The following is a 224,530-nucleotide window of genomic DNA, read 5'->3' as shown; positions in this document are numbered from 1 at the left end:
TGAACGGTGAGAATATGCCGGATGTTCAGCTCGGAGCACAATCCGAGCAGCGCGGCGGTGACGCCGGAGGAATCGGCGTCGGTGAGTTCGGTCAGATTGCCCGTGCCCATCATGATCTCGGCGTCCGGCTCCCGGCGCCGGATCTCGACATAACGCGCGATCGAATCGGCGAAACCGAAATGGATCGGATCGAGGATGGGGTCGAGAATGAAGCCGATGCCTCGCGCACGGGCCCTGGCCGCAGCGCGCTGAAGCGAGTCGAGATCGCCATGCGACGCCGGCACCAGCACGGGCGTAATGGGGGAGTTGTCCGGCAACAGCGCCAGGCTGTTCTCATCGAGGCTCAGCAAATGATCGGCGCCCGCGGCAATGGCGCGCCCGAGTTCGGCGAGGCTCGCGGAATCGACGCTGACCTTGAGGCCATCCGCATGGAGCGCGGCGATGGCCTCTTCCATATGGGCGAATGGCGTGTCGGGCAGGCAGCCGAGATCGACGACATCCGCGCCCGCCGCCGCCAGCTTTCTTGCGCGCGCCAGAGTCTGCGCGACGGTCATGGTCGAGGCGTCGACGATCTCGGCGAAGATGCGCATATCGAAGCGCGAGAGATCAGGCTTGCCTCCGCTGCGCCCGAGATAGGCGGGAAGATCGGCGATTTCCTCGGGGCCGCGTTCGAAGGGGACGCCGAATTCCCGGGTCAATGCCGCAAGATCCGCCCGGCAGCGGCCCGGGAGGATAACGCGGTCCGCCTCGACGGGCCGCGGCAACCTGCGCAGGATGATCTCCTGCGTCATCAGCGCGGCGACCTTTACGCCGATATCGTGAATGCGCCAGTTTCTCGCCGCGTCGCCAAAACCCGCCGCCATGCGCTCCAGGCGCGGAAAAGCGAGATGGCCGGTGAGAAACAGCAGCCGCTCAGACATCGCCGGCCAGTTCGCGCCGCCGACGCTCCACCGCCGCGGTAAGATCGGCGAGGCTCTCGGCCACATGGGTCGCTTCGAAGCTTTTCAGGCGATTGGTGTTTTCGAGGTCGATCCTGCGGGGATAGACCTTGACCATGCCCGCGGGGGCGCGCGTCTCGAGCTCGGGCGCCGAGTCGCAGGCGAAAACGATGCTGGGGACGCGGCATTTTCCCGCCTGCGCGAAGACATTGGTCGCGAGATTGTCGGAAATGCCGAACACGCATTTGGCGACGGTGTTCGAAGTCGCCGGCGCGACGACGAGCGTATGATAAACGCCGTAATAGAAGTTCCCCACCGGCGCCGCGCTCGCCGTCGTGTCCTTGAACACCCGGATATTGTCCGGCAGCGCGAGGTCGTGCTTGTACATGCGCACGACTTCCGCGGCAGCCTTGCTGACGAAAAGATCGACGTGGTCGAGAGTGCGGATCATCTCCAGGCATTCGGTGAAAAAATGTCCTGAGCCGGTCAAAGCCCAGCCCCAGCGGGGGGTCGGAACCTCTTTCGTCATGGTTTATTCTTTCGTGGAGTGAGAGCGAAATCCAGGCGGGCGCCGACCGCGCCGCCCTGCGCGAATATCGAGGATGCAGAGACAAGCGCCTTCGGGCCGGCGACATACACTTCAAGCTCGCGGGAATAAACCTCGAAGCAGGCGTCGACAAGGCTTTCGGGGTCGCACGCCTCGGCGTCGACGCTCTTTATCAGCAGCAGGCTTTGCGCTCCGCTCTCGCGGGCGTACCAGGCGGCGAGACTGTCGGATGTGACGTCCCAGCTCGCCGGGACTTGCTCGGCGCCGGCCATGTCCATAGGGCGCCAAACCGCGATTTCGCCCCGCGAATGGATTTCGCTCGCCTCGGCGGGCGTAGAAGCCAGGCGCAGCCCCTCGAATTTATCGATCAGCGCCAGGCCGTACTGTTCCATGCCGAGCATCGCCATGCTGTGGGCGGCGGCGTCGGAATAGCCCATCTCGGGCTGCGCTCGCCTCACGGCGTCGGCGAAAGGCCCCCCGCCGGGAACCAATGTGATGGCTTCGGATGCGCCCTTCAAGGCCGACATCCATCGCGAAAGATCCGGCGAGCGCCACAGGCTGCCCCCCAGTTTCACGACGAGCGGGCGCTTTTTTTCCGGTTTCACAGCGAAGAAACTGAGGACCCTGCGGCGAAAGCCGCGACGGAAGCGGGCCTCGCGCGGCGGATGCGCACCCCGACGGAAGCGGGCGGGACGACATCGAGCTTCTCGACCTCTACGGTCACCGCCCGGGCGCGCTCATGCAGCAATATGCTCTCCGCCAGACGCTCGGCGATGGTTTCGACCAGCTCGATATGGCCGGAGGCGAGGATGATCTTTATGGCGTCCATGACGACGTCGTAGGAGAAGACCATGCGCATGTCGTCCGGCCCGCTGGTCCGGAAGACCTCGACTTCGACGCTGAAACGAACGCGCTGCGTATGGCCGCGCTCGAAACCATAGGCCCCGATCTCCATCGGCATCACGAGATCCCGAACGAAGACATGGTCCACCTCCCCGGCGTGATCGCCGGGCTCCGCGGCCGAAGGCGCGCCGCGCGGTATGAGGTCGCGGATGAGGCTCACGGCGCTTGCGCTGAGCGCGTTGCGGCGCTCGCCTTCGGCGCAGAGAGCGCCCCGGAAGCCGAGAACGTCGGGCGCCATCACCAGGAGCCGGGGAACGTCGGGGGACTCCAGCGAGCCGGCGAGGCCGGCGGTGAGCTTCAAAGCCCGGCAGCGCCCGACAAATTCGGCGAGGACGCCGACGCTCATGGCGTCGAGCAGGCGGCCTTTGCCCTTGTGGGCGGTGTCGAGCATGGCGCCCTCGAAACCGGCCTCGGCCAGACGATCGAGAACGCCGAAATCGGGGCCGAGGTCGGCGAACAGCACCGCGACGAGCCGGCGACGGGCCGCCACGGGCGCGAGTTCCGCGATGATCTCCTCCGCGTCCGGCGTCAGCGGGAGGGCGAATTTGACGAAGGCCGCGCCGGCGTCTGCCGCGGCCTCGATGGCGTCGCGCGCATGGGTCACGTCATGGGGCAGCTCGACGACGGCGCTGACCGGCCGGCGTCCCCGCACCGCCTCGACGATTCGCGAGACTTCCGCCAGCGGCAAGGCGCCGAGGGCTCCCCGGGAGGGATCCTTGCAGTCGATTATGTCCGCTCCCCGCTCGACCGCGGCGTCGGCTTCCGCCGGCGACAAAACGCTGGCCAACATCAAGGTCATCGCATTCGCTCCCGCAAGCTGCGCCTCTGCTTCGTCCGACAATCCCGCCAAGGGGCCGAACGGCGACGCGCCCGCCATTTTCGCTGAACGCATTTGCGCAAAAGTTGCCGGCTTTTGCGATCAAAATACGCTTCGCTCGTTTAAATCTGCGATTTCCTGTCGCTCGAACGGTCGGATTCGAGCGGAAAGCGCGCCGAGCCCCGGCGAAAGCCGGGCGTCCTTTACTCGATCCGAGACCCGTTCAGCGCCAGAACGCTCGCAGCGAGATATAGCGAGCCGGCGACGAGAATGCGCGGCGTCTCCTGGAATGCGGTCGCCCGCACCAGCGCCAGAGCCTCCTCGAGGCTCGAAGCCGCCCGCGCTTCCATGCCCTGGGCCCGGGCTGCGGCCGCAACCTCTTCCGGCGCCCAGCTCTTGTGCTCGCCTTCCACCGGCACGGCGATCACCATGCGCGCCAGACCGACGAAATGCCGCAGCAGCGCGGTGACGTCCTTGGTGGTCTGGGCGCCGCAGATCAGCGCGAGCGGCCGGGGGTTTTTCTCTTCGAATTCGGCCATCGCGTCGGCGAGGACGCGGCCGCCGTCTTCATTATGGCCGCCGTCGATCCAGACCTCGGCCCCCGGGGGGGCGAGATCCAGCACATGGCCGCTGGACAGGCGCTGAAGCCGCGCCGGCCATTCCGCCTTGCGCAGCCCCGCTTCGATAGCCTCGGCGGGGATTTCCGGGGCCACCGCCCTCAGCGCGGCGATGGCGCCGGCCGCGTTCTGGTGCTGGTGGCGGCCGGGCAGGCGCGGGGCCGGCAGATCGAGCAAGCCGAGCTCATCCTCGAACACGAGCCTGCCGTTCTCCTCGAATATGTGGAAATCCTCGCCGGCGACGATCAGCGGAGCCCCGACGCGCCGCGCTTCACGCTCCAGGACCCTCCCTGCGCCTACGGACTGGAATCCGATGATCGCCGGAACGCCGGGCTTGAATATGCCCGCTTTCTCATAGGCGATCTTTTCCACGGTTTCGCCGAGAAACTCGGGATGGTCGAGCGATATGGAGGTGACCACCGTCGCCTTGGGCGATTTGATCACATTGGTCGCGTCGTAGCGGCCCCCGAGGCCGGTCTCCAGCAGCAGCCAGTCTGCGGGCGCGCTCGCGAACAAATGGAACGCCGCAGCGGTCGTGATCTCGAAGAAAGTCACGGGCTGCGCGCCATTGGCGCGTTCGCAAAATGCGAGCGCCCGAGTGAGGGCGTCGTCTTCGACGAGCCTGCCGCCGCCCGGAGCGGCGAGCCGGATGCGCTCGTTGAACCGCAAGAGATGCGGCGAGGTATAGACGTGGACGCGCTTGCCCGCGGCCTCCAGCATGGCCCGCAGGAATGCGAGGGTCGAGCCCTTTCCGTTGGTGCCGGCGACATGAATGGTCGGCGGGAGCCGAAGATCGGGACGCCCGATCGCCTCCAGCAGCCTCTCGATGCGTCCCAGCGAAAGATCGATCTTCTTGGGGTGAAGATCGAGCAGTCGCGACAGGATCGCGTCACGCTGATCCATCAGGGGCGACCTCCGATTCAGGCCGCGGCCGGCTGACGAGGCGCGGGCCTCTTCGTCAGCAACCCGCACAGCCGCGCCAGCGTGTCGCGCATCTCGGCCCGCGGCGTCACCATGTCGACCATGCCGTGATCCTCGAGATATTCCGCGCGCTGGAAGCCCTCCGGCAGTTTCTCGCGGATGGTCTGCTCGATCACCCGCGCGCCGGCGAAACCGATGATGGCTCCGGGCTCGGCGATGTGAACGTCTCCGAGCATGGCGTAGGAGGCGGTGACGCCGCCCGTCGTGGGATTGGTGAGCACGACGATATAGGGCAGCCGCGCCTTGCGCAGCCTTTGCACGGCGATGGTCGTGCGCGGCATCTGCATGAGCGAGAACATGCCCTCCTGCATGCGCGCGCCGCCCGAGGCCGTGAAGATGATGAAGGGCGTGCGCTTCTCGAGGGCGTAGGTGGCTCCGGCGATGATGGCTTCGCCGGCCGCCATGCCCAGCGAACCGCCCATGAACTCGAAATCCTGCACCGCGACGGTCACGGGGATTTCCTTGAGCCGCCCGATCGCGACGGTCACGGCGTCCGGGCGCCCGGTCTTGACCCGGTATTCCTTCAGCTTATCGACATAGCGCTTGATATCCCTGAATTTCAGAGGATCGGTCGGCGGCTCGGGCGTCGTCATCAGTTCGTAGGCGCCGTTGTCGAAAAGGCTGGCGAGGCGAGCCTCCACCGGAAAGCGCATGTGATAGCCGGAACTCGGCACCACATAGAGATTGGCCTCGATATCCTTGTGGAAGACGAGCTGGCCGCTTTCGGGACATTTGACCCATAGATTTTCGGGCGCCTCGCGCTTCAGGATCGCCTTGATCTTGGGCGGAACGACATCGGAATACCAGTTCATGACCATACCTTCGCGAAGGCGTCGAAGAGCTTTTTGAGCGGCGAAACGCTTTGCGGCCGGAGCCGGCGGGCGCTGCGCACCCCTTCCGCGATAGCGGCGACGAGGGAAGCGACCGAAGACGCCGTGCCCGGCCCGGCCCGATCCTCGGCGTCGAGCGAGTCCTTGATGGCGGAGACCAGAGCCGAGCCCACCACGACGCCGTCGGCGTTCGCGGCTATGACCGCGGCGCTCGCCGCGTTCTTCACGCCGAAACCGACCGCGACGGGCAAATTCGTATGGCTCTTGATGCGCTTCACGGCGGCGGCCACCCCCGAGTAATCCGCCAGCGCCGCGCCGGTGATCCCCGTAAGCGAGACATAATAAACGAAGCCGCTGGTGTTTTCGAGAACCTTCGGCAGCCGCTTGTCGTCCGTGGTGGGGGTCGCCAGCCTGATGAAGTTCAGTCCCGCGGCGCGGGCCGGCAGACACAGTTCCGCGTCTTCCTCCGGCGGCAGATCGACGACGATCAGCCCGTCGACGCCGGCGTCGAGGGCCGCCGCGAGAAAGGCTTCGACGCCGAAGACATAGATAGGATTGTAATAACCCATCAGAACGATGGGCGTCGTCTGGTCGAAGGCGCGAAAATCCGCGACCAGCTTCAGGGTCTTCTTCAGCGTCGTCCCCGCCCTGAGCGCGCGCAGCCCGGCAGCCTGGATCGCCGGACCGTCCGCCATCGGATCGGTGAAGGGCATCCCGACCTCGATCAGGTCGGCGCCGGCGCCGGGGAGGGCTTTCAGTATTTCGAGCGAAGTCTCGAGGTCGGGATCGCCGGCCATCACAAAGGTGACCAGAGCCGCGCGCCCTTCGGCGCGAAGAGCGGCAAAACGGGCGTCTATGCGTGTCGGCATGGGTTTTCGCGTATCCTTGAACCTTCGGGCGCCTTCCAGGTAGAGGCCGGGCGTCCGTCGACGCTGATTAGTCTCTGGGCCGCCCGGCGTCTACTGCTTTCACGGAATGGGATAAGCGCGGGTTTAGATCGTGACGCGGGCGCCGAGCTCCACCACCCTGTCGGTCGGAATGGAGAAGAAGTCCGTCGCATTGGCCGCCTGCTTGGTCAGCGCGACATAGAGCTTGTCCTGCCATGCCGGCATTTCGGAGCCCGCGCTTTCGACGATGGAGCGTCTGCCGAGGAAGAAGGAGGTCGTCATGATGTCGTATTTCAACCCGGCCTTGCGCATGGCGGCGAGGGCCGCGGGGACGCGCGGGCTCTCCATGAAGCCGAAGTGAATCGTCGCCCGGCTGAAATCCTCCGAAAGCTTCTCGATTTCGAATCTTTTCTCGGGCGGGACGCGGGGCACGTCTTCGGTGATGACGCAGATCACAAGCACGCGCTCATGCAGGACCTTGTTGTGCTTGAGGTTGTGCATGAGCGCAGTGGGCGCGACATTGGGGTCGCTGGTGAGGAAGATCGCGGCGCCCGGAACGCGGGTCGGCTTCGATTTCTGGAGCATGGCGATCAGATCCATGATCGGAATCGAATCGCGATGGGTTTTCTCCGCGAGCAGATGGGTGCCGCGCACCCAGGTCCACATGACGACGACCGAGCACGACGCCAGCAGCAAGGGGACCCAGCCGCCGTCTACGACCTTCATCAGATTCGCCGCGAGAAAGGCGAGATCGATCGAGAGAAAGGTGGAAATCAGCAGGAGAGACGCCCACAGCGGCCAGCGCCATTTCTTCCAGACCACCACGAAGGCCAGCGCCGTCGTCGTCACCATGGTGCCCGTGACCGCAATGCCATAGGCCGAGGCCAGAGCGGAAGAATTCTTGAAGACGATCACGAGGATCATGACGCCGATCAGCAGCAGCCGGTTGACGCGGCCGATGTAGATCTGGCCCTCCTGCATTTCGGAGGTGTGGGTGATCTCGAGCCTCGGCAGCAGCCCGAGCTGGATGGCCTGGCGCACCAGCGAAAAGGCTCCCGTCACGACCGCCTGGCTGGCGATGACCGTAGCCACGGTCGAAAGCACGACCAGGGGCAGCAGCGCCCAGTCGGGCGCCAGCAGAAAGAAGGGATTGTCGATGGCCTCGGGCTTCGACAGGATCAGGGCCCCCTGCCCCAGATAATTGAGCACGAGCGCGGGCAGGACGAAAAAGGTCCAGGCGACCTGAATGGGAAGGCGGCCGAAATGCCCCATGTCGGCGTAAAGCGCCTCCGCGCCGGTGACGCCGAGGAAGACGGAGCCGAGCACGGCGAAGCCGACCCAGCCGTGCTGGACCAGAAAGGAGAGGCCCGTCAGAGGATCGAAGGCGTGAAGGATCTGGGGCGCATCCGAAATGTGCATGCCGCCGAGCACGCCGATGGTCAGGAAAAAAGCGATCATGATCGGGCCGAAGAAGGCCGCGACTTTCGCCGTGCCGTGGCTTTGCACCCAGAACAGGGTCACCAGGATCGCCAAGGTGATGGGGATGACATAGTCGTTGAGACTATGCGTCACGAGGTCGAGGCCCTCGACCGCCGACAGCACGGAAATGGCGGGCGTGATGATGGCGTCGCCCGAAAAAAGCGCGGCGCCGGCGACCCCGAGCAGAAAGACGGCGTTGGCGCGCCGGCCGAGCGCGGACTGGGCCAGCGCCATCAGCGACAGGATGCCGCCCTCGCCGCGGTTGTCCGCGCGCATGAGGAAAAGGACGTATTTGGCCGTGACGGTGAAAATCAGCGCGTAGAGCAGAAGCGAGGCGGCGCCTATGACCGCTTCCTCGGTCAGCAGGTCGGCCTTGCTGGCATGGGACAGCGACTCGCGCAGCGCATAGAGCGGGCTGGTGCCGATATCGCCGTAGACGACGCCGATCGAGCCGATCAGCAAGGCGGGAAACGCACCGCGGCCATGATGGCGGGCCTGCGTTTCCGATGCGGCGATTTCACCGACGGAACGCGCTATATCCGTGCTCGGCTTCTCGGTCATGAAGGATCCTTATGATGAGCCCTGGCTGGCGGCGAGCTTCGTTTTTCTTCGCTTTTTCCCACGCCAAGCGGTCGTCTGCCGATTTCCATAAAGAAACGCTCGAGCGTTTCGTGAGACCCTCGAGCGGCCTGCATAATCCGACCAGCCTCCGCCGCCCTCGCCATTCTTTTAAAAAACCGGGCTTTAACCATGCGCTCAGTTCACGTTCGGCGGCGGGCATATACGCTTCTTTTGGCGGCTTGAGAAGCCGCGCTGTTCGAGACGCCTCGACCAGAGGCGGATTCGACCCGAAAACTGCAATATTCCGAACGCCAGGGAGATCGAGCCGATGACAGAGCGATCCACTTCCGATTACGCCAGGGCGGCGGGCGCGATCTCCTCGCAACGGATCGCGACCCCCGAAAAAGGACTTGAGGTAAAAGAGGTCCGCATTCCCACCGGGAGGGGCGACATGCCGGCCTATTTCGCAAAGCCGGCGACAGGGACGGGGTTTCCGGTCATATTGATCGCACAAGAGATATTCGGCTTGCACGAACATATCCGCGACATCGCGCGCCGCTTCGCCGCGCTCGGCTATCTCGCTGTGGCGCCGGATTATTTCTTCCGAGTCGGCGATCCCTCCGCTGCGCCCGACATAGCCGCGATCAGGCGGATCATTCTGGCGGCGCCGGACTCCGGAGTCATGACCGATTTCGATTCGGCGCTGGACTTCGCCGCCGCCTCGGCCGGAGACGTCTCACGCTCGGCGATCACCGGCTTTTGCTGGGGCGGCAGAATGGCGTGGCTCTACGCGCGACACAATCCGCGCCTGCGCGCGGCGATTCCCTGGTACGGCCGGCTCGGCGGCGACAAGACGGCGAACCAGCCGCTCTGGCCGCTCGACATCGCGCAGGAAATCGAGATCCCGGTTCTGGGGCTCTACGGCGGCGCCGATCCGTCGATCCCCCTGGATCAAATCGACGAAATGAGAGCGAAGCTGGGCGAGGCCGCGGTCCCGGCCGAAATCGTCGTCTATGCGGACGCCCCGCACGCTTTCTTCGCCGACTATCGCGAGAGCTATAGGCCCGAGGCGGCGCAAGACGCATGGCGGCGCACGCTGGAGTTTCTGCGCGAACGCGTTCTGCAAGAGTAATGTTTTTTGCGTGCTCGGGGTGTTGGGGATCAAGGCTCGCCATGCCAATAAGCTGCCCGGAGGGGGCGCTGCGCAAGCCGCGCCGCCGGCGCCCTCAGAAGTCGCTGGCGATCCCCTTGACTTCCCAGTCGCCGTAGCGCGCCGGGTCTTCCCCGCCCCGGCCGCCGATTTCCTCCGGGGCGGCTTTGGGCGAAGCGGCTTTCCTGCGCTGCGCCGCCTCTTCCAGGGCGCGCTGCGCCGCCGGGGGCAGCGCCCGCGACCGCCCGGGCTCTGCGGGGGCGTCCTCGCCGGGAGCTTTGCACAGAGGCGTGTCCGTCTCACCCATCTTTGACCTTTCATGCGCCCTCGGCGGCGGCCTATGGTATGATTCGCCGTTTTTGGGCCGGGAGCGGGCTGCGCGTGACTGATACTACTAGACCATTCGCCAAGCGAGCCAGACCTGCGGCCCGCGCGGCCAACAGGCAAGGTTTCGTTCCGGCCGATGCGGCCCGCGAAGCCGAGGCCATGAAAGTCCCCGGCCTGCCGGCGCGTATCGCCGCCGCCCATATCATCGCGGATGTCGCCCATGGCGGCCATCGCCTGGACGAATGCTTCTCTCCCCTCGCCGTGCCGGCGCGACTGACCGGCCTCGCCCCCCGCGACGTCGCTCTCGTGCGTTCGATCGCCACGACCGCGCTCCGCCGGCTGGGCGTCATTCGCAAGGCGCTTTCGATCCTGCTGGAAAAAGGCCTGCCGCGACAGGCCGCCCGGCTGGAATGGCCCCTCATCGCCGGCGCCGCCCAGATATTGTTTCTCGACGCCGCCGATCACGCGGCGGTCGACCTCGCCGTCCGCGCAGCCCGGCTCGAGCCCAAGAGCGCCGGCTTCGCGGGTCTGGTCAATGCGGTGCTCCGCAATCTGCAGCGGCGGCGCGAGGAGTTTCTGGAACTGGCGGCGAGCGGGGAATTCGACGCGCCGCCCTGGATGGCGCAGCGCTGGCGCAGGACCTATGGGGAGGCGGCGGCGAGAGCGATTTCCGCCATGCACATGATGGAGCCCCCTCTCGATCTTTCCTGCAAGAGCGACGCGGAAGGCTGGGCCGAGAGATTGGGCGGGGTTCTTCTGCCTACCGGGTCGGTCCGGCTGGTGGAGCGCACGCCGATCGCCGAGCTCGACGGCTATCGGGACGGCGAATGGTGGGTTCAGGACGCGGCCGCCGCCTTGCCGGCGCGCTTCCTTGCGGCGAAAGCCGACGAGCGCGTGCTCGACATGTGCGCGGCGCCGGGCGGCAAGACTGCGCAACTCGCCTTGTCGGGGGCTCGTGTCGTGGCGCTGGATCGCTCGGCCGAGAGGCTGAAACTGCTTGCCGCGAACCTCAATCGCCTGAAGCTGCATGCGGAGATTGCGGTCTCGGACGCCACCGGCTTTTCCGCGTCGCCCTTCGACGCCATCCTGGTCGACGCTCCGTGCTCGGCCACCGGCACCATCAGACGGCATCCCGACGTGCCCTGGACCAAAAAACCGGGAGATATCGAGGGGCTCGCCTCGATTCAGGCGAAAATGCTCGACCGCGCCGCGACTCTGGTCAGACCGGGCGGCAGAATCGTCTACTGCACCTGCTCGCTGGAGCCGGAAGAGGGCGAGTTGCAGATTGCGGCGTTCCTGCGTCGCAACCCGGATTTCAGGCGCGAGCCGCTCGAGCCGCGCAAGGACATGGTTCCCGCCGAATTCGTGAACGAAGACGGCGACATGCGCACCTTGCCGACCATGCTGCCCCATGCGGAGCCTCGCCTCGCCGGAGTCGACGGTTTCTTCGCCTCCCGAATCGTACGCCGGGAGTGAAGGGGCGGGCGCCACAGACCGGCGCTCACCATCAAGAAAAAGCCGCCTGCCCGCCCGGCCTGGAGGGCGCGCGCCCGGCGCCAGACAGTCTAGCAGCCAGTTAGGCTCGTAAAATAAAGACTTACAGCTATCCGTAATACATCGTTCGCTTAGCGCTAACCTGTCCGGGATGAAGATTGACCGAGCGCTATTTTGACAATCTGGAAATAATTTTGACAATTCAGAAAAAACGCCTTAGCTCTCGCCGCGTTCGAGGCAACTGAGGCTAACTGGGGGAACGCCTGTTTGACGCGCATCCTCGGAACGTATTTTCCGCGAAAAGTCCGAGGACATCGCGAAAGGAATTACGCTCCGTCCTTTTGATCAGGCGCGATTTTCCGTTGCTCGTCATACGAGCGGAACTGCGCGGGAAGCGCGTTTTTTTCTGAACATGGTTCTGTCCGTAGTTGGCCGGCAACGCCGTTGCTTAGCGACAAAAACCAAGACTTTCGACTAGAAAGGACAGTTAAATGTTAAAAAGACTTATGATCGCCGCGACTGCGGCGGCTGGAGTGAGCGCGCTCGCCGGCTCGGCCCAGGCCAGCACGCTGCCGGCGACTTGCGCCGGCCTCAGCTCCACTCAGGCCGCCAGCTTCAACAGCGCCCTCAAGGCGGCGCTTTCCCAGGCGGTCCAGTCGGGCATCAACGGCGGCCTCGGCTTCAACATGTGGGCGACCGTCGTGGCCAACGACGGCACGGTCTGCGCCGTCGCCTATTCGGGCGCTTCCTATACGGATCAGTGGCTCGCGAGCCGCGTGATTTCCGCGCAGAAGTCGGCCACCGCCAACAGCCTCAGCCTCGGCGCGGTGGGCGGAGCCAGCTCGAACGGCAAGCTCGCGCTGTCGACGGCCAATCTCTATTCGGCGACGCGCGACGGCGGCAGCCTGTTCGGCCTCCAGTTCAGCAATCCGGTCGATCCGGCCGACGCCTATCACAATGCGGACGGCTCGACCCCGAACGCGGCCAACTTCGGCACGGCCAACGATCCGCTGGTCGGACGGCCGGTCGGCGGCGTGAACGTCTTCGGCGGCGGTCTTGCGCTTTATAACAATTCGGGCGCGAAGGTCGGCGCCGTCGGCGTCAGCGGCGACACCTCCTGCACCGACCACATGATCGCCTGGCAGGTCCGCCATATTCTCGCGTACGACTTCCTCGCGACCGGCGGCATCGGCGGCGTGGCGGGCCTTGGCGGCGACACCGCCCATCCCGACAACATCATCTTCGATATCCCGAACAACTCGACCGGAACGGTCGGCGGCAACGGCATCAGCACCAGCGGCTGGGGCCATCCCACCTGCCTGAACACGCCCAATCCGGCCAAGCTGCCTCCGGTTCGCTGAACCTGCTCGCAAGCGCGATCGCTCGATCTCCGGGAAGCGGCGAAAGCCGCTTCCTTTTATTTTGCCCACTTTTACGACGGCGCTTTTTCGCCTACAGACGGTCTCATATCGTCATGAGGAGCATCGCAATATGATTGGACGCCTCAACCACGTCGCCATTGCCGTCGCCGACGTCGAAAAGGCCTCGAAGGTTTACGCCTCCACGCTCGGCGCGAAAGTCGGACCGGCGGAGATCGTGGCCGAACATGGCGTCAAGGTCGTGTTCGTCGAACTGCCCAACACCAAGATCGAACTGCTGGAGCCCTATGGCGAAAACTCGCCCATCGCCGCTTTCGTGGAAAAGAACCCCGCCGGGGGCATCCACCATGTCTGTTACGAGGTGGACGACATCGTCAAGGCGCGCGATCATCTGAAGAGCGAAGGAGCCCGCGTTCTGGGAGACGGATCGCCGAGGATCGGCGCCCACGGCAAGCCGGTGCTGTTCCTGCACCCGAAGGATTTCTGCGGCACGCTGGTCGAACTCGAGCAAGCGTAAGCCGCGCGCGCAAGACGCCTCCTCGTCGTCCGATTGCGGCGAACCGCCTTCCGCTTCATGGTAGGCTCGACCATCCGCGCGAAACGTCGCGACGCTTCAGGGGCTGAATGCGCCGGAAAGCGTGTTTAAGAGAGGCGCCTCATGCCCATCCAAACTTCAGTCGCCGTGGCGGTCTATTTCACCATGTGGTGGATCGTCCTCTTCGCCATTCTCCCACTCGGCGTGCGCTCGCTACACGAAGACGGCGAGACTCCGGCCGGCTCCGATCCGGGCGCGCCCATGGCTCCGATGCTGCTGAAGAAGGCCGCGCTGACGACGGTGGTCTCGGCCGTGCTGTTCGGCCTCTTCATGGTCGCGCTGAAACTGATGGGCTGAGCCCGAAGGGTTTCCTTCGCGCGCAAACCGGGCTAAACGGCGCGGGAGCATAGTGAAGCCAATCCCCTGCAAAAAACGGACATCTCGATGACTGAACAAGGATCGTCGTCAACTCGCGCGCCTTTCAGCGGCGTTCTTGCGGGCAAGAAGGGACTTATTCTCGGCGTCGCCAACAACCGCTCGATCGCATGGGGCATCGCCAAGGCCGCGCGCGACGCGGGAGCGGAGCTGGCGTTGACCTATCAGGTCGAGGCTTTGGAAAAGCGCGTCCGGCCTCTCGCCGCCGAACTCGGCGCGACGGTGGTGGGACGCTGCGACGTTTCGGAAACGGAAACGATCGACGCCGTTTTTGCAGAGGTCGAAAAACTCTGGGGCAAGCTCGATTTCGTCGTCCATTGTCTCGCTTATTCGGACAAGGACCAGCTCGACGGCCGCTATGTCGACACCACGCTGGAAAACTTCAACCAGTCGCTGGCGATCTCCTGCTACTCCTTCACCGCCATCGCCCAGCGCGCGGAAAAGCTGCTGAAGGACGGCGGCTCCCTACTTACCCTCACCTATTACGGCGCCGAGAAATGGATGCCGCATTACAATGTCATGGGCGTGGCCAAGGCGGCGCTGGAGGCTTCGGTGCGCTACCTCGCGGCCGATCTCGGGGAGAAGAACATCCGCGTCAACGCCATCTCGGCTGGGCCCATAAAGACCCTGGCCGCCTCCGGCATCGGCGACTTCCGCTATATTCTGAGATGGAATGAATATAATTCGCCGCTGCGCCGCGTCGTGACCATCGAGGAAGTGGGCGAGACCGCGGTTTATCTCCTGTCGCCGATGTCGCGCGGCGTTTCCGGCGAGGTTCTCCATGTCGACGCGGGCTATCACGTCGTGGGCATGATGAATCCTTCCGCGGCTTCCAAGATGGCCGATCTACTGGCGCTGCTGCCCGCAGAAAAATAATCTGCGCGAAACTCGCCGGCGGCGTGATAAGCTTGTCCAGCTCGTGTTTTCACGCTAGGCGGTTCAATGCGCCGCAACGTCGATCTGCTCAGGGACCTGATGCTGGCGCTCGAACCGCTCGAGCGCTCGCCGCCCGAGGCGGTTTTTCTCGAGCTGGACGAATTTGCGCTGAGGATGGGACAGTCGGCGGAGACTGTCTGCGCGCATCTGGATCTATTGTTGGCGCAGGGCTTCATCGACGGCCCTGGAATCTATCGAACCGCTTGGCTTTTTCGCAAATTGACTCCGAAGGGCCTGGCGCTCGCCGACAATATCAGGGATGCGCGGAGCTGGGATGCAATCAAGCGAAGCTATTCCTCAATGCTGGATCAATGAAAATCGGGCAGTCCGGCCAGTCCCGGAAACCTGCCCGCAGCACTTCTTAGACAGGCGAACCTCAAGTGACATTTCCGCACGCCAGCCCTCCGCTGGCCCGCGCGCTCAGCGAGCGCAACTACAACGACCTGACCCCGATTCAATCGGCGGTGCTGGCGCCCGAGGCGCGCTCTCGCGACATCCTCGCCTCCGCCCAGACCGGTTCGGGGAAAACGGTCGCCTTCGGCCTCGCCATGGCTCCCGAGCTTCTCGGAGACGCGCAGAGCCTGCCGCAGGCGGGAGCCCCGCTCGCGCTGGTGATCGCCCCGACGCGCGAACTCGCCCTGCAGGTCCGCCGTGAGTTGGAATGGCTCTATTCCTATGCAGGCGCCAGAATCATCGCCTGCGTCGGCGGAATGAATCCCCATCTCGAGCGCCGCCAGCTCGCCGAGGGCGGACATATCGTCGTCGGCACGCCGGGCCGGCTGCGCGATCACATCGAACGCGGCGGGCTGAACGCCGCTTCGCTGAAGGTCGTCGCGCTCGACGAAGCCGACGAGATGCTCGACATGGGCTTCAGGGAGGATCTCGAATTCATCCTCGACGCCGCGCCGGTCGAGCGGCGCACGCTGCTGTTCTCCGCCACCATGCCCAAGGCGATCGCGGCGCTGGCGAAGCGCTACCAGCGCGATCCCTTGCGGGTGGAGGTCGAGCGCAGCGACCGGGGACACGCCGACATCGAATATCGCGCGGTCCGCGTAGGTCCCAAGGAGATCGAGCTCGCGGTCGTCAACCTGCTTCGCTTCTTCGAAACGCCGACGGCCATCGTCTTCTGCAACACGCGCGAATCGGTGCGCCACCTGCACGCGACTCTGATCGAGCGTGGCTTTTCCGCCGCTCTGCTTTCGGGAGAGCTCAGCCAGCACGAACGCAACCAGTCGATGCAGGCTCTGCGCGACGGACGCGCGCGCGTCTGTGTCGCGACCGACGTCGCCGCACGGGGCATCGACCTGCCGCAACTCGGTCTCGTCATCCATGCGGAACTGCCGACCGACGCAGAGACCCTGCAGCATCGCAGCGGCCGAACCGGCCGCGCGGGCCGCAAGGGCGTCAGCGCCCTGCTGACGCCGCCGTCGCGCCGCCGCCGGCTGGAAATGCTGCTCAGAGAGGCGGGGGTGCGCGCGATCTGGAGCGGCCCGCCGACGGCGGACGAAATCCGCAAGCTCGATCAGGAGCGTCTGTTCAAGGATCCGCTGCTGGCGGAAACCCCGACCGAGCAGGAGCTGGAGCTCGGGCGCCTGCTGCTCGCCGACGCGACCCCGGAAAGGCTCGCCGCAGCCCTGATCCGACTCTATTATTCGCGCCTGCCTGCGGTGGAGGAGGTCGCCGATCCCGGCGAGGAGCCGCTCAGAAGCCGCGAGCCGTCGGCAGGCCGGCCGGCCGCCGCCACGAGGTTTCCGCAGGGTTCGGTGTGGTTCAGGCTCGATATCGGCCGCAAGAGGAACGCCGATCCGAAATGGCTGCTCCCCATGCTTTGCCGCAAGGGCTCCATCAGGAAGCAGGACGTCGGCGCGATCCGCATCTTCGATCACGAGACGCAGTTCGAGGTGGCGCAGGACGCGGCGGAACTGTTCAGCGCCAATATCCGCCGTCCGGGCGGCGAGCCTGTGAAGATCGAACGTCTCGCCGAGCACGGCAAGCCCGACCACGCCAAGAGGATTCGGCCGCAGCGGGACAAACACCGCGCGCCGACGGGCTCGAAAGACTGACGCGCGCCAAGCCGCGGCGAAATTATCGCGATGAGGGAACAACGCCCTACGGGAAAGCGGGACAGCCCCGCCCTCGACGCGCGCTCCAGGCGGAGATTTTCCTACGAATACGAAATGCCGCTCCAATCGAGCGGATTTCGTATCAGTCCGCCTGGCGCTGCGGTTTGGCGGTTTCTTCGATTTCCTCGCGCCTCCGGAAGCGCAGAACCGCGCCGGGCGCCCGGTTTCGAGCCGTTATGCGGTTGCGGCCGGTGCCTGTCAGCACATAATGGCCGCGGCTGTCGTCCCAGCGCATGAGATCGGCCTGGATGGCGGTCTGGCGCAGAACCATGGTCATGGGGTCTTGCACATGAGCCGGCGCGATGTCCCCATGGACGTCGACCTTCCTCAGCGCTTCGACCAGTTTGGTTTCGTGAGGGTCTGTCATTGATCCAAACATGGCGCCTAACGAGGCGCGCCGCAAGCCCCTTGTGCGAGCGCCTTAAGTAAAGGCCACACAAGTTAATACGGTTACTTTCAATAGCTTAGATTAAACATTACCCGAAACGGGCTAACCCGGCTGGCCCATTCGGGCCAAGCTCGAGCCGCCAGGGCCCCTCTGTGGGTTCGAGGCGGAAGGACGCGACGAGGGGCGCATGAAGCGATCCGACGATCGGTTCGGGCGCGTAAACTTCATCCTCGAGGCCCCGGTTGAGCAGAAAAGCGCCGGCGCAGGTCCGCGCCAGCGAGCGCGAGGCCAGCACATGGTCGATCAGCGTCGGCCTTCCGGCATGAATGACGCTGTAACGCTTTTCCTGCGGGACGAATTCTTCCATCGGGCGAAACAGATGGGCCTCGTCCTTGCCTTCTCCGGCGAGGATCCGGGTCGGCGCGTCATGTTCGTCGGCGTTGAAATCGCCGCAGACGACGATCCGCGCATCCGCCTCGAGGTCGAACAGAGTCTCGGCGAAAAGACGGGCCTCCAGCGCCTGGCCTTCGCGCTTCTGCGCCGCCAGAAATTGTCCCTCCGCGACCGCTCTCGCCCCGAGCGCTCCCGGCACGGGCGCCGGCCGCGGCGCGCGCAGATGGAGATCGATCACATGCAGCCGCGTCTCGTTTGGCAGAGCGATGCAGGCGTAGAGCAGCGGCCGGTCGAACGCGATCTCGACCGGCTCGGGCTCGGGGCCGCCCTCATGCGGCGGCCGCCAGCTCTGCCTCGGGACGATGTCGTGGTGAATCTGTCGCCGTTCCAGAATCGGAAAACGGCTCAGGATCACGAGATTATGAACATCGGCGGGAAACGGGCCGCCCGGCCGCGTGCTGGCGGCGCGATGGTAATTTTCGTAAGGGCCGCCCGAAAGCAGCCGGTCGAGCGCGGTAAAGCGCCGCGGCGCATGGGCCGACGGCCTGTGCGCCCCTATCTCCTGCAGGCATAGAACGTCGGCGTCGAGTTCGCGCAGCATCGGGTCCAGCACGGCTTTGCGGCGCGCGAAGGCCTCCTCCCCGGTCGGGGTCCATTCGAGATTCTCCAGGTTGAAGGTCGCGACGCGGAACTCGGCCTGCATGGTTCTCGACCTTTGGAGCGTTTATCGGCCGGACGGAATCGTCCGGCGGCATAGAAATCGCTCCCGATCAATAAACTGGAGCGCACCCCTATCGCAAAATCCCGCCGGCTCGAAATCGCGAGGGCGCGGCGGCTTCCAAAATTCTCCGGGAAATGTATTCTGAACTGGGCGAAACGAGGCGGCCGCTATGGAAAAGACTTGGTACGCCAACATAGGCGCACTGTTGTTTTTCGTGCTCGGCGCGCTGTTGTTGCAGCAGTTCTGGAGCAGCGCCCAGCAGACCGAAGTCGTTCCCTACAGCGAATATTACAAGCTTCTGACCGACGACAAGATTTCCGAGGTCGCGGTTTCCAGCCAATATGTGCGCGCCACCTTGAAAGAGCCTCAGAAAGACGGCCACAAGGAAATCGTCGCGGTTCGCGTCGACCCCAATGTCGCGCAGGAGCTGGAGACCGCCAAGGTCAAGTTCTCGGGCGTTCCCGAGCAAGGCTGGTTTACGACCCTGCTTTCCTGGGTGATCCCGACGCTGCTGTTCTTTTTCATCTGGAGCCTGTTCGCCCGGCGCGCCGGCGGGGGCATCGGCTCGCTGATGTCGGTGGGACAGAGCAAGGCCAAGATTTTCGTCGAAAAAGACACCCACACCGGTTTCGCCGACGTCGCCGGAGTCGACGAAGCCAAGGAGGAACTGCAGGAAATCGTCGCCTTTCTCAAAGACCCGGCGACCCATATGCGCCTCGGCGCCCGCATGCCCAAAGGCATATTGCTGGTGGGGCCGCCCGGCACCGGCAAGACCCTGCTCGCCCGCGCCGTGGCGGGCGAAGCGGGGGTTCCGTTCTTTTCCATCAACGGCTCCGAATTCGTCGAAATGTTCGTCGGGGTGGGCGCGGCGCGAGTCAGGGATCTCTTCGCCCAGGCGCGGGCCAGCGCTCCCTGCATCATCTTCATCGACGAGCTCGACGCGCTGGGCCGGGCTCGCGGCCTCGCCGGCCTCTCGGGCGGCGCCGACGAAAAAGAGCAGACCCTGAACCAGCTGCTGAGCGAGCTCGACGGTTTCGACCCGACCATCGGCGTGGTGCTTCTCGCGGCCACCAATCGTCCCGAAGTGCTCGATCCCGCCCTGCTGCGGGCGGGGCGCTTCGATCGGCAGATTTCCGTCGACCGGCCCGACAAGAACGGCCGCGCCGAGATCCTGCAGGTCCATCTGCGCAAAATAAAACTGAGCCCGGACGCAGATCCCGCGCAGATCGCAGCGCTGACGCCGGGCTTCACCGGGGCCGATCTCGCCAATCTCGTCAACGAGGCGGCGATGATCGCGACCCGGCGGCGCGCGCAATCGGTCTCGCTGGAGGATTTCACCGCCGCGGTGGAGCGCGTGCTGGCCGGCCCGGAGAAGCGCAAGAAGCTGATCAACCCCGAAGAAAGGCGGATCGTCGCCTTTCACGAGATGGGCCATGCGATCGTCGCCATGGCCCTGCCGCGGATGGATCCGATCAAGAAGGTTTCGATTATTCCGCGCGGCATGGGCGCCCTCGGCTACACCATGCAGATGCCCACCGAAGACCGCTATCTGATGACGCGCAGCGAGCTGCTCGACCGTATCACGGTGCTGCTCGGCGGCCGCGCCGCGGAAGTAAGAATATTCAAGGAGCCGACCACGGGCGCGGCCGACGACCTCCAGCGCGCGACCGAAATGGCCCGCTCGATGGTTTCGCGTTTCGGCATGGAGCCCGCGATCGGCCAGGCGATCTACGCCGCCGAACGCCCGCGCTATCTGGACGCGGCCGGAATGCTCCCGCAGCAGCCGCTCGCGAGCGAAGAAACCAGCGCTCATATCGACGCCGCCGTAAAAGCCCTCATTCAAAAGGCGTTCGAACGGGCGACGGCCATCCTCGCCAGTTGCGCTTCCATTCATGAAGAGACCTCGGCGCGCCTGCTCGAAAAGGAAACCTTCACCGAAGAAGAACTCGCGCCGATCCGGGACGCGGTGCGCGCGCGGGCGGCGCTCGCGGCCTGATTGCGCTCAACCCAGCAGCGCGCCGGCGCCGAGCAGCGCCAGCGCGGGATGGGTGACGACATAAGTCGGGATATTCTTCAGATAGGCTTCAAAGCGCCCTTTGCTCTCGAAGCGCCGCCGGAATTGCGAGCGCTCGAAATAATCCCCGAGCCTCGGCACGATGCCGCCGGCGATATAGACGCCGCCGCGCGCGCCCAGCGTCAAAGCGAGATTGCCGGCCACGGTCCCGAGCATGGCGCAGAACATCGCCAGCGCCTCGCCGGCGCGGGCGTCCTTCTGCAAAATCGACGGGTCGCTGATCTGCTCCGGGATATAATCGTGCGCGACCGCGCCCGCGGCCTCGCAAAGCGCGGAATAAATATTGACGAGGCCCGGACCGGAAAGAACGCGCTCCGCCGAAACATGCCCGTAGCGGCGGCGCAGGATCTCGATCACGAGGCTTTCCCTCTCGTCGGCGGGAGACATGGTGACATGCCCGCCTTCGCCTTCCACCGGCGTCAGGCCCGCGGGCGACGGGGCCAGCGCGCTGACGCCGAGACCGCTGCCGGGGCCGATCACGCCGATGCTCGCGCCGGGAACCGGGACTCCCTCGCCGATCTGCGCGCGGCTTTCCTCCGTCAGATGCGGTATTGCGAGCGCATTGGCGACGAAATCGTTGACCACTCTGAGACGATCGAAGCCGAGCGACTGCGCGAGCGCTTGAATCGAGAAAGACCAGGGGTGGTTCGTCATCGTCACCTGATCCCCGATCACCGGACCGGCGACGGCGAGGGCCGCCTGGCGCGGGCGAGCCTCGCCGGCATGGGCGAGATAGACCTCGATCGCCTGGGCCATGGAGGCATGGTCGTCGACCAGACAGCGCCACGGACAGGAGATGCGGCCGTCCGGCTCGATCAGCGCAAAGCGCGCATTGGTGCCGCCGATGTCTGCGACCAACCCTGTCCCGAGACTGCCCATGGCTTTACTTTCTGGAGCGTTTCCAGCCGAAGTGGACGCCGGTTCGGCGTGGGAGACGCGTAAAGACAAAAAATTAGAGCGCTTTCCTGTTCGATGAAACATGAAAGTCTCTAGATCCCATTGTTTCATCGTGTTTTCTTCACGCGAACCGGTATCCACTTCGCTCGAAAACACTCTAAAGGCGGCGCGCCGCCGCCCTGGCGGCGCAAGCCGTGATGAAACACGCATAGCTCCAGGCGAGGTTTTTCGCCGAGGTCTGCGTTCCATCCTGCTGGCTGAACTGCTCGGACAATTCCCCGCTCTGCGGAACATATTTCCGCACCGTGGCCATATAGGCGTCGCCGCGATCGAGCATCGCCGTAAAGAGCCGCTCCCGCAGCTCCTCGCCGATAAAGTCCCCGGCGAGCGCTTGCTCGGGCTCGCGCAACAGCGCCGAGAGCGCGGCGCGGTTGTCCGCCGAAACGGGAATGGCCAAGCCCTTCGCGACCGCTTCGGCGAAACGATAATAGAACTCGGCCGCGCCCAGAGTGGAAAAATAATAGGCCCCGCCGCTGTAATAGACGTCGCCCGAATATCTGCCGAGGGCGGGGGCGCAATCGGCGCCGCGGCCGTGATTGATCGGATATTCGGCGTCGAACATTTCTTCGATGCGCGCGAGTGTATTCAACTGAACGGGATCGAGAACGCTGTGCGGCCCCTCGGCGCGGCGGGCGTGCACGGCGGCGAGCGGCGTCGCGATGTCGAGCCGGCGCGGCGGCGCGGCCAAGGGCGTTACGGCGGCGCCCGGAACGCGGCTGAGATAGACGCCTTCGGCGGCGTAATGATCTGCGAGACAGCCGAGCAATTCTTGCGCGGCCTCCTTGCATTTTTGCGCGCGCGTCGCATCGCCGCGTTTGGCGAGCCAGACCGCGCCGTCAGTGAGCGCGGCATATTGCACGGCGCGGGTGTAATAGTGATGCCCCGAGACTTCCTCCCAGAGATCGAAACAGGGCTCGCGCCAATGCGCCAGCGTGTAATCGAGATCGTAATCGATCAGCGCACGAACGCGATCTTCGCGGGCCGGCTCGCAGAAGACGGGAAGAGCCGTAAAGCGCATGATCGTCAGAGCGCGCAGCGCCGGTCCGTCGTTCTGCGGCCTCGACCACTTTATGAGATCGAAGCTTCCGTCCGCATTGTAGCGCACCTCGCCGAGCGCGCGGTCGCCGACGACCTGGGCAAGCTCTTCATCGGAACGAAGCCACTTCAGCGCTTCCGGCGCGGCCCTCGCCCGAAAATCCCCTCGCTGTAGAAACTCCGGGCCGTTCAGCCGGCAAAGCCCGAGCGAGAAATCGACGAAATCGTCGAGATGCCCTGCAGCCTCCGGCCCGAGGGCTTTTTCTTCGATCAGCGTCCGCAGGGCGTCGACGACGATGGCCGAATCGCGCAGCCAATGAAAAAAGTAATCCGGGTTCGGATCATAGGAGGCGGTTTCGGGAGAGGCCAGAACCGAGCCTCGCACCGGCCTTATCGTCTGCCCGAAACTAGGACGCTCTTTCACCAGCGCGGTCGCGGAGACGGCGCGCAGCATGCCCGCGGCCGAGACCGCATATTGCCGGGCCATCCATGTCTCCAGCTGATCCCGATCCTCGCTCATGAGCCTCACGCCGTCTCCCCTGCCCCGCTGCGCAAATGCGGACTTTCGAACCCCAGCCTGCGCAGGCCGCGCCGCACGTCGGGGTCGGCCATGAACAGCGCCCACAACAGCCCGGAGCGGTAGTTTTCCACCATCGCCACGATCGGCCCCTGGTCGATGCCGAGATGCGCATCGGAGATCCAGCCGGTGCTTTCCTGGAAGGCGTCGACGAAGCCGAACCGGCCCCAAAGCCTGCCTCCCAGGCGATGATGAAAACCGCGCAGGGCCGCCATGGCGGCCTCGGGGGCGTAGGGAAAGCTCGAGAGCGCGGCGGTCGGCGCAATCACGCCATCGTCTTCCTGCGGAGAATGCTCGCGGTAGCCCTGAGGATCGTCGCTGGAGGTGAGGCCCCAGCAATCGACTCCATATCCCGCATGGCCGCCCGGGTTGCGCCTGCAATGTTCGATCTGGATTTGCACATGGGCGCAGTTCTGACGCCAGTAGTCTGCGTATCTATCCTTCAAACCGCGGGGGTCGAGCCCGCAGAAGGAATAATGGGCGAAGAAAAGCGGCCCGCCCAACGCGGGCCCGAGCGGAAGCTCGACGCCATAATAGCTATGGCCGTTGAGAAATCCCCGGCTCTGGGCCCATCCCTCGTGATAGCACATCGGATCGACGCCGAAGCGGGGCGCGCCGGCGGCGAGCGCATAGGTCAGCAGACATTCGTTCCAGCCCCTGATTTCATGCCCGAGGCTGAAGCCGTTGTTGGGGCTCCAATGCCAGGTGAGCGCACGGGCGCCCTCGCGCAGATGCCAGCTCCATTCGATATCTTCCCAAAGCGCCGTGATGCGCTCCCGCAGTCTTGTCTCGGGAAGCGCAACCGCGTCGAAATAGCGCCGCGCGCACAACAGGCCCTGGCACAGCAGGGAAGTCTCGACGAGGTCGCCGCCGTCGTCCTTGCGGCTGAAGGGAATGGTTGCTGCGCTGCGCCCGTTTATGAAATGGGCGAAGACGCCGTGATAGCTGGTTGCGCGCTCGAGGCCGTCCAGCATCAAGCTCAGGCGCTCGACCGCTTCCTCGCGCTTCACCCAGTTGCGCGCCGCAGCGACGACGATCGCCATGAAGCCGAAGCCGGTGGCGCCGATGGCTACGATGTCGTTCTCGGGCTGCTTTGCGACGCCGATGCGATCGCGGGAGAGGCCATAAGACGGATGTGCGCCGTCCCAGAAATAACGAAAGCTTTCCCTTTGCGCCAAATCGATCAGCGCTTCGTCGCTATAATGCGTCCTTCGTCTGGCGCTCACGGTTCAACTTTCGAGTCTCTGTGCGTCGCACGCGCTCCTCGCGGTGACTGCGAAGCAGTTGCGGCAGGCGCTACGCCGCCTCTTCCTTCAGACATTCTCCTTCGCGGTCGAGGTTCAAATGGACGACGCGATCGAAACAATCTGGCTCGGCCTGAGGGCCGTCTATGCACAGCAGGGCGGCGCTTTTGAGCTCTTTGGAAAATATCTGGAACAGGGTCTTGCGCAGGTCTGCGGCCAGCGCGCCGACAGCCCCGTCGATCACCACGCAATGGGGCTTATGGAGAAGCAGCCGGGCGAATGCGACGCCCTGCTGCTCGCGCTCGGTCAATTCCCGGTCCCAACGGGCCCGTCGGTCCAGAACCTTCGAAAGATAGGCGAACCCCAACCGCGTCAGCGCGAAGACGTAGTCCTCCTCGGCGAAATCTTCTGCGCGCAGCGGATAGGCGAGCACGTCCCGCAACGGGCCGTCGGGGATGAAGGGACGCTTGGGCATGAACATGACGCCGCCGACCGGCGTAATTACTGCGCCTTCGCCCCAAGGCCAAAGGCCCGCGAGCGCGCGAAACAGACAGGTTTTTCCAGAGGCGGGCGGACCTACCGCCAGGACATGCTCGCCCGGCGCGATCTCGATGCGATCCTGGTCGAGGACGCTGCATCCCGCCGGCGACAAAATGCGCAGGCGATCGAGGACCAGCCGATCTCCTTTTTCACAAATTTCTATTCTGCTCGTCTCTTCGCCGACGCTGTCCATTTGCAGCAAGGCCTGCCGGAAGCCGATGACGCGGTGCAGAGTGGCGCTCCAATCGGCGATCGCGCCCGCATTGTCCACGAACCATCTCAGCGACTGCTGCACCTGAGTGAAAGCGCCGGCGCTCATCAGCAGCCCGCCCAGCGTCAGCCCGCCGCTGAAATAGGCGGGCGCGGCGACGATGATCGGCGCGACGATGGTGAACCACCCGTAGCCGGCCGTCACCCATGTCAGATTGGTGATCGCGCTCACGAGTCGGCGAAGGATCTCGAGCACGCGATCGAGTTCGTGATCGAGCCGGGTTTTCTCTTCTTTCTCGCCGCGATAGGCCGCGATTCCCTCGGCATGTTCGTTGACATGGACCAAAGCGAAGCGAAGATCGGATTCGCGCGCATAATGTTCGGCGTTGAGAGGAATCAGCGGCCGACCGACCTTCCAGCTCGCGAGAGAAGCCGCGCCGGCGTAAAACAGCGCGCACCACACCATATAGCCCGGAACGACATAGCTCTCGCCCGAGATCAAAAATACCACGCCGGACGACAGCGCCCACAGCACGCCTATGAAGCTGAACAGCAACAATGTGGCCTGGAGAAGCCCGACGCCGAGATCGGTGGTCAGATCGGAGAGGTGGCGCACGTCTTCGTGAATGCGCTGGTCGGGATTGACGCCGATCTCGCCGGCGCCGGCGATCATGAAGGCGCGCCGCGGGGCCAGCCACTGGTCGAACAGATCGCGCGTCAAAGCCTCGCGAAGCCGCATGCGCAGCATCTGGTTGAACCATGTCTGCGCGACGTTCAGCGCCAGAAGAACGCCGCCGAGAACGACGAAGACTTGGAGCTGGCCGACGAAGCCCAAAAAGTCCCGGTTCGACAGCGCGTCATAGAAGGGCTTGTTCCAGGCGTTCAGCCGGATCTGGCCATAGGCGGTGGCCGAGATCACGACAAGCAGAGCGATGCACAGCCAGAACAGAATCGAACGCTGGGGAGACATGCGCAAGAGACGCAGCATGACTCGCGTTTCCTGGGCGAGAGAGAGTTTACGCCGCGTCATATTCTCCCTGTCCGCAATTGGGTGCGAAAGCGAGTGCCGCCGCGCGCATGATGCGCTTAATATGCAGGCGCTGGCAACAGCGGATTCGCCCGTGCGCGGCGTTTTCAATGCGCGCGTTCGCCGCGGGCCGTGAGAGGCGCGAAATGACGACGACGATCGAACGTCTTCTTTCCGAAATGACCCTCGACGAGAAAATCGGACAGCTCAATCTGGTCACCGCGGGGCAGGCCGTCACCGGCCCCATCGGCAATGGCGACATATCCGAAAACATCCGCGCCGGTTTCGTCGGCGGCGTCCTCAATATCTGGGGAAGGGATGAAATCCGCGCCGCCCAGCGGCTGGCGACGGAAGAAACGCGCCTCGGAATCCCGCTGTTCTTCGGGCTCGACGTGCTGCACGGCTATAAGACCATTTTCCCGATTCCCCTCGCCGAAGCCGGCCTGTTCGATCCGCTGGCGTGGGAGCGCTCCGCCCGCGTCGCAGCCGCTGAGGCCGCAGCCGACGGCCTCGATCTCACCTTCGCCCCGATGCTCGACGTCGCGCGCGATCCGCGCTGGGGCCGTATCGCCGAAGGGCCCGGGGAAGACCCGCTCGTCGCTTCCGTCTTCGCCAAAGCCAAGGTGCGCGGCTTTCAGGGCGCGAGACTTTCGGGCCGCAGCGCGGTCGCGGCGACGGCAAAGCATTTCTGCGCCGGCGGGGCGGCGCTGGGCGGACGCGAATATGCGCCGGTCGACATATCCGAACGGACCTTGGAGGAAGTCTATCTGCCGCCCTTCCTGGCCGCGGTCGAGGCGGGCTGCGCCGCGATCATGCCGGCGTTCAACAGTCTCAACGGCGTGCCCATGTCCATGCATCGGGACCTGCTGACGGGGCGCCTGCGCGAGGAACACGGATTCTCGGGCCTCTTCATCAGCGACTACACCGCAATCGCCGAACTCGTCGAACATGGCGTCGCGGCCAGCCTGGTCGAGGCGGCGGCGCTGGCGCTGAGGGCGGGCGTGGACGTCGACATGGTGAGCGGGGTCTATGTCGGCGGCCTGAAACAAGCGCTCGAGCGCGGCCTGGTCGATTTGGGCGACATCGACGGGGCGGTCCGGCGCGTGCTGAAGCTCAAAAACGATCTCGGACTTTTCGACGATCCTTACCGCCGCCTCGGAGCGACGGAAATAGCGCAGCATGAGACGAACGCGCTTGCGCTCGACATCGCGCGGCGCGCGGTCACGCTGCTGACCAACAAGGGCGTCCTGCCGCTCTCCCCAAAACTCCGCCGCCTCGCCGTCATCGGCCCGCTGGCCGACGCCCGCGGAGAGATGCTCGGGCCGTGGTCGGCGGCGGGCGCGCCGGAAAATTGCGTCACGATATTGGAAGGCTTGAGGAACGCCCTTCCCGACGCGGAAATATCCTTTCATCCCGGCTGTGGGATAAACGACGACGACCGAAGCGGCTTCGAACAGGCCAAAGCGATATGCGCGGCGTCGGAGGCGGTTGTGCTCTGCCTCGGCGAAGCCGCCGGCATGAGCGGCGAGGCGGCGAGTCGCGCCAGACTGACGCTTCCAGGCGTCCAGCGCCAATTGGCGGAGGAAGCGCTTTCCACCGGGGTTCCGACCGTCGCCGTCTTATGCTCGGGCCGCCCCCTCATCATCGGCGAGCTTGCGGAAAAGGCCGGCGCTACGTTGGCCGCCTGGTTCTTAGGGAGCCAGGCGGGCGCCGCCGTCGCGCAGGTCCTGACGGGGCGCTTCAACCCCACCGGCAGGCTTGCGCTCGCCTGGCCCCGCGAGACCGGCCAGATCCCGGTGTTTCACGCCCAGCGTTCTTCGGGCAGGCCGTTCAACGCGACAAATCCTTTCACGAGCAAATATATCGACCTGTCGCCGGAACCATTGTTCGCCTTCGGCCACGGCCTATCCTATTCCCAGGCGAGGCTCGGCAATTTGCGCGTGAGCCCGAGCGCGTTCAGCTTCGCGGAGGCCGGCGAGATCATGGTGGAAGCCGAGGCCGTCAACGAGGCGGGCGCATTGGTCGAGGAAACTGTCTTTCTCTTCATCCACGACATTGCGGCGAGCGTGGCGCAGCCGCAAATGGCGCTCAAAGCCTGGGCCAAGGTCTCTCTTGCTCCCGGCGAGACGAAAACGGTGAAATTCAACCTCGCCAGGGAAAGCTTCACGCTGCTGGACCGGGACCTGAAGCCGCGCTTCGAGGCCGGTGAATTCGAAATCCTGGTGGGCCTCAGCGCCGACCGAAGCGCTTTGCTTTCGATCCGGACGCGGGCCTTCGAATAATCTCACGATGGCGGAAAACTGCGCCGGCGCCAGCCGTCCGGCGTTTTCTCATAGCTGCGCTTGACCGCGGCCCAGGCGATGCGATGCGCGGCTTCCTCCTGGCGCAACTCGCCGGAATGCGCCGCATAGGCGTGATTGAACGCCTCGCGGAAGATGTCCTGCGCATGATCGGGCAATATGCGCTGCAAATTTTCGGGCAGGTCGCAATTGCTGGCGTATGGCATTTACTGTCGACCCTTTCGCGGAGTTACTTCTGAAGCCATGCCGCAATCCTGGGCCATTCATTGGCGAGCGTGCGCTTTCCCATGATCAGCGCATGATGCCCGCAGGGCGCCAGCGCAGTCTCTATGTCGGATTTGCTCGCGCCCACCAGAGCAGCCGCCGAGAAGGCGGAAGCCGGCGGCGTGACGCAATCCTGCGCCCCCGCCAGCAGATAGATCGGAAGGCGAAGCCCCGCGAGGTCGATGAGCTTTCCGAGCGCAGGAAAACCTCCTTTAGCCAGGCGGTTTTCATGATAGAGCCAGGTGAAGACCTCGCGGTAGAACGGGCCTGGCAGGTCCAGCAATCTGCGATCCCAGCGGGCGAATGACTCCACGCTGCGGCGGTCTTCTTCGCGCTCCAGAGGAAGCGCTATTTCCAAAGCCTTTGCGGCCCGGGAGATATCGTCGCATTCTCCCGGCCATAGATTTCTGGTGTGCCTGCCGAGCACCAGGCCGTCGCCTTGCCTGATGAACTCGTCGATGAAGGCGTCGACGCCCTGCTTGACCGCCCTCGAAAATACGACGGAGTTCGAGTCCCTCGTGTCGACGGGAGCGCCGACCAACACGAGGCGTCGCACTTTCCAGGGAAAACGCGCCGCATAGACCAGCGACAGCCAGCCGCCCTGGCAAAGACCGATCAGATCGATCGGAGGCCCGATCTCGTCCACGGCGACGTTCAGCGAAGCCAGCTGCGTGTCGATCGTGTTCAGCTTCGTGTTCAAATCGGCGGAAAGCCACTCGACCAGAAAGAGTCTATCGCATCCTTGCGCAAGCAACGCCTCGATGAGGCTGTGCCCGGGCGCGATGTCGGCGAGGCCGGCGTCGTGCAAGGCGAAGGGGGCCACGATCAGGACATTGGAGGCGGCGCTTTCACCGCGGGAGAAATCACGCAGGCGAAGCGACGCCAGGTTGAAAACCTCCCGGTTCGGCGTCGTCCATTCCGGCGCCTCCAAGGCGCGGGCCGTCGCGGCGCCGGGTAATCCAGAGCGGTCCCCTCGGACCGGCTGGAGGGCGCGCAAATATAAATCGAAACCCGAAAACCAGGACTGAGTCCAGAAATCCCACGGATTCATGTCGGTTCGCGCCTGGTCCGCGCCTGCCTCGCTTCAGCACGCGCCTGGGGCATTTCCAAGTCGGATGACCGCCTGAGGGGCCGCAAAAAACTTATAGCGCGCCTCCGCGCGGTCGCCAAAGAAGAATATGCGCGACGCTGGAGGCGCAGAGGAAGCGGCTTCATCGCAATGCAATAAAGTGTGCTAATCTATCCGCAGCTTTCGGCAACGCGGCTTGTCCATGAACGACGCAAAAAGCTTAAGCACAGAGCGGCAGCCCGCTCTCCAGCAGACGGATCTGGGCCTCTCTTCCGCGCCGCAATCGGCAGCCCCAAGCCAGATCGCGCCTTCGGCTCCAGGCGGGCCTGTCGCGGGCGACGAGGCGCAAATCCTCCACAGGACAGATCAACCCGCCGACGTTTTGGACCGCGCCCTGCACGCCAGTCTCGCGCGCTTGACCGGCGGCCTCTCGCCCGCGGCCCTCGCGGGCGCCTATTGGGATTGGGCGGCGCATCTCGCCGCCTCTCCGGGAAAACAGCTTCAGCTCGCCGACAAGGCGATGCGCAAAGCCGCCCGCTTCGCCAAATACGCCGTGACCGAGGCCTGGCGCGGCCCGGACGCCGCCCCCTGCATCGAGCCTCTTCCGCAGGACAGGCGCTTTGCGCATGAAAGCTGGCGGCGATGGCCCTATAATCTCATTTACCAGGGCTTCCTCTTAAATCAGCAGCTCTGGCACAGCGCCGCGACGGATGTCGGCGGCGTCACCAAGCAACATGAGGACGTGGTCGATTTCGCCTCGCGGCAGCTGCTCGATGTGTTTTCGCCGACCAATTCCCTGCTCACCAACCCCGAGGCGCAAGAGCGCACGGTTCAGGAGGGCGGCGCCAATCTCCTGCGCGGGTTTTTCAATTTTCTGGAAGACTTCGAACGCTCCTCCAACGGTAGAAGGCCCGCCGGCGCCGAAGCCTATCAGCTTGGAAAAAATCTGGCGACGTCGCGTGGCGAGGTCATATTCCGCAATCGGCTGATCGAGCTCATCCAATATGCGCCGACGACGGACAAGGTTCGGCCCGAGCCCATGCTGATCGTCCCCGCCTGGATCATGAAATATTACATTCTCGATCTCTCCGCCCACAACTCCATGGTCAGATATCTGACCGACCAGGGCTTCACCGTATTCATCATTTCCTGGAAAAACCCCACTGAGAGCGACCGCGATCTCGGGATGGAGGACTATCGCAATCTCGGTTTCATGGCCGCGCTCGACGCGGTGACGAAAGCCGTGCCGCAGGCCAGGGTTCACGCGGTCGGCTATTGCCTCGGCGGCACCTTGCTGGCCATAGCCGCGGCGGCGATGGCGCGGGACGACGATCGCCGGTTGCAATCCCTCACCCTGCTTGCTGCGCAAACCGATTTTACCGAAGCCGGAGAGCTGACGCTCTTCATCAACGAAAGCCAGATCCACTTCCTGGAGGATCTGATGTGGGAGATGGGCTATCTCGACACCAGGCAAATGGCGGGCGCTTTCCAGCTGCTGAGATCCAACGATCTCATCTGGTCACATGTGAGAAAAGCCTATCTCCTCGGCGAACGCGACGAACTCAGCGACTTGATGGCCTGGAACGCCGACGCCACCCGCATGCCCTACAGGATGCACTCGGAATATCTACGGCGCCTGTTCCTCGACAACGATCTCGCCGAGGGTCGCCTGCATGCGGGCGGAAGAGCCGTCGCCCTCCACGACATCCGCGCGCCAATTTTCGCCGTGGGCGCGCTGCGCGACCATGTGGCGCCGTGGAAATCGACCTACAAGATCCATTTGCTCACCGAGGTCGAGGTCACTTATCTTCTCGCGACCGGCGGGCACAATGCTGGCATCGTGTCGGAGCCCGGCCACCGCCGCGCAGGCTTTCAGGTCCTGACCAAGAAAGCGCAGGATCATTATTCCGATCCCGACGAATGGCTCAAGCTCGCGCCGCACAAGGAGGGATCGTGGTGGCCTGAATGGGCGCGATGGCTCGGCGAGCGCTCGGGAGATTTCGTTGCGCCGCCGCCGATGGCGGAGTCGATCTGTCCTGCTCCGGGGACATATGTTTTGGAGCCGTGAAAAGCTCGACGCAGCAATCAGGTGGAAACGCCTGACGACGTCATCGCGAGGAGCGTAAGCTCCGCGGCGATCCAGAGGGACTGGTGCGGCTCTAGATCGCTTCGCTTCGCTCGCGATGACGTGAACCGGCCTGGCTGTATGATCTGCCGGCTTACTTCCCGGCGCCGCGCCCCAGAGACTTTTCCAGCTCCAGCACCTTTGTCGTCGTTCGTATCACCGTGTCCGGGTTGAGGCTGATCGAGTCTATCCCGAGGCGAACCAGGAACTCCGCCATCTCGGGATAGTCCGAAGGCGCCTGCCCGCATATGCCGGTGTGGCGGTTGTTGCGCTTTGCGCCCTCGATCGCGAGCCTGATCATTTTCTTCACGCCTTCGTCACGCTCGTCGAAATCGAAAGCGACGATTTCGGAGTCGCGATCGACGCCGAGCGTGAGCTGGGTGAGATCGTTGGAGCCGATCGAGAAGCCATCGAAATATCGGGAGAATTCGTCGATCAGCATGACGTTGTTCGGAATCTCGCACATCATATAGAGTTCGAGGCCGTTCTTGCCCCGCTCCAGCCCCAGGCTGCGCATGTGCTCGACCACCCTTTCGGCCTCCTCCACTCTTCGACAGAAGGGGATCATCAGGCGGATATTGTTAAAACCCATCTCCTCGCGCGCACGCTTCATGGCCGCGCACTCCAGCGCGAAACCCTCGGCATAGGCCGGATGGGCGTATCGCGAAGCGCCACGAAAACCGATCATCGGATTGGCTTCGCTGGTCTCGAAGGCGCGGCCGCCGAGCAGCGAGGCGTATTCATTGGTCTTGAAATCCGACATCCGGACGATGACCGGCTTGGGAAAGAAAGCTGCGGCGATCGTGGCGACGCCTTCGGACAGGCGCTCGATGAAGAAATCCGAAGGGCTCGCATGGTTGCGGGTCAGTCTGGCGATCTGCGCGCGCTCCTTCGGGTCTGCGATTTTCTCCGGGTGAATCAGGGCCATCGGATGGGCCTTGATGGATTCTGCTATGATGAACTCCATGCGCGCGAGGCCCACGCCGTCGTTGGGCAGCGCCGCGAGCGAAAAAGCGACATCGGGGTTGCCGACATTCATCATGATGTGGGTCTTCGGCCTCGGGAGGCTCGAAAGATTGGTCTTCTCGATGCGGAAGCTGATCTTGCCGTCATAGACCCCGCCGACGTCGCCTTCGGCGCAGCAAACCGAGATCGTCTGCCCCGTCCTTATCGCCCTCGTGGCGGAATCGGCCCCCACGATCGCCGGTATCCCGAGTTCCCGCGCCACAATGGCGGCGTGGCAGGTCCGCCCGCCCCGATTGGTCACGATGGCGGCCGCCGATTTCATGACCGTTCCCCAATCCGGCGAGGTCGAATCCGCGACCAGGATTTCCCCCGGCACAAACTGCGACAATTCGCTCAAATGCGCGATGACGCGGGCTTTGCCGGTTGCTAGGGAGGTTCCGACGGCGCGGCCCTCGACGATTTTGGCGCCGCGCTTCTCGATGATGTAATCCTCGACGACGTTGCGGTCACGGCGCGAGGCGACCGTTTCGGGTCGCGCCTGCACGATATAAAGCCGTCCATCGACGCCGTCTTTGGCCCATTCGATGTCCATGGGTCGGGCGACGCCCGCCTTCGCGCTGTAATGCGCCTCGATCTTTATCGCCTGCCCCGCCAAGGCGACGACTTCGGCGTCCGAGATGCAGAATCTTTCCGCTTCCTTGGCGTCGGTCGGCACATTGCGCGTCGTGGCGCGCCCGCTGTTCGAGAAGATCATTTTGATCTTCTTGGCGCCGAGCGAACGCTTCAGCACAGTGCCTTTTCCGATGCGGCAAGCGGGCTTGAATACGTAAAACTCGTCCGGGTCCACGGCGCCCTGAACGACATTTTCGCCGAGGCCGAGAGCGCCGGTGACGAATACGACGTCCTCGAAACCCGTCTCGGTGTCGATGGTGAAGATGACGCCCGAGGCCGCGAGATCCGATCGCACCATCTTCATGACGCCGACCGAGTTGAACACCTTGAAGTGATCGAAACCATTGTCGATTCGATAGCGGATCGCCCGATCGGTGAAAAGGCTGGCGAAGCAGCGCCGCACCGCCTCCAGAACGCCGACTTCGCCGCGTATGTTGAGATAGCTCTCGTGCTGGCCGGCGAAGCTCGCGCTGGGCAGATCCTCGGCGGTCGCCGAGGAGCGGATCGCGACCGTGAGGTCGGCTCCATATTCGGCGGTGAGGCGCGTCAGACCTTCGCGGATATCTTCCTTCAGATCGGAAGGCAGTTCCGCCGCATAGATGATTTCCCGCGCCCGCGCCGCCCTGCGCGCGAGGTCCACGACGTCGGAGACGTCGAGGTCTTCGAGCGCCTCCCGCAAGTCGGGCCATGCGTTCGCGCGATCGAGCGTATATCGATAGGCTTCCGCCGTAATGGCGAAGCCGTTCGGCACAAGGATGCCGGCGGCGGTCAATTCGCGATACATCTCGCCGAGAGAGGCGTTCTTGCCGCCGACCAAAGGCACGTCGCCGATGCCTATTTGCGAAAAAAACCGAACATAGGAAGAAGCTGGAGCGCGCTCCGCGTCGCCCCGCGCGCTCGATAATGCCGTGCTCATGGCCTCTCCCTGCGTCAAGCCCGACCCGCCCTGTCACGCCTGCCGCTCGTCTTCGAGCCCGTCGGCGCCGAAAGTCCCGACAAGCGGAAAGCGCGATGAGCCGAAGTCTATCGGAACAGCCCTTTGCGGCAAGCAATAAGTTTGTCGCAGCGCCCGCGCCGCCTTGAAGACAGCGCGAGCCGACGCGGACGCCGGAGCGCGGCGGACGCCCCGGCGGCAAGCGTCGACGCAGAGCGGCGGCTATTTCGCTTTGATGTCGATTTTCTTTTCGGCTTTCTGCGCTTCGTCCGTCTTCGGCAGCTTTACGGTCAGAACGCCCTTGTCGAACGCGGCCTCGATCTTGTCGGCGTCGACGCCTTCGGGAATTCTGAAAGCGCGCCGGAACGAGCCGTAGCGCCGCTCCGAGAAGTAATAGCCCTTCTCTTTTTCCTCCCGCTCGTCTTTTTTCTCCCCGCTTATGACGAGGCAGCCGTTGGCGAGTTTCACCTCGACGTTTTTCTCGTCGAGTCCCGGCAGTTCCGCGGTGATTGCGAATTCCTTGTCTTTTTCAACGACATCGACCGCAGGCATGGTCGACCCTTGCGCGAAGAAACGCTCGAAGGGCTCGAGCTCGGTCTTTCCGGCAGGAGTGAATTCGTTGAAAAGATTATTGATCTGCCGCCTCAAGGAGCCAAAGGGATGCCAGTCGAAAAAATCGGAATAGAGCGAGGGCGCTCCAGAACCCGACTTGACGGGCACGTTGCTTTCCTTATCCGCCATATTTCCCTCCAAAATCAAGACAGCCAGCCAGGCCTGCAGAGCCTGCTTCAAACTCTCCTTCCAGACGGCTGGCGCGTCCGCTCGCGCCGCTCTAAATCAATCTGCGGCGCATGGACTTAGATGGCGGGCGTCTTGCGCTTCTCAAGTGAGGCGCGAAGCCCCTTTGGGGGATGCGACCTCTTGTCCGCCGCAGTCCCGAACGGCGCAGCTGCGGCGATCCGACGAACGGTTGATTTCTGTCACATTAAACGTGATGATTCATTGTAGCTTCGCCGTCCTGTCGCGCGCCGGCGGGGCTTTTTGAGCCGGCGCGTTTCACTTTCGCTCCGATAGATTTCGGCTCTTTGGCATTTCCGATCGCGTCCATGATTTCATGCAGGCGGAATAAGCGCCGGAGACGAGCCCGGCGCGCGGGAGGGGCGAGGGATGGATCTTGCGGACCAGGACTACGCAGCGACGATCGAGGAGGCCGCCCGGAAATTCGGTGGCGAGCGCCATCGGCTCCTCGACATGCTGCAGCATATCCACAGCCGCCTCGGCTTTCTCGACCGGCGCGCGGTGGAAACCATCGCCGCCGTTCTGCAGTGTCATCCGGCCGAGGTCGAAGACGTCGCGTCGTTTTATTCCTTTTTCAACCGCGAGCCCAAGGGGCGGTTCCATATTCGCCTCGCCCGGACTCCGGTCTCCATGATGAAGGGCGCGGAGGACGTCGCCCGCGCCTTCGCCCAGGCCACAGGCGCGCAAATCGGCGGGACCTCGGCCGATGGGGATTTTTCCCTCGATTGGGCGAGCGATCTGGGAATGGCGGATCAGGAGCCGTCCGCGCTGATCAACGGCGCTCCCTTTCCCGCTTTGGCGCCTTTCGAGGCGGGACCGATCGTCGCAGAGCTGCGGCGCAACCGCGACAGCACAAACCCGCTGCCCTTGTTCCCGGGATCGGACGCATCGAGCCTCGCGCGCGCGCAGGCGCCGATCAAGCTGATCCGTCCCGGCCCCATCCTGTTCGACAATTCCTCAGGCGGCGCCGACGCCATAAAGAACGCCCTCAGGCTTTCCCCCGACGGCGTCGTCAAGGAGATTACGAAAGCGAGACTGCGCGGGCGGGGAGGCGCCGGTTTTCCGACCGGGCTCAAATGGCGCCTGTGCCGACAGGCGCAGGCCGAAGCGCGCTATGTCGTCTGCAACGCCGACGAAGGCGAGCCCGGCACATTCAAGGACCGCGCGCTTCTCACGCTGGCCCCCGGCCTCGTGCTGGACGGCATGGCGATCGCCGCCCATGCGCTGGGCGCACGGCAGGGCGTCATTTATCTGCGCGGCGAATATGCCTGTCTCGAGGCGAGGCTCACGCAGGAAATCGACCGGCGCCGGCGCTACGGACTTCTCGGAACCGACATCTGCGGCGTCGAGGGCTTCGATTTCGACATTCGCATCCAGCTCGGCGCGGGCGCCTATATCTGCGGAGAAGAATCCGCGCTGATCGAGTCGCTCGAAGGCAAGAGAGGCGCGCCGCGCGACCGCCCGCCCTTCCCGACCGATCGCGGCTATCTCGGATGTCCGACGGCTGTCGACAATGTGGAAACCTTCGCCTGCGCCTCCCGCATCATGGAAAGAGGCGCAGCCTGGTTCTGCAGCTTCGGCACGGCCGAGTCGGCGGGAACCAAGCTCTTGAGCGTCAGCGGCGATTGCGCGCATCCCGGCGTTTATGAACTGCCCTTCGGGACGACGCTCAACGAACTCCTCGATCTCGTGGGCGCGCCCGACGCCCGCTTCGTCCAGGTCGGCGGCCCTTCGGGACAATGCGTCGGGCCCAAGGATTACGGCAGGCGCATCGCTTACGAAGACCTCTCCACCGGCGGCTCCGTCATGGCGTTCGGTCCAGAGCGCGACGTGCTCGCCACGGCCCTGCAATTTACCGAATTCTTCGCAGACGAATCCTGCGGATGGTGCGTCCCGTGCCGGGTCGGCACCACCCTGCTCCGGCAGGATCTGGAGAAGATTTTGAGGAGGCGCGGAACGCTCAGTGACGTGACCGCTCTCGACGGCCTCGCGCGCAGCGTCGCCCGCACCAGCCGGTGCGGGCTCGGCCAGAGCGCGCCCAACCCTATTCTCAGCACGATGCGAAACTTTCCCGAAGCCTATGAGGCGCTCCTGCAAGCCCAAGATTTCCTGCCGCGCTTCCTGCTTTCGGAGACTTTGATCCAAGCACAGGCCCTCCAGGGGCGCGGCCTGGTCGGCGCGGAGGAAGAATGAACGGCCAGGAATTTTTCTTCACCGTGGACGGACGGCAGGTGCGGGCGGAGCCCGGCCAGACCATCATCGCCGCCTGCGACGCCGCCGGCATTTATATCCCTCGGCTTTGTCATCACCCGGATCTGAAGCCCGCCGGGCACTGCAAGCTGTGCTCCTGCTATATCGACGGGCGCCGCGCCAGCGCCTGCACCATGCCGGCGGCGCCGGGAATGGTGGTGATAAGCGACAATGAGGAACTCAACAACGACCGCCGCGTCGTGCTCAACATGCTGTTCGTGGAAGGCAATCACATTTGCGCGACCTGCGAGAAGAGCGGCGACTGCGAATTGCAGGCGCTGGCCTATCGGCTCGATATCCCCTCGCCTTCGCTGCCCTATCAATGGCAGAGATATGAAATCGACGCCTCGCATCCGGACGTGTTCATCGACCGCAACACCTGTGTGCTGTGCTCCCGCTGCATCCGCGCCTCGCGCGATTTGGACGGCAAATCCGTGTTCGGTTTCGCGGGGCGCGGATTGGGCATGAGACTGAACATCGACGCCAAAGCGGAACTCGACGAGACGACTTTTTCCGCGATCGACAAGGCGGCGAAAATATGCCCGGTGGGTTGCATCGTCATCAAGCGGACGGGCTATCGCACGCCGGTCGGCCTAAGACGCTTCGATGTGACCCCTATAGGCTCCGACATCGAAAACAAAAGCGGCGCCAAGCCAAAATAGTCCGGCCCTGGCGGGGCCGCATCGCGGCGAGTTCCAAAGGAACGATCCAATGACGAAACCGAGATTGGCCACCTGCTCCCTGACCGGGTGTTTCGGTTGCCATATGTCGCTGCTCGATATCGACGAACGCCTGGTCGAACTCGTCGACCTAGTTGAATTCGACAAATCCCCGCTGACGGACAAAAAAGAATTCGATCGGGAAGTCGACATCGGTTTCATCGAAGGCGGCTGCTCCAGCGACCATCATATTCGCACGCTGACCGAGTTCCGGAAAAACTGCCGCATCCTCGTCTCGGTGGGAGCCTGCGCCCTGAACGGCAATGTTCCGGCGATGCGGAACACGGTGGGCCTCAAGGAATGTCTGGAAGAAGCCTATCTCAACGGCCCGACCGTCGAAGGTAAAGGCGTCATCCCCGGCGACGAGGACCTGCCCCTCCTGCTCGACAAGGTCTATCCGGCCCATGAGGTGGTTAGAATCGACTATTTCCTGCCCGGCTGTCCGCCTTCCGGGGACGCCATCTGGTCTTTCTTCAAGGCCCTGCTCACCGGCCACGAGCCGAGCCTGCCCTATCGCCAGTTCAAATACGACTGACCCTGAACGCCGCGCTTTTCCAAAGGAACGACGCATGAGCGAACCTTCTACCGTGTCACGAGCGCGCAAGCTGGAGATCGATCCCGTGACCCGCGTCGAGGGCCACGGCAAAGTGACGATACGCCTCGACGAGGCCGGAAAAGTGCAGGAAGCGCGCTTTCACGTGGTCGAATTCCGCGGCTTCGAGCGCTTCATCCAGGGCAAGCTTTATTGGGAGGTTCCGGTCATCGTCCAGCGGCTCTGCGGCATATGTCCGGTGAGCCATCATCTCGCCGCGGCCAAGGCGATGGACGCGATCGCCGGGGTGGATGCGGTCACCCCGACCGCGGACAAGCTTCGCCGGCTGATGCATTACGGTCAGTTGCTGCAATCCAACGCGCTTCATATTTTTCATCTCGCTTCGCCCGACCTGCTGTTCGGGTTCGGCGCGCCCGCCGAGAAGCGAAACATCGTCTCGGTTCTCGAAACTTTTCCGGAAATCGGGAAATGGGCGATTTTCATTCGCAAATACGGACAGGAAGTCATCAAGGCCACCGGCGGCAAGAAGATCCATCCGACCAGCGCGGTTCCCGGCGGCGTGACCCAAAACCTCTGCGTGGAAAGCCGCGACGCGCTGAGGCGCGACATCGAACAGATTCTTTCCTGGTGCCTGCTCGCCCTCGACAAGCTCAAGCAAATCGTCGCCGAGAGAGAAGCTGAACATAAGGATTTCGCTTATTTCGAATCCAATTATCTCAGCCTCGTCGGCGCAAACGGCGTCATGGATCTCTACGACGGGACCCTGCGCGCGATCGATTCCGCCGGCGGCGTCATTTTCGACGGCGTCGAGCCTTGCCTCTACCGCGAGCAGCTCATCGAGGAGGTTCGGCCCTGGAGCTTCATGAAGTTTCCGCACATAAGATCGCTCGGGCGCGATCAGGGCTGGTATCGCGTGGGTCCGCTGGCCCAGCTCAACTGCGCCGCTTCGATCGATACGCCCATCGCCGAAGCGGAACGGCGCCTGTTCATGAATATCGGCGCCGGACGGCCCGTGCACGCCACCCTCGCCTATCACTACGCGAGGCTGATCTGTCTCGTGCACAGCGCCGAGAAGATCCAGCAGCTTCTGTTCGACGACGATCTCCAGGGGGACGATCTGATCCTTTCGGGCCAGCGGCGCGGGAGCGGCGTTTCCTGCATCGAAGCGCCGCGTGGAACGCTCATCCACCATTATGAGGTCGATGAGCGCGATCAGGTCACGAGGGCCAATCTGATCGTCTCCACGACAAGCAACAATGAAGCGCTCAACCGCGCCGTCGCGAGCGTCGCGACGACATATCTTTCCGGCCAGGAAATCACGGAGGGCCTGCTCAACCACATAGAAGTCGCGATCAGGGCCTATGATCCCTGCCTGTCCTGCGCCACCCACGCTCTCGGCCAGATGCCCCTGATCGTGACCCTGGAAGACGCGGCGGGCGAGGTCGTCGATCGGAAGGTCAAGCAATGAACGCGGTCGCGGATCAAAAACCGTTGCGCATCCTGGTGATCGGCTATGGCAATCCCGGACGCATGGACGATGGGCTGGGCCCCGCCGTCGCGGCGCGCATCTCAGGGCTCGAACTGGCCAATGTGTCGGTCGACGATCCCTATCAGCTTTCGATCGAGGACTCGATCGAGATTGCGGCTCACGATCTGGTCTGGTTCGTCGATTCGGCGAAGAACGGCGCCGAACCATTCGATGATCGACGGGTGCAGCCGGCTTCGCAGATCGCCTTCGACAGCCACCATTTGACGCCCGAGACGCTGCTCGCCATCACCGCCGGATGCTGCGGCGCAGCGCCGGAAGCCCGCCTGATCGGCGTGCGCGGCTATGAGTTCGGCCTCGGCGAGGCTCTTTCCCCGGGCGCCGCCGCCAATCTCGAACGGGCGGTCGCGTTCCTGCGCGACGAAATCTGCGCCCAGACCGGAGGCCCGCGATGAACATAGGCATGGGCGAGAAACGCAGGATCGTCCTGCTGGTGGACTCAGATCCCCATGCCCGCTCCATACTCCGCAATGCGCTGGAGGCCTCGGGTTTCAGCGTCGGCGAGGCAGCCAACAGCGCCGAGGGGATACGCACTGTCTCCCGGGTGAAGCCCGACGCCGTGCTTTTCGACCTCATGGTGGATCAGGATGTCGACGGCCTTTCCGAAGCCGCTCGCCTCAACGACGTCGGCAATCATCCGCCTGTCTATATCGTCAGCACGGCGGTGGACGCCCTTGTCGGAGCGGTCGGCCTGTCGGAACTCGGTGTGTCCGGCGTGTTCCTGAAGCCGGTCGATGTCGCCGTCGTCGTGCAGACTCTCAAAACCAGGCTGGCAGGCAAAGACTAGAGCATGTTCCCCAAAAGTGCGAAGCGGTTCTTGGGAACTTGCTCCGTCAATGAGATTTGTTTTTGTTTTGACGCGTTTCCCACGCCGAACCGGCGCCCACTTCGGCTGGAAGCGCTCTAGGCCACAAACTCATAAAGGGGATTCCGTTTTCAAGCGAATAGTGATTCAAGCTCCTTGGAGGAGCGAGAATGAGCCAGCGCCGGTATGAACTTTCGGATTTCGAGTGGTCGATCATTGCGCCGCTATTGCCGAACAAGCCGCGCGGGGTTGCTCGCGCGGACGACCGCAAAGTGCTGAACGGCATCTATTGGCGGCTGCGAACGGGATCGCCCTGGGCCGATATTCCCGAACGCTACGGACCAGCGACGACCTGCTACAACCGCTTCGTGCGCTGGCGCAGGCTTGGCGTCTGGGACCGCATCTTCGAGGCGGTCTCCAAGGCCTATGACGGCGATTTGCAAATGATCGATTCTTCCTCCATCCGGGTGCATCAGCATGGCGCCAACGGTAAAAAGGGGGCGAAGGCGAAACGCCGGCCGCCGTTGGGAACCTCTCTGCAAGCCGATGCATGGGGCGCTCGCGCGGCGGACTGACAACGAAGATTCATGCGCTTGTCGACGCCAATGGCCTACCGATCGCCCTGAAGCTCACGGAAGGCCAGGCTCACGATGGCAAGAGCGCCGCAGACATGCTGGGAGGCCTTGGCGATGGCCAAATTCTGCTCGCCGACCGCGCTTATGACAGCGATGCCCTACGAAGCTCTCTCGAGGAAAGAGGCGCTTGGGCCAACATCAAGCCCATGCCGGGGCGGGTTAATGTCCCAGCCTTCAGCCCCTTCCTTTATCGATACCGCAATCTCGTCGAGCGCTTCTTCAACAAGCTCAAACACTTCAGGGCTGTAGCGACGCGCTTCGAAAAGCACGACGCTAACTACCTCGCTCTCGCCAAACTCGCCGCAGTCAAAATCTGGATAAGATTTATGAGTCGGTGACCTAGCGCGGATCCCGATCGCAAAACTCCGGCCTGGCTCTATCCCGGGGAAGCTCGTTCAGGCGCCTCAAGGCGCCCGGTCGGGTCTCGATCAGCTGGTCATCACACCGCATCGCGATTTCCATGAACGAATCGAACTGAGCCAGGAAGACATCCACGATGTCGGGATCGAAATGGGAGCCGCGTCCCTCGGCGATGATGCGGCGCGCTTGTTCGAGCGGCATCCGCTCCTTGTAAACGCGCTCGGCCGCCAGCGCATCGAAGACGTCGGCTACAGCCATCATTCGCGCCGACAAGGGAATGGCTTCTCCGGCGAGCCCGTCGGGATAACCTTCGCCGTCCCATCTCTCATGGTGCCAGTGGGCGATTTCCTTTGCGAGCGCGAGGAATTCGACCGGCCGGTCGAGATCGCGCTCGGCCGATTCTATCGCATCGCTGCCTAGTTTGGCGTGCGTCTTCATGATCTCCCATTCTTCGTCCGTGAGTTTTCCCGGCTTGCGAAGAATGTGATCCGGCACCCCGACCTTGCCGATGTCGTGCAGCGGGGCGGAGCGAACCAGAAGATCGATGTAGCGTTGCGTGAGGGTTTGCGAAAAGCGGGGGTGGTCGCGCAGGAGGTCCGCGAGAAGCTCGATATAGCGCTGGGTCCGCAACACATGGTCGCCGGTGTCGGAATCTCTCATTTCCGCGAGATGGGCGAGCGCGCGAATGGCCGCTTTCTGGGTGAGGTCGTTCTCCGCCATCCGGCGCGACACTTCCTCCTCCAGCACGGCGTTCTGGCTCTTCAGCCAATCGCGCACTCGTTTCATTTCCAGCTGATTGCGCACGCGCGCGAGAAGAATCGCCGAGCTGATCGGCTTGGAGACATAATCGGCGGCTCCCGCCTCGAGGCCTCGCTCCTCATCTTCGGGCCTGTCCTGCCCGGTGAGGAATATGATGGGGATTTCTCCGCAGCCGCTCTCGCGCAATTTTGCGAGAACCTCGTAGCCATTCTCACCCGGCATGTTCACGTCCAGCAGCACGAGATCGGGTTTTTCGGCGCCCTGCGCCAGTCTGAGGCCCTCCTCGCCGCCAAGTCCGAGAAGCACCCGATACCTCGGAGACAGCACGGCACGGAGCATATTGAGATACTGCGGCGAATCGTCGATCGCCAATATCGTGTCAATATGCGTGACCATCCCGCCTTGTCCCTCCATATCTTGTGGCTGCGCGCCGCGTTGTCTCATTTTTTATTACAAGCCAGAGAATAGCCGCAGTCTGCTTGCTGGATCAATCATTTATTTTGGCGCTTAATGATCGCAAAACTGTATAGAGTTGTCGTAAAAAGCTGTTTAAGAGTCCTTGGCCTCCCGAGCGAAAGACTGACGCGCAAAGCGGCGACGGATTTTTCTCCGACGGAGCTGGCGCGATCGGGAGATTCCTTCCGATCGGAAAGCGCGCTAGACTGCAGCCCCCTCCCGCATTTCCGCTCACATGACCATCCAAAAGCCTCTCCACAAAATTCTCTACGTCCAGGTGCTGGCCGCGATCGCGCTCGGGGTCGTTTTCGGCGCCGTGTTTCCAGGCGCAGCGACGGCCGACTGGGTCAAGGCGCTCGGCGACGGCTTCGTCAAGCTCATCAAAATGGCGATCGCGCCCATCATATTCTGCACTGTGTCGTCGGGCATCGCCCATATAGAAGACGCGAGGAAGGTGGGCCGGGTCGGACTCAAGGCGCTCGTCTATTTCGAGGTCGTTTCCACCGTCGCATTGGCGATAGGCCTGCTGGTCGGAATCGTTCTGAAGCCGGGAGCAGGTTTTCCGGGCAAGGCGGACCCCGCCGCCGCCGCGGGCTATATCGAAAAGGCGGCTCATTCGCGCGGAGCGGTCGAAAGCCTGCTGCACATCATCCCCGACAATGTCGTGCTCGCCTTCGCGGACGGGGAAATCGTGCAGGTTCTGTTTTTCGCGATATTGTTCGGCTTCTCCCTCATGGGATTGAAGGAGAGAGGCGCCGCGCTTCGCAGCTTCGTCGACGATCTCGGCCACGCCATGTTCGGGGTGATCGGTCTCGTCATGCATGTCGCGCCGATCGGCGCTTTTGGAGCCATGGCCTATACGGTCGGGAAATACGGCCTCGGCGCCCTGGTATCGCTCGGCTGGCTGGTGGGCGCCTTCTACGCCACCTCCATCATCTTCATCTGCCTTTGCCTCGGCCTGATCGCGAAGCTCGCGGGATTCAATATCTTTCGCTTCCTGTTCTTTCTCAAGGACGAGCTGCTGATCGTCCTCGGCACGTCCTCCTCCGAGAGCGCGCTGCCGAGGCTGATGCAGAAGCTGGAGCTGATCGGCTGCGCTCCCGAGATCGTGAAGCTGGTGGTGCCGACCGGCTACTCCTTCAACCTCGACGGCACCAACATCTATATGACCCTCGCGACCATTTTCATCGCCCAGGCGCTGGGCGTCGATCTGTCGCCTGAGCAGGAGCTTACGATCATCGGCGTCGCCATGCTGACCTCCAAGGGCGCCTCGGGGGTGACCGGAGCCGGCTTCGTGACCCTCGCCGCGACGCTCGCCTCGATCGACCCGCGGCTCTTGCCCGGAATGGCTCTGCTGCTGGGGGTGGATAAATTCATGAGCGAATGCCGGGCGCTCACCAATTTTTGCGGCAATGGCGTCGCAACCGTGGTCATCGCGAGCTGGGAAGGCGGACTCGACCGCGCGAAGCTGGAGAAAAATCTGGCGCGAACCGATCTGGACTGAAGCCGCAAGGTAGAAACCCTCTTCATTGCGCCCATTTGCACCCCGTTATGAAGCGCAATTCAAAAGCTCCCTCCTCCGGCCCCCGTAGCAAGGACGCCAGATCCGGCGAGGCCTACTGGTCGGGCGAGGTCACCCGCAAAAGCAACGCGCTCGACCTCGACGCCGGCGTCTTTGCGCTGGACGAGCCCGAGAAAATCGCAGCGTCGCTGAAGAAATCCGCGGAAGCCAGCGCGCGGCGCAAGAGCCCGCCCTTTCGTTCGGCCATGTCGATGCTGACCTTTTATTTGAACCGGGCGGGACGAAATCTGCCGCAGGAAAGAAAAGAGATCCTCGAACGCGCCAAGACCGAATTGCGCAAACAATTCGGTCGCCTGCCCGAGGGGTGAAGTTGTGACGAAAAGCCGCGCCGGCGTTGGCTGTGCGCGGCGCCGCGATTAACTTGCCGATCGAAGACAACCAGCGCAGGTGAAGGATGACGTCCATGGCTCTCGCCCTCTTCTGCCTCGATGAGGACAAATCCTTCGCAGCGGAGGTTTCCCGCTTCCTCGGCGTCGGCATCGCCCCCCACGAGGAGCGCGCTTTCGAAGACGGGGAATTCAAGATCCGGCCCCTGTCCAATGTTCGCAACAGGGATGTCTATGTGCTCGCCAGCCTCCACGGCGCGGAGCCTCACACCAGCGTTTCCGAAAAGCTCTGCCGTCTGCTGTTTTTCATCGGCGCGCTGAAGGACGCCGGCGCGGCCGAGGTTTGCTTGGCGGCGCCCTATCTCTGCTACCAGAGGAAAGACCGGCAGACCAAGCCGCGCGATCCCGTGACCAGTCGCTATCTCGCGCAATTGCTGGAGGCGATGGGAACCCACCGCGTCATTACGATGGACGCCCATAATGTCGCGGCCTATCAGAACGCCTTTCGCTGCGACACCGACCATCTCGACGCGCGCGGCCTGTTTGCTTCGCATTTTGCGAGGCTCGCAGGCGACCAGCCCGTCGCCGTCGTATCTCCCGACCTCGGCGGGGAAAAAAGGGCGGAGCTGTTCCGCGAGCGGCTGGAACGAAAACTGGGGAGCCCGGTGGACAAGGCCTTCATGGACAAGCGGCGCAGCCAGGGCGAGGTCACGGGCGATATTTTCGCCGGTGAAGTCGATGGCCGCATCGCCATCGTGCTCGACGATCTCATTTCGGGCGGCGGAACCATGGCGCGCGTGGCCCAGGCCTGCAAGACCCGCGGCGCGACGCAAGTCTGGTGCGCCGCGACTCACGGCGTGTTCTCGTCCGGCGCCGCGAAAACCCTTGGGGGCGCCCCGATCGACCGCATCGTCGTGACCGACACCGTCCCGCTGCCAGCTTTCATGACTGCGCTGAAAGATCGCCTGAGCGTGGTCGGCGCCGCCCGGCTTTTCGCGCAGGCGATCGAGCGATGCCATAATGGCGGGTCTCTCTCGCAGCTTATCGAGGACGAAAGCTGAGCCCCAGCAGGCTGCAGAAGATACATATCAATGAGGAGCGCCTGCAGAGCGCTTCTCGGAGAATGCTCCGAGAAGCTTTGCGACGATGCGCCCCAGGCGATCAGCCCCGTCTCAGACCTCGCGCAATGCCGACTCGGCGAGGGCGAGATAGCGCGCCGCCAGCGGCTCCCATTTCTCGGGCAGGCGCGGATGCGAATCGAGCAGATGGGCGAGCGCCAGCCTGGCCCGCAGCGCCGCGCGCCATGCCGCATAAAGCGAAACCAGTTCGGGACGCACCGAATCTTCAAGCGCCGCGCCGACGCCGGCGATGACCTTGCGCCCGAAAGAACCGTCGCCCAGAAGAGCGCATTCCATGCCAAGGAACGCCAGCTCGTCGAAAGGGTCTACCTGTCTCAGCGCGGCATTGAACTCGAGGCAGTCGAAAATCGCGAGGTCGGCCGCAAAACAGATATGTTCGGGGCGTAGATCGCCATGCCCGTCGACGACCCTTCCCGAAGCCGCGCGCTGCTCGAGGAGGGCTCGGTTTCGGCAGAGGCGGTCGTCGAGCCGATCGAGAACCGCATTTGCCCGGGCGCGATCTATCGCGAAAGGCCGCGACTCGATGATCCGGCGATTTTCTCTCTGCTCGCGAAGGAAGCGGTCGTAATATTCCGCCGGAGAGATCGCGGAACGCGCCGCGCGGCCATAAAAACCGGCGAGCTTTCGGCAAAGCAGCCCGATTTCCTCATTCCCGGCCTCGCGCCGGTCGATCAGCCGATCGAGCATGCGCTCAGCCGGCAGGCGGCGCATTTCCACCAGCCAGTCGACGACCTCGCCTTCGCCGAAGGTCAACCCTCCCGCCGGAGACAGCTTTAAAGAAAGCACGCCGATATAGAGGCCGTCGTTCAAGCGTCGATTGAGGCGCAGCTCCTCCCGGCACATGGCTTCGCGCGCTTCCAGCGTGGAGAAATCCAGAAAAGGAAACCGCACCGGCTTTTTGAGCTTGAAGACCTTGTCCCCGGCGAGAAAAACCAGCGCCATATGGGTTTCGACGACGCTCACCTCCCGCGGCGCGTGGGGGTAGCTCCCGCGATCGCTCAGGAAGCGCCGCTTGTCCGAGAGGCTGACCTGCGCATCCTGGAACGGGCCGGGGCCAGCGTTCATGATCGACAATCCGCCCCGTCACGGTCCGCCGCGGCGGGAGAGCCGAATTCATCCAGGATCGCGATCACTTCCTCATCCGTGATCTGCCGGAAATCGGCGTAGAAGAAGCCTATCGCCCCAAAATCCGCGTGAACCTCGAGGCATATCGCCTCGTCGACTTCCTGTTCCAGCGCAGCCAGCGTGTCGGGCGGCGCCACCGGCACGGCGAGCACGAGCTTCTTGGGCCTGCGCGCCCGCACGGAGCGCAAGGCGGCGCGCGTCGTCGCGCCGGTCGCGACGCCATCGTCGACGACGACGGCGATGCGTCCTTCGACCTCGGGCCGCGCGCGCCCGCCGAGATAAAAGCGCCTGCGCCGCTCGATTTCTTCGAGCTCCCTGCTGCAGACCGCCTCGAACTGGGGTTGCGAAACCCCCGCGGCCGCAATGACGTCCTCATTGCGCACCACGAAAGGAACTCCCCCGTCCGCCACCGCGCCCATGGCGAGTTCGGGCTGGAAGGGAACGCCGATCTTGCGCACGAGGACGAGATCGAGCGGCGCCGCCAATGCGCGGGCGATGGGCGCGGCTACGGGGACGCCTCCCCGCGGCAGGGCGAGCGCCACGACGTCCTGCCCCTTGTATTTCGAAAGCGGCGCGACGAGACGCTTTCCGGCGTCGGTCCGATCATAAAACCCCATGCCCTGCCTCCCCGCATTCACGGCCCTGAAGAGAAACATTGGCCCGCTGCGGCGGCGCGCAAGCGCCTTATCTTCAGTCGCCGTGAAGTTTCTCGCGCCGGGGGACGACATATTCCAGCGCCGTGATCGACAGGAAACCGCCGATCCAGGCTCCGATCGCCGCAAAAAGCACATAGGCCCAATTGGATGTGTAGCTGATGACCGCGAAGGCCGAGAGCAAATACCAGAGGCTGCTCCAGCTCGCTGCGGCGACGCGCCGCCGGGCCGACACCGCCGCATTGAAGAAAACGTAGACGGCGTCGGTGACGGCGGTCGACGACGCCACCCCCAGCGCGACCAGAGGATCGATCGAAGGCAGGTCCATGATGTCTCCTTTGAGATAAAGCTCGGCTATAACGCAGGATAGAACCGCGGTCGGAGGTCAGTGAAGATGGACGAAGGGCTGAGACAGATCATAGCCTTGCTGGCTGTGGCGATGACGGTGGCGATAGCCGCGCGCCGCCTCAAGCTGCCCTATACGGTGGGCCTCGTCTTCGTCGGAGCCGCCCTGGCGTCCATTTCCAAAACCCTGGGACCGCATCTCACCCACGATCTTATTTTCGACCTCATATTGCCGCCGCTGCTGTTCGAGGCCGCGCTGGCGATCCAGTGGCGGGAGCTGAAGCGCGATCTCGCCCCGATCCTCTTGTTTGCGACCCTGGGTTCGGCGCTGTCGATGGCCGCGGTGACGGCGTTGATGATGTTCGCCCTGCATTGGCCCTTGGCGCCCGCGCTGGTGTTCGGCTCGCTGATCGCGGCGACCGATCCTGTGGCCATCATCGCCATGTTCAAGGACAACAGGATGGAAGGGCGGCTTCGCCTTCTCATCGAAAGCGAAAGCCTGCTCAACGACGGCGCGGCCGCCGTGCTCTTCGGCCTCAGCCTCGAATGGGCGATCTCGGGGGGCGAAGGATGGACCGCGCTCGGCGCGTTGTTCAACCTTCTGCAGGTCGTGGCGGGCGGCGTCGCGGTCGGAGCGCTCTTCGGCGGCGTCGCCATATTGGCGGTCGGGCGAACCTCCGATCACCTCGTCGAAGCGTCCCTGACGACCATCGTGGCGTTCGGCTCGTTCCTTACCGCGGAATATCTTCACGCCTCGGGCGTTCTCGCGACCGTGATCGCCGGCCTCATCATCGGAAACCTTGCGGTCTCCTCGCGCGAGGAAAGCGCCTTCCTCACGCCAAAGGGCCGCGAATTCGTGGTCTCCTTCTGGGAGTTCGCCGCTTTCCTCGCCAACTCGGTCGTCTTCCTGCTGATCGGGGAAGACGCCGCGGAACTGCCTTTCGCCGCCTATGGGATCGGGACCCTGCTGGCCGCGGCGGGCATAGCGCTCCTCGGCCGCGCGCTGACCGTCTATCCCCTTGGACTGTGTTTTTCGGCTTCGCGCTGGGCTTTTAGCCTCAAGGAGCTGAACGTCATGTGGTGGGGCGGCCTGCGCGGCGCTCTGTCGCTCGCGCTCGCGCTCGCCCTGCCGCCGCAACTGCCGCTGCGCCAGGACATAATCGTCGTCACATTCGGCGTCGTCGCCTTCTCGATCGTGGCGCAAGGCCTCACCATGCCGCCGCTGTTGCGGATGCTGGGGAAGCCGTCGCCGCCGTAGGGTTTTTTCGATCGGATCGAGTCGCCAGCAAAGTCGACAGGCTTTTGAATCGAAAATGCGCGCAAACTGTTTCGATCCTGTCGCTCGGCGCGCCGGGGCCGCATATGTCGCATGGAAGCTTTGTCGGTTTCCTTTTAACTGCGCATCTTGGATCGCCGTCGCGGGCGCGGCGGCTTTCCGACAGCCGCGAGCGCCGTTGCTTGTAAAAGGCCGGCGGATTGGCTCTAACCGCTGAAGCGGATAGTTTCGCGAAAACCGGGTTCGAAGGGGCGCGCAAAGTCCATGTGGCAGGAACGGCTGGACGTTTTTTGGGATGGCGACCGCGCCTTGCTTTTGGGAGTTCTGGATTCGGGGGGCGACGGCGCCCGACTGAAGGACGCCGGCCCCGATCTCACGATCATCTCCTCGCGCAACGCGGATTTTTCAGGGGAGACGATCTTCGTCGACAGGCTCGACGCGGCCCGCTGGCGCGCCGGGGCCTGTCTCGTCGGAACGCCGCCGGGGCACAGATTCGTCGCCCTGCTCGCGTCCGACGGCGCCGAATTGAGACTGTCCCTCGAGGATGGCGAGGAGAGCGAACTCGGCGAATGGCGTCTCGCCCTCACCCTGTCGCCCGAAAGCGTCGCGGCCGAGGCGCCTGTCCTGCGCAGTCTTTCCTGCCCCGCGCAGAACGACTTCCCACGTTTCGCCCGCGAGCAGTTCGCCCTGGCGGGGGGGCGGCTGATATGGGCCTGCGGGCACAGGCGCCTCGCCGTGCGGGGCGAAGATTCAAAGAACTCGCTGCGCATCTGGCCGGCGAGCCAGCTCTTTCCGCCGACCCGGATCCGGCTCGCGGCAGAGGGGTTGGACTATCCTCCGGACGGCTTCGAAGATCGCCGCCAGGCCCCTTTCGCCGTCATGGAGCAATGGCTGCGCGAAGGCGGCGCGCCGAGGCCGACGCTGAGGCTGCGCCTTGCCGATCCGATCGACGAAACCGTCAATGTCCTGTCGCAAATCAGCGTGGCGCTGGTCATGCAGCAGCGCCGGCGCCTGCGCGAATGGACACGGGAGCAGCGCGAGGCGGGCGAGCCGGCCGTAACGCCGCTTTCCTTCGAAGACATCCGGCAGGCGACGGAGCAGCTCGAGGAGTTTCCCGATGCGGTCTGGTCGCATGAGCCGGTCGTCGTCTACAATCTCCTGAAGCTGGTCACGGCGCCCGAGGACGCCCCGCTGGACGGCCTCACGATAAGACGTTCGATCTCCAACGGCGCCCTCGGCGCCGGAGCGACCGCCTCCTCAGTGGCGCTGGAGCTGGATTTCTACGGCGCGGCGCTCGGGGACGACATCGCTCTCGTCAGCCAGCGTCCCGAGCCGGGCGAGGCCTGGACCCTGCCTCGCCTTCCCGGCAACGCGCCCGACATTCGCCTGTTCCGGGTCGAGGCCGAGGGCGTGCGATCGCGCCGCCTGGCCGAGGACGATCCTCTCGCCGCGGAATTGCGGCGCTTCGTTGCGGAGGCGGACGGCGCGCTCGGCGCTTTTATTCCTCGCGCGACATTGGAGCGCGCGGCGAGCCTTCAGGCCCGGCGGGAGAAATTCTCGCAATCGCTGAACGCGTCGCTGTCGCGCCTCGATTACGCCGGGGGCTTCGACGGCCTTGCGCCCTGGGAGCCGCTCACGCCCCTGCTGCTGATCAATTTCGCCGCGCTCGTGAAACAGTCCGAACCCGCGGGCCGGGTGCTCGCCGCCCGTCTCGGCGGCTATCGCGCCTACCGGCTCGATCCTTCCCTGTTCGCGGCGCTCGTGCTGCATCCCCAGTGGGGCGCCGCCGCCGCCGGGGCACTGAAGATTCCATCCGCCGCTGCGCTGGTCTACCGTTTCGCCGAGGCCTGCGGCGCGGAAGAACTTCTGGCGCCGAAAGCTTCGGTCGCGGACCAGGCCCGTCTTTTCGACAGGCTCATCGAGACTTCCGACCCTCGCAAGCTTCGGGCGGCGCGGCTGATCCTGGACGATCAGGGAGGCGCCGACCCCCTGACCGTGGCCGAGAAGCTTTCCGATCTTCCGGCCCTGCGGCAGGCCGCCGCCTTTTTCCAGAAGCAGGGCGCCTCCCGATCCGCCGAAGGACTGCGCGATTATCTCAAGAACCGGGCCGAAGGCCGGTTCGTCTCCCTCACCGAAGCGGCCTCGCTGATCGGGGTTCTGGCCAATTACCGTGAGGCGGCGGCCAAGGCGGAACAAGCAAGGATGCAGGAGCCCGTTCCCGAGCCCGCGTCGCCCGAGCCTGCGCCACCGCCCCCGAGGCCCAAAGGCATTCTCGCGACGGTAAGGGGCTTCTTCGGCGGCGGGAGATAAAAGGATCAGGGGGTCATGAAGCGAGCGAGCCCCGCACCCGCGCAAAAAAAATCGGGGACCGACAAGCGCCCGTCCCCGATCGGAAGATCGCCGCCGGCGAGGCGGCCGGTCGTCAATGACTGGCGCGGATGATGATCTTCACGCCGCCGTCGCAATTGGCGTAGCCGAGCAGGCCGGTGGTCTGGGTGCCGCCGGCGGTCGGCGCATGGCCGGTCCAGACGCAGCCCTTCTTGCCGTCGGTGCGGTCGGTCAGATTCACGGTCCAGACTCCGTCCTTCTGCGAGCCTTCGAACTTGTAGCTCAGAGGACTGCCGTTGGAGAGCTGAAGCTCGGCGGCGCCGGAAATCTTGTCCCCCTCCTCGGTGACGTTCCAGACGCCCTGAGCGCTCGGCACGCCGGAATTTTCTTCGCTGATGTTCCAGCGCACCGCCGCCGCCTGAGCGGCGGCCCCGGACAGGAGAAGAACAGCCGCAGCGGCCAGGATAGACTTCTTCATTTTTTTCCTCCGTTTATAGACATATTGATATTGGCCCCGCCCTTGCCCGGACGCTGCTTTGAACCACGCTATCGTGACGAACATGATTGGCGTTTCCGGCGAACTCGTGTTCGGAGCGCGCCGCCAACAATTGACGGGCTCTTGCGACAGGAGTGCGCAGACCGCGCGAGCGGGTCCTTCGACGGCAGTCGACCAACAAGACGCTTAATTTGGAGACATGTCCAGCGAAATTGGGCGGCCTGCATGGACGCGCCGGCAGGCCGCCCTCGGGGTTATGAGGGTCGGATCAGTTTGGACGGTTAATGGCCGCCGCCATGATCCATGCCGTCGTGCTTCATGCCGCCCATCATGCCTCCCATGCCACCCATGCCGCCCATGCCGCCGCCGTGGTCCATGCCTCCCATGCCGCCGCCCATCATTTTGCCCATGCCGAGACCCATGACGTGATGGAAAACGTGATCCGCGGTCTTTTTCTGGTCTTCGTTCAGGGCGGCGTATAGCGGCTCGATCGAAGCCTTGAGCGCCCGAACCGCCTCGAGATGTTCAGCCATGTGGCGCTCCATCATCGTCAGATGACCCACCACCCCGTGCGGCATAGCGTGATCCGCGCCGGCCGCCGCCTCGGCGTCCGCGCAGTTCTTGGCGATCTTCACCATCGCGGCGCGATAGGAATCGGCGAAGCCGTTCCAGGCGGTCTGCTGCTGGTCGGTGAGCTTGAGCTCAGCCTTCAGATAGGCGAGCCGGCCGTCGATATGCTCGGAAATCCCGCAGAACATGCGGCCCATCATGCCGCCGCCGCCGTGCTCCATCATGCCCATGCCGCCGCCATGGCCCATGCCGCCGCCCGCGCCATGGTCCATCATTCCACCCATGCCGCCCATCCCTTTCATGTCATGGCCCGTCGCGCCGCCCGATTGGGGCGCGGGAGCAGGCGCCGGAGCGGGAGTCTGGGCGAAGGCGCCGGCGGCGAGGAGAACGAAAGCCGTCGCCGCGGCCGTGCGGCCAAAATAGATAGGCTTGTTAAGGGATTTGGAGATCAAGGTCATGAGTTTCTCCCATTAGCGCAGTTTATAAATTCTATGCTCTTGGTCGAGATTATAGGAAGCGGGCGGATTCTATTGCTCGAACATAGTTCGATCGACCTGCCCGCCGCCCCATGCCTCCGCCGGAGCCGGCCCCAATTCTTGGGGACAGACGCAAATTACTCCAAAAGCAGATTCCTGTCCGCGAGATTGTCGCATTGGGAATCACCCAAAAGGTCGCAGGCTCATATTTTTAAGCAATTGGGGCGGCGCGCCTCCCGAGGGCCGCTCGCTCAGCTCTTTTGCTTTTTCTCGGCGATGGTCACCAGCGAGCGCAATATGTCCCGCGTGCCTTCGAGGCGCTGCTTGAGATTGTCGAAGTCGCGCACGAACACGATCTTCATGTCCGGGCGGACCTTGGCGCCGAAGCCCTGCTGGGAGACATAGCGGACGAGGCCTGCCGGATCGGCGAACAGGTTGTCGCGGAAGGCGATGATGACGCCCTTGGGTCCGGCGTCGACCTTCTCCACATGGGCTCTTCGGCACAGCGCCTTGATGGCGACGATCTTGAGCAATTGCTGAACTTCCGGCGGCGTCGGCCCGAAGCGGTCGACCATTTCGGCGGCGAAACCGTCGATGTCCGCGTCGGTCTCCAGCGTGGACAGCCGCCGGTAGAGCTGCAGGCGCAGGCTGAGGTCGGCGACATAATCCTCCGGGATCGTCACCGGCGCGCCGAGCGCTATGGTCGGCGACCAGGCCTCCTCCTCCGGCTCATCGACCCCGGCCTTCAGCAGTTCGATCGCGTCGTGCAGCATCTGCTGATAAAGCTCGTAGCCGACCTCCTTGATATGGCCGGACTGCTCGTCGCCCAAGAGATTGCCGGCGCCGCGGATGTCGAGGTCGTGGGTCGCGAGCTGGAAGCCGGCCCCGAGCGTGTCGAGCGATTGCAGCACCTCGAGCCGCTTTTGCGCCTGGGGCGTGATGGTGCGGTTGGCCGGCGTCGTGAACAGCGCATAGGCGCGGGTCTTGCCGCGCCCGACGCGGCCGCGCAGCTGATAAAGCTGGGCGAGGCCGAACATATCGGCGCGCCATACGATCAGCGTGTTCGCGGTCGGAATGTCGAGCCCCGATTCGACGATCGTCGTCGACAGCAGAATGTCGTAGCCGCCCTCGTAGAACGCCGACATCTTCTCTTCGAGCTCGGTCGGCGGCATCTGGCCGTGGGCCACGACGAATTTCGCCTCCGGCACATTTTCGCGCAAAAAGGCCGAGGCTTCGTCGAGGTCCTCGATCCGGGGACAGACGAAAAAGGCCTGCCCGCCGCGATAACGCTCGCGCAGCAAAGCTTCGCGCACGATGAGCGGATCGAAAGGCGAAACGAAACTGCGCACGGCGAGACGATCGACCGGCGGCGTCGCGATCAGCGAAAGCTCGCGCACCCCCGTCATGGCGAGCTGCAGCGTGCGCGGGATCGGCGTCGCCGACAGCGTCAGCACATGGACCTCGGCGCGCAGCTCCTTGAGGCGCTCCTTGTGGCCGACGCCGAAATGCTGCTCCTCGTCGACGATGACGAGGCCGAGATCCTTGAAATTGACCCCCTTGCCGAGAATGGCATGGGTGCCGATCAATATGTCGACGCTGCCTTCGCCGAGCTGCTTCTTGGTCTCTTTGGTCTCGGCGGCGCCGACCATGCGCGACAGCCGCCCGATGCGCACCGGCAGGCCCGAGAACCGCTCCGAGAAATTCTTGTAATGCTGCCGCGCCAGCAGCGTGGTCGGCGTCACCACGGCGACCTGCTTGCCGTTGATCGCCGAGCAGAAGGCCGCGCGCAGGGCGACCTCGGTCTTGCCGAAACCGACGTCGCCGCAAACCAGCCGGTCCATCGGCCGGCCCGAGGCGAGATCCTCCAGAACCGCCTCGATCGCCGCGGCCTGGTCTTCGGTCTCGTCGTAGGGAAAGCGGGCGCAGAATTCGTCGTAGAGCCCTTCCGGCGCAATGAGCTTGGGCGCCTGTTTGAGCATGCGCTGCGCCGCTATCGCGATCAGGCCCTTGGCCATTTCGCGGATGCGGTTCTTCATCCGCGCCTTGCGGCCCTGCCAGCCGGCGCCGCCGAGCCGGTCGAGCGCGACTTCGGTGTCCTCGGAGCCGTAGCGGGTCAGCAGCTCGATGTTTTCGACGGGGAGGAAAAGCTTGGCCCCCTCCGCGTAATGGATTTCGAGGCAATCATGCGGCTCGCCGGCGGCTGTGATGGTCTCGAGCCCGACGAAGCGGCCGATGCCGTGATCGACATGCACGACGAGATCGCCCGCCGAAAGAGCGCCTATTTCGCCGAGGAGATTTTCAGCGCGCTTGGCCTTGCGGCGGCGGCGCACCAGCCGGTCGCCGAGAATGTCCTGCTCGCCGACGACGGCGAGATCGTCGGTTTCGAAGCCGTGCTCTACGCCGAGCACCGCGAGCGCAACCTTCCCCTTGCCGAGCGCAAAAGCGGCCGGCAACGAAGAAACCAACATAGGGGCCTTTAAGCCATGTTCAGTCAGCACATGGCCGAGGCGCTCGCGCGAGCCGTCGGACCAGGCCGCGACCACCACGGTCTTGTCCCGCGCCGCCAGCGCCTCGATATGGCCGACCGCGGCCTCGAAAACGTTGACCTCCGGCTGGCTGCGCTCGGGCGCGAAATCCCTGCCCGGCCGCGCGCCGAAATCAAGGCTCGCGGCCTCGCCCTCGGGCGCTGAAAAGGGCGAAAAGCGCGCCTGCGCCCGGCGCTCGAGCTGGCCGCGCCATTCCTCCTGCGTGAGATAAAGCTCGCGCGGCTCCAGCGGCTTGTAGTTCGAGCGGCCCTGCTCGGCGTCGAAGGCGCTCTTGCGGGCCTCGTAATAATCGGCGATCTGCGCCAGCCGCTCGCCGGCGGCGTCCTCGCTCTGGGCGTCGAGCAGGAGCGGCGCATCGCCGAAATAATCGAACAATGTGTCGAGCCGGTCGTAGAACAACGGCAGCCAGTGCTCGGCGCCGGGATGGCGGCGGCCTTCGCTGATCGCCTCATAGAGCGAGTCGCCCCGGGTCTCGCCGCCGAAACGCGTGGTGTAGCCCTGGCGGAACCGCCGCATCGTGTCGCTGACGAGCTGCAATTCGCTCATCGGCACGAGATCGAGGGCGCGAAGCTGGCCCGTGGTGCGCTGGGTCTCGGGATCGAAGGAGCGAATCGATTCGAGCGTGTTGCCGAAGAAATCGAGCCTGATCGGCGCCGGCATGCTGGGGGCGAAAAGATCGACGATGCCGCCGCGCTGGGCGTATTCTCCCGGCTCGCGCACCGTGCTGGAGCGCAAAAAGCCGTTGTTCTCCAGCCAGCGCGCCAGAAGGTCCATCTCGACCATATTGCCAGGCGCGGCGGAAAAAGTGTCGGCGGCGATTTTCGCCCGCGGGGGGACGCGTTGTAGCAGGCAATCGACGGTTGTGACCACGACCCGGGGCTGCTCGGCCGAGGAACGCGAGCGCGCGAGGCGGGCGAGACCGGTCATGCGCCGCGACGCGATCGCCGCGTTGGGCGAAACCCGGTCGTAGGGCTGGCAGTCCCAGCCCGGAATGTCGAGCGCCTCCACAAAAGGCGCAGCGAAACGCAAGGCCTCGCGGAACTGCGCCGAGCGGGTGGCGTCGCGCGCCACATGCACGAAGACGGCGGCCTCGCCCTCCGATCGCGCCGCCAGCGCGCGGGCGAAATCAGCGGCGATGAAAGCGTCGAAACCCTCGGGCGCATGGGCGCAGAGCAGCTTTTCCCCGGCCTCGATGCGCGAAAGCGCGGTTTTCAGGGCGCCGGCCGCCGTCTCGGCGCGAATATCGGTGCGGGCTTTCAAGGATCCTTGTCCTTTTCGGCCTGGAAGGCCGCGATTTTGCGAAAAACAGGGGTGTCGTAGGGCGCGGGCGCTGCTCCGGCGCAGAACCAGGAGAAGGCCACATCGTCGTCGGCGTCGAGCAGCGCCTCGAGCTGGGCCAGCTCTTCGGCGCCCAGCCTCTCGATATGGGCGTCGACGAATCCGCCGAGAATCATGTCCATCTCGCGCATGCCCCTGCGCCAGGCGCGCACGCGGATGCGGCGCCGGATCAGGTCCAGCGGGTCGGGAGGCGATTGTGGTTCGGCTTTGGCGGAGGCGGCGTCGCCGGTCATGATTCTTTGGCGCGATGAGGGCAAGGCGTTGACGTTTCGATCTGACATAGGACTTTGACGCCGCCGAAGTCCAGCGTGGCTCCGCAGAAACCCGGCTGCGAATCGAGATTTCCCGCCGGTCGGCGGCGGCGGCGCTGGCGCTTGTCGCGGGCCTCCAGGCCGCGGAGCCGCGGAAAGTCTCGAACGACCCGGCCATGACGACCCGAAGCGACGGCTCCTTAACCAGTTTAGCCGACGCGACGCGGAAACGCCCCGCAATACAGGGGGTTTCGCCCGATCTCGCGACAAAACGAAATCAAGGCGTTGACATCCCCCGGCGCATGTCCTATTCGACCCCCCACACGCAACGCGCTGTTGTTGCGGGGGAGTAGCTCAGTTGGTTAGAGCGCCGGCCTGTCACGCCGGAGGTCGCGGGTTCAAGTCCCGTCTTCCTCGCCATTCACAATCAAAAAATAAGCATCCGCTGGCGAGTCCCCAAGGGCGGCAGGGTAGCGGCTCATAGTGGCTATGGGATCGCCGACGCGGCCCCGGCTTTTTCAGGCCGCCAAAGAAGCAGCTGCGCGGCGCCGCACTACCCGCTCGTCTCGCGCAACACTCGGCGAAGGCTTCGCGGCTCTGCCTTCCGGATTGAGCTGCTTCGGCCCAATATCGCCTGCAGATTCCTCGCAACGAGGCGGGTTCGCCGCCCTACGGCGTCGATGGGCTCCTCACAACCACCTGTCGCGAAGCGAACAGGGCGTTCTCCGCCTGCGAAAACTATATGGTTCCAGAAAAGCTGAGCGAAGTTGTCGTCCCATTGGCGGGCGGAGCAAAGGCCGAGTTGAAACTCGTCGAAAAAGTAAGCGCCGGCGTGCCGAGAACGGTTGCGGTGAGCTGCAGCGTGAAGACTATTTTATCCGAGGACGAAGAGACGAGCATGTCGTAGGGCAGGTTGGCGGAGATTGAAATGATTCCGTTGCTGACGGTTGCGTTGCCGCTGGCGGAGCGGGAGTTGCTGAAAGAAGGATCCGGAACCGAGGCCGAGAGCGTGTAATACACTGCCGTCCCATTGGGGATGCCCGGATTGGCCGAGACTGTTGCGGCGGCCTGGATCGTCCCGGTAATTTCGGCGACGCTGGTCGCGGGTTGGGTCGGCAAGGGAAGCGACGCCAGAGGCGCCGCCGGGTTCGCGCTTTGCGCCAGCGCTTGAGCGGAAGCCGCAAGCGCGCAGGCCAGACCGTAAATTGTTGCAATTTTGTGTCGGGCGATCATTGGCTTGCTTTCGAGGTTGTTGCGTTTTCCGTTCGGTGCGCTGTTTTGGCTCGGTCACCTCGGTGACGCGCTTTCCTGTCCTTGAGAATTGGTCGAGCGAGAGGATACGGTGTCGATCCGCACTAAGGGAATGCTATATCTACATAGGCAGGTATCCACCCGGTGTAAGGCGTAGCTCGTGGATCGAGGTAGACAAACGTGGCGCCCGAGGCCGACCGAGACCGGCCCGAGCCATCATAGCCTGTGCACTGCACAGTGACGGTTCCCATGGGCCGAGTATCTCCACCAGCGTCTACGTCAAATTCAACATAGTTACCTTCATTGGGTTTTGCCTCGCGGGTAAGAGTGGCGGCGGGTTTGGAGCGGTCGGAAGACACATAAGTGATCCGCGCGCTGCATGTGATGCTGCCATACCCTTCGCTGTGATGAACGTAAGGGAAGATCACCAGATAAGCTGTTGTCGTAAAGGTTGGCGTATTCCGCGCCGGGCTCCGGCCCGGTTTCAGCGGCGCGAATGTTCCCGTAGCCGGATCGTAATAGCCGGGAATTTCATCGATCGCCGGCAAGGCCGGATCGGCGACCGCCGGCCCCGGGCTCTGCGGTGCGCCGGCGGCGCTGCTTTGTTGAGCCATGACCGGTTCTGACAAAAGCGCCAGCAGCGCAAGGATAGGCGAGCAGTATTTCTTCATGTCAAAATGTCCCGGAAAAACTGACGGGCGTCGTAGCTCCACTGGCCGGCAAGGGCGGACTGGAGCCGAAAGCGAGGCTATAGGTTATGGGTCCGCTGTTTGGCGGATTGACCGTGCTGCTCACCCCGAAAGAAATATTCAGCGTCGCAGAAGACGACCCTATGAAAAACGCATAGGGGATGTTGACGGAGATCGTCGCCGCGCCGCCGCTAAAGGTAGCGCTGCCGCCGACGAAGCGCTCACTGGTAAAAAAGCCGTCCATGACGACCGCCGAAGCGTTGTAATTTATCGTCGTTCCATCTGGCGTTTGTGCATTGGCCGCGATCACCGCGCTTATGGCGACCGTTCCGTTATATTGGGTCGTTGTCGTCGCTGGCTTGAGCCTTACGGGAACGCTCTCCAGCGGGATTGCGCCAGGCGTCTGGGCATCGATCGCCAGAGCGTCGACCGAAAAGAGCATTGCGGCGCAAAAAAGCAACGTGAAGATATTTCTCGTCGTCATCGCGTCCTATCCCAGATCAAAGCTGCGCAGGCAGGGTGATGGCCATCGTCCCGTTATTGGCTGGGACTGGAACGGTCAGCGTGAGGTAAAGGCTGTCGCTCGCCGGATAATTGAGCGCGGGCGTAACGCTCACGGAGAGCGTGGCGACGGTCGGCGGCGCGCCTTGCGACGTCCAGTCGAACGGCAGCGATATGGTGACGTTCTGCGTGGTCGATGTCTTGGTCACTGTTTGGCGCGCGGACGTAGCCTGGTTGCCCGAGGCCTGGGGAACCGAACCGCCGATGCTGACGCTGAGTGCGATCGGGGTGTTCAGCGGAATAGTGGCGTTGTCGGACATGATCGCAAGGGTTACGCTGAAGGTCCCCGAAATCGTGGTGGGGGAGGCGATTGCCAGATCCCTTGGCGTAGCGAAGAGAATTGCAGCGCAGGCCACAGCGAGAAGCGGTAAGGAAGCGGCGCGCATCTTTCGATTTCCCTCTTAAAAAGTCTGATTGAAAGTCAGTTGCGGGGTCGCTCCGTTCTTCGGCAGGGGAAACGTCTGTCCGAGAAAGGCGCTGTCGCCGCTCGAAGACTGCAGATTCAGAGTGACCGTTACGGTGTCCTTGGTCGAGGTCGCCTCGAAGATATAGGGAATGCTCAGGGAGGCCGTTCCTGAATTTCCTGAGCGGACCACAGTCGCCTTTCCACTGAAGCCGGAGGAATAGGCGGGCCTGTCGTAACGCCAGGGCTTCGAATTGGCGGTGACAAAAACTTCTGTTGTCGCCGAGGGCGGAAAGCTCGGGCCGAAGGTCACATTCACGGTGAGATTCAGCGTTCCGGACACTTCGATGAGTCGGCCGGTCACAAATTGAGATTGTGTTTGGGGTTCGGGCGCGGCCCTGAAAGTGTTGGTCTTGGGATCGAGATAGCCGAACACCTTCGCGCCGGCGACTGTCGCCGGATCGGCGCTCGCCGTCAGAGCACAGCAGAGCGTCGCGTTTACAACGACAAACGAATATAGGAGACGAACCATTCTTCGATCCTGTCACTTCATTGAAAGGAAGTCGTTAATACCATACATTGCAGCCTATTTTTACGAGCTGTCAAGCATATTATAGCGATCGAAAACGCCATATTTCGTACTAATTACTATGAAATTATTTGTGTAATCTCCATTCTATTATAGCCCGCCGTTTGCGTCGATCGACCAGAAAACACGCCCCGACCCGTCCAGTCACGAACACTCGCTCCAGACCAACAAGCCAGTGCGAGTAATCTCTGCTTTGGGTGGAACCTAGAGAATTGCTTCGGCGAGCGGCATATTATGCTTGGGCGGCGCCTTGTAAATTGGACTATCGTCGCAAGACCGGTCTTAAGACCTCCATTACAGCATCCCGCCAAAAACCTGCCCCTCCCCCTTCAACCTCTCCGGCTCGAACGCCTCGATATCGCGGAGCGGTTCGACGAAGGCGGTGGCGCTGGAGGCGGCGCGCATCGCGCCCGAGGGCGAGCCAAAGATCCTGCGCCATCCAGCCGAACCGCGCCGGCCGGTCGGCGCGCAGCCAGATGAAATCACGCTCGAAATCCCCGCTGGCGGGACAAAATTCCGGGCCCCCCCATTTCGACCAGATCGGGCCGGAAGGCCATCATCAGCGAGGTCTCGATTTCCCCCGCACGACACGGCATTGTTCTTCGCAAGCGCCCCTCATCCTTGCAAACGCTCTGGCGGCGCGTCTATGGAGTTCGACCGATTCCGTTCGCGCGGAAAGCGCGCTAGGCTAAAATCCGACATCCGGCTCGCAAGCAACGCCCCCTTTGCGGCTTGCTTCGCGCTTCTCTTAAACGGAGACCGCTTTTGTCACGTCCTCGTATCGGCCTCGCCCTCGGCAGCGGAGCCGCTCGCGGCTGGTCCCACATCGGCGTCATCGACGCTTTGACGGAAGCCGGCATAGAACCCGAAATCGTCTGCGGAACCTCGATGGGAGCGCTGATCGGAGCCGCCTATGTCTCGGAGCGCCTGCCCGACTTGCGGCAATGGGCCGAGGCCGCGAGCTGGCGCGAGATCGCGCCGCTGCTCGACGTCCGGCTGGCCGGCGGCGGCCTCATCGACGCCAGGCTGGTCGTAGAGTTCCTGCGAAAATTGGGGATCGGCGCGCCGATCGAGAGCTACGCCAAAAAATACGCGGCGGTCGCCACGGATTTTAACACCGGCCGCGAGGTCTGGCTGCAGTCGGGCCCCATTCTCGACGCCGTGCGCGGCTCCATCGCGCTTCCAGGGTTCATCAGCCCCGCCGAGGTCGAAGGCCGATGGCTCATCGACGGCGGTCTGGTGAATCCGGTGCCGGTCTCGCTGTGCCGCGCGCTCGGCGCGGATGTGATCATCGCCGTCAACCTCAACGGCGACCTGCTGGGACAGCGGCCCGACAACGCCCCCCGCGAAAAGCCGGTCTCGAGCGGCCCGGCGACGCCGGGCGAGTTTTTCGGGCGGATGCTGACCGATTTTCCCGCCGCAGCGCGCGAGCAGGCGACCCAGATCGCCCTGCGGCTGCTGCCGCAGGGGCCATCGACGCCGGGCTATTTCGACGTTCTCAACAACTCCATCAACATCATGCAGGACCAGATCACGCGGGCGCGCCTCGCCGGCGAGCCGCCCCACGTCATGCTGACGCCGCGCCTGCAGAACATCGGCGTGCTCGAATTCACCAAAGCGAAACAGGCTTTCGCGGAAGGGCGCGCCTGCGTCGAACACGCCCTGCCCATGCTGCGGCGATATCTTTGAAGCATTTGGAGGAGGCTACTCCGTCCCCTTCAACCTCTCCAGATCGAACGCCTCGATGTCGCGGAGCAGTTCGATGAAGGCGGTGGCCCAATAATCCGCCGCGGCCACGCCTTTCTCGGTCGTGGCCCTGGAGGCGTCGCCCATCGCGCCCGAGGGCGATAGATCCTGCGCCATCCAGCCGAAACCCGCCGGCCGGTCAGCTCGCAGCCAAGTGAAGTCGCGCTCGAAATCCCGGCTGGCGGGAACAAAATTCCTCGCCCGCGCCATTTCGACGAGCTCGGGCCGGAAGGCCAGCATCAGCGAGGTCTCGATCTCCCCCGCATGCACGCCATGGCGCAGTTCGTCGGAGCCGAAGAGGCCGTCGGGATAGCCGAAGCGGCTCCATGAGCAGGTCACCGCCAGCACGCCGTGCCGCGCCCGCAACTCCAGCGCCGCCTGGGAGATGAGCGGGGAATTGCCGCCATGGGAGCTGATCATAGCGAGCTTGCGCGCTCCCGCGGCTATGGCGCCCTCCAAGGTTTCGATCAGCGCCAGCAAAGCGGTCGCCGGCGACAGCGTCAATGTGCCGGGAAAAGCCCTGTGCTCGGTGGAGACGCCGATATTTTGAATCGGCAGGAACAGCACGTCGAGATCCTTGGGCAGCCGCGAAGCGACGCGCGCAATGCAGCCTTCCATGATCTGGGCGTCGACCCCCACCGGCAGATGCGGTCCATGCTGCTCCACCGCGGCGAGAGGCGCGACGACGATGGTCCGTTCCCAATCGAGGGAGGCGAAATCGCGGGTGGAAAGATCGGTCCAGAAAGGCGAAGGGCGCATCGGCTGGTTTTAAGGCTATCCCGGCCACGCGCCAAGCCGGTTTGTTCGGGCTATCATGCGCCTGTGACCCATCCCCCAAGGAAGCCCGCTCCATGTCCAGCCCGCCAATGGCCCCCGACGCGCTCGCAAAGCTCTTTGCCGAACTCTGCCTCGAAGCGGGCGCGATCGTCATGGAAGTCTTTGGCCGGGCGACAATAGAAACCCGCATCAAGGGCGACAGCAGTCCGGTCAGCGAGGCCGACGAGCGCGCGGAGATTTTTCTGCTCGCCGCCCTGTCCCGCCGCCTGCCGGGGCTTCCCGTGATCGCGGAGGAGAGCGCCGCCCGCGGGATTACGCCCTCTCAATCGGGCTGTTTCGCGCTGGTCGATCCGCTCGACGGCACTCGCGAATTCATCGCGCGGCGCAAGGAATTCACCGTCAATGTCGCCTATGTCGAGAACGGCGCGCCGATCGCGGGCGCGGTCTATGCGCCGGCGCTGGGAGAATTATGGTTCGCGGGGGGCGCGGCCAGCTTCGTCAGGGCTGCGCCGGGCGCCCCCTTGCCGCCGGCGTCCGATTGGCGGGTTTTGCGCACCAGGCCGCTGCCGCCCGAAGGCGCGACCGCCCTCGTCAGCCGCTCCCACCTCGACGCCGAGACCGAGGCTTTTCTGGCGCGGCGGAAGATCAAGGACCGGATCGACGCGGGGTCGTCCCTCAAATTCTGCCGCGTGGCCGAGGGCGCCGCGGATATTTATCCGCGCCTGGGGCCGACCATGGAGTGGGACACGGCGGCCGGCGACGCGGTCCTGCGCGCCGCCGGCGGCGTGACCCTGATCCCCGGAGGGGAGCCGCTAAGATACGGAAAAGCCGACCAGAACTATAAGAACGGTCCATTCGTCTGTTTTGGCGATCCTAATTCGGCAACCTTTTCTTAAGGATAGCGAGGCAGATTGCTTTCCTGTGGCGTCGCGGCCACAGCCGGGACCGGAAACCATCCGCTCCAGGGACGCGGCGTCGCCGGAGCATCCGCTGTTGCCCTTGCGAGGCGCGCGCCGCTCGGCGGCTCGATCGAGGCGGATTCCGGGGCGCCAGAATCTTTCCGGTTCGGATCGAGCCGAAAAGACTTCCGGATTTCCTTGTTTGATCGTGTTTTCCTGACGCGAACCGGCATCCCCTGCGCTCGAAAACACTCTACTGCTGAGGAGAGAGGCAAGATGAGCGCCGCCGACAACTCCACGCCGTTCATGCGCGGGCAGGTCTCGCGCCGAACCCTGCTGCGCACCGGGGCTTCCTCCGCCCTGACGCTGGCCGCGGGCGAAGCCTTCGGGCGGGCGCCCCCTCCCGCCGACCGCCCCGAAGCCTATTCCGACAATGAGGTGATCGCCAACGGCCATCGCTTCTTCGGCTCGATTTCGCGCGGGCTCGCGGAAGGGGTGGAATCGGCCACGCGCCGCTGGGGCAAGCCCAACGCCTATGTTCTGGGCCAGGAGGCCGGCGGGGCCTTCATCGGCGGGCTGCGCTACGGCGAAGGCGACATGTACACCCGCAACGCCGGGCATCGGCGCATTTTCTGGCAGGGACCCTCGCTCGGCCTGGACGCCGGAGCGGACGGCGACCGCACCATGATGCTGGTCTACAACCTCCCGTCGGTCGAAGCGATGTTCCAGCGCTTCAGCGGCATGGACGGCTCGGCCTATCTGATCGGGGGCTTCGGCTTCACGGCCCTCGAGGCCCAGGACGTGGTCGTGGTCCCGATCCGATCGGGAGTGGGCGCGCGGCTCGGGCTCAACCTCGGCTATCTGAAGTTCACCGAACGCTCGACCTGGAATCCGTTTTGATTTTCGCGCAGGTTCGGGAACGACTTTTCGGCGCGCCGAACGGGCGGGTCATCCGCATCGGCGGCAGGAGTCTGATCGCCGAGGGGCTGCGGCGCAGCGTCTGGACGGACCAGCACCACTACGCCATGAGCGTCGGCTGGCCGGCCTTCTTCGCCACGCTGGCGCTTATTTTCGTCCTTCTCAACCTGGTCTTCGCGGGCCTCTACTGGCTCTGCTTCTATTTCGGGGATCAGCCCATCGCCAATGCGCGCCCGGGGTCGTTCCTGGATTATTTCTTCTTCAGCGTCGAAACCCTCGCGACCGTGGGATATGGCGACATGCACCCCCGTTCGCTGGCGGGGCATGTCGTCGCGACGCTCGCCACTTTCGCCGGCGTTTGCACCATGGCGATCACGGCCGGCCTGACCTTCGCCCGTTTTTCGCAGCCCCGCGCCCGCCTGCTTTTCGCGCAGCGGCCCGTGGTCGCCACGCATGACGGCGCGCGCACCCTGATGATCCGCTTCGCCAACGAACGCCACAACGCCATCACCGAGGCCGGCGCCAGATTATGGCTCGCGCGCAACGAACGCACGCTCGAAGGCTCCAGTTTCCGCAGATTTCACCCGCTCAGGCTGATGCGCGACGAAAACCCGATCTTCGCCCTGAGCTGGACTATCCTGCATGTCGTCGACGAAACCAGTCCTGTTCATGGCTGGACGCAGGAGGATTTCGCCAATTCCGACGCCAGTCTGATCGTCATCTTCAGCGGCCACGACGAAAGCTCGAAGCAGGCCCTGCGCGGGCGCCGCATCTATGCGGCGAGCGACGTGCTGGTGGATTACGAATACGAGGACCTTTTCCGGCTCGGCGACAACGGCGCCGCCGTCGTCGATTTCAACAGGTTCCACGAAGTCAGGCCGGCGAGCCCCAAACCCCTCGACTCCGCCAAAGTTTGATTTCCTCCGGCGCTGCTTTAAAAATGCCGCTGGCGGCGACAGCCCGAAGCGTTGCGGCGCATTTTCGCGAAATCCCCGGATCTTCGCGGAAATCGGCCGCTGTCGGCGAATCCGGCGCGATTTCTTTATCGCTCGCACGGCAGGCAGGGACGAACGCGTGTCGATAGAACAGGCGATGTATTTTGCGCTCGGGTTTCTGGTCGCCGGGCTTTTGACGCTGATGTTCACGCCCGCTCTGTGGCGGCGGGCGATGCGGCTTTCGATGCGCCGCCTCCAGTTGCTGGCGCCGCTTTCGCGCGAGGAGGCCATAGCCGAACGCGATCTCCTGCGCGCCGAATTTGCCTTGCGCGAGCGCCGCATGGAGCAGGAGATGGAGGCGATCAAGGCCTCCAAAGCGCAAGATCTCCTGGAGGTCGGCCGCCACGCCCTCCGCATCGCCGGCCTCGACGAATCGCTCAAAAAATCGGAGGCCAAGGGCCGGGAGCTCGAGCATAGCCTGCAGGAAGCCCAAAAAAACGCCGTCGATCGCGCCGGGTTGCTGAACGCCACCCAATCGGCCCTGCTCGAGGTGACGCAACATGCCGAACGGGGCGTCGCCAGCCTGCGCGCCCTGCGCGGCGCCCATGAGGAGCAGGGCCGAGAGAAGGACGAAGCGCTCTCGCGCGCAGCCGCTCTTGAGACCAGGATCGACGAACTCGGCCGGGAAAACGACGAGCTGCGGCGTGAACTGAACAAATTGCAGGCCGATTTCGCCGAAATCGCCGCCGAAGCGAAGCGTCTCGGCGCGGTCGACGCCGAGGCCGGCCAGCTGAACGAGGAGTTCAGGAAAGTCTCGATCGCCCGGGATTTCCTCGAGGAAACCCTCACGGAGACCCGTGAGCGCTCAAAGCAGTCGGAAGAGCGCCAGGCGGCGGAAATCGCGCATCTCGAGAAAGCCTTGCGCCTCGCCCGCGCCGAGGCGCGCGACCATGCGGATAGGCTGGAGACGGCGCGTGCGGACAACTCCATGCTCCAGGGCGCGATCGAAGCGCTGCGGGCCGACCACGCCCGCAGAGGAGCGGGCGGCGGCGCCGACGCAAAGGATGTCGCCGACCTGCGCAAGGAAATCTCCGGACTCGCCGCGCAGATCGTCGGCGATCCGCCGCCCGGGGAAAAGCGCGACCAAGCCGCTTCGGCGAAGAGGGCCTGAGCCGCGGCTGCGGCTTGACCGCATCCCCCCGCTTTGGGACAAATATCGGATCTTTTTCTTCCAACCCCGCGAGGATATCTTGCTGTTCGCCGCCATCTGCATCGACAAGCCCGGTCAAATCGACCTGCGTCTCGCCACCCGGGCGGCCCATCTCGCGTTCCTCGAGGCGAATGCGCCCCGGATCAAGCTCGGCGGCCCATTCCTCGACGAGGCGGACAAGCCGGTCGGCTCCCTGCTCGTTCTGGACTGTGAGAACCTTGCTGCGGCGCAGGCCCTGCTGGCCGAAGACCCCTACGCCAAGGCCGACCTGTTCTCCAGCGTTCAGCTTCGGCCCTGGCGCCGCGTGGTCGGAGCCGAGCTCTGAACATGGCTTGCTGGCTCTTCAAAAGCGAACCTTCGACCTGGTCCTTCCAGCAGCAGCTCGACGCCGGCGAAAAAGGCACATTCTGGAACGGGGTTCGCAACCATCTCGCCAAAAAGCACATGATGGCGATGAAGGTCGGGGAGAAGGGTTTTTTCTATCATTCGAACGAGGACAAGGCGATCGTCGGCGTCGTCGAGGTCATCAAGCCCTATTATCCCGACCATACCGATGAAAGCGGCAAATTCGGCATGGTGGACATCCGGGCGGTGAAGCCGCTTCAGAATAAAGTCCCGCTCGCCCGGATCAAAGCCGAACCGCGTCTTTCCGAAATGGTTCTGGTGAATAATTCCCGCCTTTCGGTGCAGCCTGTGAGCGACGCGGAATGGCGCGTCGTGCTCGAGCTTGCGGGCGAGGCGGAACAGGACCACAATTGACCTCGGGTTCGATGCGCTGCGGCGGCGACGGCGCGGCGACCCGGCTTTGCCAGCGCGTCTCCATGACATGATGATGCGCGGAGCGGATCGCGGGTGCGGCGGAAAGCTGCGCCGACGGCCGGGCTGAGACGGATCGATTGCAATCGCAAGGGCCTTGCGGAGCGCGCCCCGGGCGGACGCAGAGTGAGGAGGGCTTGGTGACGCAGACAGATTCTCCTCCTATCCGATCATTCATCGCCGGGACGGGCCGCGCCGCGCTCGACGAACAGAGCTTCATGCTGGAGCGCATGAAGCTCGCGCTGGACGCGGGCAGGACCGGGATCTGGGACTGGAATCTGATCACCGGCGAAGTGCATCTCGATGCGCGCGTGCGCACTCTCTGGGGCCTCACCCCCGAAATGCCGGCCAATCTCGACGTATTTCGCCGCGCGCTCCATCCGCAGGACAAGAAGCGGACGAAAGAAGCGATCGAACAGGCCCTCGATCCCGCCTGCCAGGACGATTACGAGAGCGAATATCGCGTCATCGGCCTCACCGACCGCGTCGAGCGCTGGGTCTCGGTGCGGGGACGCACTTTTTTCGACGGCGGCCGCGCCGTCCGCATCGTCGGCACCGTCCGCGACGTCACCGAACGCAAACATCGCGAACAGCATGTGCATAATCTGCTGCGCGAACTGGTGCACCGCTCGAAGAATCTCCTCGCGGTGGTGCAGGCCATGTCGCGGCAGACCGCGACCGGCGCCGGCTCGATCGACGATTTCCAGCGCAAGTTTTCGGCGCGGCTGCAAGCGCTCTCGATGGCGCACGACCTGCTGATCTCCCATGATTGGCGCGGCGCCTCCATGCATGAACTCGCACGCGCGCAAATGGCCTATTGTCTCGATGTCGAAGCCGGGGAAATCGCCCAGCATGCGCGCATCGACGGCCCCAGACTGATGCTGAAGCCCGAAGCCGCGCAGAATATCGGACTCGCCCTGCATGAATTGGCGACCAACGCCCTCGCCTATGGCGCGCTGTCCTACGACTGCGGCGAAGTCTCTCTGAGCTGGAGGCTGGACAACGGCAGGTTCCTTGTGGAATGGCGCGAGAGCGGCGGCCCGAGAGTGTCGCCGCCAGGGCGGGAGGGCTTTGGCCACAAGGTGATAAAACGGCTCGTGCCGCAGGCTCTCGACGGCGAGACGACGCTCAATTTTTCGCCCGAAGGGTTCGTCTGGACTCTCTCCGCCCCGGCGAGCTGGGTGATGGTGAAATAAGACTTTAGCAGCCTGTCGGACTCATGTCTCTCCGTCCGAGGTTGCGACGCTAAGGAGACGATTTTTCCGTTTGAGCGCCTTCCAGTAGTTGATACTTTCTATCTACTGGATTAATTAGAATAGTTTTTACGCGCGGCGACGAATCTTGCCTTGCTGCGCTGCTGGTTCGCGAACACTCCATGAGTTTTCACCGCGAAGGGCGCTTTCCATGTCCCAATCTCACGCCGCATCGGCCGCCGTCAGATCACATGCCACGCCCGTGCTTGGCGGCGCGCTGCTGACGCTGGTGGAAACACTCGATGCGCTCGGATCCGATCCCACACTGTTCGACATCGCCAGGACGATGCAGGGCATAAAACTGACGCCGTCCGACGTGGCGTCCTTCATACGGGCCGATCCGCGCGGCTACAACAGAGCCGCGGTAGTCGTGCGCGAGCAATACGAGCTGCTGGTCATGACCTGGCTGCCCGGGCAGGCGAGCTTTCCGCACGATCACAGCGGCTCGGTCTGCGTGTTGCAGGTCGTGCAGGGAGAGGCAGCAGAAGTCTGCTATCGCATCGCGCCGGACGGCTACGCCGACTTCGAATACGAGGTGAATCTGGAGACGGGCGGCGTCGCCGCCTTTCAGGACGCCGGCGTGCATTCCTTGCGCAACGCCCGCCCCGACGAGACTCTGGTGACGGTACACGCCTATGCGCCTCGTCTGCGCGATTTCCGCCGTTTCATTGTGCGGCCCGCGACGCCCGGCGACAGCGGGCTGGCGCCCCAGGAACCTCCGACAGTGGTGTTAGTCGGCGGCGGCTTCAGCGGCGCGATGACGGCGGCGCAGCTTCTGACCCGCGCCAGACGCGCCGGTCTGGCGCTCAATGTGGTGATGGTCGAACGGCGTGGCGCGGTCGGCGAGGGAATTGCCTACGCCACGCGCGAGCCGACGCATCTCCTGAATGTACCCGCCAAGCGCATGAGCGCATGGCCAGACCGTCCGGAGGATTTCCTCCGCTGGGCGCAAAACCGGGATGAGAGGGTGCAGGCATACGATTTCCTGCCGCGCGAATGGTATGGCGATTACATTCGTGACGCACTGCGCGGCGCCGCGTTGGACGCCGGCGATCTGGCGAAACTCTCGGTAGTCTACGACGAGGTCCGCCGTGTCGCGCGCCGCCCCGGCGGCGGCTGGGTAATCCATCTGGCGCATGGCGCCTCGCTGCGCGCCGAGGCGGTGGTGTTGGCCATCGGCCACCGACCGCCCTCCGACCCGATCGGCAAAAGCTGGAGCGGCCCGCGCACTCGATTCATTGCCGATCCATGGCGGCCATTCGCAATGAACGTGGTGCGGCCGGACGAGCCTGTGATTGTGATCGGCAGCGGATTGACGGCGGTCGACGCCGTGCTGTCGCTAGCGGCGCAACCGCGTTCGACGCCGATCGTTCTCATCTCGCATTACGGCCTGCACCCACTGGCGCACGCCGCACAGGAGATCACACCTGCCAATCTCACGGAGCTGATCGAAACATATGTCGCCGCGCCGGGCGGCTTGAAGCCGCTGGCGCTACTCGTCGAGTTACGGCGAAAAGCGCGCGGCGACGAAGGGCAGGACTGGCGCAGCCTGGTCGACGGGCTGCGGCCGCACACTGCGAGGCTCTGGCAGGCCATGGCAAACGACGAACGCCGGCGTTTCCTGCGCCATCTACGGCCGTTCTGGGAGGTGCACCGTCACCGCATGACGCTGTCTGTCGCCGAGCCTTTCTACGCCATGCTCGAGCGCGGCGCAGTGCGCGTGATCGCCGGCCGGGTGACCTCGATCCAGGCCGAGGGAGACGCGGTCCGTGCGAAGGTTAGTTTGCGCGGAAGCAAGCAAGTGATCGACATCGATGCCGGCTGGGTGGTCAATTGCACCGGCCCGACTCCGTCCAACAATGCAGAGGCCAATCCAGTGATGAGTTCGCTGCTGTTGCATGGCCGACTGCGGGTCGACCAACTGGCGCTCGGCGTCGAGACCTGTCCAGACGGCGCCGCCATCGCCGCCGACGGGACACGGACGCCCGACATGTTTGTCGTCGGCACGCTGCGCAAGGCGACGCTGTGGGAGAGCATAGCCGCGCCAGAACTGCGCGAGCAGGCGTCCATGACAGCCGAACAAATCGTCGATCGGCTGGCCATGGCAAGCGAGCCGCAGACTGCGCCAACATAGCGCAAGGAGACCGGCGCGTCGGGGGGCCGTTACGCAGGCGGCGCCGAACGGGACGGCGAGGCTATGCCGCCGGCCACGAATCTCTGGTGGTCGATCTTGTTTTGGGCGGCGTAAAGCATTGCGAAAGAGGCGATGGCGTCGTCGAATGCCTCTTTTTTTCCCATATAGCCCGCGAGAGTCGCCGCATCGGCGGAGCGGGCGTGGGCGCGGGCGAGCGTGCGTCCGCACAGGGTGGCGTATTCCGGCAGGGATTTGGCCTGCAGCAGATCGGCGACCGAACCGAGCCGCTTGTTCTTGAGATGCCGCACATAGAACTGACGGTTCGACTCCGGATCGGTGGTCCAGCCGAGGAACATGTCGGTCGCAGCCTGCATGATGCGCTGGCCGGAAACGACGCGGGCGCCTTGCTGCTTGGGCCAGGCGCCGCCGCCGAGGCGCTCCAGCACGGAGGGCAAGGCCTCCTTCACCTGCAGGAAGAGCGGATCGCCGTCGTGAGTCGTGAACAGGCCGACCGCACAATAGGTGCCTACGCTGCCGACGCCCACGACCTTGATGGCGCTGTCGGCCAGCTTGTAGCGCGAGATCAGCGTGAAGGTCTCGGGGGCGAGCGTTTCGTTCACGCCCTCGAACACTTTGGCGACATCGACCCGAGCGGCGTCGCTCAGTCCTGCGGAGGGATGATAGATCAGCGGAGGACGATCGATGATGCGCCAGGCGCCGGTCTTGGGGTCGAGGGAGTAATTTGGAAAGTTGCGGTCTTCCTGGCGATCGGCGTGTTTCTGATCCGCGGCGACGCGCAGCTTGCGAACGAGATCGTCCTCGAAAAGATCGCTCGCCTCCCGCACCAGCAATATCCGCGAGTGCCACGCTTCGAGCGGCGACAGCTTCGCGAGCTTGAACATGCGCAGGCGATAGGCTCTCGCGACATTCTCCGCGACGCGTCTCGCGATCTTGTCGGAAGCGCCTCCCGCCAAAGCCGCGACCGAACAGCTCGCCGCGAGGCGCTTCAGATCGACGGTGAAATCGACCCCGGGCAGAGTCTCGTCGAAGTCGTTAATGTCGAACAGCACATTGCCTTCCGGCGAGATGAAGGCGCCGAAATTCATCAGGTGGCAATCGCCGCAGGCCTGGGTCTTTATGCCCGGCGCGGGCTGCGAGGCGAGGTCGACGGCCATCAGGGCGGCGGCGCCGCGCAGAAAAGTGAAAGGCGACTCGGCCATGCGCTGCGCGCGGATGGGCAATAATTCGGGCAAGCGCGTGCGGTTGGTTTCGTCGAAGATCGCGACCGGATCGCGCTCCGGCGCAGAAAAATTCGCAAGCTTCTCGCGCGGCGTTTCGTCGCGCAAGCGCTTGCCGGCCGCGTAACGCTCTTCGAACGGCCGATGATGCGCCGCGCCGGCGGCGGGAGCCTGCGCGTCCGACTGCCTCGCGTACATTGAGTCCTCCTTGAAATCCTTGCGCGTGAAGATCGCTGCGCGAGCATCAATAGCACAGATGCGTCGCAGACGCGCGTTCACCGCCCGCGACAGCCCGATTTTCCTGCTGGTGAAGTTTCGTTAACCGCCATTGAAACAACCAGTTTAAGCCCGCTTTCAAAGCCTCGTCGTAATTTCTCGCACAAGCGGCGAAAACGCTCCTGCGCAAAGCAGCGGCTCATCAGACGAGGAAGACAAAGTGAAAACGTTGAAAGCTTCGCTCGGCTTCTATCCGCGCTGTCTGCGGCTGACGGTCGCAACTGCGGCGCTCGCCTCGCTCTGCGTCTTTCCTGCGGGCGGTTCCCTCGCGAGCGTCAAGCCGACGGTTCAATCGGGCCCGGGCAGATTCGTCGTCGGATCGAAAACCACGGCCGCCTCGGAATTTACGATCTATAGCTTTCAGGGCGGCCTGGACGGGGGCATCCCGGAAGCCGGCCTGATCTTCGACAACAACGGCGCGGTCTATGGCGTGTCGTCCGGCGGGCAATATGGTTCGGGAATCGTCTTCATGGCGACGCCGCCCGTGGCCGGCTCCGGTCAGACGCAATGGACCAAGACGACGCTCTACGCCTTTCAGGGCGGCGCGGACGGCGCCTTTCCTCAGGCGACGCTGACCTTCGACAGCAATGGCGCGCTTTATGGCGCGACGCGCGAAGGCGGCTCGGGAAATTCCGGCACGGTTTTCAAGCTGACCCCGCCCGTCGCCGGCTCCCCGCAGACCGCCTGGATCAAGACGACGCTCTATAACTTCCAGAACGGTTCGGACGGCGCCAATCCGCTTTCCGGCGTCACGCTGGACAACGCCGGCGCGCTCTATGGCGCGACGGTTCGCGGCGGCGCGACCAACAACGGCGTCGTTTACAAGCTCACGCCGGCTCAGGGCGGGTACAGCGAAACCCTGCTCTATAGTTTCCAGGGCGATCTGGACGGCGCCAACCCCTATTCGAGCGTCACCTTCGACGCCGCCTCTGGCGGCGCGCTTTACGGCACAACCGCCTTCGGAGGGCACAGGGGCGCCGGCACGGTCTACAAGCTTTCCGCGCCCGCCAATGGGCAAGGCCCGTGGATCAAGACGCTGATTCACAGTTTCGACGGCGTCGAGGGCAATTTCCCGCGCGCGAATGTGGTTTTCGGCTCCGATCATGCGCTCTACGGCGCCACCTATGGCGGCGGAACGTACAACGCCGGCATGCTCTACAAGCTCACGCCGCCGGCCTCGCCCGTAGGACAATGGGGTGAAACCGTCCTTTATAATTTCACCGGCGGCCCCGACGGCGCCAATCCCTATTCCGCCATCGCATTCGACAGCTATGGGACGCTCTACGGAACCGCATATAACGGCGGGGCTTCGTCCGCGGGCGTGCTGTACACCCTGACGCCGCCCGGCGCCAATCAGGCGCAATGGACCGAGAACGTGCTCTACACGTTCACCGGCGGCGCCGACGGCGCCCATCCGGGCGGGCTGGCTTTCGACATGGCGGGGTCGGTCTATGGCGTCACCGCCAGCGGCGCCATAGACAACAACGGCACGATCTTCCAGGTCGTTCTTCCCGCCAGCGCCGCGAATCTGAACTCCGAAAGCAATTTGCACAGCTTCGGCTCGGCGGGCGACGGCGCCGATCCCTACGGCGCCCTGATCCTCGACAACCAGGGCGACGCCTTCGGCACGACCACTGCCGGAGGAGTCCATGGCTTCGGCGCGGTGTTCAAGATGACGCCGCCGTCGGGAAAAAACACCCAATGGACCGAAACCGTGCTCTACAGCTTCACCGGCGGGAGCGACGGCGCGGCGCCCCAATACGGCGCGCTCGACATCGACTCCAACGGCAATCTCTATGGCACGACCAAGCAGGGCGGCGATTACGGCAAAGGCGTCGTGTTCAGGCTGGCGCCGCCGAGGGGCGGACAGGGCGTCGTCTGGACCCAAAGCGTTCTCCACAGCTTCTCCGGCGGCGCCAATGACGGCGACACCCCCTATGGCGGCGTCATCGTCGACAATCAGGGCAATCTCTACGGCCAGAGTTACAAGGGCGGCGCCTATGGCGCGGGCGTGGTCTATGAACTCTCGCCGCCGGCTCAGAGCCAGACGAGCTGGTCCCATTCCATGCTCTACCACTTCACCGGCGGCGCCGATGGGAGCCACCCCGCGAGCGATCTGACGATGGACAACCATGGCGCGCTCTATGGGACGACTTATCAGGGCGGATCGAGCGGCCTCGGCGTCGCCTTCAAATTGACCCCGCCCGGCCCGTCGAGCGGCTGCGCCCCGACCCAGCCGAATTTATGGTGCCAAACCCTGCTCCACGCCTTTGCGGGCGGAAGCGACGGCGACTCGCCTTCAGCCGGCGCGCTGGTCCAGGACGTCCATGGCGCCCTCTATGGCGCGACCGTCCGCAGTGGAGCCTCGGGCAATGGCGTGATCTACAAACTGACGCCGCCGTCCGGGCATAATTCACAATGGACCGAGAGCGTGCTGCATGGCTTTGCCGGAACCGACGGCGGCCATCCCTATGGCGGCGTGATCTTCGACACCCATGGCGCGCTTTACGGAGCGACCTCCGACGGCGAAGCCGGCGGCGCCGGCGGGCTGTTCAAGCTGACGCCCCCGGACACCGATCAGGGAGAGTGGAGCGAGACCACGCTTTACGCCTTCCATGGCGGAACCGATGGCGGCGGCCCGATCGGAGCGCCGGTGTTCGACACCTCGCGCGGCGTTCTCTACGGCGTGACGCGTCAGGGCGGAGATACGGGACACGGCGCGGTCTATCAGGTGAAAAAACGCAGCGCGTCCGACGACTTCCGCCACTGATCGCAGCGCGCAACAAAATCGAAAACAACGCCCCGGGAAGGCCGCCGCCTCCCCGGGGCGAAAATCATCCGAGCAGCGCGACGAGCGGATCGATCAGCGGCGCATCGGCGGGCGGCATGGGGAAGTTCCGCAAATCGCGGGCCCGCGCCCATTTGAGCGCCTGTCCCTCCTTTGCGACGACCATGCCGTCCCATCGCCGGCACACGAACAACGGCATAAGCAAATGGAAGTCTTCATAGGCGTGGCTGGCGAAGGCCAGCGGCTGCATGCAGGAGACGCAGGCGTCTATCCCCAGTTCCTCGGCGAGCTCTCGCGCCAGGGCCTGTTCCGGGCGCTCGCCGGGTTCGATCTTCCCGCCGGGGAACTCCCAAAGCCCCGCGAGCTGCTTGCCGGCCGGCCGCTGGGCGAGAAGCACGCGGCCGTCGGGGTCCACCAGGGCGGCCGCGACGACGAGAACGAGCCGGGTCGAAGACTGGGTCAATTGCCGGTCAGCGAAACATTGACGACGCCGGCTTCTCCCGCCGGAACCGTGACCGCCTGGTAGAAGGCGCCGCCGCCCTGAGACTGAGCCGCGCCCTTGGGCTTCCAGATGATCTGCGTGGTCAGGAAATAGCGCCCGGGAGCGACATGGTCGAAGGAGAACCGGCCCTCGGCGCCGGCCTTGGTCGCGCGGGTGTAGGCGACATATTCGGGATCGGGCGTGGACTTGGGCATGGCGTCGGCGGCGACGAATTTGGAGGCGCCGTAGAAATGCGCGATGCGGGCCTGGGCGTAGGAGGAGGCCGGAATGAGGCGCACGACCTCGCCCGCCGCGTAACGGGTCTCGCCGGCGTCGGTCAGGAAGGCCTGTCCCGCTATGCTGGCGGTTCCCGGGACGCGGATAAAGGCGGCTTCCGCCGGGTTGAAGGCGGCCGAGTCGAGATGGGGAGAAGACTGGTTGCATCCTGCGAGCAAAGCGGAAACGAATACGCAGGCCAAAGCGCGCCGCATGGCTGATTCTCCTGACATAAAACTGGACCGCACAGTCGCCAGTCGCGCCGCAAAAGGCAAGCCTTTCCCGGGCCGGGTGCGGGCGACGCGGGCTGCGGACTTCATTTTTGCGCCAGAAGCTCCTGCAGGCGGGCGAGATCGGCCGGCAGCGGGCTTTCGAACAGCATTTCCTCCCCCGTCACCGGATGCTCGAAACCCAGCGTCGCCGCGTGCAGCGCCTGGCGCCCCAGCGCCTCCACGCCCGCGCGCGCCTCGGGCCCCAGCAGGGCGGCCTTGGTCTTGAAGCCGGCGCCATAGGTGGCGTCGCCGACGAGGGGATGGCCGAGATGCGCCATATGGACGCGAATCTGATGGGTGCGTCCGGTTTCGAGGCTGCACCCGACCAGCGATGCGACGCCGAAATCTTCCAGCGTCTCGTAGTGGGTGATCGCCTCGCGTCCCCGCGCCGCGGAGACCACCGCCATGCGCTCGCGGTGGGTGGCGTGACGGCCGATGGGCGCGTCGACGACGCCGTGGCGCCGATCCGGAACGCCCCATACGAAGGCAAGATAGTCGCGCACGAGATGCAATTCCCGTCCGTGGTCCTCGAACAATCGCGACAGCCCGAGATGCGCGGCGTCGGTCTTGGCGACGACGAGCAGCCCGCTGGTGTCCTTGTCGATGCGATGGACGATCCCCGGCTTCCTGATCCCACCGATGCCCGACAGCGAATCGCCGCAATGGGCGATCAGCGCATTGACCAGCGTTCCGGTCTCATGGCCCGCAGCCGGATGCACCACGAGCCCGGCCGGCTTGTCGACGACGAGGAGATGGGAGTCCTCATAGACGATGTCGAGCGCGATTTCCTCGCCCTGCGGTTCGGCGGGCTCCGGCGGCGGCACGGCGAGCGTGACCGTCTCGCCTGCGGCGAGCCGGCGATTGGCGTCCGCGGCCGCGCGGCCGGCGACCGTCGCGGCCCCCTGCTCGATCAGCGACTTCACGCGGGTCCGCGAAATATGCGCGGCGCAGACCTCTTCGCGCTCGGCGAGGAATTTATCGAGCCGGGCGCCCGCGTCCTCCTCCAGGACCGTGAATGCGAATAGGGCCGCGCCTTCGGGCGGTGTGTTTTCTGGCGACATTCCTCGACATCTTTTCCGTTGGGCGCGGCCCGTGCTACTTCCCGCCCGCGCCGCGCATTTTGCGCCCGCCCGGCGTCAGCCCGGCCCTCGAACCGGTTCGAGCGCGCCCGAAACTATCGATAGAGCATCTCCTTCGCAAAAAGCAGCCTGGCTTTTGCGGGAACATGCCCCAAGGGGGAGTCAGCGCCATCGCCGCATCCGCTCCATTCTGCGCCGTGATCGGCGCCGGCCCCGCCGGCCTCATGGCGGCCGACGTCCTGTCGGCGGCGGGCGCGCGGGTGACGGTCTTTGACCACAGGGCGAGCCCGGCGCGCAAATTTCTGATGGCGGGGCGCGGCGGCCTCAACCTCACCCACAGCGAAGAACCAGAAAAATTCCTCGCCCGCTACGGCGCGGCGGCCGGGCGGCTGGAGCCGCTGCTGCGCGCCTTCCCTCCCGCGCGCCTGCGGGAGTTCTGCGCCGAACTCGGCGAGCCGACCTTCGTCGGCTCCAGCGGCCGGGTCTTTCCGTCGAGCTTCAAAGCCTCGCCCCTGCTCAGAGCCTGGCTCGCGCGCCTCGCGCGCCAGGGCGTCGGCTTCAGGATGCGCAGCTCCTTCCTGGGCTTTTCCGAACAGGGCGGCCTGAGGATGCGCCTGGAGGGAGAAAAGGAATCGGTCCTGTTTCCCGAGGCTAGCGTCTTCGCCCTCGGCGGGGCCTCCTGGCCCAAGCTCGGCTCCGACGCCGCATGGGTCGAAGCTTTTTGCGCTCTCGGCGTCGAGATATCGCCGCTCGCCCCGGCGAACTGCGGCGCTTTGATCGGCTGGAGCGAAATTTTCCGCGACGCCTTCGAGGGCCGGCCGATCAAGACGATCCGCATCGCTCACGGCGACGCCTCCGCCCGCGGCGATCTCGTCGTCACCCGCCTCGGACTCGAAGGAGGACCGGTCTATGCGCTGGCGTCGCGGCTTCGCGAGACGATCGCAAAGACCGGGGCCGCCGTCTTGAAGCTCGATCTGCGCCCGGATCTCGAAGAAGCCGAAATCGCAAAAAGGCTCGCACAGGACCCCGGTCGGCAATCCCTGTCGACCTTCCTGCGCAAGGCGGCGGGACTGGGGAAGATCGAAATCGCCCTGCTGCGGGAGGTTCAGGGGCGGGCCCTGCCCCGCGACGCGGCCGCGCTCGCGGCGCTGATCAAGCAGCTGCCGCTCGAGGTTTCCGGCGTCCCCGGTTTCGAGCGCGCGATTTCCACCTCGGGCGGCGTGAAGTTCGAAGAACTCGACGCCAGGCTGATGCTGCTCCGGCGGCCGGGCGTTTTCCTGGCCGGAGAAATGCTGGATTTCGACGCCCCGACCGGCGGCTATCTGCTGCAAGCCGCCTTTTCCACCGGCTTCGCCGCCGGCGAAGGCGCGGCGGATTATCTCGGGCTCGAACTCAGATCGCCGACCCGCCCTTGAAGCCGCCGTAGCTGCTTTGTCCTTGCGGTCCGAAGAGATACACTTCGTAAGGCTCGGCTTCGCCGCCCATCTCCATGCCCGGCGATCCCGAGGGCATGCCGGGCGTGGCGAGGCCGGCGGCTTTCGGCTTTTCCTGCAGCAGCCGCTGGATCGCGGCGACGGGCGTGTGACCCTCGACGACATAGCCTTCGATCTCGGCCGTGTGGCAGGAGGTCAGCCCCGCCGGCACGCCGAGCCGCGCCTTGACCGCTTTCATGTCGGGCTCGTCGACGACCTCGACCGCAAAACCCGCATCCTTCAGCTTGGCGGCCCAGCGGCCGCAGCAGCCGCAAGTCGCGTCCCGGTGCACGAGGACGCGGATCGCAGGCTCCGCGGTCGCCGGGGCCGCGCAAACGGCCGCCAGAGCGGCGCTGGCCGCGCCGATGAAAAAATCCCGTCGCTTGATCGTCATGATGAACGCCGCCCTGCAGGTGACTTAGCGCCAGCGCGCTTTTCTGAAGCGCTCTTATTGGATCAAAACGGCGCGCCGTCCAGTCTGCCCATGCGGCCCGCGGCGTAATCGGCGAAGGCGCGCTCTATTCTCTCCCGTGAATTGAACACGAAAGGGCCCCGGAAAACGAGCGGACGCGGCGCCGGCTCGCCGCCGAGCAGCAGCGCCTCCAGAGGCGCGGGTCCCGGATTCGCCAGCGTCACGGTGGAGGCCGGCCGCAGCAGGGCCAGTTCGCCTCGCTGCAAGGCTGCTCCCTCCACTGTTCCCCGGCCGGCGAGGACATAAACCCCGGCCTCATGGGACTTGCGCAGCGGCAGGGTCGCCGAAGCGCCGGGCGCGAGCGTGACATGGACGAGATCCGCGGCGACGCTCAGGCGTATCGGGCCCGGAGCGGTGAAGAAAATCGGCATCGAGCCCGCGAGCAGGCGCAATCGCGCCCCCTCGACATCCGCGACGGGCGCATCCTCCGGCGCGACCGCGGCGTAGCGGGGCGGTTGGTCGTCGAGGGCGGGAGCCTGGCGCACCCAGAGCTGCACCCCGTGCATGACCCCGCTCGCCCCGGCGCGGGGAAATTCCGCATGCAGCATGCCGCTGCCCGAGACGATCCATTGGGCCCCGCCGGGCAGGATCGCGCTGCGGTTCCCGAAGGAGTCCCGGTGCTCGTTCGCCCCTTCCAGCAGATAGGTGATGACCTCTATTCCGGCATGGGGATGGGCCGGCACGCCGCCCGCCGGCGGGGCCGCCGGGCCCATTTGATCCAGGAAAATGAAAGGCCCGACCGCTTCGAGTTCGGGCGCGGGAAGGGCGCGCAGCACGGTGAGCCCCTGCCCGACCTCCTCGCGGGAAGCCGATATCTTGATCGCGACGCCTTTACCCGAGCGCTCGTTTTCGGCTACGCCTTCGCCCATGCCGCCCTCCGCCAGGATCATGACCGCCACAAAAGCTAATGCGCGTCGCGGCGCGGCGCCAGAGCGCGCCGCTCGCACAACGTTCATTCTTTCGCCTTACAGCGGATGCCTCGGTGAGCCGCAACTGGTAAGAGGGCGCCAAAATGAAGGATTTCGACCGTGACGCAGGCTAGGAACCGCCCCTCGGACCAGAAGAGCCTGGAGGCCGCGCTGGCGCGCTTTTCCGCAGAGGGATTCGCGCGCCGCGAGCCCGCGCTGCTGCAGCCCGCGGGAATATTTCTCGATCGCCTCGGCGAGGATTTCCGCGGGAGGCTCTACCTCGCCAGCGACGGCGCCGGCGAATTCTGCCTGCGTCCGGAATACACGATCCCGGTCTGTCTCGAATATCTCGCGAGCTTCGAGCCGGGCCGGCCGGCGGCGCTCGCCTATGGCGGCCCCATTTTCCGGGCCGGCGAGGGCGAGACGCTTCAGGCCGGGCTCGAAAGCTTCGGCCGCGACGACCGCGAGGCCGCCGACGCCGAGATCCTGGGCGTCGCGCTCGACGCCGCAGCAGCGGCAGGCGCGCCCTCCCTCGCTCTTCAGATCGGCGACGCCGGCCTCGTGAAGACGTTTCTAGACCGGCTCGACCTCCCGGCGGCATGGCGCCGGCGTTTCGAGATCGGCCACGCCCGCGGCGAGCCGCTGGCGAAAATGCTGAGCGCGCCGCCACGCAGGGAGAACGCCGTCGGCGCCGGCGTGCTCGCCGCTCTCGAAAAGGCGAACGCCGGCGACGCCAGGAAACTGGTGGAGGATTTGCTCGCCATCGCCGGCATCTCGACGGTCGGCGGACGCAGCGCCGGAGAAATCGCCGAGCGCTTCCTGGAGCAGGCCTCACTGGAAAACGACGCCGGCGTGGGCGCGGAAAAGCGCACCCTCATGGAGACCTTTTTCGCCATAACGGGATCCCCGGACGCCGCCTCCGCCAGGCTGCGCGCGCTGGCGAGCGAGGCCGATCTCGACCTCGGCTTCGCGCTCGATTCCTTCGACACGCGATCCAGCTTCATCGCGGCGCGCGGACTGGAGCTCGACCGGATGCGCTTTGCCGCCGGCTTCGCCCGGCGCCTCGATTATTACTCCGGTTTCGTGTTCGAGGCGCGCCCGGCCGAGCGCCCGGAAGCCGCCCCGGTCGTCGCCGGCGGACGCTACGACAGGCTTTTGCGGACGCTGGGCGCCGGCCAGGACGTTCCGGCGGTCGGCGCGGCGATCTGGATCAATCGCCTTTCGGGAGAACAGGAATGACCAACCAGGGCGAGAAAAACAGCGCCGCCGACAAGCTGATCGTGGCCGTCCCCTCTAAAGGCCGATTGCAGGAGAACGCTTTCGCGTTTTTCGCCCGCGCGGGACTCGAGCTGCAGCAGGGCCGCGGCGCGCGCGACTACCGGGGAACGCTGGCCGGCGTCGACAATGTGGAGGCCGCCTTTCTATCGGCCTCGGAGATCACGGGGCGGCTCGCGCGCGGCGAGGTGCATTTCGGCGTCACCGGCGAAGACCTCATCCGGGAGGAAATCGAAGAAGCGGCCCGGCGCGTGGAACTGCTCGCCCCGCTGGGCTTCGGCGCCGCCAATGTCGTCGTCGCCGTGCCCCAGGCCTGGATCGACGTCCGCGACATGGCCGACCTCGCCGACGTCGCGGGGGGATTTCGCGCCCGCCATGGCCGCGGGCTGCGGGTCGCCACCAAATATGTCAACACCACGAGGCGTTTTTTCGCCGCCCACGGCGTGAGCGACTACCGCATCGTCGAAAGCTCGGGCGCGACCGAGGGCGCTCCGGCGGCGGGTTCTGCGGACCTCATCGTGGACATCACCACGACGGGCGCGACGCTCGCCGCGAACGCCCTCAAAACCCTCGACGACGGCGTGATCCTGCGCTCGCAGGCCAATCTCGTGGCCTCGCTCGGCGCTCCCTGGGGCGAACAGGCGCGCGAGGCGGCGCGCATCATTCTCTCGCGCATCGCGGCGGAAGAAGAAGCCCGCACCACGAGGGAGGTCAAGACCAGCCTGCCCGAAGTCACCGACAAGATTCTGCGCAAGGCGGAGTCCAAGTTCGGAGCCTGTCTGCGCCAGCGCGACGGGGATGGCGGGCTCGCGCTCAGCGCCCCCGCCGGCAAGGTGCCCGCGCTCGCCGACTGGCTCATTGCGCATGGGGCCCAGACCGTGACGAGCGGCCGGCTGGACTATGTCTTCCGCGCCGACAACGCTCTCTGGAGCCGCCTCGCCGGCAGGCTGGAGCAGGGCTGACGCCTTGCCTGCGCCCGAAGCGCATTTCGATGGGAATGCGCTGCGAAACGGGCCGGCCCGCTTGCGGGGCGTACCAGATCGGCTAGAGTGTCTTCGTGTTCCGGAAACATGAAGACACGCTAAGCTTTTGTTTTAACGCGTTTCCAACGCCGAACCGGCATCCACTTCGGCTGAAAGCGCTCTAGGCTGAGCCGGCCGGGGCGCGCCCCGAGGACAAATCGAAGCGCGTCACCATCGCAATAATGCGCCCGCAGCAGGGATAATGGCATGGGTCGATCTCTCGCCGGAAAAACGCTGTTCATCACGGGCGCCAGCCGCGGCATCGGTCTCGCCATCGCGCTCAGGGCGGCCCGGGACGGCGCCAATGTGGCGATCGTCGCGAAAAGCGCGGCGCCGCACCCGAAGCTTCCCGGTACGATCCACACCGCCGCGAAAGAGATCGAAGCCGCCGGCGGCAAGGCCTTGCCGCTCGCCTGCGACATCCGCTTCGAAGACCAGGTCGAGGCCGCGGTCGCCGAGACGGCGAAGACCTTCGGCGGGCTAGATATTCTCGTCAACAACGCCAGCGCGATCGATCTGCGCGGCGTCGAGACGCTGGACATGAAGCGCTACGATCTGATGCAGCAGGTCAATGCGCGCGGCGCCTATCTTTGCTCCAAGCTGGCTCTACCGCATCTGAAAAAGGCGGGAAACCCGCATATATTGACGCTTTCGCCCCCGCTCGACCTCAATCCCAAGTGGTTCGCCCCCAATCTCGCCTATACGATCGCCAAATACGGCATGAGCCTCGTGACGCTGGGTCTGGCGCGGGAGCTCGCGCCTGAGGGCGTCGCCGTAAATTCCCTTTGGCCCGAAACCGCGATAGCGACCGCGGCCGTCGGCAATCTGCTGGGCGGCGAGGCGGCCCTGCGCCGCTCGCGCAAGCCCGAGATCGTCGCGGATGCGGCCCACGCCGTTCTCACCCGCCCCGCCCGCTCTTGCTCAGGCAACTTTTTCATAGACGTCGCCGCCCTACGCGAAGAGGGCGTGACCGATTTCACCTCTTATGCGGTCGATCCCGCGGAGGAGGCCATTCTGGACTTTTTCCTGGAGGCGCCGCTGAGCGAGGGCGTGTCCAGATCGCCTTTCCATCCAAATGGATGAGCGGGTTCGCGAAAAAGCCCGAAAGCGGCTTTCCGCCGGCGAAAAGCAAATCAGATAAGGCGAGTAGAGCGCGGGCCGGGCGCCCTTGGCGAAAACGGGCGGACAGGGTAGATTCCCCGCCGCAACAGGATCACCCCCGATGAGTTCGCGTTTAGCGCTCGCCCGCTCGGCACTCGTGATCTGCGTCGTCGCGACGCAGGTCGGGGCGGCAAAAGCCGCGTCCAAACGAGACGCCGTAAGACGGGAGCCTCCGGTCGTGGTGACGCTCGAGAACAAACGGAGCGTCTCGCTCCAGAGCTTCACCATAGCGAAGAAAGGCTCGGGGCCCGCGCCGGAACTGATCGTCGCGAAGCTGGACAAGCCCCTCCCCGCAGGCGAAAAAGCCGATCTGAAACTGGAACGAGCCACAGGCTGCCTGTTTCAGGCGCGCTGGAAATTCGACGACGCGGACGACGCCGGCGCATTGGATCTGTGCAACGACGCTCATATCGTTATGGTGGACTGAAAGATTGCGCCGATGCGGCGGCCGCCGGTCGTCCGCAACGCGATAGGCGCCGCAGAGGACGGCGGTAAACGAAGCTTCGCTGGGATAGGCACCTCATGTCGGATGAAGCAAGAAGCAAAACAAAAAAAACGACCGGACGCACAGCGAAACGAAACGCCGGAAACGAAGCCAAGGGCCCGGCCGTCGCGACGAAGCCGCTCATCGCGATCGGCGTCGCCAGCGCGCTGCTGTTCGCCGCTTTCGTCGGTCTCACCAGCCGCCCGGCGACCACGCCGGAGGTCGGCGGGCCTTTCAGCCTGGTCCGCCACGAAGGCGGAACCTTCACCAATGCGGATATGGTCGGCCGTCCCTATCTGGTGTTCTTCGGCTACACCCATTGCCCCGATATCTGCCACACGACGCTGTTCGAAATGTCGGAGGCGCTGCGGACGCTCGGTCCCGACGCAAAAATCGGCGCGTTGTTCGTGACCGTGGATCCCGAGCGCGACACCCCCCAGACCCTGAAGGATTATCTTTCGAGCTTCGATCCTCGCATCGTGGGACTGACAGGCGCTCACGAGGCGCTCGACCCGATGCTGAAAGAATACCGCATCTACGCCAAGCGCGCTCCCGGCGACGCGGCCGACTACGGCGTGGACCACACCAGCATCGTCTATCTGATGGACAAGAACGGCCGCTTTGTCGGCGCGTTCAACGTCTCCCGAAAACCCGCCGAAGCGGCGCATGAGCTCGAACGCTATTTGTGAGGCGGGGAAGGCGCACAAAAAATCCTGCGCGCGCGATGTAGCGCGGTCGCGACTCACCGGCGTTTCGGGTTAGCATGGCTGCATGCCTTCTCTCTTGCGTAAAGAGACCCCGCCGCCGGCGAGTTCTTCCCAACTCGTCCTGAACCACGCGGGCGAGACCATCGTCGTGACCTTGAGGCGCCTGCCGAGCGCGCGGCGCTTCACCCTGCGCGTGCGTTTCGCGGCGCGCGACGCCGTTCTCACAATGCCCCAGCGCGGTTCTCTGCGCGACGCCCGCGCTTTCGCCGAGGGCCATGCGGCCTGGATCGCGGCCCGCCTCAAAAGGCTCCCGGCGGTCATTCCTTTCGAGCACGGCGCCGTCGCTCCTTTGCGCGGCCTCGATCATCTTCTGCTCAATGTTCCAGGCGCCCGCGGCGTCGTCTGGAGCGAGCCCCTGCGGGAAGCCGCCCCGGGAGCGCCGGCCCATGGGCTTTATGTCGCCGGGGGACGCGAGCATATGCAGCGGCGGGTGCGCGACTATCTCAAGCGGGAAGCCCGGCGCGACCTCGAAGCCTCGATCGAGAGGCATACGCGCGCTATCGGGGTCGCTCCCCGCCCGATAGGTTTGCGGGACACGGTGAGCCGTTGGGGCTCCTGCTCGGCGGCGGGCTCGTTGAATTTTTCATGGCGCCTGATCATGGCGCCGCCCTTCGTGCTCGATTACCTCGCCGCGCATGAAGTCGCGCATCTCGTCCACCTCAACCACTCTCCGCGCTTCTGGGCGCTGGCGCGCCAGCTTTCGGCGGAAGTGGACCGCGCCGAAGCCTGGCTTTCGGCGCATGGCGCCCATCTGCATAAATTCGGAGCGGAAACCTGATCCGCGCGTTCGCCGCCCCGGTTCGGGCGTTTCGCAACGCACAAAAATACGCTAGCCTGTGGTCGCTGGATTATCCCCGCGGCGTTTCGCCCAAAAGCCGACGGACTTCCCGCCGCAAGCGGCGGACGCCCCACGGAAAGATCACATGGCGCATGTAATTTTCTTCGAAAAACCCGGCTGCGGCGGAAACGCCAAGCAAAAGGCCCTGCTGCGCGCCTCCGGCCATGAATTGGAGGTCCGCAGCCTGCTCGCCGAACCCTGGACGGCGGCGCGGCTCGCCGCCTTCTTTGGCGAAAAACCGGTGCGGGAATGGTTCAACCCCGCATCGCCGCGCGTGAAATCGGGCGAGATAAAGATCGAGACGCTCGGCGCAAACGAAGCCCTCGACCTGATGATCGCCGAACCGCTGCTCATTCGTCGTCCGCTGATGCAAGTGGACGCGCGCTGCGAATCCGGCTTCGACCCGGATCTGGTCGACCGATGGATCGGCCTCGCCTCCAGCCCGGAAAGAATCTCCGACACCTGCATACGGACCGCGTAAAAAGCGAAATCTCGCCGCGCGAGGCGCAAGATCCGCTCTTGGCCTGCGCCTTAATCGGACACAGGAGAAACCATGCAAGCTCCGAACGCCGTCAGCGGGCGGTTCTTCGAGGGTCTGATAAAGCGCGCCGCCGCCTTGCCCCCGATCAAAATGGGGGTCGTGCATCCCTGCGACGCTCCCTCGCTGGCGGGCGCGCTGGCGGCTCGCGACCTTGGCCTCATCATTCCCGTGCTGATCGGGCCCCGCAGCAAGATCGAGGCGGTCGCCATGGCCGGCGGCGTCTCGCTCGCCGGGGTCGAGATCGTGGACGCCCCCCACAGCCACGCCGCCGCCGAGGCCGCCGTCGCGCTTGCGCGCCACTGCAAGCTCGACGCCCTCAAAAAAGGGTCGCTGCACACCGGCGAACTGATGGAGGCCGTGGTCGACAAGCAGCACGGCCTGCGCACCGATCGGCGGATGAGCCATGTGTTCGTCCTCGACGTGAAAACCTACCCCAAACCGCTTCTGATCACCGACGCCGCCATAAACATCGCGCCGACGCTGGACGAGAAGCGCGACATCGTCCGCAATGCGATCGATCTCGCCCACGCCCTCGGGATAGAACGGCCGAAGGTGGCCCTGCTCTCCGCGGTCGAGGAGGTCGAAGCCAAGATTCCGTCCACCATCGACGCCGCCGCGCTGTGCAAGATGGCGGACCGGGGCCAGATCCTCGGCGCGGAGCTGGACGGGCCGCTGGCCTTCGACAACGCGATCTCTCGCGAAGCCGCCGCGACCAAGGGCATACGTTCGACGGTGGCGGGCGACGCCGATATTCTGGTGGCCCCGGAGCTGGACGCCGGCAACATATTGGCCAAGCAGCTGGTGTTTCTCGGCGGAGCCGAGACCGCCGGCCTCGCTTTGGGCGCGCGGACGCCGATCGTTCTCACCAGCCGCGCCGACGACATAAGAGCCCGCGCCGCCTCCTGCGCGCTGGCGCAGATTTTCGCCCACTGGCGCCACCCGGCGAATTGAGCGGTGAAGAGGACCCGAGGACTCGACTGAATGCAAATAGACTGGCTGCATTTTTCACCATGGAGCGCATTGTCGGGCGGGGCTTTGATCGGCCTCGCCGCGGGGCTTTGCGCTTTGCTGCTCGGACGCGTCGCCGGCGTCAGCGGCATTCTCGCCGGTCTTATTCCGCCACGCCCCGGCGACGTCGCATGGCGGGCGGCCTTCATCGCGGGTCTTCTGGCCGCTCCTGCCGCCTTCGCCATGGTTCATCCCCTGGCGCGGCCCGAATTCGGCTCCGGCCCGGCGACTCTCGCCGTCGCGGGCCTGCTGGTCGGTTTCGGCGCGAGGCTCGGCTCGGGCTGCACCAGCGGCCATGGCGTCTGCGGCCTCTCCCGCCTGTCCCTGCGCTCCGCCGTCGCGACCGCGACCTTCATGGCGACGGCGATCGTCACCGTCTTCCTGGTTCGGCACGTTTTTCAATGACCGCGTCAAAAAGAAGCCTCATCCCGTCTTTCGCCCTCGGCCTGCTGTTCGGCTTCGGCCTTTGCCTCTCGGGCATGACGCAGCCCCCCAAGGTTCAGGGGTTTCTGGACATCGCCGGCCTTTGGGACCCCTCTCTCGCTTTTGTCATGGGAGGCGCGGTGGGAATCGGCATGCTGGCCTTTTTCCTCTCCCGCCGGCTCGAGCGATCTTTGCTCGGCGAGCCCTTCAGCTTTTCCGGGGACAATGGCGTCGATGCGCAACTCCTGATCGGCAGCGCGATTTTCGGCGTGGGCTGGGGACTCTCGGGGGTCTGTCCCGGCCCGGCGATCGTCAATCTCGGCCTCTTCGACGCTAAGGCCGCGATTTTCGCGGCGGCGATGGCCGCGGGAATGGGGCTGGAAAAGCTCTTCGCCCTCAGGGCCCATATCAAACAGCCGGAAGAAGAAAGCTGATTACTCGACATATGCCGGCGCCCGTGGCAGAACCCGGTTCAAAATTCGGGCGGGCCTGGAACAAATGACCGACTTAGCAGAACTCGAAACAGAAACGCTCCGCCAGATCGACGCGGCCGACAGCGAAACAGCCCTGGAGGCCGTGCGCGTCGCGGCTCTCGGCAAAAAGGGAGCGATTTCCGCCCTGCTGGCGACGCTCGGCCGCATGTCGCCCGACGAACGCAAAACCCAGGGCGCCAGGATCAACGCGCTCAAGGACGCGGTGACCGAGCGGATCGCCGCGCGCCGCGCCGTGCTCGAGAACGAGGCGCTCGAAGCGCGCCTGAAATCCGAAGCGCTGGACGTGACCTTGGCCCCGCCCGCGAGCGCCCTCGATCGCGGCCGGCTGCACCCGCTTTCGCAGGTCATGGACGAGCTCACCGCCATTTTTGCGGATATGGGCTTCGCCGTCGCGGAAGGCCCGGATATCGAATCCGACGACTACAACTTCACCAAGCTCAATTTTCCCGAGGGCCATCCCGCCCGGGAAATGCACGACACTTTCTTCTTCGAGCCCGGCCCCGACGGCCGGCGCAAGCTGCTGCGGACGCACACCAGCCCGGTGCAGGTGCGCACCATGCTGACGCAAAAACCGCCGATCCGCGTGATCTGCCCCGGCCGCACCTACCGCTGCGACAGCGACCAGACCCATACGCCGATGTTCCATCAGGTCGAGGGGCTGGTCATCGACCAGACCACCCATATCGGCCATCTCAAATGGGCGCTCGAGGAATTCCTGAAGGCGTTCTTCGAGGTGAAGTCGGTCAATCTGCGCTTTCGGCCGTCGTTCTTTCCCTTCACCGAACCGTCGATGGAGGTCGACGTCCAGTGCCGGCGCCAGGGCGGCGAAATCCGCTTCGGCGAGGGCGAGGATTTCATGGAGATCCTCGGCTGCGGCATGGTGCATCCCAATGTGCTGCGCAATTGCGGCCTCGATCCCGACGTCTACCAGGGCTTCGCCTTCGGCGTCGGCATCGATCGCCTCGCCATGCTCAAATATGGCATGCCTGACCTGAGGGCGTTCTTTGAAGCCGATGCGCGCTGGCTGCAGCATTACGGCTTCCGGCCGCTGGATTTCCCGACCCTCGCCGGCGGACTGAGCGGTTAAAAGCCAGATCATGTAATTTGGAAGAGAAGCGGCTGAGCAGCTTTTCGCCCCCCTGCGGCAAACCTTCAATTTGTAGAAGCTGATGAAACTCACCCTCTCCTGGCTCAAAACCCATCTCGACACAAACGCCTCTCAGGCCGAAATCGTCGAAACGCTCACGCGCATCGGCCTGGAGGTCGAGCATGTGCACGACCCCGCAGCGGAGCTGAGGAATTTCGTCATTGCGCAAATTCTCTCGGCGGCGCCCCATCCCAACGCCGACCGGCTGCAGGTGTGTCAGGTCGACGCCGGCTCCGGCGCGCCCCTGCAGGTGGTCTGCGGCGCGCCCAACGCCCGGGCCGGGCTCAAAACCGTCTTCGCCGCGCCGGGGACTTACATCCCGGCCAAGAAATTCACGCTCAGCAAGGGCGTCATTCGCGGCGTCGAGTCGCATGGCATGATGTGCTCCGCGGCCGAGCTCGATCTTCCCGGCGATTCCGACGGCATCATCGAACTGCCGGAAACCGCGCCCGTGGGCGCCGTCTATCCCGTCTGGGCCGGGCTCGACGATCCGGTGATCGAAATCAACCTCACCCCCAACCGGCCCGACGCCGCCGGCATCTCCGGCATAGCGCGCGATCTCGCGGCGGCCGGCCTCGGCGCGCTGAAGACGGAGCAGCCCGCGCCCATCGCCGGAGCATTCTCCTCCCCCGTGAGCGTGAAGCTGGATTTGCCCGCCGAGGACGCCCATCTCGCGCCTCTCTTCGGCTTGCGCCTCGTGCGCGGCGTAAAGAACGGCCCGAGCCCGGCCTGGCTGCAGGACCGCCTGCGCTCGATCGGCCTGCGCCCCATCAACGCTCTGGTGGACGTCACCAATTTCCTCACATTCGACTGCGCGCGCCCGCTCCATGTGTTCGACGCCACAAAGGTGAAAGGCGGCCTCGTGGTGCGCCGCGCCCGCGATGGCGAGGAGCTTTTGGCGCTCGACGGCAAAACCTATCGGCTCGACCGCGACATGATCGTCATCGCGGATGAGACGGGACCCGAGTCCCTCGCCGGCGTCATGGGCGGCGAGGCCTCGGGTTGCGACGAATCGACGACCGACGTGCTGATCGAGTCCGCCCTGTGGGACCCGCACAATATCGCCCATACCGGCCGCAAGCTCGGCATCGTGACCGACGCCCGCTACCGTTTCGAGCGCGGCGTCGACCCCGCATTCACCCTGCCGGGACTGGAGCTCGCGACCAGGCTGGTGATCGAGCTTTGCGGGGGCGAAGCGTCCCAGGTCGTTTCGGCGGGCGCCGCGCCGCGGGGAACGCGCGAGGTCGACTTCCCCTTCAGCGAAACCAAGCGCCTCACCGGCCTCGATGTTTCTGCAGAGGAGGCGACGGCGATACTCGCTCGGCTCGGATTTGCGGTCGAGCCCGCCGCCGAAGGGCGCGCGAAAATCACATCGCCGAGCTGGCGCCCCGACATCGAAGGCAAGGCCGATATCGTCGAAGAGATCCTGCGCATCAAGGGCGTCGACGAGATCGTCTCCACCCCGCTGGCGCGGGCGGAGGGCGTCGCGGCCCCCGTGCTGACGCTGCAGCAGAAGCGCATCCGCATCGCGCGCCGGGCCCTCGCCGCTCAGGGGCTCGTGGAGGCGGTCACCTGGTCCTTCGTCTCGGAAAAACAGGCGAGCGGCTTCGGCGGCGGCGGCGCCGCCCTGAAGCTCGCCAATCCCATCGCGAGCGAGCTCTCCGACATGCGGCCCAGCCTTCTGCCTGGTCTCGTGGCGGCTGCGGGGCGCAATGCGGCCCGAGGCTTCGGCGACAACGCGCTGTTCGAGGTCGGGCAGATCTTCTTCAGCGAGGACGAAAAAGGCCAGAAGACCGCAGCCGCCGGCCTGCGCCGCGGTCTTGCGACCGCCCAGGCGGAAGGACGCAGCTGGGCGGCGCCGGCGAAAAAGGCCGGCGTCTTCGACGCCAGAGCCGACGCCTTCGCCCTGCTGCAGGCTTTGGGGGTGGCGACCGGGGGGCTTCAGGTAGTCGCGGGCGGACCGGACTGGCTCCATCCGGGCCGCTCTGGAACCCTGCAATTCGGCCCCAAGGCCATCGTCGGCTATTTCGGCGAGCTGCATCCGCGGCTGCTGCTGGAGCTCGACGTCGAGGGGCCGATCGCCGCCTTCGAGATCTATCTCGACGCCCTGCCGGCGCCCAAGGCCAAGCCGACAAAGACCAAGCCGAAGCTCGAGCTCGTCGATCTGCAGCCGCTTTCGCGCGATTTCGCCTTTATCGTGGACCGCGGCGCCCAGGCCGGCGATCTGCTCAAGGCCGTGCTCGGGGCGGATAAGACGCTTATCGCGGAGGCGCGGATTTTCGACGTCTATGAAGGCGTCGGCGTGCCGGAGGGGAAGAAATCCATCGGCGTCGCGGTCACGGTCCAGCCGCGGGAAAAAACCCTTACCGACGCCGAGATCGACGCATTGGCCAAGAAAATCGTGGCCGAGGCCGAGAAAAAGGCCGGCGCGACGCTGAGGGCATGAGGCGGCTGTTCGCTATTGCGATGCTCGCGGGCGCTACCGCGGTCGCTTTCGCCGCCCCGCGCAGCATCGCCGATTGCGAAAAGATCGAGGCGGCGCTCGCCTACAATGAGTGTCTCGCCTCTTTCGGACCGGCGGCGGGCCATTCCGGGGGCGGGGCGGCTCATTATTCTGCTGCGCCGGGCAAAGCCCCCCCACGCACGGCCGGCGCGCGCAGGCCCGCAAACGGCGTCGGTTTCGCCCGAGCGACGGTCAAGACCGCCGCTGACGGACGCGTGCGAATGGAATTCTTTCCAAAACGCTGATACGAAATCCGCTCGACTGGAGCGGGATTTAGTATTCGTTCGCCGCAAAAACCGATGACGATCGGTGATTTTTGGGGCGGTCGCTTCTGCGGATCGCGAAGCGATCTCGCGGAAGCCGTATGAGACCGCTGGCAGGCGGAAAAAAGGCAAACTCTTAACTTTCCTCTTGGCAAAGCCTGCGCGGCCGGCTACATAGAGCGACCCTGAGAACGGTATTTTGCCGTTTCTCTTTTTCAGATTTCGAGCTTCCGCTATACTTTCGCCCCAATCAGGCAAGAGGAAAGCGGTGGATAGGCCGGGGGGACCGGGGCTTCGCCTCGCGTCCAGTCCGGCCATATCCTGTCCGAGACTGCCGGCGCCCCAGGCTTTGGCCTGTCGGCTTAATGAGTTCCTGGCAAGGCTGACGCTGCGCCCGGAGCGGCCTGCACAGACGGGGAAAACCAAGAATTGCCGGACCGGCGCGGCTCTTTGAGAGCTTCAGTCGCGTCCTTCGAATTTGGTTTGGCGCCCCTTCAACCAAAGCGCTTTGCTTTGGGGACAGGATCTACGGCGCCGTCGTTCAACTGCATCTTGCAGCGGGAAGGCGGCATGTCGCAAACCGGCGGGGCTTCACGGTCCCGCTCGAGGAGAGAGCACCCGTGGACAGAGCGGAGAAAACTCAAGCCGTCGCGGCGCTGAACGAGGTCTTCACCAAGGCTTCGGTCGTCGTCGTGGCGCATTACTCCGGCCTGACGGTCGCCCAGATGCAGAAACTGCGCAAGCAGGCTCGCGCAGAGGGCGCCTCGGTTCAGGTCGCCAAGAACCGCCTCGCCAAGATCGCTCTCGATGGCACGAGCGTCGCCTCCATCGGCTCCCTGCTCAAGGGACCGACCCTGATCGCCTATTCGGACGATCCGGTGGCGGCGCCCAAGGTCGCCGCGGCCTTCGCCAAGGACCATGACAAATTCGTCATCCTTGGCGGCGCGCTGGGCGCGACCGTCCTCAACCCGGACGGCGTGAAGTCGCTTGCGACTCTGCCGTCGCTCGACGAATTGCGCGCAACGCTCGTGGGCCTCGTTCAGGCGCCCGCGACCAAGATCGCGCAGCTGTCGACCGCGCCTGCCGCCAAGCTCGCGCGCGTGTTCGGGGCCTATGCCAACAGAGACGCGGCCTGATCCCAAGGCTGGCAAAACCACTCGCAAAGAACCAAATTCAAAGGACGAAGCACAATGGCTAATCTCGAAAAGATCGTCGAAGACCTGTCCTCCCTCACCGTTCTCGAGGCCGCCGAGCTGGCGAAGCTGCTCGAGGAGAAGTGGGGCGTGTCCGCTGCGGCCGCGGTCGCTGTGGCCGCTGCTCCGGCTGGCGCCGCCGCCGCCCCGGTCGAAGAGAAGACCGAGTTCAACGTGATCCTGGCCGCCGCTGGCGACAAGAAGATCGAGGTCATCAAGGAAGTCCGCGCGATCACCGGCCTCGGCCTCAAGGAAGCCAAGGACCTGGTCGAAGGCGCTCCCAAGCCGCTCAAGGAAGGCGCGAGCAAGGAAGAGGCCGAAAAGATCAAGGCCGCTCTGGAGAAGGTCGGAGCCAAGATCGAGCTCAAGTAATGACTTCGGCCGCTTCGGCGACGATGTGAAGACATTCGCGGTCCCGGCGCGCGCGCCGGGGCCGTTCGTGGTTTAGGCAGTTGGGATATTCTCGAGGTGCAAGCGCTACAGGGCCGGAAGATGGGTTTCGGCTTTGCCGGCGCGGCGGTGCAGGGCGGGCGCGAATTCGCGCTCCGGATCTCGCAGAGAGACTGACCGTTCAGGAAAAGAGGGTCGAGAGGCGACATGGCTCAGACGTCGGCGCGGAAGTTCACCGGTCGCAAGCGGGTTCGCAAGTTCTTCGGACACATCCGCGAAGCGGCGGAAATGCCCAATCTCATCGAGGTGCAAAAGGCTTCCTACGACCAGTTCCTGCTCGTCGACGAGCCGAAAGGCGGCCGTCCCGACGAAGGCCTGCAATCTGTTTTCAAATCGGTTTTCCCGATCTCGGATTTCTCCCAGGTCTCACTGCTCGAGTTCGTCCGCTATGAGTTCGAGCAACCCAAATACGACGTTGACGAATGCCGCCAGCGCGGCATGACCTTCGCCGCGCCGCTGAAGGTGACCCTGCGCCTCATCGTGTTCGACGTCGATCCCGACACGCAGGCGAAGTCGGTCAAGGACATCAAGGAGCAGGACGTCTACATGGGCGACATGCCCTTCATGACGTCTAACGGCACCTTCATCGTGAACGGCACCGAGCGCGTCATCGTGTCCCAGATGCACCGCTCGCCGGGCGTGTTCTTCGATCACGACAAAGGCAAGAGCCACTCTTCCGGCAAGCTGCTGTTCGCGGCCCGCATCATTCCCTATCGCGGCTCCTGGCTCGACATCGAGTTCGACGCCAAGGACATCGTCTATGCGCGCATCGACCGCCGGCGCAAGATTCCGGTGACGTCGCTGCTGTTCGCTCTCGGCCTCGACGGCGAAGAAATCCTGTCGACCTTCTACAAGACGATCGCCTACACCCAGGACGGCGACGCTTGGCGCATGCCGTTCGACGCCGAGCGCCTCAAGGGCGTGAAGGCGGTCGCGGACATCATCGACGCCGACACCGGCGAGGTGATCCTTGAGCAGGGCAAGAAGCTCGCGGTCCGCGCCGCGCGCCAGCTCGCCGAAAAGGGCGTCAAGGCGATCAAGGTTCCGTCCGAGGAACTCTACGGCCAATATCTGGCCCAGGACCTCTTCGATCCCAAAACCGGCGAAATCTTCGCCGAAGCGGGTGACGAAATCTCCGCGAAATCGCTGCAGGTGCTCCTCGACAAGGGTTTCGACGAACTGCCGATTCTCGACATCGACCACATCAACATCGGCCCCTATGTCCGCAACACGCTGGCGATAGACAAGAACAGCGCGCGCGAAGAAGCCCTGTTCGACATCTACCGCGTGATGCGCCCGGGCGAGCCGCCGACCATCGAGACGGCGGAAGCGATGTTCCATTCGCTGTTCTTCGACGCCGAACGCTACGATCTTTCCGCGGTGGGCCGCGTCAAGATGAACATGCGCCTCGATCTCGACGCGCCCGACACGATGCGCGTGCTGCGGCGCGAAGACATCATCGCGGTGGTGCGCGCGCTGGTCGACCTGCGCGACGGCCGCGGCGAGATCGACGACATCGACCATCTCGGCAACCGCCGCGTCCGGTCGGTCGGCGAATTGATGGAGAACCAGTATCGCCTCGGCCTCCTGCGCATGGAGCGCGCGATCAAGGAGCGCATGTCGTCGGTCGACATCGACACGGTGATGCCGCAGGATCTCATCAACGCCAAGCCGGCGGCGGCGGCCGTGCGCGAGTTCTTCGGCTCGTCGCAGCTCTCGCAGTTCATGGATCAGACCAATCCGCTGTCGGAGATCACCCACAAGCGCCGCCTCTCGGCGCTCGGCCCGGGCGGCCTGACGCGCGAGCGCGCCGGCTTCGAGGTGCGCGACGTGCACCCGACCCATTACGGCCGCATCTGCCCGATCGAGACGCCGGAAGGCCCGAACATCGGCCTGATCAATTCGCTCGCGACCTTCGCGCGCGTCAATAAATACGGCTTCATCGAAGCGCCCTACCGCCGCGTGCGCGACTGCAAGGTGACCGGCGAGGTCGTCTATCTGTCGGCCATGGAAGAGCAGAAGTTCCATGTCGCCCAGGCCAATGCGCCGGTCGACAAGGACGGGGGACTGATCGAGGATCTGGTGCTGTGCCGTCACGCCGGCGACGTGGTGCTGGTGCCGCGCGAACGCGTCGACGCGATGGACGTGTCGCCCAAGCAGCTCGTGTCGGTCGCCGCGGCGCTGATTCCGTTCCTCGAGAACGACGACGCCAACCGCGCGCTGATGGGCTCCAACATGCAGCGCCAGGCCGTGCCGCTGGTGAAGGCCGACGCGCCGCTGGTCGGCACCGGCATGGAGGCGGTCGTGGCCGCCGACTCGGGCGCCGCGATCTCGGCGCGCCGCACCGGCGTCGTCGACCAGATCGATGCGACGCGTATCGTCATCCGCGCCACCGAGGAGCAGGACCCCGCCAAGCCGGGCGTCGACATCTACCGGCTGATGAAATACCAGCGCTCAAACCAGTCGACCTGCATCAACCAGAAGCCTCTGGTTCGCGTCGGCGACCAGGTGCGCAAGGGCGACATCATCGCCGACGGCCCCTCGACAGACCTCGGCGATCTGGCGCTCGGCCGCAATGTGCTCGTCGCCTTCATGCCCTGGAACGGCTACAACTTCGAAGACTCGATCCTTCTCAACGAGCGCATCGTCAAGGACGACGTGTTCACCTCGATCCATATCGACGAATTCGAGGTGATGGCGCGCGACACCAAGCTCGGTCCCGAGGAGATCACCCGCGACATTCCCAACGTCTCCGAGGAGACGCTGAAGAATCTCGACGAAGCGGGCATCGTCTACATCGGGGCCGAAGTTCAGGCGGGCGACATTCTCGTCGGCAAGATCACACCCAAGGGCGAGAGCCCGATGACGCCTGAAGAGAAGCTGCTTCGCGCGATCTTCGGCGAAAAGGCGTCGGACGTGCGCGACACGTCGCTCCGCGTGCCGCCGGGCGTGCAGGGCACGATCGTCGAAGTGCGCGTGTTCAACCGCCACGGCGTCGAAAAGGACGAGCGCGCCCAGGCGATCGAGCGCGAGGAGATCGAGCGGCTCGCCAAGGACCGCGACGACGAGCTCGCGATCCTCGACCGCAACGTCTATGCGCGCCTCGCCGAAACCCTGCTCGGCAAGAAGGCGATCGCCGGCCCCAAATCCTTCAAGAAGGACCAGGACCTCACCCAGGCGATCCTCGACGAATATCCCCGCTCCCAGTGGTGGACTTTCGTCGTCGAGGACGACGCCCTGATGTCGAGCATCGAAGCGGTTCGCAAGCAATATGACGAAGCCAAGAAGGGCCTCGAGAACCGCTTCCTCGACAAGGTCGAGAAGCTGCAGCGCGGCGACGAGCTGCCGCCCGGCGTGATGAAGATGGTCAAGGTCTTCGTCGCGGTGAAGCGCAAGATCCAGCCCGGCGACAAGATGGCGGGACGCCACGGCAACAAGGGCGTCGTCTCGCGCATCGTGCCGCAGGAGGACATGCCCTTCCTGGCCGACGGAACCCCTGTCGACATCGTGCTCAACCCGCTCGGCGTGCCGAGCCGCATGAACGTCGGGCAGATTCTCGAAACCCATCTCGGCTGGGCTTGCGCCGGACTCGGGAAGCAGGTGGCTGCGGCGGTCGACGCCTATATGCGCAACAGGGACGCCGAACCGCTGCGCAAGACCCTGACCGACGTCTACGACGGCGACGGCGAAATCTCCACGCTCGACGAGACCACATTGCTCGAGGTGGGCGAGAACCTCCGCCGCGGCGTTCCGATCGCGACGCCGGTCTTCGACGGGGCGCGCGAACCGGACATCGTCGCGATGCTGGCGCGCGCGGGACTCTCGTCCTCGGGCCAGGTCACGCTCTACGACGGACGCACGGGCGAGCCCTTCGACCGCAAGGTCACGGTCGGCTACATCTACATGCTGAAGCTGCACCATCTCGTCGACGACAAGATCCACGCGCGCTCGATCGGCCCCTACTCGCTGGTCACGCAGCAGCCGCTCGGCGGCAAGGCGCAGTTCGGCGGACAGCGTTTCGGCGAGATGGAGGTGTGGGCGCTCGAAGCCTATGGCGCGGCCTATACGCTCCAGGAAATGCTGACGGTGAAATCGGACGACGTGGCCGGCCGCACCAAGGTCTACGAGTCGATCGTGCGCGGCGACGACAACATCGAGTCGGGCATTCCCGAGAGCTTCAACGTGCTCATCAAGGAAATGCGGTCTCTGGCGCTCAACGTCGAGCTCACCAATTCGACCCCCGAAGACGCCGAAGCCTCTCCTGCCGAGGTCGAGGTCGCAGCTCAGTGATTTAAGCGCGCCGCCTGAAGCGAAATCGGGCGGCGCGGCATCGCCTGCGCGGCGCAGCCGTCGGCGCAAGGCCCTTGTGAAATTCGACCGGACGCGGATGGCGAGAAGCCTCCGCGCGCCGCGTCCAGAGGAGAACGCCATGAATCAGCAAGAGGTCATGAATCTCTTCAATCCGGTCGTCGCCCCCCAGGCCTTCGACCAGATTCAGATCTCCATCGCCAGCCCCGAGAAAATCCTCTCCTGGTCCTTCGGCGAGATCAAAAAGCCTGAAACCATCAACTACCGGACCTTCAAGCCGGAGCGCGACGGCCTGTTCTGCGCCCGCATCTTTGGTCCGATCAAGGACTACGAGTGCTTGTGCGGCAAGTACAAGCGCATGAAATACAAGGGCGTGATCTGCGAGAAGTGCGGCGTCGAAGTGACGCTGGCGCGGGTTCGGCGCGATCGCATGGGCCACATTTCGCTGGCCGCCCCGGTCGCGCATATCTGGTTCCTGAAGTCGCTGCCCTCGCGCATCGGCCTTCTGCTCGACATGACGCTCAAGGATCTGGAGCGCATCCTCTACTTCGAATCCTATATCGTCATCGACGCCGGCCTGACGCCGCTGAAGGATCGCCAGCTCCTGTCCGAGGAGGAATATCTCCGCGCGCAGGACGAATACGGCCAGGATCATTTCACGGCCATGATCGGCGCCGAGGCGATCCGCAAGATCCTGGAGTCGATGGACCTCGAGGACATCGCAGCGCGGCTGCGTCAGGAAATCGCGGAAGCGACCACCGAGCTGAAGCCGAAGAAGCTGGCCAAGCGGCTCAAGATCATCGAAGCGTTCATTATGTCGGGCAACAAACCCGAATGGATGATCCTCAAGGAAGTTCCGGTGATCCCGCCGGACCTGCGCCCGCTGGTGCCGCTCGACGGCGGCCGCTTCGCGACCTCGGATCTCAACGATCTCTATCGCCGCGTGATCAACCGCAACAACCGCCTGAAGCGGCTGATCGAGCTGCGCGCGCCGGACATCATCATCCGCAACGAGAAGCGCATGCTTCAGGAGGCGGTCGACGCTCTGTTCGACAACGGCCGCCGCGGCAGGGTGATCACGGGCGCCAACAAGCGGCCGCTGAAGTCGCTGGCCGACATGCTGAAGGGCAAGCAGGGGCGTTTCCGCCAGAACCTGCTCGGCAAGCGCGTCGACTATTCGGGCCGCTCCGTCATCGTCGTCGGCCCCGAGCTCAAGCTGCATCAGTGCGGCCTGCCCAAGAAGATGGCTCTGGAGCTGTTCAAGCCGTTCATCTATTCGCGGCTCGACGCCAAGGGCTATTCGGCCACCGTCAAGCAGGCCAAGAAGCTGGTCGAAAAAGAGAAGCCCGAGGTCTGGGACATCCTCGACGAGGTCATCCGCGAACATCCGGTGCTGCTCAACCGCGCGCCCACCCTGCACCGCCTCGGCATTCAGGCCTTCGAGCCGGTGCTGATCGAGGGCAAGGCGATCCAGCTCCATCCGCTGGTGTGTGCGGCCTTCAACGCGGACTTCGACGGCGACCAGATGGCGGTCCATGTGCCGCTGTCGCTGGAAGCCCAGCTCGAAGCGCGCGTGCTGATGATGTCGACTAACAACATCCTGCACCCGGCCAACGGGCAGCCGATCATCGTGCCGTCGCAGGACATCGTGCTCGGTCTCTATTATCTCACGCTTGAGCGCGACGGCGAACCGGGCCAATACGCCGAGGACCCCAAGAGCAAGGCGCCGATCTCCGGCGTCTACGCGAACATGGGCGAAATCGAGCACGCGCTCGCGGCCAAGACCGTGACCCTGCACGCCAGGGTCAAGGGCCGCGCCTGGACCTACGACAAGGACGGCAACCGCGTATCGAAAATCTTCGACACCACCCCGGGCCGGCTGATCCTCGGCCAGCTGGTGCCGAACCACACCAAGATTCCCTTCGACGTCGTCAACAAGCTGATGACGAAAAAGGAAATCTCCAACATGATCGATACCGTCTACCGCAACTGCGGTCAGAAGGAGACGGTGATCTTCTGCGACCGCATCATGGCGCTCGGCTTCCGCGAAGCCTTCAAGGCCGGCATCTCCTTCGGCAAGGACGACATGGTCGTGCCGGAGACCAAGACCCGCATCGTCGACGAAACCCGGGCCGCGGCCAAGGAATATGAGCAGCAGTACAACGACGGCCTGATCACCCAGGGCGAGAAATACAACAAGGTGGTCGACGCCTGGTCGAAGTGCTCGGAGAAGCTCGCGGAAGAGATGATGATCCGCATCTCCGCCGTCCGCAAGGACGAGCACGGCCGCGATCTGCCGATCAACTCGATCTATATGATGTCGCACTCGGGCGCGCGCGGCTCGCCCACCCAGATGCGCCAGCTCGCCGCCATGCGCGGCCTGATGGCCAAGCCCTCCGGCGAAATCATCGAGAGCCCGATCATCTCGAACTTCAAGGAAGGGCTGACGGTTCTCGAATACTTCAACTCCACCCACGGCGCCCGCAAGGGTCTCGCGGACACGGCGTTGAAGACCGCGAACTCGGGCTATCTCACCCGCCGACTCGTCGACGTGGCGCAGGACTCGATCATCTCCTCCTACGACTGCGGCTCCACCAACGGCATCCGCATGCGCGCGATCATCGACGCGGGCCAGGTCGTGGCGTCCCTGGCGACGCGCATTCTCGGCCGCTTCGCCGCCGAGGATCTGCGGGCGCAGGACGGCGCGATCATCGTGCCCGCCAACACCATGATCCAGGAGTGGCATCTCGAGCCGATCAACGCCGCCGGCATCCAGGAAGTGAAGATCCGCTCCGTGCTGACCTGCGAAGCGCCCAACGGCGTTTGCGCGGCCTGCTACGGGCGCGACCTCGCCCGCGGCGTCCCGGTCAATATGGGCGAAGCGGTGGGCGTCATCGCGGCCCAGTCGATCGGCGAGCCCGGCACGCAGCTCACGATGCGCACCTTCCACATCGGCGGCGCGGCGCAGCTTGCGGACCAGTCCTTCATCGAGTCGAACTTCGACGGCGTGGTCCACATCCGCAACCGTCATCTGGCGCGCAACTCCGACGGCGACCTGATGGTCATGGCCCGAAACGTCGCGGTGGTGATCACCGGTCCCGACGGCGTCGAGCGCGCGGTCAACCGCGTGCAATACGGCGCCAGGCTGAAGGTCGACGAAGGCGACAAGATCAAGCGCGGCGAACGCATCGCCGAGTGGGACCCCTACACCCGTCCGATCCTTTCCGAGGTGGACGGCGTGGTGGGCTTCGAGGATCTGGTCGAAGGCCAGTCCATGGCGGAGACGGCGGACGAGTCGACCGGCATCACCAAGCGCATGGTGATGGACTGGCGCCTCAACCAGCGTTCGGCCAGCCTCAAGCCGGCCATCGTCATCAAGACCCACGAAGGAAAGATCGCCAAGCTGCAGCGCGGCGGCGACGCCCGCTATCTGCTGCCGGTGGATTCGATCATCGCCGCCGAGCCGGGCCAATCCCTGAGAGCGGGCGACATCGTCGCGCGTATTTCGCTGGAAAGCGCCAAGACCCGCGACATCACCGGCGGTCTGCCGCGCGTCGCGGAGTTGTTCGAGGCGCGCCGGCCCAAGGATCACGCGATCATCGCCGAAATCTCGGGCACGGTGCAGTTCGGCAAGGACTACAAGAACAAGCAGCGAATCAGCATCGTCCCGCATGAGGAAGACGCCGAGCCGGTCGAATATCTGATCCCGAAGGGCAAGCACATCCATCTCCAGGACGGCGACGTCGTGGAGAAGGGCGACTACATCGTCGACGGCAACCCCGCCCCGCACGACATCCTTGCGATCAAGGGCGTCGAGGAGCTGGCCGCCTATCTCGTCAACGAGATCCAGGAGGTCTATCGCCTGCAGGGCGTCAACATCAACGACAAGCACATCGAAGTGATTGTCCGGCAGATGTTGCAGAAGGTCGACATCGTGGATGCGGGCGACACCCCCTTCCTCGACGGCGAGCAGGTCGACGAGACCGAGTTCGAGGAAGCCAACGAGAAGTGCCTGGCCGAAGGCAAGACGCCGGCGACGGCGACGCCGGTCCTGCTCGGCATCACCAAGGCTTCGCTGCAGACGCGGTCCTTCTTCTCCGCGGCCTCCTTCCAAGAGACGACCCGCGTCCTCACCGAGGCGGCCGTCAACGGCAAGGTCGATCCTCTGGTCGGCCTCAAGGAAAACGTGATCGTGGGACGTCTAATCCCTGCGGGCACGGGCGCGGCGATGGCGAAGTTCCGTTCGATCGCCACCGGCCGCGACGATCTCATCATCACCCAGCGGGCCGAGGCCGCGCCTTCCACGGCGCCTCAACTTCCGCCTGCGGAGTAATGACACAAAAAGGCCGCCCTCCGGGGCGGCCTTTTTTGTGCTAGACCAAGGCATGATCTCGGATCTGCCGGCCCAGGGCGCGCGGGCGCTCATTCTCGTCTATCGGCTCACCTTCTCGGCCTTCGCCGGGCAGTGGTGCAGGCATGCGCCGAGCTGCTCGCAATTCGCCGACGAAGCGATCCAGCGCCACGGCCTTTGGGCCGGCGGCTGGATGACCCTCGGGCGGATTTGCCGCTGCCGTCCCGGCGGGACGGATGGTTTCGATCCCCCGCCCAAAGCTCTCCCCGCGGGCGCCGATCCACTAAAACCCTGGCGCTACGCCAAATGGCGGGGTCCGCTGGTCTGCGAGGCGGTCGAAAAACCGCAGTGACTTGGCGTTTCAGATTCGGCGGCGAATGGTTTTATGTGTGTTGATAGCCACCACGTGTCGATGTGCGCGAGTTGAAGATGCCATCATAAGATTAGAGGCGTTCTGATGAAGGGGGAAACCATCTCTATTGACCCCTTGGCTCACGCAACGCCGGTTGATGATCCAGAGATTATCGAAATCCAAGATCTACGAACGGGGGAGCTAGTCAACTCCCAGGCCCTGATCTCCAGCTATAGATACGGTGACTTCATCGTGCTTCGGGGAAAGGTTCGCGAACACCTCCATTCCGAAGTGCCCTTTTATGCGTGCGCGCTTTGCGCGACGCCCGTTTACATTGTCGCCAACCAAGCAAAACGGTTCTTCTTTCGCCATCTCATCGAAGACGGATCATGTAGCGCCCGAACGCGCGGAGAGCTTTCACAGGACGAAATAGCGGCGAGGAAATACCACGGCCAGCGCGAGAGCGAAGCGCACAAGCACATCAAGAATTTAATCGAAAAAAGTCTAAATGCGGACCCTGTTTTTGAGACTACCGTCCAAGAAAAGGTTTGGCGCTCAGCGAGAGATCCCAAAGCCCGCCGCCAACCCGATGTGCAAACTGAATCTCCAATCTTCGGAAGAGTCGCATTTGAAGTCCAACTTTCAACCACCTTCTTAAGCGTTGTCGTTGCAAGACGCGCTTTTTATCGGGAACAGGGCGCGCTTCTCGTATGGGTTTTCGGCAATTTTATGCCGGATTACCGGCGTTTGATGGTTGACGATATCTTGTTCCCTAACAACTCTAATCTCTTCGTCGTCGACGACGAAACCACGGGTCTGTCCAAAAAGCGCGGCGTGTTTCTGATGAGGTGCATTTTTCGCCGTCCGGTGCGGAACGGCTCTGAAATCATTGATGAATGGAACGAAGAGATCGTCGCCTTCGGCGAACTGCAGCGTGACATTGAGGCCCAGACGGCATTCTTCTTCGATTATGCTAAGGAGGAAAAGCGCTTGCGGGATGCTATCGATGTCGATGCAGCAGCCGCGCGATTAAAAGAAGATGATGCCCTCCGCGACGAGTTTCTGGCGCTTTGGAAAGCCGCCCCGCAATTCCACAGCGAAAACTCCGGGCTGCATGCTCGCTGGAAGGCGCTTTCGGAAACATTAGCCGCCCGCGGAATTAAAATTCCTGATTGTCCCAATTCCAATAGCGGATTCCGCGCCCTGCTAAATGGAATATTGAGCGCCGAAGAGGGCAAGCCGGTAGGCTGGGATTATGAGAAATTGATCCAGGTAGCGCATTGCATATTCGACCGCCACAAACCGCATCTCTTCGCTTTCGGCTGTGCTCTCCAGCATTACGGGAGCGAAAACCTGCTTGAAGAGCAGGATAAGAAAGAAATATGGGCGAAGCGAAAAAGCTCGATCAAGGAAGCCCTGCGCGTCCATAATCCAGCCTTTATCCCCGACCCCTTTTGGCTTCCGGCGCTGCTATTTCTGTTCCCCGAAATCGGGCGGCGCGTTAAGGCTTACCTTGATAATATTGATTTGGAGCTTTTTCACGGTTTGTGAGGCCACAACCGGATTGCGCCATATCCAACTCAATTTCTATTACGCTTCACGACTTCGCCATCAGCTCGGCGACCAAGCCGTAAATGCGCATCCGGGCCGGCTCGGGCAGGTCGTGGAGGGTTTCGAGATAGATTTGCCCGGCGGCGCACATGCGCGCGTCGGCGATCGGCGGATCGGGCGTTTTGCCATCGAGAAGGGCGTCGATCTCCGCCTTGTTCAATCCCTTGGCGGCGAGCGCAGTCTCCAGCGCCTGGAAATCCGCGTCGGAAGGCGCGGCCCGGTCGATCCGCCTGACTTGCCCGCTGGCGATCGCCTCGAGCCCCGCGAGCGCCATTTTCCCGACCAGAGGACGGCGTCCCGAAGCGAAACGCGCGAAATCCCGGTCGGCGCCGCCATAAAGAAAAGTCACGCATATGCGGGGATCGTCCTTGGCGACAGCGCGCAGGATCTCGAGCTGGATAGCGAATATCTTCTCGAGTTCCGCGGCTTCCGCCTTGGCGGCGAGCGAGCCGCGCGACTGTCGCAACAGGCGCACCGCCTCGGAAACATAGAAATCCGGGCTCTCCTCCGGTCCGCCCGCAGCGGCGCGCGTCTTCCAGCTCTGAACGGTCGCGGCGTAATCGGCCGGAAAGGCCTCATGCAGCCTGTTGAAAAAACGGGCATATTCCGGCGCCGTGGAAATCACCCGGTCGAAGGTCGGTTCGGGCGCTTTTGCGGCGCCCGGCGCAACGGGAGACGGGGGCGAGGCGGGAGACGGCGCGGCGGCCGGCTTTTGCGCTTTGGCGACATTGGCCTGGGGCTGAACGGCCGCCTTGTTCTGCGAGCCTTTTTCAGGCCCCGAGGCGATCATGACCAGCGCGAAACCGAGACACACGAAAACAATGGCCCCGGTTATAAGAAAAAGCAGCCGCTCCAGAAACATGGGGGTTTTCTCGGGATGGGGCGAAGACGCGCGGATTCTATGCAACCTCGCTCCGCGGGAAAAGCAAAACCTTCGCCGGGGCGAAGGTTTGCGAGATGTTTTTACGCGGCGGCGCGCGCCTCGTTCTTTATCCGCTCCACCATGGCCCTCAGGCCGTTGGCCCGCTGCGTCGAGAGATGCTGGGCGAGACCGAGGTCGGTGAACAGAGGCACAGCGTCGGTCTCCAGGATCGAAGCGGGACTCTTGCGCGAATAAAGGGCGAGCACCAGCGCGACGAGGCCCTTGACGATGATCGCATCGCTGTCGCCATGGAATATGAGCACCGGCTGACCCTTGTCGTCATGCGCGGCCTCGGTGACCAGCCAGACCTGACTGGCGCAGCCGCGCACTTTGTTTTCTTCGTTGTAGGCGTCCTGGGACAAGGGTTCGAGCGTGCGGCCGAGCTCGATGAGATAGCGGTAGCGGTCTTCCCACTCGTCCAGGAGATCGAAGTTTGCGATGATTTCGTCGATGGTCATGTTCCGCGGCGACTCCTGTTCATGCACCGGCAGTTTTCCAAAAGCGAGGAGGCCCTGAAATGGCCCATGAGCCGAGTTTAGCAATAGCCGTGCCCTTTGGGCGCCGCCAAATTAGGCGCCAAGCGCGCGATAACACGCCATTGTGCAGTTCTTTTTAACAAAAACAGCGCTTTGTGCGCAGCTGGATTGACAGAGCCGGCAGGCCGAAACCTAATCCCGACGTAAGCGCTGCGATGCGCCCCGTTGAAAGGCTTCTCGCCCCGTGTCGATCCAGGTCGCCCTGCACCACGTCACCCATTACAAATACGACCGGCTGGTGGCCCTCGGCCCCCAGGTCATACGCCTGCGTCCGGCGCCTCACTGCCGCACGCGCGTGCTCAGCTATGCGCTCAAGATCGCGCCCTCCGAACATTTCATCAACTGGCAGCAGGACCCCCACGGCAATTGGCTCGCGCGCCTGGTTTTTCCCGAGAAAACAAAAGAATTCCGCGTCGAAGTCGATTTATTGGCGGAGCTCGCCGTTTTCAATCCTTTCGATTTCTTCGTCGAACCCTACGCCGAGGAATTTCCTTTCGCCTATGCGCCGGAGCTCGGCGCCGAACTCGCCGCCTGTCTGGAGATCGAGCCCGGTGGGGCGCCGATCGATGACTTTTTGCGCAGCATCCCCCGGGAAAAAACCAGGGCGATCGATTTTCTGGTCGATCTCAACGCAAGGCTGCAGAGCGAGATACGATATGTCATTCGCATGGAGCCTGGCGTCCAGACGCCGGACGAAACCCTGGCGCTGCGCTCCGGCTCCTGTCGCGATTCGGCCTGGCTGATGGTGCAGCTCCTGCGGCGGCTGGGGCTCGCCGCCCGCTTCGTATCCGGCTATCTCATCCAGCTCACCGCCGACGTCGAGCCCATCGAGGGGCCGCGCGGTCCGCAGGAGGACTTCACCGACCTGCACGCCTGGGCCGAGGTCTATCTTCCGGGCGCCGGCTGGATCGGCCTCGACGCGACTTCCGGGCTTTTCTGCGGCGAGGGTCATCTGCCTCTCTGCGCCGCTCCGCATTATCGCTCCTGCGCGCCGGTTTCTGGCGTGGTCGAACCTGCGGAGTGCGACTTCGGCTTCGAGATGAGGGTCGATCGCATAAGGCAGGCGCCGCGGGTCACGGCGCCTTTCTCGGAGGAGGCCTGGGCGAGGCTCGACGCCCTCGGCGAGAAGGTGGACGCCGATCTCGCGGCCCAGGACGTCCGCTTGACCACAGGCGGCGAACCCACCTTCGTCTCGATAGACGATTTCGAAGGGGCCGAATGGAATGTGGCGGCGGTCGGCCCGACCAAGCGCAGTCTTTCCGACGCGCTGATCCGCAGGTTGAGGACCCGCTTCGCGCCCGGCGGCTTTCTGCATTACGGCCAGGGCAAATGGTATCCGGGAGAAAGCCTGCCCCGCTGGGCCTTTTCGGTCTATTGGCGCAAGGACGGCGAGCCGATCTGGAGCAATCCCGAACTCGTCGCCCGCATCGAAAGAGACGCCGGCGGCGGCGCGGCCGGGGGCGCGGAAGCGGAAAAATTCGCCAATGAGCTGGTGCTGAGGCTGGGAATCGACCCCTCCTTTCTCATCCCGGCCTATGAGGACCCGCTGCATTGGGCCGCCAAGGAAGCCGCCCTGCCCGTCAACGCGGATTTGACCGACCCCAAGATAGACGATCCCGAAGTGCGCAGCCGCTTTGTCCGCACTTTCGAAAGGGGGCTGTCGGCGCCCACCGGCTATGTCCTTCCGATCCAGCGCTGGAACGCCCCGGCGAGCCCCCCCGCCTGGAGCACCGCGCGCTGGCAGTTGCGGCGCGGCAGGCTTTTTCTTTCGCCGGGGGATTCGCCCATCGGGCTCAGGCTCCCGATAAACTCGCTGCCCTGGACGGCGTCTTCGGCCTATCCTTTCATCATGCCGCAGGATGCGCTCGAACAGCGTCCCGCGCTTCCTCCTTCGTCCTATTATAAGCAGCTCTACACCGCTCACGCCGGCCGGGACAGGCAGGCGGTGCTGCAGCAGGTCGCCTGCGAGGGGATCGTGCGCACGGCGCTGGCGGTGGAGCCTCGCGACGGGGCGCTTTGCGTCTTCATGCCGCCGACGCAAAGGCTCGAGGACTATCTCGAACTTCTCGCCGCGGTGGAGCAGACCGCGGCGGCGACCGGCCTGCCGGTGCATATCGAGGGCTACGAGCCCCCGTTCGATCCGCGCATGAACGTCATCAAGGTGACGCCCGACCCCGGCGTGATAGAGGTCAATATCCACCCCGCGGCCTCCTGGCGCGAGGCCATCGCCAACACGACCGGCCTTTACGAGGACGCCCGCCAGGCGCGGCTCACCACCAGCAAATTCCTGATCGACGGGCGCTGCGCCGGCTCCGGCGGCGGCAACCATGTGGTGCTCGGCGGGCAGACGCCGGCCGATTCGCCTTTCCTGCGCCGGCCGGATCTGCTCAAGAGCTTCATTCTCTACTGGCAGCGCCGCCCTTCATTGTCTTACCTCTTCTCGGGGCTGTTCATCGGCCCGACCAGCCAGTCGCCCCGGATCGACGAAGCGCGCCACGAATCTCTCTATGAGATGGAAATCGCGCTCGCCAACGCCCCGGGACCGTGGACGACCGATTTCCCTTATTGGCTGGTGGATCGCCTGTTCCGCAATCTTCTGGTCGATGTTTCCGGCAACACCCACCGGGCTGAAATATGTATCGACAAGCTCTATTCTCCGGACGGACCCACCGGCCGGCTGGGCCTCGTCGAGTTCCGCGCCTTCGAAATGCCGCCGGACGCCAGAATGAGCCTCGCCCAGCAGCTTTTGCTGCGGGCGCTCGCGGCCTGGTTCTGGCGCGAGCCGCAGGAGGGCGGGCTGGTGCGCTGGGGAACGGCGCTACACGACAAATTCATGCTGCCCCATTATATCTGGGAGGATTTCCTCGGGGTGCTGGATGATCTGAAGCGGGCGGGCTACCCCTTCGAATCGGAATGGTTCGCCGCGCAATGGGAATTCCGCTTCCCCTTCGCGGGCGCGGTTTCCCACGGCGGCGTGAGCCTCGAGGTTCGCCACGCCCTCGAGCCGTGGCATGTCACCGGGGAACAGGGAGCTTCGGGGGGAACGGTGCGCTACGTCGATTCTTGCGTAGAGCGGCTGCAGGTGAAGGCGCAGGGCTTCGTGCCTGGCCGCCATATCATCGCCTGCAACGGCAGGCGCGTGCCCATGGCCCCGACCGGCACGGTCGGCGAAGCGGTCGCGGGCGTGCGCTTCAAGGCCTGGAAGCCCGCCTCCGGACTGCACCCCACCATCCCGGTCCATGCGCCCCTCACCTTCGACGTCATCGACAGCTGGAGCCGGCATTCTCTCGGCGGCTGCGTCTATCACAGCGTCCATCCGGGCGGGCGCAATTATGAAACCTTCCCGGTCAACGCCCACGAAGCCGAAGCCCGGCGGCTCTCGAGATTCCAGGATCACGGCCACACGCCCGGCCGGATCGAGCCTCCCTGCGCGGAGCCGGCAGGCGAATACCCGCTCACTCTCGACCTGAGGAGGCCGTTTGTCTCCTGAGGCCGCCTTCGCGCCTTTCGCCAATGTGAGAAACCGCCGCATCGCCTCTTGGCTTTCGGACTATCGGCCGGCGCAAGGAATCTCCGACGAGCTGATGGACGAGGGGGGGCGGCCCCGCCCCCATTGGCTCCTGCTGCTCGAGGCGCTGGCGGAATTCGGCGAAGCGGAGATCGACCAGCGCTTCGCGCGCGCCGGACGCCGCATCGACGAGATGGGCATAACCTATCGCCTGCACGGCGAGGCCCGCGAGCGGCCCGCGCCGCTGTCCCGCCTGCCGCTTCTGCTCAAGCAGGCCGAATGGGCCAGGATCGAAAGCGGCATATCCCAGCGCGCCGAGCTGCTGGATTTGCTGCTGCACGACATCTATGGGGAAAACCGGCTGGTGTCGGAGGGAGTCCTTCCGGCCCTGGCGGTGGCGGGCTCTCCGGAATATGTGCGCCCGATGAACGGGGTCAAACCCGCCGGCGACCGCTGGCTGCGCTTTTACGCCGCCGATATCGCCCGCGGCGCCGACGGCGAGTGGCGCGTCTTCAGAGACCGCGCCCAGGCTCCCTCCGGCCCCGGCTACGCTCTGGAAAACCGCCTCATCATGGCGCGCACTTTCCCCAGCCTGTTCCGCGACATGAATGTGAGGCGGCTGGCTTCCTTCTTCCGGGATTTCCGCGCCGGCCTCGCCGCCGCCGCGCCGCGCGCCGATCCCCGCATCTGCCTTCTCACGCCTGGAGTGTTCAGCGAAACCTACGCCGAACAGGTCAGCCTGGCGCGTTATCTCGGCTTGCTTCTCGTCGAGGGCGAAGACCTCATCGCCGAGGACGGCAAGCTTTTCGTGCGCACCATCGCCGGGCTTAAACGCGTCGACGTGCTCTGGCGCAGGGTGGACGCCGACTGGTGCGATCCTCTGGAGGCCAACGCCGCGTCGCGGCTCGGGGCGCCCGGCCTCTTCGACGCCTTCCGCCGGGGCGCGATAGCGATGGCCAACCCGCCCGGCGCCGGCCTCGTCGAATCCCGCGCCCTGATGAGCCTGCTCCCCTCGCTGGCGCGGCATGTCCTGGGCGAGGATCTGCGTATCGCCAATGTCGAGACCCTGTGGTGCGGGCGGGAAGACGCGGCGGCGCGCGCCATGGCCGAACTCGACCAGCGCCTGATAAAGGGCGCCTTCGGTCCCGGCGCGCTCGGCCGGATCGACGCCCGCGGGCTCTATGCGCCCGAACTCGGCGCCTGCGAAAGAACCCGGCTCATCGCAGCCATGACCGAACGCGGGATGGATTTCACCGCCCAGGAGCAGATGGCCTTGTCGACCACTCCCGCATGGGTGGACGGCGCGCTGCAGCCGCGGCCCTTCACGCTGAGGGTCTTCGCCGCCGCGACCAGGGACGGATGGGTCGTCATGCCCGGCGGCTATTGCCGCGTCTACGACAGCCAGGACCCCCACGGCGCCTATCCGCAGGCCGGCGCCCCCTCGGCCGACGTCTGGGTGCTCAGCGACACCCAGATAGATTCGGCGACCCTGCTGCCGCCCAGCGACGACGCCCATATCGTACGGGTGCCGGGGGTTCTGCCGAGCCGGGCCGCCGACAATCTCTATTGGATGGGCCGCTATCTCGAACGCACGGAGGCCGTGCTGAGGCTGGTGCGCGCTCTGTGCAACCGGCTGGCGGAAGCCCGCCATGACGACCGCCAGCCGATCGACCGCCTGCTGCGCCAGCTCGTCGCCTGGGGCTGCGTGCGGGACGATTCGAGGCACATGGCGCCGGCGCGCCTCGCCTTCCTCGCGGTCAGCGACCGCGGGGCCTATGGCTCGGCTTTGTCCGCCGCCAGGGAAGCGCGGCGCACGGCCTCCATCGCCCGGGAGCGCCTGTCCCAGGACATGTGGCAATTGCTGGGCGGGCTCGAAGCGCGCCTGCAATGCGCGCCGGCTTCGGATTGCGGCGCTCCCGGCCTCCACGCGCTGTCCGAGCCCGAGATCGTCGATTGCGCCGAAAGCGCGCTGCAGACCATCGCCGCGCTTTCCGGGCTGATGGACGAGAACTTCAACCGCGTCGCGGGCTGGAGTTTCCTCGATCTCGGCAAACGCATCGAACGCGCGATCAACACCTGCCGATTGGCGCGTCAATTCGCGGAAGGGCGCCCCACCATGGAATCGCTCGACGTCCTGATCGAGCTGATCGACTCCCAGATCACCTACCGCAGCCGTTATTTGAGCGGCGCGGCTCAGGCCCCGGCGCTGGACATGGCCGTGCTCGATCCCTTCAACCCGCGCTCGGTGGCGTTTCAGGTGGTGCGGATCGACGACCATCTCGCGGCCCTGCCCGCCCTGCTGAACGACGGCGTGATGGAGCGGCCGCGGCGGATGTCGACCCCGCTCCGCGCCGAGCTGGCGTCCAAGGAAGCCAAATCGATCGACGCGGCGGCGATCCTCGAGATCGAGCAGCGCCTGCTGTGCCTCGGCGAGGCCATCTCCGAACGCTATTTTTCCCACCGCGACAGCGCTCTGGCGATAACCAAACGGGCGCAGCTCGCGTGATTTACGAGATTCGCCACGTCACCAGCTACGATTACGCCGCGCCGGTGGCCTCGGCGCGCTGCCTGCTGCGCCTGCTGCCGCGCGACGACGGCGGCCAGCGCGTTCTGCGCAGCGCGGTGGGACTCGCGCCGCAGCCTTCGAGGCGCAACGAAAGAGTCGATTTCTTCGGCAATCGCGTCATAGAGGCGAGCATAGGCAGCCCGCACAGCGCCCTGCAGATAACCCTCGAAGCGCGAATCGACGTGCGCCGGCCCCAGCCCCCCGCGGCCGCCCTGACCCCGATCTGGGAGACCGCCCGGCGCGCCGCGGCGTCCAGCCAGTCGCTCGGCCCCCTGTCGCCCGCGCATTTTCTCTTCCCCGGCCGGCTGACGCCTTTGCAGGCGGCCGTGACCGGCTACGCCCGCGAGAGCTTTCCCGAAGGCCGGCCGGTTCTGGAAGGCGCCCTCGACCTGATGCGGCGCATCCACGCCGATTTCCGTTACGATCCCGCGGCGACCGAAGTCACGACGCCCCTGCCCGAGGCCTTTGCGCGGCGCAGCGGAGTCTGCCAGGACTTTGCCCATATCATGATCGTCGCCCTGCGCGGCCTGGGCCTGCCCGCGGCCTATGTCAGCGGCTATTTGCGCACCCTGCCCGCCCCGGGAGAAAAACGCTTAGAGGGCGCGGACGCCTCGCACGCCTGGATTTCGCTGTGGTGCGGCCCCGCCTTCGGCTGGCTGCAGCTCGATCCCACCAATAATATGCTGGTGTGCGACGAGCATGTCGTTCTGGCGGTCGGGCGCGATTACGCCGACGTCTCCCCGATCGACGGCGTGATCCTCGGCGCGGGAAAACAGAGGCTTCAGGTGAGCGTGGACGTCAAGGCGCTGGAGGGGCTGCGCAACCCCGCGGGCGATCTGCGCGAAATAAGATATTGACCCCTGTCGGATCCGCCCACCCGGGACGGTTCGATGAATTCTTATCGAGAATTTAGTTTTTCGCCCTGCGCCGGCTGTCTATCCTGAGCAAGCCTGAAGACGCGCGAAGTCGGAGAGCGCCCATGAGCGATAGCGCGCAAAAGATACTGGTGGTCGAAGACGATCCCGAAATCGCAGAAACCGTGACGCAGGAGCTGCGCCAGCGCGGATATCTGGTTTCCCATGCGGAAACCGGCGCAAAAGCGATGGCCGAAATCGAGCGCGATACGTTCGATCTCGTAATTCTGGACAGGATGCTGCCCGAGATAGACGGTCTCGCCATAGTGGAGTCCATGCGCAAGGAAAACGCGTCGACCCCCATTCTCATCGTCAGCGCGCTGGGCGAAGTGGAGGACCGCGTGGACGGCCTCAAGGGCGGCGCCGACGATTATCTCGTAAAACCTTTCAGCCTCGCGGAAATGGACGCGAGAGTGGAGGCCTTGCTGCGGCGCCCGCTCCTTGCGCGCGCGATGGTCTTGCGGGGCGGCGCGCTCTCGCTCGATCTCGTCAAGCGGCAGGCGACGCTGGACGGAAAGTCCGTCGAGCTGTCGGCGCGGGAGTTCCAGCTCCTCGAATATTTCATGGCGCGCCCCGGCCAGCTCGTCACGCGGGACATGCTGATCCAAAAGGTGTGGAAATATCGCTTCTCCCCGCAAACCAATGTGGTCGACGTCCACATCAGCAAATTGCGCCGCAAGATCGACCGGGACAGGAGCAAATCCTACATCCAGAACATCAGGGGCTGCGGGTTCATGTTCAATGCCGAACTTTAGGCTGAAGGAATCCGCGATCTTCCGGCGGACCCTCGCCATAGCCGCGCTGTTCATCGCCACCAATCTCTGCCTGTTCGGGTTCATCTACTGGCAGACCGCCGTCTTCGAGACGCGGCGGATAATGGGGTTCATGGAGCGTCAGGCGCCGGTTCTGGCGGAAACCCCTTCCGAACAGATCAGGCAGAGCATGGAGCGCCGCCACTATGACGACGTTCACAGATTCACCGTTTCCGGGCTGTTCGAGCAGAACGGAGCCTATCTCGCGGGCGGCCTGAAGCGCCTTCCGCCGGGCCTCATCCCCGACGGCGGAGCCCGCCGCCTCGACGCCTTCGAATTCGCCGACGGCTCGAACTCCTCGGAGCCGGCCATTTTCGTCGCCCGCTCGCTGCCCGACGGGCGCATACTGGTCGTCGGCCGCAATATCCAGGAGCTCGCCAATCTGCTCGGCGCGGTGAGCGAAGCCTTGAAGCTCGGAGTCATCCCCATGGCGATACTCGCCGTCGGCGCGGGCGCCTTTTTGAGCCTGCGGATGAACAGCCGTCTGACGCGCGCCCAGCGGGTCCTGCGCGATTTCCAGAAAGGCGATCTGCGGCGACGGCTCGAATTGACCGGCGCCCGGGACGATTTCGATCGCCTGGCGGAAGCCGTGAACGTCCTGCTCGACGATCTCGAGCGCGCGATCAACGAGCTTCACCATGTCGGGAACAATATCGCCCATGATCTGCGGACCCCGCTCTCCCGCGTGCGCGGAAATCTCGAGCGGCTCCAGCAGATGCTGGCCGGCCAGCAGACCCCGCTCGCTCTGCTGGAGCGCGCCGTCGCCGGTCTCGATCAAACCTTCGCGCTGACGACGGCCCTGCTGCGCATCGCCCAGCTCGAAACCGGCCGCGCCCGCGCCTTCTTCGCGACCGTGGACCTCGGCGCGATTCTGCGCGACGCCGCAGAACTCTACGAACCGCTCGCCGAAGCCAAGAGCATTTCGCTCGATGTGGAGACAGGGGAAGAAGCGCCCGTGGAGGGCGACAAGGATCTGCTTCTGGAGGCCTTCGCCAATCTGGTCGACAACGCCATAAAATTCGCGCCCGAGGGCGGGCGCATCCGCATTGCGCTGGAGAAAAGCCCGCTGGGTCCGGTCGCCGTCGTCGCGGACGACGGCCCCGGCATATCCGAGGCGCAGCGGACGGAAGTGTTCAAACGATTCTACCGCGGCGCGCAGAGCCGCCACATCGTGGGCAACGGCCTCGGCCTCGCGCTCGTCGCCGCCATCGTCAAGCTTCACGGGTTTAGGGTCGAAATCGCCGACGCCGAACCGGGCTGCATTTTCCGGCTGAGATGCTATCCCCAAACGTCGGCGTGACCTCGGGAAAGCGCGAAACGCCGCAGTTTTGGAGGCGAAATGCCCAGTCGCAAAAACCGATAAATTTTGCAAGAATGCGCTCCAGAATCCCTACCGGACGCGTGCATGCCCTTTTTCGCAATCCCCTTTCCTTCCATTGACCCGGTTGCGGTCAATTTCGGACCGCTGCCCTTGCGCTGGTACGCCCTCGCCTATATCGGCGGCTTCGTCCTCGGCTGGGCCTATCTGCGCTTTATCGCCGGCCGCGACGCCTTCTGGCGCCAGGGCCAGCCGCGTCCCTCCGTGAATTCGATCGACGATCTTCTGGTCTATGTCGCCTTCGGCGTCATCATCGGCGGACGCCTCGGCCATGTGCTGATCTACGATCCGGGCTTTTACCTCTCGCACCCGCTGGAGATTTTCGAGACCTGGAAAGGGGGCATGGCCTTTCATGGCGGCTTCCTCGGCGCGCTGACCGGAATGGCCCTGTTCGCGCGTCGCGAGCGTCTGTCCATGCTCACCGTCATGGATCTTGGCGCCGTGGTTTCCCCGATCGGAATCTTTCTCGGACGTCTCGCCAATTTCATCCGGCCGGAAATGTGGGGCCGACCAGCCGACGTCCCCTGGGCCATGGTTTTCCCGGGAGCGGGAGACGCGCCGCGCCATCCGAGCCAGCTTTACGAGGCGGGCCTCGAAGGGCTGGCGCTCGGTATCGCGCTATGGATCGCGCTGCGCGCCGGCGCGCTCGTGCGTCCCGGGCTCGCCAGCGGGATTTTCGGGGTCGGCTACGGGCTGGCGCGAACTTTCTGCGAATTTTTCCGCGAGCCCGACGCGGCTCAAGAGGCGCTCGGCGGCGGCCTCACCAAGGGAATGGTTCTCTCCTTTCCCATGATCCTCGTCGGCCTGATTCTGATCGTCCTTTCGGCGCGCAGGCGGGAGACGCTGGCATGAACGCGCTCCAGCAGGAAATCGCCGTTATCATCGCCGAGGAAGGCCCGATCAGCCTCGAGCGCTATATGTCGCTCTGCCTGTCGCATCCGCGGCTGGGCTATTACACCACCCATAATCCTTTCGGCGCCTCCGGCGACTTCATCACCGCCCCGGAAATAAGCCAGATGTTCGGCGAATTGCTGGGCGTCTGGATGATCGAGGCATGGACCGCCGCCGGAAATCCCGAGGCGTCCCGGCTGGTCGAACTCGGCCCCGGACGCGGCACGCTGATGTCGGACGTGCTGCGCGTCGCCCGCATCGCGCCCAACTTCCTCGCCAACATGGCGGTCGACCTCGTCGAGACCAGTCCCTTGCTGCGCGATCTGCAACGGCAGATGCTCGCCGGCGAAACGGTTCCGATTTCCTGGCGAGCGGATTTCGGCGAGGTTCCCCGGGCGCCGGTCTTCGTGCTGGCAAACGAGTTTTTCGACGCGCTGCCGGCGAGGCATTTCGTCAAGACCGCGACGGGCTGGCGCGAACGCCTCGTCGGGCTCGACAGAGCGGGAGCGCTGGTCTTCGGATTGGCGCCCAACCCCGAGCCCGGCCTCGCCGTCCCGGCGCCGGAAGGCTCCGTGATCGAGGTGAACGGAATCGCCCAGCGCCTGATGGCGGAAATCGCCGAAAGGATCGTCGCGGACGGCGGCGTCATGCTGGCGGTGGATTACGGCTATGCGCAGACCACGCTCGGCGAGAGCCTGCAGGCGGTGGCGCGCCACGGCTATGTCGATCCCCTGCAGACGCCCGGCGAAGCCGACCTGACCACCCATGTCGATTTCGCGGCTTTGAAACGCGCCGCCATGGCCAGAGGCGCCAAAGTGCAGGGCCCGGTCGGTCAGGGCGCGTTTCTCAAACAGCTCGGAATAGAGAGACGCGCAGAGGCTCTGATGAAAAAAGCCGACGCGGGCCAGAGGGAAGACATTGCGAGCGCCCTGGCCCGGCTCGCCGGCTCGGGGGACCCGCGCGAGCGCATGGGCGACCTCTTCAAGGCGATGGCGATCATGCACCCCGACACCCCGGACCTGCCGGGCTTCGCCGAATAAAACGGCCGCCCAGGGCGCGCCGAACGGCCGTAAAACAAAAACGGAGACGAAATGAACCACCCGGCGACGCCCCAACTCGGCGCGCACAACGCCAGAAACCTCGACCTCGACGGGCTGAACCACGGCTTCTTCACCCGCAACGGCGGCGTCTCGACCGGGGCTTATCAGTCGCTGAACGGCGGCGTCGGTTCGCGCGACGACAGGGCGAGCGTGCTGGAGAACAGGGCGCGCATGGCGGCGCGGCTCGGGGTCGGAGCGGAGCGCCTGCTCGTTCCCTATCAGATCCATTCGAGCTGCGCTGTCATTGTCGAGGAGCCCTGGGCCGAAGACGCCCGCCCCCAATGCGACAGCCTCGTCACCAGGACGAGAGGCCTCGCTCTCGGCGTCACGGGGGCCGATTGCGGCATGCTGCTGTTCGCCGACGCCAATGCCGGCGTGATCGGCGCGGCCCACGCGGGATGGAAAGGGGCGCTGACCGGAATCATCGAGGCGACCGTCGCCGCCATGGAGAGCCTCGGCGCGCGGCGGGCCGACGTCCATATCGCCCTCGGTCCGATGATCGGCCCGGCGAGCTACGAGGTCGGCCCGGAATTCGTGGAGAAATTCGCGGCGGAGGAGGCGTCTTATGGTCGCTTCTTCTCGCCGTCGCCACGGGAAGGGCATTCGATGTTCGATCTTCCCGCATTCATAGAAATGCGGATCGCCAGGCTGGAAGTCGCTTCCTTCGAGAATATCGGCGTCGACACCTACGCCGACGAGGATCGATGCTTCAGCTATCGGCGCAGCGTCCACAAGAACGAGCCCGATTACGGCCGGCTGGTCTCGGCGATCGCGCTGGACTGAATTTTCGACGCCAGCAGCGAAAAACGCCGCTGGTTGTGGCCGATGTTGCGCGGCAGGCGCACGGGCTCGAAGCCGCTGCGGCGCAGCCGCTCCTCCAGGACGCCGGGCTCATAGGCGGAAAAGCCGAGCTCCTTCCTGAGCCTGCGGTAGTCCGAAAAATACAGCCGCGCGAGGCTTGCGAGCGCCGCTGCGACGAATCCGCCGCGCCATGAAAATTCGAGCAGCGCCATGACGTCGCCGAGCGCCGCCCCGGCCGCGGTCGTCGGAATGTCGGAAAGCAGCAGGCGACCTTCCGGCTTCAGCTTGGAGCGCCACAGAGCCAGCAGGCGGGAGGTTTCCTCGGGCGGCACATATTGTATCAGCGAATTCGCGGCGACGAGATCGAGCGAGGCGTCCTCCACCGCCTCGAGGGCTCCGCCTTGCACGATCTCGATCCGGGGTTCGGCGGCAAAACGCCGCTCCAGCCTGCGGCGCACATTGGGCGCGGCGTCATAAAGAAGCAGGCGGGCGCAGCCTGCGGCCATGCGCGGCGCGCTTAAGGCCTCGCCGCAGCCGTAATCGAGAACCCGGGCTGCGGGACCCGGGATCTGCATGGCGATGTCCCGCGCCACGATCTCATAGTGGAGCCGCTTGTGGCGATCGCTGGCGTAAATGAAAGTTTCGCCGTTCCAGAAATCGAGCCAGGCCTGCGCCCGCGCCTGTCGCATCAATATTTCCAGATCAGCCCGATGGCGGTCGAAGTCGGCGTCGGCGGAAAAGGCGCGGCGCGTTTCAGCGCCGTGAGCGCCGCCTGATCCAGGGCCGTCGAACCGGAAGAATGCCGCAAGGCCTGATGCACGAGGTTTCCGTTGGGGTCGACATAGAAGGTTATTATGCCCTCGCTGTCCCTGCGCCCGCTCCCGTCGTGAAACTGGCGCTTGATATAGCCGAGCACCACCGAAAGATAAGTGGGCTTGGCCGTTCCGCCGGAAATCGGCGCGCTCCTGGCCGCGCCGCCGAGCTGGAAATCTGGCGTCGGGGCGAGCGAAGCCACCATATCCGCGATGGACTTCTGTTTTTCGCCGCGGGCGGCCTTGGGATCGGGCTGGGCGAATTTCTGGGGCTTGGGTCCGGGCTTCGGCGCCGCCTGCACCACAACCTCCCCCTCGCGCTTGTCCTCTTCCGGCCCGGTCGCCTCCGGCTCCTGGGCGGGCTGCGGCGCGGTCTCCTGCTGCAATTTGTCCTTGTGGGGATCCGGCTTCTCGGCGGTCTGCTCATTGGGCGCCGCGAGGCGCTGCGACTTGGTCTGGCTGTCGGGCGCCTCGCGATCCAGCTTCTCCTTGTTTTCCGCACGCGGCGCGTCAAAGGCCGGTTTCTCGTCCAGCGTGAGCTTAGGCGGAGGCGGCGGTTCCTGCTGCTTTTTCTCGGGCTGAGGCGGTTCTTCGGCTTTCGGCTCGGGCGGCGGAGGCTGCTGCTGGGCCTGTTGCTGCGGCGGCTCGGCGACGACTTCCACAGGAATTTCCTGCTCGGCGGTCATCACGGGCGCGCTCACTTTGTCTTCCAGCAGCAGCGCGCCGAGAAAGACGAGATGGATCGCCATGCAAATCAAAAAAAGCGCGGCGAAGCGCCATCGCCTCGCCTTCTCGGGACGATCCAGCCTTTCGTCCGGCCTCGCCCGCAGCAAAGTCATCCTCGAAAAATCGAACGAAGCGCTCAACTTACGCCAATCTCCCTGCGGGGGGACGAATCGGACGGCGCCGATCGTCGCACGCCCACTCGAACCGAGTGTCCCGCAACCTGTTGGACTATCCGCTATTTTCCCCAGGCGGCGCGCCGACGCAAGCGCGACGGCAATTCGACGGACCTCAATATGGCGCGGGACGGACAAGCTTGATAGCTTCCCGCCCATGGAAAAAGCCGTCCCCGATACGACACTGAAATCCAAAGACAAGCCGGGCGAGGCTGCGACGCCCATGATGGCGCAGTATCTCGAAATAAAGTCGGCCAATCCCGATTGCCTGCTGTTCTATCGGATGGGCGATTTCTACGAGCTTTTTTTCGAGGATGCGGTTCGCGCCTCCCAATCGCTGGGCATCATGCTCACCAAGCGCGGCAAGCACAGGGGCGAAGACATCCCGATGTGCGGCGTGCCGGTCGAACGCGCGAACGACTATCTCCAGAAGCTCATCGCCCTCGGCCATCGGGTGGCGGTATGCGAGCAGCTCGAAGACCCCGCCGAAGCAAAAAAGCGCGGCTCCAAATCGGTGGTGCGCCGGGATGTGGTGCGGCTCGTCACCCCCGGCACCGTCACCGAGGAAGTCCTGCTCGATCCCGCCCGGCCCAACGCTTTCGCGGCGCTGGCGCGCGCGCGCGGCGCCGATGGGGAGATGCGCTACGGGCTCGCCTGCGTCGACATTTCAACCGGCGCCTTCACGGCGCTCGAATGCGCCGAAAAAGACGTTCCCAGCGAACTCGCGCGCCTTGAGCCGCGGGAAATCGTCCTCCCCGAATCACTGTTCGCCGATGACCATCTGCGCGCCCTGCTGCAGGCCTGCGGCGCCCCGGTGACGCCGCTCGGCCGGGAGGCCGGAGAGAGCGCCGCCGAGCGGCGCCTGACGGATTTTTACGGCGTCGCGACCCTCGACGGACTGGGCCTCGGCTCCAAGGCCGAAATACTGGCCTGCGCCTGCGCAATATTTTATGTCGAACGCACCCAGAAAGCCGAGCGGCCGGCGCTCGCGCGCCCCATGAGCCAGCGCCACGCCGGCGCGCTGGAGATGGACGCCGCCACCAGGGCCAATCTCGAGATATCGAGGACCCTCGGCGGAGAACGCGAGGGCTCGCTGCTTTCAGTGGTCGATCTTACGGCGACGCCCGCCGGCGCGAGATTGCTGGCTGAGCGGATCGGGGCGCCCTCCACCGACCGCGAGGAGATAGCGCGCCGCCACGACGCGGCGGCGTTCTTCCTGAAGCACCCCCGCCTGCGCGAAGGCCTGCGCAACAGGCTCAAACGCGCGCCGGACCTCGCCCGTGCGCTGTCGCGCCTCTCCTTGCAACGCGGCGGCCCGCGCGATCTCGCGGCCGTAGGCTTAAGCCTTCTCGCCGCGCGGGAGATCGCCCATTTTCTCTCGGACGCCGAAGCGCCGGCGGAAATCGCCGCGGGTCTCGCGGAACTGTCGGCGGCCGACGTCTCCCTGCAGTTGAAGATCGCCGGGAGCCTCGTCGAGGAGCCGCCGCTCGATCGGCGCGGGGGCGGGTTCGTCCGGGCGGGCGTCGACGCGGAGCTCGATGAAGCGCGCGAGCTGCGCGATCAGAGCCGCCAGGTGGTGGCGGGGTTGCAGGCGAGATACGCCGAAGAGACCCTGATCAGGCAGCTAAAGATCAAGCACAACAACTTCCTGGGGTTTTTTATCGAGGTTCCGCAGGCTCAAGGGGAAAGGCTGCTGCGCGCTCCTTTCGAAAACAGCTTCACCCATCGCCAGACCATGGCGGACGCGATGCGCTTCTCCACCCGCGAGCTGGTCGAGCTCGACGCCAGGATCGCATCGGCGGGAGACCGGGCGCTGGCGCGAGAACTGTTTCTCTTCGACGCCCTCGCCGCCGAGATTCTCGCGCAATCGCCGGCGCTCCAGCGGCTCGGCGACGGCTTCGCCCGGCTCGATGTATTCTCGGCGCTCGGAGAACTCGCCGCGCAACGCGACTGGCGCCGGCCCGTGATCGACGAGTCGCTCGACTTCGAGATCGTCGGCGGGCGTCATCCGGTCGTGGAAGCCTCGCTGAAGGCCCAGGGAAAAATCTTCGCGCCCAACGGCTGCGAACTCTCCGGCGGCGCGGTCGCCGTCGTGACCGGCCCCAACATGGCCGGCAAATCCACCTTTCTGCGCCAGAACGCGCTGATCGTCCTGCTGGCCCAGGCGGGCTCTTTCGTGCCGGCGGAAAAAGCCCGCATCGGGATCGTCGATCGGTTGTTTTCGCGCGTCGGCGCTTCCGACGATCTCGCGCGCGGGCGCTCCACCTTCATGGTCGAAATGGTGGAAACCGCAGCCATATTGAACGGCGCGGGTCCGCGCGCTCTGGTGATTCTCGACGAGATCGGGCGCGGCACCGCGACTTTCGACGGGCTCTCGATCGCCTGGGCGACGATCGAGCATCTCCATGAGGTCAACCGCTGCCGGGCGATCTTCGCCACCCATTTCCATGAACTGACCCAGCTGACCAAAAAACTCCCGCGCCTCGTCAATCTCACCATGAGAGTCGCGGATCATGCCGGGGAGATCGTTTTCCTGCATGAAGTCATAAAAGGCGCGGCGGACCGCTCCTACGGCGTGCATGTCGCGGAGCTCGCCGGCCTGCCGCCGAGCGTGGTGGCGCGGGCGCATCACATACTGGGCGAGCTCGAGGCCGCCGATCGGCGCGCGCCGGTGGAAAAACTGATCGACGATCTCCCGCTGTTCTCCCACGCCGCGACCGCTCAGGCCAAGGCCGGCGATCCGCTTCGCGAGGCGCTGAAGGCGATCGACCCCGATGTTCTTTCGCCCCGGGAAGCGCTCGCGGCGCTCTATGAGCTGAAGATGAAGGCAGGGAAATCATAAATGCGCTCGCGACACAGAGGCGTCATTGCGAGCGCAGCGAAGCAATCCAGACATAAAGTCGGAATATATTGAAGAATTTTCGTAGCTCAGAATCGATTAGCGCTCGCAATGACGCTTTAATACTCTTGACTACTAACAGGCTATCCTGGATTTTACGTATCGACACGCCGAAACCTCTCGAGCATCGGCGTGGAAATTTCTCGCAACGGTTTCAAGATCAGGAGCCACGCTTTGCCTATTACAGCCTTCTACGCCAGCCTTCTTACGCCTCTGTTCCTTGTGCTCGCCGTCCGCGTCGTCGCCGTCAGAAAAAGCGCGCGGGTCGCTCTCGGCGATGGCGGCGACCGGGCGCTGCTGCGCCGCATCCGCGCGCACGCCAATTTCGCCGAATATGTTCCCTTGGCTTTGGTTCTGATGGGCCTCGCCGAAAGCCTCTCCGCCAGCGCCTGGCTGCTGCACGGAACCGGCGTGGCGCTGCTGGCCGGCAGGGCGCTCCACGCCTTCAGCGTCTCCCGGCAGAGAGAAGACATCAGGCACCGCGTCGCCGCCATGCTCACGACCTTTGCGGTTCTCGCGATATTGGCGGCGACCTGTTTCGTCCTGTCGGCGCGGCGCGCCTTCATGGGGTGAGGCTTTCCGGTTCAAATTGAACCGGAAAGCCAGGATTCATCGTGTTCTCGTGTTTGCTTCACGCGAACCGATATTCCCTTCGCCCGGAAACACTTCGTCATTCGTTACGGGCGAATTTCCGGGCGAGAGCCTTTTCGATATCGGGCAGAGGATGGCGGGCGAGGTCGCGATCGAGTTCGCCCTTCACCGCCGCCTGGGCCTTGGGCGTGAGTTCCTTGCGGATTTCGCCGAGCACGCGCGGCGGCGCCACGATCACGATCTCCTTCATCTCGCCGCCGGCGGCGGCCTTGTTGATGCGGTCCGCAATCTCCTTGGCGAAATGCTCTTTCTCGAGCTCGTGCCAGTCCGTGTTCTCGACGGCGCTGCGCGGCCCTCCCCGGGCGGCGTAGCGCCCAGGCGCATCCGAACCGAGATCGTGGTCTGCGTGATTCTCTTCCACCCGCGCCTCGATCACGCGCAGATCGAGCAGATCGGGGTCGCCGTGATTGTAGAGGAAGAGGGCGTGACGGCCGTCGCCGATCAGAACCCACGCGCCGTTGCGCACCGCGAAATTGTTCATGTTCCCTCCCGGATTTAGGTGTCCGTCATGGAAACTTGGGGGTTTCAGTCGCAGATGACAACTGCGGCTGCTCGCCGCGCCGGCGAAGATCGAGGTCAGCTCAGCCGAAGTGGACGCCGGTTCGGCGTGGGAAACGCGTTAAAACAAAAGCTCAGAGCGTATTCGTGTTTCCATGAAACATGAATACGCTCTGGCGCCTGCTCGACCTGCGGCGTTCGTTCCAACAGGCCTATCGGCCTTATACGTTGAGCCGCCTGTTCGGATTTGTGGACGCCATATCGGTTTGTGAAAAATCGTCGCCTTTAAAGAGAAGCGGCGAACGATAGGCCTTGGCGCAGGCATAGGACAGACAGTCCCCGAGATTGAGTCTCGCAGGATGTCTTCCTTTGCCAAAAGCCTCGAAGCAGGCGACGGCGAGCGCCCCGATCTCGTCGTTGATGGAAATGATCGACAAATCGGCCTCGCCGACGAAATCATCGAACAAGGCGTTGGCCTGCGCCGGCGAAACATCCAGCCTCGAAGCGAGCACCATGCAGGCTTCAAGCCGAACGACCGGCGAGGTGTATCGGCGCTCTGCGGCCGCGAGCCGTTGCGCGAGTTCGGTTGCGTCGTACTCGCGGCAAAGGATCGCGACGATTGCGGAAGTATCGACGAACATTACTGTCCCCAAATTTCGTCGATTTCATCTTTGGGAACGTCACGAGCGTCTGGGCCGGCGAGTCTCCGCGCCTTTTCTGCTAACCGCGCGAGCCGGTCGGGCAATGGAACAGTCTCGCGTTCACGTTTTAACTCGTTCTCCAACGCCGTGATGATGGCCTCGGTCATTGTGGTTTTGCGCTGGCCGGCCAGCCGTTTGGCGAGTTCAGCCGCGCGCGGATCTCGGATGCTGAGCATTTGAGCGTCCTTACAATGGCGTAATTACATATATACAACCCCGCCATTACACGGCAAGCTTGCGACTGTCTCCAGCGCCCCTTCGAAGCCCCGATCGACAAAAAACCCGGAAGCCTTTCAGCCCCCGGGTTTTTTTAATCTCGATCGGCTGTTTTCAGCCATTAGAGTGTTTTCGAGCGAAGTGGATACCGGTTCGCGTGAAGAAAACACGATAAAACAAGCGGATCTAGAGTCTTTCCGGTTCGATTTGAACCGGAAAGACTCTAGCCTTCGAGCAGGCGGCGCGCGATCACCTGGGCCTGGATTTCCGCGGCGCCCTCGAAGATGTTGAGGATGCGGGCGTCGCAGAGCACGCGCGAGACCGGATATTCCAGCGCGAAGCCGTTGCCGCCGTGGATCTGCAGGGCGTTGTCCGCCGCCGCCCAGGCGACGCGGGCGCCGAGCAGCTTGGCCATGCCGGCCTCGAGGTCGCAGCGCTTGCCCTCATCCTTGGCGCGCGCGGCAAAATAGGTGATCTGGCGGGCGATGTGGATCTCCACCGCCATGCTGACGATCTTGTCGAACACGCGCGGGAATGAGAACAGCGGCTTGCCGAACTGGATGCGCTCCTTGGCGTAGCGCAGGCCGAGATCGAGGGCGCATTGGGCGACGCCGAGAGCGCGCGCCGCAGTCTGGATGCGGGCGGACTCGAAGGTCTCCATCAGCTGCTTGAAGCCGTTGCCCTCGGCGCCGCCGAGGAGATTGGCCGCCGGCACCTCGAAATTGTCGAAGCCGATCTCGAACTCCTTCATGCCGCGATAGCCCAGCACCTCGATCTCGCCGCCGGTCATGCCCTTGGCCGGAAAGGGGTTCTCGTCGGTGCCGCGCGGCTTTTCGGCGAGCAGCATGGAGAGGCCCTTATAGCCTTTCTCATTGGGGTTGGTGCGCACCAGCAGCGTCATGACGTCCGCGCGGACCGGATGGGTGATCCAGGTCTTGTTGCCCACGACCTTGTAGACGTCGCCGTCGCGGGTCGCGCGCGTGCGCAGCCCGGCGAGGTCGGAGCCGTTGTTGGGCTCGGTGAAGACGGCGGTGGGGAGGATTTCGCCGCTCGCGATCCTCGGCAGATATTTCTGCTTTTGCTCCTTTGTGCCGCCGACGAGAATCAGCTCGCCCGCGATTTCCGAACGCGTGCCGAGCGAGCCGACGCCGATATAGGCGCGGGAAAGCTCCTCGGAGACGACGCACATCGCGATCTTGCCCATGCCGGAGCCGCCGAATTCTTCCGGAATGGTGAGGCCGAACACGCCGAGTTCGGCGAGGCCGCCGATGACCTCCAGCGGAATATATTCGTTTTTGGCGTGCCACTCCTGCGCGAAAGGCGTCACATTGTCGGAGGCGAATCTGCGCATTTCGGAGCGGATGGCTTCGAGCGTCTCGTCGAGGCCCGAGGCGCCGATGGTCTCGGCGGCTCCGTGATGATCGATGAGCTCCGCGAGCCGGGCGCGGTTGGCCGTGGTGGCGCCGGAAGCGATCAGGGCGTCGACCTCGGGGATGCGGCGCGCGGCGACGGCGGCCGGGGCGAGGCCGAAATCGGCAAGGCGGATGATCTCGCCCTGGCTCATCGGAATGCCGCCGAAGACCTGCGCCAGAAATTCGGCGAAGCCGAGCCGGGTGAGAAGATCCTCGGTTTCGCCATAGGCGCCCTCCGCCGAGAGGCGCTCGGCGTAATGGATCATCTCGCGCAGGCCCTGGAGATAGGTCGCAAACCAGGAAAGGCCGTGCGCGGCGTGCTGGTCGATTTCGATCAGCTCATTGGAAAGCTTGCCGTCCTTGGTGACGCGCGCGCGCACGCTGGCCAGCGCCTCGTTGTAAAGCGCATCGACGCTGGCGAGCGCGCTATGCGCGTCCTTGAGCCAGCTGGAAAGGTCGGGGTGCGTCGCTGTGGTCATTTTGATTGCTCTCGACAAGGCGTCCTTCGCGGGACGGGTTGAATTAATTTGGCCCCTACATGCCGATATTCTTCGCAACGCGCAATATCGCGCGGCGACGCAGACCGGCGTGCGCCTCAGAGCAAAATCCGAAAAAGTTGATAGACTTTTTCGATAAGATTTTGCTCCATCTTTTTGAATCTGGAGCGATTTCTTATCGACCAGACGATTCCGTCTGGTCGGAAAGCGCTCAGCGGCCCGAGAATTTGGGCTCGCGCTTCTCGAGAAAGGCCATGCGCCCCTCGGCATAATCGGCGCTGTCGAAACAGGCCGCCGCGAGGGCCTCGCATTGATCGGGGCTCGGCGCATGAGGCGCGTTTGACGCCGCCCGGATTGCCGCCTTGGCCGCCCGCAGAGTCAGCGGGGCGTTGAGCGCGATTTGCCGGGCGATCGCGTCGACCTCGAGATCGAAACCCTGAGCCGGCAGCAGCCGCCCTAGAAAGCCGCATTGCGCGGCTTCCCTGGCGCTGATGCGGCGCGCGGTGAAGAAGAGGTCCATCGCCGTCTGCGGCCCCACCGCCGCGACCACATAATGCATGGCGGCGGGGGGATAGCCGACCCCGAGCCTGCCGGCGGGAATGGCGAAAACCGAGTCCTCGCTGGCGATGCGAAGATCGCAGGCGGCGGCGAGCCCCATGCCGCCGCCCATGCAAAAGCCCGAGATCGCGGCGATCACCGGCTTCGACAGCTGCGCCAGCGCGTCGAAGGCCTCGACATTGGATTTCTCATAGGCCCGCCCGCCTTCGGCCGTCGCCCGCACGGTGGAGAATTCCGAAATATCGGCGCCCGAACAGAAAGGAAGCAAGGGCGCGCCCGCAAGCACGACGACCCGCGCCTCTTCCAGAGCTTCGATCTCGCCCATGATTTCCGGCAGCGCCCGCCACATCGAGAAATCAAAGGCGTTTTTGCGCGTCGGATTGTCGATCAGGACCCGCGCGACGCCATGGGCGATTTCGACGCGGATCCTGGGCGTCGATGAGACGATCGATGTCATGGGGCCTCGAAATAGTTTTGCAGCACGAGGCCGTAGATCGCCGTCAGCGCGTCGATGTCGGCGAGGCTCGCATTCTCGTCCACGGCGTGAATGGTCTCGTTCAAAAGCCCGAACTCCAGCACCTCGCAATCGCGCACGATGAAGCGCGCGTCGGATGTGCCGCCGCTGGTGGAAAGCTCCGGCCTGCGCCCGGCGATCTTTTCCACCGCCTTCGCCACCAGTTCTGTGAAGGCGCCGGGCTCGGTGAGAAAGGCGCGCGCATTGCAGGGCGCGAATTCCAGCTCTATCGCGGTGGCGCCGGCCGCAGCCAGGGCGAGTTCGCGAATGCGCGCCTGCAGGGTTTCGGGCGTCCAGAGGTCGTTGAAGCGAATGTTGAAGCTCGCCCGCGCGCGGGCCGGAATCACATTGACCGCCGGATTGCCGACGTCGATCGAGGTGACTTCGAGGTTGGAAGGCGAAAAATGCGCGGTTCCGTCGTCGAGCCGACAGCTCGCGAGGGCTGCGGCGATGCGGGCTATGGCGGGGACCGGATTATGGGCGCGCTCGGGATAGGCGACATGGCCCTGCCTCCCCTGCGCCACGACAACGCCGTTGAGCGAACCGCGCCGGCCGATCTTCATCATGTCGCCCAGCGCGTTCACATTGGTCGGCTCGCCGACGATGCAATGATCGAATATCTCGCCCTGCCCTTTGGCCCAGTCGAGCAGCTTGGCGGTGCCGTTGATGGAGGGGCCTTCCTCGTCGCCGGTGATCAGAAGAGAAATGGCGCCCTTCGGGGCGCCATGGCGGGCGACATAATCCAGCGCCGCGGCGACGAAAGCCGCTATGCCGCCTTTCATGTCCGAGGCGCCGCGGCCATAGATTTTGCCGTCGGCGATCTCGCCGCTGAAGGGATCGAAACGCCACCTCGCAATATCGCCGGGCGGCACGACGTCGGTATGGCCGGCGAAGACGAGATGCGGCTTTCCCGTTCCGATCTTTGCGAAAAGATTGTCGATGTCCGGCGTGCCCGGCGCGCTGAAGGTTTTTCGCCGGCAGACAAAGCCGGCCGCGGCGAGGGTCCGCTCCAGAACGCCGAGGGCGCCGGCGTCGGCGGGCGTCACCGAAGGACAGCGCAAAAGCTCGCGCGTCAGCGCGACGGCGGGCGAGAGCGCAATCATTGGGCGGCGCTTCTCTTTTCGGAAAAGCCGAGTTCGTAGATCGTCCACAGGACGATGACGGCCGCCGCGGCGTCGAAGGGGTAGACCTGCCAATGCGGCATGATCTCGGCCACCCGAACCTGCAGCCAGCGCGCCGCGCCGTCGAGGAAGACGGCGAAGGGCGCCAGGCTCGCGAGGCCCAGCGGCGCGGGCCGGCCGAGATCCCGGAAACGCTTGGCCGAGAGATTGACCAAGCTGACCGCGATCAGCGTGCCGACAATGGCGAAGAAGATCAGATAGGAATAGGCCAGCGCGACCACGGGGTCGAACAGCGGCGTCTTGGAGAGATCATGATTGGTGTAGGGCTCCAGCAGCAGCCAGAGCCCCAGGAAGGGCGCGAAAACGGCGAGCAGGGAAAGCGCGCCGCGCCGCCATGTGTCGCGGTCGACCCGCCCCTGGTCGCTGCGGAACAGAAAGCGGATGCGCTCGCTGGAGGGCCAGTCCGCCATCAGTCCCTCAAGAGTTCGTTGATGCCGGTCTTGCTGCGGGTCTGTGCGTCGACCGTCTTGACGATCACCGCGCAATAGAGCGACGGGCCGGCGGAGCCGTCGGGCAGCGGCTTGCCGGGCAGGCTGCCCGACACCACCACCGAATAGGGCGGCACGTAGCCGAGATGGACCTTGCCGGTGGCGCGGTCGATCACCTTGGTGGAGGCGCCGATGAAAACGCCCATGGAGAGCACCGAGCCCTTGCCGATCACGACGCCCTCGACAACCTCGGAGCGCGCGCCGATGAAGCAGTCGTCCTCGATGATGGTGGGATTGGCCTGAAGGGGCTCGAGCACGCCGCCGATGCCGACGCCGCCGGAAAGATGGACGTTCTTGCCGATCTGGGCGCAGGAGCCGACCGTCACCCAGGTGTCGACCATCGTGCCGGCGTCGACATAGGCGCCGAGATTGACGAAGGAAGGCATGAGGATCGCGCCCGGCGCGACGAAGGCGGAATGGCGCACGATCGCGCCCGGCACCGAGCGGAATCCCGCGGCGGCGTGCTCCTTGGCGCCCCAGCCCGCGAATTTGGACGGAACCTTGTCCCACCATGTGGCGCCGCCGGGACCGCCTTCGATCACCGACATGTCGTTGAGGCGGAAGGACAGCAGCACCGCCTTCTTGAGCCACTGATTGACCTTCCAGGAGTCGGGGCCGTCCTGGCCCTCGATCTTTTCGGCGACGCGCAGCTTGCCGGAGTCGAGCAGGCGCAGGGCGCTTTCCACGGCGTGGCGGATGTCGCCCTTGGTCTCGGGCGTGATGTTCGCCCTGTCCTCGAAGGCGGCGGTGATGAGGCTCTCGAGACCCGTATGCGGCATGGCTGGATCAAACTCCGGTGGAATCCTGGCCCGGTTGTAGGCGCGGCGACGGCGGTGTCAATGACTTCGGCGATCGCGGCGGGGCGATGCACTGTCCAGGACCACGCTTGCGGTTACCTACCGCCGGTGACCTGAAGGCCGAGATACCAAGAAAAAGCGTTGGTCTCCTTGGCGTGCTGGAGCCCTTTTCCGAGCGAGACGAGGAGATGAAACTCTTCGCTGAAATCATAGATCGCGCCGATATTGAACCCGGTCGATTGCGACCCGCCGACCTGGCTCGACGTCTGATGGAAAAACTCGGTTCCGAGCGCCAGTTTCTCGCTCACCTTGCGCTGAACGACCCAGCCCATAAAGGCGTAATTCCGATTGCCGGGACCGGGGTTTATCCAATAGCCGCCGCCTCCGAAAGTCGACCAGTCGCCCCAGTCCTTCTGCGCCCACAGCGGCAGGAAGACGCGCGTCCAGCCGCCGCCGAGACCAAGCGAAGGGCTTCCGGTCGGGGCCTCCACCAGGGGGTATAATGCGAGGGAGGGCGCCCAGCTCTCCTTGTTCTGCTCCATGAAGCGGTATTTCAGGCCGAATTCCGTGTCGCCCAAACCCCACCGCGCCGGCTCGCCGGTTGCGCGGTGGAAGGCCGCCGCCGGCTGGACGTGAAGCTGCACATTGGGAAAAATCCCAAAATTGCAGTCGCAAGCCGGCGCTATGGCGCCGGTCTCTCCGCTGATGCGCGTTCCTTGGGTGAAGGCATAGGCTTCCCAGTGCTGGTAATCGACCGGCTCCGGATCGTCGGTCAGATAGGGCGGGCCGGCCGAAGCCGGGGACGACAGCAAGACCGCCGCCGCAATGGCTGTGACGAACGCCCTCGGCCAAAGCCCATATCCGGCCTTCGCGTTCCTCAAGAAGCCAACTCCCGCTTGCTATATCTTCTGGGCGCCGGACGCCGGGTGACGCCCAGCCCTTTGCGGGAGAACGACGATCAGGACCACCATCGCAATCGCCAAAATCGCGGTGGCTTGGTAGCGGCTGAATTCCAATCCGCCTTGAGCCGCCGGCTTGTCCAGGAAATCGCCCAAGGTCGCGCCGAGCGGGCGCGTGAGAATGAAGGCCGCCCAAAACAGCGGAACATGGGAGATTTTGGTGAAGGCGTAAGCCGCCGCGACACCGGCGAGGCCGGCGCCGAACAGAAGCGCGCCGTTTAAGAAACCCATTTCGTTGGCATCCGCCACCCAATCGCCGAGCGCGGTGCCGAGCGTCTGGGACAGCAGGATGGTCATCCAGTAAAAGGCCTCGGCCCTGGGCGAAGAGAAGCTATTTACGGCGACGGCTCCCTCCGACCATCGCCAAGCGGCGAGCGAGGCCATCAGCATCAGGAAGAGGATCGAGGAGCCGCCGAAATAGCCGATCCCGAGCGAGCGGTCGGCGTAATCCGCCATCGTGGTTCCGACCGTCGTCGTCGCCACGATCGTCGCCCAGTAGAGAGACGGATTGAAGGCCACGCTCTTGATTTGCGCGGCGACCAGGACCGCAAAGGCGCTGAAGAAAACCAGAGTGCCGACGGCATAGCCGAGGTCCAGCGACATCGTCGCGGCGTCGCCGCCGGTTTCGCCGAGCGTCGTCGCGAGGATCTTGATCAGCCAGAATCCCAGCGTCACTTCCGGCGCTTTGCAGAGAGCGGCCTTAGTCTGGTTCATGTGCGCTTCCCGTGCATCGAATGGAGAAGAGCCGCCGGCGTCAAAGACTCGGCGGCTCTCACATATCAGACCTGTTCCAGCGCCGGCTTGCCTCGGCTCTCGGCCTCCGCCGGGGCGGGCAATGCTGCGCCGTCATAGCCGAAGAGCAGCTTCCAGAGGAAATTCCACTTCACATAGAGATATTTACGCACCGGCGTGTCGATCACGATCAGCAGGAAGCCGATCGAAAGCAGGCACCACACCGCCGGGGCTTCATTGAGATTATTGGTCAGCATGCGCGCCATGAACGGCCCCATGATGAAATGATAAAGCGTGAAGCGCCAGGACCCGTAGAGCAGCGGCAGGATGAAGGCGACGAAGCTGTAGCTGAAATAGCCGGTCAGCCCGTGCTCATAGGTCCAGTTGCCGATGCCGTTGGCGGGCACGTCCCAGGCGATGTGCCAATTGCCGCTGACGGAGCAGAGCCGGGTCGCGCAGAGCGCCCGGCCCGGCTCGCAGAGCCCCGCCCATTCGAAGGGATAGAGCTGCAGCAGCATGATGATCGCCGAGACGAAGCACAGGCCATAAACCGGCTTGTAGAGCCGCACCGCGACCTTCTCGGGCACGAAATGCATCGAGATGGCGTTGATGAAAAAGGGCTGAAAAGCGATATGCAGATAGCCGAGAATGGTCGCTATCTGGTTCGCGGGCAGCGAGCACTGGTTGATGACCGTATAGGTATAGGCCTGTAGCGCCTCCATGGACGCGAAATAGAGCAGCGTGCCCCACAGCGCCGCCGGCTCTTTCTTATAGGCTGCATAAAGCGCGCCGCTGACGCCCACCGTCGCCAGCGCCGTAGAGGCCTCACCGCTCCAACACATGATTTTCCCAGCCGTCGCATTGTGCGTTCCGGTCACCCGCAACGCAGATTAAAGAAAAGTTGACGGCGTTTTAGTCCAGGCTGCGTTTACGCTGCAAGCGCGCGGCCGGTCGTTCCAGGGCGCGTTCATGGCTCATGGAAACATGAACGCGCTCTAAGCTTTTGTTTTAACGCGCTTCCCACGCCGAACCGGCATCCACTTCGGCTGGAAACGCTCTAGTCTCGTATTTTAATGCTAGGCAGGCTGCGCGCCGGAGCGCCTTCGATTTTGACGGAATCAAAACCGGCGCTTCAGTTTCCCGATCTTCGCATTTTCCGGGTCGTCAGGCGTTTCCGCCTGACTTGAGAATACTTTAGCCGGCCTGGGCCTCTATGGCCTCCATGTCCTCGTCGGAGAGGCCGAAATGGTGGCCGACCTCATGCACGAGCACATGGGTGACGATCTCGGCGAGGGTTTCCTCGCCGTCGGCCCAGAAATCGAGGATCGGCCGGCGATAGAGCCAGACCATGTTGGGCTGGTCGCCCGTTTCGGAGAGATGTCCGCCCTGGGCGAGGCCGCGACCCTTGAACAGGCCGAGCAGGTCGTATTCGGTCTCGCACTCCATGTCGTCGAGCGTGTCGTCGTCGGGGAAGTCCTCGACGCGAATGAGGAGCCCTTCGCAAAGCCGGGTGAAGCGCGACGGCAGACTTGCGTAGGCGGCGCGCGCCAAGGCCTCGATATCCTCGAGCGTCGGCGCTTTCAGCGCCGCGAGGGCGGCGTCGTTGGAAATTTCAGCCATCGGCGAATCTGCCCTCTCTGCTCTGTTGCGGCCTTGCGCCCCCGGCGCGATGCGCCAGGAGCGCGATTCAGATCATCTCCAGTCGCGAACGTCCACGAAACGGCCGGCGATTGCCGCCGCCGCCGCCATGGCCGGCGACACGAGATGGGTGCGGCCCTTGAAGCCCTGCCGGCCCTCGAAGTTGCGGTTGGAGGTCGAGGCGCAGCGCTCTCCCGGCGCAAGCCGGTCGGGGTTCATGGCGAGGCACATGGAGCAGCCCGGCTCGCGCCATTCGAAACCCGCCGCAAGGAAGATCTTGTCCAGCCCCTCGGCCTCGGCCTGCTCCTTCACCAATCCGGAGCCCGGAACCACCAGGGCGTTGACGCGGGCGTTGACCTTCTTGCCTTTCACCACGTCGGCGGCGGCGCGAAGGTCCTCGATGCGGCCGTTGGTGCAGGAGCCGATGAACACGCGGTCGATGGCGATGTCGGTCAGCCTTTCGCCGCCCTTCAGGCCCATATATTCGAGAGCGCGCGCAATGGCGGCGCGCTTGGCCGGGTTTTTCGCGTCCTCGGGCGTCGGCACGAGGCCGGTGATGGGGGCGACGTCCTCAGGGCTGGTGCCCCAGGTCAGGATCGGGGGCAGGTTGGAGGCGTCGAGAGTGATCACGCGGTCGAAATGCGCGCCCTCGTCGGTGTGCAGCGTGTCCCAATAACGCCGGGCGGCTTCGAAGGCCTCGCCCTTCGGGGCCTTGGGACGATCCTTCAGATAGGCGTAGGTTTTCTCGTCCGGGGCGACCATGCCGGCGCGGGCGCCGCCCTCGATCGACATGTTGCAGACGGTCATGCGGCCTTCCATGGAAAGGTCGCGGATGGCCTCGCCGGCATATTCGATCACATGGCCGGTGCCGCCGGCCGTGCCGATTTCCCCGATGATGGCGAGCACGATGTCCTTTGCGGTCGCGCCGGGGGCGAGCTTGCCGTCGACGCGCACCAGCATATTGGCGGCTTTCTTCTGGATCAGGGTCTGGGTCGCCAGCACATGCTCGACCTCGGAAGTGCCGATGCCATGGGCGAGCGCGCCGAAGGCGCCATGGGTCGAGGTGTGGCTGTCGCCGCAGACGATGGTCGTGCCCGGCAAAGTGAAGCCCTGTTCCGGCCCGACGATATGCACCACGCCCTGACGGTGGTCGTGTTCATTGTAATATTCCACGCCGAATTCGGCGGCGTTGACGGCGAGCTGCCCGACCTGGGCGCGGCTCTCGGGGTCTTCGATCGGCTTCGAGCGGTCGGTGGTCGGCACATTATGATCGACGACGGCCAGGGTCTTGGTCGGCGCATGGACCTTCCGGCCGCTCACCCGCAGGCCTTCAAAGGCTTGCGGGCTGGTGACCTCGTGAATGAGATGGCGGTCGATATAGAGGAGACAGGAACCGTCCGCCTGGCTGTCGACGACGTGGTCGTCCCAGATTTTATCGTAAAGAGTGCGCGGCGCGGCAGAATTCGCTGACATTTCCCATCCTCTCGCCGCGTTGCGGCGGCTTCGACAACAATTGAGGCTCTTTTACGCGCATCCCGCGCCTCGTGGAAGTATATATCGGCCATGAATCAGCATGGAGCCTCGACCGCCCGGGCGGCTCTCCCCGCGGAGCTTTCGGCTGCGATCGCGCAGCTCCTCGAAGGGCGCGCCCGCAAGGAGCTGGCCGAGCGCGCGGCGCGCATCTCGGCGGGTTTTCGCGCCCGAAAAACCTCCCGGGAACTGCTGCGCGAGGATGACGACGCCCTCGCCTACGCCCTGACCCGGCTGCCCGCGACCTTCGCGGTCAACGCCGCCGTCATGCGCAGGATCTTGGAGGAGGCGCCCGACTTCTCTCCCCGCAGCCTGCTCGACGCCGGCTGCGGCCTCGCCAGCGCCGCCCTCGCCGCGCTCGAGTCCTGGCCGGCGATGGAGACGATCCGCCTTTTGGACAGAAGCCCCGAGTTCCTCGCTCTCGCTGCAAGGCTCAAGGCTTCGAGCCGGCACGCCGCGCTGGCCGAAGCCGCGCTGCTGACCGCCGATCTCGATGACATTCCGGCCGGAGAAGGCGAGGCGGATCTGGTCGTCGCCAGCTATGCCCTGACGGAAATCCCGGACCGCGCCCTCGAGGAGGTCGCCGAAGCGCTGTGGACGCGCGCGCGCGGCGCTCTGGTCCTCGTCGAGCCGGGCACGCCCCGCGATCACGCCCGCCTGATGGGCTTGCGGCGGCGCCTGATCGAGCTCGGCGCAAAAGTCGGCCTGCCTTGCCCGCATGATTCCGCCTGCCCGATGACGGAGCCGGATTGGTGCCATTTCGCGGCGCGGCTTCCGCGCTCGCGCGACCATATGCTGGCAAAGGGCGGCGAGGTCCCCTTCGAGGACGAGAAATACTGCTATCTCGTGGCGTTCAAACCGTCGCAGGCGGAGAGCGAAAAGGGCGCGCGCGTCCTGGCGCCGCCGCGCTCCAGCAAATGGGGCGTGGAGCTCGGCCTCTGCACGGCGCGGGGCCTGGAGCGGAAGACCTTTGCAAAGCGCGATAAGGGATTGTTTCAGATTATGCGGAAGGCTGAATGGGGCGATTCTGTCGCCCTGAAGGAAGGAAACGACCGATGACCCGCCCCAGGGTTGCTCCCTATCTCACCGTCTCGCCTGCAGCGGCCGCCATCGGCTTTTACGCCGGCGCCTTCGGCGCGACGCAACGCGCCCTCATGCCTTCCGTTGACGGCCTGCGCATCGCCCATTGCGAACTCACGATCAACGGCGGCTCGGTAATGCTCGCCGACGCTTTTCCGGAGTTCGGGCAATGCCGAACCCCCGTGCCGGCGGATCTCGCCACCGTTTCCGTCAGCCTGGAATATGACGCGCCCGAGCAGATCGACGAGGTCTGCGCCCGGGCGGCGAAACTCGGCGCCAAGATCGAAACCCAACCGACCAATTCCTTCTGGGGCACGCGCTACGCCTCCTTGCGCGATCCCTTTGGCCACCGATGGATATTGAACGCGCCGCTGGAACCCAAATAGCCCGCGAAGAGGCTTCAAAGCAAAGAAGGCGGCCCGTTTTTCGGACCGCCTTCAAATCTAAAGCGTTTCCAGCCGAAGTGGACGCCGGCTCGGCGCGGGAAGCGCGTTAAAACAAAAACTTAGAGCATATTCGCGTTTCCATGAAACATGAATACGCTCTAGGGGGCGCTATCGGCCTTACGCCGCTTCTTCCGCGGTCTGCACCGGGCCGGAATCCTTGCCCTTGGCGTCGACGTCGCGATCGACGAATTCGATCACCGCGAGCGGGGCGTTGTCGCCGTAGCGGAAGCCGGCCTTGAGCACGCGGGTGTAGCCGCCATTGCGCTCCTTGTAGCGCGGACCCAGCACGTCGAACAGCTTCCTGACCAGAGCGACATCCTTGATCTGGGCGATGGCCTGACGGCGCGCATGCAGATCGCCGCGCTTGCCGAGCGTGACCAGCTTCTCCACGATCGGACGCAGATCCTTGGCCTTGGGAAGGGTGGTGACGATCTGCTCGTGCTTGATGAGCGCCTGGGCCATATTGGCGAACATCGCCTTGCGATGCTCGTGAGTGCGGCCGAAGCGGCGCTTCTTATTGCGATGATACATTGGCTCTCTCCATTATTATGCGGCCGCCGTGCCAAGGTACGGCCGTCTCTTTCGCCCTCTTCCCGCTCGGGTCGAAGGACTGAAACAAAGCGAACCCGGTAGACGCGTTCGCTTTGTGGGTTGCCGAAGCCTCCCTTTTTGGGGGAGGCCACGATCGTAGACCGCCGGGTGGGGGTCCGCGCCGCTGGCGCCCTAGACGATCAGTAGTGTTCTTCGAAGCGCTTGGCGAGGTCGTCGATATTCTCGGGCGGCCAGCCCGCGACTTCCATGCCGAGATGCAGCCCCATCTGCGCCAGCACTTCTTTGATTTCGTTGAGCGACTTGCGGCCGAAGTTCGGCGTGCGGAGCATTTCCGCTTCCGACTTCTGGATCAGGTCGCCGATGTAGACGATGTTGTCGTTCTTGAGGCAGTTGGCCGAACGCACCGAAAGCTCGAGCTCGTCGACCTTCTTGAGCAGCGCAGGGTTGAAGGCGAGCTGCGGGATCGACGGCGCAGCCTCTTCGCGGCGCGGCTCGTCGAAATTGACGAACACATTGAGCTGGTCCTGCAGGATGCGGGCGGCGAAAGCCACGGCGTCCTCCGGGCTGATCGAGCGGTTGGTCTCGATCGTCAGGGTGAGCTTGTCATAGTCGAGCACCTGGCCTTCGCGGGTGTTTTCGACGCGATAGCTCACTTTTTTCACCGGGGAGTAAAGGCTGTCCACGGGAATGAGGCCGATCGGGGCGTCCTCGGCGCGATTGCGCTCCGCGGGGACATAGCCCTTGCCGGTGGAGATGGTGAATTCGATGCGGATTTCCGCACCCTCGTCGAGCGAGCAGATGACGAGCTCGGGGTTGAGAATCTGCACGTCGCCGGTGGTCTGGATGTCGCCGGCCGTGACAGCTCCCGGTCCCTGCTTCTTCAGGGTCAGGCGCTTGGGGCCTTCGCCGTGATATTTGACGGCGATGTCCTTGATGTTGAGTACGATGTCGGTTACGTCCTCACGGACGCCGGGAATCGAAGAGAATTCGTGGAGAACCCCGTCGATGTGAATCGACGTGATCGCGGCGCCCTGCAGGGACGAGAGCAGGATGCGGCGAAGAGAGTTGCCGAGCGTCTGACCAAAGCCGCGCTCCAGCGGCTCGGCGATAGCCGTCGCATACCGGCGCGGATCGTCGCCCGGAATGACGACGAGCTTGTTCGGCTTGATGAGTTCCTGCCAGTTTTTCTGGATGCTCACTTGGGCGCCTTTCCTAGAGCTTCTCGGTTGCGGCGCCGGCGGATGCCGGCCGGAGCGCGCGGAAATCGGTATTTGAAACTTTGGGCGGCGGCGCCCGGCCGCCGCCCGACGAGACGGCTCCGGGCCCCGGCGCGCCCTATGGATCAGACGCGGCGACGCTTGCGCGGACGGCAACCATTATGCGGAATCGGGGTGACGTCGCGGATCGACGTGACGGTGAAGCCGGCCGCCTGCAGCGCGCGCAACGCCGACTCGCGACCCGAACCCGGACCGGAGACTTCGACTTCCAGCGACCGCACGCCATGCTCGCCGGCCTTGCGCGCCGCATCTTCCGCCGCCATCTGGGCCGCATAGGGGGTCGATTTTCTCGAGCCCTTGAAGCCCATCGTGCCCGCCGAAGACCACGACACCGTATTGCCCTGGGCGTCGGTGATGGTGATCATGGTGTTGTTGAAGGTCGAGTTCACATGCGCCACGCCGGAGACGATGTTCTTTCTCTCCCGGCGGCGAACGCGGGTGGTTTCCTTAGCCATTTTTGTGTCCTTCGAGCGCGCCCGTAATGCCAGGCGCTAGGGGGTGTGAAAACGGGGGCGCGCTCTGCGGCCCCCTCTATCCGGATGCGCGAAAAACGCGCTTCAGCCGGATTACTTCTTCTTGCCGGCGATCGGCTTGGCCTTGCCCTTGCGCGTGCGGGCGTTGGTGTGGGTGCGCTGGCCGCGCACCGGAAGCTGCCGGCGATGGCGCAGACCGCGGTAGCAGCCGAGATCCATGAGGCGCTTGATGTTGATCGCCACTTCGCGGCGGAGATCGCCTTCCACGAGATAGTCGCGATCGATGGCCTCGCGGATCTGAAGCACCTCGGCGTCGGTGAGCTGCGCCACGCGGCGCTCGGCCGGAATGTTCACTTTTTCGCAGATTTCCTGCGCGATCCTGGGTCCGACCCCGTGGATATACTGCAGCGCGATGACGACGCGCTTATTGGTCGGAATGTTGACGCCTGCTATACGGGCCAATTTTTCGCTCCATGTGCCGCGCCGCGAGCGGCGGCGCCTGAATGTCGCGGCGTTTTGTACGCCGCATTCCCTGCGTCCGGTGGAGGCCGGCCCATGCAGGTTGCTCGAACGCAAAAATGGAAGCTCCCGGCGACCGGGCGCTCCCCTTCACTAGCGTTCTTTGGCGATAACGAGCGTTTACCGCAGAGTCAAGACAAAAAAGAGACTTTTATGCCGGCGGGGATGCGCGCACGCCGACACTGCGGATGAGCCGGAGTCTACCCGAATTTTCGTTGTGCGTCCAAGCCCAAACCTAGTCCGACGGCCCCAAAAAGATCGCCCTCGACGATCCTGGCTCGTGGAGTGAGAGCCGTAACCGCCTCGCGCACCGCTGGAACAGCCGTCGATCCCCCGGTGAGAAAGACGACGTCGATGCGTTCGGCGCTCAAACCCGCGGACTCCAGCGTCGCCCCGAGGCAGGCGGAGAGCTGCCCCAGCCTGTCGGCGATCGCGTCCCGCAGATCGCCCGGAGTGACCGGCGCGGAAAGGCCCGGCTCTATTTCGGCAAGGTCGACCGCGGCGCGGTCCCGCGCGGAAAGCTCGATTTTCGCAGCCTCGACTGCAAGAGCGATCGAGTGCCCCCTCTTGTTCTCGATCACGCCGATCAGCCTTTCGATCAGTTCTGGGGACAGCGAGTCGCGCAAAAGGCTTTGCAACTCCCGCCCGACCTCGGGCTTGTAGAGAAAGTTGATCCGGTGCCAGGTCGAAAGATCCACGAAAAAGGCATTGGGAACCGGTAATATCTTATGGCCGAAATCCCCCCGTCTTTCGGAGCGAGAACCGAGCAGCGGCATCACCTTGCGCAGGCTCAGCAGGCGGTCGATGTCCGTGCCGCCGATATGGACGCCTTTGTTCGCCAGCACATCCGCGCTGCGGTCTTCTCGCCGCCGGCCTTCGGGAGAGACCCGCACCACCGAAAAATCCGATGTGCCACCCCCTATGTCGGCGATGAGAGCATATTGCTCCTCATTGACAGTTCGTTCATAGGCGAGCGCCGCGGCGATGGGTTCGTATTGAAAGTCGATCTCACGGAACCCTTGGGCCCTCGCGATCTCCTCCAGAGCGTCGCGCGCGCTGCGGTCCGCCGCCGGATTATCGTCAACGAAATGAACCGGCCGCCCGAGGACGACCCGCTCGATTTCCGCCCCTGCAGCGCGTTCGGCCTCGGCTTTCAGCCGCCCCAGCACGAGTCCGATGATGTCCTTGAAGCTATAGACCCGGCTTTTGATCCGGGTGGTCTCTTCCATCAGGCTCCCGCCCAGGATGGACTTCAGGCTGCGCATCAGCCGGCCTTCCGCGCCCTCGACATAGCGGCGTATCGCGGCGCGGCCGAAACAGGCCGAGCCGTCAGAGAACTCGAAGAAAATGGCGCTCGGAAGCGTCCTGCTCTCCCCCTCTACGGGGACGAGTTCAATCTGGTCGCCGAACCGGCACGCGACGGTAGAATTCGAGGTGCCGAAATCCAGCCCGCAAAAATTCTTGTGAGCCATGGTCGTTGCTGTAGTTGAGCCCGCGGGATTCCTTACGCCGGAACGGATCGTTCAGGCGAAGAAACATCGCGTCTGATTGGGGAGGCGGAGCGCATTCCCTCGGTAAAGCCTGTCAACTTTCCCGCAGAACGCTCGCGAGCGTCGCATATGGGCGTGTAGAACGCAGCTTCGAGAGGAATGGCCCGACGGATCGAAGCGAGGACCCTAAGAGCCGGGACCGCAGTCGAGGGGCCGTTTGTCGCGGGAACGCGCCCAAACTCTCACGCCAGCACGGGCGCCTTGGGCCACGAAGTAGTAGGGGAGGAAGCGCTAATTCCTCTCCAACCCGAGGCGCCCCCCGCTCGCTAGCGCGGGGTCACCCGCCGATCGAATTGTCGATCGCCTCGGCCACGGAGCCGATCGGATCCATTCCATTGACCTGCTTCAGCGCGCCTTTGCCGGAGTAGAAAGCTGAAACCGGCGCGGTTTGCTTACGGTAGGCGTCGAGGCGAATCTTCAGGCTCTCCGGATTGTCGTCGGCGCGCACTTGCCCGCCGGCGGCAAGCGTCTCCTTCACGCGATTTTCCACGCGGTTGAGAAGCTCCGTTTCATCCACGACGAGTTCGACGACGGCGTCGAGCGCGAGATTTCTCTTTTGCAGCAACGCATCCAACGCCTCGGCCTGGGCTACGGTACGGGGGAAACCGTCGAGAATAAAGCCGCCGGCCGCATCGGGAGCGCCGATTCGTTGATCGATCAGGTCGATGACCAGCTGATCCGGGACGAGTTCGCCCCGGTTCATGATCTCCTTGGCCTGATTTCCGAGCGCCGAACCGGCTGCAACCGCAGCTCTCAGCATATCCCCGGTAGAAAGTTGCACGATCCCGTATTTCGCGACTAGCCGGGCTGCCTGTGTGCCCTTGCCGGCGCCCGGAGGGCCAAGCAGTATAAGTCTCATCTTGCTCGCTTCCCGCCCCGAAGCTTGGCTTTGCGAATGAGGCCTTCATACTGCCCCGCCTGCAAATGCCCGTGGATCTGGGCGACGGTGTCCATGGTCACGCTCACCACGATGAGCAGCGAGGTGCCGCCGAAGTAGAATGGGAGATTGGCGTAGGAGATCAATGCCTCCGGCAGCAGGCAGATGATCGCCAGATAGGCGGCGCCCAGCACCGTGATCCGCATGAGGATCGTGTCGATCTCCTTGGCCGTGCGCTCGCCCGGCCGGATGCCAAGCAGGAAGCCGCCGTGCTTCTTCAGATTCTCGGCGGTTTCGGTCGGGTTGAACACGATCGCCGTGTAGAAGAAGGCGAAGAACACGATCAGACCGACGTAGGCGAGCATATACAGCGGCCGGCCATGACCGAAATAGGCGGAGATGGCGCCGAAAATATTGTCGCTGCCCTGGGACTGGTAGAAGTTCGCGATCGTGGTCGGCAGCAGCAGCAGCGAGGAAGCGAAGATCGGCGGAATGACGCCGGACGTGTTCAGCTTCAGCGGCAGGAAGGAGCTCTGCCCTTCGTAGACCCGGTTCCCGTGCTGGCGCTTGGGATAGGTGATCAGCAGGCGGCGCTGCGCGCGCTCCATGAAGACGATGAAGGCGACGACGACGAAGGACATCGCGATGACGCCGATGATCAAGCCGGTGGAGATGGCGCCCTGACGGCCGAGTTCGAGAGTCGAAACGATAGCCGAAGGAAAGGCCGCGACGATGCCCGCGAAGATGATCAGCGATGAACCGTTGCCGATGCCGCGCGAGGTGATCTGCTCGCCGAGCCACATCAGGAACATGGTGCCGCCCACCAGGGTCACCACTGTCGTGAGCCTGAAGAACAGGCCCGGCTCCGTGACGACGCCCTGCTGTCCCTCGAGCCCGATCGCCATGCCATAGGCCTGGAAGGTCGCCAGAACCACGGTGAGGTAGCGGGTGTATTGATTGAGGACCTTGCGGCCCTGTTCGCCCTCTTTCTTTACGGCTTCCAGCGCGGGGATCACGCTCGTCAGCAGCTGAATGATGATCGAGGCCGAGATATAAGGCATGATGTTCAGCGCGAAGATCGCGCGCCGCTGCACGGCGCCGCCGGCGAACATATTGAACAGCTCGAGCACGCCCTTCGACTGGCCGAAGAAGCTCTTCGCGAAGGCGTCCGGATCAATGCCCGGGAGGGGCACATAGGTGCCGAGTCGATAGATGACGAGCGCAGCGAGGGTGAACCAGATGCGCTTTTTCAGCTCTTCGGCCTTGCCGAAGCTGGAGAGACTGACGTTGGCCGCAAGCTGTTCGGCTGCCGATGCCATGAACGAACTCCCCTCTCCGCATTAGCCCGTCGCGGTCGCAGAACCTGCGCGGCGCTCTTTTTGTTTCTTGGACGTCGCGCTACCGGCGACGGCCAGCTTCTATCACTACTCGCAGCCGAGTGCGACAAAAATGAGCAGCGCGAAGGCCTTTAAGGGGCCTTTCGCGCTGCGATTTTACTCTTATTCCGAAGCCGGGGCGGTCAGCAGCTTCACCGTTCCGCCAGCGCCCTCGATGGCGGCGATGGCCGACTTGGATGCCGCCGCGACCTCGAAAGCGAGCTTCGCGGTGATCGCGCCCTGCCCCAGGATCTTGACGCCGTCGCGGGGCTTGGACAAAAGCCCGACGGCGATGAGGGCTTCGTTGGTCACCGGGGACGAAGCTTCGAGCTTGCCGGCGTCCACGAGCTGCTGAATGCGCCCGATGTTCACCTCGTTGTAATCCGTCGAAAACGGATTATGGAAGCCGCGCTTGGGCAGGCGGCGATGCAGAGGCATCTGCCCGCCTTCAAACCCCTTGATCGCGACGCCGGTGCGGGCTTTCTGACCCTTGACGCCGCGCCCGCCGGTCTTGCCTTTTCCAGAACCGATGCCGCGCCCGACGCGCATGCGGTTCTTGGTGGAGCCGGGATTGTCGGAGAGTTCGTTGAGTTTCACCATTGGTCAGCCCCTCTCACTTCCCGTCGACGATCTTGACGAGATGCGCCACCTTGGCGATCAGCCCGCGCACCGCGGGCGTATCGACGAGCGTGCGGCGCCGCCCGATGCGGGTGAGGCCAAGACCCAGAAGGGTTTGGCGCTGACGCTCGGGGCGGCCGATGGCGCTGCCCGTCTGCTCGACCGTTATGGTCTTGTCCGTCGTCATGTCGCTTCCTCCCCTTACGCGTCGGCGGCTTCGGCGTCGACGCCCTGGCGCCGGGCCTGAAGGGCGGAAACCTTGAGCGTGCGCCGGGCCGCGATCGCGCGCGGGGAGTCCTCCCGGGCGAGAGCGTCGAAGGTCGCGCGGATCATGTTGTAGGGGTTCGAGGACCCCTGGCTCTTGGCCACGACGTCATGGACGCCGAGCGTCTCGAAGACAGCGCGCATCGGGCCGCCCGCGATGATGCCCGTGCCGGGAGGGGCGGCGCGCAGCACGACCCGGCCAGCGCCATGGCGGCCGTTCACGTCGTGGTGCAGGGTCCGGCCTTCACGCAGCGGAACCCGGATCAACCCGCGCTTTGCGGCTTCCGTAGCCTTGCGGATCGCCTCGGGAACCTCGCGGGCCTTGCCATGGCCGAATCCGACCCGGCCCTTCTGGTCGCCGACGACGACCAGGGCCGCGAAGCCGAAACGCCGGCCGCCCTTCACAACTTTGGCGACGCGATTGATGTGGACCAGACGGTCCACGAATTCGCTGTCGCGCTCTTCCCTGTCGCGGTCGCGACCGCGACCGCCTTCCGATTCACGCGCCATTTTTCTCTTTTCCGTCACTTACGCGGCCGCAGCGGCCGCTCGCTTCGAATTGGATCGAAACAGGCCCCGTCGAGGACCCGTTTCGAGATATCAGAACTCCAGGCCGCCTTCGCGCGCGCCCTCGGCGAGAGCTTTGACGCGGCCGTGATACATATAGGAGCCGCGATCGAACACCACGGTCTTCACGCCCTTGGCGGCGGCCCGCTCGGCGATCAGCTTGCCGACGACCTTGGCGGCGTCGATATTCGCGCCGGATTTGAGGGCTTCCCGGTTCGCCTTCTCGATCGAAGACGCAGAAGCGACCGTGACGCCGCTCTCATCGTCGATGATCTGGGCGTAGATCTGCTTGGAGGAGCGAAAAACCGACAAACGCGGGCGACCATAGGCGCGTTCGCGGATCGCCCGGCGGACGCGCTGCTTGCGCCTTTTTTCGAGTTGAATGTCCCTGGCCATGGCGGCGATCCTTACTTCTTCTTGCCTTCCTTGCGGAAGATGAATTCGTTGGCATATTTCACGCCCTTGCCCTTATAGGGCTCGGGTCCGCGCAACGCCCGGATTTCCGCGGCGATCTGACCGACCTGACGCTTGTCGATGCCGGAGATCGTGATTTCGGTCGGTTTGGGCGTTACGATCGTGATCCCGGCCGGGATGGGGTAGTTCACGTCGTGAGAATAGCCCAGCGCCAGTTGCAGGGTTTTGCCCTGCACCGCGGCGCGATAGCCGACGCCGTTGATTTCGAGCTTCTTTTCAAAGCCCGCAGTCACGCCGACGACGAGGTTGTTGACCTGGGCGCGCGACGTGCCCCAAAGGGCGCGGGCGCGCTTGGTTTCATTGCGCGGGTCCACCTTGATCGCATTGTCCTGATAGACGACAGAAACGTCGTCCGGAACGCGAAACTCGAGCTGACCCTTGGCGCCCTTAACGGAAACAAGCTGGCCGTCGACCTTGGCGGTGACGCCGGCTGGAATGACGACGGGCTTTTTGCCGATACGAGACATGACATATAATCCTGTATGGTAGGTTCTTGCCGAGGTCAGAAGACCTTGCACAAAACCTCGCCCCCGACATTCTGCTCGCGGGCCGTGTGGTCCGCCATCACGCCCTTCGGCGTCGAAACGATGGTCACGCCCAAGCCGTTGGCCACGCGCGGCACGCTGTTGACGTCGGCGTAAACGCGACGTCCGGGGCGCGAAACACGCTCGATCTGCTTGATGACGGGCTGACCGTCGAAATATTTGAGCTCGATCTCAAACTCGGTGCGCCCGTTGCCGAAGTCGGTCGAGCTGTAGCCGCGGATGTAACCCTCGTCCTTGAGAACGTCGAGAACATGGGCGCGCAGCTTGGAGCCGGGCGACGAAACCTTCTCTTTCCGACGCATCTGGGCGTTGCGGATACGGGTGAGCAAATCGCCCAACGGATCGTTGATAGCCATTCCTCTTCCCCTTACCAGCTGGACTTCACGAGGCCGGGCACGAGGCCGCGAGAGCCGAGTTCACGCAACGCAATGCGCGACATTTTCAGTTTGCGGTAGAACGCGCGCGGGCGACCGGAGACCTCGCAACGATTGCGAACCCGGTTCGGAGCGGAGTTGCGCGGCAGCTCGGCGAGCTTCAGCCGCGCTTCGAAACGCTCTTCCGCCGAGAGGCTCTGATCGGCGGCGGCCTCCTTCAGCCGGGCCCTGCGGCCGGCGAGCGCTTTTACCAGCTTCGCCTTCCGCTTGTTATTCTCTATCGCGCTCTTTTTGGCCATTTTTTTGCCTTTTCAGTTGCCGCGTTTGAAGCCCAGGGGCTTCACTGCCGGAACGGGAAATTGAACGCCTTCAGCAAGGCGCGCGCCTCTTCGTCGGTCTTGGCCGTCGTGCAGACGATGACGTCCATGCCGAGGATCGATTCTGCCTTGTCGTAGTCGATCTCGGGGAACACGATGTGCTCCTTGATGCCGAGCGCATAATTGCCCCGGCCGTCGAACGACTTCGGGTTGAGGCCGCGGAAATCGCGAACGCGCGGAAGCGCAATCGTGATCAGGCGGTCCAGGAACTCGTACATGCGGGTCTTGCGCAGGGTCACCTTGGCGCCGATCGGCATGTTTTCGCGGACCTTGAAGGTCGAGATCGCCTGCCGGGCGCGGGTGATCACCGGCTTCTGGCCGGCGATGAGCGCGAGATCGCCCGCCGCCGCCGTGACCTTCTTGGAATCGTTGACCGCTTCGCCTACGCCCATGTTGAGGACGATCTTGTCGATCACCGGCACTTCAAACTGGTTCTTGTAGCCGAAACGCTTGGTCATCTCGGCGCGGACCACTTCCTCGAAGTGCTGCTTCATGCGCGGCGTATAGCCGGCGGGACCGGCGGCCTTGGGCGCATGATCGGTGTCGACGGAAGAAGTCGCGGCCTTGGCCTTCGAGCCCTTCTTCGCCTCGGCGTCGCCGCTGCCGGCTTTCGCGGCTTTCGCGGCCTTCGGCTTCTTTTCCTCAGCCATCGATCTGTTCTCCGGAACGCTTGGCGACGCGGACCTTGCGGCCGTCGTCGAGAATCTTGAACCCGACGCGAGTCGGCTTGCCGTCCTTGGGATCGGCGATTGCGATGTTCGAAAGGTCGATCGGGGCCGATTTCGTCACGATGCCGGCTTCGCGATCCTTGGTCTGGCGCTGATGGCGCTTGACCTGGTTCACGCCCTCGACGATCGCGCGCCCTTCGGTGGGATCGACCTTGACGACCTCGCCCGTGCGGCCCTTGTCACGGCCGGCGAGAACGACGACCTTGTCGCCCTTCTTTATCTTCGCGGCCATTACAGCACCTCCGGAGCGAGCGAAATGATCTTCATGTGATTCTTTGCGCGGAGCTCGCGAGGAACCGGTCCGAAGATACGGGTGCCGATCGGCTCCTTCTGGTTGTTGATGAGCACGGCCGCGTTGGAATCGAACCGGATGGTCGAGCCGTCCGCGCGCTTGATGTCCTTGGCGGTGCGGACCACCACGGCCTTCAGCACGTCGCCCTTCTTGACGCGGCCGCGCGGAATCGCCTCCTTGATGGACACGACGATGATGTCGCCCACGCCGGCATATTTACGCTTCGAACCGCCCAGCACCTTGATGCACATGACCCGGCGCGCGCCGGAATTGTCGGCGACATCGAGATTTGTCTGCATCTGAATCATGGCTTACCCGCCTCTTCTCTCCGGTCTGGTTTCGGCCCTCGCCGACTTCGTCCGGAATTTTCATTTACGCCCGCAGCGTTTAGGCCTTGGGAGCGTTTTCAACGACGCGCCAACGCTTCAACCTGGAGATCGGCGCGGTTTCCTCGATCGTAACCTCGTCGCCGACCTTGAAGGCGTTGGCTTCGTCATGCGCGTGATAGTTCTTGGTCCGTCGCACCGTCTTCTGAAACAGAGGATGGGTGAAACGGCGCTCGACCTTGACCACGACGGTCTTGTCCTGCTTGTCGCTGACGACAATGCCCTGGAGAATTCGCTTCGGCATGGCGGCCACTCAACCTTGCTGCTGGTCGCGCTTCTGCGCGGCGATTGTCTTGACCCGGGCAATATCGCGCCGGACGACGCGAACCCGCGATGTGTTTTCGAGTTGTCCCGAAGCGCGCTGGAAGCGGAGGTTGAACTGCTCCTTTTTCAGCTTCAGGATTTCTTCGTTCAATTGATCCTCGGTGAGCGCGCGAAGATCGGACAAATGCTGCGTTGTCTTCATAATGTCAAATCCTCACTCGGCGATGCGCTCGATAAAGCGCGTTTTGATCGGCAATTTCGCCGCGGCGAGCGTCAGGGCCTCGCGAGCGAGAGGGGCCGGCACGCCGTCGATCTCGAACATGATTCGGCCGGGCGCGACGCGCACAGCCCAATATTCGGGCGCGCCCTTGCCCTTACCCATACGCACTTCGGTCGGCTTCGCCGATATCGGCACGTCGGGGAAAATGCGGATCCAGACGCGACCCGCGCGCTTCATGTGGCGGGTCATCGCGCGGCGCGCCGCTTCGATCTGGCGTGCGGTGATGCGCTCCGGCTCGAGGGCCTTCAGGCCGAACTGACCGAAGTTCAGCGTGAAGCCGCCCTTTGCGGCGCCGTGGATGCGGCCTTTGAAGGCCTTGCGGAACTTCGTGCGTTTGGGCTGCAACATGATGTCGAACTCTCGAATCCGGCTCTGAGGCCCGCGTCGTCGATCTTTCGAGGCGGGCTTGAAGTAAATTCCGCTTTACGCGGCGTCTCTCGGCTCGCGCCGCCGACCCCGATCACGGTCGCGCTCGCCGCGCTCCCTTTCACCGTGGTGGTCGCCGCTCGCCGCCTGCTCTGCGAAGCGCTTGTCCTGGGCCATCGGATCGTGCTCCAGGATTTCGCCCTTGAAGACCCAGACCTTGATGCCGCAGGCGCCATAAGCGGTATGGGCCGTGGCGACGCCGTAATCGACATCCGCGCGCAGCGTATGCAGCGGCACGCGGCCTTCACGGTACCATTCCAGGCGAGCGATTTCCGCGCCGCCGAGACGTCCCGAGCAATTGATGCGGATGCCCTGCGCGCCGAGGCGCATCGCGGACTGCACCGCCCGCTTCATGGCGCGGCGGAAGGCCACGCGGCGCTCAAGCTGCTGGGCGATCGAATCGGCCACCAGGGTCGCCTCGATCTCCGGCTTGCGCACTTCCACGATATTGATGACGACCTCGCTGCCGGTGAGTTTGCCCACGAGCTTGCGGATCTTGTCGATGTCGGCGCCCTTCTTGCCGATCACGACGCCGGGACGCGCCGAATAGATCGTGACGCGGCACTTCTTGTGCGGACGTTCGATCACGATGCGCGATACGGCCGCCTGCTTTAGAGTCTTGGCGACTGCTTCGCGAATCGCGATGTCTTCGTGAAGAAGCTTCGCATATTCGCCCTTGGACGCGAACCAGCGCGAATCCCAAGTGCGGTTGACGCCGAGACGGAGCCCGATCGGATTGACCTTCTGACCCATGACGAGCTCCTTTAAGCCTGCGCTTCGACTTCGCGGACGATGATCGTGAGGTTCGAGAAAGGCTTCTCGACCCGGCTGGCCCGGCCGCGGGCGCGCGCATGGAAGCGCTTCATGACGAGCGCCTTGCCGACGAACGCCTGGGACACGACGAGATCGTCGACGTCGAGACCGTGGTTGTTCTCCGCGTTGGCGATGGCGCTTTCGAGAGTCTTCTTGACTTCCAGCGCGCTGCGCTTGCGGGAAAATTCAAGATCAGCGAGAGCGCGGTCGACCTTCTTGCCCCGGATGAGCTGGGCGAGGAGATTGAGCTTTTGCGGCGAAACGCGGAGCATGCGCGCCACGGCCTTCGCCTCGTTTTCCGCAGTGCGTGGCGGATTATTGGGCTTGGACATCGCCTCTAGCCTCTCTTGGACTTCTTGTCCGCCGCATGGCCATGAAAGGTGCGAGTCGGAGCAAATTCGCCGAACTTATGCCCGATCATGTCTTCGCTGACATTAACCGGAACGTGCTTGTGGCCGTTGTGGACGCCGAAGGTGAGGCCCACGAACTGCGGCAGGATGGTGGAGCGACGGCTCCACATCTTGATGACTTCCGAGCGGCCCGAGCTACGCGACGCGTCGGCTTTCTTCAGCAGATAGCCGTCGACGAACGGACCTTTCCAGATAGAGCGAGCCATGGATCAGCCCTTCTTCTTGCGCGCGTGCCGCGAGGACACGATGAAACGATCGGTGGATTTGTTGGAGCGGGTCTTCTTTCCCTTGGTCGGCTTGCCCCAGGGAGTGACCGGATGACGGCCGCCCGATGTGCGGCCTTCGCCGCCGCCGTGCGGATGGTCGATCGGGTTCATCGTCACGCCGCGATTGTGCGGGCGACGGCCGAGCCAGCGCGAGCGGCCCGCCTTGCCGATCGAGATGTTCATGTGGTCGGGATTGGACACCGATCCGATGGTGGCGAAGCACTGGCCATGAACCAGGCGTTGCTCGCCCGAGTTGAGGCGCAGAATGACATAGCCCTGGTCACGACCGACGATCTGGGCGTAGGTCCCGGCCGAACGTGCGATCGCGCCGCCCTTGCCGATCTTCATCTCCACATTGTGGACGATGGTGCCGACCGGGATGTTCGCCGCCGGCATGGCGTTGCCGGGCTTCACGTCGACCTGCTGTCCGGACACGACCTCGTCGCCGACCGCAAGACGCTGCGGCGCGAGGATGTAGGAGAGCTCACCGTCGGCATAGCGGATCAACGCGATGAAGGCGGTGCGGTTCGGATCATATTCGATCCGCTCCACCTTGGCCGCGACGTCCAGCTTACGCCGCTTGAAGTCGACGATGCGATAGGTCTGCTTATGACCGCCGCCACGGAAACGGACCGTCACGCGACCATTGTTGTTCCTGCCGCCCTTGGACGACTGGCCTTCGGTCAGAGTCTTGACCGGCTTGCCCTTGTAGAGGTCTTTGCGGTCCACGATCACGAGCTGGCGAAGGCTCGGGGTGACCGGCTTGAATGTCTTCAGCGCCATCTTCTTGTCCTCGAGTCTTCCCTTAAAGTCCCGTGGTCACGTCGATCTTATGGCCTTCAGCCAAAGTCACGACGGCCTTCTTGAAATCGCTCTGCTTGCCGCGAACGCCGCGGAAAGCCTTGACCTTGCCCTTGCGCACCAGCGTGTTCACGCCTTCGACTTTGACGTCGAACAGCCCTTCGACCGCGGCTTTGATCTGCGGCTTGGTGGCGGTGCGCGCGACCTTGAACACGACCTGGTTGTTCTCGGCGGCCAGCGTCGCTTTCTCCGTGATCACCGGCGCGACGATCACGTCGTAGTGGCGAGGATCCTTGCTCATTTCAGCCGCGCCTCCAGCGCATCGACCGCAGAGCGGGTGAGAACCAGCTTCTCGCGACGAATGATGTCGTAAACATTGACGCCCTCGACCGGGAGCACGTCGATCAGCGGAATATTGCGTGCGGCGAGAGCGAAGTTCGTCTGCAGCGCGGCTCCGTCGATGATCAGAGCGCTCGAAACGCCCGTCTTGTCGAAGCCGGCCTTCAGAACCTTGGTCTTCGGTTCCGCGAGCTGGGCGTTCTCCCACACGATGATCGCGCCGTCCTTGGCCTTGGCCGAGAGCGCGTGCCGAAGGGCGAGCGCCTTCACCTTCTTGGTGAGGTCGTGCTCATGGCTGCGCACCTGGGGGCCGAAGGCGCGGCCGCCGCCGCGGAACTGCGGCACGCGGGCAGAGCCGTGGCGGGCGCCGCCGGTGCCCTTCTGCTTGTACATCTTCTTGCCGGTGCGCGCGATCTCGGCGCGGTTCTTCACCGCATGGGTGCCGGCGCGACGCTTGGCGAGCTGCCAGCGAATGACGCGGGCGATAAGGTCCGCGCGCGGTTCGAGGCCGAAGACCTCATCGGAGAGTTCGATCGAACCGGCCGCCTGACCGTCGAACGACGTGACGTCGATCTTCACGGCTCAGTCCTCCTTCTTTTCTTCTTGGGATTCGGCGGCTTCCGCCAGCCGGTATTTGCCCGGCTTGGGCGCTTCCGCCGGAAGCGCGCGCTTGATGGCGTCGCGCACGAAAATCCAGCCGCCGGCGTGCCCCGGAACCGCGCCTTCCACGAGAACCAGGCCGCGTTCGACATCGGTCTGAACGACCCGCAGATTGAGCGTAGTCACCCGGTCCGTGCCCATGTGGCCGGCCATCTTCTTGTTCTTGAAGGTCTTGCCGGGGTCCTGACGACCACCGGTCGAACCGTGGGAACGATGCGAGACCGAAACGCCGTGGGTGGCGCGCAGTCCGCCGAAGTTCCAGCGCTTCATCGGGCCGGCAAAGCCCTTGCCGATGGAAGTGCCCGTCACGTCGACATATTGGCCGACGACGAAATGATCAGCGGTGATCTCGGCACCCACCGGCAGAAGGTCGGCTTCCTCGACGCGGAACTCCGCGAGCTTCAATTTGGGCTCGACCTTGGCGATGGCGAAACGGCCACGCTCGGCTTTCGAGACATTCTTGACCTTGGCGCGGCCGACGCCGAGCTGAACGGCCGTGTAACCATTCTGCTCCTGGGTCCGGTGCGCGACGACTTGGCAGCCGTCGAGCTTGAGAACCGTGACCGGCACATGTTCGCCCGCATCGGTGAAGATACGGGTCATTCCGACCTTTTGCGCGATGACGCCCGACCGCATGATCCAATTCCTTCGAAGGGCGCGCTCCTACGTCGAGCGGCCCATATTCATTCAACCGACTTAAAGCTTGATCTCGACGTCCACGCCGGCCGCGAGGTCCAGCTTCATCAGAGCGTCGACCGTTTGCGGAGTGGGATCGACGATGTCGAGAACACGCTTATGAGTGCGAATCTCAAACTGCTCGCGCGACTTCTTGTCGATGTGGGGCGAGCGGTTCACCGTGAATTTCTCGATTTTCGTAGGCAGAGGGATCGGCCCCCGTACCTGCGCGCCCGTGCGCTTCGCCGTCGAGACGATTTCCTTCGTCGACGTATCGAGAATCCGGTGATCGAACGCCTTCAGGCGAATCCGGATGTTCTGACCGTTCATTGTCTCTTATCCTCAAGGACCGCGAGCCTTTCGGCTCGCCTTGGGCCGCGAGCCCGAAGGCTCGCGAACTCGGTTTTGTAAGCGAGGCGGGTCGCCTCGCGGTCCAGAATCCGCCTGAATTACTCGATGATCGAGGCGACGACGCCGGCGCCGACGGTGCGGCCGCCTTCACGGATAGCGAAGCGCAGCTTCTCTTCCATGGCGATCGGAACGATCAGCGCCACTTCCATCGCCACGTTGTCGCCCGGCATGACCATCTCGACGCCCTCGGGAAGCGTCACGATGCCGGTCACGTCCGTCGTGCGGAAGTAGAACTGCGGACGATAGTTGGTGAAGAACGGCGTATGACGGCCGCCTTCTTCCTTCGTCAGGATGTAGGCCTCGGCCTTGAACTTGGTGTGCGGCTTCACCGAACCCGGCTTGCACAGAACCTGACCGCGCTCCACGTCCTCGCGCTTGGTGCCGCGCAGCAGGCAGCCCACGTTGTCGCCGGCCTCGCCCTGATCCAGCAGCTTGCGGAACATTTCGACGCCCGTCACGGTCGACTTCACAGTCGCCTTGATGCCGACGATCTCGACTTCCTCGCCGACCTTGATCACGCCGCGCTCGATACGGCCCGTAACCACGGTGCCGCGGCCCGAGATCGAGAACACGTCTTCCACCGGCATCAGGAAGGGCTGATCCTTCGGACGCTCCGGCTGCGGGATATAGGCGTCGACCGTCTGCATCAGCTTCAGGATCGCGTCATGGCCGATCTCGGGGTTCTTGTTCTCGAGAGCGCACAGCGCCGAACCCTTGGTGATCGGAATGTCGTCGCCCGGGAACTCATACTTCGAAAGCAGCTCGCGAACTTCGAGTTCGACCAGCTCCAGAAGCTCCGGATCGTCGACCATGTCGACCTTGTTCAGGAACACGACCAGAGCCGGCACGCCGACCTGACGGGCGAGCAGGATGTGCTCGCGGGTCTGCGGCATCGGGCCGTCGGCGGCCGAAACCACCAGGATCGCGCCGTCCATCTGCGCCGCGCCGGTGATCATGTTCTTCACATAGTCGGCGTGGCCGGGGCAGTCGACGTGAGCGTAGTGGCGGTTCTGGGTCTCGTATTCGACGTGCGCCGTCGAGATCGTGATGCCGCGCGCGCGCTCCTCGGGGGCCTTGTCGATCTGGTCGTAGGCCGTGAAGGTCGCGCCGCCCGACTCAGCCAGAACCTTGGTGATCGCCGCCGTCAGCGAGGTCTTGCCATGGTCGACGTGACCAATCGTCCCGATGTTGCAATGCGGCTTCGTGCGTGAGAACTTTTCCTTGGCCATGGCCAGTCTCCTTAGTCGTTCCTGAAACCCGTCGTAATCGCGTCAGGCGAATTTCGCCTGGACTTTCTTCGATTCGGCCTCGGGCACCTGTTCATAGTGGTCGAATTGCATCGTGTAGCTGGCGCGTCCCTGCGTGCCGGAACGCAGCTGGTTCACGTAGCCGAACATGTTCGCGAGCGGGACCATCGCATTGATGACCACGGCGTTGGCGCGCATGTCCTGGCCCTGGATCTGGCCGCGGCGGGAATTGAGATCGCCGATGACGAAGCCGGTGTATTCTTCCGGAGTCACCACCTCGACCTTCATGATCGGCTCGAGCAGAACCGACCCGCCCTTTTGCAGAGCCTCGCGGGTTGCGGCGCGCGAAGCGATTTCGAAGGCGAGCACCGACGAGTCGACGTCGTGGAAGGCGCCGTCGATCAGGGTCGCCTTGAGATCGACGACCGGAAAGCCGGCGAGAATGCCGGAGCCCATGACCGAATTGATGCCCTTTTCGACGCCGGGGACATATTCCTTCGGCACCGCGCCGCCGACGATGCTGCTCGAGAATTCGTTGCCCGAGCCCGCTTCGTTGGGCTCGAACACGATCTTGACGCGAGCGAACTGGCCCGTGCCGCCGGTCTGCTTCTTATGGGTGTAGTCGATCTCGGCGCGCTTTTGCAGACGCTCGCGATATGCGACCTGCGGAGCGCCGATATTGGCGTCGACCTTGTAGGTGCGCTTCAGAATGTCGACCTTGATGTCGAGATGCAGTTCGCCCATGCCCTTGAGGATGGTCTGGCCGCTTTCCTGATCGGTCGTCACGCGGAAGGACGGATCTTCGGCCGCGAGCTTCGAGAGCGCGACGCCGAGCTTTTCCTGATCCGCCTTGGACTTCGGCTCGATCGCGATCTCGATGACCGGCTCGGGGAACTCCATGCGCTCCAGGATCACGGGCTTGATCGGATCGCAGAGCGTGTCGCCGGTTCGGGTGTCCTTGAGGCCGGCCAGCGCGACGATGTCGCCGGCATAGGCTTCCTTGATGTCCTCGCGGTTGTTGGCGTGCATCAGCAGCATGCGGCCGACGCGCTCTTTACGGTCCTTGGTGGAGTTGATCACCGTGGAGCCGGATTCGATCTTGCCCGAATAGACGCGGCAGAAGGTGATCGTGCCGACGAAAGGATCGTCCATGATCTTGAAGGCGAGCATGGAGAAGGGCTCGTCGTCGGACGGATTGCGGATCATCTCCGCGCCGGTGTTCACATCCACGCCCTTGATCGCTTCGCGATCGAGCGGGGACGGCAGATAGAGCACGACCGCGTCGAGCAGGGGCTGCACGCCCTTGTTCTTGAAGGCCGAGCCGCAGAACACCGGCACGAAGGCGATCTTGCGGACCGCGAGACGAATGAGGCGGTTCAGCGTCTCCTCGTCCGGCTCCACGCCGTCGAGATAGGCGGCCATGGCGTCGTCGTCGAGCTCGACCGCGGCCTCGATCAGAAGGGTGCGGTATTCCTTGGCCTGATCGAGAAGATCGCCCGGGATTTCCGCGTCATTATACTTCGCGCCGAGGCCTTCGTCCTCCCAGACCACCGCCTTCATGCGGACCAGATCGATGATGCCCTTGAAGTTGCTCTCGGAGCCGATCGGCAGCTGCGCGCAGACCGGACGGCCGCCGACGCGGGTCTTGATCTCTTCGACGCAGCGGAAGAAGTCGGCGCCGATCTTGTCCATCTTGTTGACGAACACGATGCGCGGCACGTTATACTTGTCCGCCTGACGCCACACCGTCTCGGTCTGGGGCTCGACGCCCTGGTTGCCGTCCAGCACGCATACGGCGCCGTCGAGCACGCGCAGCGAACGCTCGACTTCAATGGTGAAGTCGACGTGGCCGGGGGTGTCGATGATGTTCAGACGCTTGCCGTTCCAGAAGGTGGTCGTCGCAGCCGAAGTGATCGTGATGCCGCGTTCCTGCTCCTGCTCCATCCAGTCCATCGTCGCGGCGCCTTCATGCACCTCGCCGATTTTGTGGCTCTTGCCGGAATAGTAGAGGATACGCTCCGTCGTCGTCGTCTTGCCCGCGTCAATGTGGGCCATGATTCCGAAGTTGCGGTAGTCCTCGATCGGATGAGAGCGGGCCATGGGTTCGTCCTCGGTCGGGCGGAAAAAGGGTTACCAGCGATAATGCGAGAAGGCGCGGTTGGCTTCCGCCATCCGGTGCGTGTCTTCGCGCTTCTTCACGGCGGCGCCGCGATTGTTGGAGGCGTCGAGCAGCTCCGCCGACAGACGATCGACCATCGTCTTGTCGTTGCGGTCGCGCGCCGCGTTGATGATCCAGCGGATCGCGAGAGCCTGACGGCGCTCGTTGCGCACTTCGACCGGCACCTGATAGGTGGCGCCGCCGACGCGGCGGGAACGGACCTCGATCGCCGGCGCGACATTGTCGAGCGCGGACTTGAAGACGGCGAGAGGATCGCTCTTGACCTTGGCTTCGATCGCGTCGAACGCGCCGTAGACGATCGCTTCGGCGGCCGACTTCTTGCCGTCGTACATGATCGAATTCATGAATTTCGCGAGAACCAGATCGCCGTACTTGGCGTCTTCGATGACTTCCCGCTTTTCCGCTCTGTGGCGTCGCGACATCGTCCCTGCTCCTTACTTCGGACGCTTCGCGCCATATTTCGAACGGCGCTGCTTACGATCCTTCACGCCCTGCGTGTCGAGCACGCCGCGCAGAATATGATAGCGAACACCCGGAAGATCCTTCACGCGGCCGCCGCGGATCATGACCACCGAGTGCTCCTGGAGGTTGTGACCCTCGCCCGGAATGTAGCCGATGACCTCGAACCCATTGGTCAGACGCACCTTGGCGACCTTGCGGAGCGCCGAGTTCGGCTTCTTCGGCGTGGTCGTATAGACGCGCGTGCAGACGCCGCGCTTCTGCGGGCAGGCGGTCATGTGGCGCGACTTCTCGCGGTATGTCTTCGGTTGCCGCGGTTTGCGGATCAACTGGCTGATCGTCGGCATCAAGCTATCCTTCGCTTCGAGCGAATGGTGAATTCGTTTGTCAACCCGCAAGCGCCATGAAACGGCGCAAACGAGCAAAGCGCCCTCAGCCCTTTGGACCGAGGCGCTCCCAGCGCAGAGGACCCCGGACGAATCCAGGATCGTGCCTTCCTGTCCCGCGCCCTTGCGGTCGCGGTATGATTACCAACAGTTTGGCGTTCACAGGCAAGGCGACAGCGTTTAGGTCCGAAGTATCGCTGACGAGGCGTCTGCGACGGCGTGGAACTACGGCCTGTCGAAAGTGGGCGGAACCTAATCGCCGCTTGTTCGCCCGTCAAGCGAATAATGACTCTTTTGCTACGTTTTTTCAGCCGAGCTGGAGGCTTTCAGATTGAAAAGGCTCCGATGCAGCGGCTGGCGCTTTTCGTGGCGAAATCCCCGGTGCAGCGCTTTTGGCGAAGCTACTTCACTGCGCCCGCGCAAAAGGCCCGGCGCGCCCGGCGCCGAAGCCAACCCCTGGATCTCAGCGTCCCTGCTGTCCTCTCGACCGCGGGAAGTGGCGATTAAGGCCTCAAAGCGACGCTATGAATTAACGGTTCGCACATTGCGCAGCTCAACCCCACTTCCGCCCCGCCCCGCAACCGCCCCTTTCGCGGTCCCGCGGCGCGGGTTATATCAGATTCATGGCTACTCCCTCCAATCGCAGACCCCCGCAGAACAAGGACGCGCCGCAGGAGCCCTTCAAGCGCGCCGTCGCCGGGGCCATGCGCGCCATGGCGAAATCCCCCGCGCTCGACGTGAGCTTCGCGCCCGAGCGGCCCTCGCTGATCTCCACGGCCGAAGGCGCCAAGGCCCGCCTGCCGGAACCGCCGCGCAAGGTGACGGCGAAGGACGCCGCGATATTGCGCGGCTGCGCCGATTCGATGGCGCTGCGGGTCGCCTGCCACAGCGACGGCGTGCATCGCCGCCTGGCGCCGAGCACGATGGAAGGGCGCGCCGCCTTCGACGCGGTCGAGCAGGCCCGCGTCGAATCCATCGGCGCGAAGCGCATGGCGGGCGTCGCCGACAATATCGCCGCAATGCTCGACGACCGCTACCAGCGGTCCAATTACGGCGCGGTCTCCAGCCGCGCCGACGCGCCGCTGGAGGACGCCCTCGCCCTCATCGCAAGGGAGCGCCTCACCGGCCTCGCCCCGCCCGCCCATGGGCGCAAGATCGTGGATCTGTGGCGACCCTTCATCGAGGAAAGAGGCGGCGCCGAACTCGACCGCCTGTCCGGCGCCATCGAGGACCAGCGCGCCTTCGGCCATATCGTGCACCGGCTTCTCGCCAGCCTGGACATGTCCGGGCCGGAGCAGAACAACGAGGACAGCTCCGAGGAGGACGAGAACGAGCCGCCGCAGAGCCCCGACGAGAACGAGGGCGAGCAGGACGACAAGGACCAGGCAAAATCCAGGTCCGAGATGGACACCGCCATGGCCTCGGAGGATTCGCAGCAGGAGGGCGAAGCCGAATCGGCCGAGGCGCCCTATGGCGAAACCCAGCAGGAATCAGACGGCGGCGAGCCCGACGAGGCCGCGGAGATGCGCCGCCCGGACATGCCGGAAAGCGATCGTTCCGGGTCGGACTACAAGGCCTACACCACCAAATTCGACGAAATGGTGCGCGCCGAGGAACTGTGCGACGCCGAGGAGCTCGACCGCCTGCGCTCCTATCTCGACAAGCAGCTCTCGCATCTTTCCTCGGTGGTCGGCCGTCTCGCCAACCGGCTGCAGCGCCGCCTGATGGCTCAGCAGAGCCGCTCCTGGGAATTCGATCTGGAAGAGGGGATGCTCGACCCCGCCCGTCTGCCGCGCGTGGTCATAGACCCGCAGCAGCCGCTCTCCTTCAAAAGGGAGAAGGACACCGACTTCCGCGACACCGTCGTCACGCTTCTGCTCGACAATTCGGGCTCCATGCGCGGTCGCCCGATCACGGTCGCGGCCACCTGCGCCGATATTCTGGCGCGTACGCTGGAGCGCTGCGGCGTGAAGGTCGAGATACTGGGCTTCACCACCAGGGCGTGGAAGGGCGGCCAATCGCGCGACGCCTGGATTACGGAGGGCAAAAAGCCCAATCCGGGGCGTCTCAACGACATCAGGCACATCATCTATAAGGCGGCCGACGCCCCGTGGCGGCGCGCGCGCCGCAATCTCGGCCTGATGATGCGCGAAGGCCTGCTGAAGGAGAACATCGACGGCGAGGCGCTGGACTGGGCCCATCGGCGGCTGCTCGCCCGGCCGGAACAGCGCCGCATATTGATGATGATCTCCGATGGCGCGCCGGTCGACGATTCCACGCTGTCGGTCAATCCCGGCAATTATCTCGAACGCCATCTTCGCCAGATCATCCATGAGATCGAAACCAGATCGCCAGTCGAGCTGATCGCCATCGGCATCGGCCACGACGTCACCCGGTATTATCGGCGCGCGGTGACGATCGTGGATGCGGAGGAGCTCGGCGGCGCCATGACCGAGAAGCTTGCCGAACTCTTCAATGAAAAAGGCGGCGCCGAACCGCAGCCGCGTCATGCTGCGCGCCCGAGAAGAGATCTGGGGCGTCAGCCTCTCGCCGCGGCGAGATGACCGCGCCTGTGCCGTTTCGGCTCCCGGTCGCGTCTGGTCTAAAGCCGAACGCGGTCCAAAGGTAATCTTTCAGTGTGGTCCTGCGGCGCAGCACCGCGCCGTCTCCGCGCCCGCCTGCGACTTTCATCCGCCCGGTGAAAATTTTGCGGGCGCAAAAACCATTTCAGGAAAACATGTTGGGACGCAGGCTGCGAGCCGCCTTGAAAAACCGCCCTCCGCCGGCGTCCGAAACGAGGATCAAATCAACATTGTCTTTACTCTGAAAACCCTAAATTGAGCCCATGTTCGGGGTTATGCGTTTACGCCTGTCGCCGACCATCATGCAGCGGTTCGTTCAGCCGTTCGAAAATTGGTTCAAAGCGACTTGCGGAGAGTTGGTATGTTGTTCGCCATCGATCAGAAATACGGGGCGCCGTCGTCCGAGCGCGTCACGTCCACGCGCACTGCGATTTGCGTTGCGGCGATCTGCCTGCTCGCTTCGACGCCTCTGCTGGTTTCCTTCGCGCTGATGGCCTGGGCCGCCTGATACGGCTTCCGCGAAATCGCTTCGCGATCCGCAGAAGCGACCGGCCCGGCCTCGCCCGAAATATTCAGGAAGCCTCCCCGATCGGCCATTCCCGCCTGAAGACATTTCCCTTGATGTCGTGCGCCTCGACCGAGATCGTCTTTGATCCGTTGGGGGCGTAGCTGAAACGGAAATTGGGGTCTTCCGAAAGCGAGATGCCGCCCTCCATCGAGAAGATGAGATCTTCGCCCTGCCGGACTTCGACCCTGTCGATATAATGGGCCGGTATATAAAGATGCGTGAGCTGATCCATCTGCATGCCGGAACTGTTGGGGTGCCGGATCATGATCTGCGCTTCCCGGCGGCCGGGCTCCGGGCTCTTGAATTCGCGATATTTCATCTCGCCGAGATGGGCGGTCGCCTCATCGGGATTTTTCCCCGCCGGAGCGGAGCATCCCCCGGCCGCCTTTACGAACTTCACCTGCGCGTGCAGCGTTCCGTCCCGGGTCTCGCCTACGGCGTGAACATTCGTATAGGAGTTCACACGCACGCGAGTCGCGATGAAGCCGACGTCGGCCTTGTCGCCGAAGGTGAAACTGGCCGCCATGGGAGCCGGATTCTGATCGATGACCAGGGTGGCGCCTTTTACGGCGGAGGATTTCAGGCGCAAGGTCATCGGCACGATGGCGGCGTCCTCGGCCCGAACAGGAGCCTCCAGCGCGACGACCTCGTCGCCCGCCATGGCCCGGTCGTGAAAAATGTCCCTGACGAGATCCGGCCAGGGATCGGAAGGGGACAGCGTTTGCGCCGCCGCCCCTTGCAGAAGGCCGAGGGAAAGAATTGCGGCTGCGGTCAGTCGTGCCGTCGAGATCATGCCTCTTTGTCTCCTCACCAATCGCGCATCGTGCGGCCCCGCCCGGCTCAGGGCGTCTCCCATTCCAGCTCGGCGAATCCGGCCGTCGCGTTGCGGGCGTTGTAATCCTCGAACAGGCTCCAGGCGCCGCGTTCGGTCTGCCCCGCCGCCTGCGCGGCGTCTGAGACATTGTCGCCTTTCTTGATGGCGGCGCGCAAGTCGCCGGTCAGCCGCTCGAGATAGGCGCGTTCGCTCTCGAGCGCCTGTGGCCACTGCGCTGCCAGGGGTCCATGTCCGGGCACGACGCGCGAAGCGGGAATTTTCGCGAGGGCGTCGGCGACCTGTAGGAAGCCGAGCAGGCTGCCGTCGACGATCGGCACATGTTTGAGGAAGAGGAGATCGCCGGCGAACAGGACGCCGCTCTGCTCGTCGAACGCGGTGAGGTCGCAATCGCTATGCGCAGTGCGCCACGCCTGCAAAAGAAGCTTGCGGCCCCCGAGATCGAGTGTCAGCCGGTCCTCGACGAGGATGTTCGGTTCGATGATTCTGACGTCTTCGATCTCCTTTCCCATGGCGTCCCGGAAACTTTCCCGATAATGCGGGCCCCGCGCCGCCAAAGCGCGCGGCAGATTCTTGTGGCCGACGAATTCGACGCCCGGTCCGGCGAAAACGCCATTGCCGAAGACATGGTCGGGATGGGCGTGGGTGTTGATCACATATCGAATGGGCTTGGCGGTCTTCTGCTGCAGCGCAGCAAGAAACATCTTCGCTTCCGCCGGACTCCCGCCGGTGTCGATCACCGCGACTGCGCGCTCCCCGACGACCGCGCCGAGGTTCGCGATATCGCCGAGGTTCTGTTCGCTCATCAGCGCTGTTCGGCCCTGGTGAGCGAAGACTCCGGGAGCGATTTCCCGCAGCTCGAACTCGGCCGTGGAGGCAAGTCTCACGGAGGCGAGGACGAAGACTAGAGCCAATATAACGCAACGCAGCATGAATCTTTACCTCCTGTTTATAGTCCCGCCGACGACATTTTTTGAGAAAGCCAGTAGAACATTTTTCCGGGGTTGCGCAGGAAAAGGCGGCGCCATATTATCCGGCCGTTTCCGACTTAAAAGATGTCTCCCGGACGGGAACCGGGGGCCTCTCTTCGTGGGTCGGCGCAACCGCATTTTCAAAGGTTTCGCTCGAACCGCATGAGACAAGTAACGGAAAACGCCTTCCCATTGTCGAGGCGCCATTGTGGCGCGATGTCGGCGACGGCGCCACAAGATGCGCGCGCGTCGGCATCGTCAGGAGGAAATGCTCATGCATAAGCTGTTGTTGTCGGCTTCGGTCGGTGTCTTCGCGCTGCTGTCGTTCGGCGCGGCGCACGCCGACGAATTGTTGACCCTGCAAAAAGACGCCAAGCAGTGGGCCCTGCCCACCGGCGACTACGCGAACCTGCGTTACTCCACCTTGAAGCAGATCAACACCGAGAACGTCGGCAAGCTGGCCCCAGCTTGGACCTTCTCCACCGGCGTTCTGCGCGGCCACGAAGGCGCCCCGCTCGTCATCGGCAGCGTGATGTATCTGCACACGCCGTTCCCCAATATCGTCTACGCCCTCGACCTCAACGACAACGGCAAGATCCTCTGGAAATACGAGCCGAAGCAGGATCCGAGCGTCGTGCCGGTGATGTGCTGCGACACCGTCAACCGCGGCCTCGCCTATGGCGACGGCAAGATCTTCCTGGCTCAGGCCGACACCACCCTGGTTGCGCTCGACGCCAAGACCGGCAAGCTGGTCTGGTCGGTCAAGAACGGCGACCCGGCGAAGGGCCAGACCTCGACCGCCGCTCCGCATGTCTTCAAGGACAAGGTGCTCGTCGGCATCGCCGGCGGCGAGTTCGGCGTGCGCGGCCACATCACCGCCTATGACATCAAGGACGGCAAGCAGGTTTGGCGCGGCTACTCCATGGGCCCGGACGCCGACACCCTGATCGATCCCGACAAGACCACCCACCTCGGCAAGCCGGTCGGCAAGGACTCGGGCATCAACACCTGGGAAGGCGACCAGTGGCAGACCGGCGGCGGCACCACCTGGGGCTGGTATTCCTACGATCCGGAACTGAACCTGATTTACTACGGCTCGGGCAACCCCTCGACCTGGAACCCGAAGCAGCGTCCGGGCGACAACCGCTGGTCCATGACCCTCTGGGCGCGCGACCTCGACACCGGCAAGGCGAAGTGGGTCTATCAGCTCACCCCACACGACGAATGGGACTATGACGCGATCAACGAGGTCATCCTCGCGGATCAGAAGATCGGCGGCGCCGATCGCAAGACTGCGGTCCACTTCGATCGTAACGGCTTCGCCTATACGCTCGATCGCACCAACGGCGAGCTCCTCGTCGCCGAGAAGTATGATCCGGCCGTCAACTGGGCGACCAAGGTCGACATGGACAAGGCTTCGCCCACCTACGGCCGTCCGCAGGTCGTGGCGAAATACTCCACCGACAAGAACGGCGAAGACACCAACACCCAGGGCGTCTGCCCCGCGGCTCTCGGCTCCAAGGACGAGCAGCCGGCGTCGTTCAACCCGGAAACCGGCCTGTTCTACGTGCCGACCAACCACGTCTGCATGGACTACGAGCCCTTCCGCGTGAGCTACACCGCTGGTCAGCCCTACGTCGGCGCGACCCTCGAGATGTTCCCGGCCGGCCGCGTTCTCGGCGACAAGACCGACAACACCGGCAACTTCATCGCCTGGGACGCCCGCACCGGCAAGATCGTCTGGTCCGACAAGGAGCAGTTCTCGGTATGGTCCGGCACGGTCACGACCGCCGGCGGCCTCGCCTTCTACGGCACTCTCGAGGGCTATCTGAAGGCTGTCGATCTCAAGACGGGCAAGGAACTCTATAAGTTCAAGACCCCGTCGGGCATCATCGGCAACGTCATGACCTATGAGCATGGCGGCAAGCAGTATGTCGCGGTTCTCTCGGGCGTCGGCGGCTGGGCCGGCATCGGCCTCGCGGCTGGTCTCGCCAAGAGCAACGAAGGTCTCGGCGCGGTGGGCAACTATGCCTCGCTCGCCAACTACACCGCTCTCGGCGGCGTGCTGACCGTCTTCGCTCTGCCGAACGAGACGTCTTCTGCGAGCGCCCCGGCTGCGCCGTTCACCGGCGAATGGAAGGCCCCGGCCCACTAAGCGGTCGAAGCCCAACAAAATAAAAAAAACATGGACTGGCGCTCGGCGAACGGCCAAAAAGGCGCGTCGCCGGGCGTCAGTCTTTAGGCGTATCGAGGATAAACTGCGGAGGAAATGATGAAATTGTCCCTGACTGGGGCGCTCGCTCTGTCCGTGTTCATGGGCGTCGCCAGCGTTGCTCTCGCCGAGGCGCCGGGAGATCCCAAGGCGGTCAAATCGGTCGACGGCAAATATTTCGACGCGAAGGGCGACCCCACCTACAATGTGAAGGAAGACGGCACCGTCGACTTCTACACATTCTCGGGCTATCGCCGCTATCATGCCGAGTGCCACGTCTGCCACGGCCCCAATGCGGAAGGCTCGACCTACGCTCCGGCCCTCAAGGACTCGGTCAAGCGCTTCAACTATCAGGAATTCGCCGGCATCGTGATCGGCGGCCGCGAGAACAAGACCGCCGGCAACGACAGCGTCATGCCCTCCTTCGCGGAAAACAAGAACGCGATGTGCTATCTCGACGATCTGTACATCTATCTTCGCGCCCGCTCCACGGAAGCCGTCGGTCGCGGCCGTCCGGAGAAGAAGGAAGAGAAGCCTGCGGCTTTCTCCGAAGCCGAAGCCAAGTGCATGAGCGGCAAGTAACACAAGCGCCGGCCGTCGCAGGACGGCCCGCTTTTATGAGGGAGTTGCGTGTGACCGTGAGAACAGGCCCACGGCTTGGTGGCTTCGCCCTGCTCTTCCTGAACGCCGCCGTCGCGGCCATGAGCCCGACGGCGGTTCACGCACAAAATCTCGGACCTGATTTCGGCGCCAAAGGCGCGGACAACGCCGGATCGATCGAACTCGTCGATCCCAAGGTGTTGCGGGTCTGCGCCGACCCCAACAACCTGCCCTTTTCCAACGAAAAGGGAGAAGGGTTCGAAAACAAGATCGCGCAGCTGCTCGCCGCAAAGCTCGGCAAAGAAGTGGCCTACGCCTATTACCCCGGCGCCACCGGCTTCGTGCGCAACACGCTGAACGCCCATCTTTGCGACGTCATTCTGGGCGCGCCGCAGGGCAATGATCTGGTTCAGCCCACCAATCCCTATTATCGCACCACCTACGGAATAGTCACCCGGGCCGATTCGGACCTCGCAGGCCTTCAGTCGCTGGACGACCCCCGCCTGAAAGAAAAGGGCCGGCGCATCGGCCTCGTGGCCAATACGCCCCCTGGAAACATATTGGCGACGAACGGGCTGCTGGGCTCGGTCAAGCCCTATCCGCTGATGGTCGACACCCGCGTCGAATCTCCCAGCGCCAAAATGATCGAAGATCTCCAAAAAGGAGACATCGACATCGCCGTTCTCTGGGGTCCTTTCGCCGGCTATTACGCCAAGAAAAACCCGGGAAAACTCATCGTATCGCCGCTCGAAGACGTCAAAGGCGCGCGCATGAGCTTCAGAATCGCCTTCGGCGTCCGCCATTCGGACCAGAACTGGAAACGCGAGCTCAACCAGTTCATTCAGCAGAACAAAGGCGAACTGGACGCTATCCTTCGAGATTACGGCGTTCCTCTTCTGGGGGAAGACGGCCGCGCGCTTGCGCCGACGCCGTGAGGCGCGTTCTCGCCAGGCTCACCATTATGGCCGCCGCTCTCGCAGGAGGGCCGGCGGCGGCGGAACAAGGCGCGCCGGTCGGGGAGCCGGCCGGCTACCGGCTGCAGAACTACCGCGCGCCCGTGCCCGCCACCTTGCAGGGCGCCAAAGTCGTGAACACCGCCGAGGCGATCGCCATCTGGTCGCAGAAGACCGGCGTTTTCATCGATGCCTTGCCGCGACCGCCGAAGCCCCCCGGACTGCCCAAGGAGGTCGTGTGGCGGGACGCGCCCCGTTCCGACATACCCGGCAGCCTGTGGCTTCCCGACACCGGCTATGGCGAACTGGCGGAGCCCGCCCGGCGCTATTTCGAGGCCGGCCTCTCCCGCGCGACCAAAGGCGACAAGAGCAGGCTGCTGGTCTTCTACTGCCAGAAGGACTGCTGGATGTCCTGGAACGCGGCGAAGCGCGCCCTTGCGGCCGGATATGCGCATGTCGCCTGGTATCCCGACGGAACCGACGGCTGGGCCGGCGCCGGCCAGCCGCTGGAGCCGCGCGAGCCCGAGCCGCGCGACTGAAATTAGCTGATTGCATCGCGGCGTTCCGCCCCTGTATAGGCGGGACCGCTACGCAAGAATTCCAACCGCCGGAACGCCAGCCCGCAACCCGGCCCACCATGGACAGTCACATGACGGCGCCCGCCTTGTCGCCAACCAAATCCTTCCAGGGGCTGATACTTACGCTTCAGCGATACTGGGCCGCGCAGGGATGCGTGATCCTTCAGCCCTATGACATGGAAATGGGCGCCGCGACCTTCCATCCGGCGACGACATTGCGCGCGCTGGGCCCCAAACCCTGGCGCGCCGCCTACGCCCAACCCTGCCGCCGCCCCAAAGACGGGCGCTACGGCGAAAACCCCAATCGGGTCCAGCACTACTACCAGTTCCAGGTCATATTGAAGCCCTCGCCGCGCGATCTCCAGGAGCTGTATCTCGGCTCGCTCGACGCCATCGGGCTCGACGCCCGCCTGCACGACATCCGTTTCGTCGAAGACGATTGGGAAAGCCCGACCCTGGGCGCCTGGGGACTCGGCTGGGAGTGCTGGTGCGACGGCATGGAGGTGTCGCAATTCACCTATTTCCAGCAGGTCGCCGGCGTCGAATGCGCTCCCGTAGCAGGCGAGCTCACCTATGGCCTCGAGCGTCTCGCCTGCTATCTGCAGGGCGTCGACAGCATAATGGATCTCAATTTCAACGGCGGCGAGGGCGACCGGCGCGTCAGCTACGCCGACGTGTTCCTGCAGGCCGAGCAGGAATATTCGAGATATGATTTCGAATATGCGGACACCGACAGGCTGTTCGCCTATTTCGGGGCCGCAGAGGCGGAGTGCAGGCGGTTGCTGGAACTCGGCGGCCTCGACGAGAACGCCCGGCATCTGTTGTGCCTGCCAGCCTATGACCAATGCATCAAGGCGTCCCACGCCTTCAATCTGCTCGATGCGCGCGGGGTCATCTCGGTCACCGAACGGCAGAGCTATATTCTGCGCGTGAGAGAATTGGCCAAAGCCTGCGGCGCTGCATGGAAACGCACCTCGGGCGGCGGGCTCGCCGCCTGATTTTTTCGGGCCGGGGTCGGCAGCGCCCCGACGAAGACCGAGGCGCCTTTTTTACACTGGGCGAATCGATTCCAATCGCGGCGCTTTGGCGCTGCGTTTGACAAGCGTCAATCTTCGTTCTATTTTGTTCCTGTCTTGTTCTTATCCGGCCGATGATGGCGCGGGAAAGCAGTGGAGAGCAGAATGGCGCCCGTTGGTTCCCGTAGCGGCGCAATCGCGATCGAAGCCGCTCACGCTTCGAAGGGACGGGGACAGCCCCTCGCCTCGCTGGACGCCTCGGAGCTGAGCCATCGTTTTTACCGCTGGCGCGGGGCCTCGGGCAAAGGATATATTTGTTCGGTGTTTCCCAAGGGCGAACTCCCGCTCGTCGCGGGCTTCTCCTCCGCCGTGACCATCGGCGTAAGCCGTGACGCTGGAACGCCCCGCGCCGTTTGCGTCATGCCTTCCGGCGCTTTCGCTCTAGCCGAGGATCGCGCGATTTCGGCCCTCGAGGCCGACTCCGGGGTGGAGGAATGGCACGTCCACTTTACCGCGGACGACGCCTGTGCAAGGGACCTCGCGGCGTCGCTGCTGCATTGAGCCGCCGTCGATCGCCAAACCACGGCCAGGCGGCGCCGACTGCGGCTCCTCGGAAGCTGCACAGCGTTAGCGCAGTCTAGCCTCATGGCGCTTATTTGATCACCACCGCCTGCGCGGTGGGCGCATTGCGCCTTGAAACGGGCGTTCATCCCAAATAATTTGCGGCGCATAAAGAGCCGCCGAATCCATGGCGGCCCCCAAACCCCGAAAGTCGGGGCGGAGACTGGCCGCTGTTCCTACCGGTCTCTTCTCCAAATGCTGAAATCCCGGCGCCAGCAGCCGTCCGTCCTCAGGAATTTCGACACATGTCAGTGCTGATCGACAAAAACACCAAGGTCATTTGTCAGGGCTTTACCGGCAAAACCGGAACGTTTCATTCGGAGCAGGCCATAGCCTACGGCACTCGAATGGTCGGCGGCGTGTCTCCCGGGAAAGGCGGATCGACCCACCTCGACCTTCCGGTTTTCGACACCGTAGCCGAAGCCCGCCAGAAGACCGGCGCCGACGCCTCCGTGGTCTATGTTCCGCCGCCAGGCGCCGCGGACGCGATCTGCGAGGCCATCGACGCCGAGATCCCGCTCATCGTGGCCATCACCGAAGGCGTGCCGGTGCATGACATGATCCGCGTCAAACGCGCGCTATCGGGTTCCAAATCCAGGCTCATCGGCCCCAACTGCCCCGGCGTCGTCACGGCCGGCCAATCCAAGATCGGCATCATGCCGGGCAACATCTTCAAGCCGGGCTCGGTCGGCGTGGTGTCGCGCTCCGGAACCCTGACCTATGAAGCCGTGTTCCAGACCAGCCGCGAAGGGCTCGGCCAGACGACGGCGGTCGGAATCGGCGGCGACCCGGTCAAGGGAACCGATTTCATCGAGGTGCTCGAGCTTTTCCTCGCCGACGAAGCCACGAAATCCATCATCATGATCGGCGAAATCGGCGGTTCGGCCGAGGAGGAAGCGGCCCAATTCTTGATTGACGAGGCCAAGCGGGGTCGCAAGAAGCCCATCGCGGGCTTCATCGCCGGCCGCACCGCGCCTCCCGGGCGCCGCATGGGCCACGCGGGCGCGATCATCGCGGGCGGCAAGGGCGACGCCGAAAGCAAGATCGCGGCGATGGAAGCCGCGGGCATCCGGATTTCGCCTTCGCCGGCGCGGCTCGGCAAGACGCTGGCGGAAGCGCTGAGAGGATAAGAATCGTCCCCTCCCTCCCACAACGGGAGGGAGAGGATCGGGGCGCTCCGCGCCCAGGAGGAAAAATGGCGCGTCTGGAAACGAACGGCGGCGTCGGCGGCGGACCGGGCCCCCGGCAAGGTTCTGAAAGCGAGATGCCCGAAACCTTCCTGCAGGGCGTGAACGCCGCCTATCTCGAGCAATTGCTTTCCTCTTATGAAGCAGACCCCGCTTCTGTAACCTCCGACTGGCGGGCCTTCTTCGCCAGCCTCGGGGTTGCGCCGCGCGGCGTCGCTTCCACCGCGGCGCCGGGTTGGGCGCGCAACGATTGGCCGCCCGCGCCCCGCGGCGAATTAATCAGCGCTCTCGACGGCGATTGGCCGCCGCCCAAAGCGACGGCCAGCCCCTCGCGACAGCCGACGGGGACCGCGCCGGGGCCCGATCTGAACGACGAGAAACTGCAGAGGGCCACGCGCGACAGCGTGCGCGCTCTCATGATGATTCGCGCCTATCGCATGCGCGGACATCTGCACGCCAATCTCGACCCGCTGGGTCTGGAGCAACGCCAGGACCACGGCGAACTGCATCCGGCAACTTACGGCTTCGAGGACAAGGACTACGACCGCAAGATCTTCATCGACGGCGTGCTCGGCCTGAAGGAAGCCAGCATCTTCGAGATGGTGACGATCCTGCGTCGGACCTATTGCGGCCCGATCGGGTTCGAATTCATGCATATTTCGAATCCGGAAGAAAAATCCTGGCTCCAGGCGAGAATCGAAGGTCCGAAGAAAGAGATCGTCTTCACGCAGGAGGGCAAGCGCGCGATCCTGCGCAAGCTGGTCGAGGCCGAGGGTTTCGAGAAATTCCTCGACGTGAAATACACCGGCACCAAGCGGTTCGGCCTCGACGGGGCGGAATCCATCGTTCCGGCGCTGGAGCAGATCATAAAGCGCGGCGGCGCCCTCGGCGTCCAGCAAATCGTTCTGGGAATGGCCCATCGCGGCAGGCTCAACGTGCTGTGCCAGGTCATGGGCAAACCGCATCGCGCCCTGTTCCACGAGTTCAAAGGCGGTTCCTTCCTGCCCGACGAGGTGGAAGGCTCGGGCGACGTCAAATACCATCTCGGGGCCTCGTCGGACCGCGAATTCGACGGCAATAAGGTGCATCTGTCCCTCACGGCCAATCCCTCGCATCTCGAGATCGTCGATCCCGTGGTGCTGGGAAAGGTGCGGGCCAAACAGGACCAGCACCGCTGCGCCGACGACGATCGCCGCGCCGTCCTGCCCCTTCTCATTCACGGAGACGCCGCCTTCGCGGGACAGGGCGTGGTCGCCGAGTGCTTCGGCCTTTCCGGGCTGAAAGGACACCGGACCGGCGGCTCGGTGCATTTCATCATCAACAATCAGATCGGCTTCACCACCTATCCGCGTTATTCGCGGTCTTCGCCCTATCCGTCCGACGTGGCGAAGATGGTGGAAGCGCCCATCTTTCACGTCAATGGCGACGATCCCGAGGCTGTCGTCTTCGCCGCGCGCGTCGCCACCGAATTCCGCCAGCAGTTCCAGAAGCCGGTCGTCATCGACATGTGGTGCTACCGGCGCTACGGCCACAACGAAGGCGACGAGCCCGGCTTCACCCAGCCGCTGATGTACAAGAAGATCCGCGCCCATAAGACGACGCTGGACATCTACGCGGAGAAGCTCGAGGCCGAAGGCCACATGACCCGCGGCGAGGTGGACGCGACCAAATCGGCCTGGCGGGAACAGCTTTCCCAGGAACTCGAAGCCTCGCAATCCTACAAGGTCAACAAGGCCGACTGGCTCGACGGCCGCTGGGCCGGGCTCAAGCCGGCCTACCAATCTTCCGACGACGACAGACGCGGGAAGACAGGCGTCGATCTCGATGCCCTGCGCGCCATCGGCGGCGCGATCACTTCCGTGCCTTCCAGCTTCAATGTACATCGCACGATCCAGCGCTTCCTCGACACGCGCCGCAAGGCGATCGAAAGCGGCGTCGGCGTCGATTGGGCCACGGCGGAGGCTCTCGCTTTCGGGTCCCTGCTGCGCGAGGGACGGCGGGTTCGGTTTTCCGGGCAGGACAGCGAACGCGGAACATTTTCCCAGCGCCACAGCGTGTTGATCGACCAGGACAACGAGTCCCGCTACATCCCACTCGACCACCTTTCCGACAAGCAGGGGCAATTCGAAGTCATCAATTCGATGCTTTCCGAGGAGGCGGTGCTCGGCTTCGAATATGGCTACTCCCTGGCCGATCCGGATTCGCTCGTTTTATGGGAAGCGCAGTTCGGCGATTTCGCCAATGGCGCGCAGGTCGTGTTCGACCAGTTCCTTTCCGCCGGCGAACGCAAATGGCTCCGCATGTCGGGACTGGTCTGCCTGTTGCCTCACGGCTACGAGGGACAGGGCCCTGAACACTCCTCCGCCCGTCTGGAGCGCTTCCTCCAGCTCGCCGCCGAGGACAATATGCAGATCGCCAATTGTTCCACGCCGGCGAATTATTTTCATATCCTGCGCCGACAGCTGCATCGCGACATTCGCAAACCCCTGGTGCTGATGGCGCCGAAGTCGCTCCTGCGGCACAAGCGCTGCGTGTCCCGCCTCGACGACCTCGGTCCGAATTCCGGATTTCACCGCCTCCTGCCGGACGACGCAACGTCCGACCCCGCTTCGGGCGGCGTCGCGCTACGCCCGGCCGAAGCGATCCGCCGGGTCGTGCTCTGCTCCGGCAAGGTCTATTACGATTTGCTAGAGGAGCGTGAAAAACGCGGCGTCGACGACGTCTATCTGCTGCGGGTGGAACAGCTCTATCCCCTCCCGCTCAAGCAGCTCGTCGTAAGACTGTCCCAATATCGGCAGGCCGACGTCGTCTGGTGCCAGGAGGAGCCCAAGAACATGGGAGCCTGGTCCTATGTCGAGCCCTATCTCGAATGGGTTCTCAATCAGGTCGGCGGCGTCAGGAAACGGGCGCGCTACGCCGGGCGGCCCGCCTCCGCTTCGACCGCTGCGGGAACCATGTCGAAACATCTCGCTCAGCTCAAGGCTCTTCTCGACGAAGCCCTGGCGCCGTGAACGGCGCTTTCGTCGAGCGAGGCTGACGAGCGTGCATATTTGACTCATCGACAACCCTTCGATCTGCGGATCTCCTTCGTGCCCAAGGAAGCTCCATGATGACTGAAATTCGCGTGCCGACTCTTGGCGAGTCGGTGACGGAGGCCACCGTAGGCCGCTGGTTCAAGCAGGCGGGCGACGCCGTCGCGGCCGACGAGACCGTCGCCGAGCTGGAGACCGACAAGGTGACGCTCGAAGTCAACGCGCCGGCGTCGGGGGTTCTCGCCGAGATTGTCGCGAAGACCGGCGAGACCGTCACTCCCGGGGCCTTACTGGGCCAGATCGCCGAGGGCCAGGCGCCTGCCGCGGGCGCCGCTCCGGCGAAGCCCGCCGCGGCGCCGGCTCCTGTCGCGGCCGCCGCGCCGAGTCCCACCGCTCCCGCGGAAAAATCCCTGCCCATGCCGCCCTCGCCCGCCGCGGCGAAAATCGCGCTGGACAGCGGCATAGATCTTTCCGGCGTGGCCGGCTCCGGCAAACGCGGACAAGTGCTCAAGGGCGATCTCATCGCCCAGCCCCGGCCGGCCCCGGCGCTGCCCCCCGCCATTGAAAACCGGCCCGAGCGGCCGGCGCTGCGGGCGCCAACCAGCCGTGAGGATACATCCCGCGAAGAACGCGTAAAAATGACCAGGCTGCGGCAGACCATCGCCCGCCGGCTCAAGGAAGCGCAGAACACCGCAGCGATGCTGACGACGTTCAACGAAGTCGACATGACCGCGGTGATCGGCCTTCGCAACAGATACAAGGATCTCTTCGAGAAAAAGCACGGGGTGAAGCTCGGCTTCATGGGCTTTTTCGTGAAAGCCTGCTGCCGCGCCCTCGAAGAAATACCCGCAGTCAACGCAGAGATCGACGGCGGCGACGTCGTTTACAAGCATTACGCCCACATCGGCGTGGCGGTCGGAACCGAGAAAGGCCTGGTCGTGCCGGTGGTGAGGAACGCCGACCGAATGAGCGTCGCCGCCATCGAGAAATCCATTGGCGCTCTAGGCAAGAAAGCGCGCGACGGGCAACTCGCGATCGAGGACCTGCAGGGGGGCACGTTCACCATTTCCAACGGCGGGATTTACGGATCGCTGATGTCGACGCCGATCCTGAACGCGCCTCAATCCGGCATCCTCGGAATGCACAAGATCCAGGATCGGCCAGTGGCCGTGGACGGGAAGATCGAAATCCGGCCGATGATGTATCTGGCCCTTTCCTACGACCATCGCATCGTCGACGGCAAGGAAGCCGTGACATTCCTCGTTCGCGTCAAGGAGTCCCTCGAAAACCCCGAACGTATGGTTCTGGATTTATGACGCTTTCGGCGCATTGGGGCCCTTTAAAAAGCGGCAGTCGTGCGTATCTAGCGTTTAAGGCGCGCTGCCGATGCAGGCGCCGGAGGCGGGTTCGACGAGAACCGCCGAGGAGGATGCTATGGAAGCCAAGACCGCGCATGAACCCACAAGACCGCAGCTCACCCCCGAGCAGTTCGCTCATCTCGGAGACGGCGCGATAGCCTATGTCCGGTCGATGAAATCCGAGGATGTGTGCCGGCTTTATCCACAGGCGCCTGAAATCGAGCCCGGCCTGACTGTTTTCGCCCTTCTGGCGGCGGACGGCACGCCTATCGTTCTCGCAGATTCCCGCGAAGGGGCGCTCGCCAATGCGGTTGAAAACCGGCTTCTCACCGTCAGTCTCCACTGAAAATCCCCGAGAGTTGAGACATCCCCGCGACGAGAACGCGCCAACGCTATGGTCTGGCGCGCTTTCTTGTCGAGCGGATCGAGCCAGGCGCTCGGAAAGAGCCCTGACGCCCGGCGCGCTCTTATGCGAGATCCGCTCGACTGGCATTTGGGATTCGTCCGCCTCAAAAATCGATGTCGATCGGTGATTTTTATGGCGATCGCTTTTGCGGATCGCGATGCGATCTCGCCGAAGCCGTATTACCTGTCCCGGGGTAAGATAATTGCATGTCTGCGCCTAATTGGAGCCACCCCTTCACAAAAGAGAGGCTCCTGCCAGGAGGCGTTTTTATGGAACAGACCCGTGAGCTTTTTGCCGTTTGTCACGTTAACGACGTGGCCAAGCGTCGCGCGGTGGGCTACGTGCTCGCGCGCGTCGACGAGAACGGCAAGACGGTTCCCTTTCCCGTCGTGATCACCCGTTTCAAGGGCAAATATTACGGCTATGTGAACCGTTGCCCGCACCAGGGCACGCGGCTGGATTTCGAGCCGAGGCAGTTTCTCGATTCCGGCCTGCAAAATCTAATGTGCGGAAAGCACGGCGCCCTGTTCGACATCCCGACCGGACATTGCAACGACGGCCCCTGCAAGGGGGAACGCCTCGAACCCGTCGAAGTCGTCATCGACAATGAAGAGGTTTGCATAACCGGCGTGATTCTCGCGGAAGAAGACGGCCTCGACCGCGAGGAGAACGACGAAATGCCTGAAATCGTGATTCAGCCCGACTGAGACAATCGGGGCGACGCCTCAGGTCATGACCACATTCACGGCGCTCTCCGGCAGATCCTTGCCGAAGCAGCGCTGGTAGAACTCGGCGACCAGCGGCCGTTCGAGTTCATCGCATTTATTGAGGAAGGTCAGGCGGAAGGCGAAGCCGATGTCGCCGAAGATCTCCGCGTTTTCCGCCCAGGTGATCACCGTGCGCGGGCTCATCACCGTCGAGAGATCTCCGGCGATGAACGCGTTGCGTGTCAGATCGGCGACGCGGACCATCTTGTTGATCGCGTCCTTGCCTTCCTTGGTCTTGTCGAAGCTCTTGACCTTGGCCAGGACGATATTGGTCTCCGCGTCGTGCGGAAGATAATTCAGCGTGGCCACGATCGACCAGCGGTCCATCTGACCCTGGTTGATCTGCTGGGTTCCGTGATACAGCCCCGACGTATCCCCCAGCCCCACAGTATTCGCTGTCGCGAACAGGCGGAACGCGGGATGAGGTCGGATCACCCGGTTCTGATCGAGCAGGGTCAGACGGCCCGAGACTTCCAGAACGCGCTGGATCACAAACATGACGTCGGGCCGCCCAGCGTCATATTCGTCGAACACCAGGGCGATATTGTTCTGCAGCGCCCAGGGGAGAATGCCGTCGCGGAATTCCGTGACCTGCTTTCCCTCCTTGAGGACGATGGCGTCCTTGCCGACGAGATCGATCCTGGAAACGTGGCTGTCGAGGTTGACGCGCACGCAGGGCCAGTTCAACCGCGCCGCCACCTGTTCTATATGCGTCGATTTTCCGGTTCCATGGTAACCGGTGACCATCACGCGGCGATTATGAGCGAAGCCTGCCAGGATCGCGAGCGTGGTTTCCCGATCGAATAGATAATCGGGATCGGTGTCCGGCACATGCTCGCTTCGGGTCGAATAAGCCGGAAGCATGAGATCGGTGTCGATATTGAAAAGGCGCCGCGCAGAAACCTGCGTATCGGGAAGTCCTGAAACGCGCCCCGCATCTGTTTTTCCGATTTCGACCAACACTTCCTCCGTCACCCTGGCGGCGCGTCTTGAGTGTTTTCATGTTTCGCGGAAACATGAAAACACTCTAAGCTTTTGTTTTAACGCGTTTCCAACGCCGAACCGGCATCCAATTCCGCTGGAAACGCTCTATATAGCAGCTTTTCATGGGAGCAAAACGGTCAAACGAGCCGCGCGGCCCTGAGCGTCTTGTAGGCGTGAATGATTTCACGCAGTTTTTCTTCCGTGGAGCGGTCGCCGCCGTTGGCGTCGGGATGGTGCCGCTTTACAAGCTCCTTGTAGCGGGACTTTATCATCTCAGAGCTTGCGCTCTCGTCGAGCCCGAGCGCGTCCAGAGCCCGCATCGTAACCGGGGAATAACTGGGGGCGGAAGGCTTGTAGGGCCGCCGCTTCGTATTGCGTTTGCGAAAGGCGCTGAATGGATCGCCCTCCGCCCCGCCGGGCTTGTGCGCCCCGCCTTGAAAACCATTTGCTCCATGCGCGACTCCCATCGACCAGGTCGGGCGATGTCCCACAGTCGCGTCTTTGAGATAGCGTGCGACGGCCTCGTCGCTCATGCCGTTGAAGTAATTATAGGAATTGTTGTATTCGCGTACGTGGTCGAGGCAGAAACAAAAATACTGCCCCTCCCGGAGCCGTCCCATCGGGGCCCGGTACTGTCCAGCTGCTTCGCAACCGGGAGAATCGCAACGTAGGCGAGGCCTATCCGCTTCCTTTTCCGACTGCCGCTTAACCCGGATTCTGTCAAAGAGTGGCGAATTGAGATCCATGGCTCACATTATGGAGATCGGTTGCGGCGCCGCAAGCGACTAACGCGCGTTTTAGCGCTTGAAGGCGATATTTTTCGTTGGCTTGCGTCCGCTGCACGCATTTTGCGTTCGGGGGGCGCATAGGGGATAGCGTGCGGAGGTTTTGGCATGAAGCAGTCCGACATCAAGCCTGTTAAGGCTTCCATCGAATCGAAATTGACGTCTTTCTTTCGTCCTTCGCGGCTCACGATCGAGGACCAATCGCATCTTCACGCCGGCCATGCCGGGCATGAAGGACGCGAGGAAACGCATTTCAGCATCGAAATCGTGAGCGAGGCCTTCACCGGAAAGTCGCGGGTCGCCCGTCACAGGCTGGTCAATGAAGTGCTGGTCGAAGAATTGGCGGGACCCGTCCACGCCATGGCGTTGATCGCCAGGAGCCCCGATGAAGAGGGCTGAGGCAGGGGCGGCTGGAGCGGCGGGCGAGGCGATCGAGGCCTGATCCCCCGGAAAAAAGCGACCGGCCGGATTTTGGTCCGGCCGGCGCAATCATCAGACTAGGCTGACTGTTCTATCAGGGCATGTCGCCCGCGACGAACTTCGGAATGACCGGTCCGCCGATTTCAGCCGCGAAGCGCTTTCCGCTCGGGGTGAAGAAGAAGAACAGGCCGCCGACCTGAGAGTCGGTGTCGTAGGCCAGATCCGACAGGCGCTCGATGTCCCAACGGGCGTCCTGGATCTTCACCACGATTTCCTTCGTCTCGCCGGGGGCGATCGGAGTCGCGTCAACCGACAGGCCACGATCGGCCAGCAGGTAGTCGGGGAACTCGGGCTTGGTCGTGAACACGTCGGGGTTCAGGAAGCGCAGGCCGGCCGCGGTGTATTCGCCGAGACGGATCGGCTCCGAAGCGCCGTTGGTCACCTTGACGTTCACGGTCAGTTCGCGGCCCGGAACCTTGTAGACGCCGCCCTGGAGCTCGGCCTTGACCTGCTCTTTGCCGACGCCGGCGGTTCCTTCGGTCACGATCGGGGTCAGCGGCTTCTGCAGACCAGCCTGGAGCGGGATGGTGCGCGGGAAGGTGCTGTTGGTCACGGCGTAGCCGACGATCGTCGCCAGGATCGTGAGAGCCAGAGCGATCGCGCCGATGCGGCGGTCTTCGTCGGTCACGGCTTCGTCAGCCTTGCCTTCGGCGACACGCAGATAGGACGCGATGATGCCCTTGCGGACGAACCAGAAGAAGATCCAGCCCGCGCCGACAGCCAGCCACGGCAGGTGCCACGCGTAAACGCGGTCGATGCCGTAGTGCTCGAGGTCGACAGTGGTGCCGTCGAGGAGCGTCACCGGATCGGTGAAGTCCTTCATGTCGCCCTTGATCTCGATCCACTGGCCCGGTCCGATGATCGGTCCGCCGCCTTCGACGTTGATCTGAGCGTGAACGTGCCAACGGCCCGCGCGACGACCCTTCAGGTTGAGCGAGAACGCATAGTCGTTGCCCGGAACCAGCGACACCGAGCGAGGAGCGAACTGCTCGCCGATGAACTGAGCCGTGCGCACCAGAACCGGACCGGGTTCGCCGGCGTTCAGGAACGAAACGCGCGGGTTCGCCACGGCCTGCGGCCAAGCCGAGAACACGTGCACCTTGCCCGAAAGCACCATCTCTTCGTTGACGTTGACCGTCGTCTTCGACCACTGAACGTCATACCAGTTCAGCGTGCGCATACGAAGGAACGCCTGCTGCGACTTCTCGCCGTGAGCCGACGCAGGAGCGATCGCTCCGAGCGTCGCGACGACGGCCGCCGCGCCAACCGCGGCAAGCTTCACCAGGTTTCTCATATACAAACCTCCCAGTTTCTCTTAGCGGCCCAGGCCGGTGATCAAACCGCGCCGGTTCCGCGCCTCGTCTCTTTTCTCGGGAGCGGCCATACCCTTGCGGGATGATGAAGGCCGCCCCTCTTCTTCTTGTCGCTAGCTTGTGGACGGGAGCCGCATCGGCGCCTCCCCTCCGGAGAGACTGCTTAGATCTTCTCGATCTTGGCGGTCGTCGAATACCAGCGGCCCATGAACCACCACAGGAAGTAGACCATCATCGAGACGAAGCCCGAGAAGAAGGCCGCAACCGGAACGACGTCCTTACCGAAGGTGCGCAGCGTGCCGCGCTCGACCATGCGGATGTATTCCGGCATCGAGGTGCGCACGAAGTGGAAGCCGATCAGATCCGCGAGGGTCATCAGCTGGCCGTGCTGCTCGGTGGCCTGGTGGAACGCCGCAATCGCCGGCCAGTTGTTCGGGTAGAACAGCAGGCCCCAGCCCAGCGAGCCCACGATCGCCGTGATCACGTAGCTGCCCGAGAGGAGCAGGATCACGTCGAGCCAGATCGCCGGAACCATCAGAGCGGACGGGAACACCAGGGAGATCGGGAAGTAGGTCCAGCCCCAGAAGTTCACGTAGCGGTTGATCCACTCGCCGATCAGAAGGCCCAGAACCGCGAAGGTCGCGCCGAACGGAAGGCGGAAGTTCACCCAGAAGAACGCCTGAGAAGCGGCCGCGAAGGTCACGCCCAGGATCGGAACCACGGTCGGCCACATACGACGGTCTTTCCAGTCGACCCAGAAGTCCCAGTCGCCCGCCGTCAGCATGAAGTGGACGTGGTAGCCGCCGAGAACGGCGAAAAACAGCAGTGTCAGAAGCAACCAGTCGGTGGTTTGAACGCATCCCGCCGCTTCGGCGACGGAATGGAACGGTCCGACCGCCCCCCCGCTCTTCGATGTCGACATATTTTTTCTCCTTGGTGTCTCAATAAGTCCCGGCTTCTCTTGCGCCGGATTTTCTGCTACCTTCCGAGACCGCCCTCATTGCCCTATCCCCGCAGGGAGAGGGCCGGCTCTCCAGACATAGTTCGAGCGTCTCGCGAAAGCGTCGCGCCCAAATCGTCCCTGTGTTGCCGTTTGTCTTTGAGTGGACCCGGAAAGCGCGGGCCGCCGCTTTGCGACGCGCGGCCCGCTTTCTCTCACATCACGCCAGCAGCGCGACGCCTTCCTTGCCGACCAGCGCATGAATGCGGGCCAGGATCTGCAGAACCACGCCGAACACGCCGAGCGCCATCCAGCCGAAGAACACGAAGCCCCAGTGCAGCGGAGCGACGAACAGCTCTTCCATGAACCAGAAGGTGTGGCCCCACTCGTTCAGGCCGACGTTCGGGATGATCATGAACGGGCCGATGGCGACGATCAGGAACGCCAGCGAGTAGCCATGAGCAAAATACGGAATGCGGGTCTTCGCATAGAAGAACGCGCCAACCGCGATGATCGAGTAGATCGGGTAGCTCATGTAGAATTCGATGATGTGCGACGGCGTGAAGTCCGTGTCGCGAATCACCGTCATGTGCCAGGTGCCGTCCTGCTCGGTGAAGAACGAAGCGCCCCAGTAGATGGCGACGCCGTAAACGGTCAGCCACTGAACCAGAACGACGAGGCGGCGCATCTCTTCGCGCGGCGAAACCGCGTCGACGTTGCGGTCGCGGGTCTTCCACAGATAGCCGGCGAGGCCGAGGCCCGAAACCAGCTCGAGCGGAATTTCCGTCCACAGGATCGACAGCCAGTAGGTCTGGAACTCCGGAGCGAAGGAGTCCAGGCCGGCGCGCCAGCCGAAGATCTGCTCGTAAATGCGGACGATCAGATAGAAGGTGTTCAGAACGGCGAGGCCGATCCACATCCCCTTCAGATCGACGACTGTATCTGTGCCAGCAGCTGCGCCCGCAGCTGTCTCGGTGGTCGAACTCATGCTTTATCCTCCTAAGTGCTCCCAGGGATTTGCGCGCGATCGGTTACGCTCCGCCTCCCAGAACGGAACTCGTTCGTCCTCTTTTTTAAGTTCGCTTGGGGCGCTCCCGGCGCCCAACCGCCCTTTATCTCTCCCGCGGCTTGCGAAACGGGCCTGCGCCCCTCCCCGCCGCTGTTGTTTTTTATCGGACGAACACCGATGTCGCCGCCTAAGACGGAAGCCGCGTTCGGTCCGAAAGGACCGCCAGAGACCCCGCTTAGCGTGGCGTAACAATTTATGTTCGCGACCCTAAAAACAATACTCGGGTGGGTAGCTGGGGACAATCTATTGAAGAGGTCTATTGACCTATTCGGGTAGGTCATATCCCACCCTAATCCTGAGACACGGACATCATCGAGCCGCCCGACCGCTCCCGACGAAAAAATGATACATACATATTATCAATGCATTGCATCAAAACTATCCGCCCGACTCCGGTTCTCCCGGCTCCTTCCGACGGCCTACCCGCAAGGCTGCGACATCCTGTGCTGCAACGCACCATACAGGCGGCTCCGGCCTTCGCTCAGAACTTGAGACCGAAACCCCGGCTTCAGCCGCCCGAACCCCGCTAAGCCCCTATCCCTCAACGCCGTCCAAAAAACGCGCGCTGCAGGATATTGGGCGAGCGAGACCCGCTCCGCCTTCTTCGAATTTTTCTAAAAAACCGCCCCGCTGGAGGTTATTCTTCTTCCACCCAGGGCTCCACCCCGCCCAGATCCGCTCCCGCCGCCGCTGAAGCGACAGACGCTCCCGAAAGGATCAGGCTGGGCGCTATCTCCGCCAGGGGCGCCAGGACGAAGCCGCGCGAAAACAATTCTTTGTGCGGAATCGTAAGCTCAGGGTCCTCGACGCGCAGCTCGCCCAGGAAGAGGATGTCGACGTCGATCAGCCTCGGCCCCCAGCGGCGCGTCGGCTCCCTTCCCATGTCGGCTTCGATCTTTTTGACCGCGGCCAGAAGTTCATAGGGCGCGAGCCCGGTCACGCCGATCGCGCAGGCGTTGGCGAAATCGCCCTGATCGAGCACGCCCCAGGGAGGCGTGCGATAGATTCGCGACACCGCATCGAGACGCGCGATGTTCCTCTCGCTCAAAAGGCGAAGCGCGGTCCTTATGTTGCCGGGCTTGTCGCCGATATTGGAACCGAGGCCGAACCCAACCTGCGTCGCCGCCATGCGCGTCATCCGTGTGCTTTGAACGCCTGCAGGTCGTTCATGACTGAAAAAGCGGCCTTGTGCTCGAGCGCGTCGTGGACCCGAAACACCCGGGCGCCCATGCTCGCGGCGAGCAGATTGGCCGACAGCGTTCCGATCAGCCTGCCGTCCAGCGCTCCGGAAGGCAGATCCCGGAATATCGATTTTCGAGAAACGCCGACAAGGATCGGCAGGCCGAACCCCATGAGGCGGGGGATGGCGCGCAACGCCTGATAATTCTGCTCCCGGCTCTTGCCGAAGCCCACCCCCGGATCAAGCAAAATATGATTCTCCGGCACTCCCGCGCGCCTGGCGAGATCGAGCGAGCGTTCGAAAAACCGCTCCATATCGTCAGCTATGTCGATCTCCGGCTCGACCGTCTCCCGGTTGTGCATGATGACGACCGCAGCGCCGGCCTCGGCGACCACCGAAGCCATGGCGGGGTCTCTCTGCAGGCCCCAAATGTCGTTGACGACGGCGACTCCGGCCTGCAGCGCCCGCCGGGCGGTTTCGGCCTTGTAGGTGTCGATCGAAACCGGGACCCCCGCTTTGACCACCAATTCGGCGAGCAAAGGCTCCAGTCTCGCCCATTCCTCCTCGGGCGAGACTGGGCTGTGGCCGGGCCGGGTCGATTCGGCGCCGACGTCGACGATGCTCGCGCCCTCGGCCGCGAGCCGGGCCGCCTGGGCCAGAGCCGCCTGTGGAGAGGCGAACAGGCCGCCGTCGGAAAAGGAATCGGGCGTGACGTTGACGATCCCCATGATTGTCGGCCCTTCGGCGACGCGGGACAGGAACGCCTCCCGCGCCGCCCCGATTTCGGCTTGAAACTCGTGCAACCGCTTTCCTTCCCCCGGCTCGCGGACCGGCTTTCCATGCTGCGACGATCCCGCCCGGCGGATGGCGGGCTACGCGTCATATTTGATATAGGCGAATCTCTGATCGGTCTCCGGCGTCCCTTCGAGCGCGCCGCCCGCTTTTCCCGGCCGCCAGCAGATCACCTCCTCGATCTTGCGGGCGAGTTCGAAGTCCTTGTCGGTTATCCCCTTGGCCGTATGCGTCACGAGCTTGACCTCGACAAAGGCGTAGGACGCCGCGATGTCGGGATGGTGCCAGGCGGCCTCCGCCAGATGGCCGACGGCGTTGACGACCATGAGGGTCCCTTTCCAGGAATGGGTCCGGTATTTCCGCCTTATCCAGCCGTTCTCGTAGCGCCAGTGCGGCAGCTCTCCGGCAAGCCGTTCGGCGATTTCTTCGTCGGAATAAACACGCTCTTCAACGGTCATGGCTTTCGTCTCCAGGCCAACTGCCTCAAGGCAATTAGCGCGCTTTCCGCCGCGACGAAATCGCAAAAGCCCTTCGCCTCTCCGATAAGGCCCTCCGGAAGCCGCAGGCGCAAATCCCGCTTTTTTAGCGGCGCCCGGGGCTCGCGCGCAGCGGGCCCTCAACGCAGCGTCCCAAGGAGAAAGCGCTTGCCATTGTCAGCCCGGCGCCTTACTCGCGCGCTAACGTCGCCCATGGACTTCGCGCAGCCCTGCTTTGGTCAGGCGGCGCCGGGTTCGACTTTCAAGACGCCCGCCTGATCGGAAACGAGACGTCATGCCTGTCCAATCGAGCGTCAACGAGGTTCGCGTCACGGCAGCGGCGCGCCTGCATCTCGGCTTTCTGGATATGGACGGCGGGCTTGGGCGCAAGTTCGGCGGGCTCGGACTCGCCATCAGCGGGTGGCGCACCCGGCTGCTCCTCGCCCGGGCCGAAAAAAACATCGTCGAGGGCGCCGAGCCGGAGCGCGCAATGCGCCTCCTGCAGCGGGCCCAGCAAAGCCTCGCGCCCGGAGCCAGGCATCATCTTCGCGTCGAAGAAGCGATCCCGGCCCATGCCGGACTCGGCTCGGGCACCCAGATGGCTCTCGCGATCGCGGCGGCGCTGCGACGGCTGGAGGATCTGCCCGCGGATGCAGCCGCCGACGCCGCCTTGATGGAGCGGGGCGCGCGTTCCGGGCTGGGCTCGGGGCTTTTTCAGGATGGCGGCCTGGTGGTCGACGGCGGCCGCGGCCCGCAGGGCCTGACGCCGCCGATCATCGCGCGCATGCCTTTTCCCGCGGAATGGCGGATCATCCTCGTGTTCGACCCCAATTGCGTCGGCCTGCACGGCGACGGCGAACGGGAAGTCTTTTCCGCCCTCCCGCCGTTTTCCGCGGCGCAGGCGGGCGAATTGTGCCGGCGGGTGCTCATGCAGGCTCTCCCCGCCCTTGCGGAGAAAGACTTCGACGCCTTTGGAGAAGCGATCACGCGCATTCAGACCGTAGTCGGGGATTTTTTCGCGCCGGCGCAAAACGGGCGTCGCTTCACCAGCGCGGCGGTGGAGGCGATGATCTCACGGCTGATCGAGGAAGGCGCCGCCGGCGCGGGCCAGACCTCGTGGGGTCCGACAGGGTTTGTCTTCGCCAGGAGCGAGGCGGAGGCGAGGAGACTGGCGGGAGCGGTTGCAGCGGGCGCGCAAGCGCGGGGCCTTTCGGTCGACGTCGTCGAGGGTCTGGCCCATGGCGCCAGGGTCGAGGCCGTCTACGCCCGCCTGGCCTGAGCGCGTTCCCGAACGGCGCAAAGCGCTTCCCGCTTCACTGGCGATATTGAGGGCGCGTCCGACTCCGGCCGGAGTCGAACGCGCGAAATTCGTTCAAACGGATCGATTGCGCCGGTCTTCGCGCTTCTTCCGCTTCCGGCCGGGCCGCCCGTCAATAATAGGCGATGCAGACCGGCTGGCCGTAGTAATCGTTACCCCAGCGGGCGCAGCGCGGGCCGGGCGGAGGCGGAGGCGGAGCGGTGGCCGCGCCGACGACAGCGCCGGTCGCGGCGCCGAGCGCAGCTCCTGCCAGGGTGGAAGAGGTCCGGCCGCCCGAGGCCAGGGATCCGATGCCGGCTCCCGCGAGCCCGCCGATCGCCGCGCCTCCGACCGCGCGTTCGCCCGGCGAATAGCAGCCCGTTACAGTCAACCCGGCTGCAACGACAGCCGCAAGCAATAAGGTTTTTCTCATCGAACATTCTCCTGACCCGTATGCGGGCGAGCCGAGTTCCCTGGAGCGCGGTCCGCAAAAGTCGTCAGGCTCTTGGGATGAGAATGCGCACCAATTTTTCGCTCCGACGCGATTTTTGCGCCCCGACGTTTCCGTCCGAGTTTGAATAAACGCGTCAGGGGCGGCGCCGCGAGGGGCCTCCCAGCTTGGCAGTAGAAGACTTAAATCATGAACAAATCAAGGCCGCGGCGTCAGCGCTTCAGCGCCGAACGGTCCGGCGCTTCGAACCTGCTCAATTCTCGCCTTATGCGCTCCGCCCAGAAATCGGGCGATCCGTCGCGAAGAACGCGGACGTCATAGTCTTGGGGAGCGACGAAAAGCCGGTTGGTGTCGGCGAATCGCCCTTCGTCGATGCGATCGACCCAAATGACGTAAGCAGGTCCGAAAGCCTCGCGGGTTTCGGGCGTAGGACACACGAAATCGGCCATTGCGGGCAGCCCGGCGCGAACCACCTGATCGCACAGCCAGCCCATGCGGCGAGCCTGCTCGATCCGGTCCTCCGCGGAAAACCCCAGATCCTTGTTGATATTGGCGCGGATTTCGTCGGCGTTGAACCATACGGCCCCCAGCAATGGGGCCAGAATCCGCGATAGTGTCGTCTTTCCGGCCCCGGGCAGGCCCATCACCAGAATTTTTCTTGCCATAAGCCGTGTTTCCACCAAAAAGACGCCGGCGTCGGCGCGATGGCCGACCAATCGTCATATTCGCCCGCTTCGACCCCGATGCGTAAAAATCGGACGCGGCGAAACAGCGCGGCCGAAACCTTCGATCTCGCAAAGTCCTCGACGGCTGTCGAGACATTATCGGCGCGCTCTGCGGGAGCCGACGGGACCATGCGACCAGCACGCCTTCCAACTTTTTGGGCTGGATTGATTTTTATTGACGGAAAGCTTTCGCCCGGCCGAAACGCCGCAATGACCGTCGTCCTGCGATCCAATCACATCGCTCGACCGGATCAAAGAAAAAAATTCTCCATGGACAGGTCTCGCCGCCGCTTTGCTTCGCGTCGCTCGGCGGGACGCTCCGGCCACACCGGCCCGCTTCGGCGAATCAGCCGATCCCGGAAGAGGTTTTCGGCTCGCGGCCGCCGGAGCCCTGAAAAAAGCGCGCCGCCGGGAAGGCCGGCCCGCGACTTCGGGCTCCTCGGGGAAAACGCCCGATGACGGAACGCCTTGGCCGCGGGAACGCATTCTTCCGAAAGGCGCGCCGTCCGCGAAAGTTCAAAACGGCGCTTTTCCTGATCGCCGCCTCGTGAAATATCGATCGGCGCTGCAGGCGGGCGGGGGCCGACGCCCGATTCGAGCCCCGCGAGATTCGGCCTGTCTCATGCGCAAAAAATGCTCGGGCGGGGAACGAACAAGGGGAGAACAGCAATGAAAGCGACGCGGCGCGGACCCATCGCCTCGGCGGCGATTCGCCTCGGAACTGCGGCTTTGGTGGCCGCGGCCCCGGCCATGTCCCGAGCTCAGGAAATGCTGAAGGGGGTGGATCTCTCCCAGCCGGCCTATTCCGCCTCGGAATTCAGCCGAGAGGAGATCGTCACCGCGCTGAAGAGCCGAAAGGACAACGCCGCGCCTCTGGATTTCTCGGGCAAGAGCCTGAACGGCGCGGATCTTTCTGGACTGGATCTGAGCAATGTCAATTTTCGCGCCGCGCGCATGGTCAGGACCAGACTTTCCGGCGCGAGGCTCGATCACGCCATTCTCGACCAGGCCTGGCTGCTCGAAGCCGATCTGACGGGAGCCTCGCTGATCGGAGCCCATTTCTTCGCCGCCCAGCTGCAGCGCGCAAAAGCGGACGGGGCCGATTTTTCACGCGCGCGAATCACGGCCGATCTGACCGGCGCCAGCCTGCGGGGCGCCAAATTCATCGAGGCCAATCTTTCGGCCGACATGAAAAATCAGTCCATGGGGCTGATGCGCGCGGTGTTGAGCAGCGCGGTGGCCGAGGGCGCGAATTTCACCGCCGCCGATCTGATGAATGCGGACTTGCGCTTTCTGCACGCCGCGGGAGCCGATTTTTCCGGCGCCGGCCTCCAGGGAGCCAATGCGGCGGGGGCCGATTTCACCGGAGCGAGATGGGACGGCGTCAAGGCCGATGCCCTCGATCTCGACTCCGCGCAGGTCGACGCCGCCGCGGCGCAGGACGCGCTGAAGGACGCCGCCAATCTCGACCGCGCCCGGATCAAATGACCGGGGCCTCCATCCGCATCGGGGTCGACCTCGGCGGGACCAAGACCGAAGCCATAGCTCTCGGCGCCGACGGAGACGTTCTGGCGCGCCGCAGAGTGGCGACGCCGGCGGGCGATTACGCCGCCGTCGTGAGGACGATCGCTGTCCTCGTCCACGACATCGAACTCGAACTCGGGCGCCGCGCCTTTGTCGGCGTCGGAACGCCGGGGGCGATTTCCGCGCGCAGCGGATGCGTGAAAAACTCGAACACCACGGCGCTCAACGGCAGGCCGCTGCAAAAGGACCTTCAGGAGGCCCTCGCCCGGGAAGTGCGCCTCGAGAACGACGCCAATTGCTTCGCCCTATCCGAAGCGGTCGACGGCGCCGGCGCGGGCGCAGGCTCGGTCTTCGGCGTCATTCTCGGAACCGGCGTCGGCGGCGGCGTCGTCATCGGCGGCGCTTTGATCCGCGGCCGCAACAGGCTCGCCGGCGAATGGGGGCACAATCCTCTGCCCTGGATGGAGGAGAACGAGTTTCCCGGCGCGCCCTGCTATTGCGGCCGCAAGGGCTGCATCGAAACCTTTCTGTCGGGGGCGGGACTGAGCCGGGAATTTCTTGTCCGGTCCGGCCTGGCGCTGACCGGCGAGGAGATCGTCTTCCGCGCGCGGGCCGGGGAGGCCGATGCGGCGCTTGCGCTCGACGCTTATCGCGACAGGCTGGCGCGAGCCCTTGCGGGGGTGGTCAACGTGATCGATCCCGACGTCATCGTGCTGGGCGGCGGCCTCTCCAATATCGACGAGATATATCCGGGCCTCGAGCGACGGGTGGAGGACTACGCCTTCACCGATGCGCTGGACACCAGGATTCTTCGCAATATCCACGGCGACAGCAGCGGGGTGCGCGGCGCCGCCTGGCTGTGGGGCCGCAACGAAGAGGCGACGCGCTTCGAGTCGGCCTGAAGCGCCAAGCTGAGGAAGGCGGCAAGTTTTCGGCGCTGCGGCGAGCGTCTTTAGCTTGCAATCGCCCGCGCCTTCATTACCCTAAGTATAGCTCTCGAAAAATCCCTCAGAGACAGGCATATGACATTCATCGAGTCGCATCTTGCGCCCGCCGGGCGCAAGACCGGACACATCAGGCTACACGGCCCCGAAGACTTCGAAGCCATGCGCAAGGCCGGCCGCCTCACCGCTCAGGCCCTCGACATGCTGATCGAGCATGTGCGTCCCGGCGTGACCACCCAGGCGCTGGACGATCTCGTGTTCGATTTCGCCATGGCCCATGACGCCTATCCCGCTCCGCTCGATTACCGGGGCTACCGGAAATCCATCTGCACGTCGATCAACCACGTCGTCTGTCACGGCATTCCCGACGACAAGCCGCTGCGCGAAGGAGACGTCGTCAACATCGACGTGACCTTCATCGTCGACGGCTGGCACGGCGACGCCAGCCGCATGTTCGCGGTCGGCGAAATATCCCGGCGGGCGGAGCGGCTGATCGAGGTCACTTACGAATCCCTGCTCCGGGGCATCGCCGCGGTGAGGCCGGGCGCCACCACGGGGGACATCGGCGCCGCCATCCAGAGCTACGCCGAAGGCGAGCGCTGCTCGGTGGTGCGGGATTTCTGCGGCCACGGGCTCGGCCAGCTTTTTCACGACGAGCCCAACATTCTTCACTACGGGACCCCGGGCAAGGGCGTCGAGCTGCGGCCGGGAATGTTCTTCACCATCGAGCCCATGGTCAATCTCGGCCGGCCGCAGGTGAAGGTTCTCAGCGACGGCTGGACCGCCGTCACGCGCGACCGCTCCCTTTCGGCGCAGTTCGAGCATTCGGTCGGCGTCACCGAAACAGGGGTCGAGATCTTCACCGCCTCGTTGATCGGGCGCGACAATCCGGTTGCGGCGCCGCAAGCGGCCAAATGAACGGCGAAGCCGGCGCACGAACAAAAAAACCTCCGGCCTCCGGTCTCAGGGAGGCGGCTCCGCATTTTCACGGGCATCGCCAGCGCCTGCGCGAGCGTTTCATGGTGGCGGGCGGGGCCGCCCTGGCCGACTATGAAATGCTCGAACTCCTGCTGTTTCGCGCCATCGCCCGGCGAGACGTCAAGCCGCTGGCCAAGGCGCTGCTGGCGCGGTTCGGATCCTATTCCGAGGTCATCGCCGCCCGTCCCGAGAGACTGAGGGAGATCGACGGCCTCGGCGAATCGGCGATCTGCGAAATCAAGCTGGTCGAGGCCGCCGCACGGCGCCTCGCGCGCGGAACGCTCGAAAAGCGCACGGTGCTGTCCTCCTTCGTGGATGTGATCGATTACTGCCGAACCGCCATGGCCTACGCCGAGCGCGAAGAATTTCGCATCCTGTTTCTCGACAAGCGCAATGCGCTGATCGCCGACGAAGTGCAGGGCGTCGGCACCGTCGACCACACCCCGGTGTATCCGCGGGAGGTCGTGCGGCGCGCGCTGGAGCTCGGGTCCTGCGCTCTCATCCTGGCGCACAACCACCCCTCGGGCGACCCCACTCCCTCGACCGCGGACATCAGGATGACGCGGGACATCATCGCCATCGCCCAGCCCTTCGGCATCGCCGTGCACGACCACCTGATCGTGGGACGTCACGGCCACGCCAGCCTCAAAGGGCTGAAAATGATCTGACGGCTCCGGCCGCGCCGCCGTCGGGCCATATCCGCGGGCGATGTGATTCGGCGCGCGCGCCGCCGCTTTATCGTCGCGCCGTGGCGCCCTTGTTGCTGGAAAACGGATATGACCGACAATAATCCGCAGAACGCCACCACCCTGTTCGACGACATCGGCGGCGCGCCGACGATCGATCGGCTCGTGGAAGTTTTTTATCGCAACATGGATTCGATGGAGGCGGTGCAGGGCATCCGCGCCATGCATGCTGCGGACCTTCGTCCCACCAAGGCGATTTTGAAGCTCTATCTCGCCGAATGGCTGGGAGGCCCCAAAAACTATTCGGCGAGCCGCGGCCATCCCAGGCTACGCATGCGTCATGCGCGTTTTCCGATCGGCCCCGACGAGCGCGACGCCTGGCTGCTGTGCATGAACGCCGCCCTGGAAGAATGCATAGAGAATGCAATGGCGCGCGGCATGATCGGAAAGCAGCTCGCCGGTCTCGCCGACTGGATGCGCAACGATCCCCAAAACGCCCACGACAAGGCGCATTAGAGCACGTTCGGTTTAAACGCGGTCGAACGCGCTCCAAATCTCATTGACGGAGCATGTTCGTTTCCAAAACCGCTTCGCACTTTCTGGGAGCGTTTCCAGCCGAAGTGGACGCCGGCTCGGCGTGGGAAGCGCGTCAAAACAAAAACTTAGAGTCTTTTTATGTTTCCCGGGAGCGTGAAAAGACTCCAGCCTTCGGCATTGACCGAATCAAAACCGGCGCTCGCTCCAGGTTCTGGTTCGTCGCATTTTCCAGCGCATTCTCGTCGCAAAGGCGCTCTGGAGCGCAAAAAAAGCCCGGCGCATGGCCGGGCTTTTCCGATTCCGACAGGGCGACGCCCTTTCGATCAATCAGTATTTGGCGAGGACCGGAGCCGGCGCAGCCGCATTGAAGTGGTAGTTCACGCCGAGCCGGACCGTGTTGAACTGCGGATGATTGTTGTAGCCGTAGTTCCAGCCCCAGCCGCCCTGAACGCCGCCAGCCGACAGATCGGTGTAGAGATACTCGATCTTGGCCGACCAGTTCGGCAGGAACAGCCATTCCGCGCCGCCGCCGGCGGTCCAGCCGGTGCGGGTGTTGCTCTGGTTGAACACCTGAACGCCGCCATAGGCGAAGCCGCCCGTGCCGTAGAGCAGCAGGGTCGGGGTGACGAGGTAGCCGACGCGGCCACGCACGGTGCCGAACCACGGCAGGCCGACGTTGCCGCCGTTGCCGGTGACGAGAGGCGTGAGGACGCCAGCGGAGCCCCTCAGGCCAGCGTAGGGGCTGTTATAGACGCCCGCGTAGTTGCCCTGGTTGCCGCCGGTGATGCTGGTGCCCTGGATGTCGGCTTCGACGCCGGCCAGGAACTGGCCGAACTGATAGTTGTAGCCGACCTGGCCGCCGCCGATCACGCCGCCGGTGTTACGGCCGGTCGTGCCGCCGCCCGGGAGGAAGAACAGGTTCGGGGTGCCCGCGACCACCGAGCCGAGGCCGTAGCCCGGATCGGAATAGGGCAGATAGCTGTTGTTGCCGCCACCGGCGCTCCAGCCTCCGCCGATGTTCAGACCCGCGTAGAAGCCGGTCCAGAGCGGCGGCGGCGGCGGCGGCGGAACGTAGACCGGAGCGGCCTTGCGGGACGGGAGGTCGGCTGCGAACGCCGATCCGACGCCAAGCGCCAGAGCAGCCGCAGTAATCAGAAGCTTTTTCACTGCATTCTCCTTTGAAGAGATTTGAAATGCTGTTTGGGGAAAGCTCTGTCTCCCCGGTTTTCCAATCTCCGGCGCCGTTAAAATACAGACCATCAGCGTCTCAGTCGACAGGCGGCGGCGCTCGCCGAGCGCGTATCTGCCCTGATGTGGCATTTATGCAACGGACCGAAAACGGACAAAGACGAATGGACTGCCGCCGCACATGACGTGCGGCGCTGGTTTCTCGCCGGATTATGAGGGTGATTGGCTGGGGGACCTGGATTCGAACCAAGATTAACGGAGTCAGAGTCCGCTGTTCTACCGTTGAACTATCCCCCAACGGTCGCGCCCTGCGGACCGCATCCGCGAGCGCCGGGCTGGTCTAGTCAGCGCGCGACCGCATGTCAATACGATGTTTCGCCTTGTTCCGCCTTCTTCGGGTCCGAGGCGGCACGGAGTCCGGACTCCGGCCCCGCTCGCGCCCGTCCCGCCGGCCCGAGCCCGAGCGCAAGGCTCCCTTGGCGCGCATTTCCGCAAACGCAGACGCGCCTTTGGCACGGCAATGCTCCCCAACCCTATGACAAGGAAAGACTTCTTATCGATCGGAAGATTGCCGCCGGTCGGAACCCCCTCCAGAAATCGTCTTGCGGTATCGTTCCCGATACTTCATGAAGAGGGGTCGGACAGGCAAAAGGCGGGCTTGCTTTCCCACAAGGAGAGCGAAGAAAATCGCGCGGCGCCGGCCGGGAAGCGCGTTTTTGCGAAAATATGTAAAATTTCGCAAGAAGCTTCCTGCGGCATGAGCCGCGACTGGAGTTCGGGTGCGGGAGCAGGGCGCGGTGACCGAGACGGAACAGCCGGCAAGAGGCGGTGAGGCGGCTGACGCTGTTCGGCGCGCGCCGTTCAGCCTGCCGCCGATGGACGCCCCAGCCGCCGCCACGACCGGGTCGGTCCCTCCCTGGAGCCGGACGGCCGGGCGGGGCGAACATGTTTACGCGGCGCTCGATCTCGGCACCAACAATTGCCGGCTGCTGATAGCGAGGCCGGAACGGCGGCCCCGGCGGCGCGGCGGAGAAATGCTGCGAGTGGTGGACGCCTTTTCCCGAATCGTGCGCTTGGGCGAGGGACTCAGCCGCAACGGCCGCATCGGCGAGGAGGCCATCGAGCGCACGCTCAAGGCTTTGGAGGTCTGCCGGGACAAAATGGAGAGCCGCGGCGTCACGCGCGCCCGCCTCGTCGCCACCCAGGCCTGCCGCGGCGCCAGCAACAGCGAGGAATTCACCTCGCGCGTGCGGGACCGCACCGGACTGGACATCGAGATCATAGACCGGGAGACCGAAGCCAGATTCGCCGCCCGCGGCTGCGGCGCGCTGGTCGATCGCGAAGCCGAAAGCGTCCTGCTGTTCGACATCGGGGGCGGCTCGACCGAGCTGGTGTGGCTCGCGCGGTCCGAAGCCGCTCCTTGCGGCCCGCTTGGGCTGCAGGACTGGACGTCGCTCGAGCTCGGCGTCGTTTCGCTCGCGGAGCAGTTCGGCGGGAAAAGCGTGAGCGCGGAAGTCTTCGGCGCCATGACCAGCCACGCGCGGCGGGCGCTCACGCCTTTCGCAAAAAGGATGTCCGAGCGGCGGCGCTGCTCCCGTTTTCATCTGCTGGGAACCTCCGGGACCGTCACCACTCTCGCAGGGGTGCACCTGGGGCTCGACCGCTATGATCGCTGGCGCGTGGACGGTCTTTGGCTGTCCGACGACGAAGCGGCTCGCGCCGTGGCCCAGCTCCGTGAGATGGATTTCGAGGCCCGCGTCGCCAACGGCTGCATCGGGCCGCAGCGGGCCGATCTCGTGCTCGGCGGCTGCGCCATCTTCGAGGCCATCCGGGAGCTTTTTCCGGCCTCGCGCACGCGCATCGCCGACAGGGGCTTGCGCGAGGGCATGCTTCTGGAGCTGATGGAAGCCGACGGCGCCGTGCCCCGCGAATCCTGAAAGATTCGCGCCCTCGACGCGGGCGCCCGGAACCGCCACAATGAGAGACGATTCGGAACGCTCTCTTGCCCGGGCGAAGCCCTGACCAAATGAAAGACGAACTTCACCAGCCTCTCGGACGGCCCACAGGCGCGAAGAGGCCGGATACGCCCGCCCCGAAACGCGGGCTTTGGACCGGGGTCGCAATCTTCGGGGCGCTCGCCCTCGGCGGAGGCGTTTTCGCCCTGGTCTCCCACGATCCTCTGCTTGCGACGCTGGGCGGGCGGCCCTATGCGGTCGCCAAGATCGAACCCTACCAGCCTCCTCCGCCGCAACCCGCGCCCCCGGCTCCGCCCGCCCAGCAAGGCGCGCCCGCGACGGCCGAGGCTGCGATTCAGCCGGGGGGCCGCGACCATGTCGTCACCGTGGGCGAGATCGAACAGCAGAGCGGGGTCAAGGTCCTCCGCAACGGCGCGAGCGGGCCTGGACCGATCATCATACAGGTGCAGCCGGAGGATTCCGGCGTGCGTCTCGCGCCGGCGCCCGACCGCCGCATATCCGAAAAAGGACGCTATGGCGTGCTTCCGCGCATCGGCGCGGAGGGCGCGCGGCCCATGGACATTTACGCGCGGCCCTATGTTCCTTCGCCGCGCCTGAAACCCGGCGCTCCCCGGATCGCGCTCGTCGTGGGCGGCGTCGGCCTGAACCCGCAAACCACCGAGGCCGCCATCAACGAACTGCCGGAGGCCGTGACCCTGGCCTATGCGCCCTATGGGCCCGGCCTCGAATCCTCCGTCGCCCGCGCCCGCGCCCGCGGCCATGAGGTGCTGCTGCAGGCTCCCATGGAGCCGTTCGATTATCCCCAGAATAATCCCGGGCCGCATACGCTGCTCGTGGAGCGATCGGGCGACCTCGACGACCTGCTCTGGCTCATGAGCCGTTTCCCGGGCTACGCCGGGGTGATGAATTTTCTCGGCGGCCGCTTCACCGCGGACGAAAATGCGCTGACGCCCGTTCTCGCCGAAATCGGAAAGCGAGGGCTTTTCTTCCTCGACGACGGGGCGTCGCCGCAATCGCTCGCCGCAAAGACGGCCGATCAATTGTCGCTGCCGGAAGCCCGCGTCGACGTGATTCTCGACCAGACGAGCGCGCCGCAGTCGATCGACGCCGCGCTGGCGCAGCTGGAAGAGCGGGCGGTTCAGAACGGCTCCGCCATCGGTTTCGCCAACGCCCAGGCCCAAACCATTTCCAGGCTGGCCCGCTTCGCCAGAGAAGCCGAAAAACGCGGACTGGCGCTGACGCCGGTCTCCGCCATGGCCTCTCGCGGGGGGCGGACGGCCGCCGCAAGCGGAGCATCCAAATGAACGCGTTGGGATACCGGCCTTGCGTCGGCGTCATGCTGCTCAACGATTCGGGTCTGGCCTTCATCGGGCGCCGCCGCCCCAAGGGCGCGCAGGATCTCGTGAACGCCCGCTTCGAATGGCAGATGCCGCAGGGCGGCGTGGATGACGGCGAAGAGCCCGAGGCCGCCGCCTTTCGCGAGCTCTATGAAGAGACCAACGTGCGCAGCGCCACGATGCTCGGGGTGATAGAGCCCTGGCTGAGCTACGATCTGCCGCCGGAGGCCGGCCGGCGCTGGAGAGGCAAATATATCGGCCAGACCCAAAAATGGTTCGCCATGCGCTTCACCGGGAGTGAAAGCGAAATCGACATCGCTCGTCCCGCAGGCGGCGCCCACCAGCCCGAATTCGACGCCTGGCGCTGGGAGAGACCTGCGCTGCTGCCCGAGCTGATCGTGCCTTTCAAGCGCCATGTCTATGAGAGGGTGATCTCCGAATTCACTCCTTTCTTCGAGGCCGGGACGTAGAACGCTCCCGAAAAGTCTGCAAAGTTTTTGTTTTGACGCGTTTCCCACGCCAAACCGGCATGCACTTCGGCCGGAAACGCTCGAAACGGCTGCGCCGAAACCTGGAGCGGCCGGACCAGAGGCCTTTGCGCCCGGTCAGAACGGCGCGGGCGATTCGCCCCTGTGGATGGCCTCGGCGAGCGCGGTGAAGGCGCCGTCCTCCCGATGCAGAACGAGCGGCGCGCAGAGGGTGAGAGGGGCTCTGGAGCCTTTCACGCCCTTCAGCAGCACCCGCGTCGCGGCCTGTCCCTCGCGCGGAAGGACGGGCAGAACGACCAGGGCGCCGAGGCGGCCCTGCGCGGCAGCCAGGCAGTCGGCAAGGGCGTCGGCGCGGTGGATCATTGCGAAGAGCCCCCCCGGCCGCAGCAGCGACAGGCAGGAGCGCACCCATGTCTCGAGAGGAGCGGACTCGACATGGGCGAGGGCCTTGCGCGAATCGGGCGTGACGCGGATTCGGCCGACCTGAAAAAACGGCGGATTGGTCAGGACCAGATCGGCCGCCTCGGGAACGAGCCCCGCCGCCCTTCGCGATGCGGGATCCAGCAGGTCCGATTCGAAAACCCGCGCCCTCGCCCCGAAACCGTTGAGCTCGATGTTTTCGCGCGCGAGAACGCAGGCCTGCGGCTCGATTTCGACGAGCCCGACGCAGAGGCTCGGGGCCAGGGCAACGGCGCTCAGGCCCACGGCCCCGGCCCCGGCCCCGGCGTCGAGGAGCAGCCCCCCGGCCTCGCGCGGAACCGTACCGGCGAGCAGAACGGCGTCCGTGCCCGCCCGATGGCCTCTCGCGCCCTGGCGCAATGAAATCCGGCCGCCCAAAAAGCGGTTTTGCAGCTCCGTCATCGCAAAAGGAGACTAGAGGTTCGCCCGCCGCGGGGCGAGGCTGTAATGGCCCGCTGGGGGCAACCAACTGAAAATAAGCCATAATAGGGCAAGCTTGGCCGTGTGCTCGATAGACCCGCGTAACCCGACTTGCCGCATGCGGCGCAAAGCCGTAAGTTCCCCGGAAAGAAGCGCAAATACAACATAGGCTGCAGGGGGCTCCGTGGGCATCGTCGTTCCGCTCGAAGAGAGAGAGAAACAAAAACCTGCGGGGATCGAAAGTCTTCTGGAGTTGATCCGTCCGGATCTCGAACGCACCAACCAGCTCATTTTGCAGCGGATGGGATCTGACGTCACCACTATTCCGGAGGTGGCGAATCATTTGATTTCCGCCGGCGGCAAAAGGCTGCGCCCCATGCTGGTTCTCGCGACCGCCGGCATGTGCGGCTATAAGGGCGACGGCCAGATCAAATTCGCCGCCGGCATCGAATTCATGCACACAGCCACGCTGCTCCATGACGATGTGGTGGACGAAAGCGACATGCGCCGCGGCAAGATCGCCGCCCGCATGCTGTGGGGCAACGAGACCTGCGTGCTGGTGGGCGATTTTCTGCTCGGCCACGCCTTCAAGATGATGGTCGAACCCGGCGTGCTGTCCTGCCTGACAGTGGTGTCCAACGCCGCGGCGGTCATCGCCGAAGGCGAGATCATGCAGCTCAACGCCGCCAAAGACACCCAGACCACCGAAGACGCCTATATGGGGGTGATTCGCCGCAAGACGGCCGAGCTCTTCGCCGCGGCGGCCGAGGTGGGCGTGATGCTGGCCGGACGCCCCAAAGCGGACGAAGCCGCCGCGCGTAGCTACGGCATGAATCTCGGCATCGCTTTCCAGCTCATCGACGACGCGCTGGATTATGGCGGCTCCTCCGCCAAGCTCGGGAAGAATGTGGGCGACGATTTCCGCGAAGGCAAGATCACGCTGCCGGTGGTGCTGGCTTTCAGGCGCGGAAACGAAAACGAGCGCGAGTTCTGGCGCCGCACCCTGGAGCGCGGCGAAATCAACGACACCGACGTCGAAACCGCCTGCGGCCTGATGAAAAAGCACAAGGCCCTGGACGACACCATCGAGCGCGCGATCCACTACGGCGCCATCGCCAGGGACGCGATGGAGATATTCCCGTCCTCGCCGTGGAAAAGCGCCCTGCTCGAGGTCGTCGACTTCTGCATCGAGCGCGTGTACTGATTCCGAGGCGCCCGGCTCGACCGCCGGGCGCCTCCTCGGGCCTTATCGGTTCACAGCCGGGACTCTTCCAGCACGCGCAGCAGATAGCCGCCATAGCCGCTCTTTGAAAGCGCCTTGGCGGCGGTGCGGAGGTCGTCCGCGGAAATCCAGCCCTGCTGAAAGGCGATTTCCTCGAGACAGGCGATGCGCTGGCCCTGGCGCTGTTCTATGGCGCGGACATATTCCCCAGCCTCCAGAAGCGACGCCGGCGTGCCGGTGTCGAGCCAGACGAATCCGCGTCCGAGCCGCTGGACGTTCAGATTTCCGTTCTGCAGATAGATGCGGTTGAGATCGGTGATCTCGAGTTCGCCTCTCGGCGACGGCCTGAGTTCGGCTGCGAAACGAGGCGCGCGTTCGTCATAAAAATACAGACCGGTGACGGCCCAGTTGGACTTCGGATGCGGCGGTTTTTCCTCGAGCGATATCGCGATCCCCTTTTCGTCGAATTCGACGACGCCGTAACGCTCGGGATCGCTCACATGATAGGCGAACACCGCGGCGCCGGAATTCACCCGCGCCTCGAACAGCGACTGCACGAGGCCGTGGCCATAGAAGATGTTGTCCCCGAGGATCAGCACCGACTTGTGGCCTTCGACGAAGTCGGCGCCGATGATATAGGCCTGGGCCAGGCCTTCGGGTTTGGGCTGCACCGCATAGGAAAGGCTCACGCCCCATTGCGCTCCCGTCCCGAGGAGGCGCTTGAAATGGGGCAGGTCCTCCGGTGTCGAAATGAGAAGAATTTCCCGGATGCCGGCGAGCATGAGCACGCTCAAGGGATAATAGACCATCGGCTTGTCGTAGACCGGCAGCAACTGCTTGGAAGTCACCAAAGTCATCGGATGAAGCCGGGTGCCGCTGCCTCCCGCCAGAATAATTCCGCGCATTGTCACATCCTTTTATTGGTCACGGCAAAAGGCGCGCGACGCAGTCCGAAACCGAATCTCGCCATTGAGGCAGAATGACGCCGTAGGCTTGTCGAAGCTTGCTGTTGTCGAGGCGGGAATTGGCCGGGCGTCTGGCGGGCGTGGGATAATCCGCAGTCGCGATGCGATTGATCCGCACCGGCTTGCGTCCACGCCTTTGCGCCTGCCCAAAAATCTCTTCGGCGAAGTCGGCCCAGCTCGCCTCGCCTTGTCCGGTCATGTGAAAAACCCCGCGCAGCGCGGGCGAGGGATCGACCACGATCCGCGTCGCGATCTCCAGAACGGCGTCGGCGATGTCGAGCGCGCTGGTCGGGTTTCCGATCTGGTCCGCGACCACCCCGAGTTCCTCGCGCGTCTCGCCGAGGCGCAGCATCGTCTTCAGAAAATTGGCGCCGAAGGGGCTGTAGACCCAGGCGGTGCGCAGGACGACGGCGTCGGGATGGGCCGCGAGAACGCGCTGTTCGCCTTCGAGCTTGGAGCGGCCATAGGCTCCGGTGGGCCCGGTCGCATCGTCTTCGCGATAGGGCCGCTCGAGCGCGCCGTCGAAAACATAGTCGGTCGAGATATGGAGCACAGGAACGCCGAGTGCGGCGGCGCTGCGCGCGACATGGCCGGCGCCTGCGGCGTTGACCCGCATGGCGCCGTCCTCATCCGATTCCGCCTTGTCGACCGCAGTATAGGCGGCGGCGTTCACGATCACGTCGCAGCGCGCCGTCTCCAGCGCCGCCGACACGCTGCTCGCGTCGGAAAGATCGAGCTGCGGCCGCCCCAGAGCGATTATCTGCGCGCGGGAGCCGCCCCTTTCGAGGAGAGAAGCGACCACCTGGCCCTGCAATCCCGTCACTGCGATGCGCATCGTCGGCCTCATGCGAAAGCATCGACGAGATCGCGCAGGCGAGGCCATTTGCGATCCTTGTCGGAAAGATGAGCCCGATCCGGAGCCACGGGCCAGTCGATGCCGAGATCCGGATCGTCGAAGGCGAGTCCGCGATCATTGGGCGCCGAATAAAAATTCGTGACCTTGTAGAGAAATTCGGTGTTCGGCTCGAGCGTGCAGAAGCCGTGCGCGAAACCGGCCGGAACGAGAAGCTGACGCCAGTTCTCGGCGGAGAGTTCGACGGCGACATGGCGCCCGAAGGTGGGGGAGGAGCGTCTTATATCGACCACGACGTCGAGCACGCGCCCGCGGGAAACCCGCACCAGCTTGGCCTGCTCGAAAGGCGGGGTTTGAAAATGCATGCCCCGTATCGTGCCGACCTCGGCGGAAAGCGAATGATTGTCCTGGACGAAGTCATATTCCAGACCCGCCTGAAGCCATGTCCGCCGATTGTAGACCTCCGAGAAAAATCCCCGGTTGTCGCCGTGACGTTTCGGCGTGACGATCTTCACGCCTTCGATCGCAGTATGCTCCACCAGCATGGGCGTAAGTCTCGCTTGCTATTTTTGAAATCAGGCGAGCCGTCCCAGCCGTTCGCCGCGATATTTTCCGGAGCGGATCGCCTGCCACCAGGCCTCGTTGTCGAGGTACCACTGGACGGTTTTGCGCAGGCCGGTTTCGAAGGTTTCGGCCGGCCGCCAGCCGAGTTCGCGCTCGATCTTCGAGCAGTCGATGGCGTAGCGCAGATCATGTCCGGGCCGATCCTGGACGAAAGCGATGAGGTCGCTGTAGGAGCCGGCGCTTCTGGGACGGATTTCGTCCAGTATCGCGCAGATCGTCCGCACCACCTCGATATTCGTCTTTTCGTTCCGGCCGCCGACATTATACGATTCGCCGATCTTGCCTTCGCGCGCGACGAGCATGAGCGCGGCCGCATGATCTTCGACATAGAGCCAGTCGCGGATGTTTTCGCCGCGACCGTACACGGGCAGGGGCTTTTCCTCGAGGGCGTTGAGAATGACGAGCGGAATCAGTTTCTCGGGGAAATGATAAGGCCCGTAATTGTTGGAGCAGTTGGTGACGATGGTGGGCAGGCCGTAGGTCTCCCGCCACGCGCGCACCAGATGATCCGATCCGGCCTTGGACGCCGAATAGGGCGAATTCGGGGCGTAGGGCGTGTCCTCGTGGAAAAAGCCCTCGGGGCCGAGCGTGCCGAACACCTCGTCGGTCGAGATGTGCTGGAATCGGAAATTGGCGGCCGATTCGGCGTCGAGACCGCGCCAGTAGGCCAGAGCCGCCTCCAGCATGGTGAAAGTGCCGACGAGATTGGTCTCGATGAACGCCGCGGGTCCATCGATCGAGCGGTCGACATGACTCTCGGCGGCGAGATGCATCACCGCCTGCGGTCTGAAATCCGCGAAGGCCCTGTCCACCGCGGCGCGGTCGCAAATATCTGCGCGGAGAAAGGAATAGCGGGGATTGTCGGCGATGGGAGCGAGCGAGTCGAGATTTCCCGCATAGGTCAGCTTGTCGAGAACCAGAATTTCGTCGTCGCTGCGTTCGATGAACCGGCGAGAAACGGCGGAGCCGATGAAGCCGGCGCCGCCAGTGATCAAAACCCGCATTCGCGCCTCGTCTTTTCATTGCGCCAAGTATGCGGCCAGCTATAAACCGCCCAAACCGTCTTGGCCACCGCGACGAGGGGCCCTCCGCCCCTGGAAGGCTGCCGGCGCCGGCGCGCCGCAATTGATCCACAGCGTGACATGCGGCTGTGATGCAATTATTGGATATCGCTTGCTAACCTCTTGCGACCTGCACTACCAGAGAAGCGAGAGCGCGCCTTAAAGAGAGTTTTTTCGATGCACGGCAAGATTCCTTCCAAATTGACGCGAGCGATCGAGGGAGGCGCCGAAGACGATGCGATCGACCTGCGCCAGGTGCAGGACTTCCTGCACCGCCGCTGGAAACTGATCCTCGCCTGCGCCGCGTGCGTGATGGTTCTCGCCTTTCTGATCACGCTGACCATAGCGCCGCGCTACACCGCCATGGCGCAGGTGCTGCTGGAGCCGCGCAAGGAAAAGATCTTCGGCGGCGACAACATCCTGCCCGAGCTCAATCTGGAGACCGGCAACGTCGACAGCCAGCTTTCCGTGATCCAGTCGACCAATCTGCTGCGCCGGGTGGTGGAAAAGGAAAAGCTGACCCAGGACCCCGAATTCGGCCCCAGCGCGCACACCGGCCTGCTCGGCTTTCTGGCCGGGCTGCTGCGGTCCGACGAGGCGGACAAGAGCGGCTCCGGCGCGGGGAGCGGCATTCCGCCGGAGGTTCTGAACTCGATCAAGAAATTGAAGGACGCTCTCGAAGTCGCCCGCGTCAACCGCACCTATGTGCTGTCGATCTCGGTGACCTCGGAAGACCCCGCCAAGGCGGCGCGCCTCGCCAATGCGGTGGCGGACGCCTATGTGGTCGATCAGCTCGACGCGCGCTACGACGCCGCCAAACGCGCTTCGGTGTGGCTGGCCGAGCGCATGGAGGGGCTGCAGGACCAGCTGCGCCAATCGGAAGAGGCGGTGTCGCGATTCCGCAAGGAGCATAATCTCCAGGGCACCGGCGGCGAGAACAAGGTCACGATTTCCGAGCAGCAGCTTTCCGAGCTCAACGGCAAGCTGATTTCGGCGCGGGCCGACGCCGCCGAGAAGCGGGCCAAATACGAGCAGGCGGCGCAGGTCACCTCGCGCGGCGGCAATGTGCAGGCCATCCCCGACGTCGTGCATTCCTCGGTGATCTCGGAGCTGCGCCGGCAGCAGGCCGAAGTGGCGCGCAAGGAGGCCGATCTTCTCGCGCATTACGGCGACCAGCATCCGCTGCTGATCAACGCGCGGGCGGAGCGGCGCGACATCGACCGCTCGATCGCCGAGGAAATCAAGCGCATCCTGATCAATCTGAAGAACGATTACGACGTCGCCAAATCGCGCGAGGCCTCGCTGCAGAACAGCCTCGACCAGGTGACGGGCCTGACCGGGCAGGACAACGGCGTCGCGGTGCGGCTGCGCGAACTGGAGCGCATCAACGCCTCGAACAAGACGCTGTTCGAGAATTTCATGTCGCGCGCCAAGATCACCCAGGAGCAGTCGAGCTTCGAGGAGCGCGAAGCGCGGGTGATCTCCCCGGCGACCAAGCCGATCTCGCCCTCCTTCCCCAAGAAGGGCGTCGTGGAGGCGCTGGCGGGGCTGGTCGGCCTGCTGCTGGGAACCGGCGGCGCGATCGCGCTGGACATGCTCAACTCCGGCTTCTCGAGCTCGCGCGAGGTCGAGGACAAGCTGGGCTATCCGGTGCTGGGCGCTATTCCGCTGCTGGCCGAGAAGGACCGCCGGATCGACGGCAAGGTGGCCGACCCCGGGCAGTATCTGCTCGCCAAGCCGCTGTCGCGCTACGCCGAGGTGGTGCGGGCGATCCGCGTCGGCATCCAGATGGCGGACGTGGACCATCCGGCCAAGGCGATCCTGATCACCTCCTCGATCCCCAGCGAAGGCAAATCGACGCTGGCGCTGAGCCTGGCGCTGTCGGCCGGCAAGGCCGGGCAGCGGGTCCTGCTGATCGACGGCGACCTTCGCCATCCGTCGACGAGCAAATATTTCGGGCTGGAGGACAAGCCCGGGCTGGTGGATTTCCTGACCGCCGGCACGCCCTTCGAGCAGATCGCCTCGCAGCAGCTCGGCGTGACCGTCATTCCCGCCGGCATGAAATCGCAAAATCCGCCCGATCTCCTCGGCTCGGAGCGCATGAAGCGCTTCGTCGAGAAGCTGCGCGACGTGTACGATTACATCGTGATCGATTCTCCCCCGGTCGAACCGGTCATCGACGCCAAGGTGCTGACGCCGATCGTCGACAAGGTGGTGTTCGTGGTGCGCTGGCAGACCACCAAGCGCGAAACCGCCGCACACAACACCGATTATTTCGCCAGCGGCCATAAGCTCGCCGGCGTCGCCCTTACCGTCGTCGACGAAAGCCAGACCCCAAAATACGGAGCCTATGGACACTACAGCGGCTATTACTACAAAAAATACTACCACAATTGAGGTCGGGTATGCCGCCGCTGCGCTCCGCGGGGCGCGGCGCAGGCGCGCCCGGAGCTGACGGAACAAAAACGCCCCGCCGTTACATCCACGGTCGGGGCGTTTTCGTCGGCGGCGCTCCGCTCGGAACCCAAGCGAGCGCCAGGCCGGATCGACAAGCCGCAGCCTTCTCCTCGCGAAAGCCCCAGGGGGATTCGCGACATGGTCAACGACAGCGAACCGTCTCTGGCGTTAATTTAGAAACCCGATTGGTTAACGCAAGGTTAAGCGACGCCATCCGGCCAGCCCCGCGACCGTCTTTTTCTGGCGGGAAAGCGATCCATATAGGCATGAGACTCTCAGGGCTCGCCGCACGCGCAACCAGGCGAGACCGCAAGGCAGCATTAATTTCCTACGGCCAAGGCGCTTATGCTCCTGAACTGGACCACCCGTGAGAAATTACACAAAGACATCGAGCTGATCGAGCCTGCGCCCGGCGGCTCGGCCCCGTCGGGAGAACAGCGCAAGAGCGCGCGGGCCGCATCGAATGGCGGAGGATCCGCCATCCCGGCTTTTCATGAGCGCCCGCCGTGGCTCGGGGCCGATCTCCAGACGCTGCGCAATTTTCTTTGCGGCGGCCCTTCGGATTTGCTTGGAGGCGAACGGCTCCTGCTGCCGATGCGGGACGGCGACATGCTTGCAGCCCGGCTCGATCTGCCCGCGCAATCCCGGGCTCAGCCGCTCGTCGTTCTGATTCACGGCGTCGCCGGCTCGGAGGCCAGCGTCAATATAGTGACGACGGCGCGGCGCCTCGTCGCCTCGGGCTGGCCCGTATTGCGGCTCAACCTGCGCGGCTCTCCGCCTTCGCGCCCGACCTGCGCGGGACGGTATCACGGCGGCCGCACCGAGGATCTGGCGGAGGCGCTGCGGCGGCTTCCGGCCCGTTTGACCCGCCATGGCGTCTTCCTGGTCGGCCATTCGCTCGGAGGAGGGCTGGTCGTCAAATTCATGGGCGAGAGCCGCCGCAACCTTCCGCTGCTGGGGGCGGTCGCCGTATCCGCGCCGCTCGATTTCGCCGCCACCTGCGCCCGCATGATGACGGCGCGCAATTTCGCTTATCAAAAATATGTTCTAGACGCCTTGAAGCGCGAGGCTCTGGCCCCGGGAGCCGCGCTCACCTCCGCCGAAAAGTCCCTGGTGGCGGAGGCGAGGAACGTCTTCGAATTCGACGATCGCTTCGTCGCGCCGCATTTCGGTTATCGCGACGCCCCGCATTATTACGAGGAAAACGAGCCGAGACGTTTTCTGGCCGGAATCAGGCGGCCGACCCTGATCGTTCACGCGCTCGACGATCCGTGGATTCCAGGCGAAAGCTACGAGGCGATCGATTGGCGGCGCCTGCCCCGCATAGAAACCGCCCTATCCCCCGGCGGAGGACACCTCGGCTTTCATGGCCGCGGCAGCAGCATCGCCTGGCACGACCGCGTGACGATCGGCTGGCTCGAAGCGCATTTGCATAAAAATTGATCGTCCGTCCAACGGCGACGAGCCCCAAGATATTGATCTTACGTGGCCTCTTACGGTTTCGGCCGGTCTTTGCCATTTGTGGCGAAACCCGCCGTCCTCGCGCCATTATGCCGCAGCATTAGGCATGGAACATAAGCGGGGATACGGGATTACTATTTCCGTCGACGAAGCCAGAGCGCTTTCCGACCAGACGGAATCGTCTGGTCGATAAGAAATCGCTCCGGATTCGAAAAGCTGGAGCAAAATCTTCCCGAAAAAGTCTGCCAGCTTTTTCGGATTTTGCCCTAGGGCGGTTTTCACGCGGAGTGCGGAAATGACCTTTTACCTGGAAGGAAGGATGAGCCTCGACGGCGCGCATTTTAAAGTTTCACAGGCCTTTGCGACCATCCAGGCGGCTCTCGACGCGGCCCGGATCAAGATGCGCTGTGAGGCCGCCGCCGTCTGGATCACCGACCACCAGCAGAGGTTGATCCTCTCGGCGCAGGAGGTCGCCGCCATGCTGACCGATCTCGGGGACGCGGGACAGGCGATTTCCCCTGTGCGATCAGCCGGCGCCGCTTTGGCCTGAAGTTTTTCTCCCACCGCGCCGTCGCGACGCGACCGCCCAGGAGGCGGCGGGAAGCGCGACGCCTCAAACCCTGATGGGCCATGGTGTTTCGCTGGTTGCGTCGTCGGGCGGTCTGCACGGCTCTCGTCAAGGCCGACGCCATCGCCTTGATCGAACGGTTCGGCGACAGCGCGCTCGGCGAGGCGACGCTTCGCGCCCAGGACGAAGAACGGGTGATGGACAGCACCCGCCCCACCGGTCATTGGCGACGGGTGAAGGAAGAAATCCGCCGCAGGCAACCCGAACGCTGAGCAGGATTTGCCGGCCCCGCCGGATATGGCGGCGAGCTAGCTTAATCGGTCGAGCATCGGCATAGGCGCCGCAACCAGCCTGGGCTCGCCCAGCGCTTCGATCAACTCCAGATCAACGTGCTCGCGAACGGAAGGATCCGCGATGACGCAACCGCCGCTGGGCCAAAAGACACAGCCGGACGTCGCCTTCATCGAATCGAACATGCTTTTCCAAAATTCCGGATGGCTCGGCGCGCGCGAGACCATGAAGCCGTCGATTTGCTCGCCCTCGTCCGCATAAATCTCAGCGTAGCCGGGATGCGACGGAACTATGATCGAAGCCAAGGGTCCCGGCTATGCTTGGAGACTCAAAGCCGGCAAAAAATTCGAAGAGGAGATGCGCGACGAAGTTATGAAACAGGCTAATCGCCACGTCGGCGCCGCCCCATCGCGTGATACCGAATGGTTTTTTGCCGAACCGGAAGCCGCCGAAGCCGTACGACAGTGGTTTGAGGCAGACGAAAGGTTCAAAAGGATCAAAATATTCGTCGTACCCCCGGAGCTGTGGTGATGCCCCGTCCTCCAATAGGCATAGAAGTAAAAAGCAAAAGCAAAGATTTTTTCATCGGCGCCAATTGGGAGGCGCGCGCGGAAACACCGGATGAACTCGCCGTGCGTTTCCTGAGCATGACCGATGCTTTGAAAGAGATCGACCCCGTTTTCAGCCTCTGGACCTGTACAGGACGTTCTCCCGAGAAGCTCGAAAAGGTCCGCGACCGCTTGGCCGCCGAAATCGCCGCAAATGTCCTGCGGGACTACTGGAACAACGAGCCCTCACCTCGCGAGGGCTATTCCTTCGGCGCGCTCACACGCAACACGCCGAAAACACGCTCCTTCACCGTGTCGTGCCGGGCCGCCTCTGTCCTTAACGATGTCTTTGGAAATCGTGTCATCCTTTCAACCGATGCGGTGATCGGCTGCCGGCCAGACGCAGACGTGGTGAGCTACCGGATCTTTCGCGCTGCTCTGCTCGCGGTCGTCCACGCCTGGGACCCCGTGCACGCGAGAGCTACATCGCACCCGCTCGTTCAAACCTATGGGGGCGGAATATATTTCGGGCCGGCCTGGATGAAATATCTTTGTCCCTGGCTCGCCGAAATGATCACGCCTCCTTCCACAGTCCTTGCGGAACGTCTGCCCAATGGCGGGCTGCTGATGTCCGCCACCACCGAAACCTTCGACGTCGAAAATCCCGCGCATATGGCCGCCGCCAAAGACATGGCCAATGCCATGGCCCCGCTCGAGCGGCTTCCCTGGCCTTCCCACGGCTGATGCGGTTTTCTCGCCGCCCCTGGGGCCTGGCGCATTCCGCAATGGAGCCCCTTCTCGGGACGTGGTAGGCCTATGCCGCCATCCAGCCAGATCGGCGGCCCCCGACATGACGCCACCAGATAAACCTCAGCCCCGGCCTTTGCTGCAGGTCGAGGATTTGAGAAAGACCTATCCCTCGCCGCAGGGACCGCTCGAAATCCTCAAAGGAGCGGCGCTGACGCTGACCGAGGGCGAAAGCCTCGCCCTGATGGGCGAATCCGGCAGCGGCAAAAGTACGCTGCTCCATCTTATCGGCGCGCTCGACCGTCCCGATTCAGGCGAAATCCGGCTCGACGGCGCGCCGATTTCCCGGCTGGCGGAGGCCGAACAGGCCGCCCTTCGCTGTAAGACCCTCGGCGTCGTATTTCAGCAGTTCAACCTCATTTCCAGCCTCGACGTGCGAGCCAATCTCGCCTTTCAGGCCAGGATATCGGGACGCTTCGACCCGCAGTGGCTCGAAGAGCTCACCGAGCGCCTGGGCCTCGGCGCCCTCCTTACGCGCTATCCGGAACAACTCTCCGGCGGGCAGCAACAAAGGGTCGCCATCGGCCGCGCGCTCGCCGTGCGGCCCCGCCTCCTGCTCGCAGACGAGCCGACCGGCAATCTGGACGAAGCGACCGGCGACGCGGTGCTCGGTCTCGCGCTGGAGCTGGTGGCGGCGACCGGATGCGCCTTTTTGATGGTGACGCACAGCGCCCGTCTCGCCGCACGGCTCGATCGGCAGGCCTGTCTTTCCTGCGGCGTCGCCATCGAGGAAGACGCGCCCGGCCGCAAGGCGCGAGCGGCGCGATGAAGCGGAATATTTGGGTCCTTCTTGCGCTGCTCGCCCATTGGCGCCGCCATCCGCTCAATCTCGCGGCGCTCCTCGTCGGCCTCTCTATCGCAACGGCGCTTTGGAGCGGCGTACAGGCCCTCAACGCCCAGGCCCGCCAAAGCTACGCCGAGGCCGCCGCGGCGGTCGACGGCCCCGGCACACGGACTCTGGTCGCGCCCAATGGAGGCATGATTGCGCAGAGCGACTATGTGAAGCTGCGCCGAGCGGGCTGGAAAGTCTCGCCGGTCCTCGAAGGGACGATCCGCCTCGGCGAAAAAAACCTGCGCATCATCGGCGTCGAGCCGCTCACGCTGCCCCATGGCGCCCGGCTCGCCGGGCTCTCCCGCGGGGTCAGCCTGGAAAAATTCCTGACCCCGCCCGGAATCGGCTACGCTGCGCCGGAAACGCTCCGGAGCTTCCAGCTCGAAGCGCCGCCCCAAAACCGAACGCCCGCCCTGCCACAGGCGCAGGCCCTCCCCGAGGCGCCGCCGGGGGCGCTCGTCGTCGACGTCGGCGTGGCGCAGAAGCTTCTGAACCGACCCGGGCAATTGACGAAACTGGTCGTCGAGGCCGAAGGCCAAACGCCTCTCGGTGAAATCGTCGGCGACGCGCTCCGCATCGCGCAGCCCGAAGAGACCAGCGATCTCTCGCGCCTGACCGATAGTTTTCACCTCAATCTGACGGCTTTTGCGCTGCTTTCTTTTCTGGTGGGGCTGTTCATCGTTCACGCCGCTTTCGGCCTCGCTTTCGAACAGCGCATCGCTGCAATCCGCGCCATTCGCGCAGTCGGCGTATCGGCGGGGGCGCTCGTCGGCGCGATGCTCCTCGAGCTCTTGGTCCTGACCGTCGCGGCCGGGGGCGCAGGCCTCGTTCTGGGCTATTGGATGGCGGAGGCCCTGCTGCCCAACGTCGCTTCGACCCTCGACAGCCTCTACGGGGCCTCGGTTTCGGCGCGGCTCCAGCTCCAGCCCGGCTGGATCGTCTCGGGACTAGCGATGGCGCTCGCCGGCGCCCTGAGCGCAGCGGCGGGCGGCTTGTTCCGGGCCTTCCGCCTGCCGATATTGGCGACCCGGCCGCAGGCGTGGCGAGAGGCCCACCGCCATTATCTTCGGCGGCAGGCGCTCTTGGGAGCGGCCGCCATCGCAGGCGCCCTCGCCCTGTCGGCCTTCGGCCAGGGACTCGCGGCCGGCTTCGCCCTGATCGCCGGCGGATTGGTGGGCGCGGCCCTTATCCTGCCCGTGGTCGTCGACGGCGCGCTGCGCCTCGGCGAAAAGTGCTCCAAGGGTCCGATCGCGCAATGGTTCTGGAGCGACGGCCGCCAGCAGCTGCCCGGTCTTTCCCTTGCGTTGATGTCCCTTCTGATCGCGCTCGCCGCCGATATCGGCGTCGGCGGAATGGTGGAAGGCTTCCGCGTCTCCTTCACGCGCTGGCTGGATGAAAGATTGATCGCCGAGGTCTATTTCGAGGCGAGAGACGACGCGGCAGCGGCAAAGATCGAGGACTGGCTGCGGCGTCGCCCCGAGGTCGAGGCGATCTTGCCGGCATGGAGGACCAGGACCAAAATCGATCCCTGGCCTGCGGAGGTTTTCGCGATGCGCCCGCACCAGACCTACCGGGAGCATTTCCCCTTGCTGGAGCAGAGCGAAGGCGCGTGGGATCGTCTGGCGCGAGGCGACGCGGCTTTGATCAGCGAACAGCTCGCCCGCCGCCTCAAGCTCGGCCTCGGCGACGCCGTCGACGTTCCGACCGAGGCCGGAATCCGGCGCGTCGCGGTGGTCGGCGTCTATGCCGATTACGGAAATCCTTTCGGGCAGCTGCGCGTCGACGCCGCCGCATTCGAACGTCAATGGCCGCATGCGCCCCGCATAAACTACAGTCTACGGGTCGCCCAGGAAAAAGCCGCCGGCCTCATCCGCGACATGCAGGAGGAGATCGGCCCCCTGCTCGCGCGCCTCGTCGATCAGGCCTATGTCAAGCAATTGTCTCTTTCGATCTTCGAGCGCACCTTCGCCGTCACCGCGGCGCTGAACGTCCTGACCCTGATCATCTCGGCGACCGCGCTTCTCTTCAGCCTGCTGACCATCGGCGAAATGCGCCTCGCCCAATTGGCGCCGGTCTGGGCCCTCGGCGTATCCAGGCGCCGCCTCGCCGGGCTCGAGCTGATCCGCGCCCTGGTCTTCGCCTGCGCCGTAGCATTCTGCGCCCTGCCGCTCGGCCTGTTCATGTCCTGGTGCCTCGTCGCGGTGGTGAATGTCGCAGCCTTCGGCTGGCGGTTGCCCTTCCATGCCTTTCCAGCCCAATGGGCGCAGATCTTCGCCGTCGCTCTCGCAACCGCTTTGGCGGCGGCGCTTTGGCCCGCGATCAGGCTGGCCCGCAGGGAGCCCGTCGATCTCCTGAGAGTGTTCGCCAGTGAACGCTAGAAAAGTGTTTTCAAGCGGAGTCGACGCCGGTTTGTGTGAAGAAAACACGATCGAACAAGGAATCATGGAGTATTTCCGGTTCAATCTGAACCGGAAATACTCCACCGGTCTCGCCGCAATGCTCTGCCTCGCCTCCCTCTCCGCGGGAGCCGGGGAGATTCGCGGGCTGGGTCGGAACGCGCCGGGATATTTGACGGCGACGCCGGGCGTGGAGCTGGCCTTTCCGCGCGATTACGGCGCCCATCCGGGTTTTCGCGTCGAATGGTGGTATCTGACCGCCAACCTCCACGACCGCGCCGGCGCCGCTTATGGCGCGCAATGGACGCTGTTTCGCGTGGGGCTGGCTCCTGGGCCGGAAGGAACCGGCTGGGAGAGCGGCGCCATCTTCATGGGCCACGCCGCGGCGACGAGCGCAAGCGAACATCTTTTCGCCGAGACTTTTGCACGCGGGGGCATTGGCCAAGCCGGCGTGAGCGCCGAACCTTTCGAGGCCTTCATCGACGACTGGTCGATGAAGGCGCCAGGAGAGGGAATATCCCGGCTCTCCGTCGCCGCCGAAGGAAACGGTTTCTCTTACAAGCTTGCGCTGACCTCCGAAAAGGGTCCGGTCGCCCAGGGCGACCGCGGCTACAGCCAAAAGTCGGAGACCGGGCAGGCCTCCTATTATTTCAGCGAGCCATTCTACGCCGTCGAAGGCGAGATCCGGTTGCATGGAAAGCCGGTGAGAGTTTCCGGCCGGGCCTGGATGGACCGCGAATGGAGCGGGCAATATCTCGCCCCCGAGCAAAAGGGCTGGGACTGGTTTGCGCTGCATCTTCCTGGGAACGAGAAACTGATGCTTTTCCGTCTGCGGAGCGTCACGGGGCGCAATTTTCTCACCGGAAACTGGATTTCGGCCACAGGCGAATCGCAGCAACTGGGCCCCGGCGACATTTCGATCGAGCCGCTGGCCGAGACCCGGCTGGAGGCCGCGACGCTGCCGACCCGCTGGCGCCTCGGGGTTCGAAGCCACGGCCTCGATATCGAGACCGCGCCGCTCAACCCTTCGAGCTGGATGGGGACCAGATTTCCCTATTGGGAAGGCCCGATCAGCTTTTCAGGCTCGCATCAGGGCGAAGGCTATCTGGAAATGACGGGCTATTCTCAATAGCCGAACTGCTCGCGCAGGATGCGATCCTCCAGAGAATGGCCGGGATCATGCAGCAGCACCAGCGAGGTGGCGTGGTCCATCTCGATATCCACGCTCGCGACGTCGCGGAACTCGTCATGGTCCGCCACGACCGAGACCGGCCTTTTGTCGGCTTCGAGCACCTCCAGCCGCACCCTGGCGTCGTCCGGAAGAAGCGCTCCGTGCCAGCGGCGCGGCCGGAAAGCGGAGATCGGGGTGAGGGCCATCAGCGGCGCGTTGAGCGGAAGAATCGGCCCGTGCGCGGAAAGATTATAGGCGGTCGAGCCCGCCGGAGTCGCGACCAGCACGCCGTCGGCGACGAGCTCGGCCATGGCCTCCTTGTCGTTCACGAGTATCCTCAGCTTGGCGATCTGGGAGGTCTGGCGCAGCAGGGAGACGTCGTTGATGGCGTGGGCCCGGAACTCCCCGCCCTGGCCGTCGACCGCATGCATGAGAAGCGGATGAATGATCGAGCGCTTCGCCGCCCCGATCCGCTTGCGCAGCCCCGACTCGCGATATTGATTCATCAGAAATCCGACCGAGCCGCGATTCATGCCGTAGATCGGCTTGCCGTCGCCCAGGAAGCGATGAAGCGTGCGCAGCATGAGGCCGTCGCCGCCGAGCGCGACGATGCAGTCGGCGTCCTCCGGAGCGACCTCGCCATATTTGGCGACCAGCCGCTCTCTCGCCTCCTCGGCCTCCGGCGCCCCGGAGGACAAAAAAGCCAGCGATTTTGGCGATGTCGGCTGTTCGCCGCCTGCGCCGACATCCGCCTCTGCAACCGCGCCGGAACCCATGTCATCGCTTTCAATTCGCGCTCCGATCGAGCGCTGGCGTGTTTTCCCGGACATCGAATACACCCGCGCCCCCCTCGCGGAAAAGAGCCGCGGCTTCGCCCGAGCGCATTGCGCCGAATCTGTAGTTGGACTTGCGACGAGAATGCGGGCGGCGGCGTTATACGGCTTAAATCGAGCGGATTTCGCATGACCGAAAATTCCGCTTGGCGGCGCGGAGGGAAGCCGTTATAAATCGGCTTCCGTGGCGCGCGGCCGGCAGGCTCCGCGCCGCGATTTGTTTTGCGGAGCCGGCGACGGCTCCCGTTCATGAAACTCCAGGGCGTCAGGCAAGTCCCCATGGCCAATCCGATACAGTTCCTCCAGGAGGTTCGTTCCGAGGCGAAGAAGGTCACATGGCCTTCGCGCCGCGAAACCCTGATCACCACCGGACTGGTTGTCCTCATGGTGATCGCCGCGAGCCTGTTCTTCGTGGTGGTCGACTGGGCCTTGCGTCTCGGCGTGGGTCTCATGCTTCAGGTCGGAAAATAGTTTTCGCTTTTCAGGAGCCGATTCAGCGCCATGACCATGCGGTGGTACATCGTCCACGCCTACTCCAACTTCGAAAAGAAGGTGGCGGACTCCATTCGCGAGCAGGCCGCGCAGCGAAACTGCCTGGAACGCTTCGAAGAAATTCTCGTGCCCACCGAGCATGTGGTCGAAGTGCGGCGCGGTCGCAAAGTGAACACTGAAAGAAAGTTTTTCCCCGGCTATGTGCTGGTGAAATGCGACCTCACCGACCAGGTTTTCTCTCTGATCAAGAACACGCCCAAGGTTACGGGCTTTCTCGGCGCCGACAACAAGCCGATGCCGATCAGCGAGGACGAGGCCAGGCGCATCAAGGGTCAGGTCGCCGAGGGCGTCGAACGTCCCAAGGCCACCATTTCCTTCGAGGTCGGCGAGACGGTGCGCGTCGCCGACGGCCCCTTCGCCTCCTTCAACGGCGTGGTCGAGGAAGTGGACGAGGATCGCTCGCGCCTCAAGGTCGCGGTCTCCATCTTCGGCCGCGCGACCCCCGTGGAACTGGAATTCGCGCAGGTCGAGAAGGTCTGAGCCGCGGGCGATCGGGAGAAGGGCGCTTTCGCTTCCCTCGACGGGGAGGGTCGCCTCGAAGCGGCGGGGCGGGTGATTAGCGGCCTCACTTTTTTGCTTTAATTCACAAGACCTCGTTTGGAGCTTCGCGCGAGCGCTGCTGCGCTAGATCGACTCGAAAGTGGATGGTCTTCGCGGCGAGATCGCCGACGTCCGCTCCGAGGTCAAATCGCTGCGCGCGGATGTGGCGTCGGACCTCATGAGCCTAGAAAAGAGAATGGGCGAGCAGGAAAAGCGCTGAGCGATCAGATTGTTGGCCTGCGCCGTTCCGTGATGGAACATCATTGCTGGCAATAGGTCGCGGTACGTTGCTCACCGAGTTCGAAGAGCGCCTTCGCCGTCTCCAACAGCATGCCGGCCTTAAGTCCGAGGGGCGTTGAAGCATCCCCTTTTTCGCGAAGGCGACGATCCATTCGTCGCCTTCGAGGTCTCGCGTATCGGCCGCTTCTGGCGCGTCATTCCTCTCGGCGGCCAAGGTAGCGCGCAGCGACCACAAGGGGACTGCACGGCCTTTCGGCGCGGCGGCCGCCGTCGTTCAGCCTCCTGACCCCGCCGAAGTCGGATCAGAATTTCGTGCGGCCGAGCAAGTCGCCGGCGTCGAATCGGTAATTGACGCCGACGCGAACCACATGAAAGCTTACGTCCCGCGTGGCGCCGCCGGGGCCGCCCGCGCCGCCGCCCGATACGTCGTTGAAGAGATATTCCGCCTTCGCCGACCAATTGCGCGCGAAAGCCCATTCGGCGCCGCCGCCCGCCGTCCAGCCCGTCGCGACGCCGCCGCCCGCGCCCGCATAGGCGAAGCCGCCCGTGCCGTACAGCAACAGACTCGGCCCCAGCGCCAGAACCCCGACGCGTCCGCGCACCGTGCCGAACCACGGAACAGCCCCCCCGCCCTGCGCTCCCGTGAATGGCGGAACAGCGCCTGCGCCGAGGGCCGTCGGAACGAACAGAGGCGGACGCCTGCCGGAGAGGGACAGGCTGGTTCCCTGAAAATCGGATTCGAGACCCACCACGAACAGCGGGGTCAATTGATAGTTGTAGCCGATCTGGCCGCCGCCCACGACGCCGCCCCCGCTCCGTTGAGCCCATCCGCCGCCGAGGTTCAGACCGAAATACAACCCGTTCCACGACGTGGCGGGCGCTGGCTGCGGCGCGACAGCCGTCTTGCGCGACGGAAGATCGGCGGCGCTCGCCGGGCCGAGGAGCGCGATCAGAGGGAGGATGGAGAGGCTGACTTTCTTCATTTGCGTGAAATACCTGCTTTTGGGTTTTCGGCTGGATTGGCAGTGGCCCGCCAGGGCGAGGCCTGGCGGGCCACAAGTCGGCGACCGGATGGGGTTAGAAGCCGCCCGCCGAGACGACCGCTTGTTGTCGCGGCCGTTTTTTCCGACCCGGCGGGCCGGGTCTGCTGTTTTCGGTAAAGCGACGGCGACAGTCGTCTTCGCTTTGTGTGAAATTTACCCACGAACTATGCGTGGGTAAATTTCACACGTCAAGACCCCGCACGGCGGGTTCATCGTCATTTCCGATAAGAAAAAACGGGTGAGGAGGCGCGCTCAGCGCCTTGGCGGACCGCCCCCCGGTCCCCCGGGCCCAGGAAGACCGCCGGGAGGCGAACCGCCGCCGGGTCCGAACGGACCGCCAAAACCGCCGGGAGGCCCATTTCCGAAGTCGGGCGGCTGGGCCCCGGCGCCGGAATGCGAACCGTCTTCGTCGCCCGACGGCGCCGGCGCGGTCTCCCGGGCGTCTTTCATCCGCTGGCGGAAATCACGGCCAGATCCCTTGTCTCCGAGGCTTTCCGAGACGCGAAAAGTCTTGATCGACCAGCCTCCGCTCTGATCCATCACGAGGCCGATCACCGCGCGCGCCACGCCTTTGAAGGAGGCGTCGCGCGGCGTCGTCAGACTCGTCCCCGCGGCCTCGATCGTCGCGCCGTCGCGTTCGACATAGGTTTCGACGACCGCCTGCAGCACCCCGCGCGGCACCCACTCTTCCTGCGCGACAGCGGAAACGTCGAAGCCGCCGCCTGCGACGGCGCCGCGCAGCGCGACCCGCTGTCCCGCGAGCGACCGCGCGACCCCGGAAAGCGGCTGCGTTCCGATCGCGAGCCGTCCCTGGGCGTCGCGCGTCACCGTGCCGACGATCTGCTCCGCTCCGGCCTCGACGGGTTCGACGAGGCTCGCGACGATCGTCTGATCCGGCATGCGCAGTCCGCTGACGGCGACATGGCGTCCGACCGCCAGTCCGGCGGCGGCGACGCCGGGCCCGAGTTCGACCTTCTGCCCCAGGACGCGCAGGCTGCGACCCACAATCGATTCGATCGGTCCCACAACCTCGCGCAGGATGCGGATGCGCGTCGTCGTGAAGCCCGTTTCTTTGCTTTCCGCGACAAGCGACACGACATGGCCGATGCGCATGTGCGAAACATCGACGGTCCGCCCGTCGATCGTCACCTCCGCCGTCGGCGCGTAGGAGATTTTCAGCCCGTTGACGAGAATGCTGCCGAAGCCGCGGATCGTGCCGACGACGCCGGTGCCCCCCAATCCGTTGTCGATGTCGGGAAGCACGGAAATATAGCCGGTGCCCCCGAGGCCGTTGTCTTTCGGCCTTTCTTTGGCGCCTCCCCGCGCCGCGCCATCGGCGACACAGGCGAACAAGAACGCGAGGAGCCGTCGCCGATCGAGCGCGGGAAATTTTTTCACGACGGTTCTCCCGCTTGGTCTTCTGGCGCGCCGTCGCCGCGCGGCTCTCGCTCGCGATAGACATAGACGCCAAAGTTCCAGCGCCATTCGCCGCCGGCGTCGCTCCGGTGAAGCGTCTGCGCCTCGCGATTGGCCGCGAGCAACGCCTCCATCGCCAGTTTGCGGGACAAGGCCTCGAGCCGGCGCGCCGCTTCGTCGGACAGGCCTTCGTAATGCACCGCGCGCTCGAGGAAGGGCGCGGGGTTCGCGGTCACGTTCTCCACGGCCGCGGCGATATGGTCGTGCAGATTGCGGCCGAAATAATGGAGCTGGCGGTCGTCGCCGCGGTTCGGCGCGATCGCCGCCTCGGTGAGAACCACGCGGCCCTTCGCATCGAGCACGACGATTCTGCGATCCAGCCATTCGTCGAGCACCGCGCGTGGGCGAAGGTCTTTGGTCACATCCTCGACAAGTTCCTCGAAGGTGGGCCCTTTCCCCTCGGCGCCCGCGCGCCGCAGGGGAGCCGGCGCGCCGCTCTCGTCGGCGAAGCGGCGGTCGGCCAGCCACAGGGCGACGATCTGCGTGGTGCGAGACACCGAGGCCGGCGTCATGCGAACCGGAGCGCCCGCTTCGCGCAGGCGCCGGACCTCCTTGCGGTGGATCCCCGTCAGGAGGCTGATGCGGCTGTCGGTCTGCTCCTTGTCGGGCAAGGCGAAGTCGTGGACGGCGACATTGACGTAAAGCTCCCTCAGCAGATCGCAAATCGCGGGAAAGGTCGCGCCGCAGCGGATGAAGAGGCGCACGAGCGGGCGCAGCAGGCGCGCGAGCGGCTGCTGAAGCTTCTGCGCGTCTGGAAGCGCGTCGTCGTGGCTCTCCTTCATGGAGCTTTGGTAACCCGAGTCTGAGTGGGCCACAATCCCACGCCTTCTTGACGTGGGAATATTTTACACGCAAGATACGAACGTGTGATCATTTCCCACGTTGGAGTTTCGAGATGTCCTGCACCCCGCTGCGCCCCGCGGTCCGGCCACCAACAATGGCCCATGCCAAACCCGCCCTGCTGAGACGTCTGGCGGTGGTCGTCACCATCGGCGCGGGCGCCTACGCCATGTCGAGCCCCCGGACCGGCGCCGAGCCCCGCCCTTCGGTCCAGGAGATGTGCGAAGCGGCGTCGCCCGGCGAAAACGCCTCCTGCCAACCGCGCTGACCCCGAAAAGAAAGACGGAGCCGACAATGATGGACGACATCCCCTCGGTCGTTTTTTTCGACGAGGATCGCGAGGCGTGGGGTTATTCGAGCCCGGCGCGCCTCGCGCCGTGCGACCGCGACCGGCGCATCGACGCATGGCTCTCCGCCTGGATTCAGGACGAGAACCTGCATCTCATCCGCGACCGGGCCAGCAACGCGCTCGATCCGGTTTCCGCGACCCTCTACTTCCGGGCGCGGGAGCTGTACTGGACCGTGACCCGCGCGCTCGGCCTCGGCCATCTTCACGACGGCTCCCGCGTCCGCATATCCCGGCCACGCCCGCGCCCGCCGAGCGAATTCCCCCCAGCGCACGGCTTCTCCCTGCCCGGCGCCAGGCGGCTGTTCATCGACGTGACGCCGACCCATCGTTTCGGAGGGCGCACGGGCATCCAGCGCGTCGTGCGCGAGGTCGCGCGCCGCGCCCCGAACTGCGGCTTCGCGCTGCCGGTCGTCATCGAGAATGACAGGCTGCTGCCATGGTGGGATTGTCCGGCTTTGCCAAGCGAGCTTTCCTTCGCGCCGGGCGACCGGCTCGTGCTGCTCGACGCCTGCTGGGGCATGGCGGGAGAATATGCATCGACCATCCGCCGCCTGCGGGCCGCGGGCGGGAGCCTCGTCACCGTCGTGCACGATCTCATCCCGCTCACGCATCCGCTGGCGGTTTCGCCGCGCATGCGCGCGGAGTTCCGCGAATGGTTCGAGACCATCGTGATGAAGAGCGACGGCGTCGTCTGCGTCTCGCGCAGTGCGGCGGAGGATTTCATCGACTACATCCTGAAACACGCGCCGTTCGGGCGATCCGATCTTCGCGTCGGCTGGTGGAGCCTCGGCGCCGATTTCGAAGAAGACGATCGACGGCCCGTCTCCGCGACGACGCAAGCCATCTTCGCGGAGGAGACGCCCTGTTTCCTCAGCGTCGGGACGCTGGAGCCGCGAAAGGCCTATCCGATCGCGCTCGACGCCTTCGAACAATTGTGGCGCATGGGGGTCGACGCCCGATATCTCATCGTCGGCCGGCCCGGGTGGCAGAGCGAGGCGCTGGCCTATCACATCACGCATCACCCGGAATTCGGGAGGCGTCTGTTCTGGCTCGACCGGGCGAGCGACACGGATCTGCGCTTTTGCTATCGCCGCGCCCGCGCGCTCGTCTTTCCTTCGATCATCGAAGGCTTCGGCCTGCCGCTGGTCGAGGCCGCCCGGTACGGTCTGCCCGTCATCGCCTCCGATCTTCCGGTGTTTCGCGAAAACGGCGGCCGCAATGTCGATTTCGTGCCGATGCTCGACCCGCGCGCAATGGCCGAGAAGATCATGGAGATTTGCGGGCGGACCGCCGAACGGAAAATCGCCGTCGCGCCGACATGGGACGAGGCGGTGGACAGTCTTATTCAGCTCATTCACGATGGCGCTTACCAGGCCGGCGCGCGCATCGCTACGAGCCAGGGAGGCTAGCGCGTCTCCAGCCGAAGTGGACGCCGGTTCGGCGTGGGAAACGCGTTGACGCAAAAACTCAGGGCGTTTTCTGTGTTTTCGTGAAACATGAAAACGCCCCAACCCGTCTTGACCGGCTGCGGGGCTGGAAATCGCGGGCGACGCGGACGGCGCGGCCCCTTTGCTCAGATTGCGGGTCGGCCAGCGCAGTTGATCTTTTCCCCGCTATCGCCTAAAAGCCCGCTTTCCCGCGGCGCAACCCGCTTCGGGAAACGATGCGTGGCGGGCGCGCCCTTGTCGCCAAGGGGAGTTCGCGTCGGACCACGAACTGCAACCGACGGCTCGCGGGCATTTTTGCGCGCGGGGCCGTCACTCGTTGGAGAAACCCAATGGCGAAAAAAATTGCCGGCTACATAAAGCTGCAAGTGCCGGCCGGCGCGGCGAACCCCTCGCCGCCGATCGGTCCCGCGCTCGGTCAGCGCGGCCTCAACATCATGGAATTCTGCAAGGCGTTCAACGCCAAGACGGCGCAGATGGAGAAGGGGACGCCGATCCCCGTCATCATCACCGCCTATCAGGACCGCTCCTTCACCTTCGAGATGAAGCAGCCCCCGGTCAGCTTCTTCCTGAAGAAGGCCGTCGGCCTCAAGATCGGCAAGAAGCCGGCCTCCGGCTCGAAGACCCCGGGTCGCGGCTCCGTCGGCAAGATCACGCAGGCCCAGATCCGCGAGATCGCCGAAAAGAAGATGCCCGATCTCAACTGCTCCACTGTCGAAGCCGCGATGACGATGATCCAGGGCTCGGCTCGGGCGATGGGCTTGCAGGTGGTGGAGTAAGATCATGGCGCATATCGGAAAAAGAATCGCCAAGGCGCGCGAAGGCATCGAGCGCACGAAGCTCTATCCCTTGGACGAGGCCATCAAGCTGGTGCGCGAGCGCGCCAAGGCCAAGTTCGACGAATCGGTCGAAATCGCGATGAATCTCGGCGTCGACCCCAAGCATGCGGACCAGATGGTGCGCGGCGTGGTCAATCTGCCGAACGGAACCGGCCGCGTTCTGCGCGTCGCCGTTTTCGCCCGCGGACCCAAGGCTGACGAAGCCAAGGCCGCCGGCGCCGACGTCGTGGGCGCCGAGGAACTGGTGACCACCGTTCAGGGCGGCACGATCGATTTCGACCGCTGCATCGCGACCCCGGACATGATGCCGCTGGTCGGCCGCCTCGGTAAGGTGCTCGGCCCGCGCGGCCTGATGCCGAACCCCAAGGTCGGCACGGTCACGATGGACGTCGCCGCCGCGGTGAAGGCGTCCAAGGGCGGCGCGGTCGAGTTCCGCGTCGAAAAGGCCGGCATCGTGCAGGGCACGGTGGGCAAGGTCTCCTTCGACGACGGCAAGCTCGCCGAAAACGTCAAGGCTTTCGTCGACGCCGTCGCCAAGGCCAAGCCCGCGGGCTCCAAGGGCACCTATATCCAGCGCGTCGCGCTGTGCTCGACCCAGGGTCCGGGCGTCAAGATCGAGGTCTCCTCGCTCGGCGCGACCCAGCAGTAAAAGCTGCGCAGTCAATTTAAAAAAGCCGGCGGGAAACCGTCGGCTTTTTTGTTTGGGCGTCCGATCGCCACTACAAATCAGGACGCCGTCTCCTTCACGATCTGCGCCAGCGCCGCAGCTATCGCTGCCTGTTGCGCGGGCGTCAGATGCAGGCCGAGCTTGGAGCGCCGCCACAGCACATCCTCGGCGCAGCGCGCCCATTCCTCCTCGACGAGATAACGCAGCTCGGCCGTGGTCAGGCCGCAGCCATAATCCTCGCCGAGATCGGACATGGCGTGGGCCGCGCCCAGGAGCCGCCAGACCCGGGTTCCATAGGCGTGAGCCAGCCTGCGCGCGACGGTCGGATGCAGGAAGGGCTTTTCCCGCGTGAGCTGAGCCAGAAAGGCCGGAAAATCGCCGATGTCTCCGCCGGGCAGCGGCGCCGCCCTGGTCCAGGCCGGCCCCAGATGCGGGAAAAAGGGCGTCAGCTGCTCGAGCGCATGTTCGGCCAGACGCCGGGCGGTGGTGAGCTTGCCGCCGAACACGGACAAGGCCGGGGCCGCCTCGACGTCGAGATCGAAAGCATAGTCCCGCGTGACCACCGAGGCCTCGATGGCGCCGTCGTCGAACAGCGGGCGCAGGCCGGAATAGCTCCAGACCACGTCCCTTTCCGAAATTATGTGGTTGAAGCAGCGGTTTACCGAGTCGGTCAGATATTCGATCTCCTCGCCGCTGATCGAGACCGGCCCGGCGGGCTCGTCATAGGAGACGTCCGTCGTGCCGATCAGCGTGAACTCCTGCTCGTAGGGAATGGCGAAAATGATGCGTCTGTCGGGGTTCTGCAGCAGATAGGCGTGATCGCCCGCGAACAATCTCCGCGTGACGATATGGGAGCCCTTCACCAGCCGGACATGCTTGCGCGATTTTATGTGAAGCGAGCCGTCGAGCACCCGTGAGACATAGGGGCCCGCCGCATTGACGATGATCCGGGCTTCGATATCCTCGACCTCGCCGCCGCGCTCGACGCTGGCGATCCATCGGTCGCGGATGCGGAGCGCTGAAACGAACCTCGCGCCCACCCGGATTTCGGCGCCGTGTTCGCGGGCGGACAGAGCGTTGGCGACCACGAGACGAGAATCGTCCGCCCAGCAGTCGGCGTAAGTGAAGCCGCGCTGGAACGACGGACGCAAGGGCGCGCCGAGTTCGTTGTTGATCAGCGAGACCCCCTGCGAGCGCTCCAGCCGCTTCCGCGGCGCCAGATAATCGTAAAGCAGAAGGCCGATCCGCATCATCCACGCCGGGCGCAGACCCCTCTCGTGAGGGAGCACGAACTTCAAAGGCCGGATGATGTGGGGTGCAGCCCGCAGCAGCAGCTCACGCTCCGACAGGGCTTCCTGGACCAGCCGGAACTCATATTGCTCGAGGTATCTCAGTCCGCCGTGAATGAGCTTGGTCGAGGCCGAGGAGGTGGCGCAAGCGAGATCCCCCTGCTCCGCGAGAAGAACCGAAAGTCCGCGGCCGGCCGCATCGCGCGCTATGGCGCAGCCGTTGACGCCGCCGCCGATAATGAGCAGATCGTAAATCATGAGCTTCGTTTCCGAATCGATTTCCTGAAATATTAGCGCCTGGGCAGCGTCGCCGCGCCTTTTTTACGCCGCAGCCCGAGAGACGCAGCGCGGATGCGGCTCGCCCTTGCCTTGGGCGAGGCCGTCGTCTCTCAATGCGCCGAGCGCGATCCCGGTTTCATCCTCGCTGGCGGCGGGGAGCGAACCGGACGCACCCTTTCATCGGCCTTTCAGGCGATCCAGCACCGCTTTGGTGGCCAATCCGTCGGCGGGATGAACGCCTTCGCTCAACTGAAAGGCATGGACGGCGTTCCTCGCGACGCGCCCGAGCTTGCCGTCGATCGGACCGTGGTAGAAGCCGCGTTCGGCGAGCGCCTGCTGCATGGCTTTGCATTCGGCGGTGGTCAGCGGCGTCACCTTGGGCCAGGGGGTGCGCGGAATCTCGCGCCCGGCGATGCGGTCCCCGAGCAGGGCGACCGAGAGAGCATAGGCGTCCGAGATATTATATTGCCGGATGACCTCGAAATTATCGGTGATGAGAAAGGCCGGCCCCTTGGCCCCCGCCGGCAGATAAAGACTGGCCGCGCCGGATTGCGGCAGGGCGTCGCCGCCGGCGCCGGTAAAGCCCAGCGCCCGAAACTGCGAAAAGTCCATGTCATAGGCGGCAAAATCATAATCGGGCGGCAGCCGCGTCTCCAGCCCCCAGGGAAGGGCCGGGTTCCAGCCGGATTTTTGCAGAAAACTCCCGATCGAAGCGAATGCGTCGGGCTGGGAGGTCCAGATGTCGGGCGCGGCGCCGCCGGCGAAACCGACCGCATATTTGAGATAGGCGGAAGGCATGAACTGGGGCATTCCCATCGCCCCCGCCCAGGAGCCCCGCAGGCGGCGGCGCGGCGCGCCCTGTTGCAGCATCACGAGCGCCGCCACGAACTCGTCGCTGAGCTTTTGGGTCATGTGGCCTTTGTAGGCCAAAGTCGCCAGCACGCGCAGAACGTCGGCGCCGCCGGTCGCGGTCCCGAAGTTGCTCTCGACCCCGAGTATAGCGACGATGAGCTCGCCCGGAACCCCGCTCCGCCGCTCGATTTCGCTCAAAATATGGGAATATTCCCCGGCGACGGCGCGACCCCGGGCGATCCGGGCGCTGGTCGTCACGCCGGACACATAGGCCGGGATCGACACCGTGAACTCGGACTGCGCCGCCGGCCTGGCCGCCACGGCGGGATCCGGGGTCAGGTCGAGCACCGCAGCGTCGAAAGTCTCCCTGCCGACGCCCGCGGCCTCGGCGGCGGGCCACAGCCCCTGCAGGAATTGTTGAAAATCCCCGGTCTGCGCCCGGCTGCCGTCAGCGTAGGCGCAGCCGCAGACGAGGACCGCCTGCAGCAGCCGGCGCCGATCCAAACGCGCATCGAGGGAAAGCTTGTCCGATTCTTGCATGGGGTTTTCCGAACCGAAGCAACGCCCCGGCGCCTTCTTTGGAAAGTTTACACTTTCCGGCATTTCGTTTGACAGGGCCGTGACGCTGTCTTCTACTCGGGACAGAGTTTATCGACAGAAAAGGGAGCGCGGAAGTTCCGTGCAGGCAGCGTAATGACGCAATTTCCCTCGGCGACGGGTTTCATCGCCCCCATCAGGATGCGGGAGGCGCCCGCCAAAAGCGCTCCGACCGAATCCGAACTCAAGACCAGGCTGCGCTCGGTCGGCCTGCGTCCGACGGTCCAGCGGCTGTCTCTGAGCCGGCTGCTGTTCGGCAAGGGAGACCGTCACGTCAGCGCCGAAGCGCTGCACGCCGAAGCGAGAGAAGCCGGCCTCCAGATGTCGCTCTCGACCGTCTACAATTCTCTCAACCAGTTCGCGCGAGCCGGATTGCTGCGGGAAATCGCGGTGCAGGGTCCCCGCACCTATTTCCACACCCGCACCTCTCCGCACCATCATTTCATGGATCAGGCGACCGGGCGCATGTTCGACGCCCCCGACAGCTCGGTGGAATTTTCGCGCCTGCCCGCCCCCCCG

At 64.3% G+C, this 224,530-nt stretch carries 219 protein-coding genes and 2 tRNA genes (2 of these 221 only partly in view); 106 read left to right on the top strand and 115 right to left on the bottom strand.

What is annotated here, in order from left to right; translation table 11 throughout:
• From H2LOC_RS18405 to H2LOC_RS18370, 8 genes are all read right to left on the bottom strand, one after another.
• Positions 1-920, bottom strand: the 5' portion of a protein-coding gene (locus H2LOC_RS18405; protein ID WP_136497266.1) for a DUF6513 domain-containing protein. Its footprint begins 496 nt before the window's first position; only the first 920 of its 1,416 coding nucleotides appear in the window; it begins with the start codon at positions 918-920; the stop codon falls past the left edge of the window.
• The gene (locus H2LOC_RS18400) at positions 913-1,467 is read right to left on the bottom strand and encodes a flavoprotein (RefSeq protein WP_136497267.1); all 555 of its coding nucleotides are present in this window, start codon (positions 1,465-1,467) and stop codon (positions 913-915) included. The genes H2LOC_RS18405 and H2LOC_RS18400 overlap by 8 nt, the downstream gene beginning before the upstream one ends.
• A complete protein-coding gene (locus H2LOC_RS18395; RefSeq protein WP_246206887.1) occupies positions 1,464-2,060 on the bottom strand; it encodes an amino acid kinase family protein in 597 nt (198 codons plus the stop codon). The genes H2LOC_RS18400 and H2LOC_RS18395 overlap by 4 nt, the downstream gene beginning before the upstream one ends.
• A 26-nt stretch (positions 2,061-2,086) precedes the next feature.
• On the bottom strand, positions 2,087-3,187 hold the full coding sequence (locus H2LOC_RS18390) for a (5-formylfuran-3-yl)methyl phosphate synthase (protein WP_136497269.1): 1,101 nt from the start codon (positions 3,185-3,187) through the stop codon (positions 2,087-2,089).
• A 221-nt stretch (positions 3,188-3,408) separates the two neighbouring features.
• Complete coding sequence (locus H2LOC_RS18385; protein ID WP_136497270.1) at positions 3,409-4,725, bottom strand: bifunctional folylpolyglutamate synthase/dihydrofolate synthase; 1,317 nt, start codon at positions 4,723-4,725, stop codon at positions 3,409-3,411.
• A gap of 17 nt (positions 4,726-4,742) precedes the next feature.
• The gene (accD, locus tag H2LOC_RS18380) at positions 4,743-5,615 is read right to left on the bottom strand and encodes an acetyl-CoA carboxylase, carboxyltransferase subunit beta (RefSeq protein WP_136497271.1); all 873 of its coding nucleotides are present in this window, start codon (positions 5,613-5,615) and stop codon (positions 4,743-4,745) included.
• Positions 5,612-6,502 (bottom strand): tryptophan synthase subunit alpha, encoded by an 891-nt coding sequence (trpA, locus tag H2LOC_RS18375; protein ID WP_136497272.1) that lies wholly within the window; start codon positions 6,500-6,502, stop codon positions 5,612-5,614. The genes accD and trpA overlap by 4 nt, the downstream gene beginning before the upstream one ends.
• Positions 6,503-6,625: 123 nt before the next feature.
• On the bottom strand, positions 6,626-8,560 hold the full coding sequence (locus H2LOC_RS18370; RefSeq protein ID WP_136497273.1) for a potassium transporter Kup: 1,935 nt from the start codon (positions 8,558-8,560) through the stop codon (positions 6,626-6,628).
• A 328-nt stretch (positions 8,561-8,888) separates the two neighbouring features.
• Between H2LOC_RS18370 and H2LOC_RS18365 the strand changes: the two genes are divergently transcribed.
• Positions 8,889-9,692: a dienelactone hydrolase family protein gene (locus H2LOC_RS18365; RefSeq protein ID WP_136497274.1), complete on the top strand. Its 804-nt coding sequence runs from the start codon at positions 8,889-8,891 to the stop codon at positions 9,690-9,692.
• Between the two features lie 94 nt (positions 9,693-9,786).
• Here H2LOC_RS18365 and H2LOC_RS18360 read toward each other — a convergent pair whose 3' ends face one another.
• Positions 9,787-10,017, bottom strand: coding sequence for a DUF1674 domain-containing protein (locus tag H2LOC_RS18360; RefSeq protein WP_136497275.1), 231 nt, complete (start codon positions 10,015-10,017; stop codon positions 9,787-9,789).
• 179 nt (positions 10,018-10,196) lie between these two features.
• Here H2LOC_RS18360 and H2LOC_RS18355 point away from each other — a divergent pair, with 179 nt between their 5' ends.
• The 7 genes from H2LOC_RS18355 to H2LOC_RS18325 all read left to right on the top strand — a co-directional run bounded on the left by H2LOC_RS18355 (position 10,197) and on the right by H2LOC_RS18325 (position 16,879).
• Positions 10,197-11,513: an RsmB/NOP family class I SAM-dependent RNA methyltransferase gene (locus tag H2LOC_RS18355; RefSeq protein ID WP_425487345.1), complete on the top strand. Its 1,317-nt coding sequence runs from the start codon at positions 10,197-10,199 to the stop codon at positions 11,511-11,513.
• 509 nt (positions 11,514-12,022) lie between these two features.
• A complete protein-coding gene (locus H2LOC_RS18350; RefSeq protein ID WP_246206885.1) occupies positions 12,023-12,892 on the top strand; it encodes a heme-binding protein in 870 nt (289 codons plus the stop codon).
• A 130-nt stretch (positions 12,893-13,022) separates the two neighbouring features.
• A complete protein-coding gene (mce, locus tag H2LOC_RS18345) occupies positions 13,023-13,427 on the top strand; it encodes a methylmalonyl-CoA epimerase (protein WP_136497277.1) in 405 nt (134 codons plus the stop codon).
• 141 nt (positions 13,428-13,568) lie between these two features.
• Complete coding sequence (locus H2LOC_RS18340; RefSeq protein WP_136497278.1) at positions 13,569-13,802, top strand: DUF1467 family protein; 234 nt, start codon at positions 13,569-13,571, stop codon at positions 13,800-13,802.
• Positions 13,803-13,889: 87 nt separating this feature from the next.
• Complete coding sequence (gene fabI, locus H2LOC_RS18335; protein ID WP_136497279.1) at positions 13,890-14,756, top strand: enoyl-ACP reductase FabI; 867 nt, start codon at positions 13,890-13,892, stop codon at positions 14,754-14,756.
• A gap of 66 nt (positions 14,757-14,822) precedes the next feature.
• Positions 14,823-15,131 carry a DUF2513 domain-containing protein gene (locus H2LOC_RS18330; protein WP_136497280.1) on the top strand — a complete coding sequence of 103 codons (309 nt, stop codon included), beginning with the start codon at positions 14,823-14,825 and terminating at the stop codon, positions 15,129-15,131.
• Between the two features lie 65 nt (positions 15,132-15,196).
• Positions 15,197-16,879, top strand: a complete 1,683-nt coding sequence (locus tag H2LOC_RS18325; protein WP_136497281.1) for a DEAD/DEAH box helicase — start codon at positions 15,197-15,199, stop codon at positions 16,877-16,879.
• Positions 16,880-17,021: 142 nt separating this feature from the next.
• On the opposite strand, the gene H2LOC_RS18320 is transcribed toward H2LOC_RS18325, so the two are convergent.
• Positions 17,022-17,306 (bottom strand): hypothetical protein, encoded by a 285-nt coding sequence (locus tag H2LOC_RS18320; protein WP_136497282.1) that lies wholly within the window; start codon positions 17,304-17,306, stop codon positions 17,022-17,024.
• Positions 17,307-17,415: 109 nt separating this feature from the next.
• Positions 17,416-18,423 carry an endonuclease/exonuclease/phosphatase family protein gene (locus H2LOC_RS18315; RefSeq protein ID WP_136497283.1) on the bottom strand — a complete coding sequence of 336 codons (1,008 nt, stop codon included), beginning with the start codon at positions 18,421-18,423 and terminating at the stop codon, positions 17,416-17,418.
• 187 nt (positions 18,424-18,610) lie between these two features.
• Between H2LOC_RS18315 and ftsH the strand changes: the two genes are divergently transcribed.
• Positions 18,611-20,437 carry an ATP-dependent zinc metalloprotease FtsH gene (gene ftsH, locus H2LOC_RS18310; RefSeq protein WP_136497284.1) on the top strand — a complete coding sequence of 609 codons (1,827 nt, stop codon included), beginning with the start codon at positions 18,611-18,613 and terminating at the stop codon, positions 20,435-20,437.
• 6 nt (positions 20,438-20,443) lie between these two features.
• Here the strand turns inward: ftsH and H2LOC_RS18305 are convergent, their stop codons facing one another.
• From H2LOC_RS18305 to H2LOC_RS18290, 4 genes are all read right to left on the bottom strand, one after another.
• Positions 20,444-21,394 (bottom strand): glucokinase, encoded by a 951-nt coding sequence (locus H2LOC_RS18305; RefSeq protein ID WP_136497285.1) that lies wholly within the window; start codon positions 21,392-21,394, stop codon positions 20,444-20,446.
• 175 nt (positions 21,395-21,569) lie between these two features.
• On the bottom strand, positions 21,570-23,027 hold the full coding sequence (locus H2LOC_RS18300) for a glycoside hydrolase family 15 protein (protein ID WP_202620496.1): 1,458 nt from the start codon (positions 23,025-23,027) through the stop codon (positions 21,570-21,572).
• A 5-nt stretch (positions 23,028-23,032) separates the two neighbouring features.
• Positions 23,033-24,310 carry a glucoamylase family protein gene (locus H2LOC_RS18295; RefSeq protein WP_136497286.1) on the bottom strand — a complete coding sequence of 426 codons (1,278 nt, stop codon included), beginning with the start codon at positions 24,308-24,310 and terminating at the stop codon, positions 23,033-23,035.
• Positions 24,311-24,380: 70 nt separating this feature from the next.
• Positions 24,381-26,108 (bottom strand): ABC transporter ATP-binding protein/permease, encoded by a 1,728-nt coding sequence (locus H2LOC_RS18290; RefSeq protein WP_136497287.1) that lies wholly within the window; start codon positions 26,106-26,108, stop codon positions 24,381-24,383.
• Positions 26,109-26,251: 143 nt separating this feature from the next.
• Between H2LOC_RS18290 and H2LOC_RS18285 the strand changes: the two genes are divergently transcribed.
• A complete protein-coding gene (locus H2LOC_RS18285; RefSeq protein ID WP_154331718.1) occupies positions 26,252-28,387 on the top strand; it encodes a glycoside hydrolase family 3 N-terminal domain-containing protein in 2,136 nt (711 codons plus the stop codon).
• A gap of 2 nt (positions 28,388-28,389) precedes the next feature.
• Here the strand turns inward: H2LOC_RS18285 and H2LOC_RS18280 are convergent, their stop codons facing one another.
• Together H2LOC_RS18280 and H2LOC_RS18275 are read right to left on the bottom strand one after the other, a co-directional pair.
• Positions 28,390-28,611, bottom strand: coding sequence for a ChaB family protein (locus H2LOC_RS18280; RefSeq protein ID WP_136497288.1), 222 nt, complete (start codon positions 28,609-28,611; stop codon positions 28,390-28,392).
• 23 nt (positions 28,612-28,634) lie between these two features.
• Positions 28,635-29,720 carry an alpha/beta fold hydrolase gene (locus H2LOC_RS18275; RefSeq protein ID WP_154331717.1) on the bottom strand — a complete coding sequence of 362 codons (1,086 nt, stop codon included), beginning with the start codon at positions 29,718-29,720 and terminating at the stop codon, positions 28,635-28,637.
• Positions 29,721-29,940: 220 nt separating this feature from the next.
• Between H2LOC_RS18275 and H2LOC_RS18270 the strand changes: the two genes are divergently transcribed.
• Positions 29,941-31,806, top strand: a complete 1,866-nt coding sequence (locus tag H2LOC_RS18270; RefSeq protein WP_136497291.1) for a PHA/PHB synthase family protein — start codon at positions 29,941-29,943, stop codon at positions 31,804-31,806.
• A 151-nt stretch (positions 31,807-31,957) separates the two neighbouring features.
• Here the strand turns inward: H2LOC_RS18270 and ppsA are convergent, their stop codons facing one another.
• Both ppsA and H2LOC_RS18260 read right to left on the bottom strand, forming a co-directional pair.
• Positions 31,958-34,417, bottom strand: a complete 2,460-nt coding sequence (gene ppsA / locus H2LOC_RS18265) for a phosphoenolpyruvate synthase (RefSeq protein ID WP_136497292.1) — start codon at positions 34,415-34,417, stop codon at positions 31,958-31,960.
• A gap of 240 nt (positions 34,418-34,657) precedes the next feature.
• Complete coding sequence (locus H2LOC_RS18260; protein WP_136497293.1) at positions 34,658-35,176, bottom strand: Hsp20/alpha crystallin family protein; 519 nt, start codon at positions 35,174-35,176, stop codon at positions 34,658-34,660.
• Positions 35,177-35,602: 426 nt separating this feature from the next.
• Here H2LOC_RS18260 and H2LOC_RS18255 point away from each other — a divergent pair, with 426 nt between their 5' ends.
• The 7 genes from H2LOC_RS18255 to H2LOC_RS18225 all read left to right on the top strand — a co-directional run bounded on the left by H2LOC_RS18255 (position 35,603) and on the right by H2LOC_RS18225 (position 42,079).
• Entirely contained in the window at positions 35,603-37,426 is a 1,824-nt protein-coding gene (locus H2LOC_RS18255; RefSeq protein ID WP_154331716.1) for an NAD(P)H-dependent oxidoreductase subunit E, read from the top strand.
• Positions 37,423-38,145: a 2Fe-2S iron-sulfur cluster-binding protein gene (locus tag H2LOC_RS18250; RefSeq protein ID WP_136497294.1), complete on the top strand. Its 723-nt coding sequence runs from the start codon at positions 37,423-37,425 to the stop codon at positions 38,143-38,145. The genes H2LOC_RS18255 and H2LOC_RS18250 overlap by 4 nt, the downstream gene beginning before the upstream one ends.
• Before the next feature lie 49 nt (positions 38,146-38,194).
• Positions 38,195-38,737 (top strand): NADH-quinone oxidoreductase subunit B family protein, encoded by a 543-nt coding sequence (locus tag H2LOC_RS18245; RefSeq protein ID WP_246206884.1) that lies wholly within the window; start codon positions 38,195-38,197, stop codon positions 38,735-38,737.
• Positions 38,738-38,771: 34 nt separating this feature from the next.
• Positions 38,772-40,223, top strand: a complete 1,452-nt coding sequence (locus H2LOC_RS18240; RefSeq protein WP_136497295.1) for a Ni/Fe hydrogenase subunit alpha — start codon at positions 38,772-38,774, stop codon at positions 40,221-40,223.
• Positions 40,220-40,696, top strand: coding sequence for a hydrogenase maturation protease (locus H2LOC_RS18235; RefSeq protein WP_136497296.1), 477 nt, complete (start codon positions 40,220-40,222; stop codon positions 40,694-40,696). The genes H2LOC_RS18240 and H2LOC_RS18235 overlap by 4 nt, the downstream gene beginning before the upstream one ends.
• Positions 40,693-41,088, top strand: a complete 396-nt coding sequence (locus H2LOC_RS18230; RefSeq protein WP_136497297.1) for a response regulator — start codon at positions 40,693-40,695, stop codon at positions 41,086-41,088. The genes H2LOC_RS18235 and H2LOC_RS18230 overlap by 4 nt, the downstream gene beginning before the upstream one ends.
• Positions 41,089-41,276: 188 nt before the next feature.
• Positions 41,277-42,079, top strand: a protein-coding gene (locus tag H2LOC_RS18225; RefSeq protein WP_425487309.1) for an IS5 family transposase whose coding sequence is annotated in 2 segments (ribosomal slippage) — positions 41,277-41,603 and positions 41,606-42,079 — 801 coding nt in all. Because the reading frame shifts where the segments join, the coding sequence is not laid out codon by codon here.
• Between the two features lies 1 nt (position 42,080).
• On the opposite strand, the gene H2LOC_RS18220 is transcribed toward H2LOC_RS18225, so the two are convergent.
• Positions 42,081-43,256: an HD-GYP domain-containing protein gene (locus tag H2LOC_RS18220; RefSeq protein ID WP_136497298.1), complete on the bottom strand. Its 1,176-nt coding sequence runs from the start codon at positions 43,254-43,256 to the stop codon at positions 42,081-42,083.
• A 295-nt stretch (positions 43,257-43,551) separates the two neighbouring features.
• On the opposite strand from H2LOC_RS18220, the gene dctA reads away from it, so the two are divergent.
• From dctA to H2LOC_RS18205, 3 genes are all read left to right on the top strand, one after another.
• On the top strand, positions 43,552-44,820 hold the full coding sequence (dctA, locus tag H2LOC_RS18215; RefSeq protein WP_136497299.1) for a C4-dicarboxylate transporter DctA: 1,269 nt from the start codon (positions 43,552-43,554) through the stop codon (positions 44,818-44,820).
• 47 nt (positions 44,821-44,867) lie between these two features.
• On the top strand, positions 44,868-45,206 hold the full coding sequence (locus tag H2LOC_RS18210) for a DUF3175 domain-containing protein (protein WP_136497300.1): 339 nt from the start codon (positions 44,868-44,870) through the stop codon (positions 45,204-45,206).
• Positions 45,207-45,301: 95 nt separating this feature from the next.
• Complete coding sequence (locus H2LOC_RS18205; protein WP_202620495.1) at positions 45,302-46,285, top strand: ribose-phosphate diphosphokinase; 984 nt, start codon at positions 45,302-45,304, stop codon at positions 46,283-46,285.
• A 111-nt stretch (positions 46,286-46,396) separates the two neighbouring features.
• Here the strand turns inward: H2LOC_RS18205 and H2LOC_RS18200 are convergent, their stop codons facing one another.
• The 3 genes from H2LOC_RS18200 to H2LOC_RS18190 form a co-directional block, all read right to left on the bottom strand.
• Complete coding sequence (locus tag H2LOC_RS18200) at positions 46,397-47,428, bottom strand: hypothetical protein (protein ID WP_246206883.1); 1,032 nt, start codon at positions 47,426-47,428, stop codon at positions 46,397-46,399.
• Complete coding sequence (locus H2LOC_RS18195) at positions 47,425-48,105, bottom strand: phosphoribosyltransferase (protein WP_136497302.1); 681 nt, start codon at positions 48,103-48,105, stop codon at positions 47,425-47,427. Before H2LOC_RS18195 ends, H2LOC_RS18200 begins: the two co-directional genes overlap by 4 nt.
• 73 nt (positions 48,106-48,178) lie before the next feature.
• Positions 48,179-48,469 (bottom strand): hypothetical protein, encoded by a 291-nt coding sequence (locus H2LOC_RS18190; RefSeq protein WP_154331715.1) that lies wholly within the window; start codon positions 48,467-48,469, stop codon positions 48,179-48,181.
• 66 nt (positions 48,470-48,535) lie between these two features.
• Between H2LOC_RS18190 and H2LOC_RS18185 the strand changes: the two genes are divergently transcribed.
• Both H2LOC_RS18185 and H2LOC_RS18180 read left to right on the top strand, forming a co-directional pair.
• Positions 48,536-49,744: a cation:proton antiporter gene (locus H2LOC_RS18185; protein ID WP_136497303.1), complete on the top strand. Its 1,209-nt coding sequence runs from the start codon at positions 48,536-48,538 to the stop codon at positions 49,742-49,744.
• 282 nt (positions 49,745-50,026) lie between these two features.
• Positions 50,027-52,072 carry a hypothetical protein gene (locus H2LOC_RS18180; RefSeq protein WP_136497304.1) on the top strand — a complete coding sequence of 682 codons (2,046 nt, stop codon included), beginning with the start codon at positions 50,027-50,029 and terminating at the stop codon, positions 52,070-52,072.
• 112 nt (positions 52,073-52,184) lie between these two features.
• Here the strand turns inward: H2LOC_RS18180 and H2LOC_RS18175 are convergent, their stop codons facing one another.
• The 4 genes from H2LOC_RS18175 to H2LOC_RS18160 all read right to left on the bottom strand — a co-directional run bounded on the left by H2LOC_RS18175 (position 52,185) and on the right by H2LOC_RS18160 (position 57,749).
• Positions 52,185-52,568 carry a hypothetical protein gene (locus tag H2LOC_RS18175; protein WP_136497305.1) on the bottom strand — a complete coding sequence of 128 codons (384 nt, stop codon included), beginning with the start codon at positions 52,566-52,568 and terminating at the stop codon, positions 52,185-52,187.
• A gap of 299 nt (positions 52,569-52,867) precedes the next feature.
• Complete coding sequence (locus H2LOC_RS18170) at positions 52,868-53,614, bottom strand: Spy/CpxP family protein refolding chaperone (protein WP_136497306.1); 747 nt, start codon at positions 53,612-53,614, stop codon at positions 52,868-52,870.
• 269 nt (positions 53,615-53,883) lie between these two features.
• Positions 53,884-57,393 carry a transcription-repair coupling factor gene (gene mfd, locus H2LOC_RS18165; protein ID WP_246207214.1) on the bottom strand — a complete coding sequence of 1,170 codons (3,510 nt, stop codon included), beginning with the start codon at positions 57,391-57,393 and terminating at the stop codon, positions 53,884-53,886.
• 41 nt (positions 57,394-57,434) lie between these two features.
• Positions 57,435-57,749 (bottom strand): FAD assembly factor SdhE, encoded by a 315-nt coding sequence (locus H2LOC_RS18160; protein WP_136497307.1) that lies wholly within the window; start codon positions 57,747-57,749, stop codon positions 57,435-57,437.
• Positions 57,750-58,110: 361 nt separating this feature from the next.
• Here H2LOC_RS18160 and H2LOC_RS18155 point away from each other — a divergent pair.
• Positions 58,111-58,187, top strand: a tRNA-Asp gene (locus tag H2LOC_RS18155).
• A 318-nt stretch (positions 58,188-58,505) separates the two neighbouring features.
• Here H2LOC_RS18155 and H2LOC_RS18150 read toward each other — a convergent pair.
• The 6 genes from H2LOC_RS18150 to H2LOC_RS18125 all read right to left on the bottom strand — a co-directional run bounded on the left by H2LOC_RS18150 (position 58,506) and on the right by H2LOC_RS18125 (position 61,746).
• The gene (locus tag H2LOC_RS18150) at positions 58,506-59,000 is read right to left on the bottom strand and encodes a hypothetical protein (RefSeq protein ID WP_136497308.1); all 495 of its coding nucleotides are present in this window, start codon (positions 58,998-59,000) and stop codon (positions 58,506-58,508) included.
• Between the two features lie 122 nt (positions 59,001-59,122).
• On the bottom strand, positions 59,123-59,689 hold the full coding sequence (locus tag H2LOC_RS18145) for a hypothetical protein (protein WP_136497309.1): 567 nt from the start codon (positions 59,687-59,689) through the stop codon (positions 59,123-59,125).
• Between the two features lies 1 nt (position 59,690).
• The gene (locus H2LOC_RS18140) at positions 59,691-60,191 is read right to left on the bottom strand and encodes a hypothetical protein (protein ID WP_136497310.1); all 501 of its coding nucleotides are present in this window, start codon (positions 60,189-60,191) and stop codon (positions 59,691-59,693) included.
• A gap of 16 nt (positions 60,192-60,207) precedes the next feature.
• The gene (locus H2LOC_RS18135; protein ID WP_136497311.1) at positions 60,208-60,654 is read right to left on the bottom strand and encodes a hypothetical protein; all 447 of its coding nucleotides are present in this window, start codon (positions 60,652-60,654) and stop codon (positions 60,208-60,210) included.
• A gap of 15 nt (positions 60,655-60,669) precedes the next feature.
• Positions 60,670-61,203 carry a hypothetical protein gene (locus H2LOC_RS18130; protein ID WP_136497312.1) on the bottom strand — a complete coding sequence of 178 codons (534 nt, stop codon included), beginning with the start codon at positions 61,201-61,203 and terminating at the stop codon, positions 60,670-60,672.
• 351 nt (positions 61,204-61,554) lie between these two features.
• Positions 61,555-61,746, bottom strand: a complete 192-nt coding sequence (locus tag H2LOC_RS18125; protein WP_343040040.1) for a hypothetical protein — start codon at positions 61,744-61,746, stop codon at positions 61,555-61,557.
• 279 nt (positions 61,747-62,025) lie between these two features.
• On the opposite strand from H2LOC_RS18125, the gene H2LOC_RS18120 reads away from it, so the two are divergent.
• Positions 62,026-62,949, top strand: a complete 924-nt coding sequence (locus H2LOC_RS18120) for a patatin-like phospholipase family protein (protein WP_136497313.1) — start codon at positions 62,026-62,028, stop codon at positions 62,947-62,949.
• Between the two features lie 15 nt (positions 62,950-62,964).
• On the opposite strand, the gene H2LOC_RS18115 is transcribed toward H2LOC_RS18120, so the two are convergent.
• A complete protein-coding gene (locus tag H2LOC_RS18115; protein ID WP_136497314.1) occupies positions 62,965-63,765 on the bottom strand; it encodes a creatininase family protein in 801 nt (266 codons plus the stop codon).
• A gap of 92 nt (positions 63,766-63,857) precedes the next feature.
• Here H2LOC_RS18115 and cysQ point away from each other — a divergent pair, with 92 nt between their 5' ends.
• From cysQ to H2LOC_RS18075, 8 genes are all read left to right on the top strand, one after another.
• Positions 63,858-64,679, top strand: coding sequence for a 3'(2'),5'-bisphosphate nucleotidase CysQ (gene cysQ / locus H2LOC_RS18110; protein WP_202620494.1), 822 nt, complete (start codon positions 63,858-63,860; stop codon positions 64,677-64,679).
• Positions 64,680-64,958: 279 nt separating this feature from the next.
• On the top strand, positions 64,959-65,582 hold the full coding sequence (locus H2LOC_RS18105) for a DUF1134 domain-containing protein (RefSeq protein ID WP_136497315.1): 624 nt from the start codon (positions 64,959-64,961) through the stop codon (positions 65,580-65,582).
• Entirely contained in the window at positions 65,579-66,517 is a 939-nt protein-coding gene (locus H2LOC_RS18100; protein ID WP_136497316.1) for an ion channel, read from the top strand. Before H2LOC_RS18105 ends, H2LOC_RS18100 begins: the two co-directional genes overlap by 4 nt.
• A gap of 157 nt (positions 66,518-66,674) precedes the next feature.
• A complete protein-coding gene (locus H2LOC_RS18095) occupies positions 66,675-67,706 on the top strand; it encodes a coiled-coil domain-containing protein (RefSeq protein ID WP_136497317.1) in 1,032 nt (343 codons plus the stop codon).
• Positions 67,707-67,785: 79 nt separating this feature from the next.
• Positions 67,786-68,070: a YciI family protein gene (locus H2LOC_RS18090; RefSeq protein ID WP_136497318.1), complete on the top strand. Its 285-nt coding sequence runs from the start codon at positions 67,786-67,788 to the stop codon at positions 68,068-68,070.
• Positions 68,071-68,072: 2 nt separating this feature from the next.
• A complete protein-coding gene (locus tag H2LOC_RS18085; protein WP_136497319.1) occupies positions 68,073-68,504 on the top strand; it encodes an EVE domain-containing protein in 432 nt (143 codons plus the stop codon).
• A gap of 197 nt (positions 68,505-68,701) precedes the next feature.
• Entirely contained in the window at positions 68,702-69,757 is a 1,056-nt protein-coding gene (locus H2LOC_RS18080; RefSeq protein ID WP_246206882.1) for a sensor histidine kinase, read from the top strand.
• Between the two features lie 208 nt (positions 69,758-69,965).
• Complete coding sequence (locus tag H2LOC_RS18075; RefSeq protein ID WP_136497320.1) at positions 69,966-71,948, top strand: FAD/NAD(P)-binding protein; 1,983 nt, start codon at positions 69,966-69,968, stop codon at positions 71,946-71,948.
• Between the two features lie 29 nt (positions 71,949-71,977).
• On the opposite strand, the gene H2LOC_RS18070 is transcribed toward H2LOC_RS18075, so the two are convergent.
• Positions 71,978-73,384 carry a DUF2252 domain-containing protein gene (locus tag H2LOC_RS18070; RefSeq protein WP_136497321.1) on the bottom strand — a complete coding sequence of 469 codons (1,407 nt, stop codon included), beginning with the start codon at positions 73,382-73,384 and terminating at the stop codon, positions 71,978-71,980.
• 238 nt (positions 73,385-73,622) lie between these two features.
• Here H2LOC_RS18070 and H2LOC_RS18065 point away from each other — a divergent pair, with 238 nt between their 5' ends.
• Positions 73,623-76,232 carry a choice-of-anchor tandem repeat GloVer-containing protein gene (locus H2LOC_RS18065; protein ID WP_136497322.1) on the top strand — a complete coding sequence of 870 codons (2,610 nt, stop codon included), beginning with the start codon at positions 73,623-73,625 and terminating at the stop codon, positions 76,230-76,232.
• Positions 76,233-76,296: 64 nt separating this feature from the next.
• Here the strand turns inward: H2LOC_RS18065 and H2LOC_RS18060 are convergent, their stop codons facing one another.
• The 3 genes from H2LOC_RS18060 to H2LOC_RS18050 form a co-directional block, all read right to left on the bottom strand.
• Positions 76,297-76,713, bottom strand: a complete 417-nt coding sequence (locus H2LOC_RS18060; RefSeq protein ID WP_136497323.1) for a (deoxy)nucleoside triphosphate pyrophosphohydrolase — start codon at positions 76,711-76,713, stop codon at positions 76,297-76,299.
• Positions 76,710-77,222 carry a peptidase associated/transthyretin-like domain-containing protein gene (locus tag H2LOC_RS18055; RefSeq protein WP_136497324.1) on the bottom strand — a complete coding sequence of 171 codons (513 nt, stop codon included), beginning with the start codon at positions 77,220-77,222 and terminating at the stop codon, positions 76,710-76,712. Before H2LOC_RS18055 ends, H2LOC_RS18060 begins: the two co-directional genes overlap by 4 nt.
• Positions 77,223-77,323: 101 nt before the next feature.
• Positions 77,324-78,340, bottom strand: coding sequence for an RluA family pseudouridine synthase (locus tag H2LOC_RS18050; RefSeq protein ID WP_136497325.1), 1,017 nt, complete (start codon positions 78,338-78,340; stop codon positions 77,324-77,326).
• A gap of 164 nt (positions 78,341-78,504) precedes the next feature.
• Here H2LOC_RS18050 and H2LOC_RS18045 point away from each other — a divergent pair, with 164 nt between their 5' ends.
• The gene (locus tag H2LOC_RS18045; protein WP_136497326.1) at positions 78,505-79,773 is read left to right on the top strand and encodes a BaiN/RdsA family NAD(P)/FAD-dependent oxidoreductase; all 1,269 of its coding nucleotides are present in this window, start codon (positions 78,505-78,507) and stop codon (positions 79,771-79,773) included.
• Here H2LOC_RS18045 and H2LOC_RS18040 read toward each other — a convergent pair.
• Together H2LOC_RS18040 and H2LOC_RS18035 are read right to left on the bottom strand one after the other, a co-directional pair.
• Positions 79,751-80,224, bottom strand: coding sequence for a DUF411 domain-containing protein (locus tag H2LOC_RS18040; RefSeq protein ID WP_136497327.1), 474 nt, complete (start codon positions 80,222-80,224; stop codon positions 79,751-79,753). The genes H2LOC_RS18045 and H2LOC_RS18040 overlap by 23 nt on opposite strands.
• Positions 80,225-80,286: 62 nt before the next feature.
• Positions 80,287-81,258, bottom strand: a complete 972-nt coding sequence (locus H2LOC_RS18035) for a pirin family protein (protein ID WP_136497328.1) — start codon at positions 81,256-81,258, stop codon at positions 80,287-80,289.
• A 72-nt stretch (positions 81,259-81,330) separates the two neighbouring features.
• Between H2LOC_RS18035 and H2LOC_RS18030 the strand changes: the two genes are divergently transcribed.
• The 19 genes from H2LOC_RS18030 (at position 81,331) to H2LOC_RS17940 (ending at position 105,341) form a co-directional block, all read left to right on the top strand.
• Positions 81,331-82,449, top strand: coding sequence for an ATP phosphoribosyltransferase regulatory subunit (locus H2LOC_RS18030; RefSeq protein WP_136497329.1), 1,119 nt, complete (start codon positions 81,331-81,333; stop codon positions 82,447-82,449).
• The gene (gene hisG, locus H2LOC_RS18025) at positions 82,446-83,447 is read left to right on the top strand and encodes an ATP phosphoribosyltransferase (protein ID WP_136497330.1); all 1,002 of its coding nucleotides are present in this window, start codon (positions 82,446-82,448) and stop codon (positions 83,445-83,447) included. Before H2LOC_RS18030 ends, hisG begins: the two co-directional genes overlap by 4 nt.
• A gap of 267 nt (positions 83,448-83,714) precedes the next feature.
• On the top strand, positions 83,715-84,590 hold the full coding sequence (locus H2LOC_RS18020; protein WP_136497331.1) for an SDR family oxidoreductase: 876 nt from the start codon (positions 83,715-83,717) through the stop codon (positions 84,588-84,590).
• A 139-nt stretch (positions 84,591-84,729) separates the two neighbouring features.
• A complete protein-coding gene (locus tag H2LOC_RS18015; protein ID WP_136497332.1) occupies positions 84,730-85,095 on the top strand; it encodes a hypothetical protein in 366 nt (121 codons plus the stop codon).
• Between the two features lie 95 nt (positions 85,096-85,190).
• Positions 85,191-85,841, top strand: coding sequence for an SCO family protein (locus H2LOC_RS18010; protein WP_136497333.1), 651 nt, complete (start codon positions 85,191-85,193; stop codon positions 85,839-85,841).
• 82 nt (positions 85,842-85,923) lie between these two features.
• Entirely contained in the window at positions 85,924-86,697 is a 774-nt protein-coding gene (locus H2LOC_RS18005) for a M48 family metallopeptidase (RefSeq protein ID WP_136497334.1), read from the top strand.
• Positions 86,698-86,842: 145 nt separating this feature from the next.
• On the top strand, positions 86,843-87,238 hold the full coding sequence (locus H2LOC_RS18000; RefSeq protein WP_136497335.1) for an ArsC/Spx/MgsR family protein: 396 nt from the start codon (positions 86,843-86,845) through the stop codon (positions 87,236-87,238).
• A 72-nt stretch (positions 87,239-87,310) separates the two neighbouring features.
• Complete coding sequence (locus tag H2LOC_RS17995) at positions 87,311-88,249, top strand: bifunctional enoyl-CoA hydratase/phosphate acetyltransferase (RefSeq protein WP_136497336.1); 939 nt, start codon at positions 87,311-87,313, stop codon at positions 88,247-88,249.
• Between the two features lie 30 nt (positions 88,250-88,279).
• Positions 88,280-88,711 carry a YeeE/YedE family protein gene (locus H2LOC_RS17990; protein WP_136497337.1) on the top strand — a complete coding sequence of 144 codons (432 nt, stop codon included), beginning with the start codon at positions 88,280-88,282 and terminating at the stop codon, positions 88,709-88,711.
• Positions 88,708-89,163, top strand: a complete 456-nt coding sequence (locus tag H2LOC_RS17985) for a YeeE/YedE family protein (RefSeq protein WP_136497338.1) — start codon at positions 88,708-88,710, stop codon at positions 89,161-89,163. Before H2LOC_RS17990 ends, H2LOC_RS17985 begins: the two co-directional genes overlap by 4 nt.
• Before the next feature lie 64 nt (positions 89,164-89,227).
• A complete protein-coding gene (gene pheS / locus H2LOC_RS17980; RefSeq protein ID WP_154331714.1) occupies positions 89,228-90,310 on the top strand; it encodes a phenylalanine--tRNA ligase subunit alpha in 1,083 nt (360 codons plus the stop codon).
• A gap of 82 nt (positions 90,311-90,392) precedes the next feature.
• Positions 90,393-92,816: a phenylalanine--tRNA ligase subunit beta gene (gene pheT, locus H2LOC_RS17975; protein WP_136497339.1), complete on the top strand. Its 2,424-nt coding sequence runs from the start codon at positions 90,393-90,395 to the stop codon at positions 92,814-92,816.
• Complete coding sequence (locus tag H2LOC_RS21620) at positions 92,813-93,118, top strand: hypothetical protein (protein WP_136497340.1); 306 nt, start codon at positions 92,813-92,815, stop codon at positions 93,116-93,118. The genes pheT and H2LOC_RS21620 overlap by 4 nt, the downstream gene beginning before the upstream one ends.
• Before the next feature lie 638 nt (positions 93,119-93,756).
• Positions 93,757-94,272: a 50S ribosomal protein L10 gene (gene rplJ / locus H2LOC_RS17965; RefSeq protein ID WP_136497341.1), complete on the top strand. Its 516-nt coding sequence runs from the start codon at positions 93,757-93,759 to the stop codon at positions 94,270-94,272.
• Between the two features lie 54 nt (positions 94,273-94,326).
• Complete coding sequence (rplL, locus tag H2LOC_RS17960) at positions 94,327-94,701, top strand: 50S ribosomal protein L7/L12 (protein ID WP_136497342.1); 375 nt, start codon at positions 94,327-94,329, stop codon at positions 94,699-94,701.
• Positions 94,702-94,926: 225 nt separating this feature from the next.
• On the top strand, positions 94,927-99,069 hold the full coding sequence (gene rpoB / locus H2LOC_RS17955) for a DNA-directed RNA polymerase subunit beta (protein ID WP_136497343.1): 4,143 nt from the start codon (positions 94,927-94,929) through the stop codon (positions 99,067-99,069).
• Between the two features lie 139 nt (positions 99,070-99,208).
• On the top strand, positions 99,209-103,420 hold the full coding sequence (rpoC, locus tag H2LOC_RS17950; protein ID WP_136497344.1) for a DNA-directed RNA polymerase subunit beta': 4,212 nt from the start codon (positions 99,209-99,211) through the stop codon (positions 103,418-103,420).
• Positions 103,421-103,472: 52 nt separating this feature from the next.
• Complete coding sequence (gene yidD / locus H2LOC_RS17945) at positions 103,473-103,790, top strand: membrane protein insertion efficiency factor YidD (RefSeq protein ID WP_136497345.1); 318 nt, start codon at positions 103,473-103,475, stop codon at positions 103,788-103,790.
• 105 nt (positions 103,791-103,895) lie between these two features.
• The gene (locus H2LOC_RS17940; RefSeq protein ID WP_136497346.1) at positions 103,896-105,341 is read left to right on the top strand and encodes a DUF6035 family protein; all 1,446 of its coding nucleotides are present in this window, start codon (positions 103,896-103,898) and stop codon (positions 105,339-105,341) included.
• 46 nt (positions 105,342-105,387) lie between these two features.
• On the opposite strand, the gene H2LOC_RS17935 is transcribed toward H2LOC_RS17940, so the two are convergent.
• A complete protein-coding gene (locus tag H2LOC_RS17935) occupies positions 105,388-106,308 on the bottom strand; it encodes a hypothetical protein (RefSeq protein ID WP_246206881.1) in 921 nt (306 codons plus the stop codon).
• Positions 106,309-106,364: 56 nt separating this feature from the next.
• On the bottom strand, positions 106,365-106,781 hold the full coding sequence (locus tag H2LOC_RS17930; RefSeq protein WP_136497347.1) for a SufE family protein: 417 nt from the start codon (positions 106,779-106,781) through the stop codon (positions 106,365-106,367).
• Between the two features lie 262 nt (positions 106,782-107,043).
• Here H2LOC_RS17930 and H2LOC_RS17925 point away from each other — a divergent pair, with 262 nt between their 5' ends.
• The 8 genes from H2LOC_RS17925 (at position 107,044) to pgeF (ending at position 118,811) form a co-directional block, all read left to right on the top strand.
• Entirely contained in the window at positions 107,044-110,349 is a 3,306-nt protein-coding gene (locus H2LOC_RS17925) for a transglutaminase family protein (RefSeq protein WP_154331712.1), read from the top strand.
• Positions 110,339-112,873: a circularly permuted type 2 ATP-grasp protein gene (locus H2LOC_RS17920; RefSeq protein WP_246206880.1), complete on the top strand. Its 2,535-nt coding sequence runs from the start codon at positions 110,339-110,341 to the stop codon at positions 112,871-112,873. The genes H2LOC_RS17925 and H2LOC_RS17920 overlap by 11 nt, the downstream gene beginning before the upstream one ends.
• Positions 112,870-113,790: a transglutaminase family protein gene (locus tag H2LOC_RS17915; RefSeq protein ID WP_136497348.1), complete on the top strand. Its 921-nt coding sequence runs from the start codon at positions 112,870-112,872 to the stop codon at positions 113,788-113,790. Before H2LOC_RS17920 ends, H2LOC_RS17915 begins: the two co-directional genes overlap by 4 nt.
• 122 nt (positions 113,791-113,912) lie before the next feature.
• On the top strand, positions 113,913-114,602 hold the full coding sequence (locus H2LOC_RS17910) for a response regulator transcription factor (RefSeq protein ID WP_136497349.1): 690 nt from the start codon (positions 113,913-113,915) through the stop codon (positions 114,600-114,602).
• Complete coding sequence (locus H2LOC_RS17905) at positions 114,589-115,959, top strand: sensor histidine kinase (protein WP_162009799.1); 1,371 nt, start codon at positions 114,589-114,591, stop codon at positions 115,957-115,959. The genes H2LOC_RS17910 and H2LOC_RS17905 overlap by 14 nt, the downstream gene beginning before the upstream one ends.
• A 105-nt stretch (positions 115,960-116,064) precedes the next feature.
• On the top strand, positions 116,065-116,889 hold the full coding sequence (gene lgt, locus H2LOC_RS17900; protein ID WP_136497351.1) for a prolipoprotein diacylglyceryl transferase: 825 nt from the start codon (positions 116,065-116,067) through the stop codon (positions 116,887-116,889).
• Complete coding sequence (locus H2LOC_RS17895; RefSeq protein WP_136497352.1) at positions 116,886-117,968, top strand: class I SAM-dependent methyltransferase; 1,083 nt, start codon at positions 116,886-116,888, stop codon at positions 117,966-117,968. The genes lgt and H2LOC_RS17895 overlap by 4 nt, the downstream gene beginning before the upstream one ends.
• Positions 117,969-118,019: 51 nt before the next feature.
• Entirely contained in the window at positions 118,020-118,811 is a 792-nt protein-coding gene (gene pgeF / locus H2LOC_RS17890; RefSeq protein ID WP_136497353.1) for a peptidoglycan editing factor PgeF, read from the top strand.
• Here pgeF and H2LOC_RS17885 read toward each other — a convergent pair.
• Positions 118,775-119,518, bottom strand: a complete 744-nt coding sequence (locus H2LOC_RS17885; RefSeq protein ID WP_136497354.1) for a class I SAM-dependent methyltransferase — start codon at positions 119,516-119,518, stop codon at positions 118,775-118,777. The genes pgeF and H2LOC_RS17885 overlap by 37 nt on opposite strands.
• Positions 119,518-120,507 (bottom strand): energy transducer TonB family protein, encoded by a 990-nt coding sequence (locus H2LOC_RS17880; RefSeq protein ID WP_136497355.1) that lies wholly within the window; start codon positions 120,505-120,507, stop codon positions 119,518-119,520. Before H2LOC_RS17880 ends, H2LOC_RS17885 begins: the two co-directional genes overlap by 1 nt.
• A gap of 190 nt (positions 120,508-120,697) precedes the next feature.
• Between H2LOC_RS17880 and mutS the strand changes: the two genes are divergently transcribed.
• The gene (mutS, locus tag H2LOC_RS17875; RefSeq protein WP_136497356.1) at positions 120,698-123,382 is read left to right on the top strand and encodes a DNA mismatch repair protein MutS; all 2,685 of its coding nucleotides are present in this window, start codon (positions 120,698-120,700) and stop codon (positions 123,380-123,382) included.
• A gap of 231 nt (positions 123,383-123,613) precedes the next feature.
• On the top strand, positions 123,614-124,012 hold the full coding sequence (locus H2LOC_RS17870) for an MAPEG family protein (protein ID WP_136497357.1): 399 nt from the start codon (positions 123,614-123,616) through the stop codon (positions 124,010-124,012).
• 97 nt (positions 124,013-124,109) lie between these two features.
• Here H2LOC_RS17870 and H2LOC_RS17865 read toward each other — a convergent pair whose 3' ends face one another.
• The 13 genes from H2LOC_RS17865 to leuC form a co-directional block, all read right to left on the bottom strand.
• Positions 124,110-124,571 (bottom strand): baeRF12 domain-containing protein, encoded by a 462-nt coding sequence (locus H2LOC_RS17865; protein WP_136497358.1) that lies wholly within the window; start codon positions 124,569-124,571, stop codon positions 124,110-124,112.
• A gap of 238 nt (positions 124,572-124,809) precedes the next feature.
• A complete protein-coding gene (locus H2LOC_RS17860; protein ID WP_136497359.1) occupies positions 124,810-125,229 on the bottom strand; it encodes a type II toxin-antitoxin system VapC family toxin in 420 nt (139 codons plus the stop codon).
• On the bottom strand, positions 125,229-125,465 hold the full coding sequence (locus tag H2LOC_RS17855; RefSeq protein WP_136497360.1) for a type II toxin-antitoxin system VapB family antitoxin: 237 nt from the start codon (positions 125,463-125,465) through the stop codon (positions 125,229-125,231). Before H2LOC_RS17855 ends, H2LOC_RS17860 begins: the two co-directional genes overlap by 1 nt.
• Positions 125,466-125,728: 263 nt before the next feature.
• Complete coding sequence (locus tag H2LOC_RS17850) at positions 125,729-127,396, bottom strand: acyl-CoA dehydrogenase family protein (protein ID WP_136497361.1); 1,668 nt, start codon at positions 127,394-127,396, stop codon at positions 125,729-125,731.
• A 229-nt stretch (positions 127,397-127,625) separates the two neighbouring features.
• Positions 127,626-128,429: an enoyl-CoA hydratase gene (locus tag H2LOC_RS17845; RefSeq protein ID WP_136497362.1), complete on the bottom strand. Its 804-nt coding sequence runs from the start codon at positions 128,427-128,429 to the stop codon at positions 127,626-127,628.
• Positions 128,426-129,589 (bottom strand): succinyl-diaminopimelate desuccinylase, encoded by a 1,164-nt coding sequence (dapE, locus tag H2LOC_RS17840; protein WP_202620493.1) that lies wholly within the window; start codon positions 129,587-129,589, stop codon positions 128,426-128,428. The genes H2LOC_RS17845 and dapE overlap by 4 nt, the downstream gene beginning before the upstream one ends.
• On the bottom strand, positions 129,586-130,077 hold the full coding sequence (locus tag H2LOC_RS17835) for a hypothetical protein (protein ID WP_136497363.1): 492 nt from the start codon (positions 130,075-130,077) through the stop codon (positions 129,586-129,588). The genes dapE and H2LOC_RS17835 overlap by 4 nt, the downstream gene beginning before the upstream one ends.
• Positions 130,077-130,934: a 2,3,4,5-tetrahydropyridine-2,6-dicarboxylate N-succinyltransferase gene (gene dapD, locus H2LOC_RS17830; protein ID WP_136497364.1), complete on the bottom strand. Its 858-nt coding sequence runs from the start codon at positions 130,932-130,934 to the stop codon at positions 130,077-130,079. Before dapD ends, H2LOC_RS17835 begins: the two co-directional genes overlap by 1 nt.
• 113 nt (positions 130,935-131,047) lie before the next feature.
• The gene (locus H2LOC_RS17825; RefSeq protein WP_136497365.1) at positions 131,048-131,833 is read right to left on the bottom strand and encodes a transporter; all 786 of its coding nucleotides are present in this window, start codon (positions 131,831-131,833) and stop codon (positions 131,048-131,050) included.
• An 18-nt stretch (positions 131,834-131,851) separates the two neighbouring features.
• Positions 131,852-132,625: a COG4705 family protein gene (locus tag H2LOC_RS17820; RefSeq protein WP_136497366.1), complete on the bottom strand. Its 774-nt coding sequence runs from the start codon at positions 132,623-132,625 to the stop codon at positions 131,852-131,854.
• A 65-nt stretch (positions 132,626-132,690) separates the two neighbouring features.
• Positions 132,691-133,485, bottom strand: coding sequence for a DUF5765 domain-containing protein (locus H2LOC_RS17815; RefSeq protein WP_202620492.1), 795 nt, complete (start codon positions 133,483-133,485; stop codon positions 132,691-132,693).
• A 352-nt stretch (positions 133,486-133,837) separates the two neighbouring features.
• A complete protein-coding gene (locus H2LOC_RS17810; protein WP_136497367.1) occupies positions 133,838-134,263 on the bottom strand; it encodes a metallopeptidase family protein in 426 nt (141 codons plus the stop codon).
• A 72-nt stretch (positions 134,264-134,335) separates the two neighbouring features.
• Positions 134,336-135,754 (bottom strand): 3-isopropylmalate dehydratase large subunit, encoded by a 1,419-nt coding sequence (gene leuC / locus H2LOC_RS17805; RefSeq protein WP_136497368.1) that lies wholly within the window; start codon positions 135,752-135,754, stop codon positions 134,336-134,338.
• A 90-nt stretch (positions 135,755-135,844) separates the two neighbouring features.
• Between leuC and H2LOC_RS17800 the strand changes: the two genes are divergently transcribed.
• Both H2LOC_RS17800 and H2LOC_RS17795 read left to right on the top strand, forming a co-directional pair.
• A complete protein-coding gene (locus H2LOC_RS17800) occupies positions 135,845-136,870 on the top strand; it encodes a small ribosomal subunit Rsm22 family protein (protein ID WP_136497369.1) in 1,026 nt (341 codons plus the stop codon).
• Positions 136,867-137,277 (top strand): VOC family protein, encoded by a 411-nt coding sequence (locus H2LOC_RS17795; protein WP_202620491.1) that lies wholly within the window; start codon positions 136,867-136,869, stop codon positions 137,275-137,277. The genes H2LOC_RS17800 and H2LOC_RS17795 overlap by 4 nt, the downstream gene beginning before the upstream one ends.
• Positions 137,278-137,454: 177 nt before the next feature.
• Here the strand turns inward: H2LOC_RS17795 and rplQ are convergent, their stop codons facing one another.
• The 32 genes from rplQ to rpsL all read right to left on the bottom strand — a co-directional run bounded on the left by rplQ (position 137,455) and on the right by rpsL (position 158,163).
• Positions 137,455-137,868, bottom strand: a complete 414-nt coding sequence (rplQ, locus tag H2LOC_RS17790; RefSeq protein ID WP_136497371.1) for a 50S ribosomal protein L17 — start codon at positions 137,866-137,868, stop codon at positions 137,455-137,457.
• 200 nt (positions 137,869-138,068) lie between these two features.
• Entirely contained in the window at positions 138,069-139,088 is a 1,020-nt protein-coding gene (locus tag H2LOC_RS17785; protein ID WP_136497372.1) for a DNA-directed RNA polymerase subunit alpha, read from the bottom strand.
• A gap of 143 nt (positions 139,089-139,231) precedes the next feature.
• Positions 139,232-139,621, bottom strand: coding sequence for a 30S ribosomal protein S11 (rpsK, locus tag H2LOC_RS17780; protein ID WP_136497373.1), 390 nt, complete (start codon positions 139,619-139,621; stop codon positions 139,232-139,234).
• Between the two features lie 111 nt (positions 139,622-139,732).
• Positions 139,733-140,101, bottom strand: coding sequence for a 30S ribosomal protein S13 (rpsM, locus tag H2LOC_RS17775; RefSeq protein WP_136497374.1), 369 nt, complete (start codon positions 140,099-140,101; stop codon positions 139,733-139,735).
• A gap of 257 nt (positions 140,102-140,358) precedes the next feature.
• Positions 140,359-141,630, bottom strand: a complete 1,272-nt coding sequence (locus H2LOC_RS17770) for an Hsp70 family protein (protein WP_154331710.1) — start codon at positions 141,628-141,630, stop codon at positions 140,359-140,361.
• Positions 141,631-141,985: 355 nt separating this feature from the next.
• On the bottom strand, positions 141,986-142,567 hold the full coding sequence (locus H2LOC_RS17765) for an adenylate kinase (RefSeq protein WP_136497375.1): 582 nt from the start codon (positions 142,565-142,567) through the stop codon (positions 141,986-141,988).
• Entirely contained in the window at positions 142,564-143,904 is a 1,341-nt protein-coding gene (gene secY / locus H2LOC_RS17760; RefSeq protein WP_136497376.1) for a preprotein translocase subunit SecY, read from the bottom strand. Before secY ends, H2LOC_RS17765 begins: the two co-directional genes overlap by 4 nt.
• Positions 143,905-144,084: 180 nt before the next feature.
• Positions 144,085-144,558, bottom strand: coding sequence for a 50S ribosomal protein L15 (rplO, locus tag H2LOC_RS17755; protein ID WP_136497545.1), 474 nt, complete (start codon positions 144,556-144,558; stop codon positions 144,085-144,087).
• Positions 144,559-144,574: 16 nt separating this feature from the next.
• Positions 144,575-144,766, bottom strand: coding sequence for a 50S ribosomal protein L30 (rpmD, locus tag H2LOC_RS17750; protein ID WP_136497377.1), 192 nt, complete (start codon positions 144,764-144,766; stop codon positions 144,575-144,577).
• Between the two features lie 14 nt (positions 144,767-144,780).
• Positions 144,781-145,353, bottom strand: coding sequence for a 30S ribosomal protein S5 (gene rpsE, locus H2LOC_RS17745; protein ID WP_136497378.1), 573 nt, complete (start codon positions 145,351-145,353; stop codon positions 144,781-144,783).
• A gap of 90 nt (positions 145,354-145,443) precedes the next feature.
• Complete coding sequence (rplR, locus tag H2LOC_RS17740) at positions 145,444-145,806, bottom strand: 50S ribosomal protein L18 (protein WP_136497379.1); 363 nt, start codon at positions 145,804-145,806, stop codon at positions 145,444-145,446.
• Positions 145,807-145,817: 11 nt separating this feature from the next.
• Positions 145,818-146,351, bottom strand: a complete 534-nt coding sequence (rplF, locus tag H2LOC_RS17735; protein ID WP_136497380.1) for a 50S ribosomal protein L6 — start codon at positions 146,349-146,351, stop codon at positions 145,818-145,820.
• Between the two features lie 35 nt (positions 146,352-146,386).
• Positions 146,387-146,785 (bottom strand): 30S ribosomal protein S8, encoded by a 399-nt coding sequence (rpsH, locus tag H2LOC_RS17730; protein WP_136497381.1) that lies wholly within the window; start codon positions 146,783-146,785, stop codon positions 146,387-146,389.
• An 11-nt stretch (positions 146,786-146,796) separates the two neighbouring features.
• Positions 146,797-147,102, bottom strand: a complete 306-nt coding sequence (gene rpsN, locus H2LOC_RS17725; RefSeq protein ID WP_136497382.1) for a 30S ribosomal protein S14 — start codon at positions 147,100-147,102, stop codon at positions 146,797-146,799.
• 41 nt (positions 147,103-147,143) lie between these two features.
• Complete coding sequence (gene rplE / locus H2LOC_RS17720; protein WP_136497383.1) at positions 147,144-147,830, bottom strand: 50S ribosomal protein L5; 687 nt, start codon at positions 147,828-147,830, stop codon at positions 147,144-147,146.
• Positions 147,823-148,140 carry a 50S ribosomal protein L24 gene (gene rplX / locus H2LOC_RS17715; RefSeq protein ID WP_136497384.1) on the bottom strand — a complete coding sequence of 106 codons (318 nt, stop codon included), beginning with the start codon at positions 148,138-148,140 and terminating at the stop codon, positions 147,823-147,825. Before rplX ends, rplE begins: the two co-directional genes overlap by 8 nt.
• Positions 148,140-148,508: a 50S ribosomal protein L14 gene (rplN, locus tag H2LOC_RS17710; RefSeq protein WP_136497385.1), complete on the bottom strand. Its 369-nt coding sequence runs from the start codon at positions 148,506-148,508 to the stop codon at positions 148,140-148,142. The genes rplX and rplN overlap by 1 nt, the downstream gene beginning before the upstream one ends.
• Before the next feature lie 79 nt (positions 148,509-148,587).
• Positions 148,588-148,830, bottom strand: coding sequence for a 30S ribosomal protein S17 (gene rpsQ / locus H2LOC_RS17705; RefSeq protein WP_136497386.1), 243 nt, complete (start codon positions 148,828-148,830; stop codon positions 148,588-148,590).
• Positions 148,831-148,839: 9 nt separating this feature from the next.
• Entirely contained in the window at positions 148,840-149,052 is a 213-nt protein-coding gene (gene rpmC / locus H2LOC_RS17700) for a 50S ribosomal protein L29 (protein WP_136497387.1), read from the bottom strand.
• Positions 149,053-149,064: 12 nt separating this feature from the next.
• Positions 149,065-149,478 carry a 50S ribosomal protein L16 gene (gene rplP, locus H2LOC_RS17695; protein WP_136497388.1) on the bottom strand — a complete coding sequence of 138 codons (414 nt, stop codon included), beginning with the start codon at positions 149,476-149,478 and terminating at the stop codon, positions 149,065-149,067.
• A gap of 75 nt (positions 149,479-149,553) precedes the next feature.
• Positions 149,554-150,309, bottom strand: a complete 756-nt coding sequence (gene rpsC / locus H2LOC_RS17690) for a 30S ribosomal protein S3 (protein WP_136497389.1) — start codon at positions 150,307-150,309, stop codon at positions 149,554-149,556.
• An 11-nt stretch (positions 150,310-150,320) separates the two neighbouring features.
• The gene (rplV, locus tag H2LOC_RS17685; protein ID WP_136497390.1) at positions 150,321-150,701 is read right to left on the bottom strand and encodes a 50S ribosomal protein L22; all 381 of its coding nucleotides are present in this window, start codon (positions 150,699-150,701) and stop codon (positions 150,321-150,323) included.
• A 5-nt stretch (positions 150,702-150,706) separates the two neighbouring features.
• Complete coding sequence (gene rpsS, locus H2LOC_RS17680; RefSeq protein ID WP_136497391.1) at positions 150,707-150,985, bottom strand: 30S ribosomal protein S19; 279 nt, start codon at positions 150,983-150,985, stop codon at positions 150,707-150,709.
• A gap of 3 nt (positions 150,986-150,988) precedes the next feature.
• A complete protein-coding gene (gene rplB / locus H2LOC_RS17675) occupies positions 150,989-151,828 on the bottom strand; it encodes a 50S ribosomal protein L2 (RefSeq protein ID WP_136497392.1) in 840 nt (279 codons plus the stop codon).
• Between the two features lie 22 nt (positions 151,829-151,850).
• The gene (locus H2LOC_RS17670) at positions 151,851-152,147 is read right to left on the bottom strand and encodes a 50S ribosomal protein L23 (protein ID WP_136497393.1); all 297 of its coding nucleotides are present in this window, start codon (positions 152,145-152,147) and stop codon (positions 151,851-151,853) included.
• Positions 152,144-152,764, bottom strand: a complete 621-nt coding sequence (gene rplD / locus H2LOC_RS17665; protein WP_136497394.1) for a 50S ribosomal protein L4 — start codon at positions 152,762-152,764, stop codon at positions 152,144-152,146. The genes H2LOC_RS17670 and rplD overlap by 4 nt, the downstream gene beginning before the upstream one ends.
• Positions 152,765-152,767: 3 nt before the next feature.
• On the bottom strand, positions 152,768-153,481 hold the full coding sequence (rplC, locus tag H2LOC_RS17660) for a 50S ribosomal protein L3 (RefSeq protein WP_136497395.1): 714 nt from the start codon (positions 153,479-153,481) through the stop codon (positions 152,768-152,770).
• Positions 153,482-153,541: 60 nt separating this feature from the next.
• Entirely contained in the window at positions 153,542-153,850 is a 309-nt protein-coding gene (gene rpsJ, locus H2LOC_RS17655) for a 30S ribosomal protein S10 (RefSeq protein ID WP_003613511.1), read from the bottom strand.
• 119 nt (positions 153,851-153,969) lie between these two features.
• A complete protein-coding gene (tuf, locus tag H2LOC_RS17650; RefSeq protein ID WP_136495663.1) occupies positions 153,970-155,160 on the bottom strand; it encodes an elongation factor Tu in 1,191 nt (396 codons plus the stop codon).
• Positions 155,161-155,202: 42 nt separating this feature from the next.
• On the bottom strand, positions 155,203-157,278 hold the full coding sequence (gene fusA / locus H2LOC_RS17645) for an elongation factor G (RefSeq protein WP_136497396.1): 2,076 nt from the start codon (positions 157,276-157,278) through the stop codon (positions 155,203-155,205).
• Positions 157,279-157,308: 30 nt separating this feature from the next.
• Positions 157,309-157,779 (bottom strand): 30S ribosomal protein S7, encoded by a 471-nt coding sequence (gene rpsG, locus H2LOC_RS17640; protein ID WP_136497397.1) that lies wholly within the window; start codon positions 157,777-157,779, stop codon positions 157,309-157,311.
• 12 nt (positions 157,780-157,791) lie between these two features.
• Complete coding sequence (gene rpsL, locus H2LOC_RS17635) at positions 157,792-158,163, bottom strand: 30S ribosomal protein S12 (protein ID WP_136497398.1); 372 nt, start codon at positions 158,161-158,163, stop codon at positions 157,792-157,794.
• Between the two features lie 662 nt (positions 158,164-158,825).
• Between rpsL and cobT the strand changes: the two genes are divergently transcribed.
• Positions 158,826-160,766: a cobaltochelatase subunit CobT gene (gene cobT / locus H2LOC_RS17630; protein WP_136497399.1), complete on the top strand. Its 1,941-nt coding sequence runs from the start codon at positions 158,826-158,828 to the stop codon at positions 160,764-160,766.
• 379 nt (positions 160,767-161,145) lie between these two features.
• A complete protein-coding gene (locus tag H2LOC_RS17620; protein WP_154331708.1) occupies positions 161,146-161,292 on the top strand; it encodes a hypothetical protein in 147 nt (48 codons plus the stop codon).
• A gap of 64 nt (positions 161,293-161,356) precedes the next feature.
• Here H2LOC_RS17620 and H2LOC_RS17615 read toward each other — a convergent pair whose 3' ends face one another.
• A complete protein-coding gene (locus H2LOC_RS17615) occupies positions 161,357-162,145 on the bottom strand; it encodes a quinoprotein dehydrogenase-associated SoxYZ-like carrier (protein WP_136497400.1) in 789 nt (262 codons plus the stop codon).
• A 47-nt stretch (positions 162,146-162,192) separates the two neighbouring features.
• The gene (locus tag H2LOC_RS17610; RefSeq protein WP_136497401.1) at positions 162,193-163,116 is read right to left on the bottom strand and encodes a quinoprotein relay system zinc metallohydrolase 2; all 924 of its coding nucleotides are present in this window, start codon (positions 163,114-163,116) and stop codon (positions 162,193-162,195) included.
• A 313-nt stretch (positions 163,117-163,429) separates the two neighbouring features.
• On the opposite strand from H2LOC_RS17610, the gene xoxF5 reads away from it, so the two are divergent.
• The 11 genes from xoxF5 (at position 163,430) to H2LOC_RS17555 (ending at position 175,825) form a co-directional block, all read left to right on the top strand.
• A complete protein-coding gene (xoxF5, locus tag H2LOC_RS17605; protein WP_154331707.1) occupies positions 163,430-165,310 on the top strand; it encodes a lanthanide-dependent methanol dehydrogenase XoxF5 in 1,881 nt (626 codons plus the stop codon).
• 159 nt (positions 165,311-165,469) lie between these two features.
• Entirely contained in the window at positions 165,470-165,949 is a 480-nt protein-coding gene (locus H2LOC_RS17600; RefSeq protein WP_136497546.1) for a c-type cytochrome, methanol metabolism-related, read from the top strand.
• Positions 165,950-166,068: 119 nt separating this feature from the next.
• Positions 166,069-166,902, top strand: a complete 834-nt coding sequence (locus tag H2LOC_RS17595; RefSeq protein WP_162009815.1) for a substrate-binding domain-containing protein — start codon at positions 166,069-166,071, stop codon at positions 166,900-166,902.
• Between the two features lie 26 nt (positions 166,903-166,928).
• On the top strand, positions 166,929-167,459 hold the full coding sequence (locus tag H2LOC_RS17590) for a PQQ-dependent catabolism-associated CXXCW motif protein (RefSeq protein WP_136497403.1): 531 nt from the start codon (positions 166,929-166,931) through the stop codon (positions 167,457-167,459).
• A 110-nt stretch (positions 167,460-167,569) separates the two neighbouring features.
• Complete coding sequence (locus tag H2LOC_RS17585; protein WP_136497404.1) at positions 167,570-168,496, top strand: glycine--tRNA ligase subunit alpha; 927 nt, start codon at positions 167,570-167,572, stop codon at positions 168,494-168,496.
• Between the two features lie 183 nt (positions 168,497-168,679).
• Entirely contained in the window at positions 168,680-169,075 is a 396-nt protein-coding gene (locus H2LOC_RS17580; protein WP_246206879.1) for a hypothetical protein, read from the top strand.
• Positions 169,076-169,380: 305 nt separating this feature from the next.
• Positions 169,381-170,265, top strand: coding sequence for a succinate--CoA ligase subunit alpha (sucD, locus tag H2LOC_RS17575; protein WP_136497405.1), 885 nt, complete (start codon positions 169,381-169,383; stop codon positions 170,263-170,265).
• A 65-nt stretch (positions 170,266-170,330) separates the two neighbouring features.
• A complete protein-coding gene (locus H2LOC_RS17570; protein WP_136497406.1) occupies positions 170,331-173,333 on the top strand; it encodes a 2-oxoglutarate dehydrogenase E1 component in 3,003 nt (1,000 codons plus the stop codon).
• A 98-nt stretch (positions 173,334-173,431) separates the two neighbouring features.
• The gene (odhB, locus tag H2LOC_RS17565; protein ID WP_162009814.1) at positions 173,432-174,670 is read left to right on the top strand and encodes a 2-oxoglutarate dehydrogenase complex dihydrolipoyllysine-residue succinyltransferase; all 1,239 of its coding nucleotides are present in this window, start codon (positions 173,432-173,434) and stop codon (positions 174,668-174,670) included.
• A gap of 118 nt (positions 174,671-174,788) precedes the next feature.
• Positions 174,789-175,058, top strand: coding sequence for a BQ00720 family protein (locus H2LOC_RS17560; RefSeq protein WP_136497408.1), 270 nt, complete (start codon positions 174,789-174,791; stop codon positions 175,056-175,058).
• Between the two features lie 329 nt (positions 175,059-175,387).
• On the top strand, positions 175,388-175,825 hold the full coding sequence (locus tag H2LOC_RS17555) for a Rieske (2Fe-2S) protein (RefSeq protein ID WP_136497409.1): 438 nt from the start codon (positions 175,388-175,390) through the stop codon (positions 175,823-175,825).
• 18 nt (positions 175,826-175,843) lie between these two features.
• Here H2LOC_RS17555 and cobS read toward each other — a convergent pair whose 3' ends face one another.
• On the bottom strand, positions 175,844-176,836 hold the full coding sequence (cobS, locus tag H2LOC_RS17550) for a cobaltochelatase subunit CobS (protein ID WP_136497548.1): 993 nt from the start codon (positions 176,834-176,836) through the stop codon (positions 175,844-175,846).
• 170 nt (positions 176,837-177,006) lie between these two features.
• Entirely contained in the window at positions 177,007-177,615 is a 609-nt protein-coding gene (locus H2LOC_RS17545; protein ID WP_136497410.1) for a J domain-containing protein, read from the bottom strand.
• Between the two features lie 147 nt (positions 177,616-177,762).
• Between H2LOC_RS17545 and H2LOC_RS17540 the strand changes: the two genes are divergently transcribed.
• Positions 177,763-178,053, top strand: a complete 291-nt coding sequence (locus H2LOC_RS17540; protein ID WP_136497411.1) for a BolA family protein — start codon at positions 177,763-177,765, stop codon at positions 178,051-178,053.
• A 115-nt stretch (positions 178,054-178,168) separates the two neighbouring features.
• Here the strand turns inward: H2LOC_RS17540 and amoB are convergent, their stop codons facing one another.
• From amoB to H2LOC_RS17510, 6 genes are all read right to left on the bottom strand, one after another.
• Positions 178,169-179,428, bottom strand: coding sequence for a bacterial ammonia monooxygenase, subunit AmoB (gene amoB, locus H2LOC_RS17535; RefSeq protein WP_136495620.1), 1,260 nt, complete (start codon positions 179,426-179,428; stop codon positions 178,169-178,171).
• 182 nt (positions 179,429-179,610) lie between these two features.
• Positions 179,611-180,369 carry a bacterial ammonia monooxygenase, subunit AmoA gene (gene amoA / locus H2LOC_RS17530; protein WP_136495621.1) on the bottom strand — a complete coding sequence of 253 codons (759 nt, stop codon included), beginning with the start codon at positions 180,367-180,369 and terminating at the stop codon, positions 179,611-179,613.
• Between the two features lie 238 nt (positions 180,370-180,607).
• Positions 180,608-181,375, bottom strand: coding sequence for a bacterial ammonia monooxygenase, subunit AmoC (amoC, locus tag H2LOC_RS17525; protein ID WP_136495622.1), 768 nt, complete (start codon positions 181,373-181,375; stop codon positions 180,608-180,610).
• Positions 181,376-182,093: 718 nt separating this feature from the next.
• A complete protein-coding gene (folK, locus tag H2LOC_RS17520) occupies positions 182,094-182,585 on the bottom strand; it encodes a 2-amino-4-hydroxy-6-hydroxymethyldihydropteridine diphosphokinase (RefSeq protein WP_425487308.1) in 492 nt (163 codons plus the stop codon).
• A gap of 5 nt (positions 182,586-182,590) precedes the next feature.
• Positions 182,591-183,364: a dihydropteroate synthase gene (gene folP / locus H2LOC_RS17515; protein ID WP_136497549.1), complete on the bottom strand. Its 774-nt coding sequence runs from the start codon at positions 183,362-183,364 to the stop codon at positions 182,591-182,593.
• 144 nt (positions 183,365-183,508) lie between these two features.
• A complete protein-coding gene (locus H2LOC_RS17510; protein WP_136497413.1) occupies positions 183,509-183,886 on the bottom strand; it encodes a 4a-hydroxytetrahydrobiopterin dehydratase in 378 nt (125 codons plus the stop codon).
• Between the two features lie 313 nt (positions 183,887-184,199).
• Here H2LOC_RS17510 and H2LOC_RS17505 point away from each other — a divergent pair, with 313 nt between their 5' ends.
• Positions 184,200-185,183, top strand: coding sequence for a beta-ribofuranosylaminobenzene 5'-phosphate synthase family protein (locus H2LOC_RS17505; RefSeq protein ID WP_154331706.1), 984 nt, complete (start codon positions 184,200-184,202; stop codon positions 185,181-185,183).
• Positions 185,184-185,334: 151 nt separating this feature from the next.
• Here the strand turns inward: H2LOC_RS17505 and H2LOC_RS17500 are convergent, their stop codons facing one another.
• On the bottom strand, positions 185,335-185,634 hold the full coding sequence (locus H2LOC_RS17500) for a hypothetical protein (protein ID WP_136497414.1): 300 nt from the start codon (positions 185,632-185,634) through the stop codon (positions 185,335-185,337).
• A 230-nt stretch (positions 185,635-185,864) separates the two neighbouring features.
• Positions 185,865-186,317: an adenylyl-sulfate kinase gene (locus H2LOC_RS17495; protein ID WP_246206877.1), complete on the bottom strand. Its 453-nt coding sequence runs from the start codon at positions 186,315-186,317 to the stop codon at positions 185,865-185,867.
• A gap of 729 nt (positions 186,318-187,046) precedes the next feature.
• On the opposite strand from H2LOC_RS17495, the gene H2LOC_RS17490 reads away from it, so the two are divergent.
• From H2LOC_RS17490 to H2LOC_RS17470, 5 genes are all read left to right on the top strand, one after another.
• Positions 187,047-187,865, top strand: coding sequence for a pentapeptide repeat-containing protein (locus H2LOC_RS17490; protein ID WP_202620488.1), 819 nt, complete (start codon positions 187,047-187,049; stop codon positions 187,863-187,865).
• Positions 187,862-188,803, top strand: a complete 942-nt coding sequence (locus H2LOC_RS17485; protein ID WP_136497415.1) for an ROK family protein — start codon at positions 187,862-187,864, stop codon at positions 188,801-188,803. The genes H2LOC_RS17490 and H2LOC_RS17485 overlap by 4 nt, the downstream gene beginning before the upstream one ends.
• A gap of 120 nt (positions 188,804-188,923) precedes the next feature.
• A complete protein-coding gene (gene map, locus H2LOC_RS17480; protein ID WP_136497416.1) occupies positions 188,924-189,763 on the top strand; it encodes a type I methionyl aminopeptidase in 840 nt (279 codons plus the stop codon).
• Positions 189,760-190,491 carry a RadC family protein gene (gene radC, locus H2LOC_RS17475; RefSeq protein WP_136497417.1) on the top strand — a complete coding sequence of 244 codons (732 nt, stop codon included), beginning with the start codon at positions 189,760-189,762 and terminating at the stop codon, positions 190,489-190,491. The genes map and radC overlap by 4 nt, the downstream gene beginning before the upstream one ends.
• Before the next feature lie 108 nt (positions 190,492-190,599).
• Positions 190,600-191,025: a group II truncated hemoglobin gene (locus H2LOC_RS17470; protein ID WP_136497418.1), complete on the top strand. Its 426-nt coding sequence runs from the start codon at positions 190,600-190,602 to the stop codon at positions 191,023-191,025.
• A gap of 348 nt (positions 191,026-191,373) precedes the next feature.
• Here the strand turns inward: H2LOC_RS17470 and H2LOC_RS17465 are convergent, their stop codons facing one another.
• Together H2LOC_RS17465 and H2LOC_RS17460 are read right to left on the bottom strand one after the other, a co-directional pair.
• Positions 191,374-192,213, bottom strand: a complete 840-nt coding sequence (locus H2LOC_RS17465) for an outer membrane protein (RefSeq protein ID WP_246206876.1) — start codon at positions 192,211-192,213, stop codon at positions 191,374-191,376.
• A gap of 244 nt (positions 192,214-192,457) precedes the next feature.
• Positions 192,458-192,531 (bottom strand) — tRNA-Gln (locus H2LOC_RS17460).
• A gap of 500 nt (positions 192,532-193,031) precedes the next feature.
• Between H2LOC_RS17460 and H2LOC_RS17455 the strand changes: the two genes are divergently transcribed.
• The 3 genes from H2LOC_RS17455 (at position 193,032) to H2LOC_RS17445 (ending at position 196,017) form a co-directional block, all read left to right on the top strand.
• Positions 193,032-194,171: a Ppx/GppA phosphatase family protein gene (locus tag H2LOC_RS17455; RefSeq protein WP_246206875.1), complete on the top strand. Its 1,140-nt coding sequence runs from the start codon at positions 193,032-193,034 to the stop codon at positions 194,169-194,171.
• 89 nt (positions 194,172-194,260) lie between these two features.
• The gene (locus H2LOC_RS17450) at positions 194,261-195,514 is read left to right on the top strand and encodes a divergent polysaccharide deacetylase family protein (RefSeq protein ID WP_136497420.1); all 1,254 of its coding nucleotides are present in this window, start codon (positions 194,261-194,263) and stop codon (positions 195,512-195,514) included.
• On the top strand, positions 195,511-196,017 hold the full coding sequence (locus tag H2LOC_RS17445) for an RNA pyrophosphohydrolase (RefSeq protein ID WP_136497421.1): 507 nt from the start codon (positions 195,511-195,513) through the stop codon (positions 196,015-196,017). The genes H2LOC_RS17450 and H2LOC_RS17445 overlap by 4 nt, the downstream gene beginning before the upstream one ends.
• A gap of 135 nt (positions 196,018-196,152) precedes the next feature.
• On the opposite strand, the gene H2LOC_RS17440 is transcribed toward H2LOC_RS17445, so the two are convergent.
• A complete protein-coding gene (locus H2LOC_RS17440) occupies positions 196,153-196,896 on the bottom strand; it encodes a tRNA1(Val) (adenine(37)-N6)-methyltransferase (RefSeq protein ID WP_136497422.1) in 744 nt (247 codons plus the stop codon).
• 202 nt (positions 196,897-197,098) lie between these two features.
• On the opposite strand from H2LOC_RS17440, the gene H2LOC_RS17435 reads away from it, so the two are divergent.
• A complete protein-coding gene (locus tag H2LOC_RS17435; protein WP_136497423.1) occupies positions 197,099-198,118 on the top strand; it encodes a polyprenyl synthetase family protein in 1,020 nt (339 codons plus the stop codon).
• Between the two features lie 50 nt (positions 198,119-198,168).
• Here the strand turns inward: H2LOC_RS17435 and rfbA are convergent, their stop codons facing one another.
• From rfbA to rfbB, 4 genes are read right to left on the bottom strand one after another with little or no spacing between them, the layout of a single operon-like run.
• On the bottom strand, positions 198,169-199,041 hold the full coding sequence (rfbA, locus tag H2LOC_RS17430) for a glucose-1-phosphate thymidylyltransferase RfbA (RefSeq protein WP_136497424.1): 873 nt from the start codon (positions 199,039-199,041) through the stop codon (positions 198,169-198,171).
• Positions 199,042-199,060: 19 nt separating this feature from the next.
• Positions 199,061-199,936 (bottom strand): dTDP-4-dehydrorhamnose reductase, encoded by an 876-nt coding sequence (rfbD, locus tag H2LOC_RS17425; protein ID WP_136497553.1) that lies wholly within the window; start codon positions 199,934-199,936, stop codon positions 199,061-199,063.
• A gap of 8 nt (positions 199,937-199,944) precedes the next feature.
• On the bottom strand, positions 199,945-200,499 hold the full coding sequence (gene rfbC / locus H2LOC_RS17420; protein ID WP_136497425.1) for a dTDP-4-dehydrorhamnose 3,5-epimerase: 555 nt from the start codon (positions 200,497-200,499) through the stop codon (positions 199,945-199,947).
• 30 nt (positions 200,500-200,529) lie between these two features.
• Positions 200,530-201,582: a dTDP-glucose 4,6-dehydratase gene (gene rfbB / locus H2LOC_RS17415; protein WP_136497426.1), complete on the bottom strand. Its 1,053-nt coding sequence runs from the start codon at positions 201,580-201,582 to the stop codon at positions 200,530-200,532.
• A gap of 234 nt (positions 201,583-201,816) precedes the next feature.
• Between rfbB and H2LOC_RS17410 the strand changes: the two genes are divergently transcribed.
• From H2LOC_RS17410 to H2LOC_RS17395, 4 genes are all read left to right on the top strand, one after another.
• Positions 201,817-204,036 (top strand): GumC family protein, encoded by a 2,220-nt coding sequence (locus tag H2LOC_RS17410; protein WP_136494550.1) that lies wholly within the window; start codon positions 201,817-201,819, stop codon positions 204,034-204,036.
• Between the two features lie 405 nt (positions 204,037-204,441).
• Entirely contained in the window at positions 204,442-205,539 is a 1,098-nt protein-coding gene (locus H2LOC_RS17405; protein ID WP_136497430.1) for a YheT family hydrolase, read from the top strand.
• Between the two features lie 313 nt (positions 205,540-205,852).
• Positions 205,853-206,107: a hypothetical protein gene (locus H2LOC_RS17400; RefSeq protein ID WP_136497431.1), complete on the top strand. Its 255-nt coding sequence runs from the start codon at positions 205,853-205,855 to the stop codon at positions 206,105-206,107.
• An 80-nt stretch (positions 206,108-206,187) separates the two neighbouring features.
• The gene (locus H2LOC_RS17395) at positions 206,188-206,397 is read left to right on the top strand and encodes a hypothetical protein (RefSeq protein WP_136497432.1); all 210 of its coding nucleotides are present in this window, start codon (positions 206,188-206,190) and stop codon (positions 206,395-206,397) included.
• 36 nt (positions 206,398-206,433) lie between these two features.
• Here the strand turns inward: H2LOC_RS17395 and H2LOC_RS17390 are convergent, their stop codons facing one another.
• A complete protein-coding gene (locus tag H2LOC_RS17390) occupies positions 206,434-206,643 on the bottom strand; it encodes a hypothetical protein (protein ID WP_136497433.1) in 210 nt (69 codons plus the stop codon).
• A 64-nt stretch (positions 206,644-206,707) separates the two neighbouring features.
• Here H2LOC_RS17390 and H2LOC_RS17385 point away from each other — a divergent pair, with 64 nt between their 5' ends.
• From H2LOC_RS17385 to H2LOC_RS17365, 5 genes are all read left to right on the top strand, one after another.
• Positions 206,708-206,947 carry a hypothetical protein gene (locus H2LOC_RS17385; RefSeq protein WP_136497434.1) on the top strand — a complete coding sequence of 80 codons (240 nt, stop codon included), beginning with the start codon at positions 206,708-206,710 and terminating at the stop codon, positions 206,945-206,947.
• Positions 206,947-207,708, top strand: a complete 762-nt coding sequence (locus H2LOC_RS17380) for an Imm52 family immunity protein (RefSeq protein ID WP_136497435.1) — start codon at positions 206,947-206,949, stop codon at positions 207,706-207,708. Before H2LOC_RS17385 ends, H2LOC_RS17380 begins: the two co-directional genes overlap by 1 nt.
• A gap of 106 nt (positions 207,709-207,814) precedes the next feature.
• Complete coding sequence (locus H2LOC_RS17375; protein ID WP_136497436.1) at positions 207,815-208,540, top strand: ABC transporter ATP-binding protein; 726 nt, start codon at positions 207,815-207,817, stop codon at positions 208,538-208,540.
• Entirely contained in the window at positions 208,537-210,981 is a 2,445-nt protein-coding gene (locus H2LOC_RS17370) for an FtsX-like permease family protein (protein ID WP_136497437.1), read from the top strand. The genes H2LOC_RS17375 and H2LOC_RS17370 overlap by 4 nt, the downstream gene beginning before the upstream one ends.
• Positions 210,971-212,131, top strand: a complete 1,161-nt coding sequence (locus H2LOC_RS17365; RefSeq protein ID WP_246206874.1) for a lipocalin-like domain-containing protein — start codon at positions 210,971-210,973, stop codon at positions 212,129-212,131. The genes H2LOC_RS17370 and H2LOC_RS17365 overlap by 11 nt, the downstream gene beginning before the upstream one ends.
• On the opposite strand, the gene H2LOC_RS17360 is transcribed toward H2LOC_RS17365, so the two are convergent.
• Complete coding sequence (locus tag H2LOC_RS17360) at positions 212,125-212,946, bottom strand: NAD kinase (RefSeq protein WP_136497438.1); 822 nt, start codon at positions 212,944-212,946, stop codon at positions 212,125-212,127. The genes H2LOC_RS17365 and H2LOC_RS17360 overlap by 7 nt on opposite strands.
• A gap of 336 nt (positions 212,947-213,282) precedes the next feature.
• Between H2LOC_RS17360 and secE the strand changes: the two genes are divergently transcribed.
• A complete protein-coding gene (secE, locus tag H2LOC_RS17355; RefSeq protein WP_136497555.1) occupies positions 213,283-213,474 on the top strand; it encodes a preprotein translocase subunit SecE in 192 nt (63 codons plus the stop codon).
• Between the two features lie 30 nt (positions 213,475-213,504).
• Positions 213,505-214,035: a transcription termination/antitermination protein NusG gene (gene nusG / locus H2LOC_RS17350; RefSeq protein ID WP_136497439.1), complete on the top strand. Its 531-nt coding sequence runs from the start codon at positions 213,505-213,507 to the stop codon at positions 214,033-214,035.
• Between the two features lie 602 nt (positions 214,036-214,637).
• On the opposite strand, the gene H2LOC_RS17345 is transcribed toward nusG, so the two are convergent.
• The 3 genes from H2LOC_RS17345 to H2LOC_RS17335 form a co-directional block, all read right to left on the bottom strand.
• Complete coding sequence (locus tag H2LOC_RS17345) at positions 214,638-215,318, bottom strand: outer membrane protein (RefSeq protein ID WP_136497440.1); 681 nt, start codon at positions 215,316-215,318, stop codon at positions 214,638-214,640.
• Between the two features lie 312 nt (positions 215,319-215,630).
• Positions 215,631-216,776 carry a hypothetical protein gene (locus H2LOC_RS17340; protein ID WP_154331705.1) on the bottom strand — a complete coding sequence of 382 codons (1,146 nt, stop codon included), beginning with the start codon at positions 216,774-216,776 and terminating at the stop codon, positions 215,631-215,633.
• Complete coding sequence (locus tag H2LOC_RS17335) at positions 216,773-217,636, bottom strand: DUF6502 family protein (protein ID WP_136497556.1); 864 nt, start codon at positions 217,634-217,636, stop codon at positions 216,773-216,775. The genes H2LOC_RS17340 and H2LOC_RS17335 overlap by 4 nt, the downstream gene beginning before the upstream one ends.
• Before the next feature lie 155 nt (positions 217,637-217,791).
• On the opposite strand from H2LOC_RS17335, the gene H2LOC_RS17330 reads away from it, so the two are divergent.
• The 4 genes from H2LOC_RS17330 to rplA all read left to right on the top strand — a co-directional run bounded on the left by H2LOC_RS17330 (position 217,792) and on the right by rplA (position 220,976).
• The gene (locus H2LOC_RS17330) at positions 217,792-217,962 is read left to right on the top strand and encodes a hypothetical protein (protein WP_154331704.1); all 171 of its coding nucleotides are present in this window, start codon (positions 217,792-217,794) and stop codon (positions 217,960-217,962) included.
• Between the two features lie 26 nt (positions 217,963-217,988).
• Entirely contained in the window at positions 217,989-219,452 is a 1,464-nt protein-coding gene (locus H2LOC_RS17325; protein ID WP_246206873.1) for a glycosyltransferase family 4 protein, read from the top strand.
• Between the two features lie 368 nt (positions 219,453-219,820).
• Positions 219,821-220,267 (top strand): 50S ribosomal protein L11, encoded by a 447-nt coding sequence (gene rplK, locus H2LOC_RS17320; RefSeq protein WP_136497443.1) that lies wholly within the window; start codon positions 219,821-219,823, stop codon positions 220,265-220,267.
• Between the two features lie 4 nt (positions 220,268-220,271).
• On the top strand, positions 220,272-220,976 hold the full coding sequence (gene rplA, locus H2LOC_RS17315; RefSeq protein ID WP_136497444.1) for a 50S ribosomal protein L1: 705 nt from the start codon (positions 220,272-220,274) through the stop codon (positions 220,974-220,976).
• 77 nt (positions 220,977-221,053) lie between these two features.
• On the opposite strand, the gene glpD is transcribed toward rplA, so the two are convergent.
• On the bottom strand, positions 221,054-222,541 hold the full coding sequence (glpD, locus tag H2LOC_RS17310) for a glycerol-3-phosphate dehydrogenase (RefSeq protein WP_136497445.1): 1,488 nt from the start codon (positions 222,539-222,541) through the stop codon (positions 221,054-221,056).
• Positions 222,542-222,739: 198 nt separating this feature from the next.
• Positions 222,740-223,954 carry a lytic murein transglycosylase gene (locus H2LOC_RS17305; RefSeq protein ID WP_136497446.1) on the bottom strand — a complete coding sequence of 405 codons (1,215 nt, stop codon included), beginning with the start codon at positions 223,952-223,954 and terminating at the stop codon, positions 222,740-222,742.
• A 153-nt stretch (positions 223,955-224,107) separates the two neighbouring features.
• On the opposite strand from H2LOC_RS17305, the gene irrA reads away from it, so the two are divergent.
• Positions 224,108-224,530, top strand: the 5' portion of a protein-coding gene (gene irrA / locus H2LOC_RS17300) for an iron response transcriptional regulator IrrA (protein WP_136497447.1). The gene runs 60 nt beyond the window's last position; only the first 423 of its 483 coding nucleotides appear in the window; it begins with the start codon at positions 224,108-224,110; the stop codon falls past the right edge of the window.

The organism is Methylocystis heyeri (assembly GCF_004802635.2).
GTDB lineage: Bacteria > Pseudomonadota > Alphaproteobacteria > Rhizobiales > Beijerinckiaceae > Methylocystis > Methylocystis heyeri.
This window is presented reverse-complemented; position numbering and strand designations above follow the sequence as displayed.

Bases quoted from the DNA above. Each gene is read 5' to 3' on its own strand.
- H2LOC_RS18400 (WP_136497267.1), bottom strand. From the start codon at position 1,467: ATGACGAAAGAGGTTCCGACCCCCCGCTGGGGCTGGGCTTTGACCGGC.
- H2LOC_RS18390 (WP_136497269.1), bottom strand. From the start codon at position 3,187: ATGACCTTGATGTTGGCCAGCGTTTTGTCGCCGGCGGAAGCCGACGCC.
- H2LOC_RS18385 (WP_136497270.1), bottom strand. From the start codon at position 4,725: ATGGATCAGCGTGACGCGATCCTGTCGCGACTGCTCGATCTTCACCCC.
- accD (WP_136497271.1), bottom strand. From the start codon at position 5,615: ATGAACTGGTATTCCGATGTCGTTCCGCCCAAGATCAAGGCGATCCTG.
- trpA (WP_136497272.1), bottom strand. From the start codon at position 6,502: ATGCCGACACGCATAGACGCCCGTTTTGCCGCTCTTCGCGCCGAAGGG.
- H2LOC_RS18370 (WP_136497273.1), bottom strand. From the start codon at position 8,560: ATGACCGAGAAGCCGAGCACGGATATAGCGCGTTCCGTCGGTGAAATC.
- H2LOC_RS18365 (WP_136497274.1), top strand. From the start codon at position 8,889: ATGACAGAGCGATCCACTTCCGATTACGCCAGGGCGGCGGGCGCGATC.
- H2LOC_RS18360 (WP_136497275.1), bottom strand. From the start codon at position 10,017: ATGGGTGAGACGGACACGCCTCTGTGCAAAGCTCCCGGCGAGGACGCC.
- H2LOC_RS18355 (WP_425487345.1), top strand. From the start codon at position 10,197: ATGAAAGTCCCCGGCCTGCCGGCGCGTATCGCCGCCGCCCATATCATC.
- H2LOC_RS18350 (WP_246206885.1), top strand. From the start codon at position 12,023: ATGTTAAAAAGACTTATGATCGCCGCGACTGCGGCGGCTGGAGTGAGC.
- mce (WP_136497277.1), top strand. From the start codon at position 13,023: ATGATTGGACGCCTCAACCACGTCGCCATTGCCGTCGCCGACGTCGAA.
- H2LOC_RS18340 (WP_136497278.1), top strand. From the start codon at position 13,569: ATGCCCATCCAAACTTCAGTCGCCGTGGCGGTCTATTTCACCATGTGG.
- fabI (WP_136497279.1), top strand. From the start codon at position 13,890: ATGACTGAACAAGGATCGTCGTCAACTCGCGCGCCTTTCAGCGGCGTT.
- H2LOC_RS18330 (WP_136497280.1), top strand. From the start codon at position 14,823: ATGCGCCGCAACGTCGATCTGCTCAGGGACCTGATGCTGGCGCTCGAA.
- H2LOC_RS18320 (WP_136497282.1), bottom strand. From the start codon at position 17,306: ATGACAGACCCTCACGAAACCAAACTGGTCGAAGCGCTGAGGAAGGTC.
- H2LOC_RS18315 (WP_136497283.1), bottom strand. From the start codon at position 18,423: ATGCAGGCCGAGTTCCGCGTCGCGACCTTCAACCTGGAGAATCTCGAA.
- ftsH (WP_136497284.1), top strand. From the start codon at position 18,611: ATGGAAAAGACTTGGTACGCCAACATAGGCGCACTGTTGTTTTTCGTG.
- H2LOC_RS18305 (WP_136497285.1), bottom strand. From the start codon at position 21,394: ATGGGCAGTCTCGGGACAGGGTTGGTCGCAGACATCGGCGGCACCAAT.
- H2LOC_RS18300 (WP_202620496.1), bottom strand. From the start codon at position 23,027: ATGAGCGAGGATCGGGATCAGCTGGAGACATGGATGGCCCGGCAATAT.
- H2LOC_RS18290 (WP_136497287.1), bottom strand. From the start codon at position 26,108: ATGACGCGGCGTAAACTCTCTCTCGCCCAGGAAACGCGAGTCATGCTG.
- H2LOC_RS18285 (WP_154331718.1), top strand. From the start codon at position 26,252: ATGACGACGACGATCGAACGTCTTCTTTCCGAAATGACCCTCGACGAG.
- H2LOC_RS18280 (WP_136497288.1), bottom strand. From the start codon at position 28,611: ATGCCATACGCCAGCAATTGCGACCTGCCCGAAAATTTGCAGCGCATA.
- H2LOC_RS18275 (WP_154331717.1), bottom strand. From the start codon at position 29,720: ATGAATCCGTGGGATTTCTGGACTCAGTCCTGGTTTTCGGGTTTCGAT.
- H2LOC_RS18270 (WP_136497291.1), top strand. From the start codon at position 29,941: ATGAACGACGCAAAAAGCTTAAGCACAGAGCGGCAGCCCGCTCTCCAG.
- ppsA (WP_136497292.1), bottom strand. From the start codon at position 34,417: ATGAGCACGGCATTATCGAGCGCGCGGGGCGACGCGGAGCGCGCTCCA.
- H2LOC_RS18260 (WP_136497293.1), bottom strand. From the start codon at position 35,176: ATGGCGGATAAGGAAAGCAACGTGCCCGTCAAGTCGGGTTCTGGAGCG.
- H2LOC_RS18255 (WP_154331716.1), top strand. From the start codon at position 35,603: ATGGATCTTGCGGACCAGGACTACGCAGCGACGATCGAGGAGGCCGCC.
- H2LOC_RS18250 (WP_136497294.1), top strand. From the start codon at position 37,423: ATGAACGGCCAGGAATTTTTCTTCACCGTGGACGGACGGCAGGTGCGG.
- H2LOC_RS18245 (WP_246206884.1), top strand. From the start codon at position 38,195: ATGACGAAACCGAGATTGGCCACCTGCTCCCTGACCGGGTGTTTCGGT.
- H2LOC_RS18240 (WP_136497295.1), top strand. From the start codon at position 38,772: ATGAGCGAACCTTCTACCGTGTCACGAGCGCGCAAGCTGGAGATCGAT.
- H2LOC_RS18235 (WP_136497296.1), top strand. From the start codon at position 40,220: ATGAACGCGGTCGCGGATCAAAAACCGTTGCGCATCCTGGTGATCGGC.
- H2LOC_RS18230 (WP_136497297.1), top strand. From the start codon at position 40,693: ATGAACATAGGCATGGGCGAGAAACGCAGGATCGTCCTGCTGGTGGAC.
- H2LOC_RS18220 (WP_136497298.1), bottom strand. From the start codon at position 43,256: ATGGTCACGCATATTGACACGATATTGGCGATCGACGATTCGCCGCAG.
- dctA (WP_136497299.1), top strand. From the start codon at position 43,552: ATGACCATCCAAAAGCCTCTCCACAAAATTCTCTACGTCCAGGTGCTG.
- H2LOC_RS18210 (WP_136497300.1), top strand. From the start codon at position 44,868: ATGAAGCGCAATTCAAAAGCTCCCTCCTCCGGCCCCCGTAGCAAGGAC.
- H2LOC_RS18205 (WP_202620495.1), top strand. From the start codon at position 45,302: ATGGCTCTCGCCCTCTTCTGCCTCGATGAGGACAAATCCTTCGCAGCG.
- H2LOC_RS18200 (WP_246206883.1), bottom strand. From the start codon at position 47,428: ATGAACGCTGGCCCCGGCCCGTTCCAGGATGCGCAGGTCAGCCTCTCG.
- H2LOC_RS18195 (WP_136497302.1), bottom strand. From the start codon at position 48,105: ATGGGGTTTTATGATCGGACCGACGCCGGAAAGCGTCTCGTCGCGCCG.
- H2LOC_RS18190 (WP_154331715.1), bottom strand. From the start codon at position 48,469: ATGGACCTGCCTTCGATCGATCCTCTGGTCGCGCTGGGGGTGGCGTCG.
- H2LOC_RS18185 (WP_136497303.1), top strand. From the start codon at position 48,536: ATGGACGAAGGGCTGAGACAGATCATAGCCTTGCTGGCTGTGGCGATG.
- H2LOC_RS18180 (WP_136497304.1), top strand. From the start codon at position 50,027: ATGTGGCAGGAACGGCTGGACGTTTTTTGGGATGGCGACCGCGCCTTG.
- H2LOC_RS18175 (WP_136497305.1), bottom strand. From the start codon at position 52,568: ATGAAGAAGTCTATCCTGGCCGCTGCGGCTGTTCTTCTCCTGTCCGGG.
- H2LOC_RS18170 (WP_136497306.1), bottom strand. From the start codon at position 53,614: ATGACCTTGATCTCCAAATCCCTTAACAAGCCTATCTATTTTGGCCGC.
- H2LOC_RS18160 (WP_136497307.1), bottom strand. From the start codon at position 57,749: ATGACCGGCGACGCCGCCTCCGCCAAAGCCGAACCACAATCGCCTCCC.
- H2LOC_RS18150 (WP_136497308.1), bottom strand. From the start codon at position 59,000: ATGATCGCCCGACACAAAATTGCAACAATTTACGGTCTGGCCTGCGCG.
- H2LOC_RS18145 (WP_136497309.1), bottom strand. From the start codon at position 59,689: ATGAAGAAATACTGCTCGCCTATCCTTGCGCTGCTGGCGCTTTTGTCA.
- H2LOC_RS18140 (WP_136497310.1), bottom strand. From the start codon at position 60,191: ATGACGACGAGAAATATCTTCACGTTGCTTTTTTGCGCCGCAATGCTC.
- H2LOC_RS18135 (WP_136497311.1), bottom strand. From the start codon at position 60,654: ATGCGCGCCGCTTCCTTACCGCTTCTCGCTGTGGCCTGCGCTGCAATT.
- H2LOC_RS18130 (WP_136497312.1), bottom strand. From the start codon at position 61,203: ATGGTTCGTCTCCTATATTCGTTTGTCGTTGTAAACGCGACGCTCTGC.
- H2LOC_RS18115 (WP_136497314.1), bottom strand. From the start codon at position 63,765: ATGCGCCCTTCGCCTTTCTGGACCGATCTTTCCACCCGCGATTTCGCC.
- cysQ (WP_202620494.1), top strand. From the start codon at position 63,858: ATGTCCAGCCCGCCAATGGCCCCCGACGCGCTCGCAAAGCTCTTTGCC.
- H2LOC_RS18105 (WP_136497315.1), top strand. From the start codon at position 64,959: ATGAGCGCCGCCGACAACTCCACGCCGTTCATGCGCGGGCAGGTCTCG.
- H2LOC_RS18085 (WP_136497319.1), top strand. From the start codon at position 68,073: ATGGCTTGCTGGCTCTTCAAAAGCGAACCTTCGACCTGGTCCTTCCAG.
- H2LOC_RS18075 (WP_136497320.1), top strand. From the start codon at position 69,966: ATGTCCCAATCTCACGCCGCATCGGCCGCCGTCAGATCACATGCCACG.
- H2LOC_RS18070 (WP_136497321.1), bottom strand. From the start codon at position 73,384: ATGTACGCGAGGCAGTCGGACGCGCAGGCTCCCGCCGCCGGCGCGGCG.
- H2LOC_RS18055 (WP_136497324.1), bottom strand. From the start codon at position 77,222: ATGCGGCGCGCTTTGGCCTGCGTATTCGTTTCCGCTTTGCTCGCAGGA.
- H2LOC_RS18050 (WP_136497325.1), bottom strand. From the start codon at position 78,340: ATGTCGCCAGAAAACACACCGCCCGAAGGCGCGGCCCTATTCGCATTC.
- H2LOC_RS18045 (WP_136497326.1), top strand. From the start codon at position 78,505: ATGCCCCAAGGGGGAGTCAGCGCCATCGCCGCATCCGCTCCATTCTGC.
- H2LOC_RS18040 (WP_136497327.1), bottom strand. From the start codon at position 80,224: ATGACGATCAAGCGACGGGATTTTTTCATCGGCGCGGCCAGCGCCGCT.
- H2LOC_RS18035 (WP_136497328.1), bottom strand. From the start codon at position 81,258: ATGAACGTTGTGCGAGCGGCGCGCTCTGGCGCCGCGCCGCGACGCGCA.
- hisG (WP_136497330.1), top strand. From the start codon at position 82,446: ATGACCAACCAGGGCGAGAAAAACAGCGCCGCCGACAAGCTGATCGTG.
- H2LOC_RS18020 (WP_136497331.1), top strand. From the start codon at position 83,715: ATGGGTCGATCTCTCGCCGGAAAAACGCTGTTCATCACGGGCGCCAGC.
- H2LOC_RS18015 (WP_136497332.1), top strand. From the start codon at position 84,730: ATGAGTTCGCGTTTAGCGCTCGCCCGCTCGGCACTCGTGATCTGCGTC.
- H2LOC_RS18010 (WP_136497333.1), top strand. From the start codon at position 85,191: ATGTCGGATGAAGCAAGAAGCAAAACAAAAAAAACGACCGGACGCACA.
- H2LOC_RS18005 (WP_136497334.1), top strand. From the start codon at position 85,924: ATGCCTTCTCTCTTGCGTAAAGAGACCCCGCCGCCGGCGAGTTCTTCC.
- H2LOC_RS18000 (WP_136497335.1), top strand. From the start codon at position 86,843: ATGGCGCATGTAATTTTCTTCGAAAAACCCGGCTGCGGCGGAAACGCC.
- H2LOC_RS17995 (WP_136497336.1), top strand. From the start codon at position 87,311: ATGCAAGCTCCGAACGCCGTCAGCGGGCGGTTCTTCGAGGGTCTGATA.
- H2LOC_RS17990 (WP_136497337.1), top strand. From the start codon at position 88,280: ATGCAAATAGACTGGCTGCATTTTTCACCATGGAGCGCATTGTCGGGC.
- H2LOC_RS17985 (WP_136497338.1), top strand. From the start codon at position 88,708: ATGACCGCGTCAAAAAGAAGCCTCATCCCGTCTTTCGCCCTCGGCCTG.
- pheS (WP_154331714.1), top strand. From the start codon at position 89,228: ATGACCGACTTAGCAGAACTCGAAACAGAAACGCTCCGCCAGATCGAC.
- pheT (WP_136497339.1), top strand. From the start codon at position 90,393: ATGAAACTCACCCTCTCCTGGCTCAAAACCCATCTCGACACAAACGCC.
- H2LOC_RS21620 (WP_136497340.1), top strand. From the start codon at position 92,813: ATGAGGCGGCTGTTCGCTATTGCGATGCTCGCGGGCGCTACCGCGGTC.
- rplL (WP_136497342.1), top strand. From the start codon at position 94,327: ATGGCTAATCTCGAAAAGATCGTCGAAGACCTGTCCTCCCTCACCGTT.
- rpoB (WP_136497343.1), top strand. From the start codon at position 94,927: ATGGCTCAGACGTCGGCGCGGAAGTTCACCGGTCGCAAGCGGGTTCGC.
- rpoC (WP_136497344.1), top strand. From the start codon at position 99,209: ATGAATCAGCAAGAGGTCATGAATCTCTTCAATCCGGTCGTCGCCCCC.
- yidD (WP_136497345.1), top strand. From the start codon at position 103,473: ATGATCTCGGATCTGCCGGCCCAGGGCGCGCGGGCGCTCATTCTCGTC.
- H2LOC_RS17940 (WP_136497346.1), top strand. From the start codon at position 103,896: ATGAAGGGGGAAACCATCTCTATTGACCCCTTGGCTCACGCAACGCCG.
- H2LOC_RS17930 (WP_136497347.1), bottom strand. From the start codon at position 106,781: ATGACCATCGACGAAATCATCGCAAACTTCGATCTCCTGGACGAGTGG.
- H2LOC_RS17910 (WP_136497349.1), top strand. From the start codon at position 113,913: ATGAGCGATAGCGCGCAAAAGATACTGGTGGTCGAAGACGATCCCGAA.
- H2LOC_RS17905 (WP_162009799.1), top strand. From the start codon at position 114,589: ATGCCGAACTTTAGGCTGAAGGAATCCGCGATCTTCCGGCGGACCCTC.
- lgt (WP_136497351.1), top strand. From the start codon at position 116,065: ATGCCCTTTTTCGCAATCCCCTTTCCTTCCATTGACCCGGTTGCGGTC.
- H2LOC_RS17895 (WP_136497352.1), top strand. From the start codon at position 116,886: ATGAACGCGCTCCAGCAGGAAATCGCCGTTATCATCGCCGAGGAAGGC.
- pgeF (WP_136497353.1), top strand. From the start codon at position 118,020: ATGAACCACCCGGCGACGCCCCAACTCGGCGCGCACAACGCCAGAAAC.
- H2LOC_RS17885 (WP_136497354.1), bottom strand. From the start codon at position 119,518: ATGCGACAGGCGCGGGCGCAGGCCTGGCTCGATTTCTGGAACGGCGAA.
- mutS (WP_136497356.1), top strand. From the start codon at position 120,698: ATGGAAAAAGCCGTCCCCGATACGACACTGAAATCCAAAGACAAGCCG.
- H2LOC_RS17865 (WP_136497358.1), bottom strand. From the start codon at position 124,571: ATGAACAATTTCGCGGTGCGCAACGGCGCGTGGGTTCTGATCGGCGAC.
- H2LOC_RS17860 (WP_136497359.1), bottom strand. From the start codon at position 125,229: ATGTTCGTCGATACTTCCGCAATCGTCGCGATCCTTTGCCGCGAGTAC.
- H2LOC_RS17855 (WP_136497360.1), bottom strand. From the start codon at position 125,465: ATGCTCAGCATCCGAGATCCGCGCGCGGCTGAACTCGCCAAACGGCTG.
- H2LOC_RS17850 (WP_136497361.1), bottom strand. From the start codon at position 127,396: ATGACCACAGCGACGCACCCCGACCTTTCCAGCTGGCTCAAGGACGCG.
- H2LOC_RS17845 (WP_136497362.1), bottom strand. From the start codon at position 128,429: ATGACATCGATCGTCTCATCGACGCCCAGGATCCGCGTCGAAATCGCC.
- dapE (WP_202620493.1), bottom strand. From the start codon at position 129,589: ATGATTGCGCTCTCGCCCGCCGTCGCGCTGACGCGCGAGCTTTTGCGC.
- H2LOC_RS17835 (WP_136497363.1), bottom strand. From the start codon at position 130,077: ATGGCGGACTGGCCCTCCAGCGAGCGCATCCGCTTTCTGTTCCGCAGC.
- dapD (WP_136497364.1), bottom strand. From the start codon at position 130,934: ATGCCGCATACGGGTCTCGAGAGCCTCATCACCGCCGCCTTCGAGGAC.
- H2LOC_RS17820 (WP_136497366.1), bottom strand. From the start codon at position 132,625: ATGAACCAGACTAAGGCCGCTCTCTGCAAAGCGCCGGAAGTGACGCTG.
- H2LOC_RS17815 (WP_202620492.1), bottom strand. From the start codon at position 133,485: ATGTGTTGGAGCGGTGAGGCCTCTACGGCGCTGGCGACGGTGGGCGTC.
- H2LOC_RS17810 (WP_136497367.1), bottom strand. From the start codon at position 134,263: ATGGCTGAAATTTCCAACGACGCCGCCCTCGCGGCGCTGAAAGCGCCG.
- leuC (WP_136497368.1), bottom strand. From the start codon at position 135,754: ATGTCAGCGAATTCTGCCGCGCCGCGCACTCTTTACGATAAAATCTGG.
- H2LOC_RS17800 (WP_136497369.1), top strand. From the start codon at position 135,845: ATGAATCAGCATGGAGCCTCGACCGCCCGGGCGGCTCTCCCCGCGGAG.
- H2LOC_RS17795 (WP_202620491.1), top strand. From the start codon at position 136,867: ATGACCCGCCCCAGGGTTGCTCCCTATCTCACCGTCTCGCCTGCAGCG.
- rplQ (WP_136497371.1), bottom strand. From the start codon at position 137,868: ATGTATCATCGCAATAAGAAGCGCCGCTTCGGCCGCACTCACGAGCAT.
- rpsK (WP_136497373.1), bottom strand. From the start codon at position 139,621: ATGGCTAAGGAAACCACCCGCGTTCGCCGCCGGGAGAGAAAGAACATC.
- H2LOC_RS17770 (WP_154331710.1), bottom strand. From the start codon at position 141,630: ATGGCTCACAAGAATTTTTGCGGGCTGGATTTCGGCACCTCGAATTCT.
- H2LOC_RS17765 (WP_136497375.1), bottom strand. From the start codon at position 142,567: ATGAGACTTATACTGCTTGGCCCTCCGGGCGCCGGCAAGGGCACACAG.
- secY (WP_136497376.1), bottom strand. From the start codon at position 143,904: ATGGCATCGGCAGCCGAACAGCTTGCGGCCAACGTCAGTCTCTCCAGC.
- rpmD (WP_136497377.1), bottom strand. From the start codon at position 144,766: ATGACGACGGACAAGACCATAACGGTCGAGCAGACGGGCAGCGCCATC.
- rpsE (WP_136497378.1), bottom strand. From the start codon at position 145,353: ATGGCGCGTGAATCGGAAGGCGGTCGCGGTCGCGACCGCGACAGGGAA.
- rplR (WP_136497379.1), bottom strand. From the start codon at position 145,806: ATGGCCAGGGACATTCAACTCGAAAAAAGGCGCAAGCAGCGCGTCCGC.
- rplF (WP_136497380.1), bottom strand. From the start codon at position 146,351: ATGTCTCGTATCGGCAAAAAGCCCGTCGTCATTCCAGCCGGCGTCACC.
- rpsH (WP_136497381.1), bottom strand. From the start codon at position 146,785: ATGGCTATCAACGATCCGTTGGGCGATTTGCTCACCCGTATCCGCAAC.
- rpsN (WP_136497382.1), bottom strand. From the start codon at position 147,102: ATGGCCAAAAAGAGCGCGATAGAGAATAACAAGCGGAAGGCGAAGCTG.
- rplE (WP_136497383.1), bottom strand. From the start codon at position 147,830: ATGGCTGAGGAAAAGAAGCCGAAGGCCGCGAAAGCCGCGAAAGCCGGC.
- rplX (WP_136497384.1), bottom strand. From the start codon at position 148,140: ATGGCCGCGAAGATAAAGAAGGGCGACAAGGTCGTCGTTCTCGCCGGC.
- rplN (WP_136497385.1), bottom strand. From the start codon at position 148,508: ATGATTCAGATGCAGACAAATCTCGATGTCGCCGACAATTCCGGCGCG.
- rpsQ (WP_136497386.1), bottom strand. From the start codon at position 148,830: ATGCCGAAGCGAATTCTCCAGGGCATTGTCGTCAGCGACAAGCAGGAC.
- rpmC (WP_136497387.1), bottom strand. From the start codon at position 149,052: ATGAAGACAACGCAGCATTTGTCCGATCTTCGCGCGCTCACCGAGGAT.
- rplP (WP_136497388.1), bottom strand. From the start codon at position 149,478: ATGTTGCAGCCCAAACGCACGAAGTTCCGCAAGGCCTTCAAAGGCCGC.
- rpsC (WP_136497389.1), bottom strand. From the start codon at position 150,309: ATGGGTCAGAAGGTCAATCCGATCGGGCTCCGTCTCGGCGTCAACCGC.
- rplV (WP_136497390.1), bottom strand. From the start codon at position 150,701: ATGTCCAAGCCCAATAATCCGCCACGCACTGCGGAAAACGAGGCGAAG.
- rpsS (WP_136497391.1), bottom strand. From the start codon at position 150,985: ATGGCTCGCTCTATCTGGAAAGGTCCGTTCGTCGACGGCTATCTGCTG.
- rplB (WP_136497392.1), bottom strand. From the start codon at position 151,828: ATGGCGCTGAAGACATTCAAGCCGGTCACCCCGAGCCTTCGCCAGCTC.
- H2LOC_RS17670 (WP_136497393.1), bottom strand. From the start codon at position 152,147: ATGAGCAAGGATCCTCGCCACTACGACGTGATCGTCGCGCCGGTGATC.
- rplC (WP_136497395.1), bottom strand. From the start codon at position 153,481: ATGCGGTCGGGCGTCATCGCGCAAAAGGTCGGAATGACCCGTATCTTC.
- rpsJ (WP_003613511.1), bottom strand. From the start codon at position 153,850: ATGAACGGTCAGAACATCCGGATTCGCCTGAAGGCGTTCGATCACCGG.
- tuf (WP_136495663.1), bottom strand. From the start codon at position 155,160: ATGGCCAAGGAAAAGTTCTCACGCACGAAGCCGCATTGCAACATCGGG.
- fusA (WP_136497396.1), bottom strand. From the start codon at position 157,278: ATGGCCCGCTCTCATCCGATCGAGGACTACCGCAACTTCGGAATCATG.
- rpsG (WP_136497397.1), bottom strand. From the start codon at position 157,779: ATGTCGCGACGCCACAGAGCGGAAAAGCGGGAAGTCATCGAAGACGCC.
- rpsL (WP_136497398.1), bottom strand. From the start codon at position 158,163: ATGCCGACGATCAGCCAGTTGATCCGCAAACCGCGGCAACCGAAGACA.
- cobT (WP_136497399.1), top strand. From the start codon at position 158,826: ATGGCTACTCCCTCCAATCGCAGACCCCCGCAGAACAAGGACGCGCCG.
- H2LOC_RS17620 (WP_154331708.1), top strand. From the start codon at position 161,146: ATGTTGTTCGCCATCGATCAGAAATACGGGGCGCCGTCGTCCGAGCGC.
- H2LOC_RS17615 (WP_136497400.1), bottom strand. From the start codon at position 162,145: ATGATCTCGACGGCACGACTGACCGCAGCCGCAATTCTTTCCCTCGGC.
- H2LOC_RS17610 (WP_136497401.1), bottom strand. From the start codon at position 163,116: ATGCTGCGTTGCGTTATATTGGCTCTAGTCTTCGTCCTCGCCTCCGTG.
- xoxF5 (WP_154331707.1), top strand. From the start codon at position 163,430: ATGCATAAGCTGTTGTTGTCGGCTTCGGTCGGTGTCTTCGCGCTGCTG.
- H2LOC_RS17600 (WP_136497546.1), top strand. From the start codon at position 165,470: ATGGGCGTCGCCAGCGTTGCTCTCGCCGAGGCGCCGGGAGATCCCAAG.
- H2LOC_RS17595 (WP_162009815.1), top strand. From the start codon at position 166,069: ATGAGCCCGACGGCGGTTCACGCACAAAATCTCGGACCTGATTTCGGC.
- H2LOC_RS17590 (WP_136497403.1), top strand. From the start codon at position 166,929: ATGGCCGCCGCTCTCGCAGGAGGGCCGGCGGCGGCGGAACAAGGCGCG.
- H2LOC_RS17585 (WP_136497404.1), top strand. From the start codon at position 167,570: ATGACGGCGCCCGCCTTGTCGCCAACCAAATCCTTCCAGGGGCTGATA.
- H2LOC_RS17580 (WP_246206879.1), top strand. From the start codon at position 168,680: ATGGCGCCCGTTGGTTCCCGTAGCGGCGCAATCGCGATCGAAGCCGCT.
- sucD (WP_136497405.1), top strand. From the start codon at position 169,381: ATGTCAGTGCTGATCGACAAAAACACCAAGGTCATTTGTCAGGGCTTT.
- H2LOC_RS17570 (WP_136497406.1), top strand. From the start codon at position 170,331: ATGGCGCGTCTGGAAACGAACGGCGGCGTCGGCGGCGGACCGGGCCCC.
- odhB (WP_162009814.1), top strand. From the start codon at position 173,432: ATGACTGAAATTCGCGTGCCGACTCTTGGCGAGTCGGTGACGGAGGCC.
- H2LOC_RS17560 (WP_136497408.1), top strand. From the start codon at position 174,789: ATGGAAGCCAAGACCGCGCATGAACCCACAAGACCGCAGCTCACCCCC.
- H2LOC_RS17555 (WP_136497409.1), top strand. From the start codon at position 175,388: ATGGAACAGACCCGTGAGCTTTTTGCCGTTTGTCACGTTAACGACGTG.
- H2LOC_RS17545 (WP_136497410.1), bottom strand. From the start codon at position 177,615: ATGGATCTCAATTCGCCACTCTTTGACAGAATCCGGGTTAAGCGGCAG.
- H2LOC_RS17540 (WP_136497411.1), top strand. From the start codon at position 177,763: ATGAAGCAGTCCGACATCAAGCCTGTTAAGGCTTCCATCGAATCGAAA.
- amoB (WP_136495620.1), bottom strand. From the start codon at position 179,428: ATGAGAAACCTGGTGAAGCTTGCCGCGGTTGGCGCGGCGGCCGTCGTC.
- amoA (WP_136495621.1), bottom strand. From the start codon at position 180,369: ATGTCGACATCGAAGAGCGGGGGGGCGGTCGGACCGTTCCATTCCGTC.
- amoC (WP_136495622.1), bottom strand. From the start codon at position 181,375: ATGAGTTCGACCACCGAGACAGCTGCGGGCGCAGCTGCTGGCACAGAT.
- folK (WP_425487308.1), bottom strand. From the start codon at position 182,585: ATGGCGGCGACGCAGGTTGGGTTCGGCCTCGGTTCCAATATCGGCGAC.
- folP (WP_136497549.1), bottom strand. From the start codon at position 183,364: ATGGGGATCGTCAACGTCACGCCCGATTCCTTTTCCGACGGCGGCCTG.
- H2LOC_RS17510 (WP_136497413.1), bottom strand. From the start codon at position 183,886: ATGACCGTTGAAGAGCGTGTTTATTCCGACGAAGAAATCGCCGAACGG.
- H2LOC_RS17505 (WP_154331706.1), top strand. From the start codon at position 184,200: ATGCCTGTCCAATCGAGCGTCAACGAGGTTCGCGTCACGGCAGCGGCG.
- H2LOC_RS17500 (WP_136497414.1), bottom strand. From the start codon at position 185,634: ATGAGAAAAACCTTATTGCTTGCGGCTGTCGTTGCAGCCGGGTTGACT.
- H2LOC_RS17495 (WP_246206877.1), bottom strand. From the start codon at position 186,317: ATGGCAAGAAAAATTCTGGTGATGGGCCTGCCCGGGGCCGGAAAGACG.
- H2LOC_RS17490 (WP_202620488.1), top strand. From the start codon at position 187,047: ATGAAAGCGACGCGGCGCGGACCCATCGCCTCGGCGGCGATTCGCCTC.
- H2LOC_RS17485 (WP_136497415.1), top strand. From the start codon at position 187,862: ATGACCGGGGCCTCCATCCGCATCGGGGTCGACCTCGGCGGGACCAAG.
- map (WP_136497416.1), top strand. From the start codon at position 188,924: ATGACATTCATCGAGTCGCATCTTGCGCCCGCCGGGCGCAAGACCGGA.
- radC (WP_136497417.1), top strand. From the start codon at position 189,760: ATGAACGGCGAAGCCGGCGCACGAACAAAAAAACCTCCGGCCTCCGGT.
- H2LOC_RS17470 (WP_136497418.1), top strand. From the start codon at position 190,600: ATGACCGACAATAATCCGCAGAACGCCACCACCCTGTTCGACGACATC.
- H2LOC_RS17450 (WP_136497420.1), top strand. From the start codon at position 194,261: ATGAAAGACGAACTTCACCAGCCTCTCGGACGGCCCACAGGCGCGAAG.
- H2LOC_RS17445 (WP_136497421.1), top strand. From the start codon at position 195,511: ATGAACGCGTTGGGATACCGGCCTTGCGTCGGCGTCATGCTGCTCAAC.
- H2LOC_RS17440 (WP_136497422.1), bottom strand. From the start codon at position 196,896: ATGACGGAGCTGCAAAACCGCTTTTTGGGCGGCCGGATTTCATTGCGC.
- rfbA (WP_136497424.1), bottom strand. From the start codon at position 199,041: ATGCGCGGAATTATTCTGGCGGGAGGCAGCGGCACCCGGCTTCATCCG.
- rfbD (WP_136497553.1), bottom strand. From the start codon at position 199,936: ATGCGCATCGCAGTGACGGGATTGCAGGGCCAGGTGGTCGCTTCTCTC.
- rfbC (WP_136497425.1), bottom strand. From the start codon at position 200,499: ATGCTGGTGGAGCATACTGCGATCGAAGGCGTGAAGATCGTCACGCCG.
- rfbB (WP_136497426.1), bottom strand. From the start codon at position 201,582: ATGCGGGTTTTGATCACTGGCGGCGCCGGCTTCATCGGCTCCGCCGTT.
- H2LOC_RS17410 (WP_136494550.1), top strand. From the start codon at position 201,817: ATGCACGGCAAGATTCCTTCCAAATTGACGCGAGCGATCGAGGGAGGC.
- H2LOC_RS17405 (WP_136497430.1), top strand. From the start codon at position 204,442: ATGCTCCTGAACTGGACCACCCGTGAGAAATTACACAAAGACATCGAG.
- H2LOC_RS17400 (WP_136497431.1), top strand. From the start codon at position 205,853: ATGACCTTTTACCTGGAAGGAAGGATGAGCCTCGACGGCGCGCATTTT.
- H2LOC_RS17395 (WP_136497432.1), top strand. From the start codon at position 206,188: ATGGTGTTTCGCTGGTTGCGTCGTCGGGCGGTCTGCACGGCTCTCGTC.
- H2LOC_RS17390 (WP_136497433.1), bottom strand. From the start codon at position 206,643: ATGGTCTCGCGCGCGCCGAGCCATCCGGAATTTTGGAAAAGCATGTTC.
- H2LOC_RS17385 (WP_136497434.1), top strand. From the start codon at position 206,708: ATGATCGAAGCCAAGGGTCCCGGCTATGCTTGGAGACTCAAAGCCGGC.
- H2LOC_RS17380 (WP_136497435.1), top strand. From the start codon at position 206,947: ATGCCCCGTCCTCCAATAGGCATAGAAGTAAAAAGCAAAAGCAAAGAT.
- H2LOC_RS17375 (WP_136497436.1), top strand. From the start codon at position 207,815: ATGACGCCACCAGATAAACCTCAGCCCCGGCCTTTGCTGCAGGTCGAG.
- H2LOC_RS17370 (WP_136497437.1), top strand. From the start codon at position 208,537: ATGAAGCGGAATATTTGGGTCCTTCTTGCGCTGCTCGCCCATTGGCGC.
- H2LOC_RS17360 (WP_136497438.1), bottom strand. From the start codon at position 212,946: ATGGGTTCCGGCGCGGTTGCAGAGGCGGATGTCGGCGCAGGCGGCGAA.
- secE (WP_136497555.1), top strand. From the start codon at position 213,283: ATGGCCAATCCGATACAGTTCCTCCAGGAGGTTCGTTCCGAGGCGAAG.
- nusG (WP_136497439.1), top strand. From the start codon at position 213,505: ATGACCATGCGGTGGTACATCGTCCACGCCTACTCCAACTTCGAAAAG.
- H2LOC_RS17345 (WP_136497440.1), bottom strand. From the start codon at position 215,318: ATGAAGAAAGTCAGCCTCTCCATCCTCCCTCTGATCGCGCTCCTCGGC.
- H2LOC_RS17335 (WP_136497556.1), bottom strand. From the start codon at position 217,636: ATGAAGGAGAGCCACGACGACGCGCTTCCAGACGCGCAGAAGCTTCAG.
- H2LOC_RS17330 (WP_154331704.1), top strand. From the start codon at position 217,792: ATGGCCCATGCCAAACCCGCCCTGCTGAGACGTCTGGCGGTGGTCGTC.
- H2LOC_RS17325 (WP_246206873.1), top strand. From the start codon at position 217,989: ATGATGGACGACATCCCCTCGGTCGTTTTTTTCGACGAGGATCGCGAG.
- rplK (WP_136497443.1), top strand. From the start codon at position 219,821: ATGGCGAAAAAAATTGCCGGCTACATAAAGCTGCAAGTGCCGGCCGGC.
- rplA (WP_136497444.1), top strand. From the start codon at position 220,272: ATGGCGCATATCGGAAAAAGAATCGCCAAGGCGCGCGAAGGCATCGAG.
- glpD (WP_136497445.1), bottom strand. From the start codon at position 222,541: ATGATTTACGATCTGCTCATTATCGGCGGCGGCGTCAACGGCTGCGCC.
- H2LOC_RS17305 (WP_136497446.1), bottom strand. From the start codon at position 223,954: ATGCAAGAATCGGACAAGCTTTCCCTCGATGCGCGTTTGGATCGGCGC.